The organism is Paucisalibacillus algeriensis (assembly GCF_000577245.1).
Lineage (GTDB): Bacteria > Bacillota > Bacilli > Bacillales > Amphibacillaceae > Ornithinibacillus.
Genome location: NZ_CBYO010000022.1, coordinates 229,938 through 460,623, shown reverse-complemented (window position 1 = coordinate 460,623; position 230,686 = coordinate 229,938). Strand labels below are relative to the sequence as shown.

245 protein-coding genes, 1 tRNA gene, 1 other RNA gene, 2 pseudogenes and 2 riboswitches (2 of these 251 only partly in view) are annotated in these 230,686 nt (G+C 35.7%); of the genes and pseudogenes, 185 read left to right on the top strand and 64 right to left on the bottom strand.

Annotated features, from left to right (window positions below; all coding sequences use genetic code 11):
- The 14 genes from TY11_RS18410 to TY11_RS18355 all read left to right on the top strand — a co-directional run.
- Nucleotides 1-257, top strand: partial view of an ATP-binding protein gene (locus TY11_RS18410; RefSeq protein WP_042149710.1) — the final stretch only. 1,171 nt of this gene lie to the left of the window's left edge; only the last 257 of its 1,428 coding nucleotides appear in the window; its start codon lies off the left edge, out of view; the stop codon is at nt 255-257.
- Complete coding sequence (locus TY11_RS18405; RefSeq protein ID WP_042150450.1) at nt 244-2,964, top strand: Z1 domain-containing protein; 2,721 nt, start codon at nt 244-246, stop codon at nt 2,962-2,964. The genes TY11_RS18410 and TY11_RS18405 overlap by 14 nt, the downstream gene beginning before the upstream one ends.
- Nucleotides 2,948-3,877: a PD-(D/E)XK motif protein gene (locus TY11_RS18400; protein WP_231495877.1), complete on the top strand. Its 930-nt coding sequence runs from the start codon at nt 2,948-2,950 to the stop codon at nt 3,875-3,877. The genes TY11_RS18405 and TY11_RS18400 overlap by 17 nt, the downstream gene beginning before the upstream one ends.
- 15 nt (nt 3,878-3,892) lie before the next feature.
- On the top strand, nt 3,893-5,938 hold the full coding sequence (locus TY11_RS18395) for an AIPR family protein (RefSeq protein ID WP_042149704.1): 2,046 nt from the start codon (nt 3,893-3,895) through the stop codon (nt 5,936-5,938).
- Nucleotides 5,939-6,104: 166 nt separating this feature from the next.
- Nucleotides 6,105-6,293, top strand: a complete 189-nt coding sequence (locus TY11_RS18390; protein ID WP_042149701.1) for a hypothetical protein — start codon at nt 6,105-6,107, stop codon at nt 6,291-6,293.
- Between the two features lie 61 nt (nt 6,294-6,354).
- Nucleotides 6,355-7,566 carry a DNA (cytosine-5-)-methyltransferase gene (gene dcm, locus TY11_RS18385; RefSeq protein ID WP_042149697.1) on the top strand — a complete coding sequence of 404 codons (1,212 nt, stop codon included), beginning with the start codon at nt 6,355-6,357 and terminating at the stop codon, nt 7,564-7,566.
- A 60-nt stretch (nt 7,567-7,626) separates the two neighbouring features.
- Nucleotides 7,627-7,866: a hypothetical protein gene (locus TY11_RS18380; protein WP_042149693.1), complete on the top strand. Its 240-nt coding sequence runs from the start codon at nt 7,627-7,629 to the stop codon at nt 7,864-7,866.
- 442 nt (nt 7,867-8,308) lie between these two features.
- The gene (locus tag TY11_RS18375; RefSeq protein ID WP_042149690.1) at nt 8,309-10,384 is read left to right on the top strand and encodes an McrB family protein; all 2,076 of its coding nucleotides are present in this window, start codon (nt 8,309-8,311) and stop codon (nt 10,382-10,384) included.
- The gene (locus tag TY11_RS18370) at nt 10,356-12,815 is read left to right on the top strand and encodes a restriction endonuclease-like protein (protein WP_042149687.1); all 2,460 of its coding nucleotides are present in this window, start codon (nt 10,356-10,358) and stop codon (nt 12,813-12,815) included. The genes TY11_RS18375 and TY11_RS18370 overlap by 29 nt, the downstream gene beginning before the upstream one ends.
- A gap of 442 nt (nt 12,816-13,257) precedes the next feature.
- On the top strand, nt 13,258-13,437 hold the full coding sequence (locus TY11_RS18365; RefSeq protein ID WP_042149684.1) for a hypothetical protein: 180 nt from the start codon (nt 13,258-13,260) through the stop codon (nt 13,435-13,437).
- A gap of 8 nt (nt 13,438-13,445) precedes the next feature.
- Nucleotides 13,446-13,610, top strand: a complete 165-nt coding sequence (locus tag TY11_RS21150) for a DnaD domain-containing protein (protein WP_197025120.1) — start codon at nt 13,446-13,448, stop codon at nt 13,608-13,610.
- Complete coding sequence (locus tag TY11_RS18360; protein ID WP_042149680.1) at nt 13,610-13,837, top strand: replicative helicase loader/inhibitor; 228 nt, start codon at nt 13,610-13,612, stop codon at nt 13,835-13,837. Before TY11_RS21150 ends, TY11_RS18360 begins: the two co-directional genes overlap by 1 nt.
- A 144-nt stretch (nt 13,838-13,981) precedes the next feature.
- The gene (locus TY11_RS21145) at nt 13,982-14,134 is read left to right on the top strand and encodes a DnaB-like helicase N-terminal domain-containing protein (RefSeq protein ID WP_081755988.1); all 153 of its coding nucleotides are present in this window, start codon (nt 13,982-13,984) and stop codon (nt 14,132-14,134) included.
- Nucleotides 14,135-14,441: 307 nt separating this feature from the next.
- Nucleotides 14,442-14,801, top strand: a complete 360-nt coding sequence (locus TY11_RS18355) for a DUF6946 family protein (RefSeq protein ID WP_491630660.1) — start codon at nt 14,442-14,444, stop codon at nt 14,799-14,801.
- A 538-nt stretch (nt 14,802-15,339) separates the two neighbouring features.
- Here the strand turns inward: TY11_RS18355 and TY11_RS18350 are convergent.
- The gene (locus TY11_RS18350; RefSeq protein ID WP_042149675.1) at nt 15,340-16,122 is read right to left on the bottom strand and encodes a metal-dependent hydrolase; all 783 of its coding nucleotides are present in this window, start codon (nt 16,120-16,122) and stop codon (nt 15,340-15,342) included.
- A 312-nt stretch (nt 16,123-16,434) separates the two neighbouring features.
- Here TY11_RS18350 and TY11_RS18345 point away from each other — a divergent pair, with 312 nt between their 5' ends.
- The 7 genes from TY11_RS18345 (at nt 16,435) to TY11_RS18310 (ending at nt 22,623) form a co-directional block, all read left to right on the top strand.
- Entirely contained in the window at nt 16,435-16,773 is a 339-nt protein-coding gene (locus tag TY11_RS18345) for a PadR family transcriptional regulator (protein WP_042149674.1), read from the top strand.
- A gap of 1 nt (nt 16,774) precedes the next feature.
- The gene (locus TY11_RS18340) at nt 16,775-17,113 is read left to right on the top strand and encodes a DUF1048 domain-containing protein (RefSeq protein ID WP_042149670.1); all 339 of its coding nucleotides are present in this window, start codon (nt 16,775-16,777) and stop codon (nt 17,111-17,113) included.
- 339 nt (nt 17,114-17,452) lie between these two features.
- The gene (locus tag TY11_RS18335) at nt 17,453-18,226 is read left to right on the top strand and encodes an ABC transporter ATP-binding protein (RefSeq protein WP_042149667.1); all 774 of its coding nucleotides are present in this window, start codon (nt 17,453-17,455) and stop codon (nt 18,224-18,226) included.
- Nucleotides 18,216-18,965 carry an ABC transporter permease gene (locus tag TY11_RS18330; protein WP_042149663.1) on the top strand — a complete coding sequence of 250 codons (750 nt, stop codon included), beginning with the start codon at nt 18,216-18,218 and terminating at the stop codon, nt 18,963-18,965. Before TY11_RS18335 ends, TY11_RS18330 begins: the two co-directional genes overlap by 11 nt.
- A 1,132-nt stretch (nt 18,966-20,097) precedes the next feature.
- Nucleotides 20,098-21,552 carry an OmpA family protein gene (locus TY11_RS19925; protein ID WP_052345898.1) on the top strand — a complete coding sequence of 485 codons (1,455 nt, stop codon included), beginning with the start codon at nt 20,098-20,100 and terminating at the stop codon, nt 21,550-21,552.
- A 71-nt stretch (nt 21,553-21,623) separates the two neighbouring features.
- Complete coding sequence (gene lepB, locus TY11_RS18315; protein WP_052345897.1) at nt 21,624-22,091, top strand: signal peptidase I; 468 nt, start codon at nt 21,624-21,626, stop codon at nt 22,089-22,091.
- A gap of 133 nt (nt 22,092-22,224) precedes the next feature.
- Nucleotides 22,225-22,623 (top strand): VOC family protein, encoded by a 399-nt coding sequence (locus tag TY11_RS18310; protein ID WP_042149657.1) that lies wholly within the window; start codon nt 22,225-22,227, stop codon nt 22,621-22,623.
- 146 nt (nt 22,624-22,769) lie between these two features.
- Here TY11_RS18310 and arr read toward each other — a convergent pair whose 3' ends face one another.
- Nucleotides 22,770-23,186 carry an NAD(+)--rifampin ADP-ribosyltransferase gene (gene arr, locus TY11_RS18305; RefSeq protein WP_042149656.1) on the bottom strand — a complete coding sequence of 139 codons (417 nt, stop codon included), beginning with the start codon at nt 23,184-23,186 and terminating at the stop codon, nt 22,770-22,772.
- A gap of 178 nt (nt 23,187-23,364) precedes the next feature.
- The gene (locus tag TY11_RS18300) at nt 23,365-23,553 is read right to left on the bottom strand and encodes a hypothetical protein (protein ID WP_042149653.1); all 189 of its coding nucleotides are present in this window, start codon (nt 23,551-23,553) and stop codon (nt 23,365-23,367) included.
- Between the two features lie 95 nt (nt 23,554-23,648).
- Between TY11_RS18300 and TY11_RS18295 the strand changes: the two genes are divergently transcribed.
- A complete protein-coding gene (locus TY11_RS18295; RefSeq protein WP_042149650.1) occupies nt 23,649-24,512 on the top strand; it encodes an AraC family transcriptional regulator in 864 nt (287 codons plus the stop codon).
- 142 nt (nt 24,513-24,654) lie between these two features.
- Here the strand turns inward: TY11_RS18295 and TY11_RS18290 are convergent, their stop codons facing one another.
- Complete coding sequence (locus TY11_RS18290) at nt 24,655-26,121, bottom strand: sodium/proline symporter (RefSeq protein ID WP_042149647.1); 1,467 nt, start codon at nt 26,119-26,121, stop codon at nt 24,655-24,657.
- Nucleotides 26,122-26,155: 34 nt separating this feature from the next.
- Nucleotides 26,156-27,121: an ornithine cyclodeaminase family protein gene (locus tag TY11_RS18285; protein ID WP_042149644.1), complete on the bottom strand. Its 966-nt coding sequence runs from the start codon at nt 27,119-27,121 to the stop codon at nt 26,156-26,158.
- A gap of 410 nt (nt 27,122-27,531) precedes the next feature.
- Between TY11_RS18285 and TY11_RS18280 the strand changes: the two genes are divergently transcribed.
- The 3 genes from TY11_RS18280 (at nt 27,532) to TY11_RS18270 (ending at nt 31,653) form a co-directional block, all read left to right on the top strand.
- Nucleotides 27,532-28,479 carry an acetylxylan esterase gene (locus tag TY11_RS18280; protein WP_052345896.1) on the top strand — a complete coding sequence of 316 codons (948 nt, stop codon included), beginning with the start codon at nt 27,532-27,534 and terminating at the stop codon, nt 28,477-28,479.
- Nucleotides 28,480-28,529: 50 nt separating this feature from the next.
- Entirely contained in the window at nt 28,530-29,036 is a 507-nt protein-coding gene (locus TY11_RS18275) for an HXXEE domain-containing protein (RefSeq protein ID WP_042149641.1), read from the top strand.
- A gap of 715 nt (nt 29,037-29,751) precedes the next feature.
- The gene (locus TY11_RS18270) at nt 29,752-31,653 is read left to right on the top strand and encodes an endonuclease MutS2 (protein WP_042149637.1); all 1,902 of its coding nucleotides are present in this window, start codon (nt 29,752-29,754) and stop codon (nt 31,651-31,653) included.
- 71 nt (nt 31,654-31,724) lie between these two features.
- Here the strand turns inward: TY11_RS18270 and TY11_RS18265 are convergent, their stop codons facing one another.
- Both TY11_RS18265 and TY11_RS18260 read right to left on the bottom strand, forming a co-directional pair.
- Complete coding sequence (locus TY11_RS18265) at nt 31,725-33,983, bottom strand: ATP-dependent DNA helicase (RefSeq protein ID WP_042149633.1); 2,259 nt, start codon at nt 33,981-33,983, stop codon at nt 31,725-31,727.
- A gap of 123 nt (nt 33,984-34,106) precedes the next feature.
- Nucleotides 34,107-35,234 carry a CAP domain-containing protein gene (locus tag TY11_RS18260; protein WP_052345895.1) on the bottom strand — a complete coding sequence of 376 codons (1,128 nt, stop codon included), beginning with the start codon at nt 35,232-35,234 and terminating at the stop codon, nt 34,107-34,109.
- A gap of 378 nt (nt 35,235-35,612) precedes the next feature.
- Between TY11_RS18260 and TY11_RS18255 the strand changes: the two genes are divergently transcribed.
- From TY11_RS18255 to TY11_RS18230, 6 genes are all read left to right on the top strand, one after another.
- The gene (locus TY11_RS18255; RefSeq protein WP_042149629.1) at nt 35,613-36,812 is read left to right on the top strand and encodes a sensor histidine kinase; all 1,200 of its coding nucleotides are present in this window, start codon (nt 35,613-35,615) and stop codon (nt 36,810-36,812) included.
- Nucleotides 36,748-37,380, top strand: a complete 633-nt coding sequence (locus TY11_RS18250) for a response regulator (RefSeq protein ID WP_042149626.1) — start codon at nt 36,748-36,750, stop codon at nt 37,378-37,380. Before TY11_RS18255 ends, TY11_RS18250 begins: the two co-directional genes overlap by 65 nt.
- 129 nt (nt 37,381-37,509) lie before the next feature.
- The gene (locus tag TY11_RS18245; protein ID WP_042149623.1) at nt 37,510-38,442 is read left to right on the top strand and encodes a daunorubicin resistance protein DrrA family ABC transporter ATP-binding protein; all 933 of its coding nucleotides are present in this window, start codon (nt 37,510-37,512) and stop codon (nt 38,440-38,442) included.
- Between the two features lie 15 nt (nt 38,443-38,457).
- Nucleotides 38,458-39,717 carry an ABC transporter permease gene (locus TY11_RS18240; RefSeq protein WP_042149619.1) on the top strand — a complete coding sequence of 420 codons (1,260 nt, stop codon included), beginning with the start codon at nt 38,458-38,460 and terminating at the stop codon, nt 39,715-39,717.
- Entirely contained in the window at nt 39,717-40,814 is a 1,098-nt protein-coding gene (locus TY11_RS18235) for an ABC transporter permease (protein ID WP_042149615.1), read from the top strand. Before TY11_RS18240 ends, TY11_RS18235 begins: the two co-directional genes overlap by 1 nt.
- Nucleotides 40,815-40,935: 121 nt before the next feature.
- On the top strand, nt 40,936-41,910 hold the full coding sequence (locus TY11_RS18230) for a quinone oxidoreductase family protein (protein ID WP_042149612.1): 975 nt from the start codon (nt 40,936-40,938) through the stop codon (nt 41,908-41,910).
- A gap of 98 nt (nt 41,911-42,008) precedes the next feature.
- On the opposite strand, the gene TY11_RS18225 is transcribed toward TY11_RS18230, so the two are convergent.
- On the bottom strand, nt 42,009-42,248 hold the full coding sequence (locus TY11_RS18225; RefSeq protein WP_042149609.1) for a hypothetical protein: 240 nt from the start codon (nt 42,246-42,248) through the stop codon (nt 42,009-42,011).
- Between the two features lie 243 nt (nt 42,249-42,491).
- Between TY11_RS18225 and TY11_RS18220 the strand changes: the two genes are divergently transcribed.
- Nucleotides 42,492-42,881, top strand: coding sequence for a YkvA family protein (locus TY11_RS18220; protein ID WP_042150435.1), 390 nt, complete (start codon nt 42,492-42,494; stop codon nt 42,879-42,881).
- Between the two features lie 153 nt (nt 42,882-43,034).
- Nucleotides 43,035-43,178: a hypothetical protein gene (locus TY11_RS20725; RefSeq protein WP_197025118.1), complete on the top strand. Its 144-nt coding sequence runs from the start codon at nt 43,035-43,037 to the stop codon at nt 43,176-43,178.
- Between the two features lie 244 nt (nt 43,179-43,422).
- Here the strand turns inward: TY11_RS20725 and TY11_RS18215 are convergent, their stop codons facing one another.
- Both TY11_RS18215 and TY11_RS18210 read right to left on the bottom strand, forming a co-directional pair.
- On the bottom strand, nt 43,423-43,728 hold the full coding sequence (locus TY11_RS18215; protein ID WP_042149606.1) for a DUF3892 domain-containing protein: 306 nt from the start codon (nt 43,726-43,728) through the stop codon (nt 43,423-43,425).
- A gap of 16 nt (nt 43,729-43,744) precedes the next feature.
- A complete protein-coding gene (locus TY11_RS18210; RefSeq protein WP_081755985.1) occupies nt 43,745-43,939 on the bottom strand; it encodes a gamma-type small acid-soluble spore protein in 195 nt (64 codons plus the stop codon).
- A gap of 80 nt (nt 43,940-44,019) precedes the next feature.
- Between TY11_RS18210 and TY11_RS18205 the strand changes: the two genes are divergently transcribed.
- Nucleotides 44,020-44,916: a DMT family transporter gene (locus TY11_RS18205; RefSeq protein ID WP_042149600.1), complete on the top strand. Its 897-nt coding sequence runs from the start codon at nt 44,020-44,022 to the stop codon at nt 44,914-44,916.
- Nucleotides 44,917-45,289: 373 nt separating this feature from the next.
- Here TY11_RS18205 and TY11_RS18200 read toward each other — a convergent pair whose 3' ends face one another.
- The gene (locus TY11_RS18200) at nt 45,290-46,534 is read right to left on the bottom strand and encodes a putative glycoside hydrolase (RefSeq protein WP_052345894.1); all 1,245 of its coding nucleotides are present in this window, start codon (nt 46,532-46,534) and stop codon (nt 45,290-45,292) included.
- Between the two features lie 198 nt (nt 46,535-46,732).
- Between TY11_RS18200 and TY11_RS18195 the strand changes: the two genes are divergently transcribed.
- On the top strand, nt 46,733-47,701 hold the full coding sequence (locus TY11_RS18195; protein WP_042149597.1) for a cation diffusion facilitator family transporter: 969 nt from the start codon (nt 46,733-46,735) through the stop codon (nt 47,699-47,701).
- 11 nt (nt 47,702-47,712) lie between these two features.
- Here TY11_RS18195 and TY11_RS18190 read toward each other — a convergent pair whose 3' ends face one another.
- Nucleotides 47,713-49,713, bottom strand: a complete 2,001-nt coding sequence (locus TY11_RS18190; RefSeq protein WP_042149594.1) for a putative bifunctional diguanylate cyclase/phosphodiesterase — start codon at nt 49,711-49,713, stop codon at nt 47,713-47,715.
- A 347-nt stretch (nt 49,714-50,060) separates the two neighbouring features.
- On the opposite strand from TY11_RS18190, the gene TY11_RS18185 reads away from it, so the two are divergent.
- Nucleotides 50,061-51,731 (top strand): sensor domain-containing protein, encoded by a 1,671-nt coding sequence (locus TY11_RS18185; protein ID WP_042149591.1) that lies wholly within the window; start codon nt 50,061-50,063, stop codon nt 51,729-51,731.
- A 216-nt stretch (nt 51,732-51,947) separates the two neighbouring features.
- Here the strand turns inward: TY11_RS18185 and TY11_RS18180 are convergent, their stop codons facing one another.
- Nucleotides 51,948-53,051: an NAD(P)/FAD-dependent oxidoreductase gene (locus TY11_RS18180; RefSeq protein WP_042150428.1), complete on the bottom strand. Its 1,104-nt coding sequence runs from the start codon at nt 53,049-53,051 to the stop codon at nt 51,948-51,950.
- Nucleotides 53,052-53,217: 166 nt separating this feature from the next.
- On the opposite strand from TY11_RS18180, the gene TY11_RS18175 reads away from it, so the two are divergent.
- From TY11_RS18175 to TY11_RS20305, 11 genes are all read left to right on the top strand, one after another.
- Nucleotides 53,218-54,150, top strand: a complete 933-nt coding sequence (locus TY11_RS18175) for a manganese-dependent inorganic pyrophosphatase (RefSeq protein ID WP_042149587.1) — start codon at nt 53,218-53,220, stop codon at nt 54,148-54,150.
- Between the two features lie 504 nt (nt 54,151-54,654).
- Nucleotides 54,655-54,807: a small acid-soluble spore protein P gene (locus TY11_RS18170; protein ID WP_042149583.1), complete on the top strand. Its 153-nt coding sequence runs from the start codon at nt 54,655-54,657 to the stop codon at nt 54,805-54,807.
- Nucleotides 54,808-54,915: 108 nt separating this feature from the next.
- Nucleotides 54,916-55,317 carry a large conductance mechanosensitive channel protein MscL gene (gene mscL / locus TY11_RS18165; RefSeq protein WP_081755982.1) on the top strand — a complete coding sequence of 134 codons (402 nt, stop codon included), beginning with the start codon at nt 54,916-54,918 and terminating at the stop codon, nt 55,315-55,317.
- An 18-nt stretch (nt 55,318-55,335) separates the two neighbouring features.
- Nucleotides 55,336-56,121, top strand: a complete 786-nt coding sequence (locus TY11_RS18160) for an MBL fold metallo-hydrolase (protein WP_042149580.1) — start codon at nt 55,336-55,338, stop codon at nt 56,119-56,121.
- 32 nt (nt 56,122-56,153) lie between these two features.
- Nucleotides 56,154-56,438 (top strand): DUF6958 family protein, encoded by a 285-nt coding sequence (locus TY11_RS18155; RefSeq protein WP_042149577.1) that lies wholly within the window; start codon nt 56,154-56,156, stop codon nt 56,436-56,438.
- Nucleotides 56,439-56,761: 323 nt separating this feature from the next.
- Entirely contained in the window at nt 56,762-57,748 is a 987-nt protein-coding gene (locus tag TY11_RS18150) for an ABC transporter ATP-binding protein (RefSeq protein WP_042149575.1), read from the top strand.
- Nucleotides 57,726-58,499 (top strand): ABC transporter permease, encoded by a 774-nt coding sequence (locus TY11_RS18145; protein WP_042149571.1) that lies wholly within the window; start codon nt 57,726-57,728, stop codon nt 58,497-58,499. Before TY11_RS18150 ends, TY11_RS18145 begins: the two co-directional genes overlap by 23 nt.
- A 154-nt stretch (nt 58,500-58,653) precedes the next feature.
- Complete coding sequence (locus TY11_RS18140) at nt 58,654-59,214, top strand: hypothetical protein (protein ID WP_052345893.1); 561 nt, start codon at nt 58,654-58,656, stop codon at nt 59,212-59,214.
- Between the two features lie 105 nt (nt 59,215-59,319).
- Nucleotides 59,320-59,808, top strand: coding sequence for a CotD family spore coat protein (locus TY11_RS18135; RefSeq protein ID WP_042149564.1), 489 nt, complete (start codon nt 59,320-59,322; stop codon nt 59,806-59,808).
- Between the two features lie 191 nt (nt 59,809-59,999).
- Nucleotides 60,000-60,554: an SLOG family protein gene (locus tag TY11_RS18130; protein ID WP_042149561.1), complete on the top strand. Its 555-nt coding sequence runs from the start codon at nt 60,000-60,002 to the stop codon at nt 60,552-60,554.
- 177 nt (nt 60,555-60,731) lie between these two features.
- Nucleotides 60,732-61,625 (top strand): GNAT family N-acetyltransferase, encoded by an 894-nt coding sequence (locus TY11_RS20305; RefSeq protein ID WP_081755981.1) that lies wholly within the window; start codon nt 60,732-60,734, stop codon nt 61,623-61,625.
- Between the two features lie 358 nt (nt 61,626-61,983).
- On the opposite strand, the gene TY11_RS18115 is transcribed toward TY11_RS20305, so the two are convergent.
- Nucleotides 61,984-62,898 (bottom strand): glycoside hydrolase domain-containing protein, encoded by a 915-nt coding sequence (locus tag TY11_RS18115; RefSeq protein WP_042149556.1) that lies wholly within the window; start codon nt 62,896-62,898, stop codon nt 61,984-61,986.
- A gap of 157 nt (nt 62,899-63,055) precedes the next feature.
- Between TY11_RS18115 and TY11_RS18110 the strand changes: the two genes are divergently transcribed.
- The 6 genes from TY11_RS18110 to TY11_RS18085 are packed head-to-tail and all read left to right on the top strand — an operon-like array spanning nt 63,056 to nt 67,111.
- Nucleotides 63,056-63,730 (top strand): hypothetical protein, encoded by a 675-nt coding sequence (locus TY11_RS18110; protein ID WP_052345892.1) that lies wholly within the window; start codon nt 63,056-63,058, stop codon nt 63,728-63,730.
- Nucleotides 63,731-63,733: 3 nt separating this feature from the next.
- A complete protein-coding gene (locus tag TY11_RS18105) occupies nt 63,734-64,441 on the top strand; it encodes a class I SAM-dependent methyltransferase (protein WP_042149553.1) in 708 nt (235 codons plus the stop codon).
- Between the two features lie 12 nt (nt 64,442-64,453).
- The gene (locus tag TY11_RS18100; protein ID WP_042149551.1) at nt 64,454-65,011 is read left to right on the top strand and encodes an NUDIX hydrolase; all 558 of its coding nucleotides are present in this window, start codon (nt 64,454-64,456) and stop codon (nt 65,009-65,011) included.
- A gap of 2 nt (nt 65,012-65,013) precedes the next feature.
- Complete coding sequence (locus TY11_RS18095; protein ID WP_042149548.1) at nt 65,014-65,508, top strand: NUDIX hydrolase; 495 nt, start codon at nt 65,014-65,016, stop codon at nt 65,506-65,508.
- Nucleotides 65,509-65,518: 10 nt separating this feature from the next.
- A complete protein-coding gene (locus TY11_RS18090; protein ID WP_042149545.1) occupies nt 65,519-66,349 on the top strand; it encodes a nucleotidyltransferase domain-containing protein in 831 nt (276 codons plus the stop codon).
- A gap of 12 nt (nt 66,350-66,361) precedes the next feature.
- The gene (locus tag TY11_RS18085) at nt 66,362-67,111 is read left to right on the top strand and encodes a nucleoside phosphorylase (protein ID WP_042149542.1); all 750 of its coding nucleotides are present in this window, start codon (nt 66,362-66,364) and stop codon (nt 67,109-67,111) included.
- A 64-nt stretch (nt 67,112-67,175) separates the two neighbouring features.
- Here TY11_RS18085 and TY11_RS18080 read toward each other — a convergent pair whose 3' ends face one another.
- Together TY11_RS18080 and TY11_RS20300 are read right to left on the bottom strand one after the other, a co-directional pair.
- Nucleotides 67,176-67,604: a DUF7878 domain-containing protein gene (locus tag TY11_RS18080; protein WP_052345891.1), complete on the bottom strand. Its 429-nt coding sequence runs from the start codon at nt 67,602-67,604 to the stop codon at nt 67,176-67,178.
- Between the two features lie 83 nt (nt 67,605-67,687).
- Complete coding sequence (locus TY11_RS20300; RefSeq protein WP_081755980.1) at nt 67,688-67,852, bottom strand: DUF4177 domain-containing protein; 165 nt, start codon at nt 67,850-67,852, stop codon at nt 67,688-67,690.
- Between the two features lie 115 nt (nt 67,853-67,967).
- On the opposite strand from TY11_RS20300, the gene TY11_RS18075 reads away from it, so the two are divergent.
- From TY11_RS18075 to TY11_RS18030, 10 genes are all read left to right on the top strand, one after another.
- Nucleotides 67,968-68,297: an HIT family protein gene (locus tag TY11_RS18075; RefSeq protein ID WP_042149539.1), complete on the top strand. Its 330-nt coding sequence runs from the start codon at nt 67,968-67,970 to the stop codon at nt 68,295-68,297.
- Between the two features lie 122 nt (nt 68,298-68,419).
- Entirely contained in the window at nt 68,420-68,716 is a 297-nt protein-coding gene (locus TY11_RS18070) for a hypothetical protein (RefSeq protein WP_042149536.1), read from the top strand.
- 78 nt (nt 68,717-68,794) lie between these two features.
- Entirely contained in the window at nt 68,795-69,199 is a 405-nt protein-coding gene (locus TY11_RS18065; protein WP_042149533.1) for a VOC family protein, read from the top strand.
- A 19-nt stretch (nt 69,200-69,218) separates the two neighbouring features.
- Entirely contained in the window at nt 69,219-69,707 is a 489-nt protein-coding gene (locus TY11_RS18060) for an HIT family protein (RefSeq protein ID WP_042150410.1), read from the top strand.
- A gap of 9 nt (nt 69,708-69,716) precedes the next feature.
- Entirely contained in the window at nt 69,717-70,589 is an 873-nt protein-coding gene (locus TY11_RS18055; protein ID WP_042149531.1) for a hypothetical protein, read from the top strand.
- A gap of 4 nt (nt 70,590-70,593) precedes the next feature.
- Nucleotides 70,594-71,193 carry a zinc dependent phospholipase C family protein gene (locus TY11_RS18050; RefSeq protein WP_042149528.1) on the top strand — a complete coding sequence of 200 codons (600 nt, stop codon included), beginning with the start codon at nt 70,594-70,596 and terminating at the stop codon, nt 71,191-71,193.
- Entirely contained in the window at nt 71,193-71,714 is a 522-nt protein-coding gene (locus TY11_RS18045; RefSeq protein WP_042149525.1) for a GNAT family N-acetyltransferase, read from the top strand. Before TY11_RS18050 ends, TY11_RS18045 begins: the two co-directional genes overlap by 1 nt.
- Nucleotides 71,715-71,734: 20 nt before the next feature.
- Complete coding sequence (locus TY11_RS18040) at nt 71,735-72,223, top strand: NUDIX hydrolase (RefSeq protein WP_042149522.1); 489 nt, start codon at nt 71,735-71,737, stop codon at nt 72,221-72,223.
- 11 nt (nt 72,224-72,234) lie between these two features.
- Entirely contained in the window at nt 72,235-73,158 is a 924-nt protein-coding gene (locus TY11_RS18035; protein WP_042149518.1) for an aminoglycoside phosphotransferase family protein, read from the top strand.
- A 317-nt stretch (nt 73,159-73,475) separates the two neighbouring features.
- Nucleotides 73,476-74,018, top strand: a complete 543-nt coding sequence (locus tag TY11_RS18030) for a hypothetical protein (RefSeq protein WP_042149515.1) — start codon at nt 73,476-73,478, stop codon at nt 74,016-74,018.
- 60 nt (nt 74,019-74,078) lie between these two features.
- On the opposite strand, the gene TY11_RS18025 is transcribed toward TY11_RS18030, so the two are convergent.
- On the bottom strand, nt 74,079-75,584 hold the full coding sequence (locus tag TY11_RS18025; RefSeq protein WP_042149511.1) for a DHA2 family efflux MFS transporter permease subunit: 1,506 nt from the start codon (nt 75,582-75,584) through the stop codon (nt 74,079-74,081).
- A gap of 163 nt (nt 75,585-75,747) precedes the next feature.
- On the opposite strand from TY11_RS18025, the gene TY11_RS18020 reads away from it, so the two are divergent.
- The 6 genes from TY11_RS18020 (at nt 75,748) to TY11_RS17995 (ending at nt 79,197) form a co-directional block, all read left to right on the top strand.
- Nucleotides 75,748-76,620: a TetR/AcrR family transcriptional regulator gene (locus tag TY11_RS18020; RefSeq protein ID WP_042149508.1), complete on the top strand. Its 873-nt coding sequence runs from the start codon at nt 75,748-75,750 to the stop codon at nt 76,618-76,620.
- 16 nt (nt 76,621-76,636) lie between these two features.
- Complete coding sequence (locus TY11_RS18015) at nt 76,637-77,005, top strand: YybH family protein (protein ID WP_042149505.1); 369 nt, start codon at nt 76,637-76,639, stop codon at nt 77,003-77,005.
- Between the two features lie 289 nt (nt 77,006-77,294).
- Nucleotides 77,295-77,801 carry a GNAT family N-acetyltransferase gene (locus tag TY11_RS18010; RefSeq protein WP_042149501.1) on the top strand — a complete coding sequence of 169 codons (507 nt, stop codon included), beginning with the start codon at nt 77,295-77,297 and terminating at the stop codon, nt 77,799-77,801.
- A 17-nt stretch (nt 77,802-77,818) separates the two neighbouring features.
- Nucleotides 77,819-78,286, top strand: coding sequence for a GNAT family N-acetyltransferase (locus tag TY11_RS18005; RefSeq protein ID WP_042149498.1), 468 nt, complete (start codon nt 77,819-77,821; stop codon nt 78,284-78,286).
- A complete protein-coding gene (gene fosB, locus TY11_RS18000) occupies nt 78,287-78,709 on the top strand; it encodes a metallothiol transferase FosB (RefSeq protein ID WP_042149496.1) in 423 nt (140 codons plus the stop codon).
- Between the two features lie 38 nt (nt 78,710-78,747).
- Nucleotides 78,748-79,197 (top strand): DinB family protein, encoded by a 450-nt coding sequence (locus TY11_RS17995; RefSeq protein WP_042149493.1) that lies wholly within the window; start codon nt 78,748-78,750, stop codon nt 79,195-79,197.
- 153 nt (nt 79,198-79,350) lie between these two features.
- Here TY11_RS17995 and TY11_RS19920 read toward each other — a convergent pair whose 3' ends face one another.
- Both TY11_RS19920 and TY11_RS17985 read right to left on the bottom strand, forming a co-directional pair.
- A complete protein-coding gene (locus TY11_RS19920) occupies nt 79,351-79,911 on the bottom strand; it encodes a DUF6241 domain-containing protein (protein ID WP_052345890.1) in 561 nt (186 codons plus the stop codon).
- A 353-nt stretch (nt 79,912-80,264) separates the two neighbouring features.
- Nucleotides 80,265-80,699 carry a DUF6376 family protein gene (locus TY11_RS17985; protein ID WP_042149490.1) on the bottom strand — a complete coding sequence of 145 codons (435 nt, stop codon included), beginning with the start codon at nt 80,697-80,699 and terminating at the stop codon, nt 80,265-80,267.
- Between the two features lie 166 nt (nt 80,700-80,865).
- Between TY11_RS17985 and TY11_RS17980 the strand changes: the two genes are divergently transcribed.
- The 7 genes from TY11_RS17980 (at nt 80,866) to TY11_RS17950 (ending at nt 87,549) form a co-directional block, all read left to right on the top strand.
- Nucleotides 80,866-81,177 (top strand): metalloregulator ArsR/SmtB family transcription factor, encoded by a 312-nt coding sequence (locus TY11_RS17980; RefSeq protein WP_042149487.1) that lies wholly within the window; start codon nt 80,866-80,868, stop codon nt 81,175-81,177.
- A gap of 1 nt (nt 81,178) precedes the next feature.
- Complete coding sequence (locus TY11_RS17975) at nt 81,179-81,877, top strand: SRPBCC domain-containing protein (RefSeq protein ID WP_042149485.1); 699 nt, start codon at nt 81,179-81,181, stop codon at nt 81,875-81,877.
- Nucleotides 81,878-82,234: 357 nt separating this feature from the next.
- The gene (locus tag TY11_RS17970) at nt 82,235-83,407 is read left to right on the top strand and encodes an NAD(P)/FAD-dependent oxidoreductase (protein WP_042149482.1); all 1,173 of its coding nucleotides are present in this window, start codon (nt 82,235-82,237) and stop codon (nt 83,405-83,407) included.
- Nucleotides 83,408-83,439: 32 nt separating this feature from the next.
- A complete protein-coding gene (sigJ, locus tag TY11_RS17965; protein ID WP_052345889.1) occupies nt 83,440-84,306 on the top strand; it encodes an RNA polymerase sigma factor SigJ in 867 nt (288 codons plus the stop codon).
- Nucleotides 84,307-84,422: 116 nt separating this feature from the next.
- Nucleotides 84,423-84,524: riboswitch (purine riboswitch) on the top strand.
- 176 nt (nt 84,525-84,700) lie between these two features.
- Entirely contained in the window at nt 84,701-85,276 is a 576-nt protein-coding gene (locus TY11_RS20720) for a xanthine phosphoribosyltransferase (protein WP_042149480.1), read from the top strand.
- A gap of 3 nt (nt 85,277-85,279) precedes the next feature.
- On the top strand, nt 85,280-86,566 hold the full coding sequence (locus TY11_RS17955; protein WP_042149477.1) for a nucleobase:cation symporter-2 family protein: 1,287 nt from the start codon (nt 85,280-85,282) through the stop codon (nt 86,564-86,566).
- A gap of 221 nt (nt 86,567-86,787) precedes the next feature.
- Nucleotides 86,788-87,549 (top strand): alpha/beta fold hydrolase, encoded by a 762-nt coding sequence (locus TY11_RS17950; RefSeq protein WP_042149475.1) that lies wholly within the window; start codon nt 86,788-86,790, stop codon nt 87,547-87,549.
- 325 nt (nt 87,550-87,874) lie between these two features.
- On the opposite strand, the gene pdxK is transcribed toward TY11_RS17950, so the two are convergent.
- Nucleotides 87,875-88,693, bottom strand: a complete 819-nt coding sequence (gene pdxK / locus TY11_RS17945; protein WP_042149472.1) for a pyridoxine/pyridoxal/pyridoxamine kinase — start codon at nt 88,691-88,693, stop codon at nt 87,875-87,877.
- A 229-nt stretch (nt 88,694-88,922) separates the two neighbouring features.
- Here pdxK and csaA point away from each other — a divergent pair, with 229 nt between their 5' ends.
- From csaA to TY11_RS17925, 4 genes are all read left to right on the top strand, one after another.
- Nucleotides 88,923-89,252, top strand: coding sequence for a chaperone CsaA (gene csaA, locus TY11_RS17940; RefSeq protein ID WP_042149469.1), 330 nt, complete (start codon nt 88,923-88,925; stop codon nt 89,250-89,252).
- 57 nt (nt 89,253-89,309) lie between these two features.
- The gene (locus tag TY11_RS17935) at nt 89,310-89,999 is read left to right on the top strand and encodes a CBS domain-containing protein (protein ID WP_042149465.1); all 690 of its coding nucleotides are present in this window, start codon (nt 89,310-89,312) and stop codon (nt 89,997-89,999) included.
- Nucleotides 90,000-90,100: 101 nt separating this feature from the next.
- Nucleotides 90,101-90,478 carry a hypothetical protein gene (locus tag TY11_RS17930; RefSeq protein ID WP_042149462.1) on the top strand — a complete coding sequence of 126 codons (378 nt, stop codon included), beginning with the start codon at nt 90,101-90,103 and terminating at the stop codon, nt 90,476-90,478.
- Nucleotides 90,479-90,507: 29 nt separating this feature from the next.
- On the top strand, nt 90,508-91,494 hold the full coding sequence (locus TY11_RS17925; RefSeq protein WP_042149459.1) for a methyl-accepting chemotaxis protein: 987 nt from the start codon (nt 90,508-90,510) through the stop codon (nt 91,492-91,494).
- Nucleotides 91,495-91,549: 55 nt separating this feature from the next.
- Here the strand turns inward: TY11_RS17925 and TY11_RS17920 are convergent, their stop codons facing one another.
- Entirely contained in the window at nt 91,550-92,317 is a 768-nt protein-coding gene (locus TY11_RS17920) for an NRDE family protein (RefSeq protein ID WP_042149456.1), read from the bottom strand.
- 225 nt (nt 92,318-92,542) lie between these two features.
- Here TY11_RS17920 and TY11_RS17915 point away from each other — a divergent pair, with 225 nt between their 5' ends.
- From TY11_RS17915 to TY11_RS17895, 5 genes are all read left to right on the top strand, one after another.
- Nucleotides 92,543-93,952 (top strand): DHA2 family efflux MFS transporter permease subunit, encoded by a 1,410-nt coding sequence (locus TY11_RS17915; RefSeq protein ID WP_042149453.1) that lies wholly within the window; start codon nt 92,543-92,545, stop codon nt 93,950-93,952.
- A 92-nt stretch (nt 93,953-94,044) separates the two neighbouring features.
- On the top strand, nt 94,045-95,076 hold the full coding sequence (locus TY11_RS17910; protein WP_042149451.1) for a S66 family peptidase: 1,032 nt from the start codon (nt 94,045-94,047) through the stop codon (nt 95,074-95,076).
- Between the two features lie 61 nt (nt 95,077-95,137).
- Nucleotides 95,138-95,734: a short chain dehydrogenase gene (locus tag TY11_RS17905; RefSeq protein WP_042149448.1), complete on the top strand. Its 597-nt coding sequence runs from the start codon at nt 95,138-95,140 to the stop codon at nt 95,732-95,734.
- 285 nt (nt 95,735-96,019) lie between these two features.
- Entirely contained in the window at nt 96,020-96,166 is a 147-nt protein-coding gene (locus TY11_RS20540) for a nitroreductase family protein (protein ID WP_155982736.1), read from the top strand.
- A 152-nt stretch (nt 96,167-96,318) separates the two neighbouring features.
- Complete coding sequence (locus tag TY11_RS17895) at nt 96,319-97,107, top strand: HAD family hydrolase (protein ID WP_042149445.1); 789 nt, start codon at nt 96,319-96,321, stop codon at nt 97,105-97,107.
- 34 nt (nt 97,108-97,141) lie between these two features.
- Here the strand turns inward: TY11_RS17895 and TY11_RS17890 are convergent, their stop codons facing one another.
- The 6 genes from TY11_RS17890 to TY11_RS17870 all read right to left on the bottom strand — a co-directional run bounded on the left by TY11_RS17890 (nt 97,142) and on the right by TY11_RS17870 (nt 102,869).
- Complete coding sequence (locus TY11_RS17890) at nt 97,142-97,738, bottom strand: hypothetical protein (RefSeq protein ID WP_042149442.1); 597 nt, start codon at nt 97,736-97,738, stop codon at nt 97,142-97,144.
- 20 nt (nt 97,739-97,758) lie between these two features.
- Entirely contained in the window at nt 97,759-99,345 is a 1,587-nt protein-coding gene (gene serA, locus TY11_RS17885; RefSeq protein ID WP_042149440.1) for a phosphoglycerate dehydrogenase, read from the bottom strand.
- Nucleotides 99,342-100,496, bottom strand: a complete 1,155-nt coding sequence (locus TY11_RS17880) for a pyridoxal-phosphate-dependent aminotransferase family protein (RefSeq protein ID WP_042149437.1) — start codon at nt 100,494-100,496, stop codon at nt 99,342-99,344. Before TY11_RS17880 ends, serA begins: the two co-directional genes overlap by 4 nt.
- Nucleotides 100,497-100,563: 67 nt before the next feature.
- Nucleotides 100,564-100,737 (bottom strand): hypothetical protein, encoded by a 174-nt coding sequence (locus TY11_RS20535; protein ID WP_155982735.1) that lies wholly within the window; start codon nt 100,735-100,737, stop codon nt 100,564-100,566.
- Nucleotides 100,738-100,982: 245 nt separating this feature from the next.
- The gene (locus TY11_RS17875) at nt 100,983-102,086 is read right to left on the bottom strand and encodes a 5-methyltetrahydropteroyltriglutamate--homocysteine S-methyltransferase (RefSeq protein ID WP_042149434.1); all 1,104 of its coding nucleotides are present in this window, start codon (nt 102,084-102,086) and stop codon (nt 100,983-100,985) included.
- Nucleotides 102,087-102,110: 24 nt separating this feature from the next.
- Nucleotides 102,111-102,869: a cyclase family protein gene (locus tag TY11_RS17870; RefSeq protein WP_042150404.1), complete on the bottom strand. Its 759-nt coding sequence runs from the start codon at nt 102,867-102,869 to the stop codon at nt 102,111-102,113.
- Between the two features lie 91 nt (nt 102,870-102,960).
- Nucleotides 102,961-103,063: riboswitch (SAM riboswitch) on the bottom strand.
- Nucleotides 103,064-103,209: 146 nt separating this feature from the next.
- Between TY11_RS17870 and TY11_RS17865 the strand changes: the two genes are divergently transcribed.
- From TY11_RS17865 to TY11_RS17855, 3 genes are all read left to right on the top strand, one after another.
- Nucleotides 103,210-106,680, top strand: coding sequence for a glycosyltransferase family protein (locus TY11_RS17865; protein WP_042149431.1), 3,471 nt, complete (start codon nt 103,210-103,212; stop codon nt 106,678-106,680).
- A 375-nt stretch (nt 106,681-107,055) separates the two neighbouring features.
- A complete protein-coding gene (locus TY11_RS17860) occupies nt 107,056-107,832 on the top strand; it encodes a Cof-type HAD-IIB family hydrolase (protein ID WP_042149429.1) in 777 nt (258 codons plus the stop codon).
- Nucleotides 107,833-108,230: 398 nt separating this feature from the next.
- A complete protein-coding gene (locus TY11_RS17855; protein WP_042149426.1) occupies nt 108,231-108,842 on the top strand; it encodes a 3'-5' exonuclease in 612 nt (203 codons plus the stop codon).
- Nucleotides 108,843-108,947: 105 nt separating this feature from the next.
- Here TY11_RS17855 and TY11_RS17850 read toward each other — a convergent pair whose 3' ends face one another.
- Nucleotides 108,948-109,208: a hypothetical protein gene (locus tag TY11_RS17850; RefSeq protein ID WP_042149423.1), complete on the bottom strand. Its 261-nt coding sequence runs from the start codon at nt 109,206-109,208 to the stop codon at nt 108,948-108,950.
- A 412-nt stretch (nt 109,209-109,620) separates the two neighbouring features.
- Between TY11_RS17850 and sppA the strand changes: the two genes are divergently transcribed.
- Nucleotides 109,621-110,613 carry a signal peptide peptidase SppA gene (gene sppA, locus TY11_RS17845; protein WP_042149421.1) on the top strand — a complete coding sequence of 331 codons (993 nt, stop codon included), beginning with the start codon at nt 109,621-109,623 and terminating at the stop codon, nt 110,611-110,613.
- A 12-nt stretch (nt 110,614-110,625) separates the two neighbouring features.
- Nucleotides 110,626-111,090, top strand: coding sequence for an RDD family protein (locus tag TY11_RS17840; RefSeq protein WP_042149417.1), 465 nt, complete (start codon nt 110,626-110,628; stop codon nt 111,088-111,090).
- Between the two features lie 304 nt (nt 111,091-111,394).
- On the opposite strand, the gene TY11_RS17835 is transcribed toward TY11_RS17840, so the two are convergent.
- The gene (locus TY11_RS17835; protein ID WP_042149414.1) at nt 111,395-111,895 is read right to left on the bottom strand and encodes a spore coat protein; all 501 of its coding nucleotides are present in this window, start codon (nt 111,893-111,895) and stop codon (nt 111,395-111,397) included.
- 193 nt (nt 111,896-112,088) lie between these two features.
- On the opposite strand from TY11_RS17835, the gene TY11_RS17830 reads away from it, so the two are divergent.
- The 4 genes from TY11_RS17830 to ssrS all read left to right on the top strand — a co-directional run bounded on the left by TY11_RS17830 (nt 112,089) and on the right by ssrS (nt 114,538).
- Entirely contained in the window at nt 112,089-113,699 is a 1,611-nt protein-coding gene (locus tag TY11_RS17830; RefSeq protein WP_081755977.1) for an acyl-CoA synthetase, read from the top strand.
- Between the two features lie 167 nt (nt 113,700-113,866).
- Nucleotides 113,867-114,007 carry a small, acid-soluble spore protein L gene (locus TY11_RS20530; RefSeq protein WP_155982734.1) on the top strand — a complete coding sequence of 47 codons (141 nt, stop codon included), beginning with the start codon at nt 113,867-113,869 and terminating at the stop codon, nt 114,005-114,007.
- A gap of 5 nt (nt 114,008-114,012) precedes the next feature.
- Nucleotides 114,013-114,270, top strand: coding sequence for a sporulation protein (locus TY11_RS17825; protein WP_369797422.1), 258 nt, complete (start codon nt 114,013-114,015; stop codon nt 114,268-114,270).
- Nucleotides 114,271-114,351: 81 nt separating this feature from the next.
- Nucleotides 114,352-114,538, top strand: a non-coding RNA gene (gene ssrS, locus TY11_RS20295) — 6S RNA.
- 44 nt (nt 114,539-114,582) lie between these two features.
- Here ssrS and TY11_RS17820 read toward each other — a convergent pair.
- Entirely contained in the window at nt 114,583-115,365 is a 783-nt protein-coding gene (locus TY11_RS17820; protein ID WP_042150396.1) for an alpha/beta fold hydrolase, read from the bottom strand.
- A 145-nt stretch (nt 115,366-115,510) separates the two neighbouring features.
- Here TY11_RS17820 and TY11_RS17815 point away from each other — a divergent pair, with 145 nt between their 5' ends.
- The 7 genes from TY11_RS17815 (at nt 115,511) to TY11_RS17785 (ending at nt 120,789) form a co-directional block, all read left to right on the top strand.
- Nucleotides 115,511-115,879 carry a VOC family protein gene (locus tag TY11_RS17815; RefSeq protein WP_042149412.1) on the top strand — a complete coding sequence of 123 codons (369 nt, stop codon included), beginning with the start codon at nt 115,511-115,513 and terminating at the stop codon, nt 115,877-115,879.
- 97 nt (nt 115,880-115,976) lie between these two features.
- On the top strand, nt 115,977-116,930 hold the full coding sequence (locus TY11_RS17810; RefSeq protein WP_155982733.1) for an alpha/beta hydrolase: 954 nt from the start codon (nt 115,977-115,979) through the stop codon (nt 116,928-116,930).
- 14 nt (nt 116,931-116,944) lie between these two features.
- Entirely contained in the window at nt 116,945-117,670 is a 726-nt protein-coding gene (locus tag TY11_RS17805) for a nucleotidyltransferase domain-containing protein (RefSeq protein ID WP_052345888.1), read from the top strand.
- Between the two features lie 18 nt (nt 117,671-117,688).
- Nucleotides 117,689-118,123, top strand: a complete 435-nt coding sequence (locus tag TY11_RS17800; RefSeq protein ID WP_052345887.1) for a GNAT family N-acetyltransferase — start codon at nt 117,689-117,691, stop codon at nt 118,121-118,123.
- A gap of 197 nt (nt 118,124-118,320) precedes the next feature.
- On the top strand, nt 118,321-119,520 hold the full coding sequence (locus TY11_RS17795; RefSeq protein WP_197025116.1) for a DUF4362 domain-containing protein: 1,200 nt from the start codon (nt 118,321-118,323) through the stop codon (nt 119,518-119,520).
- A 102-nt stretch (nt 119,521-119,622) separates the two neighbouring features.
- The gene (locus TY11_RS20935) at nt 119,623-120,087 is read left to right on the top strand and encodes a glycine zipper domain-containing protein (protein ID WP_231495876.1); all 465 of its coding nucleotides are present in this window, start codon (nt 119,623-119,625) and stop codon (nt 120,085-120,087) included.
- A 240-nt stretch (nt 120,088-120,327) separates the two neighbouring features.
- The gene (locus tag TY11_RS17785; RefSeq protein ID WP_042149401.1) at nt 120,328-120,789 is read left to right on the top strand and encodes a VOC family protein; all 462 of its coding nucleotides are present in this window, start codon (nt 120,328-120,330) and stop codon (nt 120,787-120,789) included.
- A gap of 86 nt (nt 120,790-120,875) precedes the next feature.
- Here the strand turns inward: TY11_RS17785 and TY11_RS17780 are convergent, their stop codons facing one another.
- The 3 genes from TY11_RS17780 to TY11_RS17775 are packed head-to-tail and all read right to left on the bottom strand — an operon-like array spanning nt 120,876 to nt 121,904.
- Nucleotides 120,876-121,205: a GNAT family N-acetyltransferase gene (locus tag TY11_RS17780; RefSeq protein ID WP_052345886.1), complete on the bottom strand. Its 330-nt coding sequence runs from the start codon at nt 121,203-121,205 to the stop codon at nt 120,876-120,878.
- A complete protein-coding gene (locus tag TY11_RS21020) occupies nt 121,196-121,324 on the bottom strand; it encodes a hypothetical protein (RefSeq protein WP_255342709.1) in 129 nt (42 codons plus the stop codon). The genes TY11_RS17780 and TY11_RS21020 overlap by 10 nt, the downstream gene beginning before the upstream one ends.
- Before the next feature lie 13 nt (nt 121,325-121,337).
- Complete coding sequence (locus tag TY11_RS17775) at nt 121,338-121,904, bottom strand: nucleotidyltransferase family protein (RefSeq protein ID WP_042149398.1); 567 nt, start codon at nt 121,902-121,904, stop codon at nt 121,338-121,340.
- Between the two features lie 176 nt (nt 121,905-122,080).
- Between TY11_RS17775 and TY11_RS17770 the strand changes: the two genes are divergently transcribed.
- Nucleotides 122,081-122,449: a hypothetical protein gene (locus TY11_RS17770; protein ID WP_042149396.1), complete on the top strand. Its 369-nt coding sequence runs from the start codon at nt 122,081-122,083 to the stop codon at nt 122,447-122,449.
- A 27-nt stretch (nt 122,450-122,476) separates the two neighbouring features.
- On the opposite strand, the gene TY11_RS17765 is transcribed toward TY11_RS17770, so the two are convergent.
- Nucleotides 122,477-123,061, bottom strand: coding sequence for a Maf family protein (locus tag TY11_RS17765; RefSeq protein WP_155982732.1), 585 nt, complete (start codon nt 123,059-123,061; stop codon nt 122,477-122,479).
- A 172-nt stretch (nt 123,062-123,233) separates the two neighbouring features.
- Here TY11_RS17765 and TY11_RS17760 point away from each other — a divergent pair, with 172 nt between their 5' ends.
- The 6 genes from TY11_RS17760 (at nt 123,234) to TY11_RS17735 (ending at nt 126,827) form a co-directional block, all read left to right on the top strand.
- Nucleotides 123,234-123,509, top strand: coding sequence for a DUF4190 domain-containing protein (locus tag TY11_RS17760; RefSeq protein ID WP_052345885.1), 276 nt, complete (start codon nt 123,234-123,236; stop codon nt 123,507-123,509).
- 276 nt (nt 123,510-123,785) lie between these two features.
- A complete protein-coding gene (locus tag TY11_RS17755) occupies nt 123,786-124,061 on the top strand; it encodes a hypothetical protein (RefSeq protein WP_155982731.1) in 276 nt (91 codons plus the stop codon).
- 17 nt (nt 124,062-124,078) lie between these two features.
- Entirely contained in the window at nt 124,079-124,300 is a 222-nt protein-coding gene (locus tag TY11_RS17750) for a dihydrofolate reductase family protein (protein WP_042149386.1), read from the top strand.
- Nucleotides 124,297-124,863, top strand: a complete 567-nt coding sequence (locus TY11_RS17745) for a DJ-1/PfpI family protein (RefSeq protein WP_042149382.1) — start codon at nt 124,297-124,299, stop codon at nt 124,861-124,863. Before TY11_RS17750 ends, TY11_RS17745 begins: the two co-directional genes overlap by 4 nt.
- 4 nt (nt 124,864-124,867) lie before the next feature.
- Entirely contained in the window at nt 124,868-125,371 is a 504-nt protein-coding gene (locus TY11_RS17740) for a DNA-deoxyinosine glycosylase (protein ID WP_042149376.1), read from the top strand.
- 574 nt (nt 125,372-125,945) lie between these two features.
- Entirely contained in the window at nt 125,946-126,827 is an 882-nt protein-coding gene (locus tag TY11_RS17735; protein WP_042149374.1) for a TIGR01777 family oxidoreductase, read from the top strand.
- Between the two features lie 373 nt (nt 126,828-127,200).
- Here TY11_RS17735 and TY11_RS17730 read toward each other — a convergent pair whose 3' ends face one another.
- Nucleotides 127,201-128,301: an SDR family oxidoreductase gene (locus tag TY11_RS17730; protein WP_042149371.1), complete on the bottom strand. Its 1,101-nt coding sequence runs from the start codon at nt 128,299-128,301 to the stop codon at nt 127,201-127,203.
- Nucleotides 128,302-128,442: 141 nt separating this feature from the next.
- Here TY11_RS17730 and TY11_RS17725 point away from each other — a divergent pair, with 141 nt between their 5' ends.
- The gene (locus tag TY11_RS17725) at nt 128,443-129,531 is read left to right on the top strand and encodes a sensor histidine kinase (RefSeq protein ID WP_042149368.1); all 1,089 of its coding nucleotides are present in this window, start codon (nt 128,443-128,445) and stop codon (nt 129,529-129,531) included.
- Between the two features lie 3 nt (nt 129,532-129,534).
- Nucleotides 129,535-130,164: a response regulator transcription factor gene (locus tag TY11_RS17720; RefSeq protein WP_042149366.1), complete on the top strand. Its 630-nt coding sequence runs from the start codon at nt 129,535-129,537 to the stop codon at nt 130,162-130,164.
- Between the two features lie 74 nt (nt 130,165-130,238).
- Here the strand turns inward: TY11_RS17720 and TY11_RS17715 are convergent, their stop codons facing one another.
- Nucleotides 130,239-131,057 carry an SDR family NAD(P)-dependent oxidoreductase gene (locus TY11_RS17715; RefSeq protein WP_042149364.1) on the bottom strand — a complete coding sequence of 273 codons (819 nt, stop codon included), beginning with the start codon at nt 131,055-131,057 and terminating at the stop codon, nt 130,239-130,241.
- Nucleotides 131,058-131,353: 296 nt separating this feature from the next.
- Here TY11_RS17715 and TY11_RS17710 point away from each other — a divergent pair, with 296 nt between their 5' ends.
- From TY11_RS17710 to TY11_RS17685, 7 genes and pseudogenes are all read left to right on the top strand, one after another.
- A complete protein-coding gene (locus TY11_RS17710) occupies nt 131,354-132,160 on the top strand; it encodes a cytochrome c oxidase assembly protein (RefSeq protein WP_042149362.1) in 807 nt (268 codons plus the stop codon).
- 484 nt (nt 132,161-132,644) lie between these two features.
- A complete protein-coding gene (locus TY11_RS17705; protein ID WP_042149359.1) occupies nt 132,645-133,577 on the top strand; it encodes an ABC transporter ATP-binding protein in 933 nt (310 codons plus the stop codon).
- An 11-nt stretch (nt 133,578-133,588) separates the two neighbouring features.
- Nucleotides 133,589-134,845, top strand: coding sequence for an ABC transporter permease (locus TY11_RS17700; RefSeq protein ID WP_042150386.1), 1,257 nt, complete (start codon nt 133,589-133,591; stop codon nt 134,843-134,845).
- Nucleotides 134,842-135,951: an ABC transporter permease gene (locus TY11_RS17695; RefSeq protein ID WP_042149355.1), complete on the top strand. Its 1,110-nt coding sequence runs from the start codon at nt 134,842-134,844 to the stop codon at nt 135,949-135,951. Before TY11_RS17700 ends, TY11_RS17695 begins: the two co-directional genes overlap by 4 nt.
- Before the next feature lie 219 nt (nt 135,952-136,170).
- Nucleotides 136,171-137,127 (top strand): alpha/beta hydrolase, encoded by a 957-nt coding sequence (locus TY11_RS17690; RefSeq protein WP_042149352.1) that lies wholly within the window; start codon nt 136,171-136,173, stop codon nt 137,125-137,127.
- Between the two features lie 208 nt (nt 137,128-137,335).
- Nucleotides 137,336-137,865 (top strand): annotated as a pseudogene (locus TY11_RS21190) (tubby C-terminal domain-like protein).
- Nucleotides 137,866-137,967: 102 nt separating this feature from the next.
- Nucleotides 137,968-138,441 (top strand): hypothetical protein, encoded by a 474-nt coding sequence (locus TY11_RS17685; protein WP_042149349.1) that lies wholly within the window; start codon nt 137,968-137,970, stop codon nt 138,439-138,441.
- Between the two features lie 76 nt (nt 138,442-138,517).
- Here TY11_RS17685 and TY11_RS17680 read toward each other — a convergent pair whose 3' ends face one another.
- The 3 genes from TY11_RS17680 to dat all read right to left on the bottom strand — a co-directional run bounded on the left by TY11_RS17680 (nt 138,518) and on the right by dat (nt 142,085).
- Nucleotides 138,518-140,515, bottom strand: coding sequence for a S9 family peptidase (locus TY11_RS17680; RefSeq protein WP_042149347.1), 1,998 nt, complete (start codon nt 140,513-140,515; stop codon nt 138,518-138,520).
- A gap of 85 nt (nt 140,516-140,600) precedes the next feature.
- Nucleotides 140,601-141,119 (bottom strand): P-loop NTPase family protein, encoded by a 519-nt coding sequence (locus tag TY11_RS17675; protein ID WP_042149344.1) that lies wholly within the window; start codon nt 141,117-141,119, stop codon nt 140,601-140,603.
- A 93-nt stretch (nt 141,120-141,212) separates the two neighbouring features.
- Nucleotides 141,213-142,085, bottom strand: a complete 873-nt coding sequence (dat, locus tag TY11_RS17670; protein WP_042149341.1) for a D-amino-acid transaminase — start codon at nt 142,083-142,085, stop codon at nt 141,213-141,215.
- 274 nt (nt 142,086-142,359) lie between these two features.
- Here dat and TY11_RS17665 point away from each other — a divergent pair.
- From TY11_RS17665 to TY11_RS17625, 8 genes are all read left to right on the top strand, one after another.
- A tRNA-Gly gene (locus TY11_RS17665) sits at nt 142,360-142,433 on the top strand.
- A gap of 152 nt (nt 142,434-142,585) precedes the next feature.
- Nucleotides 142,586-143,737, top strand: coding sequence for a tRNA epoxyqueuosine(34) reductase QueG (gene queG / locus TY11_RS17660; protein ID WP_042149338.1), 1,152 nt, complete (start codon nt 142,586-142,588; stop codon nt 143,735-143,737).
- An 11-nt stretch (nt 143,738-143,748) separates the two neighbouring features.
- Entirely contained in the window at nt 143,749-144,261 is a 513-nt protein-coding gene (locus TY11_RS17655) for a methylated-DNA--[protein]-cysteine S-methyltransferase (RefSeq protein ID WP_042149334.1), read from the top strand.
- 40 nt (nt 144,262-144,301) lie between these two features.
- Nucleotides 144,302-145,144 carry an amidase domain-containing protein gene (locus TY11_RS17650; RefSeq protein WP_042149331.1) on the top strand — a complete coding sequence of 281 codons (843 nt, stop codon included), beginning with the start codon at nt 144,302-144,304 and terminating at the stop codon, nt 145,142-145,144.
- Between the two features lie 57 nt (nt 145,145-145,201).
- The gene (locus TY11_RS17645; RefSeq protein ID WP_042149326.1) at nt 145,202-145,675 is read left to right on the top strand and encodes a tRNA (cytidine(34)-2'-O)-methyltransferase; all 474 of its coding nucleotides are present in this window, start codon (nt 145,202-145,204) and stop codon (nt 145,673-145,675) included.
- Nucleotides 145,676-146,378: 703 nt separating this feature from the next.
- The gene (locus tag TY11_RS17635; protein WP_042149322.1) at nt 146,379-149,234 is read left to right on the top strand and encodes a 2-oxoglutarate dehydrogenase E1 component; all 2,856 of its coding nucleotides are present in this window, start codon (nt 146,379-146,381) and stop codon (nt 149,232-149,234) included.
- Nucleotides 149,231-150,478, top strand: coding sequence for a 2-oxoglutarate dehydrogenase complex dihydrolipoyllysine-residue succinyltransferase (gene odhB, locus TY11_RS17630; RefSeq protein ID WP_042149319.1), 1,248 nt, complete (start codon nt 149,231-149,233; stop codon nt 150,476-150,478). The genes TY11_RS17635 and odhB overlap by 4 nt, the downstream gene beginning before the upstream one ends.
- A 271-nt stretch (nt 150,479-150,749) precedes the next feature.
- Nucleotides 150,750-151,937 carry a NupC/NupG family nucleoside CNT transporter gene (locus TY11_RS17625; RefSeq protein WP_042149316.1) on the top strand — a complete coding sequence of 396 codons (1,188 nt, stop codon included), beginning with the start codon at nt 150,750-150,752 and terminating at the stop codon, nt 151,935-151,937.
- 59 nt (nt 151,938-151,996) lie between these two features.
- On the opposite strand, the gene TY11_RS17620 is transcribed toward TY11_RS17625, so the two are convergent.
- The gene (locus TY11_RS17620) at nt 151,997-153,370 is read right to left on the bottom strand and encodes an MATE family efflux transporter (RefSeq protein ID WP_042149313.1); all 1,374 of its coding nucleotides are present in this window, start codon (nt 153,368-153,370) and stop codon (nt 151,997-151,999) included.
- A 117-nt stretch (nt 153,371-153,487) separates the two neighbouring features.
- Between TY11_RS17620 and murG the strand changes: the two genes are divergently transcribed.
- Nucleotides 153,488-154,558 carry an undecaprenyldiphospho-muramoylpentapeptide beta-N-acetylglucosaminyltransferase gene (murG, locus tag TY11_RS17615; RefSeq protein WP_042149310.1) on the top strand — a complete coding sequence of 357 codons (1,071 nt, stop codon included), beginning with the start codon at nt 153,488-153,490 and terminating at the stop codon, nt 154,556-154,558.
- 118 nt (nt 154,559-154,676) lie between these two features.
- Nucleotides 154,677-155,696, top strand: a complete 1,020-nt coding sequence (locus TY11_RS17610) for a DUF3231 family protein (protein ID WP_369797429.1) — start codon at nt 154,677-154,679, stop codon at nt 155,694-155,696.
- Nucleotides 155,697-155,725: 29 nt separating this feature from the next.
- On the opposite strand, the pseudogene TY11_RS17605 reads toward TY11_RS17610, so the two are convergent.
- From TY11_RS17605 to TY11_RS17585, 5 genes and pseudogenes are all read right to left on the bottom strand, one after another.
- A pseudogene (locus tag TY11_RS17605) lies at nt 155,726-156,442 on the bottom strand (MMPL family transporter); the annotation flags it as partial.
- Between the two features lie 91 nt (nt 156,443-156,533).
- The gene (locus tag TY11_RS17600) at nt 156,534-157,673 is read right to left on the bottom strand and encodes a Ger(x)C family spore germination protein (RefSeq protein WP_042149302.1); all 1,140 of its coding nucleotides are present in this window, start codon (nt 157,671-157,673) and stop codon (nt 156,534-156,536) included.
- On the bottom strand, nt 157,670-158,785 hold the full coding sequence (locus TY11_RS17595; RefSeq protein ID WP_042149300.1) for a GerAB/ArcD/ProY family transporter: 1,116 nt from the start codon (nt 158,783-158,785) through the stop codon (nt 157,670-157,672). The genes TY11_RS17600 and TY11_RS17595 overlap by 4 nt, the downstream gene beginning before the upstream one ends.
- Before the next feature lie 7 nt (nt 158,786-158,792).
- Nucleotides 158,793-160,319 carry a spore germination protein gene (locus TY11_RS17590; protein ID WP_042149298.1) on the bottom strand — a complete coding sequence of 509 codons (1,527 nt, stop codon included), beginning with the start codon at nt 160,317-160,319 and terminating at the stop codon, nt 158,793-158,795.
- Nucleotides 160,320-160,426: 107 nt separating this feature from the next.
- A complete protein-coding gene (locus TY11_RS17585) occupies nt 160,427-160,981 on the bottom strand; it encodes a beta-class carbonic anhydrase (protein ID WP_042149296.1) in 555 nt (184 codons plus the stop codon).
- 95 nt (nt 160,982-161,076) lie between these two features.
- Here TY11_RS17585 and TY11_RS17580 point away from each other — a divergent pair, with 95 nt between their 5' ends.
- The 6 genes from TY11_RS17580 to TY11_RS17555 all read left to right on the top strand — a co-directional run bounded on the left by TY11_RS17580 (nt 161,077) and on the right by TY11_RS17555 (nt 168,946).
- A complete protein-coding gene (locus TY11_RS17580; RefSeq protein ID WP_042149294.1) occupies nt 161,077-161,304 on the top strand; it encodes a hypothetical protein in 228 nt (75 codons plus the stop codon).
- A gap of 561 nt (nt 161,305-161,865) precedes the next feature.
- The gene (locus tag TY11_RS17575) at nt 161,866-163,617 is read left to right on the top strand and encodes an ABC transporter ATP-binding protein (protein WP_042149291.1); all 1,752 of its coding nucleotides are present in this window, start codon (nt 161,866-161,868) and stop codon (nt 163,615-163,617) included.
- Nucleotides 163,617-165,647 carry an ABC transporter ATP-binding protein gene (locus tag TY11_RS17570; protein ID WP_042149288.1) on the top strand — a complete coding sequence of 677 codons (2,031 nt, stop codon included), beginning with the start codon at nt 163,617-163,619 and terminating at the stop codon, nt 165,645-165,647. Before TY11_RS17575 ends, TY11_RS17570 begins: the two co-directional genes overlap by 1 nt.
- 26 nt (nt 165,648-165,673) lie before the next feature.
- A complete protein-coding gene (locus tag TY11_RS17565; RefSeq protein ID WP_042149285.1) occupies nt 165,674-166,498 on the top strand; it encodes a S1C family serine protease in 825 nt (274 codons plus the stop codon).
- A 535-nt stretch (nt 166,499-167,033) separates the two neighbouring features.
- The gene (sigI, locus tag TY11_RS17560; RefSeq protein WP_231495875.1) at nt 167,034-167,762 is read left to right on the top strand and encodes an RNA polymerase sigma-I factor; all 729 of its coding nucleotides are present in this window, start codon (nt 167,034-167,036) and stop codon (nt 167,760-167,762) included.
- The gene (locus TY11_RS17555) at nt 167,759-168,946 is read left to right on the top strand and encodes an anti-sigma-I factor RsgI family protein (RefSeq protein ID WP_042149282.1); all 1,188 of its coding nucleotides are present in this window, start codon (nt 167,759-167,761) and stop codon (nt 168,944-168,946) included. Before sigI ends, TY11_RS17555 begins: the two co-directional genes overlap by 4 nt.
- A gap of 43 nt (nt 168,947-168,989) precedes the next feature.
- Here TY11_RS17555 and TY11_RS17550 read toward each other — a convergent pair whose 3' ends face one another.
- Nucleotides 168,990-169,226 carry a YhdB family protein gene (locus tag TY11_RS17550; RefSeq protein WP_042149280.1) on the bottom strand — a complete coding sequence of 79 codons (237 nt, stop codon included), beginning with the start codon at nt 169,224-169,226 and terminating at the stop codon, nt 168,990-168,992.
- Nucleotides 169,227-169,394: 168 nt separating this feature from the next.
- Between TY11_RS17550 and TY11_RS17545 the strand changes: the two genes are divergently transcribed.
- From TY11_RS17545 to TY11_RS17510, 8 genes are all read left to right on the top strand, one after another.
- On the top strand, nt 169,395-170,021 hold the full coding sequence (locus TY11_RS17545) for a YhcN/YlaJ family sporulation lipoprotein (protein WP_042149277.1): 627 nt from the start codon (nt 169,395-169,397) through the stop codon (nt 170,019-170,021).
- A 182-nt stretch (nt 170,022-170,203) separates the two neighbouring features.
- Nucleotides 170,204-170,842, top strand: coding sequence for a class I SAM-dependent methyltransferase (locus TY11_RS17540; protein ID WP_042149274.1), 639 nt, complete (start codon nt 170,204-170,206; stop codon nt 170,840-170,842).
- A 23-nt stretch (nt 170,843-170,865) separates the two neighbouring features.
- Nucleotides 170,866-171,324 (top strand): S-ribosylhomocysteine lyase, encoded by a 459-nt coding sequence (locus tag TY11_RS17535; RefSeq protein WP_042149271.1) that lies wholly within the window; start codon nt 170,866-170,868, stop codon nt 171,322-171,324.
- Nucleotides 171,325-171,416: 92 nt separating this feature from the next.
- Nucleotides 171,417-172,352, top strand: a complete 936-nt coding sequence (locus TY11_RS17530) for a PLP-dependent cysteine synthase family protein (protein WP_042149268.1) — start codon at nt 171,417-171,419, stop codon at nt 172,350-172,352.
- A 1-nt stretch (nt 172,353) separates the two neighbouring features.
- Nucleotides 172,354-173,490 carry a bifunctional cystathionine gamma-lyase/homocysteine desulfhydrase gene (locus TY11_RS17525; protein ID WP_042149265.1) on the top strand — a complete coding sequence of 379 codons (1,137 nt, stop codon included), beginning with the start codon at nt 172,354-172,356 and terminating at the stop codon, nt 173,488-173,490.
- A gap of 276 nt (nt 173,491-173,766) precedes the next feature.
- On the top strand, nt 173,767-175,131 hold the full coding sequence (locus tag TY11_RS17520) for a dipeptidase (RefSeq protein ID WP_042149261.1): 1,365 nt from the start codon (nt 173,767-173,769) through the stop codon (nt 175,129-175,131).
- Nucleotides 175,132-175,196: 65 nt separating this feature from the next.
- On the top strand, nt 175,197-176,177 hold the full coding sequence (locus TY11_RS17515) for a phosphotransferase enzyme family protein (protein ID WP_042149260.1): 981 nt from the start codon (nt 175,197-175,199) through the stop codon (nt 176,175-176,177).
- Nucleotides 176,178-176,198: 21 nt separating this feature from the next.
- Complete coding sequence (locus TY11_RS17510) at nt 176,199-176,957, top strand: (S)-benzoin forming benzil reductase (RefSeq protein ID WP_042149257.1); 759 nt, start codon at nt 176,199-176,201, stop codon at nt 176,955-176,957.
- 83 nt (nt 176,958-177,040) lie between these two features.
- Here TY11_RS17510 and TY11_RS20290 read toward each other — a convergent pair whose 3' ends face one another.
- Entirely contained in the window at nt 177,041-177,139 is a 99-nt protein-coding gene (locus tag TY11_RS20290) for a YjcZ family sporulation protein (protein ID WP_081755976.1), read from the bottom strand.
- A 47-nt stretch (nt 177,140-177,186) separates the two neighbouring features.
- The gene (locus TY11_RS21055; RefSeq protein WP_081755975.1) at nt 177,187-177,324 is read right to left on the bottom strand and encodes a YjcZ family sporulation protein; all 138 of its coding nucleotides are present in this window, start codon (nt 177,322-177,324) and stop codon (nt 177,187-177,189) included.
- 231 nt (nt 177,325-177,555) lie between these two features.
- Here TY11_RS21055 and map point away from each other — a divergent pair, with 231 nt between their 5' ends.
- The 3 genes from map (at nt 177,556) to TY11_RS17495 (ending at nt 179,548) form a co-directional block, all read left to right on the top strand.
- Complete coding sequence (gene map, locus TY11_RS17505; RefSeq protein WP_042149254.1) at nt 177,556-178,308, top strand: type I methionyl aminopeptidase; 753 nt, start codon at nt 177,556-177,558, stop codon at nt 178,306-178,308.
- A 215-nt stretch (nt 178,309-178,523) separates the two neighbouring features.
- Nucleotides 178,524-179,252 (top strand): AzlC family ABC transporter permease, encoded by a 729-nt coding sequence (locus TY11_RS17500; RefSeq protein ID WP_042149249.1) that lies wholly within the window; start codon nt 178,524-178,526, stop codon nt 179,250-179,252.
- On the top strand, nt 179,252-179,548 hold the full coding sequence (locus TY11_RS17495; protein ID WP_042150379.1) for an AzlD domain-containing protein: 297 nt from the start codon (nt 179,252-179,254) through the stop codon (nt 179,546-179,548). The genes TY11_RS17500 and TY11_RS17495 overlap by 1 nt, the downstream gene beginning before the upstream one ends.
- Before the next feature lie 170 nt (nt 179,549-179,718).
- Here the strand turns inward: TY11_RS17495 and TY11_RS17490 are convergent, their stop codons facing one another.
- Nucleotides 179,719-180,591 carry a cation diffusion facilitator family transporter gene (locus tag TY11_RS17490; protein WP_042149246.1) on the bottom strand — a complete coding sequence of 291 codons (873 nt, stop codon included), beginning with the start codon at nt 180,589-180,591 and terminating at the stop codon, nt 179,719-179,721.
- A 229-nt stretch (nt 180,592-180,820) separates the two neighbouring features.
- Between TY11_RS17490 and TY11_RS17485 the strand changes: the two genes are divergently transcribed.
- The 5 genes from TY11_RS17485 (at nt 180,821) to TY11_RS20525 (ending at nt 184,818) form a co-directional block, all read left to right on the top strand.
- Nucleotides 180,821-181,054 (top strand): IDEAL domain-containing protein, encoded by a 234-nt coding sequence (locus TY11_RS17485; protein WP_042149243.1) that lies wholly within the window; start codon nt 180,821-180,823, stop codon nt 181,052-181,054.
- A 90-nt stretch (nt 181,055-181,144) separates the two neighbouring features.
- The gene (locus TY11_RS17480; RefSeq protein WP_042149240.1) at nt 181,145-182,605 is read left to right on the top strand and encodes a methyl-accepting chemotaxis protein; all 1,461 of its coding nucleotides are present in this window, start codon (nt 181,145-181,147) and stop codon (nt 182,603-182,605) included.
- Between the two features lie 72 nt (nt 182,606-182,677).
- A complete protein-coding gene (locus TY11_RS17475; protein WP_081755974.1) occupies nt 182,678-183,949 on the top strand; it encodes an MFS transporter in 1,272 nt (423 codons plus the stop codon).
- Between the two features lie 77 nt (nt 183,950-184,026).
- Complete coding sequence (locus TY11_RS17470) at nt 184,027-184,590, top strand: AAA family ATPase (RefSeq protein ID WP_042149235.1); 564 nt, start codon at nt 184,027-184,029, stop codon at nt 184,588-184,590.
- Between the two features lie 78 nt (nt 184,591-184,668).
- Entirely contained in the window at nt 184,669-184,818 is a 150-nt protein-coding gene (locus TY11_RS20525) for a hypothetical protein (protein WP_155982730.1), read from the top strand.
- Nucleotides 184,819-184,887: 69 nt separating this feature from the next.
- Here TY11_RS20525 and TY11_RS17465 read toward each other — a convergent pair whose 3' ends face one another.
- Complete coding sequence (locus TY11_RS17465; RefSeq protein WP_042149232.1) at nt 184,888-185,799, bottom strand: zinc dependent phospholipase C family protein; 912 nt, start codon at nt 185,797-185,799, stop codon at nt 184,888-184,890.
- A gap of 207 nt (nt 185,800-186,006) precedes the next feature.
- Between TY11_RS17465 and fumC the strand changes: the two genes are divergently transcribed.
- From fumC to TY11_RS17445, 4 genes are all read left to right on the top strand, one after another.
- Nucleotides 186,007-187,392, top strand: a complete 1,386-nt coding sequence (gene fumC, locus TY11_RS17460; protein WP_042149229.1) for a class II fumarate hydratase — start codon at nt 186,007-186,009, stop codon at nt 187,390-187,392.
- A gap of 190 nt (nt 187,393-187,582) precedes the next feature.
- A complete protein-coding gene (locus TY11_RS17455; protein ID WP_042149226.1) occupies nt 187,583-187,786 on the top strand; it encodes an alpha/beta-type small acid-soluble spore protein in 204 nt (67 codons plus the stop codon).
- Nucleotides 187,787-188,008: 222 nt separating this feature from the next.
- The gene (locus TY11_RS17450; RefSeq protein ID WP_042149223.1) at nt 188,009-188,203 is read left to right on the top strand and encodes an alpha/beta-type small acid-soluble spore protein; all 195 of its coding nucleotides are present in this window, start codon (nt 188,009-188,011) and stop codon (nt 188,201-188,203) included.
- 90 nt (nt 188,204-188,293) lie between these two features.
- Nucleotides 188,294-188,497 carry an alpha/beta-type small acid-soluble spore protein gene (locus TY11_RS17445; RefSeq protein ID WP_042149220.1) on the top strand — a complete coding sequence of 68 codons (204 nt, stop codon included), beginning with the start codon at nt 188,294-188,296 and terminating at the stop codon, nt 188,495-188,497.
- Between the two features lie 190 nt (nt 188,498-188,687).
- Here the strand turns inward: TY11_RS17445 and TY11_RS17440 are convergent, their stop codons facing one another.
- Nucleotides 188,688-189,785, bottom strand: coding sequence for an ABC transporter ATP-binding protein (locus TY11_RS17440; RefSeq protein ID WP_042149216.1), 1,098 nt, complete (start codon nt 189,783-189,785; stop codon nt 188,688-188,690).
- A 131-nt stretch (nt 189,786-189,916) separates the two neighbouring features.
- Nucleotides 189,917-190,798: a PucR family transcriptional regulator gene (locus TY11_RS17435; protein ID WP_042149214.1), complete on the bottom strand. Its 882-nt coding sequence runs from the start codon at nt 190,796-190,798 to the stop codon at nt 189,917-189,919.
- A 192-nt stretch (nt 190,799-190,990) separates the two neighbouring features.
- On the opposite strand from TY11_RS17435, the gene TY11_RS17430 reads away from it, so the two are divergent.
- Together TY11_RS17430 and TY11_RS17425 are read left to right on the top strand one after the other, a co-directional pair.
- Entirely contained in the window at nt 190,991-191,341 is a 351-nt protein-coding gene (locus TY11_RS17430; protein WP_042149211.1) for a YlbF/YmcA family competence regulator, read from the top strand.
- A gap of 123 nt (nt 191,342-191,464) precedes the next feature.
- Nucleotides 191,465-192,238 carry an enoyl-CoA hydratase-related protein gene (locus TY11_RS17425; RefSeq protein WP_042149209.1) on the top strand — a complete coding sequence of 258 codons (774 nt, stop codon included), beginning with the start codon at nt 191,465-191,467 and terminating at the stop codon, nt 192,236-192,238.
- 88 nt (nt 192,239-192,326) lie between these two features.
- On the opposite strand, the gene TY11_RS17420 is transcribed toward TY11_RS17425, so the two are convergent.
- Nucleotides 192,327-192,512, bottom strand: coding sequence for a YhzD family protein (locus tag TY11_RS17420; protein WP_042149206.1), 186 nt, complete (start codon nt 192,510-192,512; stop codon nt 192,327-192,329).
- 169 nt (nt 192,513-192,681) lie between these two features.
- On the opposite strand from TY11_RS17420, the gene TY11_RS17415 reads away from it, so the two are divergent.
- From TY11_RS17415 to TY11_RS17375, 9 genes are all read left to right on the top strand, one after another.
- Entirely contained in the window at nt 192,682-192,891 is a 210-nt protein-coding gene (locus TY11_RS17415; RefSeq protein WP_042149203.1) for a helix-turn-helix transcriptional regulator, read from the top strand.
- Between the two features lie 58 nt (nt 192,892-192,949).
- A complete protein-coding gene (locus tag TY11_RS17410) occupies nt 192,950-193,267 on the top strand; it encodes a DUF2178 domain-containing protein (RefSeq protein ID WP_042149201.1) in 318 nt (105 codons plus the stop codon).
- Between the two features lie 14 nt (nt 193,268-193,281).
- Nucleotides 193,282-194,181: an ABC transporter ATP-binding protein gene (locus tag TY11_RS17405; protein ID WP_042149197.1), complete on the top strand. Its 900-nt coding sequence runs from the start codon at nt 193,282-193,284 to the stop codon at nt 194,179-194,181.
- Nucleotides 194,174-195,412 (top strand): ABC transporter permease, encoded by a 1,239-nt coding sequence (locus TY11_RS17400; protein WP_042149194.1) that lies wholly within the window; start codon nt 194,174-194,176, stop codon nt 195,410-195,412. Before TY11_RS17405 ends, TY11_RS17400 begins: the two co-directional genes overlap by 8 nt.
- Before the next feature lie 294 nt (nt 195,413-195,706).
- Nucleotides 195,707-196,930: a metallophosphoesterase family protein gene (locus TY11_RS17395; RefSeq protein WP_052345883.1), complete on the top strand. Its 1,224-nt coding sequence runs from the start codon at nt 195,707-195,709 to the stop codon at nt 196,928-196,930.
- A 9-nt stretch (nt 196,931-196,939) separates the two neighbouring features.
- Complete coding sequence (locus tag TY11_RS17390; RefSeq protein ID WP_042149189.1) at nt 196,940-199,912, top strand: ATP-binding protein; 2,973 nt, start codon at nt 196,940-196,942, stop codon at nt 199,910-199,912.
- Between the two features lie 135 nt (nt 199,913-200,047).
- The gene (locus TY11_RS17385; protein WP_042149185.1) at nt 200,048-200,593 is read left to right on the top strand and encodes a GbsR/MarR family transcriptional regulator; all 546 of its coding nucleotides are present in this window, start codon (nt 200,048-200,050) and stop codon (nt 200,591-200,593) included.
- Between the two features lie 167 nt (nt 200,594-200,760).
- Nucleotides 200,761-201,702 carry a 3'-5' exoribonuclease YhaM gene (yhaM, locus tag TY11_RS17380; protein ID WP_042149182.1) on the top strand — a complete coding sequence of 314 codons (942 nt, stop codon included), beginning with the start codon at nt 200,761-200,763 and terminating at the stop codon, nt 201,700-201,702.
- A 78-nt stretch (nt 201,703-201,780) separates the two neighbouring features.
- Nucleotides 201,781-201,972, top strand: a complete 192-nt coding sequence (locus tag TY11_RS17375; RefSeq protein ID WP_052345882.1) for a sporulation YhaL family protein — start codon at nt 201,781-201,783, stop codon at nt 201,970-201,972.
- A gap of 103 nt (nt 201,973-202,075) precedes the next feature.
- On the opposite strand, the gene TY11_RS17370 is transcribed toward TY11_RS17375, so the two are convergent.
- Both TY11_RS17370 and TY11_RS17360 read right to left on the bottom strand, forming a co-directional pair.
- Complete coding sequence (locus TY11_RS17370) at nt 202,076-202,954, bottom strand: peptidylprolyl isomerase (RefSeq protein WP_042149180.1); 879 nt, start codon at nt 202,952-202,954, stop codon at nt 202,076-202,078.
- Nucleotides 202,955-203,432: 478 nt separating this feature from the next.
- Nucleotides 203,433-203,972: a DUF3267 domain-containing protein gene (locus TY11_RS17360; protein ID WP_042149174.1), complete on the bottom strand. Its 540-nt coding sequence runs from the start codon at nt 203,970-203,972 to the stop codon at nt 203,433-203,435.
- A gap of 266 nt (nt 203,973-204,238) precedes the next feature.
- On the opposite strand from TY11_RS17360, the gene TY11_RS17355 reads away from it, so the two are divergent.
- Nucleotides 204,239-204,574 (top strand): DUF1878 family protein, encoded by a 336-nt coding sequence (locus TY11_RS17355; protein ID WP_042149170.1) that lies wholly within the window; start codon nt 204,239-204,241, stop codon nt 204,572-204,574.
- 12 nt (nt 204,575-204,586) lie between these two features.
- On the opposite strand, the gene TY11_RS17350 is transcribed toward TY11_RS17355, so the two are convergent.
- Nucleotides 204,587-205,078, bottom strand: a complete 492-nt coding sequence (locus tag TY11_RS17350; protein ID WP_042149166.1) for a GbsR/MarR family transcriptional regulator — start codon at nt 205,076-205,078, stop codon at nt 204,587-204,589.
- A 301-nt stretch (nt 205,079-205,379) separates the two neighbouring features.
- Here TY11_RS17350 and TY11_RS17345 point away from each other — a divergent pair, with 301 nt between their 5' ends.
- The 4 genes from TY11_RS17345 (at nt 205,380) to TY11_RS17330 (ending at nt 209,444) form a co-directional block, all read left to right on the top strand.
- Nucleotides 205,380-206,579 (top strand): quaternary amine ABC transporter ATP-binding protein, encoded by a 1,200-nt coding sequence (locus TY11_RS17345; RefSeq protein WP_042149163.1) that lies wholly within the window; start codon nt 205,380-205,382, stop codon nt 206,577-206,579.
- Nucleotides 206,572-207,420: an ABC transporter permease gene (locus TY11_RS17340; RefSeq protein WP_042149158.1), complete on the top strand. Its 849-nt coding sequence runs from the start codon at nt 206,572-206,574 to the stop codon at nt 207,418-207,420. Before TY11_RS17345 ends, TY11_RS17340 begins: the two co-directional genes overlap by 8 nt.
- Nucleotides 207,421-207,514: 94 nt before the next feature.
- Nucleotides 207,515-208,435 carry a glycine betaine ABC transporter substrate-binding protein gene (locus TY11_RS17335; protein ID WP_042149155.1) on the top strand — a complete coding sequence of 307 codons (921 nt, stop codon included), beginning with the start codon at nt 207,515-207,517 and terminating at the stop codon, nt 208,433-208,435.
- 106 nt (nt 208,436-208,541) lie between these two features.
- Nucleotides 208,542-209,444, top strand: coding sequence for a glycine betaine ABC transporter substrate-binding protein (locus tag TY11_RS17330; RefSeq protein WP_042149152.1), 903 nt, complete (start codon nt 208,542-208,544; stop codon nt 209,442-209,444).
- Nucleotides 209,445-209,529: 85 nt separating this feature from the next.
- Here TY11_RS17330 and TY11_RS17325 read toward each other — a convergent pair whose 3' ends face one another.
- From TY11_RS17325 to TY11_RS17315, 3 genes are all read right to left on the bottom strand, one after another.
- A complete protein-coding gene (locus tag TY11_RS17325) occupies nt 209,530-209,904 on the bottom strand; it encodes a YtxH domain-containing protein (RefSeq protein ID WP_042149149.1) in 375 nt (124 codons plus the stop codon).
- Between the two features lie 195 nt (nt 209,905-210,099).
- Nucleotides 210,100-210,615, bottom strand: a complete 516-nt coding sequence (locus tag TY11_RS17320; protein WP_042149146.1) for a tryptophan transporter — start codon at nt 210,613-210,615, stop codon at nt 210,100-210,102.
- 150 nt (nt 210,616-210,765) lie between these two features.
- On the bottom strand, nt 210,766-211,194 hold the full coding sequence (locus tag TY11_RS17315) for an HIT family protein (protein WP_042149144.1): 429 nt from the start codon (nt 211,192-211,194) through the stop codon (nt 210,766-210,768).
- 667 nt (nt 211,195-211,861) lie between these two features.
- On the opposite strand from TY11_RS17315, the gene TY11_RS17310 reads away from it, so the two are divergent.
- Both TY11_RS17310 and TY11_RS17305 read left to right on the top strand, forming a co-directional pair.
- A complete protein-coding gene (locus TY11_RS17310; protein ID WP_042149141.1) occupies nt 211,862-212,605 on the top strand; it encodes an ABC transporter ATP-binding protein in 744 nt (247 codons plus the stop codon).
- Nucleotides 212,598-213,812 carry an ABC transporter permease gene (locus TY11_RS17305; protein ID WP_042149139.1) on the top strand — a complete coding sequence of 405 codons (1,215 nt, stop codon included), beginning with the start codon at nt 212,598-212,600 and terminating at the stop codon, nt 213,810-213,812. The genes TY11_RS17310 and TY11_RS17305 overlap by 8 nt, the downstream gene beginning before the upstream one ends.
- A gap of 260 nt (nt 213,813-214,072) precedes the next feature.
- On the opposite strand, the gene TY11_RS17300 is transcribed toward TY11_RS17305, so the two are convergent.
- A complete protein-coding gene (locus tag TY11_RS17300; protein WP_042149137.1) occupies nt 214,073-215,242 on the bottom strand; it encodes a M20 metallopeptidase family protein in 1,170 nt (389 codons plus the stop codon).
- A gap of 127 nt (nt 215,243-215,369) precedes the next feature.
- On the opposite strand from TY11_RS17300, the gene TY11_RS17295 reads away from it, so the two are divergent.
- The 7 genes from TY11_RS17295 to TY11_RS17265 all read left to right on the top strand — a co-directional run bounded on the left by TY11_RS17295 (nt 215,370) and on the right by TY11_RS17265 (nt 220,811).
- On the top strand, nt 215,370-216,008 hold the full coding sequence (locus TY11_RS17295; RefSeq protein WP_231495874.1) for a phosphatase PAP2 family protein: 639 nt from the start codon (nt 215,370-215,372) through the stop codon (nt 216,006-216,008).
- Between the two features lie 91 nt (nt 216,009-216,099).
- Complete coding sequence (locus tag TY11_RS17290; RefSeq protein WP_042149135.1) at nt 216,100-217,332, top strand: MFS transporter; 1,233 nt, start codon at nt 216,100-216,102, stop codon at nt 217,330-217,332.
- A gap of 13 nt (nt 217,333-217,345) precedes the next feature.
- Entirely contained in the window at nt 217,346-218,098 is a 753-nt protein-coding gene (gene liaF / locus TY11_RS17285; RefSeq protein ID WP_042149133.1) for a cell wall-active antibiotics response protein LiaF, read from the top strand.
- 16 nt (nt 218,099-218,114) lie between these two features.
- Nucleotides 218,115-219,152 carry a sensor histidine kinase gene (locus TY11_RS17280; protein WP_042149131.1) on the top strand — a complete coding sequence of 346 codons (1,038 nt, stop codon included), beginning with the start codon at nt 218,115-218,117 and terminating at the stop codon, nt 219,150-219,152.
- A 38-nt stretch (nt 219,153-219,190) separates the two neighbouring features.
- Nucleotides 219,191-219,829 carry a response regulator transcription factor gene (locus tag TY11_RS17275; protein WP_042149129.1) on the top strand — a complete coding sequence of 213 codons (639 nt, stop codon included), beginning with the start codon at nt 219,191-219,193 and terminating at the stop codon, nt 219,827-219,829.
- A gap of 77 nt (nt 219,830-219,906) precedes the next feature.
- Nucleotides 219,907-220,335 (top strand): disulfide oxidoreductase, encoded by a 429-nt coding sequence (locus tag TY11_RS17270; protein ID WP_042149127.1) that lies wholly within the window; start codon nt 219,907-219,909, stop codon nt 220,333-220,335.
- A gap of 2 nt (nt 220,336-220,337) precedes the next feature.
- Complete coding sequence (locus TY11_RS17265; protein ID WP_042149126.1) at nt 220,338-220,811, top strand: thioredoxin family protein; 474 nt, start codon at nt 220,338-220,340, stop codon at nt 220,809-220,811.
- Nucleotides 220,812-220,874: 63 nt separating this feature from the next.
- On the opposite strand, the gene TY11_RS17260 is transcribed toward TY11_RS17265, so the two are convergent.
- Nucleotides 220,875-221,363, bottom strand: a complete 489-nt coding sequence (locus TY11_RS17260; protein WP_042149124.1) for an antibiotic biosynthesis monooxygenase family protein — start codon at nt 221,361-221,363, stop codon at nt 220,875-220,877.
- A 424-nt stretch (nt 221,364-221,787) separates the two neighbouring features.
- Here TY11_RS17260 and hemE point away from each other — a divergent pair, with 424 nt between their 5' ends.
- From hemE to hemY, 3 genes are read left to right on the top strand one after another with little or no spacing between them, the layout of a single operon-like run.
- Complete coding sequence (gene hemE / locus TY11_RS17255; protein WP_042149122.1) at nt 221,788-222,816, top strand: uroporphyrinogen decarboxylase; 1,029 nt, start codon at nt 221,788-221,790, stop codon at nt 222,814-222,816.
- 35 nt (nt 222,817-222,851) lie between these two features.
- Nucleotides 222,852-223,787 carry a ferrochelatase gene (hemH, locus tag TY11_RS17250; RefSeq protein ID WP_042149121.1) on the top strand — a complete coding sequence of 312 codons (936 nt, stop codon included), beginning with the start codon at nt 222,852-222,854 and terminating at the stop codon, nt 223,785-223,787.
- Complete coding sequence (hemY, locus tag TY11_RS17245; RefSeq protein WP_042149118.1) at nt 223,787-225,190, top strand: protoporphyrinogen oxidase; 1,404 nt, start codon at nt 223,787-223,789, stop codon at nt 225,188-225,190. Before hemH ends, hemY begins: the two co-directional genes overlap by 1 nt.
- Before the next feature lie 260 nt (nt 225,191-225,450).
- Here the strand turns inward: hemY and pepF are convergent, their stop codons facing one another.
- Both pepF and yhfH read right to left on the bottom strand, forming a co-directional pair.
- Nucleotides 225,451-227,265, bottom strand: coding sequence for an oligoendopeptidase F (gene pepF, locus TY11_RS17240; protein ID WP_042149115.1), 1,815 nt, complete (start codon nt 227,263-227,265; stop codon nt 225,451-225,453).
- 338 nt (nt 227,266-227,603) lie between these two features.
- Complete coding sequence (yhfH, locus tag TY11_RS20280) at nt 227,604-227,732, bottom strand: protein YhfH (RefSeq protein ID WP_197025135.1); 129 nt, start codon at nt 227,730-227,732, stop codon at nt 227,604-227,606.
- 105 nt (nt 227,733-227,837) lie between these two features.
- On the opposite strand from yhfH, the gene TY11_RS17235 reads away from it, so the two are divergent.
- The 4 genes from TY11_RS17235 (at nt 227,838) to TY11_RS20275 (ending at nt 230,650) form a co-directional block, all read left to right on the top strand.
- The gene (locus tag TY11_RS17235; protein WP_042149112.1) at nt 227,838-228,575 is read left to right on the top strand and encodes an MBL fold metallo-hydrolase; all 738 of its coding nucleotides are present in this window, start codon (nt 227,838-227,840) and stop codon (nt 228,573-228,575) included.
- A gap of 145 nt (nt 228,576-228,720) precedes the next feature.
- The gene (lplA, locus tag TY11_RS17230; protein ID WP_042149110.1) at nt 228,721-229,716 is read left to right on the top strand and encodes a lipoate--protein ligase; all 996 of its coding nucleotides are present in this window, start codon (nt 228,721-228,723) and stop codon (nt 229,714-229,716) included.
- A 128-nt stretch (nt 229,717-229,844) separates the two neighbouring features.
- On the top strand, nt 229,845-229,997 hold the full coding sequence (locus TY11_RS20520; RefSeq protein WP_155982729.1) for a hypothetical protein: 153 nt from the start codon (nt 229,845-229,847) through the stop codon (nt 229,995-229,997).
- A 122-nt stretch (nt 229,998-230,119) separates the two neighbouring features.
- A complete protein-coding gene (locus TY11_RS20275) occupies nt 230,120-230,650 on the top strand; it encodes a competence protein ComK (RefSeq protein WP_081755972.1) in 531 nt (176 codons plus the stop codon).
- On the opposite strand, the gene TY11_RS17225 is transcribed toward TY11_RS20275, so the two are convergent.
- A protein-coding gene (locus TY11_RS17225) for a YhjD family protein (protein WP_042149107.1) crosses the window boundary here: on the bottom strand, nt 230,592-230,686 show its end. The gene runs 301 nt beyond the window's last position; 95 of the gene's 396 nt are visible here — the last part of the coding sequence; the start codon falls outside the window, past its right edge; its stop codon occupies nt 230,592-230,594. The genes TY11_RS20275 and TY11_RS17225 overlap by 59 nt on opposite strands.

Below are 230,686 nucleotides of genomic sequence, written 5' to 3'. Positions count from 1 at the left end.
TAGACGAGGGAAAAAAACGCCTGCTTAATGTTACCTTAATGGGTCTTGAAAGCTACTTACCATTGGATGCTATAGTTGCACAGTTAAATTCTAATCCGTTAAAAGTGAATCAAGAATCACTTTTAAATGAAAATGATATTAAGACCCTTGTTGATAGCTGGAGATCGAAAGGGGTAAGTGAAGACTTTATTAAAGAATTATTGAGGACTGAATTATATAAGAATAAGGAGGAGTTTTTTGATAATGCAAGATCTTAAAGAAAATACTAAGATGTACGAACTGGTCAAAGAGAAGATTGTTGAAAATCTACAAAAAAATAAAGTTCTACAAGAAGAAACTATTTATAAGGCCATAGAAGACTGGAAAAACATCATTAATTCTACCCCTCCAACTTTTTTGAAGACAATCCTAGGTGTAGAGAATATAAATAATATTAAACCTTTAACAGATAAAGAATGGTTTTACCTTCAAACAGAATTAGAGCAGTCCTTCATGGTCCGTATTAAAACAGGTATATTAGTCACCGGTAACGAACAAAGAAATAGAGATTTAAATTGGTGGTCGGGTAAAAAACAGATAGAAACAGATAATTATTATATAGAAAATTATATGGCATACATGAAAAATGATCTGCCACTAGAAGTATTAGATACTATAGATGAAGATACAGATGTTATAATGAATAATTTAGCTGATCCTGAATTAGAAGAAGCTTTTTCTAGATATGGGATGGTAGTAGGTCATGTACAGTCAGGAAAAACCTCTAATTATGCAGCGTTAATCTGTAAAGCAGCTGATGCAGGATATCGCTTTATAGTTGTAATTGCAGGTGGACAAAATAATCTAAGGAATCAGACGCAAAATAGATTGGATGAGGTATTTGTTGGATCAAATTATCAAGGGGTAGGCAAATTAGCAGGATTTAGACGAGATAAAATGCCTGACAGTTTAACAAACTCAACTAATGATTTTAAAATAGAAACGGCAAAGGCCAGAGAAACTACAAATTTTGAAAATATGCAATTGCCTATATTGGTTGTTATTAAAAAACATACTAAACCATTATCAAATCTATTAGAATGGTTAGATAAACATTATAAAAACCAAATTGATAAAGCAATGTTGGTAATTGATGATGAATCAGATTATGCATCAATTAATACAAAAGATGAGGAAAATCCGACAGTAATTAATGAGAAAATACGTTTGCTTTTGAAAAAATTTAAAAAGAGTTCATATGTTGCGTATACTGCAACTCCATTTGCAAATATATTTATTGATCATGAAGCTAAAAATGACAAAGTAGGAATGGATTTATTTCCCAGAGATTTTATTTACGCTTTAAGTGCACCATCAAATTATTTTGGTGCAGAAAAAATATTTGATCAAGATAATGATAATTATGTCATTGAGATTCCATCAGATGAAGCTGTTTTTGAGATTAATGAAGAGGCTGATTATCCAGTTGGAAAATTACCTTTTCAAATTAAACATAAGAAAGATTATGCTTATGAAATTGAGGAACTTCCTGATAGTTTATATGATGCTGTACGTTTATTTATTATAAATATAGCTATTAGAAATCTCCGAAGTCAGAAAAAACACAATAGTATGTTAATTCATATCTCTAGATTTACTGATGTCCATATTAAAGTAAAAAAAATTGTTGAGAAGTATTTTGAAATATTAAAAATGGATATAAAATCTTATGGTAATTTAGACAATCCATACGATTATTCTCATCACCTAGCAGAAATGAAGGATACTTTTAATACAAGATTGAATGATATTGAATTTGATTTTGAAAATGTTTTAAAGGAAATTTGCTTAATAATAGATACTGTGCAGATAAGAGATGTTCATCAGAGCGCCAAAATCAAATTAGAATATAGGAAGGATATACAAACAAATGTAATAGTTATTGGTGGGTTGAGTTTGTCGCGCGGTTTTACCCTTGAAGGGTTAAGTGTTAGTTATTTCCTTAGAACAACGATATATTATGACACATTAATGCAAATGGGTCGTTGGTTTGGGTATCGTATAGGCTATGAGGATATTTGTAGAATATATCTTACTGACGATATGAATAAAAAATTCGGGTTTATTATTAATGCCACTAATGAATTAGTTAACCGTTTAAATATTATGAGGGAAGAAGGTCTAACTCCAGAAGATTTCGGTCTAGCTGTACAATTACATCCTGACAGCCTTTTACAGGTAACTGCACGTAATAAATCTAAAAATACTGAAGATATGTATCTGAAAATGAATTTAGATGGTACTATGAAAGAAACTAGATGGATAAGCAATGATGCTGATGATATAAGTACTAACGAAGCACTATTGGAACAATTTATTCGTGGACTACAAAATCAGAAATATGAACATAAAGTAGTTAAAAAGAGTTATGTTTGGAGAAATGTTGATATTACAAAGATAAAGGATTTTGTCCTAAACTATAAGCATTACACTAATGATCCTCTAGGTATTAGATCTAGGATGCCGGTTTCATTTATCAGGGAATATCTTAAAGAATCTAATCTGAATTGGGATGTCGTTTTATATAATGGAACTGGTGAAAACCAGTTTATATCTGATTCGGTTTCGATTAATCGTCAATCCCGTAAGGTTAAAGGAAAACAAGGTTATTATGAGGTGACTAATAGAACTCTTTCAAGGGCTAATCCTGAAAAAATAATAGTAAGAGAAGAGTTCAAGGATTTGAGTTCTGCAGAGATGAGAGGGAAAATGGATAGACCTCTATTAATGCTACACGCATTAGAACTTAAGAATGAAGATGATGGTAATACTCATTTAGTTACGGGATTTGGTATTAGTTTTCCTTTATTTAAAGAATCACATAATAGTAGTTTGAAAGTCCGGATAAATCCAGTTTATAAAAAACAATTAGAAGAAGCTTATAGACTAGGAGAAGATGGTGAAGAGTATGACTACACTGATTAATCCATGGGTAAATTTAGATAGATTAAGCAGAATACGAGTTAAAGATAATATTAGTTATGATGCATTTTGGATCATGGATATAAAAAATCAATATGGATTAATGTTACAGTGTGATGAAAATTTCATTCTACCTAATCGGGAAATAAAATTAAATGGAATACAAATAGAGATTGATAATACAACCAATCCTAATAAGCTTATACTATTATTAAATGATAAGAAGGATTGGGAAATATTTTTAACTTTATGCAACGATCTAATCGGAATTATTAAAAATATAGATAAAAATGTTATTACAAAAGTAATAAAGCGTTTAGAAAGATGGCAAAAATTATTACAAAGAAAGTCCTTAAAGAAAATGTCCAAAGAAGAAGAAATGGGGCTGTTTAGTGAATTACTAATACTTCGGGAGTACATTATTCCAAAATATGGATACTTTGATGGTATTCATAGTTGGGTTGGTGCACTTGGTGATAGTCAGGACTTTCTAATGGATAGCCTATCAATTGAAGTTAAATCTCATAGAAGTACTTCTAGTGGATATGTATGGATATCATCTAAGCAGCAACTTAATCCAGAAAAGACCCCACTATATTTAATTGTTTGTTCTTTAACTGAGGTTAGTAGGGGAGAGAATATTAAAAATATTGTTGATTCTATTACAGAATTAATAGATTTTGATAATCTTTTAATAGAGTTCGTAGAAAAACTAGAAAAATATGGTTATATTCCTGAATTACATCAGGAGCTTAGTAGTTTTGTAGTAGATAAGTTTAGTTGTTATGAAGTGAAAGATGATTTTCCGAGAATAGATATTAACAAGGTTTCTCCATGGATTAAAGATTTAAAATATAGTATTGACTTGGCAGGATGTAATGATTACGCAGTGCAAATTACCGATGTTTTAAGATAAACAGGGGTGTTATTTATGATTTCTATAGAAGAATTTCATGAGGATTTTTTGCAATCAGTTTTATCTGATTCAGAGAGTAGAGGATTATTAAAAGCGCAGTCATTCTTTGAATTAGTTTGTGAGGATTTAATGCGAGTTGGGGAACTTACAAATAATTATACTATGGCAGAGTTCATTAAACAGGGAATAGAAGTTTATGGTTATGACTATGATGAAGAGAGAAGATTACTTACTCTGATTAACTTTCAATTTTTCCAATCAGATAATATTGAAACATTGACTAAGCAACAAGTCTCAACAAAGTACAAAAGACTTCAAAAGTTTATAGAATTTAGTAGTAGGGGAATGTATCAAGATTTAGAAGAAACATCTGAAGCATATTCTCTTGCTTACAATATATTTAGATTTATGCAAAACAAGCTTATAGATAAAATAAGATTAATAATTTTAACAGATGGCAAAGTTACAAGAAGTATTTCCGAGATACCTAACCAGACCATTTCGGATATAGAAAGTAGCTTTCAAATTGTAGACATTAATTTCTTATATAGTATATTTCTATCGGAAAATGAATCTGATTCATACGATATAGAGTTAGAAGTTCCGTTCATAAAAGTCAATTCTACTTCTAATGAATATCAATCATACCTGGGCATCTTAAATGGTGAGCAGTTATATAAAATTTATGATGAATTCGGGCAAAAACTTCTTGAACAGAATGTGCGGACTTTTTTACAATTTAGAGGTCAAGTAAATAAAGGAATTAAGAATACAATTCAGTATAAACCTGAAATGTTTTTTGCATATAATAATGGAATAACTGCAACAGCTACAAATGTAGAAACAAAAAACGGCTTAATAACCAAAATAACAGATTTTCAAATAGTAAATGGTGGTCAAACTACTTCTGCAATTTATGCTGCAAAAAAGAACTCAAAACTTGATATTTCTAAAGTTGCAGTTCAAATGAAACTTTCAGTTGTAAACGATTTAGAGAAGAAAAGTGAATTTGTTTCAAACGTTTCACAGTATGCAAATACTCAAAATAAAGTTAATAAGTCTGATTTCTTTTCAAATAGTCCTTTCCATAAAGAAATGAAGGATTATTCTAAACGAATTTGGGTTACTAATAGGGGTGGAACTCAAAGAAGAACACATTGGTTTTATGAAAGAGTACGAGGGGAGTATCTAAATGAACAGGCTTATTTAACAGCTGCTAAGAAAAGACAATTTCAAATTGAGAATCCTAAGAATCAGCTAATTGATAAAACCTTTCTCGCGAAGAGTGAAAATTCTTGGGACAGAAAGCCACATGTTGTTTCTAAAGGTGCTCAATATAGTTTTGTAGAATTTGCAAACTCTGTAACAGATACAATTGAAAAAAATCAACTCGCTATTACTGAAAGTTATTTTAAAGATTCTGTAGCAAGGGTTTTACTCTTCCGTACAACTGAAAAGATTATTTCTAAGGCAGCATGGTATCAAAATGCTTTTAGAGCACAGACAGTCACTTATTCAATAGCACTATTGTCACATGTAATAAAAAAGAAAAATCTCTATTTAGATTTTAATAGGATATGGGAGGACCAAAGGTTACCAGTTGAATTAGTAGATCTATTAAAAGATATTACAAAAACTGCTTATTTTACAATTACAGATCCACCTGATGGTGCTGCCAATGTTGCACAATGGTGTAAGAAAGAAGGATGCTGGCAAGTAGTTAGTAAAATTGAAATTAATCTTAATTCTATAACCAAATTACTCAAGAGTAAAGAAGAAGCAAAATTTGAAGAAAAGATAGATAAAGAAAATAAAAAATTGGATACTGGGATAGAGATGCAATCCTTTGTTGTTAAGACTAATATAGAAGATTGGATACAACTATATGGGTACTACATGAGCGAAGGAAATATTAGATCTTTGACAATCACGCAAAGGGATATACTAAAAAAATATTCAGAAGGAAAAATAGTTGTTCCTTCTGAAAAACAATCAAAAGTTCTATATTACTTGTACCAAAAAGCTCTTGATGAAGGATGGGACGTACTAATTTCGAACTAATGATACTAAATTGAAATCTAATAAAGAAGAGATGGGGGAGAAGAACCCCCGTCTTTTTTCTTTTTTACTCCATTGCATTCTGTCTTAGTAGTTTGTATATGTGTTGTGGTATAATTTTAATTTAAGCATGACAAAGATAGGGAAAAGAATAATCGGAGTGGTAATATTGAGTGATAACTGGGGAGGATTTCGAGAAGGATCCGGTAGAAAAATAATAGATAGAAAGAATAAAAAAAAGGGGTATACATTTCAGTTGACGGAAGAGGAAGTTAGTTTTATTGAAGCCCACGATGGAAAAAGTAGAAGTGAAGCTTTAAGAAAGATATTACATGAATTTAAAAACTTGAAAAAGTGATTCGTTTTTTCAAGTGTTGATGCTATAATGGAGTTAAAAGAATTGCTAAGGGGAAAATCATATGAAGTATACAGTTGGAAGTCTTTTTGCTGGAGTTGGAGGCATTGATTTAGGTTTCAAAAATGCTTCCTATGAGGAAGACTATTTTGAACTTATTTGGGCAAATGAGATTGATGAATATGCCGCAGCAACTTACCTAGAGAATTTTAATCATCATGTTATTATTGGCGATATTGAAAAAATAGTGAAACCAGAAAGGGCAATAAATTCAACCGAAGAAGAAGAATATAAGCTAAAAAGGGAAGAAATACTTAGTCAGAAAATTGATATATTAGTAGGTGGTTTTCCTTGCCAAGCGTTTAGTATTGCGGGATATAGAAAAGGTTTTGATGATGAAAGAGGAGTTTTATTTTGGAGTATAATTGATCTGATAAATTTACTAAAAAAGAAACATTTCAAACCCAAAATTCTTTTTCTAGAAAACATTAAAAACCTTAGAACACATGACAATGGAAGAACGTTCGAAATAATAAAAAATGAATTGGAATCCTTAGATTATATTGTCAAAGAAAAGATAATTAATACAAAAGATATTACAAACCTACCTCAAAATCGTGAAAGAATATATATTGTTGCATTTCAGGATCCAAAAGTTGCAAAACAATTTACTTTATTTGATAAGATAGAACAATTTAAGATAGAAAAGGATGAAAAACAAAGAATACGAGAAATTAAAAGTTGTTTAGATCTTGATTTAAGTAAAAGGAAAAATGACAATGAAAAGTACTTTTATACTAAAGAGAAATATCCTTTTTACTTTTTATCTGAGGAAGAATATTATGCAATGGATGTAAAAGAGAGAAAAGAGCAACGTGTTAATATTGAAGAACAAATAAGAGATGAATATGAATTTTATCAAATAAGAAGAGGAATGTATATTAGACAAAACAAAAGTGGAGTTTGTCCTACTTTAACCGCAAATATGGGAACTGGTGGACACAATGTTCCATTAATAAAAGTAAAAGATGGAATTAGAAAATTAACACCTGAAGAAACTTTTAGATTACAAGGATTTCCAATTGGTAATGGTTATAAGTTACCAAGTACTATAAATGGGAAGCCTGTATCAGAAGGAAGATTATATAAACAGGCTGGAAATGCAGTATCGGTTGACGTAGCTCAAATAATTGCTATTGAAATTATAAAGGCTCTTAATCACGTTAGAAAAACTAATTCAGTAGAAAGAGAAAGTATGATATCTATTGGATTGTAGATTTCAAGATGAAAATGTATCTCATACAATAAAGCATAATGAATTTTTGCGGGGGATAAAATGGCGTTTATAGATGTTAAAAAAATCAAGAGAGTTGAAAAAGATTGTAATTTGATACACAAGGAAGTTGAAGCAAGTTATTCCAGCTTCAGTAGTACAAATGGAACAAAATATGTACAAATAGATACTTATGGAACGAATGATCGATTATATCGAGGGAAGATCAGCCAATCTATTCAAATAGATAAAAATTCAGCAGAAAAACTCATTCAGATTCTTAAAAAAGAGTTCGGATTATAAAGATTTAAATTAATATCATTATCAATATTAATATTAGCCTTTTATAAAAACAATGCTCATTATAATAAGCATTGTTTTTATATTTTCTAGTACTTGCTTGGGTTTGACACAGGATTTTTGAATTAACAGTTGTATTTGTATAAAGTTCTAAGGTAAAAGATGTGTATTGTGTATAGTGGACAGTTTGAAGCAACAATAAGGTGTTTTGAGCAGAACAATTGAGAGGTTAAATACTTAATATAAATTCGAAATATTGTTTAAACCATAGTGGATGATTTTGAGTTGAAAAATTATGTTGAATTCATTTGACTGAGATTTCGTAATCGAAGATTACGATTAAAATGCCAGAATTATGTTAAAATTGTATGAGAAAGTTCTAAAATGAAAAAATGAATTATTACAGATAGGTTCTTATGAAAAAATAACGTTAGATGGTGAGTACGTGAAAATAGTAAAAAGTTGGTCCAAACCAAATTTAAAAAATTTAATTGGAAGAAAACAAATAGATTGGTCTATTTTTATTAATGGTACTACAATTCCCAAAGAGTTTTATGAAGACTTTGCTGAAGCTAATGGTAGTCAACCTTTAGAGGTTGGAGAAAGTGTGCCTCTAAAGTTGATTTATGAAGGAAAATTATATGAGGTTAAACTGGTTAACGTAAGAAGGCCAGAAGGAAAAGAAAAAGGTTCTTTACAAATTAGATATGATAAAAATGATGAACTAAAAGAATTATTAAAGAGAGAATTTGCTACTTCCCATGGTTATCTATTGCAGGAACGGGATGGAAAAAAGTCTAAAAAGCCAATAATAACTCCAAAGGAACTGTCTGAGTTCATAGACTTTTTTAAAACTGGTGATCCTTATATTTATAAGATGGCTTTTAGGACAAAACATGAGAATGAGGGTAAACCTACATTCTGGTGGGTTAATATGGGGAAGGCATATAAACAGCAAAGAGATGGTGAATTCCTATGGGCACCTCAAAAAACAAAACAAGGTAGAGCGGTTTCATATCATGTTAGACTGCTAGAAGCAAAGGCTGGTGATATTGTTTTTTGCTATTCAGAGAAGACTATTCGATCTATTGGTATTGTAAAGGAAAAAGCAGAAGTAGCACCAAGGCCATCAGAAGTTGCAAGTAATGAATGGGAGGAAAAAGGATATTTAGTTGAATTGTCTTATTTTGAGTTGAATCCATTCATAGGTAAAGATGAAATTCCAAAGGACTGGAGAATAAAAGAGCAAGGCCCCTTTGACGTAAATGGAAACTTAAACATGGGATTTTTCTACGCATTATCAGATGAGTTTGCAATGAACTTATATCAATTGTTTGAAGATAGGTTTGATATTCAAGTTGGAAGAAAAATTAAAGAATATAAATCTGTCTTTTTTGGAAATGAAAAAATAGAAGAAAAGGAAAAAGTATCTATGACTGGTAGGGAAGTTATTGATCATATTCATTCTTACATAAAATCCAAAGGCTTCTACTACGAAAAAGAAGAAGTCATAAATTTCTTCCTTTCACTAAAAACAAAACCCTTCGTCATCCTTTCCGGTATCTCCGGAACAGGAAAAACCATGATTGTCCGTTGGTTTGCTGAAGCAATCGGTGCAACAGAAGCTAACGGACAATTTACCATTATTCCTGTTCGTCCAGACTGGAGCGATGGCTCTGACTTACTAGGATACACAGATATAAAAGGTGATTTCAAAGAAGGACCTTTAACTAAAGTAATTAAAACAGCAAGTGATCATCCGGAGAAACCATATATCGTACTCTTAGATGAAATGAATCTTGCTCGAGTTGAATATTATTTTAGTGACATCTTAAGCGTCATGGAAAGTCGCTCATTCAACGAAGAAGGTGATATTGTAACTTCTGTAGTGCTAACGGAAGAGATAGCGGGTAAAAATTTCTATCTACCTGCAAACCTTTATATCGTTGGTACTGTAAATATGGATGAGACAACACATCCATTTAGTAAAAAAGTGTTGGATCGTGCAAATACGATAGAATTTAATCGAGTCCAATTAAATTACTTAGACTTTCTACAAGAACTTGAAGAAGTAGAACCGATTGCTATACAACAAGAAGTTCTAGAATCTAAATATGTTCACTTAAAAGATTTATATAAAGATAATCCTGATGTGGTGCATAAAGTAACCAGAGAATTAGAAGTTGTAAATAAAATACTAGAAAAGATACAAGCCCATGTAGGTTATCGCGTAAGAGACGAAATATGTATGTACATTGCTTACAGCGAAGAAGGACAAGTTATGGATTTTAATCAAGCAATGGATCATTGTTTACTACAAAAAATACTTCCACGGATTTCTGGGAGTGATAGTCGTGTGAAAGATGTCCTAGATGAATTAATTAAATTGTGTGCTTTTGAAATATCTGAAGATGTTGATAATGTCGATTTAACTTATGCTAAATATCCTAAAAGTGCAGAAAAGCTAATAGAGATGCGTAGGAGGTTAGTCGATGGTTTCACTTCCTTCTGGATCAGTTAATAGTGATGTGGAGTTGCTTCATATTGAAACAAATGAAATGACCATTGTAATCAAAGGAAAGCCGTATCATGAGAAATATGAAGGATTAAACCAATATCGAAGTATGGACTTTCATGATCCAATGACACTAGATATTAAAGGGGATGGGATTTCCTCTGTCCGAGTGTTTGATATTAATGAATTGGATCTTCAAGAAAAATATCTTCATCGTCCAATTTTCTTTGAAAACGGTGTTTACCAACTCGTTGTCTATCCTAAAGAAAATAGAAGTTTATCTTTTTATCATGAAAATCAGGGGTTAAGGAATTCTGTTGGGGAAGTAAAAGTAGGTGACAGTTACGTATTAATGGGAAATTTACACTTTCCAAATGAAGTTGGTCTTTCTACCTTTGAAATACGAGAAAATAATCAAACCATATTATCTGTTACTATAGAGATTTTCCCTACAAAACTTGATTATCGAAAAGATTATGTGAAGCTCTTAGAAGAAATAAATGACGAAATATATAATCTTGCTTTTCACTTTATTAGAAAGACGTATCTAGGTGCAAAAGCAAAATTAGAGGGCACACCATCAAGAGCAGAGTTTTATCGTTTAATGAAGTCTCATTTTAAAGAGCTATATCAAGCTATTGATAGAATTGAGCGTCAACCTCATCATAAGTTGGTAAAAACATATAAAAAGGTGAGAGGAGATCAATTAAGTAAGCAAGACCAAAAAGGGTTACAGTTCTTAAAGAAGCGTCCGCATCTTTTTGTTGAAACAAATAACGGAATTAAAATAATTGATAGTCACTTTATGCCCGTAAGTGGTTTAAACATCAAAAAAGATTTAACATATGATAACCACGAAAACCGTTATATTAAATGGGTGATGTGTCGTCTAATCGAAAAATTAGATGATTTAATTTGGAAGCTATCCAATCCAAATTCATACTATGATTTTAAGCCAGACCAAGAGATAATAAATGAACTTAATAATATGAAAATAAATCTTCATAAAAAAGTAAGGAATACATTCTGGGGACAAGTAGGGAAATTAGACCGATCAATAATGAGTTTGGTATTACAAATGGCTCCGGGTTATCGTGATGTATTTAAAATCTTCTTATTCGTTTCTCGAGGTTTAGAACTCCAAGGGAAGATTTATCAATTGTCGGTAAAAGATGTGGCAACTCTTTATGAGTATTGGACATATTTGAAATTAGGGCAGATCCTTGGTAAGAAGTATGAAATGGTAGACCAAGATATTATTAAAGTTAGTAGGGAAGGGTTATTTGTTAATTTGCAACAGAATTCTACTGCTAAAAGAGTGTTCAGACATCCACATACTAAGGAGAAAATTACACTTACTTATCAGCAACGAGAAGGACGATTACCTACTACTACTCAAATTCCTGACACAATGTTAAGTATTGAGAAAAAGGGAAAAGACTACGAATACCAATATGTATTTGATTCCAAGTACCGTGTAGATTTCGCACTTTCTAATACTTCTTATGGCAGAATTTATAATGGAATTCCGGGACCAATGGAAGAGGATATTAACACGATGCATCGTTATCGGGATTCTATCGTAGTTAGAAATGATGGTCCGTTTGAACGAAAGGCTTTTGGAGCCTATGTGCTTTTTCCATGGAATAATGAAGAGATATATCAAGATCACAAATTATATAAAAGTATTGATGAAGTGAACATTGGAGGATTGCCTTTCTTACCGAATGCAACACAATTAGTGGAGCAATTCTTAGAACATCTAATTGATAAGAGCCCTGAAGAGATTCAAGAAGAAGGAATTTTACCAAGAGGATCACTAAATGAATGGAATTCCTCACTTCAAGAAAAGGTAATAGTTATTAAAGTATCAGAAGAAGAGGAATATAAATACTCCTTACAAAATCGTATTATAGAATTGTCAAATCCCCGGTTAAGTAAAGGTTGGCAAGAGGCAGAGTACGTGGCATTGTATACCACTAATGAAGTGATGGAAAAGAACGGTATTTACTACTATGGTAAAATTAACGATATTAATATTAGTGAAGATACAGTGCTTTTCCATATTGACCATTGGAAAACTTTATCTAGTGTAATTAAGCCAGTTGGCTATGGTATCTCAAACTATGTGATTACTATGATCGATAATCTATTAGAAGCAAAGGAACTTCCGGAACTTTTCATGAAGTCAAAGGAAGAGATGACGATTTGGCGAATGCTTAGAAGATTATCAGATAGTGTACAGTCCCGATTGGATAATCAGATTGTTGATGAAGCAAAAAAGGTAGTGCAGTTCACTATGAAGAATATAAGTATTGAAATAGAAGATGAATACATTTTACTATTAAGATTTGATTCAGAAGAAAGAATTCCCATTAGCGAACTGAAAGAAAAACCTTCTAAGGTATTTAAAAGAGTTACTCAGTTTATGTCATAACCCTATAATGAATGTCGAAACTGCTCTCAAATAATAATATAGAAAAAAATGATTACAACTACGATAAGCAGAAGCAAACCAATCAAGGTTACTTCTGCTTTTAATTTTCTAGCAAGCAAATGTTGAATTTTCTCTGGATTATAAATTTAGTAGTTTCCATTACCTTGAGTTAGGAGGCAATATGGTGACTAATAGAAAGAAGAATAACTAAGTAATAGAAATTTCAGATACGAATACCCAAGTTTAATTATGGTGTGAAAAGAGGCTACCTTTTGAACCAAAAGGATGTCTATTAGATATGAGAAATGACCTAAGAGAAGCAATATCTTCTTTAAATGAATCTTCGTACCTTTACTGTCTATATGAATCAGAAGTAAGTGGTTTTTTCGATATAGAAAATGTCCTGCTTTATAATGTTGGTAGCAAACCTTTCAAGATTTGAATGTACCTATATAGACATAGACAAGACAAAGAAGAAGTAGATCCTGTCCATTACTATGGATCTCAAATTGGTCCATTAAGTCCACTTGCGAAAGAAAGATTTCTAACTTGGCGGAAGAAATTTAGTGATGAGGTGATTTGTGCTGCAATTGAGCTTGGGAGAATGGTGCGAAAAGAATAGGGTATATCGTGAAGATTATACAGGAATGGGAACAGAATGGATTGAAGACAGTAGGAGAGGTACTTGCTTATCGTCAGGAAAAAGTAACTCGCAGTCAGAAGCCCTTTTATCCTAGAAAGAAGAATGCCCAAGGCTCTCTGTCCATCTTTGATGAACTTAGGAGGGGAGGCTAGTGAATCGGCAAGAAGCGATGGATGTATTGGAAACGATTAAGCTATTGTATCCAAAATATGAGTTAACGCTAGAGAAGGGAAGAATTCTTATCCCATTACTAGAGCGGATGGAATATGGGTTGGTGATGGAGAATCTAACAAACTATGTGGCTAGAAGCCTTTTCCACCAACGATTGCGGATATTGTTGCCCACCCTTCTGAGGAAAATAAGAATTAAGAACAAATGAAGATGTGGCGTGAGGAAGCAAGAAGGGTTCCAGAGACTGTGAAGCATCGTTTTCAGGAAGCATTAACAAATCTAGTTAGGAGTAAAACAAGAATATGAAGATGAGAACTATGAAGCAGAAGCGGCGGTACTTGGCACAGTATTAGTGGATGGAATACTTATTAAGGAGTTGGTGGTACAGGAAGAATATTTCCACTTTGCCAATCATCGGATAATCTTTTTATCAATGAAAAAAGCAGCTGAGAAGGGGGAACTCATTGATGTCGTGGACGGCAACGACATTCCTAGTTGTTATTGAAATGGGAGTGTCCTCAATAGATTTTAGGGAGAAAATTAAGGGCATTTTATAAGTTCAACCATAATAGGATTAAGTAGTAATATTCTGGAAAAAAGGTGGATAATAAAGTACTTATAGAGCAATTAAAAAAATACCTGAGTTAAAGTTAAATAGTATTTGTAATGACCAAGTAAATGGTGAGTGTATTACCCGCAATCCTAAGAGTAGAAGAAAAAATGTGAATGGAAAGATAGGGGGAATTTGTCCACCACAAATCTGGAGGTTTTACTGTTTGATAATATGTTAAGGGCTTAATTGCAATGACCGAATCAATACTATAGTAGAATGGTATAGAAAATGTTCACCTGAAAAGAAAGAGCATTGGGTAAAAGGAAGAAGTGCTTTTGAACTAGCAACTTTTTGGTTGGAAAAAGGAACAACATCTAATCCAATATTAGCATTATTAGGATCTAATCCAGACACTAAAGATATTACATTAGCATATGGATCACCTGAGTATGAATCAAGATTTGATAAATATGGAAAAGGTAGACAACATGACTATATTGCGCTTGGTGAACAGGGATACGATAAGGTAAATGAAACAATCGAAAGCTATTATATGATATCTATAATAAAACAACTAAACGGAGATAGAACTCGAGTAACAAATAGAATTGAGAATTAATAGTAGCTATTTTTGAAAAGCCGCTACCTCTTGCTATTTTATCAATGCAATATCAGCTTATTCATGCGATTGCTGGAACGCGATCTGAGTTAAAAAACAAACTGGAAGAGAGGCAGTCTAAATAGTATATACATTTTTAACTGAAAAGGCGAATCCTGATTAAATAAAAGAAAATGAGAACGAATTGAATTAGTTGATTGGGGTTTTATCCAATAATCAATTATCCAAAATAAATGCAGGGGATATGTCGGTCTATTTTATTCACCAGGAAGCGAAATAATTCCATTTGACATACCTTTTTATATTGGAAAAGTTGACACAAAATGAAAGTATAAGAATAAAAACAATGCTCTAGTTAATAAGAGTATTGTTTTTTCTTTATATTAAGTAGCTTGCATCTTAAGTGTAACAAAAAGCCCCCGTCATAACCACACTAAAACCGACCCAAATACAATAAGAAACAGATAGACGAACAATACGCTAAGTGTTCGTCTTTTTAATTTTCTTACAATATTTTTTTGTCCAAGGCTTGTTCCGCCTATTTATCGAAAGTCTTCTCCTCCCCATAACCAATTACCACTACTTCCGTATCCCTATAATCTTTCAGTAATTCACGAAACTCATTATCCTTATCAATCATATTCTCAACTATCGGAAAAGCCCGCAATAAATTGGTTAAAGATTCTTTTGATGGAGCTGTCACTTCTGATGGGAAGGAATGACTCGGAATCACATATTTCACATCCAGCAAATGTTTTACAGCATATGCGGCTTCTTTTGGTCCCATTGTTAATTGTCCAGCTGAGGATAGGATTGCAATTTCTGGCTGGTATACGTCTTGTATTAATTTCATATCATACATTAATGCAGTATCACCAGAGAAGTACAGGGTGTAATCATCCACAAAATCAAAAATATACCCTGCAGCCTCACCTGCATACATTGGACTTTTCTCTGTTTCCCCGTAGGAAGAAGTATGTTTTGCCTGCACCATTGTTGCTGTCACATCCCCTAATGAAACAGATCCTCCTAGATTAATCGGAAATACATTTTTGATTCCTTGTTGAAGTAAAATCATAGCCAATTCGTATTGTGCAACGATTAGTACATCTGGCTTATGCTCTACTAATTTAGATAGTCCGCTTGTATGATCAAAATGTCCATGAGTCAAAAATACACAATCAATGGACTGATAGAATTCTTCCTTATCTAAGTCCCCTGGAAAACCAGGATTCAAATCAAAAAATGGATCGATTAAGTAATTTTTCTCCTCATTACTTTTTAATATGTACATTGCATGGCCAAGGCGTTGGATCCTCATTAAATCTCCCCCATAAAATGAAATAAATGTCTTTAATAATATATTCTGCCTAGCGAGGAAAAAGAAGTGGGGCGAGGGACAGTGACCTGCTTTCCTATTCAGAACTGTAAAAAGTATATCTTTAGCATTTTTATCTGTAAGATAAGGGTCAGACTATACAATTAGGGACAGTAAACCTGACCCTCTGTCCCGATAAAAAAAAGACTCTTGACAAAATACAGTACTTTGTAATACTATATACTTGTAATAAGTAACACGGATTACCGGTATCACAGAATACTGAAAATAGTGAAATGAAAATGAGGGATTAATTTGGAAAATATCACAGAAATGCTGAAAGGGGTGCTTGAGGGGTGTGTGCTTGAAATCATTAGCCGCGGGGAAACTTACGGCTATGAAATCACGCAACAGCTACGGGAACTTGGCTTCACTGATGTGGTTGAAGGCACTGTTTATACGATTACCATGCGGCTTGAGAAAAACAATCTGGTTAACATTGAGAAAAAGCGATCCACTATGGGACCTCCAAGAAAATTTTACACGCTCAACGCAGCAGGCCAAGAGCATCTTGAAACTTTTTGGGAAAAATGGGAATTCATCTCAAGCAAAATTAACGAACTAAAATTAAAACAAGATAGAAAGGAAGAGTAATATGAATTTTATTGAAAAAATAATTGGAAGTCTGGATGACAAGCGCGAATGGAAGGCGATGGAGGGGCGTGCTAAGGCACTTCCAAGTGAGTACCGCAACGCATACAATGCTATCAAAAAATATATATGGACCTCTGGTGGTCCCTCTGACTGGGAGGACATTAACCGTATCTTTGGTGGCATTCTAGAACTCTTTGAGGGGGGGGCAGCGGAAGGTAAGAAAGTCACTGACCTAACAGGGGAAGATGTGGCTGCTTTCTGCGATGAACTAGTAAAGGACTCGAAAACATGGATGGACAAATATCGCACGAAATTGAACAATACGATTGATCGTGACTGACTTGGAATTCCTAGTGGATGTTCCTAGCAGTGAAACTAATGAAGTATCATGAAGTGAATGAGAAAAAAGTAAATTCAATAAAAATACCGACTGAATAGCTGGTTACAAATGTGGGTTACCACCTTCACTATTCAGTTTTATTTTTAACCTAGTAGTAAGTTATACAGGTTACCGGTGAGACTAAGTAGTGAATGTTGTAATCTAGCTTACATGGTACTCGACAAGATAATTACCCAGCTTTGTCTGAAGGCAAGTAACTTACTCGCTTCTCAGACAAAGCTACCTAAGTATCAAATATTGAAAGTGGCTCTACAACGATTTTTAAAAGGAGGAAAAAGTATGAGTAACGTAGCGATTTCTGTAAAAGGGTTAAAAAAATCCTTTAAAGACAAGAGAGTCTTAAAGGGAGTGGATTTTGAGGTGCAGCATGGCGAAATTTTTGCATTGCTTGGCTCAAATGGAGCTGGCAAGACAACGGCGGTCAACATCCTTTCTACGCTGTTGAAGCCAGATGGTGGCGAAGTAGGTATTTGTGGCTTTGACGTCCAGCGTCAACCAGACCATGTTCGCAATAGCATTAGCTTGACAGGGCAGTTCGCAGCTTTAGATGGCATGCTCACAGGAAGGGAAAACCTGATGATGATTGCCAAGTTGCGGGGAGTTTCGAATCCTGCTCAAGTCTCCGACAATCTACTAGCAAGATTCGATCTGAACGATGCTGCCAGCCAGCGGGCCGAACAGTACTCTGGCGGGATGAAGCGCCGGCTTGACATCGCCATGAGTTTAATCGGGAAGCCAGCAGTCATTTTTCTTGATGAACCGACGACAGGTCTTGACCCCGAAGCACGGATTGAGGTTTGGGATACCATCAAGGAGCTTGCGGGTGCCGGCAAGACTATCTTGCTGACAACCCAGTACCTGGAGGAAGCCGAACTACTTGCTGACCGTATTGCCATCCTGCATGGCGGAAAGATTATTACGACCGGTACCCTTGCCGAACTCAAGGAGATGTTCCCGAAAGCCCAAGTGGAGTACATCGAGAAACAGCCGACATTGGAGGAAATTTTCCTCGCAATCATCGGTAAAAGAGGAGGAAATGTAGATGAAAAGTAAAACATGGGTATTACTAGGGCGATTAATGCGAAACATCATGCGTAGCCCAGATACGATTATCACGATTGCGATTACGCCGATCATGATGATGCTACTGTTTGTATACGTATTTGGCGGTGCTATAGAGACAGGTACGGATAACTACGTCAATTATTTATTGCCGGGAATCTTGCTGATGGCTATCGCATCCGGAGTTGCTTACACTTCTTTGCGGCTGTTTACGGATGTAAAGAGTGGGCTGATGTCGCGTTTCATTACCATGCCCATCAAGCGCTCGTCGGTATTATGGGCTCACGTGTTGACCTCGCTTGTTTCCAATGCTCTTACTGTCGGGGTGGTTATCCTAGTTGCGCTTTTGATGGGCTTCCGTTCCAGTGCTGATATCCTGGCTTGGCTCGTGGTAGCTGGGTTACTTGGGCTGTTTACTCTAGCGCTAACATGGGTAGCGATTATTCCCGGTTTGACTGCGAGGTCTATGGAAGGGTCGTATGCTTACTCGTACCCGCTGATTTTTCTGCCGTTTATCAGTTCGGCCTTTGTTCCCACCGAAACTATGCCTAAAATTGTCCGTGCGTTCGCTGAGAACCAGCCAGTAACTTCAATCGTAAATGCGATTCGTACCCTCTTGGATGAAGGGGCTGTTAGTAACGATATCTGGACTGCGCTTGCTTGGTGCGTCGGTATCATGGTCATCGCTTACTTCTTCGCCATTAAAGTATTTAAACGCCAGTTAGGATAAGTACATCATTATGGGATTAGACATATCAATAGCCAAATGTATTTGCAATCACATGGAATAAATAGATATTTTTCCAATAATAGGGTTCATATATCTTAATGCACATTTATTATTGAATAATTTGATGCCCACTTATGATGGATGTAGAAAATTATAAATAAAATCCAATCAGCCAGATAAGAGAATCCTATGTTCCACCATAAACCATGTTCAATAAAGCCAATATATAAAAAAAGCAGTTCAAGAAAAATGGAGAATATAGACCAGTAAAATATATGGCGTGTAACCAATAAAACCGTTTGTCTTTTGGGTAATGACTGAAGAAAAAAATAGATAACCACAAAGTATAACCCAAATCCATTCATTAATTGAATATAAAAAAGTTCTATCTTTGTTCCCGGATAATGCCATAAAGGATACACAAACATCATCAAATCCGTAATTAATGCCAAAATAATACCCATGTAGCCTGTGAGCACATACAATGGGAATTTCTCTTTATTTGAAAAAGATAAAAATGCTATCCAACTTATAATAAAAATGACTGATCCAATGAGCACCGAATAAGCACCTTCTATCATCGATCTGTTTTGTACAGATTCTTAAAGATATCTTTTTACAATATCTCGAAAATATACTTTATAGCAATTAGACGATGCCGTAAATGGGTGCGTTTGTTGAAGTATAGAAGTAGAAAAGGAAAAAGATATATAAGGTTTGTGAAAAATGACCCAGCTGTTAAAAGATTTTAATGATATGGAGAATTTAAGTAGTTTTAATTTGAATTTAGTTTTTGATGGTAATGTATTTACTCCCTTTTCCAGATGGATCTGAAAAGAGAGGGATTTAAGACATAATCTGAAGAAGAGAAGGAATTTACCAAACGTGAATTAGTTATTGCCAGAGTGATTAATATGTCGAGTTAAACATTAATTCTTTGCTAGGAATATATTTGTAGGTAAAATGCACTATTTTGCAAATATATCCTTTTATCAAACTTTTTTCCATTGTAATATCAAAGTATTAGTAAAAGGAACCGTAGAGAGGAAAGTGAAAAGCAGAAGCTGACTCTTATTTAGACACTTCGGCTTTTTATTTTTGGTTTATGGATAAGGAGGAAGAAGCTAATACGATGAGATTTACTAAAAGAACTAAACTATCGAACAGAATATTATTATGGTTGCTTATAGGAATGTTTATCTTAGTTGGCGGCACGGACAAAGAAGAAACAGAGGATAAGGTTAGTACCCTGGAGGATAAAGATTTAGAAATAGCGGACGGGGTAGATGAGGTAGAATCTAATCCCTTAGAAGAGGACATAACCTTTGGCGGTAAGGTCTTCGTAGAGGATGATAGAATCCGAGTGATGGGAGAGAGTAATTTAGCAGAAGGAACTGTTGTATCAGGAGAATTATATAAATCTCCTTTCAGCGAAGTGCGTGATAGTACCACACTTATCACAGGAGAAGAATCTTCGGTTGATGAGAATGGGCATTTTGAGATGGAATTTCTTTATGAAAAGTATTCCGATATGGATTTTCTAGAACGATTTAATGGAAGTATACTGGAAGTGGAATTGGAAGTGAAGATGGGATACAGCCAATCCGATGAAATTGTAGAGCTGTATGGTAGAAATGGTGATAATCTTCGAGGACCAATTGTTTATAAAGAGTTGAGTTTTGGTGAATTGCATCAATTTTTGTATATACCTATTTATGTGAGGATTGGAGGTAATCAATCCGAATACGTTATTGAAGTACCCGAACGATCTCCATTTCCAGAAGACTATGGGGATCCGAAAGTACGGATAGATATAGAAGAGATAACTCACGATCATGAATTCTTTTATGTCAAGGGGAAAACAAATTTAATAGAGGGAACTTTTCTTAGGGGAGGATATCAATCTTCGGAAATAAGTAAATTTCCACAAGGCTTTTATCATAATACAACACATGTCCAACCTGATGGATCGTTTGTTTTTCGTGCTGATTATCATACATTAGCAGAGGATGGCTTCATCCGCATCATTGCCAAACCTATTGATTTACACTTAGCTAGTAATATTTTGTATGATGCTTATGGTGAAGATTTCGAACGAATAGAAGGCGAATATGTAACTTTCGATGAACTAGATAAGAAAAATGAAATTGAAATTATTCTCTACCCATCCATTCCTGAAATAGAAGTACCAGAAGAAACAAACGTCACGGAGGATGATGGGGAAATTAAAATCCAAGTACCAGATAGTATTCTGTTTGACTCTGATAAGACTGAAATAGAGCCAGATGCTAAAAAGACATTGAGTGAGATTATCGAGATGTTGGAAGTATTGGAAGCAGGAACAAAGATTCAAATTAATGGTCATACTGATTCAGAAGGGGAGCCAGATGATAATAAAACACTTTCAGAAAATAAAGCCCGTGCAGTTGAAGCGTATTTGACGGGGAATGGAAATATAGCCCACCTTGACATATCAACAGATGGCTACGGTGAGAAATGGGCAATTGCTCCGAATGAAGATGAAGAGGGAAGAGAGCGAAATCGACGAGTTGAGATTGTCATTAACCCAAAGGATGTTAGGGAATAGCCGTGGAAGGTTCACTCTCTAGGTAGGATATGAAAATGCTGCGCTTAATACGTTGCTGAAGGGAATCTTATATGAAAAAAACACTTATGTTCATATTTTTTATTGTGATTTTAGCAGGATGTGTAAGTGGGAATAAAGATGTTTATCAATTCGATGGAGTATCCATGTCACCCACAATAAAAGATCAGCAAAAAGTAGTAGTTGATAAAGACTACTACACAAAAAATGAAATTAAACGTGATGACATTGTTCTCTTTAACCTCGAAGAAAACCAACATATAAAAAGGGTAGTAGGTCTACCTAATGAGTTGATACAAATAATAGATGGTACTATTTACATTAATAAAGAGCCATTAGAAAGTGAATATACCTTTGTTGATGTATGGAGTGATAAAATACATGAAGAAGGTATTCAATTAAAGAGTGACGAGTACTATATTATTGGAGATAGCCTTGTGCCCATGACAAGCAAGGATAGTAGATCTGTAGGTCCTATAGCTAAGAAAGATATTCTAGGAAAAGTAGTTGAAATAAAATAGCTCCATAAACATTAAGAAGTATTGTCCACTCATTTATTCATAAGAGGATAACTCTTGTTAAGAAAAGGTAAGATTGAGAAGTAATATACATAAAGTAAAGGTGCAATATTGATATAATTAGGGGGAATATTCATTGTCAAAAGGGTTGCTTCATCATATTGAAATATATGTATCGGATATAAAAAGAACCGTAGATTTTTGGGGTTGGTTTCTTGAAGAGTTAGGCTACACTTCTTTTCAAGAATGGGAAGGCGGACAAAGTTGGAAGTTACATGACACGTACATTGTTTTTGTACAAGCAGACGACAGGTTTTTAGATATTCCATACCATAGATGCCGGGTAGGTCTTAATCATCTGGCGTTTCACGCAAATTCGCGTCAACACGTAGATGAAATGACAACGAAATTAAAAGAGAAAGGAATAAACATTCTTTATCAAGAAAATCACCCTTTTGCTGGGGGGAATAATTATTATGCTGTGTACTTTGAAGATCCAGATAGAATAAAAGTAGAACTTGTGGCTCCTGAATAGTTATTCAAGTAATGGGTGTGTACTAGCAGGATAAGGATAAGGTGAAAGTCGATTTAAAGTGTTGGCTTTGGTCTGCGTACAATAGCCTGAAACCAAAAACCAATTGCACATGCAAATTGATCTTTGGTTTCATTAAGCTTTAGGGTTTAATCGTCTATTACTGCCTTGCCTTGTTCACGTAACATATTTAACGATGTAACCATTTGATTTATCGCTTCATCCGTATGTCTTTCCCAAGAACCTAATTCAGCAATTATTTTCAAAGGAGATTTAGACCTGTATGAACGTGTTGGGTTTCCCGGAAATCTTTTGTCAGTTAAATTAGGATCATTTTCAAAATCACCTAATGGTTCTACAATATAAATTCTTTCTTTTGATTTAGATGTAGCTAATTCGGCACCCCATTTTGCTGCATCTAATGTTGCAGTAAAATAGATATAGTTAGATTTTTTATCTTGGTAATTTGAAAAGTGTTGGGCTTCTAATAAATCTCCAATTTTCATTTCTGCTTTCGTACCATGAAAAAAAGGACCACTATCTAAGACATCTTTTTTATCATTCATACTTTTAACACCTCTTATATGTTAGATTTGTGTATAAAGTATAGTATATGAACTACAAAAGAGTAGCCTATAAATATTTTTTATCTCGTAGTATAATATAATTAGAGAGAATGAATTAAAAGACCAATACTTACACTAACAAAACGGGAGCCCGGTTATCGACAGGCTCCCATCTTTATTAGACATTTATCTCTAGTCCATACCTATACCTAAAACTTTCCCCAGCTTGCAGTACTTTATTCACTCCAGGGTACCCATAAGCATAATCGAAGCCACTCAATCCACCGGATTGGAAAAAGTCTCTTATCATATTTTTCTCCAAAATAATCTGTGGCATTCCAACCCCAACTACAATAATCCCTTGCAATCGTTCACCTTTTATATGCGATATATTTTATATAAGATAAGTCGAGCATCGATATAATTGTTTCGGTAAGATAAATGCATGAAAGGAGGGAAGTAATGCTACACGAATTAAATCAAGTAATGGACTATATTGAAGAGCAGTTAACCGAGCATCTATCACTTGAAATGATTTCTGAATATGCTGGTGTCTCTGATTATCACTTTAGAAAAATATTTTTTTATCTCTCGGGATTAACACTTAGTGAATACATCAAAAATAGAAAGTTGTCGGAAGCAAATAAGGATTTATTACAAGGAGAAAAGGTAACGGATGTCGCTTTTAAATATGGTTATCAGTCCATGGATGGATTTACTAGAGCATTTAAAAAATGGAGTGGATTTTTACCCTCAGATGTAACGAAAAAGGGAGTTAGTAAATCATTTCCCAAACTTTCATTCCACATAGCCGTCAAGGGAGGAGTTACGATGGAATTTAGAATAGAAAACAAACCAGCATTTAACTTAGTTGGTGTGAGTAAACGTGTTCCTATACAATTTGAAGGGGTAAACAACGAGATTGTAAAACTTGCACAACGTATCACAGACGAGCAAAAAGAAGAAATGCATGCTCTTCAAAATATCGAGCCATATGAAATTATCAGTGCTTCTTATGAGGCTGATGCTAATTTTCTAAAAGAAGAAGGGGATTTAACTCATTTGATAGGGGTTTTAACAACTGAAGATCAAGTGAGTAGTCAATTAGACAAAGTCCCTGTTGAAGCTTATACTTGGGCAGTATTTCCAAGTGATGGACCATTCCCTAAAGCATTACAAGAAACTATGGCCAAAACCTATTCAGAGTGGCTTCCTTCTTCTGATTATGAAGTAATCAATGCTCCTTCTTTTTCTTTCACTAAAATGAATGAACATAAAGAAGGGTACGCTTATAGTGAAGTTTGGATACCTGTTCGGAAGAAATAAGAATGTAAAATGATAAGAAGCTCAGGATTAACTCTGAGCTTCTTTGCTTGTAGTTATTCGGGTGACAAGAGATTAGAGTAATAAGCATCTGGTGACAAACATACTACACTATAACGTCCACACCAGAGGTAGCATTATTCCATTACAGCACCTTCTCCGCTGCTTCAATATCAACCTTCTCTTTCGCCTTCTTATCTGGGAATAACAAACTAAACACAATTCCGAAGAACGCTGCAATAAAGAACGTGGTGAAGCGGGATGTCATCATTTCTTCTAGTGGTGTGCTAATCCAAAGAATGGTTGAAATTAGACCAGCTAGAATGGTTGCGATAACACCTACACCGGAATATCGTTTCCAGAAGAATGTCATTAGGATAGCGGGGGATAAGGTACAACCCACACCGGCCCATGCCCAACCAACAATAAGGTAAACGAGTGATTCAGATACGAGTGCAATAACCATACCAACAATACCAAAGAGCGCAATGGATAAACGGGACAACCATACAAGTTGCTTATCTGTTAATTTAATACCTAATGCCTTATGGATGATATCCTCCGTGACAGAACTTGTAACAACGAGTAATTGTGAGTTTGCGGTTGTAATAATGGCAGCTAATACTCCTGCTAATAATATTCCAGCAATCCAAGGTGGCATAAGTTGAAGGATCATGGTTGGAAGAATAATTTCAACATCATCAAATGAACCTTGGTTATACATGGCAATAGCGGCAAGACCAATGGTAAATGCTCCACCATACGCTAAGAATGTCCATACAATGGCAACGACACTACCGTGATTTGCTTCTTTATCATTCTTTAAAGCCATAAAACGTGAACTTAACTGAGGTTGTCCCCCTAAGAACCCGAAGAACCAGGAGAAATTATTAAAGAATAATACACCGATAGCAAATCCTGTTACTCCACCAAACCAAGAATCAAAAGTTGGTCCTGCTGAAACAAGTGATTCGGTAATGGATAGATCATTAGTATTAATGTAAATTAATGCTAGAATCGGTAACCCTACTAACGTAACAAGCATCATGACACTTTGAACCATATCTGTCCACGCAACAGATATAAATCCACCTGCAAATGTCGTTAGGATAATAACTACGGTTGCAATAATTACTCCGCCTATTTCCGGCATGCCAAAAGTTGTTAGTAATAATTTCCCTGCACCAGCCATTTGGGCGCCAACATAGAACATAAGAAATCCTGCAATTAAGACGCCACTTAACCACCGTATTACTTTTGCTTTCTCCCCAAAGCGAACGGCTAAGTAGTCTGGAAGGGTTAATACTTGATACTTGTCTGTTTCACGCATGAATTTTTTTGCTAAGAATAGCCAAGAGAAAATGATACCAGACGCAATACCTGCCGCAACCCAGATTCCTGATAAACCTGTCATAAATACAAAACCTGTATACCCTAATAATAACCAGGCAGACTCACCTGTTGCTCTTTCCGAGAAAGCTAACACCCACCCAGGTACCTTTTTCCCCCCTAATAGGAAATCAGACTGTGTCTTACTACGTCTTCCAAAAAAGTAACCGACTGCAACAATGATCACACAGTAAATAATAAATTCAACTAGAATAATATTCATAATAACCTCCATTAATTTAGTGTGGTTCATATCATCAGAAATCTAAACGGGTACCAACTCCTTTTTCCATGGCACGCTGATAAATCACCTTTGCTGTAACGGTATCAAATAGTGCCATACCTGTGGATTTGAAAATAATACTTTTACCTGCTTTCGGTTGTATTTCTTTTGATTGAACAAGATAAGATGACATGGTCTGAATAGTATCCTGGCTAATCCAGTTATTTTCTAAAGGTATAGTTATATCTCCGGATTCAATCACTGCATCTTGCGAATCAACAAAGACATGATCAGTTACTCGATATAGTGCTTCTGGAAATTCTCTCATATTTGGCTGAAATGATCCGATACCGATAATAAGTTTGTCTTGGAGTAATGAAGCCTTATTGGGCAAAACAGGTTCATAAGAAGTGGTAGCTGTAATGATGATCTCGGCACTATGTATTGCTTCTTCGACCTCATTTGTTTTGTGAAGTGAAATAGGGGAGTCATTCCATTTTCTAAATTCCTCTATAAATACATCGTTTTTTTCAGGTGTTCGGTTATATAAATAAATATCTGTAATCGTTCTAACCGTACAAGCAGCTAAAGCTTGATATAAGCCCTGTACACCAGTTCCAATAATTGCTAGTTTGCTAGCAGTAGGTTTTGCTAAATGACGAATAGCAGATCCTCCAATAGCACCTGTTCTAAATCCGGTTATAAATGAACCATCCAATATTGCTTTAATTTCTCCAGTTTCATTACTATTTAGAATGACTAACCCATGAAGTGTTGGATGGCTGACGTTGTTAGGAAAAGACGTTACTAGTTTCGTAGCAATTGAATTATCTGTCATGCAAGGCATAAGAATTAAAGTATTTTCCCCATCTGCAACTTGCATTCTCGTTGGCATGGTATAGTTTTCAGCATCATATAAGTGATAGGCTTCATCGATGGCATTAATGGTATCTTCCATGGAAACTGCTGATCTGATATCCTTCTCATTTAAGAATAACAAACTATTCAACTCCTCGAGGATTAATATTTGGACTATTTATAATATTGTTAACTTAATTATAATCGAAAAGCTATAGTCAATTTGACTAAAAATATGGGGATTCTAGCATTCTTATATACTGGAAAATAAGTAAATTAGTGAAATAACCTTTGTTTAATAGTAAGGAATAAAGTGATTCGGTTGGGATTGTACATAATGCACAATAAAAAAATGAAAGCGTTTTCCTTTTTAAATTAATGAATATAGAAGATTGAATTTGCTTCTAGTTAGGAGACGTAATATATCTCTTTGTGTACAAAAGGTGTGGGATAATCAACTAACTTCTTATCCAAAAGATAAAGGAAATCAAGCTTTTGTGTCGAAGTATATAGTAAATTAACCCATTATGTAAATTAAAGTAGGTGAATGATTTGCAATACATCCAACAAACCATGAAGGAACTAGAATCCTATTTCCCACAACGCAATCTGAAACAGGATTATGATGAATTCTGGGACCGTACATTGAAAGACGCGCGAAAACGTCCACTAAATGCAAATTTGAGAGAATTACCTTACCCTATCAAACAAATTCAAGCATACGAACTGACCTATCACGGATTTGATGACACACCGATACATGCTCATTATATCCTGCCAAAAAATCACCAAAGTGAACTTCCTTGTATCATCTTTTTTCATGGTTACATGGTAAATAAGGGGTCCATATCTGATTATATGAAGTGGCTTATTCAAGGCTATGCAGTGATTGCAGTGGATTGCAGAGGACAGGGGAAGAGTGGAGATTATTCGCAGTATTCCTCTGATGGACTTGGAACCTGGGTAACGAAAGGAATCCTTGATAAGGAAGAATATTATTACCGGAAAGTATATGTTGATGGTGTTCGTGCGATAGACTTTGCTTGTTCACAACCTGAGATTGATGCTGAGCGGATCTGTGTCATGGGAGGTAGCATGGGCGGCGGTATTACGTTAGCTGTAGCGGCACTACATGATAGTCCTAAGCTTGCTATTGCAGATGTTCCGAATATGTGTGATATACCATTGGCGATGGAGCAGAAAATGGAAGGTTCACTAACATATGTAGAAAGCTTCCTGCACCGTTATCCTGAGCATATCGAGTTGATTTATGATAATCTTACCTATTTTGATAATTTAAATCTATCCGAGAAAATCACCTGCAAAACAAGGATATCACAAGGACTGAAGGATCTTATCTGTCCACCGAAGGCAACTTTTGGTGTTTATAATCTACTGGAGGCACCAAAGTCGATTGAAATCTATCCCTTTGCAGGGCATAATATGCAATTTGAAGAACATATGGATAAGACACTTCAATTTGTGAATGAGAATTTATAGAGTTGTAGTCTTTGTTATATAATAATACATAGATTTTTGGAGGGGGAAGAATGGATATTACGATATTGATGGTATCTTTTCTAATTATCTTTATGCTTCATAATTTGGAGGAGATTTTTACAATTGAAAAATGGCATAAAGAAACGTATCCTCGGATTAGTAATAGAATTCCGTCTTTTATTCAGAAGGAAATTAAGCAGTTTAATGATATTACATCCGTACAGTTTTCTCTAGTTGTTTTTGTATTGTCAATTGTTGTCTCTGCTTTGATTTTAATTGCCTTAATAACCCAACACTATTTTTTGTTTTTGGGAGTAGCTATACCTTTTGCATTAAATATATTTACACACCCATTACAGTCTTTGTATTTGAGATGTTACACTCCTGGGGTCTGGACAACACTGCTACTCATAATCCCTTATAATATTTTACTCTTCTATCATTTCTATAAAGCCGGTCTTCTTAATTTGGAAATGATTATTAGTTCATTAGTAGTGATGGTCTTTCTAGTACCAGTTTTTCTTCTCAGTCATAAAATCGGAGGGAAATGGGGTTGATTCTTTAAAGGGGTGTTTTCGAGCGATAGTAAAGGATTATACAAAGATACAATTGTTGAGTATTTCGATGATAAAACTGAGGTATTAAACAAAAGAGTCTACAAAGTAGAAACGGAGATTGAACGATTGAACAGACAGTAAGGAATTTTACAATCCATACTGTCTTTTAGTTTATAGCTCATAACTAACTGGAAATCTAAGTGATGCATAAGGGGCGGTTCTCGTGCTTTCATTATGTGAAAAACATATCAACTTCACTTTTTTATTAAAGCATAGTATAATAATTACTGTTAATTAGATTTCAATGAATAAACAAAAAAATAAATAGAGGTGCTTTTTGTGAGTGCGGTAGGTTCTAAATAGGAATAATTAAATGAAATAAATTTGATGACAAAAAGGGGTTTTTATAGTCTTCATACCCTTAGTTTTGTCATGGGTTTATTTCAATACTATGAAGATACCTACAATACTTTATAAAGCGTGTAATGATTATGAGATAGCTATACTTTTTGATGGCTTATTTCATTGTATATGCATATTACACAAGCCTTGTAAATGTAAAGAAAGCTGCGGTATCCCCGCAGTTTTTTTGTGTTTACTTTTGTGAAAGAAGCAAAAAAACCATGACATGACATTTATAATTAAACTTCATTGGGATCTAATGTGGAGGTATCTTCATGTATGATAAAAATAATCATAGTGAGGAGCATGGAAAGTGAATCAGATGACTTTTGAAAAGTTACAATATAACGAGTTAAAAGGAATAGTTAAATCTTATTGTGTAAGTGGATTAGGGAAAAACATGATAGATAAATTGGGACCTAGTTCAAGTATGGAAGTTGTTAAAGATCGTCTAAATGAAACGACTGAGGCACGAGCGATATTAGATGCAGTAGGAAATATGCCATTCTTCGGAGTTTCCAATATTGAATATATCATTCAAAATCTCGAAAAAGGCATGATTCTAGATCCGAGTGAATTGGTTAGTGTATCGGATTTTTTAAGAGGTTGTAGGAAAATTAAAAAGTTCATGCTGGATAAAGAGTTCTTTGCACCAGTCATAGCATCGTATGCGAGTTCAATGTCTGAATTCAAAAATGTTGAAGAAGAGGTTGAATTTTCAATCAAAGGAAATAGTGTTGATTCAAATGCAAGTAAAGAATTAAGACGAATACGAAGAGGTATTGAATCAGCTGAAGAGAAAATTAAAGAGCGCTTAAATAAATTTTTAAATAATAGTGCTAATAAAAAGTATATTCAAGAATTCTTTATTAGTAAGAAAGACGATCGATATACAATACCAATTAAAGCTTCATATAAAAATCAAGTTTCAGGAACAATTATTGAAGTTTCTTCTAAAGGATCAACAGTTTTTATTGAACCGAATACAGTTACAAAATTAAACGGTGAACTTGCAAGACTGAAAGCTGAAGAAGCAATAGAGGAATATCAAATATTAGCTGCTTTATCAGGAATGATCTTAGAGAACATTTATGAAATCAAGATTAATCTGGATCTTATTAGCCAATATGATATGGTGTTTGCAAAAGCGAAATTTAGCAAACATATTGGTGGAATGGAGCCAAAATTAAATGATCATGGATATATAAAATTAGTCAATTGCAAACATCCACTTTTAACAGGAGAAGTTGTACCGATAAATTTTGAAATTGGAAAAGACTATCGTAGCTTGATTATTACAGGACCAAATGCCGGTGGGAAAACGATTGTACTGAAAACGATTGGATTATTAACATTGGCGGTAATGTCTGGTTTTCACATTATTGCAGATAAGGAAACTGAAATTGCAGTATTTGAAAACATCTTTGCAGATATTGGTGATAATCAAAGTATAGAAAATGCTCTAAGTACATTTTCATCCCATATGAAAAATATTTCGGAAATAATGAGTTTATCTAACAATAATTCACTTTTACTATTTGATGAAATAGGAAGTGGTACGGAACCGAATGAAGGTGCGGCGCTAGCGATTTCGATTTTAGAAGAGTTTTATCACATGGGATGTATTACAGTGGCAACAACTCACTATGGTGAAATTAAACGTTTTTCAGAGATACATGTTGATTTTATGAATGCTGCAATGCAATTTAATAGTGAAACATTGGAACCGCTATATAAATTAATGATAGGAAAATCAGGGGAGAGTAATGCCCTTTGGATTTCTAGAAAAATGAATGTAAGAGAAAATGTATTACAAAGAGCAAAATATTATATGGAAAATAAAGAATATCCTTTGGAACGTGTAAGTGAGGATAAGATAAGGAAGCCAAAGATCTCCAAAGAGAAATCTAAAGTGGAGTATGAATATAAAAAAGGGGACCGAGTGAAATTATTGGACCACCATGACTTCGGAATTGTATATGAGGAAATGAATAATTTCTATAATGTTATTGTATTCCATAATGGAGATTTCATAGAAGTAAATGTCAAGCGACTTACCCTAGACATACCAGCGGTGGATTTATATCCAGAAGGATATGATCTAGAAACGCTATTTATCGATTATCATACTCGAAAAATGGAGCATGATATAGAGCGTGGTTCAAAAAAGGCACTTCGTAAAATTCAAAAAGAAATTAGAAAGAATAGAAGTTAAGAGAATAGGGACAGAGGGTCAGGTTTATCGTCCCAGTTGGGACAACAAACCTGACCCTCTGTCCCGCTTTATTAATCAACAACTGTGTAATGCTGCCATTCATAAGGTATTAGTGTCTGGTACTTATTCTGTAGAAATCGATCATCTACCAATGCTATTAATCCAGTATCAGAGTCCGAACGAATAAGTCGGCCACCAGCTTGGAGTACTTTATTCATTCCAGGATAAACATAGGCATAATCGAAGCCATTCCTTCCAACCGATTGGAAATAGTCTTTCATTATATTTCTCTCAAAACCAATCTGTGGCATTCCAACCCCAACTACAATAACACCTTGTAATCGGTCTCCTTTTAAATCCACACCCTCTGAAAAAATTCCACCAAGGACAGCAAAACCTACCAATCTATCGGCTCGTTTCGACTTAAATTCTGCCAGAAAATCTTCTCTTTCTACTTCTGACATTCCCACATCTTGAATAATCGTACACACGTCTGGATAATGAACGATAAATTGTTCATATGCATCTCTCATATATTGATAGGAAGGGAAGAAGATTAAGAAATTTCCATCCTTCTTATCTAACACATTTTTGAAAAAGTGTACCATTGGAATCATGGTATTTTCTCTATCCCGATATCTCGTTGAGAACGGTTGTATAATGACTTCTACATTTTCTCTCGCAAAAGGTGATGGGATGGAGATAACATAATCATCAGGTTGTCCGCCAAGTAAATCTTTATAATACCCTGCAGGTGTTAATGTTGCTGAAAAGAATACTCTAGCCCGAAAACCTTTTCCCATCTTTAGAATTTGCTCTGATGGATCAAGGCAAAATAACTTCATCTTCACTTCACTCTTATGGACCTCTACATAACTGACAAATTGTTCATTGTACAATTTAGCAATTTTTACAAAGGTTTGAGCGGCAAAATACGTGTCTAGCAATAATTCGTGGTTATTACGTACTAGTTCTACCTCAGCCTCCATGATGAACGTTTCGAGTAATTCTACTAGTTCCTTATCTAAGTCCTTACGCAAGTACTCCTCAGACTTCTTAACCTTTAATAAGTGTTCATTGATGGCTTTAGCCGAATTTGCAATAGGGCTATTAAACTCTCTTTTCAACTGCAAAAAGTTGGACTTATAAATTTCAGCAGAATACATTTCTCTGGCACGATCAACTAAGTTGTGTGCCTCATCCACTAGTATTGCGGTTTTCTTCTTCTGATCTTCCATCAAACGCTTCAACGATACTCTCGGGTCAAAAATATAATTATAATCACAAATGACAGCATCCACTGTATAGGCCAATTCTATAGAAAATTCAAATGGACAAACCCGATGCTTTCTAGCGTACAGTTCGATAATGCTCCGATTCATCATCTTTTCATGCTTCAAAATATCAATAATCGCTCCATTTATTCGGTCATAAAACCCATCTGCGAATGGACAATTTACACTGGTACAAATAGTTTCCTCTTGAAAGCAAATTTTATCTTTGGCAGTTATGGTCAGAACCTGAATATCTAGACCGTGATCAATCAATAGTCGAAATGCTTCTTCTGCAGCTGTTCGCGTAATTGTTTTTGCAGTTAAATAAAACATTTTCTCCAGTTTACCTTCTCCAATTGCTTTGACAGTAGGAAAGATAGTTGAAATTGTTTTACCAATCCCTGTGGAAGCACTTGCGAATAATGTTCTTTTATCTACAATGGTTTTATATACTGCACCTGCAAGTTTCCGTTGACCTTCACGATAAGTTTTAAATGGAAATTCCAGTGTTTTACTTGTCTTATTACGCTTTATCTTCTGCGTTATCTTCACTTTTAAAAATGCAGCATATTCCTCGATCACTTCATAGACGAAGGATTTCATTTCCTCATACGTCATCACACGTCGAAATTGCTTTTGTTCCATTGTTTTTACTTGTACATAAGTAAGTTGAATAGTCATTTGTGATAAATCATGGTCTCCGGCATAAATATATCCATAAAAAATAGCCTGAGCCCAGTGCACTGGATGCGTATCCTCCTGAACCTCATCCAAAGAATGTACCGTGGACTTTATTTCATCGATTGTGATTGAGTCTCCATCCTTAAGCAATCCATCACAACGCCCATCAACTCGAACAACGAAGTCTTCATAAGGAATTTCTGCATCGACAAAAACTTCCTTTTCATCTTGTTCACGATAGCTTTTTTGGATTAGTTGATGGATTCTAGTTCCTTCGGTCATGGTAGAAGACGTACGAAAACCAGACTCAATACTGCCGCTTCGATACACATATTCAACTAAATTTCTAACTGAGATTTTCACTACGTTCGTCATCATATCACCTAACCATAGTATAACAGTTTAGAAGGGACAAAGGGTCAGGTTTATCGTCCCAGTTGGTGGGACAATAGACCTGACCCTCTATCCCGGGACAACAGACCTGACCCTTCGTCTCATTTACTTCATCAAGAAATTTTCTGTGTAAAATGGTTGGTTATCTGAATTAAAAGCAACCCCCACCGCTAAAGATTCAAATTCAGTTTTTAATATGTTTTCCCTATGACCAAGTGAATTCATCAGGCCCTCGTGAGCAAAGATACTACTTGGTTGACCTGTTGCGAGATTTTCACCTGCGGCTCGGTATGATATCGCATCATCTGCCATCCGATCAAAGGGAGATTTTCCTTCTAAGTTTTCGTGACTGAAATAATTGTTTTTTGCCATGTCTGCACTATGGTCTTGAGCTGTTTTGCGTAGGGGTTCTTCCCAGGAAAGAACCGGTAGTCCATGATTTACTCTAGCAGCATTGGTTAGGTCAAATAATTGATATTCTAGGCCTTCTTTTAAGTCAGAATTTGGCTTACCAAAAAATGCTTTTTTCTCTTTTTCAAGTTCTGCACTAATCATTTGAATGGCTGTTACAGTATTATTTTCATGGATATCATAAAAAATCGTGACATAATTGTTATCAATCAAGAAAGTGTTGTACTCTTTTGTATCCTGCACTTGATAAAGGATTCGTCCTTTTCGAATGGCTTTAATTGGATCATCTAAAGTAGACAATACTTCATCTCTTGTACTATTAAATGTTATTCCTGCTGTAGAAGTTAATAAGTCTTGATTTGTATAAAGTCCAGCTACTTGATCGGAGGAATCAAATGCTACCATTAGAAAGTTATGGTAGTTTTCATGATAGGTAACCCACTCCACACCGTATTCATTTAATGTGGAACGCTTCGGCTCGCTAAGTTGTTTTTCTACCTCAGCACGCGTATCTCCTATTTCAATATTATAAACGGAAAATGTTTGTTCCGTTGGTTGTTGTAAATTTGGAGCATCAGGTACAGGAGTTGTTGGTGTGTCATCCTGTTTGTCTTTGGAGAACTGATTCCAAAGCAGTTCAATTTCTTGTTTGATGGTATCAATGGTTAGAGCTACACTAGGATTCTCTTTTATTCCTTCTATATCACTTTTCATTTCATCGATCGTACCTGAGAATCCCGATTTCTGAAATGCTTCCCCGTAAAAATGCCAAAGCACACCGAGTAGCAACAAGAGAAAGAAAATATGTCTTAGTTTTGGCATTGTTTTTTCACCCTTCATTCCCTAGATTTGTAGACTATTATAACATTATGCACAAAAATGAAAGTGGATAGTAGTTTTTCTCATCCAATTTTATCCCAATTTTATATAGAATCGTACATTGATTAGGAAAGGTGACAAAAGTAACTATTATGTCTTGAAAAAATAATGCCACCAAAGCATGTTTAGTTTCTATTATAAATATAGAAAGGTAGTGTTACATTCCTTATTTTTATACCACAGGACTATCCCAATATTATCCAGTATTGATACAATGAGCATAGTACTTCAATAATAGGAGGTATAAAAAGGCCGGGGGACCTTCCCCCCACAGTGCCGTTTGTATGGTAAAATATTGTAAGTAAGAAAGGGGCAGGAAAAATGAGGTCTTACTGGTTATGGTTACTGTTCAATATAATAGTTTGGCCATTTGCTCTTCTATATTTTAACCAAAAGATAGATAATATGACTCTTAAGCTTCTTGGAACGGCACTATATTTTACAATTTTTTTCATTACCCCGTTATGGAAACAGAAACCAAAACCTTTACTATTCCTATTAGGGATGAATGGAATCATTGCAATTCTTACTCTCTATCCTATTAATGGGGTAGCATTTAATCCATACCTTCTACTCATCTTAACCCTCGTGATTGCGGAAGGTTTTTATTACTTGAACTTTAGAGACAGCTTGTTACTGGCAATATTTATTTTCATAAGCATTCTAGTAGCTTCCTTCAACATGGAACTACCCCTATACATACGAATATTTATTTCTCTTTATTGGATTCTTTTCATTGCAGCAATGCTAGTATATAAAAAAACAAAAGGACAATCAGATGATTTGGAAGCTCGATATGAAGCGCTACTTAGTGAATATCGAAGTCTCAAACGAAGAAGAGTATCGGATGATGAAGTCACCAGACAGGAAGAACGAATGTTGATTGCTCATGAAATCCATGATTCAGTTGGACATAAACTGACTGCTCTCCTCTTGCAGCTAGAAGCATTTCGGCTTGATGTATCTGAAAAGGATAAGGAGCACGTTCAATCGCTAAAATGGCTTGCTAGTGAGAGTCTAGAGGAAACTAGACGGGCAGTTAAATCACTTAAAACGAGTGAAACGGGAGGGCTCCCAGGAGTATTACGATTAATTCGCAAATTAGAAATGGAAAGCTTTATGCGGATTCACTTTTCTGTGAAGCATGGTGCTTCTACGGCTCCACTTACTGGTGAACAGGCTTTTGTCATTTATCGTTCCGTTCAGGAGGCACTTACGAATATTATGAAGCATAGCACCTCAAGGGAAGCAGAGATTATGTTTGAGGCACCGGGTGGGAGTATTTTTCGTTTTGAAATTAATAATCCCATTACCGAACATCAACAGTATCAAGAAGGATTCGGTCTAATTTCCATGCGGGAACGATTAGAACGATTCGGCGGAGATTTGGAAGTCTTTCAAACAGATGAACAGTTCATTATTAGGGGCTATTTTAAAATAGAAATGGGGATAGATCATGGTTCGGATATTACTGGCAGAAGATCAGGTGATGGTAAGGCAGGGCCTGAAAAAAATGATTGAGTCCGATGAAGAGATGAAGGTAACCGGGGAAGCAAATCATGGAAAAGAGGCAATTTTACTTTGTGAAAAACAGTCCTTTGATATTGTTATTCTCGATATTCGTATGCCTGTAATGGATGGAATTGAGGCAGCCAAAGTCATTCACTCCAGATGGCCCAATACGAAAATATTAATATTAACAACATTTGATGATAATCAATACGTTTTGGAATCATTAAAAATTGGCGTGAGTGGGTATGTGTTAAAAACAGGAGATACGGAATCCCTGCTTCGCTCCATTCGAAGTGCCTTAACGGGAGGACTATCGATAGAAGATCATGTCGCAGCAAAAGTAATGCCTATTCTGTTGAAACAGGAGGAAAATAAACAACCTGATCCTACCTTAACACCACGGGAAAGGGACATATTAAAGTGTATAGGTGAAGGATTAAGTAATGGTGAGATTGCCGAAAGACTTGCTATATCCATTGGTACCGTGAAGAATAATACAAGTCAAATTTTAAACAAACTCGAACTAAGGGATCGTACACAACTTGCCATCTATGCCATTCGCCATAATTTGGTATAAGATTAGTAAAAATGATGAAAGTAACGGTTATTAGGAAACATCGTGACTGAAGATAGTGGTGACGTTGTTTCTTTTTTTATACATTAAAAAAGGATAAACGAATTTGAATTATAAAAGGAGTGTACTAAGATGCTCGAAACGATAAAGCTTAGTAAAACATTTAAAGAGAAAAAAGCAGTGGATGAAATTGATATGTATTTGGATGAAGGGGAATCAGTTGGATTACTTGGACCAAATGGGGCAGGTAAATCTACCACAATATCGATGATTTCCTCCTTGTTAAAACCAACATCAGGGGATGTAAAGTTGAATGGGAAAAGTACCATTAAAAACCCTTCAGAGATTAGAAAAGTGCTAGGGGTTGTTCCACAGGAAATCGCCTTATATGAAGAACTTTCAGCATATGAAAATCTGAAGTTTTTCGGGAAGATTTATAAAGTAAAAAAAGAATTATTAGAAATTCGTATTCAAGAAGTGTTAGAAATGGTGGGTCTGAAAGATCGACAAAAGGAGCTAGTTAAGACCTTTTCAGGTGGAATGAAAAGAAGGGTTAATATCGCAGCAGCATTGTTGCATAAACCAAAGATTCTCATTCTGGATGAACCGACTGTTGGAATTGATCCACAATCTAGAAACCATATCTTGGAAACAGTGAAGAAGTTAAATGAAGAAACGGGAATGACTATTCTTTACACGAGTCATTATATGGAGGAAGTGGAGCAATTATGTAATCGAGTGTACATTATGGATCATGGTAGAGTAGTAGCTTCCGGGAGTAAATCGGAGTTATTGAGTATATTATCGACAGAGGATACGATTCAAATTCAGCTAAGTAAAAAGAGTTATCCATTGCTTGAAAGTATTAAAGGAATGGAGGCTGTTCGTCGTGTGGAAGAAACAAATGAAGGAATTCGTGTTATTTCGAAAAAGGGCAGTAATATCCTTTCTGACTTAGTACATGCTGCAGAAAAGGTAGATATTCAAATTATCCACTTTCAAATGGAAGATCCAAGTCTAGAAGACGTGTTTCTCCATTTAACAGGGAAAACATTGCGAGATTAAGAGAGGAGTAATCATATGGGCTCATTTTTAAAAAAAGATTTACTCGTATTTTGGAGAGATCGTAAAGAAGTTCTTATTGCTCTTTTACTTCCTATTATTCTCATTGTTGTATTAAATGTAGCTTTATCTGGTTTGTTTACGGATGATGGGGAATCAATGGACATTCAGGTAGGAATTGTAGAGGAGGACAATTCTCTAGAGGGACTTGAGCGATTTGAAGAAGCAGTAAATGAAATGGATTTAGACCAGGCAGAAAAAGAGGCCATACTTCAACAAACGTCTGTTTTTAATCCTAGTGAAATGATTATCAGTTTTTTTGACAATCCGGAAATAAAGCAAGTGATTCATACGAAAAACGTGAGTGAAGCAGAAGCTGTTGAGTTGGTAGAAGAAGGAGATTTGCATGCCTTTGTAAGGATTCCTGAAGGTTTTACTTATGCCATTCTTTCTTCGATCATGTTAGACGAAGAAGCGGACGTAGCCTTATCAATTCAAGCGGAAGAACAATCGAATGAGCTAAATACACTACAAAATATGATGAACAACTTTATTGAATCGATTAATTTAGAACTTGCTCTTGGGACCATAGCGGAAGGTGAAGCACAGGAACCGCTACTTCCACAAGGGGGAAGAGAAGTAATTGAAGGAGTAGAAACGTATAGTTTTACCCAATATATTACCATTGCAATGAGTACTCTATTTGCCTTATTTATGGCACAGACATTAGCAATGAAAACCGTCACCGAAAAGAGGGAACGTGTTTTTAATCGGATTATTTTGACAGGAAGCCATCCATTCCACTATCTAATGGGAAAAACACTAGCTACATTTATTCTTTCTTGGTTACAAATCATTATCACGTTCACAATAAGTCAATTATTGTTTGATGTGTTTCCAGATAAATCTCTGGAATTTTGGATTGGTCTACTAATCGTTATTACTGCATTTGCTCTTACTATTTCGGGGTTAACTGCATTATTTACAAGCATAACCTTAAATTTACAAGACACCAATGCAGCAAGTGGAATTTTTTCCTTGATTATTATGTCAATGGCTGTCCTTGGCGGAAATTTCACTCCCATTCAAATTCTACCAGCCTTTCTTCAACGTATTGGAGAATGGACACCAAATGGTTTGTCACTGACAGTGATACTGGAATGGATTCAACTTAATAATTCTGGGAATTTAGTAATACCAATGGGCATTCTTTTTGGATACTTTATTGTGTTTCTTATGTTGGGCATGGCTATTTTTCCTGGAAGGGGGCGTAACTAATGTACCCAGTGTTTTTGGCACAATGGATGAAGGATAAACGGAGACCATATCTTATTCTTTTATTTATTGGATTGAGCATTTTAGCAACTATTATATTCGGTGATATTGATCGAATTGAGCAATCTACAGTCTCTGTATACAGTACGGAACCAAATGCAGAAGAAATCGAGCAGAAATGGATAGAATTGTTAGATAACCATGATTCGATTGAATATGTATTGATGGATAAGGAAGAAGCACATGCAGAGGTCCTAGAAGGGGAAAGTGATGTTGCACTTCAACTAATGGAGAATGATTATCGCTTAATTACTGCTACTGAAATGCCAGGTGTCTTTATTGTCGAACAACATGTTCAACAAGTTTTTACAGAGGAAGCAAAGCTTGTGGCAGCGGCTGGAACTAATAGTACTTTAGATTTGAGAAAAGAAGTTGCAGAATACTTGGAATCTCCACCGTTAAAGGTACAAACAGAGTCAATAGATGGTGGAGATATAGCGAATTATGATATGGGGATGCAGCTCTTATTTGGCTTTACTCTATTTGTTGCAATGTTTACCATTGGTTTCAAAGTAAATGGAATTACAGCAGATAAAGTAAGTGGCATATGGAATCGGTTAATTCTATCTCCTGTTAGTAAGACGAATATGTATATTGGTCATTTGTTTTATAGTTTTTGTGTGGCATTTTTTCAAATGATGATTGTATTTCTCATTTTTAAGTATATATTGGGATATGAATTAGGAAATTTCGCGATGATTGTAACCATTGCTGCAGCATTCACCCTTAGTATGATTAGTGTAGCTATGCTTATTACCGGATTCGTGAAAACACCGGAACAGTTTTATATGGTTTACCCTTCTCTAATTCCGATAATTCCAGTCATAAGCGGTGTCTATATGCAACCAGGAACGATAACGAATCCTGTCCTTCAATTCATCGCAGATATCTTTCCACTTTCCCATGGGGTGGAAGCGATGATGGATGTTGCTCTATATAATGCAGGTTGGAACGATATCTTACTACCGATTGCATTAATGTTGTTGATTGGGGTATTGGCGATGGGAATTGGGATTAATATGGTGGAGCGAAGGAAATAAGGATATATTGATGAGCGCGGGGTTTCGCGCTCATTTTCTTTATTATACTAGTCCTTGTTTTTTACATATTTGATATAATAAGATTCCAAGCCAAGTACACATTTAGAGAGGGCGAAGTGTTATGAAAGCTGTCATTATAGAGAAATTTGGTGGACCTGAAGTATTAAAGTATAAAGAAGTTGCTGAGCCAACACTATCGAGTCGAGAAGTACTTATTAGAGTTTCGAAAACGAGTGTAAATTATGCAGATATCAAAAGTAGAATCGGTAATAAGGGAAATGGAAATTTTCCATTAATTTTAGGTTTAGATTTGGTAGGGACGATTGAAAAAGTAGGAGAAGGAGTGGATAATCTAGAAATAGGGCAAAGGGTAATTGCTTTTCCTAAAAATGGTTCCTATGCAGAATATGCAGTTGCTACAGAGCAGTTAACGTTTCCAATTCCAGATACAATCTCTGATGAGGTTGCTGCAGCAAGTCCGATTGTTTCGTTTTTGTCTTATATGCTTCTGAAAGATATTGGCAGGCTTATAAAAGGAGAAACAGTCCTTGTTCATTCTGCGGCAGGTGGCGTTGGAACAACGGCAATCCAGATGGCAAAACTTCTAGGAGCAGGAATGGTAATAGGAACAGTTGGAAGTAGCAAAAAAATTGATGTTGCTCTCGATGCTGGAGCAGATTATGTGTTTACATATCATGACTTTCTGAATAATACATTAGATTTAACAAATGGAGTTGGGGTTGATGTGGTCTTAGATTCCATGTCAGGTAAGGTTTCAGAGGGAAGTATGGGGTGCTTGGCTGAATACGGGAGATTAGTCCATTTTGGGAATTCAAGTGGAGAAGTTGGAAACTTTAAAACGAAGGAACTTCATGCGAGTTGTCGGTCTGTATTAGGTTTTAGTCTTGGGAATACACGTAAGAAAAGGCCATATTTGTTAAAAGAAGCGGCAGATAAAGTCATTCCGTTATTAGCTAATGGCAGTTTGAACATGGTTATTGATGCGGAGTATCCGTTGAATAAGGTTGCTGAGGCTCATCGGGTAATAGAGAATAGGGAGCATACGGGTAAGATATTGATTAATGTAGATGGATAAATTGAAAATAATAACTAAGATAAAATTAAAATACCTTCACTCCAGTAATTTGGGTGAAGGTATTTTATTTAATTACTGGTATTTGCAGCACGGGGAATTTATTTTTGCTGCTGGGATAGCTCAAGAAGTTTTTCATCGTGATCAGTTACTTTGCGTAGCAAAAAGTTTATCGTCTTTTGTGGTTCTGTTAAGTCCAAGCGAATTCCATCAATTTTAGTTTCAAGCTTGTCAAAGGGTTTGTCCATTTCGTCAAAGCGCTTGTCGAACTTTTGACCAATGTGTTCTGAATGCAATTTAAAAGCATTCATAATTTCCTTAAACATTGTTTCCTGTTCCAAATTATCTCACCTCCTTGACTATAGTATAGTTGAAAGTGTCTAAAAAACAAGGTTATTAAGCCAATCCTGTCGAAGCAAAATTTGACAAACATGGCTTTACTCATGAAACAGAAAAGATTATGATGAAATTAAGAAAACCAGTAAAGATTCGAACTTATCCGAGGTGATATAATGTTTGAAAAGTTCAAAAGGGAAAAAATAGATAATGCTCAAAGAGAAGAGATTAAACAAGAAGTGGAAGTTATGGATGAGCAAGAAATTCATATACATGGCAAGCATTATTCTGATGATAAACTATGGAAAAAGATTCGTAAGTTTGCGAAGAAGGCAGGTTCATCAGCGATTTATGCAGTACTAATCTTATATTATACGTTGCAGAAACCGGAGATCCCGGTGAAGGTTAAGGCTACTATTTTAGGAGCTCTTGGGTACTTTATCTTGCCTATTGATCTAATTCCGGACGTTGCCTTTGGAGCTGGGTTTATAGATGATTTAGGAATATTGACTGCAGCATTAATACAAGTAGCTGTTCATGTTGATGACCATGAAAAAGCAAGAGCACGAGAAAAACTAGAAAAGTGGTTTGGACAAGAAGTCGATACATCGGAAATAGATGCAAAGTTAGAGAGATAGCTTTATTTTAACGGTACCGTTGAGAGGTGCACACACCATAAAACTCCTACAGAATCGCACAGAAACGCAATCAAATGCACTGTGCGATTTTTTTTGTTGTATCAAGGTTTTCATCTAAAGAGTGTGTTAATTAAAGTTGAAAGAGGGGAAAGCATGGAATCACTATTTTTAGTTCTGATTTTTGCGGGGGTCTTCGCACTATATGACGCAATAAGGAAGGTCAATAATAACCTTCTTGAACAGACCAAGGAAATTAAAAAGTTACGAGAAGAGTTAATGCAAAACAATAATAAGTAGATTCCCTAGATAGCTAACGGGAGATCTAGCACAATAAAGGAGGTATTAGTACGAATGGGGCAACTTAGTTTAAAACGGACCTTTGTACAGGATGTCATTGTTTTCCTAATAAGAGAATAAGTAAGGTAAAAGAAATATAGGAAACTAGAACGTCTGGGAACACTATATGGTAAGTAAATTTACAATCGATTAGGGTTGTATTGGGATGTAAGCAGCCTCATAAATAAGAGACTGCTTATTAAAATTAGAATTCTGGTAAATTATCTAAGTTATTTTCCTTAATTCCATCTGGTTCGCTGCGTATGATGTCCCGTCCATACTTATGGAAAACATCTATATTGGCAAGGTTTCCAGCCTTTGCCTCATCCAGTGCAGTAATATAATCCAGCTCTTTACCTGAATCAGTTTTAAACGCAATGATATCCCCATCGTCATTTTTTCGGACGGCCACAATTTGGTCTTTAGATGTGTCCTCTTGGTTTGGGGTAGCTTGCTGTTCTCCTTGATTTTTGTATTCATTATAAATTTGTTCAAAATCTTTATCGGGCATTATGGTACCTCCTTCATTACTCTGATAAATCCTGTTGAATTTGTCTTTTTATTTCATTTGGATCTGTGTCACTATATTTTGCGGTACCATGTCCACCAGTTTGAGCTAACAAAGCTTTTACTTCGTTATAGGAAAGTCCTGATTCAGCATTCTTGCGCTTCGTTTCTTCAATATCAGTACCAGCTTTCGTAAATTTACGATTATTTTGCATGTATATTCTCCTTTCCATTCGTTATTTTGTGCTATATTATTCATTAATATGAGGTTGTAAAAAAGCAGGGGGAAGTATTCATGGGGGCAAAGGCAACATTTATTTTAGTTATGCTTATTTTTGGAAGTCTTGGTTTATTTGTGAAAAATATTGATTTATCCTCAAGTGAGATTGCTCTTTTTCGTGGGGCAATTGGTAGTGTGTTTTTAATAGCTGCAAGCTTTTTTATTAAGCAAAAAGTTAATATAAAGTTAATGTCAAAACGAAATATAGCACTACTCATACTTTCCGGCACGGCGATGGGATTTAACTGGATCTTTTTATTCGAGGCCTATCGTTACACAACAATTCCTAATGCAACACTTAGTTACTATTTTGCTCCTATATTTGTCTTGGTATTAGCACCATTTTTGCTAAAAGAAAGATGGACAATGAAAAAAGCGATTAGTATCTTATTTGCATTTATTGGTTTGTATTTAGTGATTCAACCAGGTACTGTTAATTTAAGTGGTGTATACAATCATCCAGTCGGGATTGGATATGGATTATTGGCTGCGGGACTTTATGCAAGTGTTATTTTAATCAATAAATTTATTCGAAATTTATCAGATTTTGAGACAACAATAATGCAGTTGGGCATTGCAACAATTGTTATGTTCCCATATGTTTTTCTGACCCTGGAAATGAATTATGCAGGATTAGATATGCAGTCAATCCTATTGTTAGCAGTTTTTGGAATTGTACATACAGGCATAGCCTACCTTTTATATTTTTCTTCCATGAAAAAGTTAAAGGGTCAAACAATTGCTGTATTAAGTTATATTGACCCTATTTCCGCGGTCGTATTTGCCGCAATATTCTTGAATGAAAATATGACTACTGTGCAGATGATAGGCGGAATTTTGATATTGGGTTCTACATTGATTAGTGAAATTACGCTTAAGAGGAAAGGGAGGGAAGTTGAACAGGTTTTTTAAGGTTTTTAAGCATAAAGTAATTTAAATAAACTGTGATTAGGTTATAAAGGTGAAATATAGGAAAATGATGAAAGATGCTCTTCGTGTTTTAGAAGAGAAAACACAGAAAAAAGATGCTGAGACGAGGTCTCCATGTTTTTGAAGGGAACATACAGGAAAGAGTTTATGATAAGAGGTCTCATCATGTTTTTTTAAGAGAAAATAGAAAAAGAATGATACGATATCTCTTCGTGTTCTTAAAGCAAAATTACAGAAAAAAGATGATGACAACAATACTCATGATTTTTTAAAAGGAAAAGTACTACATAAACATTATGATAACAATTTTCAATAATCACCTATGTACACCGCTGATCTCTCAGCGGTATTTAAATCATTTATAAGCATCCACGGTATAGTCATTTCCTGCATTCCATATTAAATATTGCGTAATGTTCTGGTCTTGGAGTGCTTGAATTTGTTTTTTAACGTCGGTTACGGTGTATATGCTTAAATAGTCAAAGTCTTGAACCCACGGGCGAATGACGGCAACATCTTTGCCCTTTTCTTCAAGATTCTTGTTTCGTTCTTTCGCGTCGATCATGGCTTGCAGCATGATTTCATATGGAGCACGGTCTGGATTCGGGACACCGTATGATCCTGGTGCATAGTGTGATGGGTAGGTCATCGGTGAGATGTAGTCAACATGTGTGGAGATGTTTTCCCAAACTTGACCGATGCCCATGTCGTCAGAAGCAGTCGTTACTAAACCAAATACATCTGCTGAAACATATACCGGATAGTTACGTAGTTGATTTTCTGAATGTTTTAGGAAAGCTAAGATGTTTTCAGACTTCGTGAGATTGTTTGGATTATCATACGTTACTTCTTGATCAACTTGTTTTCCTTTTTCTGGGAATCGAATATAGTCGTATTGAATTTCATCGAATCCACTATCACTGGCTTCCTGTGCAATGGAGGTGACGTAGTTCCATACTTCTTCTTTGTATGGGTCTACCCATTTCGTACCAGCTGCATCTTGCCAGACTGTTCCGTCTTTACGTTTCATTGCGTAATCGCTCATATTCTTAGCTAAAAAAGGATCCTTGAAAACAACGACACGTGCTATGGTGTAAATACCAGCGTCTTTAAAGCGTTGAATTAACTTTTTCAAGTCTTTCGTTGCTGGACCTGAATCTGAACCAATTTTGTTTGCTAATTCAATATTGGAGTCGTACGTGAGCTTTCCGTAGTCATCCTTTACGTCGATAACTACAGCGTTAAGGTTTGTGCTTTTAATAAGGTCAATATATTGTTGAACATTTTCTTCTCTAATGGAGGTTCGATTAAGGTATATTCCTCTCACATCTACTTTTTTAGGTTTTTCGGTGGCTTTTTGTTTGGGTTTTTCGACGGTGTTTTCTGATGATTGTTCTTCCTTACTAGATCCTTCAGTAGAAGAAATTTTTCTTACACGGTTATCTAAATTTTCAGTTGTACCTTTTTGGCTAATTCCTAATGTGTTGTTTTTATCGATATGATTGTCAACTCGAGAGTTGGACAGTGATTGATGATCATTTGGGGTAGTTCTTTCTGGTGTTGCTTCTTGATTTGTTGTACATCCTACAAGTAGGAACATAATAATTATGAAAAAATTTCTTTTTGCCAGGTTGATCCCTCCCTTTGTGGTTTTGTTATTACGTTGTGCTCTATCTGGCGATTTGATTCGAGTCATAAATTAGCAAAAGCGTTTGATTTTTCAAGTACATGTTAATAACAGTTGAGGGAAGAATAAGGGGAAACCTAATGGAAAAAATTAACCTTAGGGGGAATGTTTATGGGATTTATGAATCTTGTTAAAAAAGGTAATACTTCATCAGGTGTAGCTGCAATTGGAAATCTTTTTCTGGCTATTATTAAAATTATAGCTGCTGGTGTGAGTGGAAGTGGAACCATGTTTGCTTCTGCTATGCATTCATTTGCCGACTCCATTAATCAGGGGTTTGTCTTTTTCGGTAGTGTATTATCGGAAATGAAACCCTCTAAACGATTTCCTACAGGGTTTGGACGTGTCATTAATATTTTCTGTATGATTGCCGTTATTGTTGTAACGGTAATGGCATATGAGACAATTAAAGAGGGATGGCATCTTATTCAGCATCCACAAGAAGCAAGTAACTTTTGGCTTAATATCGCAATATTAGTTTCAGCTTTTTTGGTGGATGGATTTATTTTAGTAAAAGCTATGAAGGAAATAAAACATGAAGCAAAGTTAGAAACTACTGGAAACATATTTGTAACTGCTTTTAAAGGGGCAAAAAAAGCTTCACCAGCAACACGACTTGTTTTCTATGAAGATTTAGTTGCGACCTCTAGTGCTGTATTAGCAATCATTGGAATTGTGTTATCACAGTATTTTGATATCCTCCAAGCAGATGGTGTTATTTCGATATTTATCGGTATTTTAATGTTATTTGTTGCTTATCGGGTCGGTTATGATAATATGGTTGGTTTAATAGGGGTAACTGCACCAGTCGATGTGGAAAATAAAATTGCTGCAGACTTACTAGCTGATGAATCGGTTGTAGACATTTATAAATTACGTGTAATACAAGAGGGAAGAACCTATCATGTTGAAGTAACAGTTGAGCTCATAAAAGGGTTAAGCCTAGCCGACGCAGATGATATAAAATTCCAATTAACTGACAAGTTACTGCGCGAACCAGAAATAGCAGACGTAGTCCTAGGAATTATTGAAGATGACGAAAAGAAAACCTGGGTTGAAAAACAGAAAGAGAAATATTAAAAAGCGAAGAGTTAGAAGCTCTTCGCTTTTTCAAGTGAACCCTTACACCATTCTTCAAATTCATCAATTGGTATAGGTTTACTGTAATAATACCCTTGACCGAACAATTTATGGACAGACAGCATTTCAATTTGCTCTTTTGTTTCAATTCCTTCGATAACAACCTTTGTATTTATTTTCTTCCCAATTTGTATGATTGCCTCTAACAAAGAACGTACACGGTCATTTTTCAAAGAATCATTTAAAAAGGAACGATCAATTTTTAACTCATCAATCTCAATATTTCGAATCATACTCAACGACGAGTAGCCAATACCGAAATCATCAAGGGAAACACCGACACCTAATTTTCGAAGTGCTAGTATATTATCCTTGGCATCCTCATAATAAAGAAATGCGCTTTCGGTGATTTCCAGTGTTACATATTTTGGATGGACTTGTTCTTCCTTAATAATGGTTTGAACCCTCTCGATAAAATTTGGTGCCATTAGTTGTCTAGTTGAGATATTGACGGAAATAGGAAAGGATTCTAATCCATTCTTCTTAAATCGCTTAATATCGCGACATGCTTGTCGTAAAACCCACTCTCCAATTGGAATGATTAGCCCAGTTTCTTCAGCTATTGGAATGAACTCATCTGGTGGGATTCTCCCCATGTCACATTCCCAACGTAATAGGACTTCTGCACCTGAAATTCGAAAAGTTGCAATATCAAATTGTGGTTGGTAATGGACAGTTAGTTCGTTCTTTTCAATTGCTTTATGTAAATAAGTTTCTAAAATCATTTTTCGTTTCATTTTTTGATTGAGTTCATCGTTATAGAACTGGTAATTGTTTTTACCATTTTCCTTCGCTAGGAACATGGCAAAATCAGCTTTCTTAATTAATACTCCCGCATCATCTTCACAGTCAAGATTGATGCTGATACCGATACTTGGTGTGGATATAATTTCTGTTCCATCTATTTTATAAGGAGAATTCATTTTCAGTAATATATCTTTCGCAAGGTCCTCAATCTCTTCAAAATTACGACCCTCAATTAGTACTAAAAATTCATCCCCACTTTGACGTGAAACAATGTCATTCTCTCGTAAAATTGATTTTATTCTTTCTGCAATTTGAATTAATAATTGGTCACCAGCACTATGGCCAAGTGTATCGTTTACTCGTTTGAAATTATCAAAGTCAATAAACATTACTGCTAAGGCGCGATTGTATTTTCTAGCTGAGATTAATGCGGTATCTAGGTAGTTTTGGAACCAGTTTTTATTGGTTAGTCCTGTTAAAGAATCATAGTGAATTAATTGATTCATCTTCTGCTCTGCTTTAACCTGACTCGTAATGTCATAAATCACGCCATCTACTCGTGTAACAACTCCATTCTTATCCTTGTGTGGAGTTGCTCGATCTTGCATCCATCTTATGTCCCCATTGCTGTGGAAAAAGCGATATGTAATAGTTGTTTTCTTTCCAGATTTTTGCTGTTCGTGTGCTTCGAGAACGATTGCCTTGTCCTCTGGGTGGATGACTTCTCTCCATAATTCTGGGTTATCATAAATTACTTCTCTTGATACGCCGTATATTGAGGCATATCCTTCTGAAAAGGTATATTCATTTGATTCTAAATCCCAAGTCCAGAAGGAGATATCATTATTTTCAAAGAGCTTTGTCAGCTGCATTTCATTTGTTCTAATTTTCCATCCTAGTGTCCCAAGTGAAATCGCAATAAATAGGCCAATAGCATGTGTCATTGAATTATTTAAGGAAAGTTCATTTGGAGTAGTCATCAATCCCATGACTAAATATATTCCACTGAGAATCATGAAAAAGAATAATCCACCAAATAGCCCACCAAAATAAGAAAATAATGCGACCAGAATAATATTAATTGTCCAATAGAGTCCCATTGTATCGAGTGGTGTATTTGTTTCTATGTAAATGGATGTGGCTATGACAAGCGCTCCTACTATCCAAAGGAGGAGCGGAATCTTTTTTAATCCAAGTTTAGTCATTTGTATTCACCTGTCAAAATTTGTCGAAATTACCATGCTTACTTTGTAGTGTAACACAATAAGTAATAATTGAAAAATTATTATTTTGTCAATTCAATAATTTCCGTGAAATACTACGATACTATTCTTGTTCTTCTATAAAATGGAATAACTAGCAATAAGTATTTATTCCTAACTCGAAGTTTTCATGTATAATATAATGTTACAGAAGGATAAATCTACCTATTTTAATAGGCATAAAGACCTATTGTTTTTCTGGGTATAATTTAGTATTTTTTAACTAGATTTGTGTTTTTTATCGCAAGTGTACGGAATATTTAATGTCAAAAGGTAGAGTGTGGGGTTACATGATCATTCAAAAAGAACAGTTTCTAAATAATGTCCTATTAAATGGAATACAAGACATGGTTTATATCATGGAAGTATCGAAAAATGGAAACTTTGTTTATCATTTTATTAATCAAGCAGTTAAGAAATTTGCCGGTTTGACAGATGATATTATTGGGAAGACCTTACACGATGTACTTGAGAAAGAGAAGGCTAATTTCCTATTTGAAAAATATCAGGAAGCAGTTTTTACAAAAGATTGTGTTATCTATGATGACCTATATCCATCCCCGCTTGGTGAAACTAGATTTGGCGAAAATGTATTGACCCCACTTTTTGAAGAGAATAACAATTGTACACATATTGTTGCGGTTGTGAAGGATATTACTGAGAGAAGAATTGCCGAAGATGAGGCAGAACAGGCTCGAGAAATGCTACTTGAGGGAAAACAACGCTATCAATCTCTTTTTGATTATAATTTAGATGCGGTTATTGCGATTGATCAAAAAGGAATGATTATAGCAGGAAATCACTCATTAGAATTAGTTACAGGTTACAAGGAAGAAGATCTACTCGGTATTCACTACACAACACTTATTATGCTTGAGGATGTATCTAAAATAGAAGAGTATTTTGATATTGCTATAAATGGAATTCTTGAAGAGTTCAGTATTCGTATGAAAAGTAAAGATGGTAAACAAATTGAAATAATCATAAAACTAACCCCTATCATTGTCAATGGTGAAACAGTAGGGATTTATGCGATTTGTAAAGATATAACCGAGCAAATTAAGATTCAACATAAGTATACTGAAAGTAAAAATAAATTTGAGATTATCGCGGAGAATTCTGGTGACTTAATTACGATGTTAGATCAACATGGTAAGATTACGTATGTTTCGCCATCTTACCGAGATGTACTTCATGTTGATCCTATTGAATATGTTGGGCGAGATTTTTATCACAATGTTCATCCAGATGATATTACTGCTTTAATCGAGTCATTTGAACAATCAAAATCTACTGGAAAAGCATGGGTAGCTCAATTTAGACAAAAGCATCAAAAAATGGGATGGATTTGGTCTGAATTACGGGGCTCTCCAGTATACAATCATGAGAAAGTGTTTAAGCAAATGGTTGTCTTATCCCGTGATATTTCACTGCGGAAAAATTATGAGGATAAGCTGAAATACTTCGCTTACCATGACACTCTAACAGGAATCCCAAATCGTAGGTATTTTAATATCAAATTAAAGCAAGCATTAGATGCTTATGAGAGTACGGGAGAGAAATTTGCCATTATTATTATGGATCTTGATCATTTTAAGTCTATAAATGATACATTCGGCCACGATATTGGAGATAAAGCAATTTCAGAGTTTTCCTTACGTGTCGGAAAAAAGATACGTAGTATAGATACATTGGCAAGACTTGGTGGAGATGAATTTGTTCTTCTATTGCGAGGAGTCGAAACCAAAGAACAAGTAATAAAAGTAGCAGATTCTATCATTGACGCTGTCCAAGAACCATGGAAAATAGATGATGCAAAGTTTGTTACCACAACTAGCATTGGAATCTCTTTACTGAATAAGGATAAGCCTAATACATTCGAGTCCTTATACAAAAACGCTGATCAAGCATTATATGAAGCAAAAAATTCCGGGGGGAACCAATACGCGATTCAAATGTAAAAGGCAATGCGAAGGGAAAGAACCCTCAGCATTGCCTTTAGTAGTTAATCTAAGATGTGTATACATCTAACAAGTAAAATGCTAACGCCATTGCCAGAATAGTAGCAACAATCATAATTAAAACAATAAATTTTCCTTTCAAAAAACCCACCCTTTTGTTATCGAACTTACTATTTAATTTTAGAGTAGCAAATCTAGTAATTAAAGTAAATACTCTTATCCAATCGCACCACTGACAGGGTAGTCTTCTAAATCGATTTCCACTTCCTCGTCCATTGCTAGTTTCGCCAGTTGTGCACCAATATATGGTCCAGTTGTGAGGCCAGATGAACCAAGACCATTTGCAACAAGTATTCCCTCTCTTCCTGGTAAAGGACCAATGACCGGAAGAAATCCTGGAGTAAAAGGTCTGAAACCAACTCGAGCTTCGAGAACAGTACTATCAGCTAGACCTGGTAAAACGTCAAGTACTTTAGAAAGAATGTCGCGAACTCCACCTGCTGTAACTCTAGAATCGAATCCAGTGCCATTTTCATGTGTTGCTCCAACGACAATATGTTTCTCGAATGGGACAATGGATTGGCTAGTTGGAGGCATTAAGACCGGCCAATTTCTGGTTGCAGCATTTGGCATCTCTAGGTGAATAATTTGACCTTTTTGGCTAGTTGATTGGAAGTTGATTCCGACTGGTGTGAGAAATTCATGCATCCATGCACCACAAGTTGCGATGATTTTGTCGGCTTCGTAAAGCTGATTATCTACATACACACCTTGACCATCTTGGGATAATGTCGCTTTCCCCGTGATTAGTGTTGCCCCATGTTTTTCCGCTGCCCTTAATAATGCATTTCGGAATGCGCGCCCGTCTAGCCGGGCAGCTCCACTAACATGAACAGCAGAATATCCTTCTTCCACGTAAGGGATAAGTTTCCTTGTTTCTTCATTATTTAATAATGTTACTTCACCAATTTCTGGAGCTTCTTCTCTTCTTTTTATCGCTCTATCTTTCATAGCAATTAACTTTGTCTCATCCTGATGGAGGCTAAGCCCACCTGTTTTAGCATAACCATGATCGGTCTCGCCATCTTCTTCCAGTTCATTCACTATCTCTGGATAAAATCGTGCCCCGTTCTTGGCCAGTTGGTACCAGGCTTTGTTCCGTCTTTGTGAGAGCCACGGGCAGATTACACCGGCAGCAGCATCCGTCGCTTGTCCAATGCCTCTTCTATCGATTATTAATACCTCTGCTCCAGTTTTAGCAAGCTTGTATGCGGTAGTAGCACCTAAGATTCCAGCGCCAATAATAATGTACTTTTTTATCATGATTATCCTTCTTTTCTATTTTAAATTCTAACTTAACTATAAGAATTATGAGTGAAAATGTAAAATAAAGCTGTTAAATTATTCATTCGGACAAAAATTTATGGTAATCTTGTAGTTGGATATAATTGTCTAATAATGTAATACATATAAAGGAGATATTAAGATGGAAAAGACATTAGTTTTCGGTCATAAAAATCCGGATACAGATACAATCTGTTCAGCACTTGCATATGCCAACTTGAAGAATAAATTAGGTGTTCATGCGGAGCCAGCTAGACTTGGTGAAGTGAACAAAGAAACTCAGTTTGCTTTAAATTACTTCAAAGTGGAAGCTCCGGTGTTTATTGAAGCAGTTCCAGCAGATGTGAAAGATGTTATTTTAGTAGATCATAATGAATTCCAACAAAGTGTTAGCAACATTAAAGATGTTCGTATTGTTGAAGTAATCGATCATCACCGTGTTTCTAACTTTGAAACAAAAGAACCACTATACTTCCGTGCTGAACCGGTTGGATGTACAGCAACAATTCTTAACAAAATGTACAAAGAAAATGGGGTAGAGGTTACGAAAGAAATTGCTGGACTATTGCTATCTGCGATTATTTCTGACTCACTTTTATTAAAATCACCAACATGTACTGGGGAAGATGTGGATGCTGCACATGAACTTGCGGGAATTGCTGGTGTGGAGCTTGAAAAGTATGGTCTTGATATGCTTCAAGCAGGAGCTGACCTGAGTGACAAAACACCATTAGAATTAATCACAATGGATGCAAAAGAATTTGCTATGGGTGAGGCAAAAGTTGAAATTGCTCAGGTGAATACAGTAGATGCGAGCAAAGTATATGAGCTGCAAGCTGAATTAGAAGCAGAAATGGATAAAGTGATTAGCGAAAAAGGACTGGATCTTTTCCTATTTGCTGTAACAGATATTCTCAACAATGATTCTGAAGTGTTAGCTCGAGGTGCCAGCAGTGCAAGAGTTGGAGAAGCATTTGGTGTGGAGCTTGATGCAAATAACCGTGCACTACTAAAAGGTGTTGTATCTCGTAAAAAACAAATTGTAACAGCATTAACAGATGCTTTCACAAAATAATATACTATTAGGAACATCTCTGGCGATTGCTGGGGGTGTTTTTTGTTTGTGTGTTGTTTTATTAACAATTCGACTAGGAGTATGGAGAGAAAAGTGCAAGAGGAAAGTTATCATGAACAATTCGACTAGGGATATGGAGAGAAAAGTGTATGAGGAAGTTTGTCATGAACAATTCGACTAGGAGTATGGAGAGAAAAGTGCAAGAGGAAGGTTATCATGAACAATTCGACTAGGAGTATGGAGAGAAAAGTGCAAGAGGAAGGTTGTCATGAACAATTAGACTAGAGATATGGAGAGAATAGTGTATGAGGAAGGTTATCATGAACAATTCGACTAGGGATATGGAGAGAAAAGTGTATGAGGAAGGTTATCATGTGCTTTTCCAGACTATATTAATATTAAAATGTTCATGAGATGGTAGTGGCGTGCGATTACTCTTTTTTAATTGCATAAAAAATTCACTCCTCCCGAAACTAATGACATACGTAGAAAGGAGGAGTAAACATGAGTGAAAGACCAAAAGGACCGAAGCAACAAAAACAACCTAATCTTCCTTTAGGACCAGAAATGCCGTATGGAGAAGGGATAGATGGATCCAAAAAGGTGAAGAACCGAAATCATTCCCGTCAAAAAAATAATCCACATCATGATATGTAATGACCTAAAAGACAGTCGCCTGGCTGTCTTTTCTATATGGAAAATGATTGATTATGTTCCCGGGTTAACCTAATATAATACGTATACTATAGTAAGGTGGTTTAAAAAGTGAGGAAATTTTGGGGAGAATTTAAAGCATTTGCTATGAAAGGAAACGTGATCGATTTAGCTGTTGCAGTTGTCATTGGGACAGCATTTAGTGCAATAGTCAATTCACTAGTAGCAAACATTATTACACCATTAGTAGGGATATTATTTAATGGGGTAGATTTTAAGACTGAGGTATGGATGGTTCGTGGCATTGAAATTCAATATGGTATCTTTTTGCAATCTGTGTTTGACTTTTTTGTCATTGCCTTATCCATCTTTTTCTTTATTCGTATACTAGCAAAATTAAAGCGTAAAAAGAGGATAGAAGAGATAGTAGAAGAAGCACCAAAAGTAGACCCACAAGAAAAACTATTAACGGAAATTCGTGATATTTTAATAGAACAAAATAAAAATAAATAATTTTGGGGGAGTTTTGTTATGGTTACTATTCATGATCCATGGTTTACTGTAGAGGAGATTGATTCCACTACATATGCGATTAGTGAGTATGGTCATTGGGAGAAAGTGCATTCATTTTTATTACTTGGCAAGGAAAAAGCTGCTTTAATTGATACTGGTTTAGGTATTGATAATATGAAACGAATCACAGATCAACTTACGGATTTACCAATCGTAGTGATAACGACGCATGTTCATGCTGATCATATTGGAAGCCACGGAGAATATGAGACGATTTTAGTTCATGAAGCAGAAGAGGATTGGCTAGTAAATGGGATTAAAGGATTAACTGTTGACCAAATTCGGAAAGAGATGTGCCGTGATATAACTGGTCAGACTCCAGAAGGATTTGATCCAGAAAAATACACGCCTTATACTGGAAAACCAACAGGATTATTATCGGACGGGGATTTAATTGATCTAGGTGACCGGTTATTAACTATTTTTCATACACCGGGGCATTCTCCAGGGCATATTTGTGTGTTGGATAATAATCGGGAATATCTATTTACAGGGGATTTATTCTATTTGGATACACCTATTTATGCTTTTTATCCTACTACAGATCCAGTAGAATTATTGAATTCCTTGGAACGGATTTCTTATCTACAGGTTGCACGGATTTTTGGGGCTCATAATACATTGGGGATTGATCCTAGTGTTTTATTTGAGGTGCAAGAAGCTGTGTATGAATTACGCCGAAGAGATGTTGTTCGTCACGGGACAGGGATTCATACGTTTAAATCGTTTAGTGTGAGATTTTAAGGGATTGATTGTTATGGATAGGAGTAGATTGAGTGGAAAGAATTCAATTATTGAATCCTGAAGGTAAAAAGGGTAGCAACATAGTTAAGGAAAAATATGACTTAATAAAGCATGTTATGCTTGAGACCATCAAGGAGAATGGAGAGATTTCCTTTAAGGAGCTTGCCAATGTGATTAATGAAAAACTCCATGGAAAATGGGAAGGTTCGATAACATGGTACGTAACTGCTGTGAAGCTTGATTTAGAAGCCCGTGGGTTAATTGAGAGGTTTCCTAAGAAAAGACAGCAGAATGTACGGATTTCAGAGGGAGATTGAGGCGAGCCACTAGAATCAAAAAGTAGTAAAAAGGTAACTGGTTACGCGCATTTAATCCCGTAATAACGACAAAAAATTTTACTGGAATAGAGAACATCCCTCTAGTCCCATCCAACAAGTAAATAGCATTAGATGGTTATATAGAAACTATTATTAACCAACACAAAGGGAACAGAAACCATTCTGTTCCTTTTTTCTTTTTCATCCTTCCAAACTAGGACCAGCTCCGTCTAAAGTCTGAAACATTTTCGAACCTCAGCCCGTAGTAGGAGTATTCGAAGTTATTTAAACTTAAGGTAGAAAATAAAGAGGGGATGAGAGGAATGACTCAACCAATTGTAGAGGTTAAGAATCTCAAGAAGTCTTATAAAAAAAGAAAAACAAAAGAAATTATTACTGCCGTAAATCATATTTCTTTTACCGTTAATAAGGGTGAGATTCTTGGGTTGCTAGGGCCAAATGGAGCTGGAAAAACAACCACGATTAAAATGATTTGTGGCTTGGTTCGTCCTGATAGTGGGATAATTACAATTAATGGAATCGATAATCAGGACAAGCGTCTGCGTGCGCAGGAACATATTAGTGCTGTTTTGGAAGGAAATCGGAATCTTTATTGGCGTTTGACCGTTCGGGAAAACCTGGAGTATTTTGCTGGTAACCGTGGAAAATCAAGAAAAGAGGTTGCTGGACAGATTGAAGAACTGCTCGGGCAGTTTCGCTTAAAGGATAAAGAAAATGAGATGGTCAATCGCCTATCAAGGGGGATGCAGCAAAAATTAGCAATAGCAGTGGCGATGCTAGCAGGTAGTGAGGTTATTTTACTGGATGAGCCAACACTGGGTCTTGATATTGAAACCGGTTATGAGGTTCGTGAATTGCTTCGTGAAATCGTGAGGACAGAGAAAAAGACGATTATCATTACATCACATGATATGGATGTCATACAGGATTTATGTGAGCGGACAGTCATTATAAATAGTGGGAAAGTGGTAACGAATGATCGTGTAGAGAATCTAATGAAGCTGTTTGAAGTGCGATCGTATGCTGTGAAGCTGGATGGACATTTAAGTGAAGAGCAACATCAGTTATTGCTTGAAAAATTTCCTCAGCTTACTTATATCCCGGAAACGTATCAATCCGTGTTGGAAGTTGATTTAACGCAAAGTCAGGAAATCTATGATTTATTCGACATCTTAAAGTTAGAACAAATTCCAGTAGATACCATTGACCGAAAAACGATTAACTTTGAACAGGTGTTTATGAAGATTGTAAAGGGGGAAAAAGAATATGCGCTTTCTGAACGTGCTTAAGGCGAATATTCGTAGAGAATATATTTTGTTGAAGCGGTATTTGCCGAATACGATTGCAATGATAATTACGTTTTATGTGCTGTTTCTAGGAATGTTTGCAGGGATTTCATTAATTGGTGATCCGAGTACACAGGATACCAATATCCAATATGTGATCGTGAACTATATTTTCTGGTTTTTGGCAATGGTTGTTGTCAATGATATTGGATGGCAAATTACAAATGAGGCTACGCAAGGAACACTTGAACAATTAGGAATGTCTCCGATGGGGATATGGAAGATCATGCTATCTAGATTGCTCTCCACAACATTGATTGAGTTTGCCATTATCATAGCTTTGCTTTACTTAAGTATGTTTACAGCTGGCCAATGGTTAAATGTGGATGTGCTATCGATATTACCAGTATTAATTTTAACGCTTATTAGTATGTTTGGGTTAGGACTGATTATTGCAGGCTTTACGATGATACTGAAGCAGATTCAAGCATTCTTACAGATATTACAGTTTATTCTTGCTGGTCTTACGTTTGTACCGTTATCTGTTGCACCGTTCTTGGCATTTTTACCATTTGTTAAAGGGATAGATATGGTTCGTGAAATTATGATTAATGGGGTGACATTAACAGAGTTTGCTGCAGTAGATATTTTGATATTAGTGTTTAATGCCGTATTCTATCTAGGGCTTGGATTATTTGTCTTCTTACGATGTGAACAATTTGCAATGCAGAAAGGACTACTTGCACATTATTAATATGAGGTGGTATTGGCCGACAAGGCTGATACCATTTTTTTATGGGCAAATTCATACTAGATAACATTCGACAAAAATAGTCAAAAGTAGTCAGAAACCGGGTAGTGACAGGCACCTAGAAACTTTGCTAGGCTATATGAAAGGGGGCTGGGTAGTGAAGTTTTTTCGTGTTTTTGTGGGGATTATGTTAATTGTTTTGTCTTTTTTACTTTTTCCAATTTATTCTTCTGCTTGTACTTGTGTGGAGCCTTTGTCTGCTGAGCGAGAGTTGGATAGGTCTACGGCGGTTTTTCGTGGTGAAGTTAAAGAAATAAGGCAAGCTAATGATCATGATTATGGTTTGAAGGTGTTATTAACGGTTAATGAGGTTTGGAAGGGTGTTCATGAGTCAGAGGTAACAATCAGAACAGCGAGGGATGGAGCAGCTTGTGGTTTTGACTTTCAGGTAGGAAAAGAATATTTAGTGTACGCAGGAACTAATGATGCCTTCGATAATAACAACTTGATGACTGGGATTTGTGATCGAACAAGTCAAGTTGGCATGCAGCAAGCACAAGAAGATATGAAAGTACTTGGGAAAGGTGCTGCTCCTGGTGAAATGGGGGAACATAACACATTACCCAATTCAGTAGTAGCTGGGCTTTGGTGTGGGCTTGGTGTATTCGTCCTCCTCATTTTTCTTGCATTACGACATCACAAGAAAACAGATTCTTAGGGCAAATATCAAACTTTTTCCTTTAAAATAGGTACGTGTCTGATACAAGTATCGGTCACTTGTCATAGGTTATTAGTGTAACTTATCACAGAAAGGGGAAAAATAATGAGACATCGTCACAGACCAAATTGTGGATGCCCAAAATGTGTAGTTCATCCAACAAAGCATAATGTAGTACATCACTGTACTGAAGAAACTGTTCAACATGTTCATCCTTCTCACACAACGATTATGAATCACCATTTAATCAAGAATAATCATGTATTTCCACACTCTACTTCCGTTCAAAATACAGTAAATAGCGTAGACCAGTTTGGTGGAGCATTTAACGTTCCTGGAGGCCCGGGTATGATGGGACCTGGACCAGGTCAAGTTGCTGGAGCAATGGACCCTGGAATGGGCCCGGGCATGATGGGTCCAGGAATGGGTCCGGGCATGATGGGCCCAGGTATGATGAATCCAGGTACTGGAAATAATCTATCACCAAATCAAGTAGCAGGAGCAATGAATCCAGGAATGAATCCTGGCATGGGACAAATGGGCAATCCAGGAATGGGACCAAACAACTGGAAAAAGCCAAACAATTGGTGTTAACATGGTAAGGAGCTGGCATTGCCGGCTCTTTAACTTTTATAAAGTATAACTACTAAAGTTTATTCTAATGGACTACTTTCGGTGCCAGCAAGTACCTATGTTTAGTCGTGATGGACAAGTTTGAAGTTAAGAATATATAGGAAGAATATTAACCATTTGTAGTTAATTGTTTAAGGATGTGCCAATTACATATGAAAGTATTAACCGTTACGGGATATAAACCTAGAGAAATCAATATTTTCAAAGAAAGTGATCCTAAGATAGCTATTATTAAAGCTGCAATTGAGAAGAAGTTGCTTGGTTTTATAGAAGAGGGTTTGGAGTGGATTCTGATATCTGGGCAAATGGGTGTAGAGTTATGGACAGCAGAAGTTGCAATGGATTTAAAGGATGAATATGATATTCAGATTGCTGTGACCCCACCATTTGAGAATCAAGACGACCGCTGGCCAGAGGACTTGAAATTTAAATATGAGGAGTTAACCATGGTGGCAGATTTTTATCAACCCCTATACAATGGGGAATATAAGGGACCTTATCAATTCCGCGCAAAGAATAAGTGGCTAGTGGAAAAGAGTGATGCTTGCCTAATCCTTTTGGATGATGAGTATCCTGGAAGTAATAAATTTTTCTATGAAGAGGCAAAGCGCGCAACGAAGAATTATCCTATTTATTTAATTACCCCGTCCGATTTGGATGAAATGGTGGAGGAAATGCGAATGGCAGATCCAGATTACTGGAATTAATTAGAAACACTCACATTCGCTCCTCCTTTAGCAAATTGCTTTAGTTTTGCTTATTCAGGCGGGAAAGATTTTACGCTACGCTTTCCTATTTGACAAGATATAGCAGGGATTTGTCTATTAAACATAGAATATAGTGTTATATACTTCTAATTACTATAGAAGAGGAGCTAACATTCAATGAAAAAGTTTCCGATACTTTACACAACCCGACTTAAGTTAATAGAAATTGAACCTATTCATGCAAAGGGTATTTTTGAAATTCTATCTAGGGATGAAGTGATGAGATACTACGGTAGGGAAAGTTTAGAATCCGTGGAAGAAGCTGAGGAATTGGTTGAACACTTTCAAATGCTTTTTCAAGAAGGAAGAGGTGTTCGTTGGGGAATTTCTTGGAAGAGTACGGATGAGTTTATCGGTACAATTGGGATTCATAATTATAGTCCCCGAACCAAAAGGGCTGAGGTTGGATTTGAACTCCACCCAGAATATTGGCGGAAGGGAATTTTAACAGAAGCATTAGCAAGTGTATTAGAATACTGCTTTGTTGAGATGGGTATACACCGGATAGGAGCTATCACATATCCCGAAAATGGAGCTTCCAATAGTTTACTAGAGAAGGTAGGCTTTACAAAGGAAGGGCAGCTTCGTGGATATTTATATCAAAATGGCAGATTCCATGATGCTTATATATTATCGATGCTAAAGCCAGATTGGAGACGAAGAAAGTATGCGGATGAAACTCCTGGCCAATATCGTGACCATTTAACAGAGATAGTGAAAAGGTCAGAAGCGGCTGGTGACTTTGATAATCTCCCTGGAAAAGGTAAACCGCTCGATATAGGGCCAAGTTCTGTTAATCCATCTGAGGCACAGTTATACAAGACATTAAAGGATAATCATGTATTACCTCCATGGATTGAGCTTGCGAACGAGATTGATGCTTTGAAAGAAAAGCTTGAGGATCTCGATGGAAAAGAAAGACGTAAGTTGGTTAAGGAGATTAATAAGAAAATCAAAGCTTATAACTATGCTTGTCCCCCTACTTTGCAGAAAAATAAGGTTTGGGAGTGAAAGATGCCAGTCCTGGTGTAGGGCTGGTTTTTTTATTGGTTTGGCGGCTGGGAATATGTTGAATATTGCTGAATTTTATATAAACCTTGAAAGAATAGTTGAATTTCCTGAAGTATATGCCCAATCCCGTACGTCATGATTTCGAACCGGAGGAGCATGCACCCGAGTATCTAGAACATGCGCCCGAACCGGAGGAGCATGCACCCTAACCCAAGGACCATGCTCCCAAGCATCCAAATCATTCACTAAAACAATGTCAACTCGGCCTTGTGCATAAAAAACACGCCACAAAATCACATTCTCTGTCTTTTAAACCAGCAAACCCTACAAAAAAGCGGGCCCTAGAGCCCACTCCTAATTACCAAACAAAATCCATCATATTCCCATTGAATATATTTGTATCTATATTACAGGTTTCCCCGTCAATAGCGTATTGCCAGCCGAATGTTTTAGCATTTTCAGGTCCTTGAGGGTTATATTCTGGGGCATCTTCTTTAGTGGTGATATCTTCTTGAGGGTATGCGGTCCATACGATTGTATTTTCGATCGCTTCTTTTGCCATGTCATTGTAGGCATTTAACAATTCATTTTCTTCACTAAATACCCCATATACACCAGGTTCATAGTTTGAATCTGTTATTGTCGTGTACCATCCTTCGATGAATGCTGCATCAACTGGGTACTCTGGTTCGATATCTACAAAGATTGCTACACCTTCTGGGATTTCAAGATCTTCAGCCATTGAGATTGCTTGTTTAGCATGTTCTACCCCATTGTCATGTCCACGTGCATCTTCCACATGATTGTAGATTACTAGAATCTTAATATCATTATCATGTAAGAGTTTCACCTCATCGGAATCAAGCCCTGCTGAAACACCTTCTTTTTCGCCAAGATAACGACCCCAAATTACTGGTTTACCATAATTGTCTACTACACAACCTAGGAACTCTTCGTCCGTGTAGCTTGCGGAGTCAACACCCCAATGATTCTCATTCTTTTTATCATCTTTGTCTGCTTCTTCCTCTTTCTCTTTATTTTTATCCTTATCTTTTTCCTGGTCTTTATTACTATCCTTATTATTATCTTTATTTTTACTATTATCTTCATCCTTGTTTTCAGTTTCACTGTCTTTGTTCTTATCTTGTTCTTGGGTATGGGGTTCTTTTGCATGATCCGTGGATTCTTGGGGATTGTATACGAACAGTATTATTACGGGGATGGCGATGACAAGAACCAAACTAATCAGGGTGATTAGTTCATATTTTCTCATGGATTTAACCTCCCTTCAGCCCTATAGCATTCTATTAATGGGGGAGGTAAGGAGTGTGGGCATGCAGTTGAACAGACATTCTTTGAAAAATTTGGCAGGATTTATCGAGATAATTGTCGAATTTAAATAGTAGTAGCGTGTTTAAGGTGGTGGAATTATGCATAATGTTGTACGTACCTACTTATTAAACCGATTAAACTTTTTGAGAATGGACGAGTTAGAACTAACAGATAAACATGAGAAAGAGTTTGAAGACTTGTATGAGAACTATATCTTGAATGGTGTGGGGGATGAGTTCCCTTACTTATTGAATGAGCAGAAATATAAATTCTTGACCTATCTTATCGAGAATAAAAACATTCTTGTCCATGGTTCTAATAACCCGGATATTAATGTGTTTGAGCCTCGGAATTCTACTTTGTTTACCGGTGAAAAAGTAAAGGCAGTTTTTGCTTCTTCTGATGCAACGTGGTCTACATTTTTTGCTGTTATCAATAGGAATGATTATTCTGGTTCATTACGAAATCTTTGCTTAACTGCACAAACGGATAAGGGTACGAAACGATACTATTATTTTTCATTAAATGAGGAATTTACGGGTGAATTATGGCAGGTTGGAATGATATATCTATTTCCTAAAGACCGATTTGAACCGGGTGGGGCCAAGAATGAATGGATTTCTGAAAAAGAGGTATATCCGTTAGCGAAGCTTCTTGTATCACCGGAGGAATTTATTTTTCGGGATTTCATTGAGAGACATCGCGAAGATTCGTCACATATAAGGAACCTGGTTAAGCATTTGCTCTTATCTAAATGGAAAAGGAAGAGGTAGTGTATGGGAAGAATTCAAGAAATACGAAAAGAAGAAAAAGCATACCACGATCATTGCTATGACAATTATAAATTATTTGAGTCAGGATCATGGTTACATAAACCTGTCCAAACCGTAATGGATTTACTACCACTCTTGGACGAAAAAAAGGAGCTAAATGTTCTGGATCTTGGATCTGGAGTTGGAAGAAATGCTATCCCAATTGCTGAATGGATTCGGGATTCCAATAATAAAGGTAGAATCCATTGTGTGGATTTTTTAGATTCTGCAATTAATAGATTAATCAGTTACAGCAATGAGTTTCATGTGTCACAGTACATTGAGCCAATTAAATCCGCTATTGAAGATTTTAGAATACCTGAAGAAAATTATGATTTAGTTGTCGCTGTCTCTAGTATTGAGCATGTCGAGTCTGAGGCTTCCCTTAAGATGGTTTTGAAGGAAATAGAAAGAGGAACAAAATTTGGTGGAATAGCTTGTCTCATCGTTAATTCGGATCTTGAGGAAAATGATTGTCATTCCGGAGAAAGCTTAGATGTTAATATGGAAGTAAATCTTTCAACGGAAAAGATGGATCAGGTATTGCATGATACTTTTTCTGGCTGGACTGTCGTAAAAAGTTTGGTTAAACCCCTAGAATATAAGATTACTAGAGATAACCGGGATATTATATTGAAAACAAATGCTATTACATATGTAGCAAGAAAATAGAGGTGAACGAAAGTGGGAAAATGGAGAAAATTATCTTCTGATTATGTATTTAAGTCACCATTTGGAAATCTTCGAAAAGATAAACTTGAGCTGCCAGATGGTAATTTAATTGATTCGTATTATGTAAATGAGTATGATGACTGGGTGAATGCAATTGTTTTAACAAAGGATCATCATATTGTATTGGTAAGACAATACCGTCATGCAGCACAGGATTTCTTTTTAGAAATTCCAGCTGGGAAGCCTGAAGCGAATGAATCCTATCAGGAGGCAATTGTTCGGGAAGTAAGAGAGGAAACGGGATATACAACGGATTATGAACCGGTTAAGTTGGGAGAGTTTTTCGTCAATCCTGCTACCCAAACCAATAAGGTCATTACATACTTACTTCTCGATGCGTATCAAGCCTTTGAACAAGATTTAGATCCTACTGAATTTATTGATGTTCACTTGGTTGAGCTGGATGATATGGACAGGTTGATTGCTGAGGGTGAAATTAATCAGTTATTCACTGCAAGTGCATATTATATGGTAAAGTCATTTTTGATGAATCGATTGAAGGAGAACTAGTTATGGTATCTAATTATGCAACTTGGGACGACGGAATAATCAAGTTAACTTGGAAGCAAGATTACATGCCGCCTGTGGATTTGATAACTAGTGTGCATGGGATCTGTTTTTATAATGAAAAGGTATTGCTTGTTGATTTAAATCACCGTGGGTGGGATATACCAGGTGGCCATATGGAAGAAGGAGAAACGCCAGAACAATGCTTTAAAAGAGAGGCATTTGAGGAAGGGTATGTGGAGGGAAACTGCATGCTTCTTGGTGCTGTTGAGGTGGACCACCATGAGAATCCAAACTGGGATGAATCGAGTAAATATCCATTTGTGGGGTATCAGCTATTCTATCGAATGGATGTTAGAGCAGTTCTTCCATTTGAAGCACAATTCGAAGCTGATAGAAGGATTTTTGTGGAAACAGAAAATATCAAACAATATATTAACTTGGATGATGTACGGCAAGCAATGTTATATTATGCAATGCAATTAGAAATTAAGAGTTGATGTTGTATGTGTGGGATTTAAGTGTAAGGAAAGAGACTTAGCTCTACCAAATGAGAGAAAAAAACTACTAGAAGCAGCTCTAAAAGATTTAGAAGTAGATCCAAATGTTATCGGAATCTATGAAGATGGTTCGCTTGGTAGAGGAGATTATGACCCTTATTCGGATATTGATTTACATATTGTAGTAAAACCAAGAACAAAGCAGGATTTTATCGCTGAAAAGAAGGAGCGGGCTTCGAATTGGGGGAATGTATTATTTTACGAAGGTTCTGGTGGAGCGCCTTACATTGTGTCTCATTATGATTGCTTTGTAAAAATTGATTCCTGGTATCACGAGGCTAGTGAGTTACAACCTTCGATTTGGCTTAAAGATGTAAAAGCATATTATGACCCAGAACACATTGTAAATAATGTAATTTCCCAATCTAATAAAATATCATTTTCGGTAACGGCAGAGGACATAAGATATTGGCGTGAGAAAGTATTTGCCTACGCTCATGAAACATATAGGGCTACTAGGAGAAACGAACTAAATTATGCTTTAGATAATTTAAGTTCTTTGAAATGGTTGATTGCCTCTAGTTGGTATACAGAAAAGAATGAACATCTATATAACTCTTACCCTGTCTGGTCAAAAATTGATCGAGAGGGAACTGTACTATCTACAGAACAATTAAAAATACTCGCAATATGGGATTGTAATCGTGATTCCGAAAAAATACTTCAAACGATTGCCGCTATTTACCCAGAATTTCTCCGATTGAATAAAATACTATCGAAAAAGGTAGGAATCGAAGAAGATAATAACTTATGCGTTAGAGTATTTGAACTTATCCTATAAGGGGTGTTACACATGAAATTATATGGTGACTTCAAAAAAGAAGATTGGATGCAAGCCCTAAAGATTTCGGAACAAAGCATACCAAACTCATTCATCCTACATGGAGAATGGGAGCATCAAGAAAATTTGGAGCGTTGGAAAAGCATACTAACAGAAGAACAGTGGGCATCTGACTGGAACACGGTCATTGGAAATATTAATGGAAAAAGGATTGGTTTTTCCAATGTGTTTGGTGGTCCTTCTGCTGCAATTACTGCGCACCGATATGCCATACTTGGCACAGATAAATTCATACAAACTGGCTATTTCGGAGGGTTGTCCCACGATGTAGAATATGGTGATATTTTGATTGTAACCGGTGCATATATGGAAGACGGGGTATCACAGTGGTATTTACCAAGGCATACATTGGTTCATGCTAACCAAAAGCTAGTGAGTGCTGCGATAAGCTTTTGTGAGGAAAAAGGTTATCGATATGTTACAGGAACTGTTATGTCGACGAGTGCGATGTATATGGAAACTACGGAAATCGTTAAAAGCTGGTCAGAAGAAGGTCACCTTGGGGTTGATATGGAAACAGCTACGACCTTTGCCATTGCCAAGTATTACAATCGAAATGCAATTGGACTACTAAACTTATCCGATCACATCATACAGGGAGAAACCTTTTATTCTAGGCCAGAGGAACTGGATAACTTAATGGATGACACAGATAGAAGAATTCGGGAGTTGGCGTTGTTTTTGGCTTCTTTAGATGAGTAGGTTTTGTTGAATTTTTGTCGAAATTGTAGGGAAACCTATATATAACTAGATTTCCCTACTAATTTCAGATGTATTTGAGATACTTATCAAGTTTGACAACATAATGGATTCTGTGAAGTTCCTTGTTTAATTCACGTAAATATTCTTTAATAGCCTCACCTAATGTCGTAGTAGTAAAGGATTCTGGAAACACGAAATTCTGCCAAATGGAAAAAATGCGCCATTTGTCATCATTCTCATAAAAGAAGTTAAGAATTACCTCGTCATGGTCAATAGTCTCATAATTCATATTAGTTCTATTTCCTTTTTGAACTTTTCTAAGCCACTCCCCTAATTGAATTCCCAACTCTACCACATTGATGTATGGGTCATCAAAAAATACCCTTTCATTAATTAGTATCTTAAATTGACCTTCAATAAAGCCGTTTTTGTATGCTGTTTCATTTTCATAAGGTTTATCAGAGTTTAAAACAAACGTAAACTTAATGTCCATAAATCACCTCTAGATTCGATGAAGTTCTTTTGCATACGTCTTCTTATAAGAACTCCACATTATCTATCGTTAATAACTTCAATCTATCTCTTAAATATCAATTGGTTTACTACTTGAAAACCATCGGCTACTCCCATTTTGGGAAATAATGTGACTAATTCCCAACCATCTAGACCATATTCGTTTAATTCTTTTTCAAATTCTTCTCGATTCGTAGTATCAATAGGCATTGTCCAGTTCTCTACCATACTCCCACTTATCCATCATTAACCCCCTTGGAAAAATCCTTTTTCACTTTATCGTATCATATTAGGTGTTATAATGTTTGTAATATTTATATTTTTATAGTGGGAGGAGATTGTTGTGACAAACGATTTTTATTGTGATGAAGTATTAAGTGGAAAAACTGAAGTAGAAAAAGTCTATGAAACTAAAAATGTCCTAGCATACTATCACACACGTCCATATTATCAAGTACATATAGTTGCCATTCCTAAAAAACACATCCCGTCTTTAACAAATATTGATGATAAAGACCAGGGGATATTGTTTGAATTAATAGAGGTTATTCAAAAGGTAGCAGCAGATGTTGAGGAAAACTATGGGGCATGTAGAGTGATAACCAATCTAGGACGCTATCAGGAGTCGAAACATTTACATTGGCACATCGTTTCTGGTGATAAAAGAGCATAATACTGGAAGTTATCTTGATTTAAACAACTGGTATAGAAAAGATGATTGGGAGACAGTAAAATCTGGGAGTTGGTATTTTTTTCTCTACAATAACAAAATATTTTCATCAAAGGGGTGACGAAATGGAAATTCTTGTTGTTATTGGGATTATAGTAGTAGTTTTACTAGGTTTATGGTTTTTTCGCTTATTTGGATACCGGGATGGAGTTATTAGAATTGAATTAGATGATCGGTATTCGGACCGTAATGATTTTATTTTGGCAGTTAAAGATGAACTAGAAAAAAGAGGAATGAATGTAAGGTATAAAGGGGACGCGAATTTTATTATTAATGATGTGGAGTATATGTTTCAAGAAATAAATCACCCTATTGCTGGTATACCAGTGCAACGCGCACTATTAGAGAAAATAATAGAATAAGATTTGAGAGTGATTTTCTACATATTTTATTGGCAACCTGTATCCGCTGATAAACGAGAATAACGGGGGTAGTAATCCATGGATTTTAACAACTTTTCAGCAGTTCAAGTCCGAATTGCTAGACCAACTGATAAATATGATGAAGTAATAATTTTCTATGAGCATGGACTAGGATTAAAAAGATTAACCGATTTTACGGGTCATCGGGGATATACAGGAGTTATCTATGGTTTACCAGATGCACCGTACCATCTCGAATTCACAAAGCATGTAGATGGTTCTCCATGCCCTGCACCAACAAAAGACAACTTGTTAGTTTTCTATATACCAAATCAGGATGAAATCCTAAACATAAAAGCGAGGCTAAATCAAATGGGATACCCAGAAGTTGAACCTGAGAATGGTTATTGGGAGGAAAAGGGTGTCACCATAGAGGATCCGGATGGATGGCGAGTTGTTTTGATGAACACGGAAGGGATTTAAATTCTTAGGGGTGAGTCTAATTAGAAAAATTACATTATCGAACGGTAATACTATAGAAGTAGAATGTCTTAGTTGTGCAATTGTAGATGGAATTATTGAACCTGAGGGTGGAGTGGTAGTTGAAACGGAATATTTCCATGCTCACCAAGATGTAGCCTATCCGATAAAAGGGTTGGTTATATTAGCGTCTAAGAGGCACATTACAAGTTTCGATGAATTAACGCGAGAAGAAAAACTAGATTACATAGATATTCTAACTAAGATTCGTAGGAAACAGCGGGAAGTATTGGGAGTTGAGTATGTTTATTATTTTTACAATGAAGATACAACACACCATTTCCATACTTGGATGGTCCCAAGATACGAGTGGATGTATGAGTTTGGTCGGTCGGTTGAATCGGTTAGACCGGTACTTCTCCATGCAAGAGAAAATTTGAATAGCAATGGAAATATTCAGGAAGTAAAGGAAGCTATTCATGCTTTAGCAAGAGCATTAAAAGAAGATTGAGGGAAATAAATGATTAAGAAATATACAATAGCAGATAAAGAAAAATTAAAAAAGCTCATTTCCATTATAGACGAGGACAAAGATGCCATCTATATTGCCGAAAAAGCAAACTGTATATGTGCTTTTACATCTTATCATCAAACAGAAATGATTGGGTTCCTAGTGTCATGGAAAAGTAGCTTTCATCCATTTTGTACTTATTTTGATGTTATTCATCATCCTAACCACACGACATGTATTGGGGAATTAATGGAAAAGTTAGAAGAAAACTTAAAGGAAGAGGATTATCCACTTCAAACAGGGGTTCATGAAAACTCCTTTCTCGACAATTACTATCGGGAGAAGAATTTTGATCTTATTCGCAAAACATACTTACCAACTATTCATCTTCCTTACCAAGGAATTACGTCTAGGGAACCTACTAATTTCGAAATAAGAACATTGGAAGATATTCTTCCTGGTCAAATGGAACAACTAGTAAGACTTGTCAAGAGAATATATGAAGAGACTCATTTAGTAAACCCTGTTGCTGAGTTCGAATTAGATAGGTGGAAAGGTTTGATTTTTGCTGAGGATTTAATTCGACAAGGAAGTTATGTGTTAGTAGATAAAAAAGAAGAAATTATTTCTTACTCATTACTACATGCATCAGAAAGTAACGGGACAGTTGAATTTGGCTGGAAAGGGACTAGAGATAGGTCAGAAATCGAAACTATTAATCTATTGGTTTCAAGCCAAATCGAATATGGTAAAAGAAAAGGATATAAAAAGTTGGAAGGGGAATTTGATACTACCGATCCATATGCGTTGGAAGTACTAAACCATTTTGGCTTTCCAAAGAGTCCAGTTTGGATTACTTATCAAAAAAAACAAAGGAGTTAACAAAATGGGATCGAGGATCATGCATTTAATTATTGCGAAACATATAGCAGAAAAAATAACAGTACAGGATAAGAATGCATTTTTCATTGGTGGTGTTGCACCAGATGCAGTTTATCCGAAAGGGAAGTCACATTTCTTCATCGGACATGAGAAAGACTATACGACAACTGTAGAATTTGAAAAGTTTCTGAATAAATATCCAAAGACAGATTACATTTTAGGGTACTACACGCATCTTATCGCAGATTATGTCTGGTTGAAGGGCTTTTATCAAGGTTGGTTAAAAAATAGAATGGATGTGGACGATACACTTTACAAAAGATATCATGGAGATTTCAGACTTTTAAATGCTAAATTACTTCATCATTACCAAATTGACGCTAGCATTCTTGATAGCTTGAACTTTGACCAAGTTCATGATTTAGATGAGGTAAAAGTAGAGGATGTTAAAGCATTTTTTCCTTATGTTAAAGAGGATATGAATTATTCAAAAGAGGATCTTGAGGAAGAACTTCAAGTCTTTACTTTTTTTCAAATTGTGGGTTACGTAGAGACATGCATTGAACGTGGATTGCTAAAACTTCAGGAAATAGGTATCAAATAATGGAATATAAATATATTTCTTTATTACAATCTAAACTTAGCGAAATTGTACTTTTATATAGTGAGGTATGGGGCGAACATTCTGTTGACTTTGCAGAACGTTTAAAACGCCATGCCAACTACCCTGGATTCAAGACAGTTGTAGCACTTAATGATGATGATGATGATGATGATGCTATCGGCTTCGCATACGGTTATACATCTAAACCTGGTCAGTATTATCATGAACAATTACGAAAGGCACTATCAAAATCTAACCAAGACTGGTGGCTGGATGATTGCTTCGAATTTGTTGAACTCGTCGTACACCCTAACCAAAGAAGGAAATATAAAGGACAAGAACTTGCAGCAAATTTACTGGAAGATATTCAAAATAAAACGGCAGTATTAACTACCCAAATGAACAATATCTCTGCTAGGAATTTATATAAAAAGTTAAACTGGGAAATTTTAGAGGAGAACTTTAAACCCGGAGATTCTAAAGATCCATATGTCATCATGGGGAAAAAGCTAATACCTTAAACAGTAGGAGTTAAAAATTGATGTTAACATATACAATAGCCTTTATTCTGCGTAGGAATGAAATCCTTTTATTAAATAGAGAATCTCCCTCCTGGATGGGGAGTTGGAATGGTGTTGGAGGAAAGCTGGAATATGATGAGTCACCGAGAGATTGTATTATAAGAGAAATACGTGAGGAAACAGGCATACAACTGCAAAATATTGCTTACAAAGGAACTGTGACATGGAATGTTGATGGTCATTATTATAATGGAATGTATGCGTTTGTAGCAGAGATCCCAGGTTATTTCGACTATAACACGCCAATTAAAACCGATGAGGGAATATTAGATTGGAAGAAAGTAGATTGGATTTTACACCCGGAAAATACAGGAGTTGCGAATCTGCAATACTTTTTGAAAGAAATGATACAAGGTGATCAGATTTATGATTATCATTTTGTTTATAAAGATAAGCAGGTGGAGCATTTTGAAAGGAAAGAACTAAATGCTTTAGATGAAATAAAGTAAGGGGAATAGTTATGAATGGAATTGATCTTCTAAGTAAATTTGGTTTTAACGTAACGAAAGAACCAGAGAGTATATATCCATTTTCACCTGTCTACCGGGTGAAAAATGGCGATCAAGATGTAATTGTGAAACGAACACAAAGAAGAGCAGAAACTGTAATGTCTTATACAAAGATGTTGAAAGACAATGGAATAAACGTAGTGACCCCGGTGAAATTAAATGTCGAAAACCCACAACAAATAGAAGATACCAGTTTTGTTGTGTACCCCTTTATCAAAGGAAACGTATATTCAGGCAAAAACAAGGAGATTTTCGAAGCGGGTCAATTACTTGGGAAGATTCATCGTCTATCCCCAAACTCCAATACTTACAATCTACTTGACTACGATGTTTATGATTTTAATCAAGATGAGGTAAATGAGAGTATGGAAGCAATATCCCAACATGCTAATAATGCTGGGGTAGGGATTGATACAGAACGATTAAACGAAGCATTGCTAGAGAGTGTAGCACTTCAAAAGGAACTCCAACATGCAGATTTACCACAAGTCGCTACCCCTCATGATTTTAAGGCTAATAATTTGATTTTGACACCAGAACCATATTTAGTTGATCCGGATAATGCAACATGGATACCAAGAATTTTTGACCTTGCATTGGCATTATTACTTTTCCATAATGAACATAAAAGTGCTCCAGCACGTGTATTCACGTTAATGGAGTGGAAACAGTTTCTTTCAGGATATACAATGTTTGTTACATTAACAGAAAAGGAAAAAGTATTTTGGGAGAAAGCAAAGAGGCATGTCTTTCTCGATGAAGTTATGTGGTTAATGGCTGAATATGAAGAGGATTGGCGAAATCCCGGTCAACAAGATTTGTTTCGTAGCTTAATACAAGTCCTGCTAGATGGTTCGGACTATACGATAGATTAAGGATAATAGAGAATTATTCTATGATTCATTAAAGAGCAGTGACGAACATCAAGATCACTTAAAAATAAATAAACAAACAGGATAAATCATTGAGATAGTTGGCACAGAATGAATTTAAACATGACATTAGTAACTATTTTCCAATTATTTGAAACCTTTTGGCTCCCTCAATCGTCTATATATAAGAGAAGAAAATCGCAACTCTAAAAAATACATATGTTCCAATCTTCGTAAAGTTCCAGGTTAGTAATTTAACGTAACATAGTTGTATAAATAGAGAATGACGGGCGAATCATGCTCTTTTATGGGAGGAGAAAATGAGAAAGTTACTGTCGATCTTAGTGGTTGCTGCTGTAGTTTTTTCATCGGGTTGTTCATCTCAAACCCTTCAAGATGCTATTAGTAGTGAATATGGTAAATATGACAAACCAGAAATCTTGTATCACAACGATGAGGTAGGGGTAGTTATTCTTTTGACGAAAGATGATAAGAATAATTTTATTATTTGTCGAAGTTCGTATGAAAAGAATGGCTTCAATCGGTATGTATTAGACACAACAAATGATTATTCAATGATAGTAGATATCGGTAAAAAGTCGGAATTTATTCAACTAGATACAATTGGCAATAGTACAGATACTCCACTAAATATAGTATGGGGCGGTGTTTTTCATTATCCAAGAGCAAAACAAATTGCCTATAAGGTTCATGATGGACAAGAAATGATCGTTGAAAATCTTGTAAATATTAATAAAAAGCATGTTTTTGTTGATGTTTTATCCAATGAGGTAACAGATTCCTATAAGCTGACTTTTGACGTAATAGATAATGAAGGAAATGTATTGTTTAGTTATAATTAATTAGAGAAAGTAAAATATAGAATACCCTTTGCAATTCCATGCAAAGGGTATTTTTCAATCTTATTTATTGGGGGTTTTTGTTAGATCTAATTTTGGATCTGACTGATCTATTGGTACTCGTTTAATGAAAAATGCGAGTATCAATGCAATAACAATAATTAGTGCTGAAACAAAGAATGAAAAGTTGATACCATTTAACATAGCAAGGTCTTCAAGCTGTTTTGGAATATCTAACGAAGAATTCGAATCAATTAAGCTCATGTCAATAGGTTCTTTACTTATTTCAGTAAGCCTAGCTTCCATTCGGCTATTCATGACGGTAACCATTAAAGCAGACCCAATTGCACCAGCTACTTGTGATAAGGTGTTATTCATTGCTGTTCCATGCGGATAATCTTTCACCGGTAATTGGTTCAAACCATTTGTCATGACTGGCATATTTACCAAGGACATTCCAAATGCACGCACCGAGAATACAAGTGCAACTAACAAATAAGGCGTAGTCATAGACAACTTACTGAATAAAAACGTTGTTACAGTCATAATGATTAGCCCAATTATGGCCATATTCTTTGCTCCATGTTTATCGAAAAGTCTACCTGAAATAGGTGACATAATCCCCATTACAAGAGCTCCAGGAAGCATTAGTAAACCAGCTTCAGTTGGAGAAAATCCACGAACTGTTTGGATGTAAAGTGGAATCAATATCATCCCTGAGAACAAGGCAAGAGATATCGTAATCGATATAGCTGACGATAGTGCAAACATTGGATATTTAAATATCCTAAATTCAAGTAGTGGTTCTTTGATACGGAATTGACGAAGTATAAGTAATACAAGTCCAATTGTACCAAGAATAACAGTTCCATAAACTGAAGGATTACTCCATCCCATCTCTCCGGCAGAACTAAATCCATATAAAAGTCCTCCAAAACCAATACTTGATAGAATGATCGAGAGAACATCTAATTTAATTTTATTTTGAGGTGTAAAGTTCTTAAGTCGGAAAATGGCGTAAAATAAAGACAAGATAGAAAACGGTAAGACAACATTAAATAACATTCTCCAACTAAAATGTTCCACTATAAATCCGGATAAAGTCGGTCCAAGTGCAGGTGCAACAATCATAACGAGACCAAAGAATCCCATTACTTGCCCACGTTTTTCAATTGGAAAGGCAACAAGCATGACATTCATTAAAAGTGGCATCATAATGGCGGAACCAGATGCTTGAATTAATCTTGCTATAAAGAGTACTCCAAATGTTGGGGAAATACTAGCTAGGAGTGTTCCTAACGTAAACAGACCCATAGCGGTAATGAAAATACTTCGATTCGTAAATCTTTGAATGAAAAAAGCACTAGCTGGAATCAGTATTCCGTTCACAAGCATATACCCAGTTGCTAACCATTGAACTTTTGCTGGGCTTACTTGGAACTCCGTCATAATAGATGGTAGTGCAACATTAAGAAAGGTTTCATTTAAGATCGCTACAAAGGCACCTACAAATAATATAGCGATGACCCCATAAGGAGCTTTTTGTTGTGGAGATATATTTTCAGACATAAGTATCCATCCTACTTTCTGTTAACATAGTAAAGCACTTTAGTATTTTATACCGATAGTATAATTATTGCAACGTTTAATTTTCCGTTTTTTTGAAATGTTGATTTAAAGAGGAAATGGGTGGTAAAATGAATTATACTATTGTTCTATTAAGGTGATTATGATGAATGTTAATATACGGAAAAAGAAGATAATAGACGCTGCACATCGTTTGTTTATTGAAAAGGGATTTTATGCAACATCGATTCAAGATATTGTAAATGACGCAAACATCTCAAAAGGGACGTTCTATAATTATTTTGTATCAAAGAATGAATGCTTATTAGCGATTTTGGAAAGTGTGCAAGAAGAGGGCAACCAAAAACGAATCGAGCTTTCCCTAGGTAAATCAATTAAAGATGAAGATGTGTTTATACATCAAATTGCAGTAAGATCTAATATGAATAGAAAGTATAATATGCTAATTTTATTTGAATCCATAATGCATTTGAATGAGCCAGATATAGAAACATTTCTGGAAGATCAGTATCGGGATGAAGTGCAATGGATTGCTAATCGGATATGTGAAATTTATTCTCCAGAATATTGGGATTATGCCTTGGACCATGCAGTCATGTTTCTCGGGATGTTCCAACATTTTATGTATGTATGGAAGATGGAAACAGATGAGGAATTTGAAACAGAGAAAGTTATACGTTTTATCCTAAATCGTTTGAAACCTATAATCGATGAACAAATCCAATCTGGTGAAAAGTTCTTTGCAAGGGATTGGTTTGGATTAGATTTAGACGAGATTTCAACAAAGGAATTACTTTCAAGGATAGTAAATAAAATAGATAGATTATTAGATAAAGTTGAGTTGGAGCAGCTCGACTATTTAAGGTTTCTTAAGGAAGAAATTCAAACAGATACTCCACGGAAATTTTTAATTGAAAGTATTATTTTATCCTTAACCAATATGTTTGAGGAAACAATCCTGGAACATGAAATTAGACAACTGGTGCAGATAACAGAAAAGTATTATAAAAATATCTAATGTAGGAGGGATTTCAATGGACTATGAGAAAGCTTTATCAGATTATATTGCTGCGACAAATACACATGATTTTCGTAATGTAAGAAATTTTTTAGATGAAAAAGCAGTATATTGGTTTTCAAATAAGACTTGTGAATCACTTGATGAAATTGGGCAGTACTTTGAGAATGCCTGGGAAACCATTAAAGATGAAGTTTATCAAGCAACTAATGTCCGGTGGCTAGTAAAGGAAGAGAACACAGCTACTTGTATTTATACTTATCGATATGAAGGATATTATGAGGGTAAGTTTGTACAGGGAAGCGGAAGAGCTACGAATGTTTTTATTAAGAAAGAAGACGGAACGTGGAAGTTAGTTCATGAACATTTGAGTGCTTTAAAGTAATATAATATAGTTTAGGGTTGGTAAAGCCTGTTTGGGTTCGAATCCCATCTTCATTCTACATTTAATGTATATATTAAAAGGTTAGCCGTATCGAGTGATGCGGCTTTCGTGTTAAATCTCTCCTCTGATTTTTTGTGTTTCCTCGTATTCATGGCCTGTCCTTCTAAAATATTTTATGCAATTAGATGATTGATGATATGTTATTTTTCGACATTATTGAAACATTAGAAGGATTTCTTACGTATTAGCTAGAATACTAGATTAGGAATTGTTTTTGGGAGTGAGAATAATGATTCGACTGCTAGAACCATCTGATGCAAAGCAATATTTTGAACTACGTGTAGAAGCACTGAAAAAAAATCCGGAAGCTTTTGCAACAAGTTATGAAGAGGTTATCAGTAAACCAAATCCAGTTGAACAATATGTAAAATCTTTTGGACAAGTTAATCACTATAATTTTGGAGCTTTTGAAAATGAGAAGTTAATTGGAATGGTGACATTACTACCTGAAACAAAGGAAAAGCTAAAACATAAAGCAAACATATTTGCTATGTATGTAACTCCGGAGCAAAGGGGTAATGGAGTGGGAAAAGCACTTCTTGATGCTGCAATTACACAAGCTCGTGAAATAGAAGGAATTACTAAGATTAATTTGTCAGTTGTTTCCATTAATCACGATGCCAAAGGACTTTACCAACAATTTGGTTTTGAAAGTTACGGTGTGGAAGAAAAAGCATTAAAAGTAAAAAATGTCTATTTGGATGAGGTATACATGTCCTTATCATTAGACTCATAACGAAAGTGGGGGAGCAATTGGAACTTTCAACTAGAAAAATGACCGATGAGTATGCGATAGAAATTCTTGGATGGAAATATGAATCGCCATATGATTTATATAATAATGTCCTTTCAGGTGAAGCAATCCTGGAATTAACTCGTCATTCGTACAAGGCAATTCTTTCTGATGAAAAAGTGGTTGGATTCTTTTGTACGGGAAAAGATGCGCAAGTCCCGGCTGGACATGAATTTGGTGCATATAAAGATGATTGTATCGATATTGGATTAGGTATGAGACCGGATCTAACTGGTAATGGATTAGGGTCCAAGTTCTTACACTATATTTTGGAAAAAATTCAACATGAATATGATGGATGCATCAGATTAACAGTCGCAGATTTTAATAAACGGGCAATCCATCTTTATGAAAAGTTTAATTTTGTGAAAAAACAAGCGTTCCTACGTAAAGATATGAAGTTTATTGTGATGGTAAAGGAAGATTGAATGAAATTAGGCGGAATTAATCATTTGTTGTTCTCTGTTTCTAATCTAGAGGAATCTATTGAGTTCTATATTAAGGTTTTTGATGCAAAGCAATTGGTGAAGGGAAAAAGAACGGCTTACTTTGATTTAAATGGGTTGTGGCTAGCATTAAATGAGGAAAAGGATATTCCACGAAGCGAGATACATAGATCTTATACGCATATAGCTTTTACTGTAGATGAGAATGATTTCGAAGGGTACGTTAGTAAGTTACAGGGGTTAGGTGTAACAATATTATCAGGTAGAGAGCGGGATATTCGGGATAAACAATCGATATATTTTCTGGATCCGGACGGACATAAGTTTGAGTTTCATACAGGGACTTTAACCGATCGATTGCGATATTATAAGGAAACTAAACCACATATGGAATTTTTTGATTGAGGGATTCTATGGTGAATCTAGCTTGGGGGGAGTAGCAGGTGAATAAAACGTTAAATCAATTTATTAAAACAACAGAAGAAATTAATAGCCTTAATGAAATTGAAGATTCTCGCTTAACAGAACCAATTCGTGAAGGAAAGTGGTCAATCCGTGACATAGTTGTACACCTATATTATTGGGACAAGTATAACTTAGAAGAAATGGTACCTAAAATGAGTGACGGTGAAAAGTTACCAGAGTTCCCTGATCATGACAGACACAATGCAGAAGGAATCCATTATCTTCGCAATAAATCAGTGGATTTTATCGTAAATCTTTTTGTTGAAACTAGAAGACAATTAGTGGATAGCCTAGCTGCTATTCCTGAGGATACTAGATTCTTGATAGGAAAAGGCAAGCGTCAGTATTCAAGTGAAAGTTTTACAACTATTTTTTTAAAACACGATCAACATCATTTGAAACAAATTAATATGAAGTTAAATAGATAGCTCATGAATCTGTGATTGATTGTGTACTTAAAGTTACCCTGGCAATTCCACTTCAACAACGGTTTTTGAGTGAATGAATGAACCTAAAATCGTTGTTGATAAGTTTAGTTTTAGTTTATATTTTGATTAGCTTACCTTCCATATTAGAACCTTTTAATTTCTTATTTCGTCCATTTCTGTGGTGTTTTCTATATAGGCCTGTTCTTCCTCTGAACTTAATACACCTGTAGCTACTCCACCATCTACTGCCACTCTTTCCGATGAGGCTTCTTTATGTACTAAGTTATGATCATATACAATATTAGTAAAGTCACCCTCCGCCCAACGGTCTATTATTGCTAGTTCCGCTTTAGTTAGTCCAATTTTATTATTATTCTTACTTACTGCATCATGCAACCAGTTAATACGCTCCTCTGTCATTTCAAAAAATCCCCATTTTGCATAAGCGTCAACTTTTTGGTGTGACATATAATGAATATACTCTAATACTATTTTTCTAGTTAAACCATTTTTTGATACAACATCCCCAAATGGATTAACACCTTCTCTTACGTCCGTTTTACTTTTTGAATCTGTTTTTTCATTGATGACATCTTCTGTTAATGATGCATCTTCTGATCCAGTACCTATCTCCTGATAAAAAGACCATCCTATGAATCCCACAAGTATAATTGAGCCAATAATACTTATCGGAAGTAGAATTTTTTTAGACATTATATGTAATCCCCTTGTTCTTCTTTTTTTAATATTTATTGTCTTCTTAATTTTTCTACCATTTTACAATCATATTACTATTATTAATCTATATTCGCAATATTATGTTCACTAGATTTATTAGGTGATCGATCTGAGGTAGAATGCTAGATTTATGAACGTAATCTAGAAGGACAATTACAATAAACAACAGTGGTATCAACTCCGAACAAATTAACTTATCGGTAAGACTTTCCATTAATAAATCTAGTCATATTATATAAACTTGTGCGTGTGAAAAAAGAAGAAAACAATAAAAAAGGAGCATAAATGGCTCCTTTTGTTGTGAATTATAGTGTGTAACTTATCAAGATTTAAGATTCAAAACCAAGCTGCTCGATTTGATTCATAAAGTTGGTGATGCTATCAATCGTTTGAAATATTTCTGAATTCTTTAATTCGTCAATTGCAATTTCACCATTCTCTTGTATTTGATTAATCACATCAAGGAGTTTTTCATTATTGGCTAAGATATCAGTGTGAATACCTTCTGCTATGGCAGGAACTTCAATTTTATTGAATTCCTCCACAGTTTCTTCCAATTCTGTTAAGGTAGTCTCTACCTCGGCAATGTTAACATTTCCCTCGTTCAATAATGTTTGAACTTCTTCACCATAAGTGCTCATCTCATTCAAATATTCTGTTGTCTCTGTCGCGTAATTTAGTGAATTTTGTGTTTCTTCTAATATTCCACAACCGGAAATAAAAACGACTGTAGTTAACAGTAGTAAGAAAATTATTCTCTTCATATAGCATCTCCTTTATAAGAAATTCCTTGCCCCAAGCATAACATGTGTGAAACAGGATGTCTTGTCATGAACGTCTAATATTTTTACCAAAAATTTCTTGACGAATACATTTAATCTTGTTATATTACATATAACCAAATGGTTATATAATGAGGTGAGAGTAACTATGTCTGATGTTTATCGTGCATTAGGAGATCCAACAAGACGACAAATCCTTAACATGCTGAAAAGTGCAAATCTAACACAAAAAGAAATAGTTGAGGCTTTTGACATCTCTCAACCAGCCATTAAGAAGCATTTAAATGTCTTATTAGAGGAAGAGATCGTTACAGCAACGATACAGGGAAAGTATCGAATTTACTCCTTGAATCAAGAGTCACTTCAGATTGCCTACAAAGAAATGCTTCAATCCATCGGAGATTTACTGGATGATCAGCTAGAAAGCTTGAAAAATTATGTGGAAAAGGGAGAAGAGTGAAATGGCAAAAGTTAAAGAATCCATTAAGCGAGAAGTTGTAGTGAATGCCCCACTTGAAAAGGTTTGGGACGCATTGACAAAAGAAGAGCATTTAAACAAGTGGTATACGAAGGAAGCGATGATTGATTTCCGAGTTGGTGGTAAAGGTTACATGAATCATGGATGGGGTTCTACTTCAGAAGGGGTATATACTGAAATTGAACCAATGAAACGTTTTATATTGCAAGGATCCGATGGAGATTTTAGAACGATTACAGAAATAAACGAAGTTGAAAATGGAGTAAAAGTTAGTATTGAATACCAAGCTTCATTTATTGCGGAAATGAATGATTCAATAAAAGAAAATATGCTATTTGGCACTGGACAATTTTTAGAGAACCTTAAAAGTGTCTATGAATTGGGACTAGATAATCGTGAAGAATTGTGGAGAACATGGATTGGTATCACGCACACTACTGACCAAGCAGGTATCGGTTCGGAGGTTCTAACCGTTAAAGAAGGAACTTCTGCTGATAAAGCTGGATTACAGCCAGGTGATATCATTACCAATCTAGATCATAATAAGGTCTATGGTTATGAGTCTTTTGAAAGATTATTAAATCTAAAGGATATTAAAGAAATTGTGATATTAAGGGTGTTGCGTGATAAGACTGAAATGGAAATAAAATGTCTGGTAGAACCATATCCAGTTGCGTATTAGAAGTATTAGATATTAAACAACTATAGCATGGGTGGTTCTCGTTCATTATTTTAGAAAAACCTACTAAAGTATCGCTACAAAAGTCTATTATACGTAATAATTTCAATAATACGGTCGATAGCCTAATACTTATCCATTCTCCTAATAGATGTGATTTCAGCACTTGGGCTATCTCCGCTACCATTATTAGCTTCTACAACAGATCTAGCTCTAATTGCACGGCAGCTCTCGAAGCGGCATTTTCACATCAATAATTATAAATCAAGGATAAGAGGATTTCTCTCTTATCCTTGATTTTTGTCACAATTTCATTCACTATTTCGTTTTATTGGTAATAGCGGAATGGAGTTGTTCAATATGAATAAAATTACTTGTGTTGTAATAGGCGGAGGATATGCAGGAATTCATGCAATAAAGTCTATTCAGAAGAATGTTGGAAGAAAAAAGTCATTGCGAATCATATTAATAGATCCAAATCCTTATCATATTAGAAAGGTACTTCTTTTCAAACCAGTAGTTGGAAAGGAAGGAATCAAAATACCTTGGAAACGTATTTTTCCCTCTGGTGTAGAGATTATTCAAGGGTCTGTAACGAGCATTAATAAGGAAGAAAAGACTATCATATTTCAAAACGGGAAGGGCGAAGAAAAACTAATCTTTAATACTGTCGTTATAGCTGTTGGTAGTAGTTTTCACCGAGATAATTCCAATAATGGAGGCATAACGCTTTCAAGCCCTGACAATGCCGAATACATTTATAAGAAATGGAATGAGAATTTAAAGCATGCCTTAAACGCAACTAGTCCTGATGAAAAGGAAAAATTAATGACTGTTACGATAATTGGAGCGGGAATAAGTGGGATTGAAACTTCTGCAGCATTGGCAGAGCAGATGAAAAACACGGCTGAAGATATAGGTTTGAACCCTAAGAAAATCAACGTATTTCTTATTAATTCTAAAAAATCATTATTCATGGAAGGTCCCACCAAATTGGGGGAAAAACTAGAGGATAGACTTTTTCAATTGGGAGTAAAGGTGCTTCATGATACTAGGGCCAAACAAGAAATTGATGGAATAGTAGAATTAGATTGTGGGCAGCAAATTCCATCCGGTCTATGTATTTGGACAACCGGATTAGTCCCTAACCCAATATTATCGACATGGAATATTCCTTTGACAACAGATGGTAGAATTTTCGTAGATAATTCTTACCGAGTTGTTGAGATGGAGGGGATGTATAGTATTGGTGACTGCGCACGGATTGTTGACCCTAGGACTGGTAAGGAAGATCAAATGACCTGTAAAGAAGCAACTATTCAAGCCAGAAGATTAGGTAGAATCATGAAAGCTGATATTCTCTATAAAAGAACTCCCGTCCACAAAACCCCACTAACAACCTACTGCTTTGGCTTGGGTGAAAAACAAGGATTAGTCTGGGTCAACTTACCTAAAGTAAATATTTATCTATCAGGGAAAATTGGCTATTGGATTAGAAAGATAACTTGGGACATTGCAAGTTTGGTAAAATAAAAAGAAAGCTGAGAAGCGAGAGTGTGTGATGTATGGATATTGATGAACTGTACGACCAATACAAGCCATTACTTTTCACGTTAGCCTATCAATTAACAGGCACTACTGTGGATTCAGAAGATCTTATTCAGGATGTTTTTGTTAAGCTTCATCACGTTGATTTAGAGAAGTTAGAAAAGCCAAAAGCATATCTTTGTAAGATGGTGACAAATCAATGCCTGGATTATTTACAGTCAGCCCGGAAGAGAAGGGAGCATTATGTAGGGACTTGGTTGCCCGAACCGGTAATTGTTTCGGAAGATATTAGTAATATTGTAGTGGAGAATGATTTGTTATCCTACGCTATGCTTGTTTTAATGGAACAGTTAACGCCAGTAGAACGAGCGGTTTTTCTATTAAAGGAAGCCTACACATTTAATTACCGAACAATTGCAAGTTTTGTAGATAAAAGTGAGGTTAACTGTAGAAAAATATTCAGTAGGGCTAGTTTGAAGCTTAGGGGAAATGAAACTATTAGAAACAATCCAGATAACAACTGGATGAGCGAATTACTTTTTGCGCTTAAAGAAGAGAATGTAGAAAAACTTCTTTCACTTCTTTCAGAAGATGTAACGGTGTACTCGGATGGCGGCGGTAAAGTTCCTGCAGCTATTCATCCTATTCAAACTCCAGAAAAGGTACTCAGGTTCCTTGGTGGATTATTAAAACGCTTGCCTCAATTTGGAATGGATGCACGAATGGAGAGAATAGCTGTAAATGCTGAAGAGGGAATCATTGTCCGTACAGAAAATGATATTATTCTAGTAGCATTGTTTAACATGGATATGAATAGAATAAAAAATATTTACTTTGTTCGAAATCCTGATAAGCTTGAAACGTTAAGAAAGCAACTTGATTAGGCAAATTTATCAATGGAAAATAGACCTTATTTTGCCAAATCTATACAATCTAACTATCAGAATCTTTTTATATTCGGATTTAGGGTTGATTTTAATCATATATATCGGTATACTAAAAAACAATTCAATACTATTTTCATATAATCGCGGGGATATGGCCTGCAAGTTTCTACCAGTTTACCGTAAATGAGCTGACTATGAAAAGTATCGGAATGACATTACATCTTTTTAGGTGTAGTTCATTCTATTTTCGACAACCATCTGGGCTCGAAAATATGCTTCTTCATAGGGAAGGGCATGTTTTCGAGCTTTTTTTGTTTGATAAATATTTTAATCGTGGCCATGTGTTGAAATACTAGTGGTTCACTGATGTTGATAGGAAAGGTAGGATTCAATGAAACTATTAAAACAAGCCATTATGGAAAAGGGAAAGGTATTGTCCGAGGATGTCTTAAAGGTGGATGCTTTTTTAAATCACCAGATTGATCCAGAACTTATGAAGCAAATAGGAAAAGAATATGCAAAGAGATTTAAGGAATCAGGCATAACAAAAATCCTTACGATTGAGTCTTCTGGTATCCCACCTGCCATTATGGCAGGGCTTGAATTAGGTGTTCCGGTTGTGTTTGCACGAAAAAGAAAATCCCTTACATTAGTAGACGATCTGCTAACTGCCAAGGTACATTCATTTACAAAAAAGGAAACAAATGAGATTTCCGTATCGAAGGAATATCTCAAAGAAGAGGATACTGTTCTAATTTTGGATGACTTTCTAGCGAATGGTCAGGCTGTTCGTGGTTTAATGGAAATTGTTAAACAAGCTTCTGGAGCACTTGCTGGAGTAGGAATAGTGATTGAAAAAGGATTCCAGGCTGGCGGAGACCTACTTAGGGAACAAGGAGTACGTGTAGAGTCATTAGCAATTATACAATCCTTAGTAAATAATCAAATTACCTTTCGGGAGGAATAACACATGAAAGATGTTACACTAGGAATTCAACATATTTTGGCTATGTATGCAGGGGCTATTTTAGTTCCACTTATTATCGGTGGTGCGCTTGGTTTAACGGCCGAACAGCTTACTTATCTAGTTGCAATTGATATTCTAATGTGTGGGATTGCGACATTATTACAGGTTGCTTCGAATCGATTCTTCGGAATTGGACTACCGGTTGTGCTTGGTTGTACGTTTACTGCTGTTGGACCGATGATTGCTATTGGAGGGGAGTACGGAATCAACGCAATGTATGGTGCCATTATCGTCTCTGGTTTAATCGTTGTTCTAATTAGTGGTTTTTTTGGAAAGCTTGTTCGTTTCTTCCCACCTATTGTAACAGGAACTGTTGTTACGATAATTGGGGTTACATTGATTCCAGTTGCGATTAATGACCTTGGTGGTGGCCAAGGTGCAAGTGACTTTGGTTCTTTAACTAATATCACTTTAGGTTTTGGTACATTATTATTTATTATTTTGTTATATCGTTTTTCAAAGGGTTTTATCCGTTCTATCTCCATCTTAATTGGATTAGTTGGAGGTACAATCGCTGCAACATTCATGGGTAAGGTTGATTTCACTGCAGTAGGAGAGGCATCATACTTTCGTTTACCAGAGTTATTTTATTTTGGAATGCCAACGTTTGAATGGTCTGCAATTTTAACGCTAACACTTGTTGCTATGGTTTCCCTAGTAGAGTCTACTGGTGTATATTTCGCTTTGAGTGATATGACTGATAGAAAACTTTCTGAAGGTGATCTTTCCAAAGGGTATCGTGCAGAAGGATTAGCAATTTTTATTGGTGGTTTTTTCAATGCACTTCAATATACAGCTTTTTCACAAAACGTTGGTTTGGTTCAGCTTACTGGTGTGAAAACGAGAAAAGTTATTATGATTGCAGGTGGTATGTTAGTAGTTTTAGGTTTCATTCCTAAAATTGCAGCACTTACAACCATCATACCTACTTCTGTTTTAGGTGGGGCTTGTATTGCTATGTTTGGAATGGTTGTTTCACAAGGGATAAAAATGCTTAGTAAAGAAATCGGAAAGTCTAATGGGAATTCTATGATTGTTGCTTGTTCTGTTGGTATGGGCTTAGGTGTAACAGTAGTTCCAGAATTATTTGCCCAACTTCCTAATGGTGTACAAATTTTAACAAGTAATGGTATTGTGGCAGGTAGTATTACGGCGATTGCATTAAATATTGTATTTAATATGTTACCAACGAAACAACCAGTTGCCATTTTACAAGAAAAAGAAGCTTAAGGGATATTAATAGATCTCATAGTAGTTTTGTTTACATTGAAGAATATGAAAGTTGATAGAGAGAGGAGTAAATCATAAGTGATTTGCTCCTCTTCTTATTTCATAGAATCTATCTTGGACAAACATGGGTCTTGACATATTACGCTTAATGTCACTTCCAAGCATCCCTAAAATCATCTCTTTGGTATAATGAAGGTATCATTTCATTTGGAGGTTAAAGTATGCCAAAAGCGTTAGTTAATGGAGTAGAACTGTATTATGAGGATGCTGGAAATGGAGAAGTGATTATTTTTCTTCATGGATTAACTAGTAATCATCTGATGCTTAAACAAGAAATGGATTATTTTAAGGACAGATTTCGTGTGATAGGTATTGATTCTCGAGGACATGGTAATTCGGACAAGCCATCAACGTATACTCTTGATGACCATGTTCAAGATGTTATTACTTTTATGAATGAATTCGGCATTGAGAAAGCAACCCTTTTTGGTATGTCGATGGGTACCTATGTCGCTCAGGGGGTAGCGATTACAATACCAGATCGAGTAAATAAGATGATTCTTGTTTCAGGGAATTCACATGCTAAAGATCCATCTAATAGTTTATTAGGAAAGCATGCGGATGAATTAGAAGGTTTCACTTTTGAGGAACAAATGGGACAGTTAGCTTCACATATCTTCCATGATTTACAAACAGTCGGAAAATGGCTTCAAGGTATTCCCGGAGGGCTAACTGCCGAGCAACAAGAAATTGCGGCAAATGCTTTAGCAGAATTTGATTTTCGACCAGAATTACATAAAGTTACAGCCAGCACATTAGTCATCAATGGGAGACATGATGGCTTAAATCCACCAGAAGATGGTAGAGAAATTGCGGAGCATATTCCAAATGCCCAGTTTGTCGTCTTTGAAAATTCAGGACATGCTCCAAATGTAGAGGAAAAAGAAGCATTTATTGAATTAGTAGATTCATTTTTAAGGTAAGAAAGCCTTTGGCTAACCACAGTGTGTTTTATTACTGTGGTTTTTTTCTTTTGGTGTGGGTGTAGATGGATATGAAGTTAAGTATCTATTCTCCATTTCATACGTAATTCCATTCCAAAATGAGGAATAAGGGACCTTTCTAAACCGCATTTTAACAATTCCAGATTAATAAGAAGAATATTGGCCTCTGTACATCATTTTAAATCAAATTCCAAGTCAAAATAAACAACAAATTTAAAAAACAAACCCATCCCCTTCAATCTCTTAAAAGGTAAATGGGTTTGTTTTTAATTTGACTTAATATTTATCTGGCTAGGGTCTTACCTTACATAGTAGAAAGCTTCATTTTATTATATGCACCATGCATAACTGGACCAACATAGTCATTTAGTTTCCAGCCATATTCAATTGCGGCAGATACAAACTTCTTCGCGTTGGATACAGCATCTTTTACGGACTCACCGTTTGCTAGGTTAGCTGTGATTGCTGCTGCGAATGTACATCCTGCACCATGGTTGTATGTTGTATCTACTTTTTCACTTTCTAGTAGTGTAAAGTCTTTGCCGTCATAGAATAAATCAACTGCTTTTTCATGTTGAATAGCTCGTCCACCTTTAATAACAACATTCTTCGCACCTAATTCATGGATTTTCACTGCTGCTTCCTTCATATCCTCAATTGTTTTAATTGGACCTTTAGTCTCGGCAAGCTGCCATGCTTCAAATAGGTTAGGTGTTGTTACAAGGGATACTGGAAGCAATACCTTTCTCATTGCATCTGTATTCTCAGGTAATAGTAGTTCATCTTCACCTTTACATACCATTACAGGGTCTAGTACATATTTATCAATATTATGCTCTTTAATTTTCTTTGCACCAAGTTCAATGACGTCAACAGTTCCAAGCATACCTGACTTCATTGCATCGATACCAACGGAGAGTGCGGTCTCTAATTGTTTCTCAACAACTCCAACATCGATTGTTGTTACATCATGATTCCACCCATTTGGATTCATGGTTACGATAGAAGTAAGTGCATTCATACCATATACGCCGTGCTCCTGGAATGTTTTCAGGTCTGCCTGGATTCCTGCTCCACCACTAGTATCTGATCCTGCTAGGGTTAATGCCTTTTTCATCGTCATGTCTAATACCCCCTAAAATAAATCCTACTCGTTAACTAGGATATACCAATTTTTTTATAAATTAAAGAAGTAAAGCTTGAGGTTATGGTTCCCCCTAACAAAATACTTTATCAAAAGTATAAGAGCTTGTACAATAGTAATAATAGAAGATACTGAAAAAATTAGGATAGCCTCCATGTTAACGTAGAAAAAGACATTGGAGGTGAATTAATTATGGGGGTAAAAATGGATGGCGACAATTGATGATTTTATGAAGCTTGATTTACGTATTGGCACCGTTGTGAATGCAGAAGATTTTCCTGAAGCGAGAAAACCAGCAATAAAACTTGAAATTGACTTTGGAGAACTGGGTGTGATGCAATCATCGGCGCAAATCACCAAGCGCTATAATCCAGAAAAAGTGATTGGACGTCAAGTTGTAGCTGTAGTTAATTTTCCGCCTAGAAGAATTGCTGGATATAAATCGGAGGTGCTTGTCCTTGGAGGAATTCCTGGGGAAGACGATGTTGTTTTACTAAGCCCAGATGAGACCGTCGAGAATGGCACAAAAATATCATAGAAATTATAGACATCAACAGATGAAGTAATACTTGTTTTCTACAAAGGAGATTTTACGATGCCAAGAAACTCAGAGCGATTTATTACAGCATTTAATCGAATAGACAAAGCAATGGATGCGGAGTTAAACAATAGTAGGGGAATAGGGTTTTCAAAAGCAGTTAGAATTTTAACGAAATATAATGCGGTTGTTCGCAGGTATAAGGATGAGTTGTTGGAATTTGCGGAACTACGAAATGCCATTGTACATAATCGTATTGATACTGGAGTAGTGATTGCGGAACCACACGACTCTATTGTTGAGCAAATTGAACAGATTGAAAGGGAGATTACAAGTCCTCAGCTTGTCATTCCATCTTTCGAGAAGAAGGTACATCAATTTGATATGAATGATTCTCTTTCTAGTTTATTAGATGCAATACAGGAAAAAGGTTATTCTAAATTCCCTGTTTATGAAGGAGGAAATTTTATAGGGCTTATTACCGAAAGTGGTATTACGAAGTGGTTAGCCAAAAATAAAGATTCTTCTATAAGAACTTCACGGATTGAAGAGTTGATGTCTTATCAAAAAGAAAACAATCACCAATTTATTTCGAGGGATACGTCCATTTATCAAGCAGTAGAAATTTTCAAAGAAAAAATCGGTGATGGAAATCGGATAGACGCTTTGCTTATTACAAATAATGGTCAGAAGGATTCAGAGTTGATGGGTATTATTACTGCTTGGGATATTATGGGGATAAAATAACGAAAAAATAAGAGAAAAGTCTGATTTTAACAAAAATACAGGACTTTTCTCTTATTTTTTTTGGAGATGTATTGTAAAATACATACTAAGGGGGAATGAGGATGTATACTGTGAAAGTTATTAATAAAGAAAAGAAAATTGGTATGCTAAAATGGGAAGGCATGGTCAAAGCAACGGAGATTGATAATGCTACAACTGACTTAAAAGAATTACATAAGAAATTTGGGAATCAAAAATATTACTTACTAGTGGATGTTAAGGATTTAAAAGTATTTAGTCCTGATGCTAAAGAAAAAATCGTAGAGCAACAAAAATGGATAAAATCTAGTTTGCATGTAAGTGCGGTAGTTATGGACAAAAAATTAATAGAAAGACAGTTAAAAGAGTTAGGAAGCAAATCATCTACTGATGAGATTGAAGTACCTTTCCCTACCTATAAAGATGCTATAGCATATTTAGAAGATCTGGCTTCAAAGTAAAATAACATGATCAACTAAGGGGGATAAGGATGAGTTGGTTTAAACGTAAGGAAAACCCTTCTAATGATGAGTCAAGATTGCAACAAGTTTCGGAAAATTATGATGACAATTTGAAAGAAATCCTAAACGAATTTTCAATAAAACTTGTTGCTTTATCTGAGCAGTCACATGCACAAGCAAATGAAAACAAAATGTATATTGATAGTATTACGGAAAGTTCTGTAAAACAAGCAGAAAAGTCGATGCAAAATACGATACTCATCGAGGAATTGAATGAGTTGATTTCCAATATTAACGAAAGAACTGGTAGCCTGGAAATAAAAATTGAAAAAACAAAGAAGGCTAATGATGATGGGGAAGAAACTATTATTCGTTTAAAAACCGTATCAGAAGAAAATCTAGGTATTTCAAATCAAATAGTTTCAGATATTGAAACCTTAAATGACCAAATTGAACATATTAGCTCATTTACAGAAACAATTAAGAAAATTGCTAAGCAGACGGATCTATTATCTCTTAATGCTTCGATTGAGGCTGCAAAAGCGGGAGAGTATGGAAAAGGGTTTGCTGTTGTTGCGGATGAGGTACGTAAGCTTGCTGAACAATCTGCGACTGCTACGAAGGAAATTGATGAAATCATTGAAGATATTGTCTACCAAGTAAGGAGGACAATGGATAATATCGAAAAGACAAAGGAAATTGCAGAGACTCAAAGTATCGCTGTACTGGAAACTAAAGAAATATTTAATCACATCGGAGGAACCGTTGTTGAGATTAAAGAAGCCCTGTCGTGGGTGAAGGAAAGTACAACAGATATTACTGTAAAAAATAAAGAGCTTACAGAAAACAATGTGGAAATTCAAGAGATAAGTGAAGAAAATGCAGAACAAGCTTATCAATCAGCTGAAAGCATGGAGGCATTAATAGGTATTACAAACAAGGTTAAGGAAAGTGCTGAAGAAATTGCCGCTATTGCCAAAAATTTTGAACAAGAAAACAAACCCGTAAACGTATAAAAAAGATGGAAAATGAGGCTCAAACGGTCTATAAGAATCGTTTGAGCTTCACTTTTTAATTGGATAACAAAAAGTTGTAGTTAACCTCGTCCACGAATTCCCCGGCTAAGAAGGTCCTCTCCGTGAAGGAAACATTATTATCTTGGTCTATTGTTAAAACAGTTGAACACCTTGTTCCATAATCAGGTAATTTGATAAAAAGGGGCGAGAGCTTTTTTTCTAAAGTTAATCCGATACCAGTATCTGGTAATAATTCCTCGGTTGATTCCTCTGTATCAGCGAGGATTTTAAATAATTCCTCAGAGTCGACTTGCTTGGTTTGTTTTAAGTATGAACGTAATCGCTTTTTCCCAATTTCAACCTTTGGCCATGGTGTATTGAGAAAGTGATTGCTTAAGCCATGTGTACCGGGTTTGATCGGGGTAATTTCATCTTCAATATTGTTATAATATATAAGCTCATTAGGGTTTCCTACTAAGACATTATATCCTACATATATAGCTTTTTGTTGCTCTAATTTCTGTAAAAATTCATGTGCAGACTCACTGCCAGCTAAATAATTCGTGACAATTTCTCCCCGTGATTTTATGCTGGGTTTCATATGAGCAGGGTGACGATAATTTGTAAGTGCTGCAAACCTCCCACTTGATGATACTCCAAGCCATGTGCCCATCTGTACTAAATCTCTACCAGCTAAAATATGTGGTTTATCTTGCCAAAAACTAGCCTGGGCAGTAGGACGATTGTATGCTTCATCCCGGTTAGCTGCAAGGATCAATTTATAATTTGGATGTTCGTGTAATTGAAATAGAATTAAGCACATAAGGTTCATACGTCCCCTTTTTTACATAATTATAAAGCGTTCTTACTGAAAAAGCATTAAAAGGGACTTAGGAAAAAATGAAGAAAAGTTCGTATATCGAAGTATTTTTTGCTATAATTAATGATTGTTCTTTACATAGACTTTCATACTTAGAGTATTAAGACATAAAAACTTGTTCTTGTGGTATCAATAATAGAAGAGAAATGAGAGAAAGAAGGATATAACATGGTGCATCATCACGAAGTACAGTCAGTAGAACCAATACGTAAAGTTCCACTTCTAATTGTGCTATTAACAGGAGCTTTTGTTACAATTCTTAATCAAACCCTCCTAGTCACTGCATTACCGGTTATTAAGGAAGATTTTCAGATTGATGATTCGACTGTTCAATGGTTACAATCAATCTTTCTGTTAGTTAATGGAATCATGATTCCAATAACGGCTTTTTTAATTGCTCGATTTACTACTAGAGGGTTATTTCTTACAGCAATGGGATCATTTGCAATAGGGACCTTTCTATGTGCAATTGCTCCAGAATTTATAACGTTAATAACGGGAAGGGTACTTCAGGCTGCAGGCGCTGGTATTATGATGCCACTTATGCAAACAGTGATGTTTTTAATATTTCCAGTAGAAAAAAGAGGTTCAGCAATGGGGCTCTTTGGATTAATTATTTCATTTGCCCCAGCGATTGGCCCGACTCTATCTGGTTATATGGTAGAGCACTATCCTTGGCGAAGTTTATTTTACATCGTATTACCGATTGTGGTGATTGATATAATTCTTGCTTATTTCGTATTGAAAAATGTAACAAAACAAACATTTCCGAAGTTAGATTTATTATCAATTATCTTATCAACCCTAGGTTTCGGTGGTATACTGTATGGATTTAGTACTGCGGGTTCTGCTGGGTGGAGTAGTATGGAAGTAATATTATCCATGATTCTCGGTGTAGCAACACTAACGTGGTTTATTCTTAGGCAGCTTAGGATTAAACAACCAATTCTGGAATTCCGTATCTTTAAGAATAAACTTTTCACATTGACAACGGCGCTGGGGATGACAGTATTTCTTGCACTGATTGGTGGGGCGGTTATTTTACCATTATTAATGCAAGATATGTTAGGTTTTTCTCCAATGGAATCAGGGTTGGCAATATTACCGGGTGCGATCGTTATGGGGATAATGAATCCAGTGACTGGACGACTCTTTGATAAGTTCGGCGCAAAATGGTTATCACTTATAGGGCTAATTCTTGTAACGGTTCCAACATTTATGCTCACCATACTGACGCCGGAGACGACATTTACGTATATCGCTATCGTTAACTCGTTCCGAATGTTGGGAGTCGCGATGGTAATGATGCCAGTAACGACAGCGGGATTAAACCAACTTTCAATTGAAATGCTTCCACATGGAACTGCCATGAATAACACATTTAGACAGGTTGCAGGTGCAATTGGTACTGCTCTGTTAGTAACTGTTATGACAACATCTGCAATTCCTGAAGAAGGCATAAGTGGAATTATCCATGGTGTTAATATTGCATTTACAGTTGCGGGTATCACGGCAGCAATCGGATTGGTTATTACATTCTTTATTAAATTTGATAATCCGCGAAGAGCTAGAGGATAAGGGAGGAGCACTGAAAATTATTTTTCAGTGCTTCTATTTTAAAGGAAATAGACAACTAAATATCGAATAGTATTGGAAAGGGGGAGATGATAATGTTCGTGCGGCCAGAGAAATTAAAAAAAGGCGATAAAGTTGCAACGATTAGTTTGTCTTGGGGTGGTGCAGGTGATCCGGAGTTAAGATGGCGTTATGAACAAGGAATAGACCGGCTTCGAGAGGTTTTTGGGCTAGAAGTAGTAGCAATGCCAAATAGTTTAAAGGGTTCTGATTTTCTCTATCAAAATCCCGAGTCAAGAGCGGAAGATTTAATGGAAGCATTTAAAGATCCAAGTATTAAGGCTATTTTTTCAAATATAGGCGGGGATGATAGTATTCGTTTATTGCCTTATATCGAAATGGAAGTTATTCGAGATAATCCTAAAATCTTTATGGGGTATTCTGATACAACAATAACTCACTTAATGTGTATTAAAGCAGGAATTTCATCTTTTTATGGGCCAGCAATCTTAACGGATTTTGCTGAGAATGTTTCGATGCATCCATATACGATAGATACGGTAATTCGGACCTTATTTTCCAGTCATTCTATTGGTGAAATATTACCTGCCCCTGAATGGACTAGTGAATTTCTCGCTTGGGGGGAATCGAATAAAAACCAGATTCGAAATATGAATCCCAATTTTGGTTATGAGGTATTACAGGGTGAAGGGATTGCTAGGGGTCATTTGATAGGTGGATGTATGGAAGTGCTTGAAATTGCAAAAGGAACATCAATATGGCCTGAAATGGGTTTGTTTGACAATAGTATTCTTTTCTTTGAGACATCAGAAGATACCCCTGAACCGAGTTTGCTACGATATTGGCTTCGAAACTACGGGGCACAAGGGATATTGGAAAAAGTAAATGGCGTTATTTTTGGCAAGCCTCTTGATGAAAAGTATTATGGGGAATACAAAAAAGAAATTCGTATGGTGTTAAAGGAATTTATGCTTGAAGACTTGCCAGTGTTATATAATATGAATTTTGGACATACAGAGCCTAAATGTATCTTACCTTATGGAAGAATGGCCGAAATTAATTGTGAAGAAAAGACTTTTTCAATAATTGACCATGCGGTGGAATAGTTTACAAACTGTCCAACATAGTTATGAAGTATTAAGTATTTAATAAAAAGGAGAATTGCCGATGAGGATTTTAGTAGTGGGTGCCAGTGGAACGATTGGTAATGAAATATGTAATGCACTTAAACATCATGAGATTATTCGTGCAGGTCGTAATGGATTAGATGTATCTGTAGATAATACGTCAGTGGAAAGCATCAAGCAAATGTACGAGAAAATTGGTAAAGTAGATGCCGTTGTAAATGCTGCTGGAGGAGCCAATTTTGCTTCTGTATCGGAATTAACTCCTGAATTAAATGAGCGGGGAATCGAGAGTAAACTAAAAGGTCAAATAAATTTAGTTTTACTTGGCTTAGATTATGTTAATGATGGTGGAAGCTTTACATTAACAACAGGCGTTATGATGGATGACCCGATCCGAATGGGGGCATCAGCTGCAATGGCCAATGGTGGTGTGAAATCTTTCGTAAAAGCAGCTTCGATAGAGATGCCTAGAGGAATTCGAATTAATAGTGTAAGTCCAACCATTGTACAAGAATCATTTGCACGATTGGAAGAATACTTTGTAGGGTTTTCTCCTGTTCCGGCTAGTCGTGTGGCCCTTGCCTATCAAAAGAGTGTCGAAGGAGCACAAACTGGACAGAATTATGAGATTTACTAGAATGACGGATTAGGGATGACGTCAAGGCGGAATGGGGTGATTTGGCGTTGTTTTTTGTTGGGGTTGAGTGAGGTAGTGGGGAGGATGAGCTCGAAATGGTGGAGGATAAGCCTGAGTCTAGGGAGAATGTGCCCGTAGTGGATGCTGGTTTTTTTTGCACCGACATGAAATAATCTTCCAACAAAGAATTTGATTGTTGTTGTTAGACCAATTAGCAAATTCAACACCATATATGAAATGGCTAAAAGAAGCGCAGGCTGGTATTGTGGTGACTGGGAAACCGGAGTGAGTAAATATTGGCTACAGGATGCTTCATTTATCTGTACGTTTGACTGGTTAGAAGCGGTTGAGGTTGGGCTTGGTTCTGCATTTGGTGCGGTTTATTACTCCGAAGATGTGGAAGAGTTCAAAATTCGTGTAGGGGTATGTTAGAAATCTCATAGACATTCCTGAAGAGCAACGTATATTGTTGCAGTACTTGGATTAGGATATCCAGTAATGACACCAAAGCCGAAAAAACATTTTCCAAGAGAAGAAGTAGTCTTTTATGAGAAGTTTGGAAAACATAGAAATAGGAGATTATGATGATAAAAGCAGTTATTTTTGATTTGGATGATACACTTTTAAATGATAGGAAAAGTATTCAGGAGGCATTTAAGGCGACTTGTGGCTTGGCCGCACAGAAACATGCTATCAATCCTGCTTTGCTAGAGGAAAATGTAAGAATTCATGCAAGGAAGCTTTTTACCTCATATACGACATACAATTTCACACAGAAAATAGGTATCAATCCTTTTGAAGGGTTATGGGGAACTTTTGATGATGGTGGATCGTTCCAAGCTCTACATAACCTTGCTTCTACATACCAAGAAACCTCTTGGGTAGAAGGATTGCAAGCTTTACATATTGATGATGAGGAGCTTGGTTTGGAACTAGCAAAAGCATTTTCGGTATTTCGGAAAAAGCTTCCTTTTGTATTTGATGATACATTTCATGTTTTAGAGGAACTTAAAAAAGATTATCAATTATTATTGCTAACGAACGGCTCACCGTCTTTACAAAATATAAAACTTGAAATTACTCCTGAACTAAAAGCCTATTTTAATGATATTCTTATATCCGGAGATTTCGGAGTTGGGAAGCCGGATCCATCGATTTTTCAGTATATTTTAGAACGGAATAACTTGACGAAGGAACAAGCGATAATGATAGGTGATAATTTACATACGGATATTTTAGGATCCAATCGTATCGGGATGGAAAATGTATGGATTAACCGAAACCAGATGGAAATAAACGATATTCAACCAACCTATGAGATTAAACGATTGAGAGAACTTCTTCCAATTGTAAAAAAATCTAGCATTGAATAATGCTAGATTTTTTAATGCTTGATTAAATGTATTCCTATGTTGCTTTCCGTAATCCACGGAGGAACGCCCAACCTAATATAGCTAAAAGACCACATAATACGAATACATTTGGACTAGTATTTCCTAAGGTTCTATCCATGCCTGCAACCTTATGCAGAAATGGTTCTGGTACATAATCCACCCGGTTTTCCGAATAGGTTAGATGCTTAATTGAATTTCCACCCATGGCAGGTTCCCATCCATAATCACCTTTTGAAAGCCAAACGGTAACCACATCACCAATTGCAATATCTATTCTAGCTCCACCAACATATTCACTAGCATCCCAGGATGGGATATAGTGGTAATATAATTCTACCGTATTATTTTTCTCCAGTCCGGTGGGAGCCTTAATTACTTCTGAAATTTCTATAGTCACTTTTCGAACTTGTATGGGATGTTTAGTATTCTCCGTGACATCCTTATAAAGCTTATCTGACGTTACCTCACCGGTAATCTGGTAGGGCGCTTGTTCATTTCTTTTTTCTACTTCTACAGGATCCATGGCTGCAAAAACTGTACTGGAAATAGTACAGACCATTACAATACAAATGAGAATAAAGATTCTTTTGTAAAATTGTTGAACTTTCATCGCTTTCCCCCTCTATCAACTTACATGTCTATTGTTCTAACATGATGTATGTCACCTAAGGATAAAAGTTCTTCAATTATTTTACTTCCGATGTGCTTATCGACGGTTAACATCATGATAGCATCTCCACCAATATCGGAGCGATCAACTTGCATCGTGGCGATGTTAATGTCGTGCTTGGCAAGCAGGCTTCCCATACGCCCAATAACCCCGGGTTGATCGGTGTGATGCATGACAATAATGTGACCCGCTGGTGTGATATCCACTCGGTAATGATCGACTTTGACAATTCGTGGCCCAAGTCCACTTAGCAAGGTCCCAGCTACAGTCCTGATGCCACCCTTTGTTTTCATACTAACGGTAATAAGATTGGAGAATCCCTTTTTCTTATAAGTCTTGTTTTCATGAATTTGAATGCCTCTTTTCTCGGCAAGAAAGAGTGCATTCACTTCATTGACATGGGTACCAAGATGCCTTTTTAACATTCCTTTAATTATTTTTCTACTAAGTGGTGAAAGTTCATTTTTGATTATATCTCCAGCATAAGAGATGGTTATTTCTTCAACTACGCCATCTGTTAAATAAATGAGAAATTCTCCAAGCTTTTCAGCGAGTAGAAAATATGGTTCCACTTTTTGAAGAAGCTCATTATCGAGAGATGGCATATTAACTGGATTTCTAACTGTTCTACCGTTGAAAAAACGTAGTATGTCTTGGCATACATCAATCGCTACATTTTCTTGTGCTTCTACCGTGCTTGCTCCTAAGTGTGGGGTTGCAATAACTTCCGGTAACGCTAAGAGAGGATGATTCAAAAAAGGTTCTTCTTCAAAAACATCTAGTGCAGCCCCAGTTACTTTTCCAGATACAATTGCATCGTATAAAGCATCTTCATCAATAATTCCACCACGGGCACAATTGATAATTTGTACACCTTTTTTCACCCTGTTAAAGGCTTCCCGATTCAATAGATGTTTTGTTTCTTTTAGTAGGGGAGTATGAACCGTAATAAAATCAGCAACTCTTAATACATCATCTACAGTTCCGTATTCGATTCCCATATTCTCTGCTTTTTCTTTTGTTAAAAATGGGTCATAGCCAATAACATTCATCCGTTGTCCTCTTGCACGATATGCTACCTCTCGACCAATTCGTCCAAGACCGATAACGCCGAGTACCTTATTTTTTAGTTCAACCCCAATAAAGTTTTTACGCTCCCATTTTTCGTTTTTTAATGCAAGATATGCTTGTGGAATTTTTCTAGATAATGCCATCAGCATCGCCATGGTATGCTCTGCTGCGGAATTTGTATTACCGTTTGGGGCATTAACAACGATAATTCCTAGCTCGGTCGCAGCATCCATATCGATATTATCAACACCGACCCCTGCACGACCAATTATTTTTAGATTAGTTGCTTTTTCTATTAGTTCGCGGGTAACCTGGGTTTGGCTTCTTACGATTAATGCATCAAAATTAACGATATTCTCTAGCAATTCTTCAGGGCTCCATTTGGTTTGAAAAACAATATTCACATCTGAAGCGGTTCGAAGTGGTCGGATGCCATCCTCACTTAATGGATCAGAGATTAAAATATTGTATGTCATACGCCGTCCCCCTGTAGGTATGCTTGTTGTGCAGCTTTCACACCAATTCCTATCTCCTGTACGTTTCCGATTTTACGCAACCCAATCTCAATACAACTAATAATTTGTAAGATATCAGCTGGGGTACAATAGCCCATATGACCAATTCGGAAAATCTGCCCTTTTAAATTGTTTTGGCCACCAGCGAGTACAAGCCCAAATTCTTGTTTCAGCGTTTTCCTTAATGCATCTGGTTCAACGTCCGGTTTAATTGCAGTTACAGTTGGCGAAGCATCCTTATCCGTTGTTAGAAGAGGGATACCAATAGCCTTAAATGCAGCCCTTGTCATTTCTTTCATCATTTGATGTCTTTTATAAACTTGATGAAGTCCTTCTGATTCTAGTATAGAAAGTGATTGTTCTAGACCGTAAAGTAAAGAAAGAGCTGGTGTAAAAGGTGGCGTGTTTTCCTGGATAGTTTTGTGATATTTCCTTAAGTCTAAATAGAATCGAGGTTGATGATTTTTCTCTATCATGTTCCAAGCTTTTTTACTACCCGCAATAAAACAAAGACCAGGTGGTAGCATAAGAGCTTTTTGGGAACCTGTGACACAAATATCGATTCCCCATTCATCCATCTTTGTTTCTACTGCCCCAACACAAGATACACCGTCAATGATGACCAAGGCATCTGAAGTTTGCTTGATTGTTGTAGCTAGTTCTTTTATTGGATTTAATACGCCTGTTGAGGTTTCACAATAGGTTGCAAATACGGCTTTAATTGAAGGGTGAGCTACAAGAATAGATGATATTTCTTCTGGAATGAGTGCCGATCCCCATTCATAAGGTAGTGTATGTACATGAAGATTGTAAGCTTTGCAAATTTTAGCAAACCGGTCACCAAAAGAACCTGTGACAATCACAAGTACTTCCTCACCAGGGCTAACAGTATTTACTACAGCTGCTTCCAATCCTGCAGTTCCACTACCAGCAATGATGACAACTTCTTCATTGGTTCCAAAGATTTTTTTCAAACTTGGCCTAATACTGTTTAGTAATTCTTTTGTTTCCTGTTCGCGATGACCGGTCATCGGTTTCATCATCGCCTGTTGGACACTTGGAGGGATAGGTGTTGGGCCAGGAATCCGAAGCAATTGATAATCTTGTAACAAGATAATCACTCCTTTCAATGTCTGGGCATTAGCTTTTGTTTTGTACAAAAAAACATCAGGCTGAAACCTAATGCTTTTGTCGTCTGAATCGTCGTCGCTTTGGTGAAGCTGACTCTTCTTCTGGGGTATCATTTAATTGTTTCTTTGGTTGCTTGTTAAATGCTAAACGATTAAAGAGGAAGTATAGGCCTTCTTCTACTATAATTAATATTACAATGATTGCTGCAATCCAATACCACATAGGGAGATTCCTCCTGAATAAAGATATGTAGAAAATATTATTATCTTCCATTTTACCAAAGTTCTGGCAATTGTTTTATAGTTTTTTTATATATTCTTATAATTCTATGTGAAGAGTGGAAAAATATAGTGAATAATCGGTAAAGGTTAAGTTGAGGGGATTAAATGAAGAGGTTATTCATTTTGGGAATGCCAACTAAATAGCGGTAGAAGAAGATGTGCTGGGGGGACTGTTCCCCCCCATACTTAACCCCATATTTCTTTTGTAATATCTACAATGAATTTTAACTTTTCCCATTGCTGTTCTTCTGTTAGCTTATTTCCATGATGTGTAGAAGAGAAACCACACTGTGGGCTCAAAGCTAACTGCTCTAATGGAACATATTGAGTTGCTTCTTGAATTCGCTTTTTGATCATTTCTTTGTCTTCTAATTCCCCGAGCTTTGAAGTGATTAATCCCAATACGACTTTTGCACCGCCTTCAGGTATATACTCTAGAGGTTTAAAGTCCCCAGAACGATGATCATCATATTCTAAGAAAAAGCCATTTACTTTTTCCTTAGCAAACAAGGTTGGGGCAATTTGCGCGTAGCTTCCTTCAAATGCCCAACGAGATTCATAGTTTCCACGGCATAAGTGAGTGGTAATATATAAGTCTTCCGGTTTATCTTCTAATACGCCATTCATCACACGAAGAGCTAAATCGATTAGTTCCTGTCGCGTTAGGTCTGGCTCGTAAGCTATTAAACTGTCAGCATTTAAACCTGCAATATAGACGTCATCTAGTTGTAAGTAGCGTACACCAGCATCATAAAATGCTTTTAATGCATCACGGTATGCATGAATTACATCGTTTGCATATTCCTCAATAGTTGGATAAATAGCTGTATTACGAATCCCTCTATGGAATAATTGATTTGGGCTAGGAATTGTTTGTTTGGCGACAGCACGACTAGCAACGATTTTGTTGAAAATCTTAAAGTCTTCTAAAAAGGGGTGATTCGGATTAAAGGATATTTTTCCAATATTGCGCACGTCATAAGGTTCTGTTTCAATGCCCTGAAATGGTATTCCTCGCTCTGGTACATATCCATCTAATCCATTTAAGTTTTCTAGGAAATCAATATGCCACCATGATCGACGGAATTCTCCATCGGTCACAAGCTCTAGTCCAACCTCGATTTGTTTATCGACAATTCGCTTTAGTTCTTGTGTTTCAATATCACGAAGTTCACTCTTACTAATGTTTCCATTCTTATAATTTTCTCTTGCTTTTAATAGGTTCTCTGGGCGTAGTAAACTTCCTACATGGTCTGCTCTAAATGGTGCAGTTATGGTTGTTTGAGTCATTTTATTTTCCTTCTTTCTCTAAAATTATGGTAATAATGCAAAGGATCTCACTGGGAATCCGGATGCTTTTTCTGCTTTTGGAACGATGTTAAAAATGACAGCCCCTTTTGCGGGGACTTTGTCTAAATTTGTTAATAATTCCACTTGGTATGTATCTTGTTCCAGTACATAGTATTCACCTAACAAGACTCCATTTCGTTGGTAGTCAATAGCGGAGTCGGTATCGAATGTTTCGTGTCCGACTGCTTTGATTTTTCTCTCTTCAAAGAGGAATTTTAGTGCTTCTAATCCCCAACCTGGAGCATGGGCGTTACCATCTTTATCTTTATTGTTAAATAATTCGTGATCAGGCCAACGTTTACTCCAGTCCGTTCTCAGAGCAACAAAGCTACCAGCCTCTACACGTCCGTTTACTTCTTCGAAAGTAAGAATATCTTCCACGGAAAGGGTAAAGTCATTATTAACGGATACTTCCTCCGATTTGTCGATGACAATTAGTGGTAAAACTAACTCTTTTAACTCTAAGTCATCAAGATACCGTTGATTTCGGACAAAGTGTATTGGTGCATCTAGATGTGTGCCGTATTGTCCAGGGAATGTAAAGCTTTGGGCGAAAAAACCATCATCATGTGTGAATAATGTTTTAAATTCTGCTGCTTCAAATGCTGAGAAGTGTGGTGAATCTGGACCGAACGAATGTGTCAAATCCACCCATTCTTTTTCCTTTAGTAATTCAACTGCCTTTAATAATTCGTTTGAAGGTAGTAAACTTTCTTTTGCCATTTGGATCACCTCATCATTATTTTGAACAATTAAAAAACCTCTTCCTAAAAATAAGAAGAGGTTCAGCTCATATATTAAATGATGCGTGCTCTTCTTATCTTCAAGCATTACACTTCTGGAATTGGCACAGTACTTATAATAAGTCCGCTGCCGAGGCTTCAAAGGGCCAGTCCCTCCACCTCTCTGGATAAGAAATCGGTAATTTAATTGTTAGCATAACTTTACCGCTATACTGAAATGATGTCAAGAATGAATTTTGAGCAACTTAAAAATTATGATGAATATGTACAGATATATTGTTATGATGGATGTAGAAAAAATGATGAAGGGTGGGTGTGTTATGACACAGCTTAGTCCGGAAGAAAAAAGGGAGATTGTTCGAGAAGAACTCCATCATCTAGTAAAAGCACGATACATATCATTAAACATTGCTGCTAAGATTGTTAATGTGCATACGAAGTATTATCAGAATCTACCAAAAGTGAATCAAATCAAGCAAGAATTAGAAAAACCACAACAACCAGAGACAGAGACTCGAGTTAATGTTGTTAAACAGGAGATTAGGGAAAAAGATACTACCAATACACCGTCTACTCAACCTGTCATTCAATCTACTAAGAAACCAATTAAAACCTTAACTGCACAACAAGTACGAGAAAGAAATATTACCTGGGCACTGAACCTTGGGGTTATCCTAGTTCTTTTAGGGGGATTAGTACTTGCTACAAGTACATGGGATATACTAGGAAACTGGATGAAAACAGGTTTAATTACAGCGGTTTCTGTTCTGTTTTTTGCATTAGCATGGTTAACTAACCGAGTACTACATATTAAGAAAACAGCTTTTGCTTTTTTAGTATTAGGTGGGTTGTTCCTACCAATTGTTGTGGTGTCCGCAGGTTACTTTGAACTGTTTGGACATTATTTATCATTTTCTGGCGATGGAAAGTATCTATTTGGGGCAATCGGAACTCTGATTGTTTTGCCAATCTATGTGTTCTTAGCGATGAAGTTTGCATCGCGCTTATTCGTATGGTTCTCATATATTTCTATAAGTGTTTTTGTTGGACTACTAATCGCGTCATTATACCTCCCGATTGATGGCTTTTATTTTGGGGTTATGTTGTATAATGCAGTACTGATACTTGGATACCGTGTCCTGGAAAATAATAAAAAGGTTAAGCAATTTGTCGATGAATTTATTCCTTTTATACAGGCTAATATAATCCTTTCAACGTTGTTAATGCTTGTTTTTTATGATAACGAATTAATGTATAGTTTTAATTTGATATTAACAGCTGTTATTTACTTTTCGATGATTTATGTAACCAATCATAAATCCTATCATTTTGTGTTTACTGCCATGATCATCTATGGCTCATATCAACTAGTTGAAAACTCTATCTTGGAAGGTGTAAGTGAGATTGCTTATGCATTACTCGGGGTGATTTTCCTAGTTATTCCAAAGCTTGTAAAAGACTCTGGTTCCCTACAGAAAGTTTTCCGGATTACAAGTGCTATCGTGTCTTCATTAGCCTTCATATATATAAGTTTTGAAGGCATGTTATTACAAATGGGGGAAGGGTCGCTTGTTTTAGTAGTTGCATATGTCATTATCGCACTAAACTTTGCGTATCTTGTATCAATGGTGAAAAGCCAGCTTTTCACTTATTTAAGCCCGATCTTCTTTGTTAGTGCAATTTACCAACTTGCTTTAATTGGAGAAGAGTGGATTGGATATGAATCAATTATTCTTCCATTCTTTGTACTAGTATTTGCGTTGTATCTTGTTGGAGGTTGCCTAGTAAAAGTGAAAAGATGGGAACCATTAATGGTTAGTACCAGAGATATTAGTGGGTTGATATTGCTATTTAGCTTACTGATAGGAGTCATGGACGTAACGAAGCTTGAGTTAAGTGCCATGCTAGTATTGCTCGCTGTTTTAGCCATCGTGATGGCACGTTTTGAAAGTCGTACTGTCTTCGTACAAGTTGCTCCATGGATGCATGGGGTTTCCATGGGGTTAGCTGTAGCGGTATTATATCGTCATTTCATCCCGTATGCCGAAATGGTGTATATGTATAGCCAAATCCGAGCAGAGGAAATCATTCTTGGAAGTCTGGCAGTCTTAGTGCTAAGTTATAGTTGGAAAGCTATGAAAAAACAACAGTTTATGGATAGTAGTTTTTACATCGCTCAAATTTTCTTTGGATTCGGTATTCTATTGAGTCTTGGTTTTGAAACAGATTCCGGTACTAGGGCCTTGATAACCCTTGGTGGAATTGGTATGGCAATTCTTCTATATAGAAAAACTAGTTGGCCTGCAATTCCATATGTGATAAGCGGGATGACTTTAACGTTTTACCTAAGTGTACTTGTACTTATGTATGATAGATTTACTCAAATTCCTGTCGTATTTGAATGGTTTGAATTCATTATTGGAACTCTGTTATTACTTGGAATTGGACTTGTGGTTAGAAATAAGGATGAACTCTTAACGAAAGCATATTACTGGATAGGTCAACTATTCCTACCACTTGCGCTATTATTAAGCCTACTAAGTAGCCAAGAAGATGCAATATGGGCATTTCTAATTGCAACTGTTATCTATGGGGTGACGGTAAGGTTAATGAAGACAGAGTGGAAGATTAAGACTTTCTTTTATGCCGGTTTTACGACATTATGGGCATTTTTATTATTAGTCTTTGTAAAGCTAGATTGGCAGGATTCCATTGCCTACACATTCTTTATCATTAGTATTATTCTATTTGTGGGTTGGCAGGCTAGTAGTGAAGTATGGAAGAAACGTATTATCTACTATTTCCTTCCGTATTCAAGTATTGGTATGTTGAGTTTTATTTTAAACTACCCTTATGATCTGTTACTATTTGTTATTACCATCTTGTACGGAGTACTTGTCTTGTTTGTTTTACACCGAATGAAGTGGGATATTCTGTCGATTATTCCGCTATTGCTGTTATACGCTGCAGTAGCAAACGTTAATGTTACGGAGTACCGAACAGATTTTGAGCCAATGCAGCATGCAATTTTTGGTATTGTTTTAATGATATTAGGATTGGTACTCTATAAGTCTCTATATCAATTGAAGCAAACTCATTTTAAAATAGATTGGTATACCATTTTAGCACTAATCGTCTTCTTTAATCTTTACCAATATAGTTTTGGGAGTTTATTCAATAAGGTACTTCCTGGAATTTTAATCGTAACCCTTCTATTCTTCAATAGGAAAAGAGTCGCGGATATATCAGCCAAATGGTTGATATTTGCTGCATTTGTATACTTGTTGCAGCCATATTATGCAATGCTTGGACATTTCGAATTGCCAGCGTTGTTTGAACGTGAATTTTATGTATTACCTTGGATTGCCGTTGTAATTGGGCTTCGTAGTTACGTTATGAAGGAGAACACCGCAGTTACGGGGTATCTTCAATGGGCAGTACTCGTTATTGTTGCGATACTACTTGTTCAGGATGGTCTTGCAAGTAATACCATTTATGATGCGCTAATTGTTGGTGTGCTTTCACTAGCATCATTAATTGCAGGTATGATGTATCAGATAAAATCATTCTTCTTTGTCGGTACAGGAGTACTTTTATTTAATGTCTTTATGCAAACAAGACCATATTGGGGTAACTTACCATGGTGGGGCTATCTATTAATAGCAGGTTCCATCTTGATAGCGGTTGCCAGCTACAACGAATGGCAAAAACAAAAAAGTTCAGAAGGTAAAGAGACTTTGGTTTCCAAGTTCAAGAAGAATGTAATTGAAAGGATTAAAAAGTGGGATTGATTTCATTATTGTGAACCCGGGACACATCTAAATAATTAACATAAAAGGCGAACGATGCTCTTTATTAGCTTCAGAAATATACGTAGACTTCTGCGGGAAGAATGGCTATGTGAGACCCCACAGTGCGTTAGCATGAGGAGGCTCACCTACTGCCAAGCGGCAAGGTAGACACTGTAAGTATTTTCGAACAGATGTCGCCCCTGTGCTGGAAGTAAAAGCGAAGTATATTTCCGAGCGGGTATTAGCAGTATATCGTTCGTTTTTTTGCATGCAAAAAAGTTGTTTCTGAGCTTCTTTTTGTTTGATTTGACTTGAAAAGCCTTTCATAGGTTAGAATGGGGGAAGTATAGATAGCAGATAAAAAGGAGCAGATTAATGAGACAGCAAAGCATTATTTTCTTTGATATTGATGGTACGTTACTCGATCATAATAAAGAGTTACCTAGTTCGACAATAGAAGCGATTCATGAACTGAAGAGGAAAGGCCATATTGTTGCAATTGCAACAGGTCGTGGTCCGTTTATGTATAAGGAAATTCGTGAAAAGTTAGGGATTGATTCATACGTTAGCTATAACGGCCAATATGTTGTGGTTGAAGGAGAGGTTGTATATTCCAACCCTCTATCTAAGTCTTCATTGCAAAAACTTACCAAAGATGCTACTAGAAATAATAATCCTGTTGTTTTCATGGATCCTGATGTTATGAGGGCAAATGTTACAGAACATCCCCATATTACAGAAGGGATGGAATCTTTAAAGGTGGGGTATCCAACTTATGATCCATTGTATTATGAAGATAATGTTATTTACCAATCCTTGCTTTTTTGTGTAGAGGAAGAGGAGAAAGCGTATATGGATGCTTTCCCTGAATTTGATTTTGTTCGTTGGCATCCTCTTAGTACAGATGTTTTACCAAAAGATGGTTCTAAGGCTAAGGGTATTGAAAAAGCATTAGAAAAATTACAAATTCCAGCTGAGCGAGTTTACGCATTTGGTGATGGTTTGAACGATGTAGCGATGCTATCTATGGTTAAGAATAGTGTAGCAATGGGAAATGGAGTAGACGAAGTAAAGGCATGTGCAAAATATGTAACCAAACCTGTTGATGAAGATGGAATTTATCATGGGTTGAAGATGGTTGGATTACTATAGAGTTAAGCTGTTGTCTAAATGGTTGACGCTTTATTTATACGGTTGATAGAATATGTGCGTAACTTCCTAGAGTATACCCTTCATATATTCTGGAGCAATGTGACCGCACCGGCAGAATACTTCGCTTTCCACGGGAACGGTCTCAGCCTCCTCGCGGGCAAACCACCGCTGCGGGGTTCTTCGGACACGTGCTATTCCCGTAGCGGGTCAGATGCTCTAACAAGAATTTTAAGTGCCGCGCTGTTTCTATCAATTGTATAATCTATTAGAAATTAGAAAACAGCCTAGAGTTATAATGCTGATCACTCATTTTATGCGTAATCAGCATTTTTGGTTACAGCCTGAAAGCTGTTCATGGTATTATAGTAATAAAGTTATCCATAAAGGAATGTTTTGAAATGAACTTTGTATCCATCGATTTTGAAACTGCAAATGAAAAACGCAGTAGTCCGTGTGCAGTCGGTATTGTCATTGCAAATGAAACGGAAATACTAGATGAATATTATAGCCTAATAAATCCAGAAACTTATTTCAGCCCCTTTAATATTCGTGTTCATGGAATTCGGGAAGATGATGTGTTGGACGCTATGACTTTTTCGGAGATTTGGCCAACAATGGAAAACTATCTCTCAGGCAGTCTAGTTGTTGCACATAATGCAAGTTTTGATATGAGTGTTATCCGCCAAACATTGGATAGAGATAGATTGACATACCCAGAGATGGATTATCTTTGTACGGCAAATATTGCAAAACGAGTATGGCCAGAAATGGATAACCATAAGCTGAATACATTGGCAGCTCATCACGGGATTTTGTTTAACCACCATAATGCCTTGGAAGATGCACGTGTTGCAGCTAAGGTTATGCAAAAAGCGATGGAATCTTATGAAGTAGAATCCATTGAACTGTTCTTGGAGCGTTGTAAGATCTCCAAAGGTAGGATTTATGAAAGAGGCTACTATCCACCTAAGGTAAAGCGGACGAAGAAGCATACAACGTTGTATATTTAATTTAAAGGAGAAGTGTAAATTAGATACGCTTCTCCTATTATGATTAGTGACTACTGCTCAGAATACTTTCTCTATAATCATGTATTTTAAATTGAAGTTTAGTAATCAATCCTTCAATCCATTCAGGATTATTTGTATCCTTGATAAGTCTAACGTATTTAATAACTTGGTATATGTTAGTAAGTTTTGAAACCGTAAAAACATCACTATATTGTCCGATTCAGCTTCTGTTATGGATGTTTGACTTGTGTATCCCTCCATAAATTGTTTAAAAAAAGTATTGGCAAGATCTACTTCGTTTGCAAATATGTCTCTTAATGCAAAGGCAATATTAGCAGCATACCAGCCATCTTTAGGATAAACCATGTTCACCCTTCAATTGAAGTCAAATAGAAAAGGAATTTCGTTTATTACTACGATAGTCCATTGTTTAAATGATGAACATATACATTGAAGGTCCAATATTGAGTAACGTAGTTCTTTTGTTCTTGCATGAAATTTTTGATTTACCACGATATCACCTTCCTTTATCCGTCTAATTATTCCTAACATCTTCTTTTATATCAACAGGTTCACCAATTTTATATGCTATTTTTTGATAATTTCGATTACTAAATTGCTTGATTCATTAAAACTCTGCAGTAATCGGTAATTTTATTGGAAAACAATGCAAATCAAAATCAATATGAAAATCATTATTGAGCAATGATTAGATATCCAGAATTAAATAGTGTATCCTTTTACTGTAGATATTTTTGGTAAAACAGGAGGATTTTTCATGAATAAGAAACGCTGGTTTGCGATACTTGCAGCTGCTGTTCTATTTTTTGTTTCAATGGGCTTTCAATTTATGACAAGCATTGCAAGTACAAATTTTGAACAATTATTTGCTTTTCCGGAAAGTAAGTTTCAAGAGGAAGTAATAGAAGAAGGAACAAATGGAAAGATTGTTGTATTACATCTAGATGGTGTCATTCAAGATACAGCTCCTAGCACTTTACTTAACACTACTTCTTATAATCATCGCCAGTTTTTAGAAATGTTAGATGAGGCAGGAAAGGATTCTAGTGTGGATGGGATTATTTTACGTGTAAACACACCAGGTGGTGGTGTTGTGGAAAGTGCTGAAGTACACGATAAAATAGTGGAAATTCAAGCTGAATATGAAAAACCAGTCTATGTTTCGATGGGGAACACAGCAGCGTCTGGCGGATATTATATTTCTGCACCAGCAGATAAGATTGTTGCACATCCTGCCACTTTAACAGGGTCAATTGGAGTAATCATGCAAGGATATAATCTTGCTGGTTTAACGGATAAATTAGGAATCGACATCAATACCATTAAGAGTGGAAAACACAAAGACATTATGTCTACATTCCGCGAGATGACAGACGAAGAAAGAGCTCTACTTCAAGAAATGATTGATGATATGTACGGAGATTTTGTAAACGTTATTGTGGATGGAAGAGAAATGACCGAAGAGAAGGTTCGTGAGCTTGGAGATGGACGAGTCTACACCGGTAATCAAGCAAAAGCTAATGGGTTAGTAGATGAAATTGGATCATTAAATGATACCATTGCATTAATGAAGGAAGATAACGAACTTGGAAATGCAGCTGTTGTAAAGTATAACAATCCACTTGGTTGGGAACAATTCTTTGGAATGTCTATACAAAATTTTGTTGGTAAAGATGAAGAGTTGGTAAGTGTCTTAGAGATTGTTCGAGAATCTAATACGCCAAGAGCAATGTATTTGTACTCTAATTAAGGGGGCCTTGTAATGAGTGAACAAGTGATATATGCAAGTGAGGCCCATGTTTCAGAGCAGCGGTATGCTGGTTTTTGGATGCGATTTTGGGCGTTTCTCATTGATTTAATTGTTATCAGTAGTTTGAATGGAATTTTGATTTCTCCATTTAAATTTGTCAATGAAGGCATTGCGATAAGTGTTGGCTTCTGGACGGTTCCCGGAATTATAAGTGCAATTGTCTTTTATGCTTATTTTATATTTATGACAAAGTTTTTTGGACAGACCATTGGAAAAATGATTCTAGGCATAAAAGTAGTTCGTGAAAACGAGGAGCCCCTAAGATGGAGTGATGTACTTTTTAGGGAATTGGTAGGAAGATTCATATACCGGGCATTTTGGTTCCTAACGGTATTGTACATCATAGTTGGATTTATGGATGAAAAGCAAGGACTACATGATATGATTGCTGATACGAGAGTAGTATATGATCGATAAAAAGGAAGACACGGGAAAGTCGTGTCTTCCTTTTGTTTGTATGGGATATCTACAAGTGCTTAAGGGCTAGTCAAGAACCACGTATAATATGGAGTATAGGTATAGATTCTAATCCTCATTTTGATCCAAGATTCAGTTCAAAATGCCGAATAGGATGCTTCTAATCATCATTTAGATCCAAACTCCAGTTCAAAATGATGAAAAGAACACTTCTAATCATCATTTCGATTCAAACTTCAGCTCAAAATGCCGAATAGGGCGCTTCTAATCATCACTTCAATCCAACCACCAGTTCAAAGTTTCTTTAATAATTCATATTGATAGCCATATTTGCAATATTCATATCGTTTTCTAAAAGTCTTTCCAAGTTATATGCTGGGTACATACCATTCTCATACATAAAGTTAAATACATCTGCATGGCATTGAATTGCTTTTTGTAAATGGTTGGTTAATGTTTCGCGTACCATTGGTGTTGCGGTTTCTGTAATGGCGATTGCATAGTTTCGAACAGAAGTTTTCGCTAGAGCCAATAGGTCACCAGCATAAAAACCGGTACCTAGCTCAAGCGGATTTGCTGCCTCAGCCCTCGGTGCCATACCATAAAATTGAAGTAGTTCTTGTAAATTTTTTTCTAGATCCCCGATAGTCCGTTGGTATAATGCACGGAGCCTCTCATCTTGTACGTCTACAATTGCCTTTTTTAGCTTCATTAATCCAATTGATTGAAAAGCAACTAATTCATGAATTTCCAATGTTTCATGATAGGCCAAGTGTTGAGGCTCTCTGTTCATTGATTCTTCCATTGTATTTCCCCCTAATAAGTAGTCATTTAAACTATATGAAAAGTTGGACTGTGAAGTAGCTTGTTAGGTCGAAATTAGGCGAATATCATGAAGTTTTGACAAGTATATTGCTTTCGGTAGTTTTCTGAATTAAAATAATACATAGAATTTTATTACGGATAAGACATCAAATTTTTCAGAGGAGTTGTGATAGGTGAACACAGATTCAAATGTAATTGATGAACTAGATAGGTTATTGGAGCGTGCGCGTAGGAATACATTAGGAGATATTTTAGCAAGAACGAGAGATAGAATGCCTGATAAATTTGCGCTTGCCTATCGCGACAAGCGTTTAAATTATGAAGAACTTGATGACTTAGTAAATCAGACTGCATACGCTTTTCGGAATAGGGGGATGAAAAAGGGGGACATGATCACGGTCATGTCGAAGAATAGCTTGGACTTTGTTGTAGTGAATTTTGCGCTTGCCCGACTAGGAGCGGTGATGATTCCAATCAACTATATGCTAACTAAGGATGATGTAGCATTTATTTTAAAACATGCAGGTGCTTGCGGATTAATTGCTTCCGAGGAATATGCGTTAGTTCTTGACCAGGCTTCTAATGGATTAGAGATTACCTTCCGTTTCTTAATGGATATGGAGGATGGGGAAATACCTGATGAAAGGCTAGATGAATGGACACCATTACGTGATGCACGGACGGAACAACCGACAGATTTTGTTGATTGTGATTTATTCGATGACGCTCTAGCCCATGTACTATATACGAGTGGTACGGAATCAAAGCCAAAAGGTGTTATGCTGACTCATAAAAGTATTGTAAGTGAGTATGTGAGTTGTATTGTAGATGGGAATATGGCTGAAGGTGATGTGTTGATTCATGCTTTACCAATGTATCATAGTGCACAACTTCATTGCTTTTTAGGTCCAAGTATTTATTTGGGGTCCAGTGGAATTATTCTAGATGGTGCGAGCCCAGAAGTAATTTTACGAACCATTGAAAAAGAAGGTGCAACACAGCTTTTCTGCCCACCTACCGTATGGATTGCGTTACTAAGACATCCAGAATTTGATACTCGTGATTTATCTACCTTAGAAAAATGTTATTATGGTGCTGCCATCATGCCGAGAGAAATTTTGAAGGAGTTATCAGAACGCCTGCCTAATGCAAAGTTCTGGAATTTCTACGGTCAAACCGAAGTAGCGCCATTAGCAACAGCATTGCAACCTGAGGATCAACTGCGTAAGCTAGGTTCTGCTGGAAAACCAGCATTAAATATGCAAACCAAAATAGTAGATGAAAATGATCAAGAGGTTCCACGAGGGGAAATAGGTGAGATAGTACATCGAACACCACATGCGATGAAAGGATACTTATTTGATTCAGATAAAACTGCAGAAGCATTTCGTGGTGGATGGTTCCACAGTGGTGATCTTGGTGTGATGGATGAAGAGGGCTATATTACCATCATTGATCGGAAGAAAGATATGATTAATACTGGTGGTGTTAATGTTTCCAGTCGAGAAGTGGAAGAAACAATTTATCAATTAGAAGGAGTTTCAGAAGTTGCCGTAATTGGGATATCAGATAAGTATTGGATTGAAGCAGTAACTGCCATTATTGTTCCAAAAGAGAATGCTAATTTAACTGAAGAGGAAGTAGTGGAATACTGTGGCAGTGTGTTGTCTAAGTTTAAAGTCCCAAAATATGTTGCATTTGCAGATTCCCTTCCTAAAAATCCAAGTGGTAAAGTATTAAAGCGAGAGTTACGTGATGAATATGAAGGATTAGGAGAGGACTAGTTTAAATTGGAAGCAAGGTCTGAAGTAAGGACTTGCTTCTTTCTTTTACTTTGGGGGTTTAAGGTAATTAGTAACGGGTATATAACTTGTACTCCGAATAAAACACGCTTTTTCATTTCGGATAAATCCTCCCATTTTAGCAATAATAACAAATGGAGGTGTCCTAAATGGCAGAGAAAAGTGATAATTGGAGTAAGAAGCGTGCAGTTTCGAGTGTTAATCCTCAAGGACTAACGGAAGAAACGGCAAATCACCGTCCAAAGTCTCAGTTGGAAGATCGAGTAAAGAAAAAGAATACTAAAGTTTAAAGCGGGTGAGGACAATCGACCATACATTACTATACTTACGTGAATCATTATCCAACTACGAGGGTAATGAGTTGAGTCAGTCTATTCATCAAAAGCTACAAAACAAGAATTATCAGAGTGAAAAAGAATTTGTTGAGGATTTAGACGATAGAGAAATGCAGTATTTAGACAAAATACTAGCTCGTGAAATAAGTTATGCTGAAAATGTTCAAGATGATTTACGTATCCAGCAATTACGAGAAGTATATGAAATCCTCTTTTAGAACAGTAGGTTTAATAGCCTATTTTCGTCAATTGGATAACATTGACATTGCTATTTTACCATCGAAATAGTAATATAAGGATACAAGCTACGATGTACGTGTTTTACTAAGTTTTAACCTCTAATGCGATAATAGGGAGTTTTAAATTGAAGCTCTAATGCCGAGCCGCCATGGATTAGCGGAAGGCAGGAAGGTTTCTGCGAACACCCACTTAGTGAAGTGGTGGTTTAAAACTTTTTATGACAAATACGGCATATGTGGCTGTTAAAAATGTATGTAGCAGACCAGTTTCCTATAGGAGACTGGTCATTTTTATTGTTCAATCAGTTTTGCATTTTCAGGAATATTCCCCATAGAAACCCAATCTTCTAGCATTTTGTTAAAATAATTAGGATTGGCTAAAGAGATGCCATGGCCTACTTTGGGAATCATGATTCCAGTACTATTGGAATTCTTTTGTACAAGCTCGAATGCAGATTTATGCATCATTTTTTTCTCTTTTTCCCCGACGGTAACAAGTATCTTTGATTTGGAACTAGAATACTTTTTGGGAACTTGAAAGGACATATTTTCTTTCATGACCTGCATAAAGGAATCGAATGTAATTTCCGTAGTTTCCTTTACATAATGCTCGAATTGATTTTCTTGAATATATAATACTTTTGACTGAAGCTTTGCAAACGATCTCATCTTAGTAAGTGGAAAAGATAGTTTGAATAACGGCTTTAGGAGTTTTAAACTATACTCCATAGGTCTTGTAAGTGCGCTATTTATGATTGCGTAATTAATCAATCCTGGCGCTATACTTAGTATGTTAACTAGAATTTGAGCACCTAGAGAAAATCCAATTACAATTACTGGTTGTTCAGACCGTTTTAAATTGATCAATTCAATGATTTTTTCTGCGCTATCCTTGATTGAAAAATGTTGGTTCTGACTAGTACCATGTGCCGGTAAGTCCGGTACGATACAATGATAACGTAATGAAAAATACTTAATTTGTTCATCCCACATCCATCCACTCACTCCACCACCGTGGAGAAATACCATTAAGGGTGCGTTTTCTTTTTCATATTCCTTATATTCCAATTCGATGTCCACCTTCGCTAATAATCTATTATAATCTTATCATAGTTTTTCGAAAAGTTTGTGATAAGCAAAACCATTCATGTGCTATTTGTTTTTTGTATTATTAATAATCTGTATTAGAAACTATAATTGTAATAAAGGGGGACTGAAGATGAAGTTTCGTTATGAACAATTGGACCATGTACAGTTGGCTGCTCCAAAAGGTGGAGAAGAACAAGCACGTGAATTCTATGAAGGGTTACTTGGGTTTCCAGAGGTAGAAAAACCGGCGAATCTGAAAAAACGTGGGGGAGTCTGGTTCACAGACGGAATTATCCACATTCATGTTGGAATCGAGGAGCCTTTTCAACCAGCTAAGAAGGCACATCCAGCAATTAGGGTGAAGAATATTGAGAATATGAAAGCGTATTTGGATGAAAAACAAGCAGTGTATCAAGTTGATTATGATCTGCCTGGTGCAAACCGTTTTTATTTGTATGACCCTTTTGGAAATCGGTTAGAGTTTTTGGAGTGGGAATAGCGAAAAGGGATTTCTCCTTAGTAAGTGAGAAATCCCTATTTTTATGTTAAAATTGTTAGAAAAGTTTTTATTCTTTCTACTGCTAGGGGGAAATAAGTTGAGAAAAAAATTAGGAATTATAGTAGTGAGTATCTTTACAATATTAGTGGTTGTCCTATTAATTGGTGGAAATTATTTCTACAGTGAAGGGATTAAACGTGGAACGGAAGTAGAGTTGCATACAGAGCCTGCAAGCGTAAATGCAGAGGCAACTCAAACGGCATTATCAATCATTGAAGAAGCGGAAGAATGGTATTCTAATCAGAATTCTGAGGAATTGGAGATTCTCTCCTATGATGATTTACGATTAAAGGCCGGATTTTTTGAAAATGATGCGGATACAGGAAAAGTGGTGATACTTGCTCATGGCTACCGCGGAACTCGCGATCATATGGATGACTTGGTGAAATTCTATTATGATCAAGGGTTCGATGTATTAATGCCAGATTCTAGAGGGCACGGCGAAAGTGAAGGAGATTATATTGGTTATGGTTGGCATGATAGACTCGATTATTTGAAGTGGATTGATTCACTAATTGAAAAGCATGGTGCTAAGCAAATATTATTACATGGAAATTCAATGGGAGCGTCCCTTGTGTTAATGACAAGTGGGGAGGAGTTGCCAGATGAAGTAAAAGGAATTATCGCTGATAGTGGTTTTACTTCCGTGAAAGAAGAGTTAAAACATCAGTTAAAGCACTTATACCATCTTCCAAGTTTTCCAATTTTAGATGTAACTAGTGTGATTACCAAGGTACGAGCAGGATATTTCTTTGGTGAGGCTTCAGCGGTTGAACAGGTGAAAAAGAATACGAAACCACTCTTTATCATTCATGGTGATGCAGATGAATTAGTTCCGACAGAAATGGCTTATGAATTATATGAGGCTGCTGGTGGAGAAAAAGAGCTTTGGATTGTACCAAATGCAGGTCATACAAAGGCCTATTCTATTACGACAGAGGAGTTTCAGAATAGATTACAACGGTTTATTGATAAAACGATTGCAAAGTAATGGGGGGTTGCTTTTTGCGATTACCAAGTATGGAAGCTGCGCTAAGATTCATAATTGAAGAGCATCCGGAATGTGAAATTGCTTTCTTAGCAGGCAGTGCTTCAAAGGGTGAAGAAACAGCCACGTCTGATTTGGATATTGTTGTTTTTGATCATTCTATTGAAAGCAGTTACCGAGAAAGTTTCATTTTATATGGGTGGAAAGTAGAAACCTTTATCCATAATGAAGATACATATTTGAAGCAATTTGATTCAGAAAGAAGTTCGGGAAGACCAATATTAGCCAATATGCTATCAGAAGGTAAAATAATAAAAGATAATGGAAAAGCAGACGAAATAAAGAATAGAGCCCGAATGTTTATCCAAACTGGACCTAATCCTTTAACAGAAGAATTCATCAGGGCTTCTAGATATTTTATTTTTGACCTTCTCGATGATTTTATTGATGCCAAAAGCCATGAGGAAGCAGTCATTACACTGAATACAATGACAACTCAACTAGCTGAGTTTATTCTTCGAGTGAATGGACGGTGGAGTGGAAGAGGAAAAGGTCTTGTTAGAGCATTAAAGAATTTTGATGAAGAAATATATATAAGTTTCTTTGATTCACTTGATCGTTATTACAAACATCAAGACAAAGATCAGATTGTTCACTTTGTGAATGAGTTTTATGAGCCCTTAGGTGGGCCATTGTTTCATGGGTTCAAACAGGGAGATATAATAAAGAAAAACTATGATTAAGAAAATATGAGGGATATTATGGTAACTAAAAATGTAAGACTAGCTACAGTTTATGATGCAGAAGAATTATCGAGGCTTAATCATGAATTTAATGGTGGAGATAGAGTTGACTCTAAAAATATTCAGGAGAGTATTAAAAATAATACGGAAATAATAGCGGTAGCAACCGTTGATGAAAGATTAGTAGGGTTTGCTTGTGCTCAGGTGCTCCATTCATTTTGTTATTCGAATGCACATGGAGAAATTACGGAAATGTATGTGGAAGAAAGTGCAAGGCGAAAGGGGTTTGCAAGTTTAATGATTGCCCTCCTAGAAGAAAATCTCGCTGAACGCGGCGTGACGAGTATTAAAATTTTGACTGGTAAAGGGAACGAAGCAGCAATTCGCACCTATTTACGAAGTGGTTATGTTGTGGAAGATGACATAGTTCTTGATAAGAAAGTAAGTTGTTAGTTATTGATAAAAGAGAAGTCAATCGTTTGGTAGACTTCTCTATTTTCTTATCATATAACCAGTGTGGATGGGATTATTATGTTTATTAATTGCCAAAGGAATGGTGAGTTATGAGGAAGGGACTACATAATAAAAAGATATTTCTTATTATCGTAATGTTACTTGTATTATTTGGCTGCTCTAAAGGAGAAAAGGAAATGAACCAAGATAGTAACAGGGAAGATTCCACCACCGAAGATGTAGAAACGCTAACGGAAGAATACATTCCTAAGGAAACAGATGTTGTATTCAAAAATAATGCGATGAGAAATATAGATATTTTGGAAGACTTTATTGAGACTGCTGGTGCAAACGGAAAAGACAATGAAAGCCAAATTAGAATCGTGAAATATGAGCCAGAAGGAGCTCTTATTTTTGACCTGCAATCCAGGTATGATGAGAATGCTAATCAAGCCTGGATTGATGTGCAACCAGATTTAGATTACTTTGATGAATCAGCAGTTATATCGCAGGATGTTTTTTATAATGCTCCACAACAATGTTGGTATATGTCAAAAGATATAGAACAAGGCTTTTATAAATTCCATGAATGCAGAACCAATTGGGAGTATCACTTATTTCCAATTGTTGACCGTACATTGACATATGAGGAATTAATAAATCCAAGTCAAGAAAACGAAAAATTAGAGATTGCACCTTTCCAATTTTATGATTTGCATGACATTGCGATAGAAATATTTTTATCAAAAAAAGATGCTCAAGAGTGGCAACGACATTTTGATGCGGACAATCAAGAAAAAATGGAAGAAGTAACAGATAATAATATCATTAAGCTTATGCAGAATGATGTTAATATAGCAAAAGTCACTGATAACAAGGTCTTAGTAACCTCCTGTGAGGGTGGATTATGTGAAATATATACAGAGCATTCTTTCCAGATAAGAGGTTTTGTTGTTCCGGAGATTAAAATTGATAAGGAATCGGTGGTGGCAAGGCCAAAAGAACAATCGAGAAGTGAAGTGAAAACTGACTCTGAATCGTTCTGGAGTGACATAAAAGTACATGTGGAAAGTCTTCTGGAGGAATCATCTGAATTAATTACTATATATGAGAATGATGTAACTGGAATTTCTAATGATAACGCTAAATTATTCTATGATAAAGTGAATGGAAGGACTAATATTCTGCGACATCTACTTCCTGAAGACGAGGAAATAGTAGAAGAATATTATCAAATACTAATGGTCGCTGAATTGCTATTTAACAGTGTACATCAAGGGAAATATTATTTTGAAAATGGCGAGGAAAAAAAACTGGAGGTACTGCTAGAGGAAGAAATCATACCGTTAAGAGAGGAACTAGCAGATTTGATGTCTATGATTAAAGAACTTTCGTAAAGAAAGAAGTGTAGCAATATATTGAAACTTATACAATTAAAAGAACGTATTAAATCATAAAAGTTGAAGATTCCGAGCTAGACAGTAGGAGGTGGTTGAACTGTGGATAGCCAAAGAGTGGATAAACTATACACTATGCTTGAAAAATTCCAAAAAAAAGTCGATGAACAACTTGCTACAAAACTTGAATTTGATAAATGTAGGCGGTTAATTCAAAGGTTGAGCTCCTTCTCAAGTGATTGTGAGAAATGTCATCAACGTTTTAATGATTTAGAAAATCATATTCTACAACTTTTGGATAAGAAAGGTCGTTTTACAGAGAATGATTTTAAACAACATAGACAAATAATGGGTAAAATCAGTTCTCATTTACAAAAGCAACACAAGTTAGTAACAAGTGGGTATTATTTGAGTATCTATATGTCGCTTGGTACAAGTTTAGGTGTAGTATTTGGATTGCTAATATTTGATAATATTGGCCTAGGATTACCACTTGGAATCGGTATTGGTGTAGCTATTGGAGCAGGTTTAGATGCAGACGCTAAGAGGAGGGGCTTGACATTGTAATTATGAAGAGTCTCTAGGTTTAGAAGGTGAGTTAATCTATGAAAGGTAAATTTAAAACATCCTTTTTTAATCAGGATATTTTGGGAAAGTATGGAACATGTAATGCCTTATGAATAGGAGATTATATAAAAAAACTTTCATTCCGTGTTAATACTATTTATTTTGGTATACATTAAATAACAAGCAATAAGGATCTATACTAAAGAATAGTTGGTAGCTTATATGAAGGAGTGTGTTCAATTGATAGGAGTAGAAATTGATCTCGTAGTGAAAGATAGCTTGAAAGCATTAGAATTATACGAAAAGATATTTGATGGAATTGAGCGTATAGAGCTGTCAAATCTTCCAAAAGGTGAAAATGAGGCAGTATTTACCCTTTATGGTGTCCGGTTTCATATGTTAGATGAAAATCCAGAATTCCAATTAGTAGCACCGACCAAAGAAGACCCTAAAACAATATGGTTTAACATCACAGTTCCAGACATCAAGGAGACCTATACAAAGGCAATGAATTCTGGTTGCACTGAGGTACAACCTGTTACGGATCTGCCTGATTATGGTATATCAAATGCAATGTTTATGGATTCATTTGGTTATTTATGGATGTTACACCAAATTCATAAAGTTGTTAGTCATGAGGAGCGTATACGCCTTTGGGAGGAAAGAAAGGAAAATCCTTGGGAAGACAGAAAGGAAAAATAATCCTTACTATACCTATTCAACTGTTTTATCGCTTTCGAACGATATAGGAGCCGCTATTAAATACGGCTCCTTTTGATTTAGATTATTTATTTAACAAGATACTCCATGACTAATTCATCCTCTAATGTTTCTTCTGTCATAAGAAAACCAACTTTTTTGTAAAGGTCGATAGCACCTTTATTTTCCGGTACGACGGATAACCGAATTCGTTCACAGTCATCTTGCTTGGAAAACATGTCAATTAATGCTTCCATTGCAACCATCCCGTAGCCTTTCCCTTGGAATTGTTCTCCAATCATAAATCGTGGAATCCAATGCTTATCTTCCGCATCATATTCTGGAATGTATTCGACTGCAGCCACTCCAACAACGGTATTCGTGACATATTGCGTATGGAGTAAAGGTGTTATCCACATAGGCCCAGGCGATTGTTGCGATGTTTCGAGCTACAAATTCCTTTTTGATCCTCTGAAACTTCTAAACTGACACAGCCTCGTATATTTTCTTTTGTTACAGCTTTGATTTTAATTGTCATGTTTAATAATCTCCTACTCTACTAAATAAGTAACTTTAATCCATTTCTCATGCCATTTTTTCTTTCGTATACGATAATGATAAATTTTCATTCTTTGATTAGATTCTGCAAAAAAGGGTGTTGGTTGTACGGTCATATTCAACACATCTTCTATGCCATGTGGAAATGTTAATCTGATTGAGTCATTTTCGTCTAACTTAATTCCTAATGAAGTTACCGTTTCTGGAAACTTCGAAATAGCATCGACAGTGTCCTTATATGGTTCTAACCCATTAACTAGATGCATTCGGGCTTCGTTTTTTACTGACCATGGTACCGTGGGTAAGATGCTATTAAGTTTTTGTTCTAATTCTTTTTCCTTCGCCTCATCGGTATGAATAGGATCAAAATAAACCAAATCTACATCATCAAGGGGTGTCGGTTGAGAAAAACCGTGTAATACGTCCCAAATTCTGGAGCGAACGAATCCCGCACAAATCCACCAGTCTGGTAGATTTAAGGATTGGGCTACTCTAAGAATTGCCATCATTTCCTTGTCATTATAGAAAACTTTTACTATATCTTTTTCATTTTCTAGCATTTAAAATCTCCCCTTATGTAATCAAACATATCATACACTAATTCAGTGCTGATGACTAACTATATTTGTAGTTCTTTAACACTAACAAGAGTAATTATTTACCATTATAATAGTCTGTTTACCTCCACGCATACATATAATAAACCGAAAAGAAACTCTACAGAGGAGGGGAATATATGGGGGATACATTGATTAAGATATCTGTTGTTTACTTTTTAATTGGAGTGCTTTTGGGGCTGTACATGTCAATCGCACATAATTATATATTAACTGGGGTACATGTACATATTAACTTGCTAGGTTGGATGTCATTGGGAGTTGCTGGAATACTGTATAAACTATATCCACATCTAGAGCAAACGGTTGTTGCCAAGATTCACTTTTGGTTGCATAACCTAGGTCTACCAATCATGATGGGTGGATTGACACTTGTTTTACTAGGAAATCAAGGTATTGTTGCTGCAGTTTCAGTGGGTAGTATGGCTGTTGTATTAGGTATTATTTTCTTTGTTTATAACGTTTTGACTAATCTTAGCAAAAACTAATGAATAAAAGCCGTCTCTTGAATAAAGTTACTCTATACTAGGAACGGCTTTTATATTATATTTCATTAATTCGCGAACAACTCGGGAAATAGGTAAGCCAACTACATTATAATAATCACCAATTATTTGTTTTACTAGAATAGCCCCTTGACTTTGAATACCATATGCCCCTGCCTTATCGAACGGATCTTTTGTGAAAATGTACTCATTAATTTCGACTTCGTTTAGTGGCCAAAATTCAACGGTAGTTTTTTCTACGAATGAGATTTTCTTATCTATTGATTGAATGGCTACTCCTGTATATACCTCATGTGTATCTCCACTTAAATTGGAGAGCATTTGAAAGGCATCTTCATGGTTTTTTGGCTTACCATAAATAATTCCTTTGTATGCTACAACAGTATCAGCAGTCAAGATAACTTCATGTGGATTCAAAAATTCAACATGCATTGCTTTATGTAGCGCGAGCTGTTCTACCTTTTGGGCTGGATCATTTGTGGTGATGATGGATTCGTCTATCGTTTGTTTTCTAATTATAAATGGTATTTTTGCTAGTTCTAATAGTTCTTTTCTTCTTGGTGATGTGGAAGCTAAAATCAATTCAGGACTCAAATAATATCCTCCTTTAGATATATGACATAAACATAACTTAGGATTAGTATACTCTAATGAGTATTAATTTGAAAATATGTTTAAAGTAGAAATGAAAATTACTATATACATAATCGACAAACTTTGATATTTTAATAATAATGTTATTTTACATATGAAAAGGGGGAGTATTGTGGAGACACAAGAAACAAATGGAAAAGCAGTTGCTGCTTTAGTACTTGGTATTTTGGCCATAGTAATTCCTTATATCGGATTGATCATTGGGATTGTTGGTCTAGTGTTGGCAGGTAGCAGCTTAAAGGAGATTACCGTAACCAATCAGGGCGGTAGAGGACTTGCTATTGCTGGGAGAGTAACAAGTATAGTTGGCATTTGTATTTGGGGAATTATTCTTGTCTTTTTAATTATCGGTTTAGTATTATTTGCTTCAGATCCATATTATTGGTAAAAATATGAAATTGTTTAACAGGGCCTCTAATGGGGCTCTTTTTATTTTCCAAAAGTGTATGACAAATTTTGAAGATTTACTTTATAATTAAGATTATTGCAAAAATAGGAGGAGATTATCATGCCTCCATAAATGATTATTAATATCTTTTCAAGTGTAGATGGAAAGACGGCTACAGCAAGGGGCCGAAATGTTTCAGAATGGATCAGGGAAGGAATTGATTGAGAAGCCCATGAATATGTCAATAGACTCTATGATGATTTTGATTGCGATGGAATGATATCCGGTAGTGAAACATTAATGGTATTTGGAAACCATTGGGTAGAACTAGACAAGCCTTTATATGGGCCTAAAAAATCAAAAGCCTATATTGTTTTTGATGGGAGAGGAAGAATCAATTGGTATCAGACAGAGGGTTTATTGGTTGTAACAAAGGATGACGTATCAGATAATTATATAAAACAACTTGAGGCTATGAAAAGTGAATACATTCAGGCAGGAAGAGAGAGCACATTGATTTACATTTGGCACTATAAAAACTATATGAATTAGGGTATAGGAGGCTCGGAATGAATGGTGGAACCTTTTTAAGAGAAGGATTAATTGATGAGATAAGCTTGGCTTATGCACCACTGGCAATTGGTGGTTCAAATACTCCTGGAATATTTGATGGGGTGGAACTTGAAACTATTGACCAGGCTACGGTATTGGAGTTAGTCGATATGAAAAAAATGGATATGGGTACTGTTTGGCTTCATTATCTCGTAAAAAATAAGGAGGGAATAGGATGATAAATGTATTATTTTTAGCTTATCCGATGTATGCAGACTTTGAAATTGGACATACGCTTTATTTTCTGCGGAAGCTAGGAAAGGCTAAAGTGACGACAGCTACTGTAGATGGGGAACCAGTTGAAAGTCTTGGGGGGATTGTTACGCAAGCGCAATTAGCTATTTCTAAGGTGGATTCTCAAGACTATGATTTACTCCTTATTTCAGGTGGAGATGGTGTAGCACAAGTACTAGACAATGTTCAATTACAGGAATTTCTAAAGGAATACAACAATCTTAAAAAGCCAATTGCAGCAATATGTGCTTCTTCAACACTCCTAGGAAAAGCTGGGCTATTAGTCAGTAGTAAGTTTACCTGTGCTCCAAATACATTTGAGATGTTTAGTAATGTATTTAGTGATGCAGAATATACAGGTAATCGGTTAGAAGTTGTTGATAACATTATCACCGCAAAAGGAACAGCATTTCCAGAGTTCACAATTGCAGTCATAGATCAATTAAGATTATGGAAAAATAATGAACAACGAGAAGGTGCATTGAATTTTTGTAAAGGAGAAGTTTAAGCCATTGACTGAAAAAATTGTTGGACTTCCACCAGAGGTAACAAAGGAAGCAAAGGTATTAATTTTAGGTTCTATGCCAAGCGCACTATCGTTGGGATATCAAGAATATTATGGGAATCCTCGCAATCATTTTTGGAAGATTATCTATGGATTATTTGGAGAAGATATACCTAATAGTTATGAGGAAAAAATTGGTTTTGTGAAACAAAGGGGTATTGCACTTTGGGATACTATTGGAACATGTTACCGTGAGGGGAGTTTGGATTCTTCTATCAAGGGTGAAGAGCCAAATGATATTCCAAGCTTACTAAAAGAATACTTATCAATACAACTGATTGCATGTAACGGAACAAAGTCTTTTCAAACGTTAACTAAGTACTTTTCGCCAGTGATGCTTTCGAACGTATCAGTTATTAAGCTTCCTTCTTCTAGTCCAATTCCTGGTAGATTTAATAAAACCTATAAAGAAAAGCTGGAGATATGGAAACAAATTCTGCAGTATTTATAGAAAAATATGTAATTTTCAAAAAAGTGTTGTGTAGGACATATCCAATTCGGTATAATTGAATTTGGGAGTGTCGTCAGCCTAAAAGTAGGGCGAGTCGTAAGCTGCAACTTACGACTCGGACAATTTTCGTAGGCTGCGGCGACTTCCGTTCTTGGTGAAAAAGGTAATTATCCTGGTTCCGTATGAGATACAGGGTGATTACTTTTTTTCACGGGTGTTCACAACTAACAATACAAGTGTTGAGAACATAATCATCAGCTCAATAGTCTTGTCAATCGGGATCACAAGCTTCAGCCCCTTTCATGGGGGATTTTTTGAAGCCGCCGATATCGCCAATATATTAAGTCGGTTCTCTGCCTACAGTATTGTCCACTTCATTATACTACATATAAAGGGCTCTCGTATCGAGATTATTGTGAAATGGTAAAATATTCTCATAATTTTAGAATACTACTGAAAAATACCTATCCGTAGCGTTTTTTAGAGAAGTTTGTCGTTCAAGGGACTATGGGACTAGAGTAGTCTTCAACGTTTTTTGGCAAAGGAAATGTTATATTCTTGGGAGATGAATACTATGAAGAAAATAATCTTAGCTGGTGGAACGGGCTTTATTGGTACATACTTTGAACAAAGATTTAGAGAGCTTGGATATCAAGTCTTGATTATATCTAGACAGGAAAACCATATTTCTTGGGACGATAAGGAAGGAATTATTAATGCTCTTGAGGGTGCTGATCTTATAGTAAATCTAGCAGGAAAATCGATTAACTGCCGATATAATGATAAGAATAAACAAGAAATCATTCATTCAAGAATTGCAACAACGAAAAAACTAAGAGAATGCATGTTAGCATGTAACCACCCACCAAATGTATGGATGAATTCGAGTACTGTGACCATCTATCGAGATGCAGAAGACCGACCGATGACAGAGGCTGATGGTGAAATTGGTACAGGCTTTTCAGTGGATGTAGCTTCAAAGTGGGAAGAAGAATTCTTGAAATTTGATTTACCGAATACAAGACAAATTGCCCTTCGTATCGCTATTGTGCTAGGAAAAGATGGAGGTGCGTTTACACCTTACCGGAATTTAGTAAAGTTTGGGCTTGGTGGAAAGCAAGGAAATGGTAAACAAAAAATTAGTTGGATTCATATTGAAGATCTATTCCGGATTGTTCTTTTTCTTCTCGATAGAAAAGATTTGAAAGGGGTATTTATTTGCTCATCCCCTAATCCTGTCAGTAATGAAGAGTTTATGATGTCGCTTCGTAAAAGTATGGGGAAGAGATTGGGATTACCTGCGACAAAGTGGATGTTAGAATTAGGGGCGTTTTTGATTCGAACAGAGTCGGAATTAGTATTAAAGAGCCGTTGGGTCCTTCCGGGAAAATTGAACCAAGCTGGATTTGAATTTTCTTATAGTGAGCTAGAAAGTACTTTTCAGGATATAATATGAAAGCTTGGACAAGTGTGGATAGGTACTGTGCGGTAATCTTTGGTTGAGCACCATACCCGCTACGAAAAAGCACTCCGCTAGTATTGGTGGATCTTAACTAGACGCTTTTAAAGGCATCCTTAAACCCTCTTCAAAATGATGTATTGGTGCACCCCCATTCTTCATTTCAACCATGTATCTACTTTAAAATGATGTATAGCTCAATAATTACTGAAGTTTACTGCATAGTTTATATCACCTGCACGGCTCAGATAACTCCGCAATAAGACTACTTGCTTTAAAAAACGTAACATTCTCTATTCAGCATTTTCAAAGTAATCCACTAAGAGACGTATGTATTATAGGACCAAGTCACATACATTCATATATATCTTTAGGTAATTTTAATATGCTTACTACTATCATCCTTGTATTTGCGATAGAAACTAACCATTGGCTCCAATGTGTCTTTTATATCGGGGCAACCGATACCTGAGCCTTCCAAATCTCGTGTTGCTTGGCTGCAGTCGTATGACGAATGAATCGTGAAGTAATCCAGCGCCTCCACTTCAGCTTGCAACCATTTACGAATTGGTTTTAACCGTAGAGATGCTTTAGCTGCTGTTAGCGGGATTCTACCTTTTGGTACTCTACCTAAGTATTCCTTGGTTAGCATTTTCTGCAGTTCCCACATTTTATATGGCTTGGGATCCGTTAAATGATAGGTTTTTCCTTCCCCAATTGGATGAATTGCTAGATAACTTGTTGCTTCTAACACATAGTCTGAAGGTACAAAATTCCCCTCTGCTGTTCCTTTCCCAAAATAAGGAATTATCGGTAGAAATTTTAATTTATCCAGTACATTTAACTGAAAATATAAGCCATCAAACTTAATCGTCTCACCTGTTTTAGAATGGCCTTTTACTACACCTGGACGGATGATAGTCGTTGGTATTTTTTCCATAATGTCTTGCACTAGAATTTCAGCTAAGTACTTGGTATGCTCATAATGATTACGAAATTCTTGTCCTTTCTTCAATTCGTCTTCAAAAATTTTACCTTCTCTTTTACCGGAAACGTATGCAGTACTGTAGTAAATATAACGCTGGAGCTTTCTAAGATTCGATAACCAATTGTTAACATTTTTGGTCCCGTTAACATTAACCTGATATGCTGTTTCTTGTGGAACCGCCAAGTCATAGATTGCTGCTAAGTGAAAGACATGGGTAACCTGTTGTGATAATTCTTCTAATATCTTCGGATCTAGTCCAATATCTTCCTTTGTTATATCTCCAGTCATGATTGTAAATAGCTCCGTTGCTATCCCAGCTTGATTAACAATTTCATTTAAAGTACTTTCAGCAAGCTCCTTTTGGCTTGGTAATATTAATAAATACATATGATTTATTTTCTCTCGGTAATCACAGATCATCTGCTTTATTAAACTTGAAGCAAGAAATCCTGGAAACCCAGTAATAAAAAATGAATAATTCATGATTTTACCCCCTTTCCCTTTTAATTCGACAATTACAAACGAATTTCCTTTTTGGACAAATTTTTTAATTTTATTGAGATGTACTATGTTAAAATAATAATAATTATTTGAAATATTATTAGGCTAGGAAAGAAGGGTATTATGAAATATTTTTGGGTTCGATTCATCGTATTTGTTGCACTTTGGACCTATTCTATTATTCAATACAGTAATAATTTTGGATTGAGTATATTGTTTTTTGCAGGGGCATTGGGGATATTTTTCTTCCTGTCTTTACAACGGGTCTTTGTTTCCTTATACATACTAATGTCGGTTGTCATTGTATTTCACGATGTACTTATCACGGATGGAAATCTGTTTACCATCATTTTATTATTTTATGTTTCTATCATAGCATCCCTACGTTTACGAGAAAGTAAGCTACTCATCTTTCTCGGTATCAATTTAATTTTTTCTATCACCAATGGCTATTTCCTGGGGCATAATATGATTGGTGTAACGCTTATTGCGCTATTAATATATTTTGTCATAGTATCACTAAATGAGTCACGAGTTCAGTTAATAGAGCAACGAAATTTATATGAACAATTGTTAGGGGAATATCGTAAGCAAAAAAGGATTATTCTACTTGCGGAACAAGATGCTCGAACAGAGGAAAGGAATAGAATTGCACGAGATATTCATGATTCTGTCGGCCATCGATTAACGGCATTAATCATGAAACTTGAAATGCTGGCAATTCAGACCAAAAATGAAGATTATCGTGATTTAAAGAGAATGGCAGAGGAGAGTCTGGGTGAAACCCGTCATGCTGTAAAAACACTGCAATCTGATGATAGTGAGGGAATTGCTACAGTTGTGAATCTTATTCGTAAACTGGAAGCAGAGAGTCAGATAGTTATTCAGTTTACAATAAAACAAGGGGTTCTAACGGTTCCTTTATCAAATCAAAATAGTGTGGCTTTATATCGTGTTATACAGGAGGGCTTGACGAATGCTATGCGTCACGGTCATTCAAGAGAAGTACAGGTAGTCTTAGGGAAGTCGGCTATTGGTGATGTAACGTTTGAGGTATCGAATGCTAATTATGAGAGTAAGCCTTTTGAATTAGGGTTTGGTTTAACAAATATGAAAAAGAGAATAGAAGAAATAAATGGTCGCTTGGATATATACCAAAGAGAGAATAAATTTACCATTTCTGGTATTATTCCAGCTGTGAATGGGGGATAAGTTATGTGGCGAGTAATGTTGGTAGAAGATCAGGTTATCGTGAGGCAGGGATTGAAGGTAATTCTTGAGCAAGATGAGAATATCAAGGTGACACATGAGGCTGAGAACGGTGCAGAGGCCATCACAATTTTAGAAAAATACTCTGTTGATTTTGTGATGATGGATGTGAGAATGCCTGTGATGAACGGGCTGGAGGCCACAAGAGTTATCAAAAAACAGTGGCCAGATGTGAAAATATTAATCTTAACTACGTTTAATGATGATGAATATGCCTTAGAAGCCTTAAAGGAAGGTGCGAATGGTTTCTTATTGAAAACCGCAGACTCAGCAAAGTTAATTGAAGCGGTTTATAGTTGTATGAGTGGTGGTCTAACAATCCATGATGAGGTAGCGGCAAAAGTGATGCCAAGGCTACTACAACGTGAAAAAAAGGAAGTAATAACTATAAATTTATCTCCTAGAGAATTAGCAATCACTAAGTTAGTCGGAGTTGGAAACACAAATAAGGAAATTGCCGATGAACTTTATTTATCTATTGGTACTGTGAAGAATCATATTACACACATTCTTCAAAAGACAGGATTGCGAGATAGAACACAACTCGCTATTTATGCGATTAAACATGAATTGTAATCTATTAAAGGCTATTAATAGAAACACCGGGGTTTTCTATTAGCCCGTTATGTTGAACAAACATGAATAAAACCTTATGAGATACGGGCTTTTCTACCAACTTTACATACTAACCTCATTAAATAAGTGTGCAATGGAGGGAAAATTGCAAATATAACATCCATAGTTTTTCTCATGGGCATCGGACAAATGATAGGTTTATTTTTATGAACTCCATCAATGGTAGCTTTTGCAAGTTTTTGTGGAGACATTAATTTTTGTTTCTTCAATTGCTGTGTCATAACAGATTTATCGATTTTAATTGCTTTCGCTTCATTAAAAATGGGTGTATCAACAAATGTTGGGCAAAGTGTGCTCACTTTAATACCAAATTCTTCCGCTTCATAATGAAGAGAAGTAGTTAAACCTACTACTGCATGCTTAGTTGTTGCGTAGGGTGTAGACATAGGAGATGGTCCAAGTCCTGCGGCTGAGGATGTGTTTACGATATGTCCGAAGCCTTGTTCTTTCATAATTTTATATCCAATTTCAGTACCATAGATGACTCCCCATAAATTAATGTCCATGATTTCTTTCCAATCTTCTATCGTCGTGTCATACACTTCACCATACATAGCAATTCCAGCATTATTAAAGAGATAATCTAGCCTACCAAATTCTTGATAAATTTCCTTAATCACATTTTCAAAGTTCTTGTAATTGGTTACATTCAAATGAACAAACCTAGAAGTTATGAATTCATTATTAAGTTCTGCTTCAAGCGTCAGCCCATTTCTTTCATTAATATCTGCGATAATGACAAATACATTGTTAGCTACTAACTCTTTGCAGATTTCCTTGCCTATTCCTGATGCAGCACCGGTTACTATAGCAACTTTCCGATTTTCCTCCACGCCAATCTCTCCCTTATGGTGATAATCCTATGAACCATATACTAGCTATACTCCTATAACTAAATTATACATTCATCATAATTTAATTGTATGTAATTTTCCTAATAAATAAATTAATTTAGGGCATAATTCATTTTATTGTCACATTATGATACTTCAGCTAGTTTCTCTTTTACTATTTCAACTCCCTTTGTGCGCAAATGTACATCTTCAATATTTTGTAATATCTAGAGCAAATTATAGGTACTTCTTCCCATTATAATGAAAGTAAGGATCATAAAAAGAAGGTGTTCTAGATGCTTGATATTATGTTGGAGGAATTTCCATTTTCTTCACTTTGGAATTCGGGATTATTTCTATTTATAGCGTTTACAGCTGTAATCTATTTATTTATCCTACCACAGGAAAAGAATCATCCATTATGGAAGTCAACAGTATTCTTTCTTGGACTTGTTACATTATTCTTCAGTACTGCTAGTCCACTAAACATAGTTGGTAGAATTCAGTTTAGTGCACATATCGTACAGATTGTTTTACTTTGTTATATTGCACCACCACTTCTTATAATTGGGATGAATAGAAAAATATTGGATTATGCCTTTAAGATAAGATATTTTGCTAAAGTAATTAATTTTTCCACGAAACCATTCGTTACGATTAGTCTATTCTTTTTTGCGTTATACGCCTACCATCATCCACCAATCTTTGATCAGGCTAGAGTAGATTTGTATGGAAATTATTTATATTTATTCTTTATGTTTCTTACGGCTATCCTATTATGGGTGCCAATTATATCGCAAAAAAGCACAAAAAAACTGACTGCCATCTATCATCTAATTTGCGTGGCTTTTAGTATGCCGCTTGGTGGTATACTACTTTTTTCAAAAGATATTCTCTATCAAGCCTATACAGACTTAACGACGTTTACCCAAGCTTTAGAAGTCTGCTTGCCAACAGGGCAAACACTCTCTCCAGAGTTAGTGTTAATGCTACTTCCTTTTGAGCCAATAGGGGAGCAGCATATAGGTGGAGTAATTTGGTTAGCAGCAGGACTGATAATTTTTAGTATCTCGTTATTGGTTAATAGAAAGATAGTTAAATAAGTCAGAAGGAGCTCTCTAGGTTAATAGAGAGCTTTTTTTTATGGAAAGAATAGTGGATAAGTGGAATCAAGAAATAAGACGATAATATATTTCATGCATGGCAAAAAGGAAGAGTCACGCAATAAGAGCGGGAACTAGTGCCGTATCTTAGTTAGAATACATAAGCGTAATTCAAGTCACTTGAGCCTATCCGAATTTCTCACGAACATACCTTACCCACGCTGGAAACTGCCATGGCCACGTGATATTCCAAGGACCTCGGAAATAATCCATTGTCTTGTAACTATTCTAACGTCCTCCGCGAGTTATAACATGTCACACTAATCTTATCTATATTCGAATCGCCTACATCCCCCTCTAACCCCTTACCTCGATATAACTTACGAAAGTGACTCAAGTCATGGTCCATTTTCATATTCAAATGACTCCAGATAGTATTTATTCCTTACAAACTGCCGTATTCTGATGGTAGGAGGGGAATCGAATGATTGAATTAGTCGATTTAACAAAGAAATTTAAACAAATATACGCGGTGAAAAATTTAAGTATGTTTATTGAACGAGGGGAAATTGTTGGATTATTAGGACCAAATGGTGCGGGTAAATCAACAGCCATATCGATACTTTCGTCTTTAGTCGAGCCATCAGGTGGGGATGTCCGATTTGAAAATAAAAGTATTTTAAAACATCCCGCTCCATTTCGGAAAGTAGTTGGGATGGTTCCGCAGAATATAGCATTATATAGTGATTTAACTGCTGAAGAAAATTTATTATTTTTCGGTAGAATCTATCGATTGCGTGGGAAAGAATTGGAACGAAAAGTCGATGAAGTACTTGAACAAATTGGCCTTACCGATCGTAGGAGGGACGTGGTTAAGAAATTCTCTGGTGGGATGCAGCGAAGACTTAATATTGGTGTAGCTATGTTACACGATCCAGAATTACTCATAATGGATGAACCAACCGTGGGAATTGATCCACAGTCTAGAAATTATATTTTAGAGACAGTGAAGCGACTTAATGAAGAACGAAAAATGACCGTGTTATATACGAGTCATTATATGGAGGAAGTAGAATTTCTTTGTGATCGTATATATATCATGGACAAAGGAAATCTTATTGCTTCCGGAACAAAGGATGAAATTAAACAGATCCTTTCGTCTGAAAAAACGATATCAATAACAATGGAGCGGTTAAACGAAGAATTTCTGGATTCATTAAAAGAAAATCCATTAGTGAATCGTGTAACGATTGGGGAAAAAGAGGTTACAATTCTCGTTCCTCGAGATATTAATATCTTCTCGGAGATTATTAAACTAGCAGAGTCTACTGGTATTGAGTTGAATTCAGTAGATAACAAAACACCTACCCTTGAAGATGTATTCTTACATCTAACTGGTAGAGCTTTAAGGGATTAGAGGTGAAAAAATTGATTTGGCAAATTATTAAAAAACAGGGGCTGTTATTTTGGCGTAATCCTCAGCAGTTATTACTTCTTGTAGCGTTACCTATCATACTAATTGCAATATTAGGCGCGGCTTTAGGTAGTGACTTTGAAAATGAAAGTAGTCCAATTAAGATGAAGGTTGCTTTTATGGAAAATGTGGGAGAACAGGAACAAATTGATCAATTTATTACTGATTTACATGAAAAGCTTCCAAGTAAAGCAGTTAAGGAAATTGAATCTAATATTGAAAATATGGCACCAATAAACAGTATAAAAGCTGTGTTCGAGAGTGAAGAGGTTAGTGATTTTCTGGAAATCACATATATAGAACCATCTGAAAAAAATAAAATAGTAGAAGACGATTCTTATTCAGCTATTGTGGAGGTTCCAGAGAGTTTTTCCTATGATGTTCTGGACTTTATGGTCCTTGGAAATACAGAAGCACCTACTTTAACTGTAACCTACAACGAAGAACAACAGGTTAGAACAAGTATTGTTTCAAGCTTTTTAACACAATTTCAAGAACAACTTACAAAGGGAGCATTTTTAGGTAAAAATGGGATTGATGTATCCACAATTAACTTCCAAGAAATCAAAGGTGAAGTAATCTCAATTAATGAGAAGAAACCAGTATCCGCAAGTGCATATTACACAATTGGTATGACGGTAATGAATGTATTGTTCCTAGCAGGTGCCATTGGTTATTATGCTTATCACGAAAAGGAATTAAATGTGTTTAATCGGATAATCATGGCAAATGTTTCAAGATGGGTTTATTTTTCAGGAGTTTTGGCATCGGGTACAATTTTCGCATTTATCCAAAGCTTGATTATTTTCACGTTTTCATGGCTTGTCTATGGGATTCGTTTCCCAAATGTCATTGATTTTCTAGTTGTAACGCTATCATTTTCTTTTGCAATTGGTGGTCTTGCTGTTTTACTATCCGCATTAAATTACCGACTGAATTCAGAGACAATCACAAATTTCTTTATGAATATTATTGCTACATTGCTAGCTGTACTTGGAGGGAGCTTCTATCCAATTGGGGATTTTTCACCATTAATTCAAAGTCTTGGAAATATGACTCCAAACGGTGCGGGTTTAACTGCATATATAACTTTATTAAGAGGAGATGGAATTGCTGGAATTGTTGATAGTGTAATGTATCTATTGATTTTTGCCTTAATGACTGTTGTAGTGGCAGCATTATGTTTTCCGAAGAGAGGGGTGTCGGCATGATCGGTATATTACTAGCAAAATTAAAAAGCTTTATTCGAAACCCATGGACTTTTCTAATATTTACTTTCATGTCGATGTTTTTTGCCTTTATTTTTGGTGGAACGAGCGTAGAAAAAGCTTATGTTCCTATCCATGCAGTAAATGAAAATATAAAAGATTCTTTTATTGGTCAACAACTTAAAGAGCAGGAAGGATTCCACTTCAGTTGGATGACGGAAGGAGATTTAAGAGAAAAAATTGAGACCGGAAAGGCAGAAATTGGTGTTGTTTTACAAGAAAATGATTATAGTATTATCGTTGGTGTAAATTCTTTTAATACTGATTTAGTACAACAAATCATTTCTGGAATATACCAGGAAAAAATTGAACGGGAACAAATTCTATTAGCTTTTGAACAAGGGGCTAGCGATGAAAGTAATATATTAACCGAGATGGATCAAGCGATGGAGAAACCAATTTTTAAGATTGAATCAGCAAGTTTTCGAGGGGAAGGAGCTTTTGTCTATGATAATTCCTTACATCGAATATTTGGCTTTTCATTATTCTTTGTCATTTACACCATTGCTTATAATGTCTTACCGATTCTTATTGAAAAAAGGGAAGGCATTTGGGACCGTATGATATTGTCACCTTTAAAAAAATCTGAGATGTATATAGCCAATTTATTGTATAGCTTTATTACTGGTTACTTACAGGTACTCGTTATATTTCTAATGTTCCGGTACGTGGTAGGAGTTGATTTTCACGATAGGTTCTTTGAAACGTTACTACTTTTAATTCCATATGTATTCTCAATTGTTGCACTTACTATGTTAATTACAGCAATTGTCAAAAATGTCCGACAATTCAATGCTGTATTACCAATCATTGCCGTTAGTATGGCAATGATTGGTGGAGCCTATTGGCCAATTGAAATAGTTGAATCAAAATTATTGCTTATATTGGCAAAGTTTAATCCACTTACCTATGGAATGGAAGTGCTGAACGGCGTAGCAGTTTATTCATATCCATTGGAAGAATTATTGTTTCCAATTAGTGTTTTAGTATTAATGGGAGTAACCATGATCGGATTAGGGATTCATTTAATGGAGCGAAGGCATATTTGATTAATCAGAATGTAAAATAGATAGAAATTGATTCAGAAAAAGTAAAATTATTGGATGCTCACAACTGCCAGTAAATACATGATATCTAGTCAACCATAGAAAAAGGCATCATCTCACAATAGATGGTGCCTTTACAAATATATACCAATGAAATAGTGTGAAAATTTTTAGTATAATAGTATTATAGACAACAAGAGTCCACATCTAGGGGGAAGTAAGGTGAAAAAAAAGATATTAAAAATTGTAGCGGGACTTTTTGTAGCACTGTTGATTATAGATGTTATTGCTAGTTTTTATTTCTATGATCTTGCCATTAATCGCGGACCAAAGGATTTCCTGAGTGGGAATAAGGATCTGGAAGTATCAGCAGAAACTATGGAGGTTTTGCTTGATGGAGGCTGGCGTGATTGGGTAGCAAATCAGGAATTTGAATCTATTGAAATGACTTCAGGAGATGGATTACTTCTTCAAGGTTATTTCTTAGAGGCGAAAGAGCCCACGAATAAGCTAGTCATTGCAGCACACGGGTATTTAGGACGCGGCAGTGACATGGGGCTTTATGGTCAGTACTATTATGAAGAACTGGGCTATCATTTTTTTACAGCTGATTCTCGTGGTCATGGAAGAAGTGAAGGTGACTACATAGGATTTGGTTGGCCGGATCGACTAGATTATGTGGACTGGATAAACTTAATGATAGAAAAGCTTGGACCAGATACGGAAATTATTTTACATGGTCTATCCATGGGAGCTGCAACTGTTCTCATGACAGCTGGAGAAGATCTTCCAAATAACGTGAAATTGGTCATTGCAGATAGCCCGTATACAAGTGTTCATGATTTATTTTCCTACCAGATAAAAAGAATGTTTAATCTACCATCTTTTCCTTTCATTCATTCTGCGAGCTTAGTAACAAAAGCTAAAGCTGGTTATTCATTTACAGAGGCATCAGTTCTGGAACAAGTGAAAGAAGCAGATGTTCCTATTCTTTATATTACTGGTAATGGAGACACTTTTGTCCCGACAGAAATGACGCAAGAACTTTATAAAAACACGAATAGTAAAGCAGAAATTGTTACGTTTGATGGAGCAAATCATGGTGAATCGTTTGTGATGGATGATGAGAAGTATATCAGGGTGTTGAAAGAGTTTTTGGATGAGAATTTGGAAGAATAGTTTACCTATCTATGGAAGGCAAAGGGATACAAATCAAAAAATGATTTGTATCCCTTTTTTTAGTTGCTTAACTTTATTTTTATCCAGCATGAAGAGACAATTGCCCACCTTATTGGGTATTTTTCTAATGGCTAAAATGAAACATTTCGGATGTGATATACGTAGAAATAGTAATATGTTAATTTCTACATAGATTAGGTTGTGAATTATGGAGTTTTTTTCTACCTTACCAATGTATAAAAACTCGGATAAGCCGATCAATATCAATGATTCTAGTAATGTGAACATTGGATATATAAAGCGAAGTTACAAAAGTTTTTTTATAAGTTACTTTCTTATTTACCATTATCTTTTCTGGAAACTAGAAATATTACAGGTGAATTTAACGAGTACAAATTAAAAATAGTTGAACAAGGCTTTAAATCGAATTTACTCAAACTAAAGAGGGATGTCTTTTTACAAAATAGTAGGGATCAAGAGGCTTATTTTTTAGAGGACAAAACTAAAGTTAGTACAAATCCTCGAATGCTTTATCATAAAAATATAAAAAGTTATCTATTTCAAAAAGATCTGGTAAGCCGTACTTGCCAGGTTTACTGCAGAGACACTAATATGATATGTGCGGAAATTAAGATAGAAAAGCTAATTCCAACGTCAGTAAAGATTATTGATAAAACAAATGAGCTTACAATCATTGAATTAATCAGTATCTTTTATATTATGAAATTGGTTTACTAGTCCTAAGTCAATTGAAATTTTACACCTTTTGGAGAGTCCATATATTGTATTTTAATCGTACCAAAAGTTTAGGTTATAATAATCCCTGAAGGAGAGGATAAAATGGGACATATAGGAAGAGTTAACTTTATTTTACTGTTCGGAATTATATTATCCATTCCTTTGATGATTAACTATTATGTAATTAAAATATTAATAACACTTTTGTCGTTTTTTTTCATTAGTTGGGACTACACACATAAGGAATTGTTAATTGTATTATTTACCTGTATGTTACTTGGAATCTTATTTGGTATATATGTTCAGAGTAAGAGAATGGTAGTAGCATCAATGGAGCAAGAAGGTAATGGAAATTCTTATTTGAAAATCACATTTCATAATAAAGAACTTCTGAGAAATACCGATAAAGTTAAAATTGTCTGGGACTTTGAACAGGAAATTATTCAATCTATAAATTATCGTTCGAAATTAAAAATCCCATATGATAGCAATAGTATTAATGCAATGAAGGGTCCTATAAAAGTAAATTTCATAGATGATAATGGATACGTTATTTACAAAACTAAAACAGTATAACGGTTCTCAAGTCTATACTGAAAACTATTAAAAAGCGGATGTCCCATTATTTTTGTGACACCCGCTAATATATTGCTTACAAATACTTCGCAAACCAATCACAAATATAATTCAATCGCTCCATACGTAATTCCGGCTTGCCACTTCGGCTTAACTCATGGTTAGAGCCAGGGAAGCGAACAAATTCAGTTTCTTTCTTAAGATGTTTTAGTGTGACAAATAATTGCTCACCTTGTTCGATTGGACAGCGATAATCGTTCTCGCTATGCAAGATTAATAGAGGTGTTTCTACTTTGTCAGCATATTTCAATGGGGAAATATCCCATAGTGATTCAGGATTTTCTAGTAAATCATAGCCATGTTGCCATTTGTTAAAGAAGTAACCAATATCACTTACACCATAGAAGCTTAACCAGTTACTGATTGAACGTTGTGTAACAGCTGCTTTGAAGCGGTTTGTATGACCAACAATCCAGTTAGTCATGAATCCACCATAGCTTCCTCCAGTTACACCAAGACGATCTTTATCAATAAAGTCGTATGTTTCAACAGCATAGTCTACAGCAGACATTAAGTCACGATAGTCTCCGCCACCATAATCTCCACGGCAGGCATTTACAAATTCTTGTCCATAACCATGACCACCACGTGGGTTAGTATATAGAACTACATATCCTTGAGCAGCTAAAAGTTGCATTTCATGGAAGAATGTTTGCCCATACATGACATGTGGTCCACCATGAATCTCCAGTACCATTGGATATTTTTTTCCTTCTTCAAAGCCAAACGGGCGTAATAGCCATCCATGTACATCCCAACCATCTTCGGCTTTAAAGGAAATCGACTCAGGTGTACCTACTTCCACTTCATCAAGAAAATCTCTATTGGCATCTGTTAGTTGTTTTGCCTTTAGTGAATTATCTAGTAAATAGAAATTACAAGGAACTGTTGGGCTACTTACGCCTACTATAAATGCATCGTGGGTTGTATTATAAGAGAAACCAAATACATGGCAATCCACATTGTAAAGTTCTTTCAAATCACCTTGAAGACTTACTTCGTAAAGGTTTGTTGCTCCCTTGTCAGAGCCAATGAAAAATATACGATTCTCATCCTGTGACCAAACAGGACCATTTTCTGAAGAACCTAAGCGAGTATCTCCAGCAATCATATCTCCTAATTGGAAGTCCCAGCCTTCACTTAGATTAGTGTGTTCTTTTGAATCGACATCATAGATATATAGTTTGGTTAATGTTGCATTTAAGAACTCTTGCTTATGACCTAAATAAGCAATCTTATTACCACTTGGAGAGAATTTAGCAGTGTAGTAAGAACCCTCACCGTCCGTTAATTTGGTTATTTCTTTTGTTGCAACATCTAATGAATATACATCGCTTTTTAATTCATATTCTTCCTCTTCACTTAGGTTAGCTGCAAATAAGATAGTCGATCCATCAGGAGAGATATCTTGGAATCCGTGATGATGATTTCCAGTTGTTAGCTGCGTGAAGGTTTCTTTTTCTACATCATATAGGACAATTTGTGATTTTTTATCATCTAAAAATCCTTGTGCATCAGATTTATAGCGTAAGTTTTTAACATGTAGTGGCTTTTTGCTTTTTTCTTCTTTTTCTTTTTTCATTTCTTCTTTGGAAAGTTCTTTTTGATTTGTAACAACTTCATCTTGTTCTAATGAAGCAGTGAAGATAATAAACTTACCATCTTTAGACCATTCTGGACTTACCGCACCATTTTTGAATGTAGTAAGCTGTCTAGCTTCTCCACCATCTAGTGGAAGTAACCATAATTGTGGAACTCCGCTTCGGGTTGACTGGAAAACTACTGATTTCCCATCTGGTGAAAAGCGAGGATTATTGTTTTTATCATGGCCAAATGTCCATTGTTTTGATTTCTCTTCATCTACGTTTTGTAAGAATAAATTAGATTCATATTCTTTCTTATCATTTACAGTGGTGGAAACATATGCGAAAGACGTTCCGTCAGGTGAAAACTGTGGGTCGCTGAAAACATCGAGATTCATGAAATCATCGGTAGATATTGCACGTTTTGCCATTGAGAAAAACCTCCAAATATAAGTAGTATTTTGAAAACTTGTTCTTATTCTAAACTATTTCGAGTTACGAAGCAATTAGGAAATGCTAGTTTTCAAGATTTTGTTTTAGACTCCGTAAAAACTTGTTCAACTGTCTTCGGTTTATAAAAATATGTATGTCCTTATTTCGTAATGTTGCTAGTCTATCATGCATTTTAGGGGCTTTATTTCTATTATAATTTTTGGTCCATAAGATAAAGTCCCAATCTAGTTTTTCTGGACAATCCTTCCCAATGTCTGACCTCGTTTTCTTTCGATACATGATTCGTCTTTTGGTAATCCCATATAAACATTGAAGTGTTGAATAGTTTAAGAAGATAATAGTATCAGCATCTTCCAATCTTTTTGGTAATGATATACTATAATTACCATCGATAATCCAGCTATCTTGCATCAAAAGCTCATCATGTCTTTTTAGAAACACCGATTCCTCTGCCGGTTTCCAACCTGGTTCCCAATATAGGGCATCCATATGATAGGCCGGTATTTCTAATAATTGTCCAAATTGTTTAGCAAGGGTAGACTTTCCAGATCCAGGATTTCCTAGTATGGTTATTTTTTTCATATATTCCTCCTTTGAAACAAAATATTCTGAACGTTAACTATGAAATTTTAGGCTGTCTCGTTAGGAGGCACCATATCCTGAGACAGCCATGTATTAAACGTTAGCAATTAAATTTTCTTGAATGTTTGCATCCTTTTCATAGGCAGCTTGTAGTTTTCTAGTTATGGTTCCTGGTTTTCCATCCCCAACTTGACGACCATCCACGGATACAACTGGTGTAATTTCGGATGTGCTACTAGATAAAAATAACTCATCTGCTTCAGCGATGTCTTCGATTAAAAAGGCATCCTCTATTAATGGGATTTGTAGTTCTAGTACAAATCGTTCAATTGCCATACGGACACAACCATGTAAAATATTTCGCGTTGTTGGATGTGTATAAATTCTTCCATCCTTGACTAAATAAACATTAGAAGCGGAACATTCCGTTACATGACCATCACGGTGAAGGATTGCTTCATAACAACCATTTTCTTTTGCTTCCTGCTTTGCCATAACATTTGGCAATAAATTAAGGCTCTTGATATAGCAATTTTCCCAACGAATATCACGGTGTGTAATAACAGGTACACCGCTTTTTAAGGTTGATAGATTACGAGGTAAAGATTGAACATAGGCATAGATATTCGGTTCAACACCTTCTGGATAAACATGGTCTCTAGGTGCAGACCCTCTAGATACTTGCATATATAGTTTTGCATCTTCGACCATATTATTTCGATTCAATAATTCTAATAATAACTCTTTCAATTCCTTTTTTGATTGAGAGAGTTTAATTTTAATAGCTTCTGCAGAACGATATAAACGGTCCAAATGCTCATCAAGTAAATAGTAGTTTCCATTGTAAATACGAATTACTTCATATACACCATCCCCAAACTGAAGAGCGCGCTCCTCTAATGGAAATTTCAAACTGTCACGATGTATAAACTTATCTTGAGATAATATAACTGGAAAGACTGACAACCCATTCCCCTCCTTAGTGTTATGACTATTTTATTACTTCCTTATGTGGTTGTAAATGATTGTTTGTATATACTATTCGTGCGAACATATTTCGTTATTAGAGGCAGATATGGAGTAGGGGAATATATTCATTTTTACCAATGATTTAGACCTAGCAGCTACCATTAGTAATTTATATGAAAATTTTACTTGCCAATCTATAAAGTTCTTGATATAATAAATTCTGCATTCAAAAAAACAACTTGTTAATTATATTTCTTTCCCAATACACAATGCGGGTGTAGTTTAATGGTAAAACTCCAGCCTTCCAAGCTGATGTCGTGGGTTCGATTCCCATCACCCGCTCCATACATATGTCCTAACGCAGTATTTCGTAATAACTTACGAAGTGTTGCGTTTTTCCTTTTCTTCAATAAAAATCCTCAGATTACTTAACAAATTATTTTCCAAGTAGTATCTTAGAGTTAGCGAAACATGACATCAGAAGGGAGGCACTGTACATGAATACAAATCAATTGAAACAAGAAATCATCGATTATAGCAAAGAAATTGGAATCGATAAAATAGGTTTCACAACAGCAGATGTTTTCAGTGAATTGAAAGAACGTCTAAAACGTCAACAAGAATTAAACTATCATTCTGGTTTTGAAAAAGGTTCCAATGAAGAACGTACAGAACCACGGCGATTATTACCAGAAGCTCAATCCATTATCTCTATTGCAGTTGCCTATCCTTCACGTTTGAGAAAAGATGCACCAAAGAGTACAAAAGAAGAGCGTAGAGGTTTTTTCTGTCGTGCTTCATGGGGAGTAGATTATCATGATGCACTTCGGGAACGGTTAAGAAAATTAGAGACCTTTATTCATGAGAAAGTAAAGGATGCAGTAACGAAAATAATGGTTGATACCGGTGAATTATCAGATAAAGCTGTGGCGGAACGTGCTGGTGTTGGATTCGTTGGAAAAAACACCATTCTGATTACAGAAGAATATGGTTCCTTTGTTTACCTTGGTGAATTGATTACCAACATACCATTTGTGCCAGATACCCCAGCAGAAGATGGATGTGGAGAATGCCGTAAATGTATAGATGCATGTCCAACAGGTGCTATTATTCAAGGTGGACAACTGAATGCACAGCGTTGTATTGCATTTTTAACACAAACAAAGGATTTCCTACCAGATGAATTTCGAAGTAAGCTCGGGAACCGAGTTTATGGTTGTGATACATGCCAACTTGTTTGTCCGAAGAATAAGAAAGTTGATTTTCATCTACATCCAGAATTTGAACCAGAAAATGATGTTGCAAAGCCGAAGTTGAAACCAATGCTTACAATCTCGAACCGTGAATTTAAAGAAACATTTGGCCATATCGCTGGCTCTTGGCGAGGCAAGAAGCCAATTCAGCGTAATGCTATAATTGGGCTTGGTCACTATAAAGATAAAACAGCAGTGGATGATTTAATTACTGTCATGTTGCAGGATCCCCGTCCAGTTATACGTGGTACAGCAGCATGGTCTCTTGGGAAAATTGGAACAGAAGAAGCATTTACTGCAATTCAAGAAGCAATGCAAAAAGAAGAAGACACGGATGTACTCTTCGAAATGGAAAAGGGTTTAGCCTTTCGGGATGTGCAACTCACAAAGAAATAGGGGAGGAGATGATGTACCTTTATTATGGAGAAATCGAAACACCTATAGGGATTTTACTAGCAATTAGTGATGGTGAAAAAATAGTTAGGATTGATTATGGAGCATACGCTGACAATCAAGAAAAACTGATAAAATGGACGAAGCGATATTTTAAGGAATGGCAAGCAATTCATGTACCTGAAAAAGTCACTCAAGTTGAAAAACAATTGCAAGAGTATTTTCGTAAAGAAAGATTAGTGTTTGAATTTGGATATTCTTTTTATGGCACAGATTTCCAGAAGAAAGTCTGGCAAGTTCTACTAAACGAGCTTCCGTTTGGTAAATCGAAATCTTACAAAGATATTGCAGTAGCAATTGGTAATCCAAAGGCCGTTCGAGCAGTTGGTGGGGCTGTAAATAAAAATCCATTTTCTATTGTTGTTCCCTGTCACAGAGTGGTGGGGGAAAGTGGAAAATTAGTTGGTTATAATGGTGGTTTAGATAGAAAAGAATATTTATTAAAGCACGAAGAAATATTGCTTTAGACAAGCATTCCCTCCATATATTCTAATGGAGGGGATTTTTATGAAGTCATTGGAAAATTTTTGGGAAGAACTCTTTGGATCGGATTCTCCAACATTAGATTGGTGGGAACGGCATCAGGCATTAAATGAAAAGCGAAATGTAAAGCTCGTGAAAGTAAATGGGAAGGGTCATATTTACCAACGAATGAAATATGACCAAGAGGAAAAAGTTTATTATCACCTTCATCTTTCCATGCTGATGAAACAGGGTAAGCATTTTTTTAGAGAAGAGAGAACCATTCCTTATGAATTCAGATTAAAAGATGGAGAGATTATTGATCATAGGCATACTGAAATCAATGGACAGGAAGAACCGACAGAAAAATTAATTCCTGATACGGAAAAAGTCGATAACCAAGAACGGTTTGTCTATGATAGACTTGCAGCTGTTCAGTACGCTGAAAGATGGTGGAACAGTTATAATCCCCAGTATCAGAAGTTTGATGTGGACTGTACAAATTATGTTTCACAATGCTTGCGAGCAGGAGGGGCACCAATGCGAGGTGCACCAAATCGAAATCAGGGTTGGTGGTACTCAGGAAGCAGTAGGAGTTATAGTTGGGCAGTTGCCCACTCATTACGATGGTATTTATCAGGGTCTGCACAGGGGTTAACAGGAACTGAAGTGGATTCTCCGGCAGAACTACAACCTGGTGATATTATTTGTTATGATTTCGAGGGGGATGGTAGGTGGAATCATAATACGATTGTTGTCGCGAAAGGTGCCGATGGAATGCCGCTTGTTAATGCCCACACATCCAATAGCCGTCAGCGTTACTGGTCCTATGAGGATTCTACAGCTTACACACCAAACATTCAATATAAGTTTTTCCGTATTGGGTAAAAGTGATATAATGATAAAGTTGATTATGCAAAGGAAAAGAGCAAGGAGAAATGAATTGTGAGTGTACATGTTGTATTATTTGAACCAGAAATCCCAGCCAATACAGGGAATATCGGAAGAACTTGCCTAGCCACCGATACAAAACTACATCTAATCCATCCACTTGGATTCTCTACCGAGGATAAAGCGGTTCGGCGAGCAGGATTAGATTATTGGAAAGATGTTGATATCGAGGAACATCATACAATATTTAACTTATATGATAAATATCCAGAAGGTAAGTTTTACTATATTGAAAACTTCGGGACGAAGCACTATACCGATTTTGATTTTAGTAATTCTGAAGAAGAATTATTCTTTGTTTTCGGAAAAGAATCTACTGGAATTCCAAAGGAACTATTAGTAGGAAAAGAGGACCAATGCCTCAGAATTCATATGAATGATAAAGTTCGTTCCTTGAATTTATCGAATACTGCTGCAATTATTGTTTATGAGGTATTAAGGCAGCAGAGGTTTCCATATTTAAAGTAAACTTTGCGCTATTCACTTTGTGAGTAGCGTTTTTTGTATGGAGTGTTGGGAGTATGATTTTCGGATTAGGGGCTAAGCTCGGGAATTCCGGGCAGATGAATGCTTGGTTTGGGTGCAAGTTCCAGCTACCTGGTCATAAGGTTCCTGGTATCGGGTCCAAGCTCCGGATTCCTGGACAGTTTAAACACGGTTATTGCCCATACTCCCAATCATCGGGTTTATATAATTGGTTATTGCGGCTAACCCCAAACTAAACAAAAAAACTAGCCCTCCAAAAAGAGCTAGTTTTACTAACATTATTGATTTTTTTTTGGTACTCCTGGTTTTGCCTCGTATCCAGCAGCAAAGATTGATACTAGGAATGTAACGATAACACCCATAAGAAGTGCTAATTTCATTATGTAATCCTCCTTTAATTAATTCCATATGTAAAAAGAAAGCTTATTATATCTGTCCCCATTATAGCGAAAAAATTACAGAAAGTGAACTATGAATGGTTACAAAAACGTGAACAGATAAATTAGAAAATTCACTATCTTTTTATTTCGATACATTTCTACGGAAACGTACATAAGATATATTGTTCTCCTAAGGAAAATAAGGTATATTAGTTGATGAAGTTTGATGTCAGTTCTATAATAAGAATTGCGAATAATAACCGTTTTCAAACGGAGAAAGTTAACTTCTAATGGGGGTATAAGACGTGGCACAAAATGATGAATCTTCACAAAGATTCTGGGGAGAGTTTCATGGTCCTAATATAGGATATCTAGAAGAACAATATGAACTGTATAAAGAGGACCCTCAAGCAGTTGATCCATCTATTAAAGAATTGTTTGATCAACATGGAGCTCCTAGTTGGCTGAGTACTACAACCAATTCGGTACGAGAAAGTTCTGGAAGTACTTCTATTAATGATGTCAAGAAAATCACCTCAACAGTTAAATTGGTTGAGGCTATTCGTCGTTTCGGTCATTTAGAAGCAGATATTTATCCTGTGAGTATTTATGAAGAAAGAAAGTCTGAATTACTAAATCCTAGTAATTATGGGTTATCAGAAGCAGATTTAAAAGAAATTCCTGCATCTTGGGTATGGGAAAAGGCACCAGCTGGTGTTGATAATGCACTTGATGTTGTGCAAGAACTACGAAAATACTATACTGGCACGATTACATTTGAATATGACCATGTAGATAGTGATGAGGAGCGAGACTGGTTATCTAATTATATTGAGTCTGGAAAAGCTCGTTTGGATCTGTCTAATGATGAGAAAAAACAATTACTAGACCGCTTAGCAAATGTGGAAGGGTTTGAATCATTTCTTCAAAAAACATTTGTTGGACAAAAGCGTTTCTCTATTGAGGGACTTGAAGCCATGGTTCCTATGCTTGACCATATTGTTAAGTACGCAATAGAAGATAACGTTGAAAATATTATGATGGGTATGGCACACCGAGGAAGATTAAGTGTGTTAGCTCATGTATTAGGGAAACCAATGGATAAAATTTTCTCCGAATTCCACCATTCACCTAATAAGGAATTAATGCCTTCTGAAGGATCTAGAGGGATTACCTACGGTTGGACCGGGGACGTTAAATATCACTTTGGTGCTGTGAAAGATGTTAAAGATGGTAACGAAACGAAGATTAAAATTACACTAGCTCATAATCCATCTCACTTAGAATTCGTTAATCCAGTAGTGGAAGGGTTTGCAAGAGCAGCACAGGATGATCGTACAGAAAGTGGTTATCCAAAACAAGATGATTCAAAGGCTATTCCAGTACTAATTCATGGGGATGCTGCTTTTATCGGGGAAGGTGTTGTTGCTGAAACACTAAATCTCGCAAATCTACCTGGATATCGTACTGGTGGTACACTTCATATCATCGCGAACAACTTACTGGGGTATACAACAAACCAGGAAGATGGTCGTTCTACTCGTTATGCTAGTGACTTAGCAAAAGGGTTTGAGATTCCGGTCATGCATGTGAACGCTGATGATCCAGTCGCATGTGTATCAGCGATTAAACTTGCTTATGATTATCGTCAGAAATTTAATAAGGATATTTTAATAGACTTAGTTGGATATCGTCGCTATGGTCACAATGAAATGGATGAGCCAAGGGTTACACAACCTAAGCTTTATGGTTTGATTGATAAACATCCTACAGCTGCTAATGTGTTTGCTAATGAATTAGCAGAAAAAGGTATTGTTTCTAAAGAAGAATTTGACCAAATGGTAGCAAAGATTGAAGAAAACCTTAAGGCTATTATTGAAGGCATGGACGAAACAGAAATTGTTAAAGTCGAATGTAAAGATATGCCTGATGCTTTAAATACGGACTTAGAAAAGTATGAAACTGCTGTATCGCTTGAAGAACTAGAAGAAATTAATAATGGACTATTTAACCGTCCAGAAGGCTTTACAGAAAATAAAAAGCTAGCAAGAATTTTCAAACGTCGTAAAGAAGCATTAAAAGATGGTAACCTTGTTGACTGGGGTGCAGGGGAAGCACTAGCATATGCTTCCATTTTAAAAGACGGTATTCCAATCCGATTGACTGGTCAGGACTCTGAGCGTGGTACATTTGCTCACCGTCATGCAGTTTTAAATGATGCTGTCACAAATGAAAAGTATAGTATCTTCCACGGGTTAGGTGCTAATGCATCGTTTGATATACGAAATAGCCCACTTTCTGAAGTGGCTGTATTAGGATTCGAATATGGATATAGTGTTCAATCCCCTAATACACTAGTTCTTTGGGAAGCACAGTTTGGAGACTTTGCTAACGTAGCACAGACAGTTTTTGATCAATTCATCTCTTCTGCTCGTGCAAAATGGGGAGATAAATCCAACATGGTCCTATTACTCCCTCATGGTCATGAAGGAGCAGGACCAGAGCACTCAAGTGCGAGATTAGAAAGGTTCTTACAAATGGCTGCTGAGAATAACTGGATTGTTGCATATGTAACCTCATCTGCGCAATTGTTCCATTTGATTCGTCGTCAAGCAGCCTTACGTGGTAAAGAAGAAGCTCGCCCATTAGTGTTAATGACACCTAAGAGTAGCTTGCTACGAAATCAACGTATTGCTTCTGAAGCAAAAGAATTTACAGAAGGAAAATTTCAACTGCTACGTAACCAGCCAAACCTAAAAGTGAGCAAAAAGAATGCTAAACGCTTACTAATTGGAACAGGTAAAGTCATGATTGATATTGAAGAAGCACTTGATGGTACTGACGAGAAATTGGATTGGCTACGTGCTGTTCGTCTAGAGCAAATCTATCCATTTCCAACAAAAGAATTGGAGCGTGTTCTAAAAGAACTTTCAAATCTTGAAGAAATTGTTTGGGTACAAGAAGAGCCTAAGAATCAGGGAGCATGGGATTTTGTAGATGATTATTTACGTGATTTATTAAAACCGGGTCAAACTTTACGCTATATTGGACGTCCAGACCGCTCTGCACCAGCTGTTGGGGATCCAAATGTCCATAAAGCAGAACAAGAGACAATTATACAACAAGCAATAAACCCGACATTAGGAGGAGAATCCAAATGAGTGAAATTAAAGTGCCAGAACTAGCCGAGTCTATTACAGAAGGAACTATTGCAGAATGGTTAGTTAAAGTAGGGGACAAAGTTGAAAAAGGTGACCCAGTAGTAGAGCTAGAAACAGATAAAGTTAATGTTGAAGTTAACTCGGAAGTTTCTGGAGTCATTACAGAAATCGTGAAAGAAGAAGGCGAAGATGTTGTCGTTGGTGACGTTATCGCATTGGCAAGTGAAGAAGGTGGAGCTACTCCTGAACCTGCAAAAGAAGAAACACCAGCTGCCAAAGAAGAAGCTCCAAAAGAAGAAACAAAAGCTGCACCAGCACCAGCTGCTAAGCTAGAAGAAACATCTAACCGGGATGTAATTGCTTCACCTGCCGCTAGAAAGCGTGCTCGTGAACTAAATATTGACTTAAGTACTGTAGCAACTCGTGATCCACTAGGTCGTGTTCGCCCTGAAGATGTTGAGGTTGCTGCAAGTGCACCAAAACAACAAGCTGCTCCTGCTAAGAAAGAAGCACCTAAAGTACCTGCAGCAACTGAATTTAATAAGCCAGTTGACGTTGTGAATATGTCACGTCGTCGTCAAACAATTGCAAAACGCTTAGTTGAAGCACAACAAACTGCAGCAATGCTTACAACATTCAACGAAGTGGATTTAACAAATGTGATGAAGCTTCGTAGCGAGCGCAAAGATAAATTCTTAGATAAGCATGGAGTTAAACTTGGTTTCATGTCATTCTTTACAAAAGCAGTAGTAGGTGCTTTAAAAGACTTCCCACTACTAAATGCTGAAATCCAAGGTACTGATTTACTTGTTAAGAAGTTCTATGATATTGGTATTGCAGTATCCACAGATGATGGCTTAGTAGTTCCAGTTGTACGAGATGCTGACCGATTAGACTTTGCTGGAGTAGAACGCGAAATCGCTAACTTGGGTAAAAAAGCCCGTAATAAGGAATTAGGCTTGAACGATCTATCAGGTGGTACTTTCACGATTACAAATGGTGGAACATTTGGCTCAATGCTTTCTACACCAATCTTGAATGCACCTCAAGTTGGTATTCTAGGAATGCATAATATCATTAAACGTCCTATTGCTATGCCAGATGATTCTATTGAAGTGCGTCCAATGATGTATCTAGCGCTTTCTTATGACCACAGAATTGTTGATGGTAAAGAGGCGGTTCAATTCCTAGTACGTGTTAAACAACTGCTTGAAGATCCATATGATTTATTATTAGAAGGTTGATAATTACTTTTATATTCCCCGCTATGACATAGTTGTAGCGGGGTTTTTATGTATTTTTAGATAGTTTCTACTTATTGATTCTCATGAACTTTTCAGCTTGAATTTTATTCGAAAAGTGTATGACTTCCTCCTACATAGACATTTTTGCGTGGAATTAGTTATAAAAGTATATGATATATTTTTTTCCTATCATTCTCATGTAACCAGCAATATTCTCCTTTGTTTTGGGAACTACTAAAAAGGTATTACGAAACATATAGGAGGCTCTTCAATGGATATTCTTTTTGGTATACTTGCTATCTTAATTGTTTTAGGACTTGCATATATTCTTTCAAATAATCGAAAAATCATTAATTTTACAGGGATTGGAATTATGATTCTTGCCCAGCTCCTGATAACATGGTTTATGTTTGCCACAACAATTGGTCAAACTATTATTAATGGGATTTCTTCCGTATTCAATAAACTAATTGAGTTTGGAACAGCTGGTGTTGACTTTATACTTGGTGGTGTTTTGGAGGGAGAAGGTGGAATATTCTTCTTTGATGTACTTCTCTTAATTATCTTCTTTGCTACAATACTATCTGTTCTAACTTATTTAAAAATATTACCGTTTATTATTAAGTATATTGGTGGACTAATATCTAAGATCACTGGGCTACCAAGAGTGGAATCATTTAATGCAGTTAATAGTATTTTCTTTGGTCAATCGGAAGCCTTAATTGCCATTCGCTCTCAGTTCCACCATTTAACAGCAAATCGATTATATATCGTTAGTGCTTCAGCGATGGGGTCCGTATCAGCTTCAATCGTGGGGGCTTACATGCAAATGCTTCCTCCAAAGTATGTGTTAGTTGCACTGCCATTGAATATGTTTAGTGCTTTGATAATTGGTTCTGTTCTTGCGCCTGTACGGGTTCCAAAAGAAGAAGACAAAGTTGATATTACAGACGTTTCGGATGACAAAAGTATTTTTGAAGCAATGGGAAATGGTGCCTTAGAAGGTGGCAAAATTGCTTTAATAGTTGCAACCATGTTAGTAGCTTTTATTGCATCCTTGGAGCTAATTAATTGGATTATTCAGGCCTTATTTGCTGGTGTAACGCTACAACAAATTCTTGGATATATTTTATCCCCTATCGGTATTCTAATGGGAATTCCAACAAGTGAAGTCATTGGTGCTGGAGGAATAATGGGAACTAAAATCGTTACAAATGAATTTGTGGCTATGTTAGAATTTCAAGATATGTTAGGAAAAGTTTCCGAGAAAACAACCGGAATTGTAACTGTATTTTTGACATCCTTTGCGAATTTTTCTTCCATTGGTATTATAGCAGGTACCGTACAAGGAATTGACCACGAGAAAGGTGGAGAAGTTTCGAGGTTTGGTTTAAAACTATTACTTGGTGCGACACTTGCCTCTATCCTCTCGGCAACAATTGCTGGATTATTTATTTAAAAGCTTTAGCGCTTTAGTGTGGTGAGGGACTGTCCCTCATAAAAAACTCATCTGCAATTTTACATTGCGGATGAGTTTTGTTGTATTGATATACGATGTTTTTTCTGGATATGCAAGAGTCTTACTAATAAGAGTATTGCACCGAAGCTTAGCCCAGTAATTATTCCAACCCAATAACCAAATGGACCTAGGTTCGTGTAATTTGCAAGGATCCATCCGGTAGGTAGTCCGATGACCCAATAGGAGATTAGTGCAATTATTAAGGTCATATTCACATCCTTATATCCGCGAAGTGCTCCTTGAATCGGTGCACCAAAAGCGTCTGCCAACTGATAAACAATTGCATAGCCAATAAATTGAACGGTTAACGCCATTACATCTGGATCTGCATTATACAGGCTTGCAACGAAATCATTGAATACATAGAGAATGACACCGTTAAATAGGGCAATAAATATTCCACCAGCAATACCAATGTAGCCATAAATTTTTGCGTCAACCATTCGTTTCGCTCCAACTTCAAACCCAACCGTAATGGTTAAAGCCATACCGACACTCAATGGGATCATATATAATAATGATGAGAAGTTCATTGCTGCTTGGTGAGCTGCAATAGTATTTGTACTATATTCACTCATTAATAGCGTTACAGCTGAAAAAATACTGGTCTCAAAGAAAATGGCAAAACCAATTGGAATTCCTATCTTTAATTGTTCCAACCAATCCGTTAGCTTAGGTTTAACCCAAGTAGAAAACACTTGATAGCCACGAAATGGTTTCATACGAATTAAAATCGCTACCGCAAAAATACAAATCATCCAATAGGTAAGTGCTGTTGCAACCCCAGCTCCAATTCCTCCTAACGCAGGGAACCCAAATTTGCCAAAAATAAATATATAATTAAATAAGATATTTATCGGCAAAGCGATTAAAATGATGATCATTGAGATTCTTGTTTGGCCTATAGCATCCATAAAACAACGTAGGGTATTAAAAATAAATAAAGGAATAATACCTGCACCTAATGTAATAAGATAGTATTTGGCAATATGTCGTACTTCTACTTCCAAATCCATTGTATTTAGGATTGGATTTAATGCGAATAAGCCCATCAAAAGAATAACAACTGCCAATCCAATCGATAAATAGATGGCTTGTTGTACTTTTTTAGCAATGGATTTATTTTCCTTGGCACCTAACAAATGCGCAATAATCGGTGTAATGGCTAGTAGAATACCATTAATTCCAGTAAAAACAGGCACCCATAGACTTGACCCAATTGCAACACCTGCTAAGTCCTGTGCACCTGCTTGACCGGACATTACCGTATCGAAGAAGGTCATCAGGTTTAAGCTAACCTGTGTTACAAGAATGGGAAAGAATATCATGAAAAATAATCTAATTTTTTGTTTAATCGAAGTTGTTTGATACATATATTATGCTTCCTTTTTCTGACGATTTTTAATAGGATAGAGAGGTAACAGAATTACACATATAAAAGCTATTATACGTTGATGTTGTGTAATTGGAAAGAGGGGACGACAAAAGTAATGAGAAATAAACGAATACTATTCACTGGCGGTGGATCTGCAGGCCATGTTATTGTCAATCTGGCATTAATTCCTGTGTTCCAACGTGAGGGATGGGAAATTGATTATATTGGCTCGAAAAATGGAATTGAGCGTGACTTGATAGAACAGTTAGATCATGTAACCTATTATCCAATTTCTACTGGGAAATTACGACGTTATATGTCTATAGAAAACTTAAAAGATCCGTTTAAGGTAATAAAAGGAACACTACAAGCGTGGAGGATTATTGGGAAGAGGAAACCTTCTGTAATTTTCTCAAAAGGTGGCTTTGTTTCTGTTCCTGTTGTTCTTGCTTCTAAGATGCGTGGTGTTTCTGCGGTTATTCATGAATCGGATTATACTCCAGGTTTAGCTAATAAGTTAGCTATTCCATTTTCAAATAAGGTTTTAGCTACTTTTCCTGAGACAATGGAGTATTTACCGGATAATAAAGCCGAGTATGTTGGAGCAGTTATTCGGGAGGAGTTGTTCCAGGGTGATAAGGGAAAAGGTCTTGCCCTATGTGGATTCCAAAATCGTAAGCCTGTACTTCTAATTATGGGTGGAAGTGGTGGTTCGCAAAAAATCAATGAAACAGTCCGTGGTAGTCTTGATGAAATACTAAATCAATTTCAAGTAATCCATATTTGTGGTAGCGGAAAAATAGACAATACTATTCAAAGAGAGGGCTATATTCAATTTGAGTATGTAAATGACGAATTAAAGGATATTTTTGCGGCAACCGATTTTGTTTTATCCCGTGCAGGTTCCAATGCTATCTTTGAATTTCTGGCATTACATATCCCTATGTTACTGATTCCGCTCTCCATAGAGGCAAGTAGAGGAGATCAAATTATCAATGCCAAATCGTTCCGCGAAAAAAACTATGCTAGGGTTTTAGAAGAAGAGGAATTAACGAAGGAAAAGCTTGTGAAAGAACTTGATAAACTAGTACAGCAAGCACCAGTAATAATAGACAAAATGAGAATGTATCAAAGTGAAAAATCACGTGATCGAGTGGTTCAGATTATAAAAGAATCAACAAAATAACGGATGAGAAATGTTCTTGTTTCTTAATAGAAGCGAGAACATTTTTAGTTAACTCCTGATAAATATGTCATAGATAGGAAATAATAAAACAAGTCATGATACGATATTCAGGAGGAAAATCATGAAAACTAATATTAATTTAACATCTGGAGAGATTGCATCGCTTTGGACAAATTATATGAATGATAGTATGTCTAAACTAATTCTGAATTATATGTTGAAAGATATAAAAGATAATGACATACTCCCAATTATTCAACATGCACATCAAATTTCTACGGGCCATCTAAAAGATTTAACAAGTATTTTTGAAAAAGAAGAATTTGCCGTTCCAAATGGTTTTGGGGAAGAAGATGTTAACTTGGAAGCCCCTTGGTTATATACGGATACTTTTTGTTTAACTTATGTAAATCATATGGCTAGAGTTGGTATGGTTGCATATAGTGGTTTTCTTACGATGTGTACGAGACAGGATATACGTGATTATTATACACAAGCCTTAAAAGTGACAACCGAACTATACAATCGGACATTGGAAATACAGCTAGTAAAAGGAATTAATGCAAGACATCCTTATATAATAGTACCGAAAGAAACGGATTATATTGATAGTAAAAAATATTTAAGTGGTCTAAACCCTTTTCATGAAAAGCGGCCATTAAATGCAATGGAAATTTCTTATTTGTATATGAATATTATGACCAATTCATTAGGAATGAAACTTTGTTTATCTTATGCGCAAACTTCTCCAAATAAAGAAGTACAGGAGTATATGTTGAAGGGAAAGGAAATTGCAAAAAAACATATTAAAATTTTTGTTGATACATTAATGACGGAAGATATTGAAGCTCCAAGGCTTCCAGATATTTCGGTAAGTGATTCTACCACATGGACGTTTTCCGATAAAATGATGATGTTCCATATCTCCTTATTAATGCAGGCAGGAATAGGAAATTATGCAACTGCTGCAGCTGCTAGTCAACGTAGTGATTTAATGATTAACTATGAACGGTTATCCTTAGAAGTAGCTAAATACTCGAAAAGTGGAGCAGATATAATGATTCAAAATAATTGGCTTGAGCAACCACCTGGGACTAATAATCGGAATAAATTAGCTAGAGAAAAAGAAGAAAGCTGAAACAAGGTTCCAGTTTTCTTCTTCTTTTGTTAGTTTTTGTGGAAAGGCCACCAGTTAGCTTTTCCAAACAGTTTAACCATAACCGGAATGAATAAAGGTAACATGATGAATGCATATAGAAATAACCCGACTAATACGACTGTGGCAATTTGTAATATCGATAATACCCCAGATGGGAGCATAGCTCCAAAGGTACCACCTAGAATAACTGCTGCTGAGATTATTACCGTTCCCATTTTCTTCATCGCAGTAATCATTGCTTCCTTTATATTTTCATCGCGATATTCATTAAAGCGGTCCATTAGAAAAATACTATAGTCAATACCTAGTGCCGTTAGCATAACAAAGGCAAAGAATGGTACGGCCCATGTTAATCCATCATTGCCCATAATATTTACGAAAATGATTTCACTAAACGCCATTGAAGTAAAGTATGTTAATACCAATGAACCAATTAAATAAATTGGCATAATAATCGAACGAAGTAAAATGACCAAGATAATGAATATACCTGCAATCATATATAAGACTGTTCGTGAATAATCCTCATCCGAAACATTTTGCAGATCGTTATTTGTACTACTTATTCCACCCAAAATTGCCTCACTATTTTCAAAAATAGTATCTTGTTTTACCTCATCTACTTTTTCCTGAATGTAATCAACCATTTTTAATGCTTCTGTTGAATACGGGTTATATTCAAGGATAACCCCGGATTTGGCTATGGTATTATTGTCTGAAAGGTACATATTCTAAAGCTTCTTCTGGAATCATGATAATAGGATTATTTTAAGGAAAGAGGATGTCTCATGGGTATGTCACCCATAAGACATCCTCTTATCTATGAGTTGTCCCATGTCGTATTATTTTAACGTTTACATTAAAATTAACATCAATCTTTGGAAAAAGCTCGTCCCACTCCTCGTCCTTTAGCTTACCACCTTTGTTCTGGATTCGATATAAGACCCCATATCCAAAGGCATCAGTGTTTAGATCCTTTAATTTGGCTAAAATTTTTTCAAATTTATCCTTTATATTTTTTTCCACCTCGCGTTCGAGTTGTTGTATCGCTTTTTTATTATCAAATTGATAAGATACTGCAATCTCTTGTAAAGTTAAAGTTAATTCAACATTGGTATCAAATTTTAAACTATTTTTGTCGGTAAGTACGGTGTCACCGCTTCCTTTCTCGATTATAAAAAGTGTATTTATATTATCTTTTTTTTCTAGTTCCTTTTTATCCGTTAAATATTCGCCTAATGGCTCTAAGGGAAGTGTGACTTCGATGAACTCTCCGGTTACGGTTCCTTCAATAAATTTATACAGTAGTGCATCTTCTATAGATAGTTGGCCAACCAACTTATCACCTTTAAATAAAGCAAGACCGGTAATTGTAGGAATTCCTTCCCTTATCCCCATGATTGGAAGGACTGGTTCAAGTCCTGGATTATTAATGCCATTTGCAAATTTAGGTGCTTGTATCGCTGGAAAAAGTCGCTCCTCTACCCCAGGTTCAAGAAGACCATGTAAAAACTGACCCAAATTTGTATCGATAGTCTCTTCTTTAACCTTAAAAATATCTTTTGCTTTTGATTCACTAACTGCCAGTAACATGGTGCTTGGAACATTTGCATCACGAAGAAGGGTATCCAAGTATGGGGTTAATCCTGCTTCAGCAATTTCCCTTCCGTATATTTCCAAATCTATTTTTCCGATGACAATTTCTTGATTCGCTTTTTTATTGGCGTCCTTAACCGCACCCTTAACGGTTTTCCCAGTTCCTGATATTGTTTTGGTTGCACTACTAGAATCATTCTTAAATTGTAATATAGCCATGGTTAATTCAATGTTATCATCTTCTACTTTATCAACACCACGGCTTAAAATAACCCCAAGGTTTTCCAGTTGTTGTGAGTGAACGCAACTACTTAAACAGAGTAGTAAACACAGCCAAATAGATACGTAAAAAAACTTCATAACCTATCACTTCCCTTACGTTTCCTCCAGTTTTTCTTTACTAACACAATCGGGAGCAAAATAAATGGGTAAACATATGTAATCCAAAAACCATATCTTCCAACTAAATTTGTCATATTTGAAACTTCATAATCATATTGAAAGAAGTTAACAATGATAAGGATCAATATAGTAATAATCCATAAGGTGACTTTTTGGGGTACTTTGTATAATCGTTTTATACCAAAAGACATGGCCCATAATGATAATGCTAAATTAGGTAAGATAACCATTAACCAAACAACTACCACTATATAGTCGAGACGTTCTATGAACGTAAAGGACGCGCTTTTATACAGAATTAATAATGCCCAATCAATAGATCTTAATCCCTCCGCACTAAAGTAACCAATCGAAACAATGGTGGTAATTAGTAACATAAGGGTTGTATATGCAAGACCTAGAAATACAGGGAGTTTTGCTTTTTCTTTATTTTGGATAAATGGGTAAATCACCATTAATATTTCAACCCCAGTTAATGTATAGGAAGTAGCTCGTGCTCCTTTTAATAAATCGGGAAAAGAAGTTTGAAATATAGGCAATAAATTAAACCAATTCATTCTCAATATTGGGTCATAGAGTACTAATAATAACCAAAAGGTTGATAGAAATAACAAAAATGTTATTCCAACTACTACCCTAATTCCACCAAAAACGGTATAAAGTACGAGAATCATTATTAAAATCGTTATGACCAAGTTAGGTAGTGCGTGATATATAAATAGCTGTATGACCTCTATATAGGTTAAAAGAATCGAAAAAAAACTCATTCCAAAATGAATGATTAGTATAGTACCCAAAATTCTCCCTAACCACTTTCCAAAGATATCCACCTGGATTCCAAAATAGTCTGCGTTCTCATACTGTTTTAGTATGAAAAACATGCACATAGCCAAGAGGCATAAATATACAAAAGCAATTAGTATCGATAACCAGGAATCCCTTTCTGCTTCCATGAAGATATAACGAGGGGCACCGATAATTCCAACGCCAAGTTGTATGCCGGTAATAATAAAGAACAAGTAAAAGGCCTGAATTCGGTTACCTGGTTTAATTGAAAGATTAATCTCCATACTTCACCTACTCATCAATATCACGTATCTTGCTTGCGTCATCTTTTTGGTAACGTTTAAGCAGCTTTGGACGATATGATCTTGCACGTTTATTTGTAAGATTAAATGGTGTTCGAAAAAAAACTTTATTAAAATCTTTTAATTGTAAAGGGTACAATGGCACTAAATAAGGTCTGCCGAGTGATGTTAAACGGGTTACATGGATTATAAGAAAAGTTATTCCAAAAATGATACCAATTAACCCAAAAAATCCTGCCAGTATAATTAATGGAAAACGGATAAGTCGAATAGATGTACCGAATAAATAACTCGGTGTTACAAAGCTTGCTAGGGCACTCATAGCAACAAGGATAATAAGGATATTACTTGTTAGTCCTGCTTCTACTGCAGCTTGCCCAATTACAATACCACCAACTATACCCATTGTTTGTCCAACTTTTGTTGGTAACCGTGCTCCTGCCTCGCGTAATAATTCCAACATAAATTCTAATAATAATACTTCAAAAATTGGTGGGAATGGAACCGCTGCTCTAGATTGTCCGATTGTAATTAAGAGTTGGGTAGGTATAATGGCATATTGATAAGTAAGTGCTGCAACATATGTTGGTGCAATAATGATTGAAAAGAACATGGCCATAAAACGCAAGACTCTATAAAATGTTCCACCTTGCCATCGCATATATAAATCTTCGGTGGATTCCAAAAAACTAAACAAGGTAGCAGGTGCTGTAAATCCTGAAGGACTGTTCTCAACTAGAACACCCAGTTTTCCTTGTAAAATATTATAAGTAAACCGATCAGGGCGCTCAGTAATGTCAAGTTGCGGAAAAACATTAGTTTGTGAGTCCTCCAAGAATTGCTTTAAAACGATAGTATCTTCAATTTGATCAACATCCAATTCCTTTAGACGTTGCCTCATTGTTTGTACATCGTCTTCGTTGGCAATTGACTTCATATAAACAAGTCGGACATCCTTGGGTGAAACTTTTCCAATCTTATACTCTTCCATCACTAGATCGGTTGATTTTATTAGCCATCGAACAATGTTCATATTTTTTGATAATGATTCCGTAAAAGAGATCTTAGGGCCCAGTACAATAGATTCCGTTTCTGCCGTTTCTAGTGAACGACTTTCTTTCATTGGTAGTAAATAACCAAGGGCAGCTTTTTCCCCTTCAATATAAATAAATACTTTACCTAATATTATATCTTCTAGGATTACCTCAATACTGTCCGCTGTTGTTCCTGAATTTAGGGGAAGTTCATTTAATAGATGCTGATTAGATAATTTTTCATTGCTTTTTTCTAAATTTACTAACGGAGTCAATAAGGATTGCTGGAAACTTTGAATTTCAATTTGGTAATCAATAAAAAATACTGCAACTTTCTTTTCACATACCATGTATTTAGAAAACTTAAGATCTGGATTGTTTTCGAATTTATCCGATAAAAGTTGTTCCAGTGTATCTATTTTAATAGGGAAAATGGACGTTCCTTTAGATTCTTTATTTTTATTTGACTTTTTACCCCACATAAGAACCTCCAAGTATGTAAATAACTAGTAGCCCTTAGTGTATGGAGAATAGTTAAAAATATGTGTTTTAGGGGATAAATGGAAAAAGAGTAATAAAAAAGAGGGGATTACTCCCCTCTTGTAATAACATCTACTTTACCTGTTCCAGGATCAATTACCATTCCATGCACCTTTACATAAGGTGGTAATAGTGGATGATTACGAATAACATTTACACTTTGAATAACGGATTCTTCTACTGTTTCAAAGCCATGAAATTCATCATCAAAGTCAATACCACCATGTTGCAGTGTTTGAATGGTCTCTCTCGGGATTCCTTTTTCAATCATTGTTTCGGTTAACGCTTTAGTATCTACTTTGGACATTCCACAATCATAATGCCCGATCACGGTTACTTCTTCAGCTTTTAGTGAGTAAATAGCAACCAAGATACTTTTCATAATACTATCAAAGGGTTTACGAATAATAGCTCCAGCGTTTTTAACCATCTTAACATCGCCATTTTGAATGTTTAAAGCCCTGTGTAATAATTCAACCAAACGTGATTCCATACAAGTAAAAATTACCATTTTTTTGTTAGGAATACTGTTAGTTGCGTATTTTTCGTATTCTTTTCCTTCAACAAACTTTTTATTATAGTCTAGCATATCATCAAGATGCATATTTTCCACTCCTTTAAACATTAGTTACCCCATATAAAACTATAGCAGTTATCGAATAATATATAAAATAAAATAGTATTCTAGGAGGGGAAGCGTTGAGTAAGCATGAGCAAATTTGTAAATTATGTAAAAAAACAAAATCTTACAGTGCATTTTACATGTGTAATAATTGTTTACTTGAACTTGAGCGAGTAAGTGCTTATATAAAAAAACATCCATATGCACCGTTAGAAGAAATAGCACAGGGAACAAGCTTAACACAAGACTGTGTGGAGCGGATCATCGAGTTCTTCCGACTATCCAATACCACCTTGAAACAATGAAATGTTAGAAAACTATTTATTTTTAATAAATGTATTGACTTCTTAAATTTACCAATTTATAATTATGAGGTATTAAAAAAACGTAAAGGAGGGCATGAAAATGGAAAACGTAATTGTAAAAGGATTTGAATACAACTTTATATTTCATGTGACCTCTGATAAGCGGAGAAGTGTGTTCTAGTTAGGTACATAAGTCTTATTGTTTATTAAAGGTCACCATGTGCTGTGGCCTTTTTGTAATATATGGGGGATTTATAATTATTTTTTGGTTCCTTGATTTTACATGCATGCGTCATTGGCGCATGCATTTTTTGTGTTTTGGATTGACTTATAATTGAGTCCGTGTCTTACCAAAACTGATTTCTTCAAAATAAAAGGCTGTTTTCGAAATGTTTGTTGCTTTTAATTTAACGGTTGATAGAAACTGTTTCCGAAGCGGGTATGATGCTCAATCGAAGATTATAGGATTACCGCACTGTTTCTATCAGTTATGTAAAAAACAACATTCTATTAGAAAATAGCAAAAAAAAAACAACCAAAGAGATAGAGAAGGTGATTCGTATGTTTTCGGTTTTTAAAAAGTTAGATTGGTTTTTTAAGCATTATTGGAAGCGGTATACGTTTGCAATTATGACACTGATTCTGGCTAGTGCAATTGGTTTAATACCGCCAAGACTTCTTGGATATGCAATTGATCATATCCAGTTCGAGACATTAACTTCCCAAATATTAACGATTATTATTGTTGGTTATCTGGTATTAATCATTGTTCATTATAGTATTTCCTTTATTTGGGATTACACACTTTTCAGTGGAGCAGTAATTTTAGAAAGATGGACTCGTTCCAAGTTAATTAATCATTTTCTTAGGATGACACCAACATTTTATGGAAAATACAAAACTGGGGACTTAATGGCAAGAAGTACGAATGATTTAAAGGCTATTGCACAAACAGCTGGTTTTGGTGTATTAACCTTAGTGGACTCAACAACTTTCATGTTTATGTTAATAGCGGTAATGGGTTTTACAATTAGTTGGAAGTTAACCCTTGCGGCATTAATTCCACTTCCAATTATGGCTATTATTATGAATAAATATGGTGCTGCTATTCATTCTCGGTTTACAGAGGCACAAGCAGCATTTGGAAATATGAATAATGATGTTTTGGAATCGATTCGGGGCGTGCGGGTTATTCGTGCGTTTGTTCAAGAAAAGCAAGATAAAGAACGTTTCGAAGTTATGACAGAAGATGTGTATCAAAAGAATATAGCCGTTGCAAAAATTGATGCGATGTTTGAACCAACCATGAAAATACTAGTTGGCCTATCGTACACAATTGGTCTAGGGTATGGAACTATATTAGTCTTTCAAAATGTTATTTCGTTAGGAGATCTTGTTTCATTTAATGTTTACTTAGGAATGTTAATTTGGCCAATGTTTGCTGTAGGGGAATTGATTAACGTATTGCAACGTGGTAACGCGTCCCTAGATCGAGTAAATGAAACAATTGGATATGAAGCAGATGTAAAAGAACCGGAGAACCCTATTTCGGTTTCTAGCGTATTCTCAATTGCATTTGAAGATGTATCTTTCTCCTATCCTGGTACTAAGATTAATCAACTGGAGAAGATCAATCTTGCTATTTCTAAGGGCCAGACTATTGGGGTTGTTGGTAAAACTGGCTCTGGTAAAACAACCCTATTCAAGCTGATGCTCCGCCAATACCCTGGTGTATCCGGAAAAATTAAGATTTCTGATATTGATATAGAAAGAATGGAGCTAGATTCTATTCGTTCCTGGATCGGTTATGTACCACAAGACCAGGTCATGTTTTCTAAAAGTGTAAGGGAAAATATTCAATTTGGAAAAAGCGATGCAACGGATGATGAGATTTATCGTGTCATGGAACTTGCCCATTTCTTAGAGGATATTAAACAATTACCGAAGGGGCTAGATACAAAAGTAGGGGAAAGTGGTGTAACCCTATCTGGAGGACAGAAACAACGTGTTGCATTGGCAAGGGCTTTTATTAAGGACCCGGAAATCTTGATTTTAGATGATTCTTTATCTGCAGTAGACGGGAAAACAGAATCAAAAATTATTGAGCATTTACGAGAAGAAAGAAAAAATAAAACAACATTTATTGCTGCTCACCGTTTGTCTGCCGTAACCCATGCTGACCATATCATTGTGCTAGAAGATGGAAAAATCGTCGAAGAAGGCACACATGAAGAACTGATGAAAAATGGTGCATGGTACAAAGAACAGTATGAACAACAGCAGCTAGAGGATGATGAGGAGGCGATCTCCTAATGAAAAAGAAGACGACAGAAAAAAGATTATTTCAATATGCCTTACAGTTTAAGAAAAAAATTATTATCGGTATTATCTTTCTCATGATTGCGACAGCCTTAGAATTAGCAGGACCTTTAATAGCGAAAACGATTATTGATGAGCATGTTGTAGGTGTAGAAGGTACATGGTATGAGTTACGTGATCATGATGATCGTAATACGGTCGAATTTAGTGAAAGTTATTATAAACGAGCAGACCGTGTGGAAGAAAGTGATGAGGTTTTAAGTACAAATACGTTGCTACAAATTGGTAGAGATTACTACCTTGTAGAAGGAGAAGTACCATTACTTGGGGAACGGAAGGCTGAGGATAATACGGTTTATGTAAGATCTGGGGCCGAAGAAACGACTTACTCTGGTCAAAAAATCTCTATTAATGACATCTATAGCTTTTTCCAACCAGAGCAACGACCAATTTTATTATTGTTAGGATTATATGTGGGGTTATTATTAATCGCTGGTATTTTCCAGTTTTATAAAACATTTCTTCTACAACAAGCATCTAATCAAATTGTTAAAAAGATGCGGAATGATATTTTTGAACATACCCAAAGAATTCCGATTAACTACTATGTTAATCAGCCTGCAGGTAAAATTGTTGCTCGTGTTACGAACGACACCGAGGCAATTCGTGATCTTTACGAACGAGTACTAAGTATCATTATCACAAGTGCCATTTACATGGCGGGTATTTTTGTAGCCTTATTCATTTTAAATGCGAAGCTTGCTATATGGTTCTTGCTCTTAGTTCCTTTAATTATAGTTTGGATGAAGCTATATAAATATTATGGGACCAAATACAATAAAGTAATTCGCTCTACGATTAGTGAGATAAACGGTAAAATCAACGAAGCGATTCAAGGAATGACGATTATTCAAGCATTCCGTAGAGAAAAGCAAACAAAGGATGAATTTGAAGAATTAAATACAAGGCATTTTAAGTTTCAACGGAAGCTTTTAAAGCTCAGTGCCTTAACACAATATAATCTTGTTACGGTATTTCGTAATATCGCTTTTGTAGCTTTTATATGGTATTTTGGTTCTGCTTCTTTAAATTTGGAGAGTATCATTTCAATTGGTATGTTATATGCCATTGTAGATTTACTAACAAGATTATTTGAACCAGTGAGTGACATCGTAAACCAGTTACCACTATTAGAGCAAGCAAGAGTTGCCGGGGGACGTGTTTTCGAATTATTGGATTTAGATGGGGAAGAAGTTAACCAAAAGGAAATAGAACGTTATCAAGGTAATATAAAGTTTGATCGTGTTTCTTTTGCCTATGAGGAAGATGATTATGTTCTAAAAGACTTATCCTTATCGATTAATGCGGGTGAAACGGTAGCCTTTGTTGGTCATACAGGATCGGGAAAAAGCTCGATTATGAACCTATTATTCCGCTTCTATGATCCTCAAAAAGGTAAAATTACAATCGATGGTCATGACACTAGCAACTGGTCGAGACAACAAGTAAGAAGTCATATGGGAATTGTATTACAGGATCCATTTCTATTTTCAGGAACTATCCTGTCTAATGTTACGATGAATGATCCAAAGATTTCACGAGAAAGAGCCATAGAAGCATTAAGAACGGTTGGTGCTGATCGGTTTATTGAGAAATTACCGAAGAAATATGATGAACGGGTTACAGAGGGAGGTAGTACCTATTCATTAGGGGAGAGACAACTCATTTCCTTTGCTCGTGCCTTAGCATTTGATCCAGCTATCCTAATTTTAGATGAGGCAACGGCAAATATTGACACGGAGACAGAGATGGTCATTCAACATGCATTAGATGTATTAAAACAAGGTAGAACTACATTAGTAATTGCTCACAGACTTTCTACCATTCAACAAGCTAATACCATTTTTGTACTAGAACATGGTAATATTATAGAAGAAGGGAACCATGAAGCATTAATTGCAGAAAAAGGTACTTATTATCAAATGTACAAAATGCAACAAGGAATTTCCCAAAAAGCTATCTAGTCTAGTACAATGTGGGGTGTGAGCTAGTGGAAAAAAATGAAAAGCAAAAACCTGACATTATTGATGAAGATTTATATGAAGAATTCGATGATGAAGAGCTTTATGAGATTGTAGAACAGGCAAGAAAAGATGCACTCATAAAAGCTACTATAGAATATAGCAATAAGAAGCCGAAGCGTCCATTTCCAAAATGGGTGTTTTGGCTTATTGCTATTGCCATGATGTTAAACGTAATAGCAATATTGCCAACAACTTTTTCCATTCCAGCTATTGATTTTTTAATTACCTCAGCTAAATTATCTACTAATGAAGAAATTCAAACCTATAAAGAGGCAGTTGTTGTCATTGAGACTGGCGAAAGTAAAGGTACTGGGTTTGCCATATCTAGTGACGGTTATATTTTAACGAACTATCATGTTATTGATGAAGGCAACAGTCTAATCGTAGCTTACCCTGAGGAAGGACTCTTTAGTGCCGAAATAATAGAAGAGTACCCCGATGTTGATTTAGCCTTAATAAAAGCTGATAGTACGGTAGAATTACCTTACCTCAACTTAGCTGAACAAACAATATTTGATGAAAATGAACAAATATCGTTTATCGGAAACCCCCTTGCATTTAACGGGATTGTTAACCAAGGAACAATCATCGGTTATACACAATTAAATAATTGGGACGAGCTTGTACTTATGATTGATGCACCGGTATATAGAGGGAATAGTGGAAGCCCTATTATTAATCAAGAAGGTGAGGTTATCGGAGTAATTTTCGCCACCTTAAACCATGACACCTATGGAAAAGTCGGCCTCTTCATCCCAATCGATTATTTCTATGATAATAAAACGAAATAGTACTTTCTAAAAGGGAAAACCTACCGATAGTATAGGAGAGGGTTAAATAGTTTTCATGATAATAATTTTTAAGGGGATTACATTAGCGGGAATAACTAAATAATAACTATATATCTACTCTGATTTGCTGGGATACAAGTACTCCTTGAATAAGAATTGAGCTTTTTCTGCCTGGGGTGTTTCGCTTCCTTAGCGTTCCTTGTGACTGGGACTGCGGTTACCCGATCCACCAAAATCATTTGTCCTGTGCTTGGGAGTAAAAGTGAAGAGTATTCTGACAAAGGGTTACGCCTGAGAGTATGTTTTTGTACGTAGTTACCTATTTTTAAACAAAATGTAATCCACTCGTGACACTCCCTGTAATACTTGTACGTTAATATAGTCATATTCATGAAAATGGAAAATTTTAAAGTAATGGTGGGTTTATCATGACCTGTTTATATATAAATCACGATAATTTGATAAAATTAATATTCGACACACCCAAAAAAAATGTAACACAATCGAAATATATGAGTGATAGGGGTGGTCTTCTTTGAGTCGTGAACTTTTAAAAGACATCCCTTTAGACGAATTAATAATGAATGCCCAAAAGGGTGATGAGACTGCTCAAAACTTCCTATTAAAAAACTACCAACCATTTATAGCAAAATGTGTATCAGAAGTCTGCAAGCGATATATAGACCCGGAGCGAGATGATGAATTTAGTATTGGATTATCCGCGTTTAATGAAGCAATTCGCTTGTTTTCAAAAGACCGTGGAAGTTCCTTTTTAACATTTGCTAATTTGGTAATCAAACGTAAAGTAATCGACTATATTCGATCACAGAATAAGTATCCAACAGCTATTTCACTTGATGAATCCTACGATGTAGAAAAAATGGAGAATCCAACAGAAATAGAGGCAGTAAAGGATATCTACCAGCAGGAACAAGAAGCCTGGTACCGTAGACAGGAAATCCTTGAATTTAAAGATAAGTTAGCTACTTATAAATTGACATTATTTGAGCTTTCCGAAGTCGCACCTAAACACCGGGATGCTCGTGATAGTGCTGTGAAAATTGCCAGAGTGCTTCGAGAGGATCCGAAACTTCGTGATTTTGTGGAGCAAAAGAAAAAACTCCCAATGAAGGAATTAGCGAAAAAAGTAAATGTCAGTAAAAAAACATTGGAACGTAATCGGAAATTCATTTTGGCAATATTTATTGTTCTAGGTGAAGATTATGTATTTCTTAATGATTATTTGAAAGGGGTGGGCCAGTGAAAAAAGGAATTGTAATGGAGCAACATCGGAGATTTACTATTGTGATGACCAGGGATGGTTTAATTGAAAAAGCTCATCCAATCGAAGATGCTGATATTGGTGTTGAAGTGGATTATGAGCCACTCTTTCAAAATCAATGGCGTTTAAATTTAAAAGAGAAGTTTTTCACGATGCGTGTTGCCGCTTTAGCCTGCATATTCCTGATCGCATTACTACCTTTCTATATGGTAATAAATAGTAGCGAGACATATGCATATGTGGATATTGATATTAATCCTAGTATGGAGCTTGAAATTGATAATGATTTAGAAGTAACAGACATTATTCCTTTTAATGATGATGCCGAATTGATACTTGATCAAATAGGTGAGTTAGTGGGCAAGAATATTGAGGAGGCAATAGAAATCATTATCAACACAAGTGAAGAAAAGGGGTTAACGAATACTGCCAAAAATGTATTAATTGGGGTCCACTATCTGAAAGATGAGGGAAAGGATCCAATTATAAAGACTATTGAAGACCATTTTGAAAACAAAACAACGGATTGGGAAGTTGTTACAGTCGTAATTCCTGATGAAGTAAGAGATGCAGCAGAAAAAAATAATAAATCGATGAATGAAACATTGGCAAATACTGTTACAGAACAATCGAATCAAGTAGAAGCAACTATTACAGAAAAAGATAAAGAAGTATTGCAATCATTTTTTAATAAAGATAAAACAGAAGTGGAAATAACAACAGATGATTCCAGGGAAAAAAGTATGCCAACCATTAAAACTGAAAAAAAGGATGTCGAAAAAGGAAAACCCTTTAAAGACGAAATACATCCAAGCGAATTAAATTCTAAGAATGGCGATTTAAATACAAATGAAAATAAAAATGGTCAACAGAATGGCAAAGCGAAGGGTCATCATAAAGATAAACATCAAGAAAAATCCAACAATGGCAATAATAACAATAAGGGTAAATCTAACAATGGTAATGGAAATAGTAAAGATATAGATAAGGCTAAACATAAGGAAAACCATCATAAAGATAAGCAAAAAGGTAATGGAAAAGGTAATAATGGAAATGGGAATAATGGGACGAATAAGAATGGTAAAGGACATGAAAATAGAGGTAATAACGGCAATGGAAATAACAAAGATGATGGCTATTCTTACAGCTTTCCTTTATATAAGTAACGATTTTATAAGGGCTTAACTCAATTGAGTTAAGCCCTTTTCATCATACTTCCATTATAGCTGATGGAGTGTATTTCATTGCATGGTCGATATAATAAAGAAGATCTTCATGAGATTCAACAATCTTTTTATCGTCTAAAGAATAATGGTAAGCGTGCAGGAAATTCTGTATTCTCTTGGATAATAAGTCATCCTTTGTGCGGACCATTAGTACGAGTAAGTCATCCCATTGTCCCCATAATGTGTAATACAAAGCCTTGTCGTAGTCTGGTATATCCATCTGAATTCCCCTCCTTAAATACTTACAAGGGTAGTTATAGCATCCCCGTATTATATATATATTTTCCTTTAAGAAAATTGGTGTTCTTTCCAATTTAAGGCGAGCCTTAATTAGGATAAACAGTTCTAACTGAACCATACTAAAAAACAAAAGGGAGGGATTAATTCAATGAAAAAACAATTAGTGGGTATTGCTGCAGCGGCTTTGATTGTTGTCTCTGGATGTGGAGCTGAAAATGAAGAAGGTCAACAAGAAGGAACTACAAATCAAAATATTGAACCAGTAAGATATCAAAATCATCCTGATGGCCTTAATCATAACCGAAACTACACACTTCAACGTGATTTGGAAGAACCAGAAAGAACAGATATAAATACACAAAATATAAATAATACGAATAATAGAACAAATAATGGGGAATCAGATCAGAATGCAGATCAATTTGATGTTGCGAATGAAGCTGCTGATCTTATTGAGAAAAAGATTGATGTAATTGATAATGTGTATGTGATAACTACTGACAATAATGCCTATGTTGCTGCAGAGTTAGATACAGATAATGGTGAACGGAACAACAATAATGGCGATAAACTGACTGATGAAGTTAAAGAACAGATAGCTTCTATTGTTAAATCTGTTGACCATGATATCGATAATGTTTATGTTTCAACCAATCCAGATTTTATGGATTTAGCGAATAATTATTCAAATGATATCGATAATGGTGAACCAGTGGAAGGTTTCTTTGAAGAATTTGGAAATATGATTGAGCGTATCTTTCCACAAAATAAATAATTAGCCATTTTATATTTCGACAGGTGCCTGGCACCTGTCGATTTTTTTGTTTTGATCATTGGAACTTCCTAAGGAAAATTGGACTATTTATAAAATATTCAACTTATGTTAGTCTATTACATATAATCCTTATTAAACATAGTGATTTACTATGAATTTGATTTAATATGGGGATGAGTATAATGGGGCGTGAGTTTCTTGAAATTTTTGAAGAATGGGCCGAAGATTATGATAAAACTGTAACAGGAAGGGATCCTGAATATATAGAAGTTTTTCGGGATTACCAAACCATATTACAAGCAGTATCGGATAATTCTTTTGGTAATATTCTTGAATTTGGAGTAGGAACCGGAAATCTAACAGAAAAACTGTTAGACAAAGGACATCGCGTAATAGGAATTGAACCATCTAGTGCCATGAGAGAAATCACCAAAGCAAAGCTTCCAGAGTCTATTGTTTTGGACGGGGATTTTCTTCATTATCCAAAACCAAATTTACCAATCAATACGATTGTGAGCACCTATGCGTTTCATCATTTAACAGATGAAGAAAAGGAAATGGCGGTGAACCAATTTTCAATGCTTTTAACTACAGGTGATAGGGTTGTATTTGCCGATACAATGTTTGAGTCCGTTCAAGAGCTGCAAAGGAAAATTGATGAAGCGGTTGAAGCTGGTTTTACTAATTTGGCAGAAGACTTAAGAAGAGAATATTATCCACTTACCAAAACAATTGAGAAAATATTTGTAGAAAATAATTTCACTATTAATTTCAAACAAATGAATGAATTTGTTTGGTTAATCATAGCTAAATACCAATAAGGATAAAGGAGAATTCGGAGAAAATGAAAAAGATGAATGTAGAAAGCTTTAACTTGGATCATACAAAAGTAAAGGCACCGTATGTAAGACTAGTTGGTGTAACGGAAGGAGTTAATGGGGATAAAGTTTATAAATATGACATTCGGTTCAAACAGCCTAATAAAGAGTATATGGAAATGGCAGGATTGCATTCCATTGAACATTTAATGGCAGAGAACATTCGTAATCACATGGATAATGTCTTAGACATTAGTCCAATGGGTTGCCAAACCGGTTTTTATTTATCGATTATTAATAATGATTCCTATGATGAGGTTCTTGTGACATTGGAAAAAACATTACAGGATGTCCTAGAGGCAAGTGTTGTACCAGCTTGTAATGAAGTCCAATGTGGTTGGGCTGCAAATCATAGTTTAGAAGGTGCCAAGGAAATTGCTAAAGAAATGCTTGCTAAAAAGGACGAGTGGCGAGAAGTTTTTTAGCAAAAGGAAAGCATTAATACTTTCCCATTTGCTTAAGAGATATCAAAAAGGCAAGCGAATGCAATTTTTTCTAATATTAATGGGGTGACGTCATGACATTATATTATTCATTACATGAACTAATTGGTCAAACTCCACTGTTAAGAATCAAAAACTTTGATATTACAAATAACGTTAAATTATATGCCAAACTTGAATTTTACAATCCTGGTGGAAGCGTTAAGGACCGCTTAGGAATTGAACTTATAACAGAGGCTCTTAGAACGGAAAAGATTAGCCCTGGTGGTACCATTATTGAGCCAACAGCTGGAAATACAGGAATTGGCTTAGCTTTGGCTGCTAAAGAGAAGGGGTTAAAAGTTACCTTTGTCGTTCCTGAACATTTTAGTAAAGAGAAACAATTGATTATGCAAGCTCTTGGTGCAACTATTGTTCATACACCTAAGGAAGGTGGAATGCTCGCAGCAATTGAGAAGACAGAAAAGCTATTGGAGGAAATACCAAATAGCTTTTCCCCAAGACAATTCGCTAATCCTGCTAATCCAGACACGTATTATAAAAGCCTTGCTCCTGAAATTTGGAAGGACCTTAATGGGGAAATCGATGTCTTTATTGCTGGGGCAGGATCTGGTGGAACATTTATGGGTTGTTCGAGATATTTTAAAGAAAAAAATGTGGATATAAAAACGATCATTGTTGAACCTGAAGGGTCTATTATTGCTGGTGGTGAACCTGGTCCCCATCGAACAGAAGGGATTGGTATGGAATTTTTGCCTTCCTTTGTGGATCAAGGCTTTTTTGATAAAATTTATACGGTTAAAGATGATCATGCTTTTGAGATGGTAGAGAAACTAGCTAGGAATGAAGGGTTATTAGTAGGAAGTTCTTCCGGTGCAGCGATGTATGCTGCACTTGAAGAGGCAAAATTAGCTAAAGAAGGATCAAGCATCGTTACTATTTTTCCAGACAGTAGTGATCGCTATTTAAGTAAACATATCTATCCTGAAGTGAAGGTTGAGGAGATATAACATGCGTTCAAAAACTAAAATGGTACATGGGGGAATAACACGTGATGAACAGACAGGAGCAGTTTCTGTACCGATTTATCAAGTGAGCACCTACAAACAAGATGGTGTTGGAAATTTGCGTGGCTACGAATACTCACGAACAGGAAACCCAACCCGTCATGCACTAGAAACAGTGATTGCCGATTTAGAAAATGGAACCCAAGGATTTGCGTTTGGATCTGGGATGGCAGCAATTACAACTGTCATGATGCTACTACAAGCAGGAAATCATGTCGTTCTAACAGATGATGTTTATGGCGGGTCTTATCGCTTATTGACCAAAGTTCTAAATCGATTTGAATTAGACCACACTTTTGTGGACACAAGTAGACCGGAGAAAGTTGAGGGTGCAATACAAAAGAACACTAAAGCATTATTTATAGAAACCCCAACAAATCCTTTACTAAAAATAACGGATTTAAAGAAAATGGCTGAGATTGCAAAAAAGCATAACTTGTTATTAATCGTTGATAACACATTTGCAACACCATATTGGCAGCAACCGTTGGATTTGGGAGCCGATATCGTATTACACAGCGCAACGAAGTATATCGGCGGTCACAGTGATGTAGTCGCAGGGGTGGTTGCTGTAAAGTCAGAAGAACTAGCGGAAAGAATTCATTTCTTACAAAACTCAGTTGGAGCCGTTTTAGGGCCACAGGATTCCTGGCTTTTGATGCGCGGAATAAAAACATTAGCTCTACGTATGGAAGCTATCGAGTCAAATAGCAAGAAACTGGTGAAATACCTACTTTCACATCCGAAGGTATCATCCGTGTACTACCCTGGTTTAAACACACATCCAGGTCATGGTATTGCCAAAAGCCAATCAACTGGTTTTGGTGGTATGATATCATTCGATGTTGGAAGTGAGGATTTGGCGGAGGAAGTATTAAAACGGGTTAACTATTTTACCTTAGCAGAAAGCTTAGGAGCAGTAGAAAGCCTGATTTCACTACCTGCAAAAATGACACATGCTTCCATACCAGCAAAAAGAAGAGCTGAACTAGGAATTACAGATGGACTGATTAGAGTCTCGGTTGGTATTGAGGATGTAGAGGATTTAATAGAAGACTTAGAACATGCATTAGGTGATTGATTTGAGGCAGCTTATATGGCTGCCTTTTTTGTTGGATAGTTATAGAGGGGAAGTGTCTGGTTTGTAAGGAGCTTGGACCAGAACGGGGAAACTATGTGTCCTGTAGTGTGGAGTATGAGCCCAAAAAATAGACACATGCACTCAATCACGTGGAGCATGTCCCAAATCTCAAAACCAAGATATAATTCACTTTTCCCATCTATCTAAAAACTAATATTAAACTTATTCAAAATATGCTAGAATAAACACAATATTAGAGAGAAGGGATGTTCCATTATGAGTGAAAAAGCATTAGCATACTTATCGGAAAATAGGGATCGTTTATTGCAAAAGTTAAATGAATTTTTATCCATTCCAAGTGTTAGTACTGATAGTGTACATAAAGAAGATGTAAGTAAAGCAGGGAGTTTTCTAGAGACTTACTTAACGGAAACAGGGTTTGAAAATATACAACAAATAGAAACAAAAAAGCACCCAATTGTTTATGCGGAATATACAAAAGCAGGGCCAGATGCCCCAACAGTACTTCTTTACGGACATTATGATGTTCAACCAGTTGACCCGATTGAGCTATGGAAGAGTGACCCATTTAAGCCTGAGGTCAGAGATGGGCGTTTATTTGCTCGTGGTTCTAGTGATGATAAGGGACAGGTATTTATGCATTTAGCTGTTTTTGAAGCAATGATGAAAACGGAAGGCAAACTTCCTCTTAATGTAAGGGTTTGTTTAGAAGGGGAAGAGGAGATTGGTAGTGAGAATCTTTATAGCATTCTCCAGGAGAAGAAGGATTTATTCCAGGCAGATTTTGCTGTCATCTCAGATTCCGGAATGGTTGCTAAAAATCAGCCAACAATCCTTTATGGGTTAAAGGGATTCACAGGTGTTGAAATTACCGTCTCGGGGCCAGACCATGACTTACACTCGGGTATGTATGGTGGTGCCGTGAGAAATCCGATTATGGCACTTTCCCATATCCTTGCATCGATGAAAGACGAAGATGAGGTAGTGACAGTAGACGGGTTTTATGATGGTGTGGAAGGATTAACTGATGAGGAAAGACAATTGATTGAACAAGTACCTAGTGAGGATTTTGTTAGAGCAACTGGAATTACTGAAACAGTGTCGGAGAAAGGATACACTGCAAAAGAACATACTATGGCCAGACCTACTTTTGAGGTGAATGGAATTTACGGTGGTTATCAAGGTGAAGGGACAAAAACGATTATCCCGACTTCTGCTACAGCAAAAATAACTTGCCGATTAGTACCAGGACAAGAGCCAGACCGGATTCAAGAAGCTTTAGAAGCGCATGTGAAAAAAGTCGCACCAACAGGTGTTACTGTTGAAGTGAAGAAAGAAAAACTATCTGCTAAAGCTTATAAAGTAGAACCAAATCACCCTCTCATTCAAAAAGCAGCTCATAGTTATACGAAAGCATTTGGCAAAGAGACTGTATATGTACGTATGGGTGGCTCTATTCCAGTTGTAGAATGGATAGAAGATATTTACAATATTCCAATTGTATTGCTAGGTTTTGGAACACCTGATGATAGACTCCATTCTCCAAATGAGAGCTTCCCATTAGATAGTTATGATAAAGGAATGGAAACCCTAGTATATTATTGGAATGAAATAAAATAGGCATAGCCTTATCATATGTTCTCTAAAAGGATATAGGGAATATATTTGGATTAGGGGGGGAAACGATGGAAAAAGTCGTAGAAGCGGTGTATAATCAGGCAATTATTGAGAGGTTCCTCAAGGTATACCATCTTGATGCATCTTATAAATTATTAGGTGACTTCGAAAATTATGTGTATGAGGTAACAAAAGAGGGAAAGCCCTATATATTAAGAATTACCCATAGTTCCCATCGTACCGAAAGTGAAATTTTAGGGGAGATAGAATGGATCAATTATTTGTATAAGCATGGTGCAAATGTTTCCATTATTTATCCATCGAAAAATAATAACTTAGTTGAAAAACAAGTCGCATCAGATCAATCCATCTTTTATGCATGTCTTTTCTCAAAAGTGATTGGGAACCCAATTCGTTCTAATGAGGAAGGATTTAACGAAACATTGTTTGAAGTCTGGGGGAAAGAGATTGGTAAGATGCACCGAATAACTGCAGATTACCAACCAGAGGAGTCACCCCGTAAATATTGGTTTGAAGATGATTTATTTGAAATAGAACAATATGTACCGGAGGAATCGGTGGTTATCAAACGTACAAATGAAATAATGAACACCTTGAAAGAATTACCTCATGATAATTATGGGCTTATCCATAATGACGTTCATAACGGAAATTTCTTTTATGATGGAAATGAAATTCATATTTTTGATTTCGATGATGCATGCTATTTTTGGAATGTATCGGACATTGCGATTCCGCTGTATTATGCTTGTTTTTCCTTATTTACGGACGAAACAAAATCAGTAAAAAAAACACAATTTGCAAACCGATTTATGAGCGCCTTTTTGAAAGGGTATAGTAAAGAGATGAATCCACCTAAGGACTGGGAAGTATTATTACCCCTGTTCTTGAAAGTTCGTGATGTAACGCTGTATGCTGCCCTAAATAAAAAAATAGCACCTGAAGATCGTGATGAGCGCTTGATAAAGAGGATGAAAGAAATCAAGAAAAGAATTGAAAGTAATAAAGCAATCGTATCTATTACATAAAAAACCTGAGGGTGGTATAACATGAAGATAGCTTTAATTACTGGGGTTTCGAAGGGCTTGGGTGAGTCAATCGCGAAATTGTTTTTAGAATCGGGTATCCATGTTCTAGGTATATCAAGAAATTCAAATAATCGTTTGGTAAAAATTGCTCAAAAAAATAATGTGAATTACCAACATTACCCCTGTGATCTCGGTAATATTAGCGAGATAGAAAAAATGGTTGAAAAAATACAAGAAGATGTAAGACATTATAGTCCAACTCTATTGTATTTGATTAATAATGCAGCTGTCGTAGAGCCAATAAAGCAAGTCACTCAGATTGATAATAAAGAACTAGCAGATCATTTTCAATTAAATACTATAGCACCAATAATATTAATGAATAAGATGCTTCAATTTTCGAGTGAATCAAATAATGCCTTTATTGGAGTTAATATTACATCGGGTGCAGCCGAGAGGCCAATTTATGGATGGAGTGCCTATTGTAGCTCAAAGGCAAGTATTAATATGTATACGAAAACTGCAGCACTTGAGCAACTCGTTTTAAAGACAGGGCATAAGATTATTGCGTTTAATCCTGGAATAATGGATACAAGCATGCAGCAGACTATTCGTTCTAGCTCAAAAGAATCTTTTATAGAAATCGATAAATTTAAAGAGTACAAAGAAAAAAAACAATTGCGTGATACGGATACAGTTGGTGGAATCTTAATTGATATTTTAAATGATGAAGCAAGCATCGAGAATGGTAAGATTTATGATGTTAATGAGTACTTTTAATACCACAAGTAATTGTTGCTTGGAACTAAACATATATAAGGCCTTGAAGAGAATAATCTCCTCAAGGCCTTATTTCTTTTATATTAGTAGTATCCTCTACCATAACCACCTGCACCAACAATAATTAGCAGGATGAATAGAACAACGATTAGCGCAAATCCGCCTTCAAATCCACGGCCCATTATATCACCTCCTAGAAATATTTTGTTATATTATAGTATGTTGGAAATTAATAATTCCAACCCCCACCGTATCCGTAACCATATCCACCACCATTGTTATATCCACTAGCACCAACTATGATTAACAGGATAAAAAGCACAACTATTAATGCAAAGCCCTTTCCATAGCCATTTTCATTACTCATGAATTGCCACCTCCTCTAGTTACAATGTATGTGTGGATTCATTAGGTGACAGGGCGAATGTACAGGTGGACTAGGTTGATTTTGGGTATTTTTATGAAAAAAGTTGTAAGAACGCATTTCACAGGGGTAATTTACTTGAATGAAAGTGTAGAAAAAATGTGGTACACTTAGGAAATGGAAAATACTATATTATAGCTAACAGTTATGCTGATAAATAGAAAGGACGATTATATGATTACCAGAAAAAGTAAGCGTGAAATCGAGCAAATGCAAAAGGCTGCTGACCTATTAGTTGAAGTTCATAAAGAAATTGCAAAACTGATAAAGCCCGGAATTAGTACAATGGAAATTGACGCTTTTGTCGATAGATTCTTAGAAAAACATGGCGCAACTCCAGAACAGAAAGGATATAATGGCTTCCCATATGCAACTTGTGCTTCCATCAATGATGAAATTTGCCATGGTTTCCCACGCGAAGAAAAGCTAGAGGACGGAGATATAGTTACCATTGATATGGTTGTAAATCTTAACGGTGGTTTAGCTGATTCAGCTTGGACCTATGCCGTAGGGAATGTGGATGACAAAGGTATACGTCTTATGGAAGTTACTAAGAAATCACTGTATGTTGGAATCGAGCAAGCAAGAGCAGGAAATCGTATTGGGGATATCGGCCATGCGATACAGACGTATGCTGAGGGAGAAGGATTTTCTGTGGTACGTGACTTTACTGGCCATGGAATTGGACCAACGATTCATGAAGATCCACATGTCCCACATTTTGGATTACCGAATAAAGGCCTTCGTTTAAAACCAGGAATGGTTATTACCATTGAACCCATGTTGAATGAAGGGGACTGGCGTAGTAAGGTAGATAGTAATGATTGGACTGCAAGGACGATTGATGGTGGCCGCTCTGCACAGTATGAACATACAATCGTGATTACGGATGGAGATCCCATTATTTTGACGGAGCAGGAAAAATAATTCAAAAGTAGAATCTGTGTATTTAAGAGCAGATTCTTTTTTTATTCGTGAAGTTGATGTATCTCAGTCTAAAGTATAGGTGATGGCTAATGTAGTCCTGAATCGCTTCTGAAATAACGAAATAAAATTTACATTATAAGTCTCTTGTATTCTCACAACTCCAAAAATCAGTTATAATAATGGGAAATTTAAATGGGGGAGAGGCAGAGGCATATATGGATACTGTCAGAGAAAATAAAAAGACAATTTCCTCATCCATGTTGATGGTTAAACGTGGTTTAGCGGTTGGTTTTCCAATCATGCTCGGATATATTCCAATTGCAATAACCTATGGCGTGCTAGCTAAGCAAGCTGGTTTATCACTTACGGAGCTTACGTTAATGAGTGTGCTTGTTTTTGCTGGAGCAAGTCAATTCATGGGTGCGAATATGATTGCACTGGGTGCTGGAGCGGTCGAAATTATTATTGCAACCTTTGTGTTAAACTTCCGCCATTTTGTTATGAGTCTATCCTTTATGAATCGATTGCGAACGGTTGATTTGAAATGGAAGTTACCACTTTCCTTAGGGTTGACAGATGAAACATTTGCCGTTTCATCCTTACATACGGAAGAAGCGAAAGAAGAAAAAGGGTTTCTTTTTTATGGTGCTCTTACAATAACAGCTTATCTCTCCTGGGTAATTGGCTCATTTTTAGGTGGAGTGCTAGGAGAAGTTATTCCGGAAACCTTGAGTCAAAGTATGGGAATTGCGCTATATGCTATGTTTATTGGTTTATTAGTTCCATCTGTGAAGAAAGAGTTACGAGTTGGATTCATTGCCATTATAGCAATGTTAATAAACGTTATTTGCCTGCAATTTATGAGTAGTGGATGGGCAATCGTTGCTGGTACAGTTCTCGGAGGGTTAAGTGGAGTATATTTATTGAAGGAGGAGCACACATGATGATTCTGTTAATAATTATTGGAATGTCTGTCGTGACGATGCTCCCAAGAGTATTTCCTGCTTTTATTGTGGACAAATTACAATTTAAGGATTGGGTAAATCGTTGGCTTAATGCGATTCCGTATGCAGCGTTAGGAGCACTAATTTTTCCTGGGGTCTTGTCGGTCAATGCTGACAAACCACATATCGGGTTAATTGGAGGACTTGTTGCGGTTGTACTTGCTTATGTAGGTTTAAATGTCATTTTTGTCGTGATTGGAGCTATTCTTTCGGTCTTCATATTAACTACTTTATAATGAAAGGAGACAGTCACTTGATGACTGTCTCCTTAATTGAATGTATTATAACGGTCGTCACCTAATTATTTGTTTTCTGATTTCTTATTTTTTAAGCCAAGAAATATGGACTAACTAACGTTAAAAGGGAGATTCTCCTCTTATTAATAGGGGAATCCCCTATTAATGAATTATTTCTCATTATATGGTTCAATATGAATATGTGTATACAATATCCCATGCTTTTCAGCTAATTCTTCCTCAATATGGACAGTGATATCGTGGCTTTGCCTAACATTAAGTTCTGGATTCACTTTAATCGTAACGTCCAGTACTGATTGGTTTCCAAGGGCACGGCCTTTTATATCTTCTACTAGCTTTACTTCAGGAAATCTAGAGATTTCTTCTTTTATTTTCTTAAGACGATCTTCATCAAATCCATCCGTTAACATAAGGGTTGAATCCTTAAAAATGTCCCAAGCCGTCTTACAAATAATGACACCAACAATAAAGCCAGCTAATGGGTCTAACCAGTATACTCCAAATTGTGCACCAATAATACCGACAAACGCCCCTATACTCACTAAGGCATCTGAACGATTATCTTGTGAAGCAGCATACAAGGCACTACTATTTATTTTACGTGACAAAGAAAGATTATAGCGGTGTACGACGTACATGATCAGTGCTGCACCAAGAGCCGTCCAAGCTGTGATCATATCTGGTCTTGCTATATTTTCTTCAAACATTTTAGTTATCGTTGAAAACAGGACCTGTAAACCAACAGCAACCATTATAAATGCAGCTAGTAAAGAAGCAATTGTTTCTGCTCGGTAATGTCCATAACGGTGATTCTGATCCGGGGGTTTTTGGGAGATACGAAGTCCGACTAAAATTGCGATAGACGCAACAACGTCGGTGGAGTTATTTAACCCGTCTGCCCATAACGCATCCGATGTTCCTATGTATGCGATTGTTAGCTTAGAACCTGCAAGAAAAAGGTAAGCAAAAATGCTTATCCAAGCACCTTTTTCTCCACGTTTCATATCATTTATTTGATCCATTTTAATGCCTCCAGTTTTCGGGTAACTTCAATACTATATCAAAGCGAGTTAGGGTGGGTCTAGAGAAAAAGAGAAGCGCAGACGAATATCAATTGACATGTTATAAGTATGTTTCCTAAGCCCAATAAATATGACCAAGTTCTAAGTATTAAATTCCCAGAAATTTTCATTGCAATTATTCGCAAAATTTAGGATAATAGTAATAAAGGAGCAGAAGGGGCGTATCCCAATGAAAAAGGAACAGGTAACTTACCGCTTTTGTCCGTATGATGGAAAGGTCCTAAACGCTAGAAGAGAAATATCCTTTGAAATTCGATTAACTTCACGGCTAATACTTGATGAGATATGCTTTAATTGGAATAAAAAGATGTTAGAAGAAAAAATAAATCGGTCCATTCAAAAGGGAAATAAAGAAGAATTTGCAAGTATTCGCGAAGAATATTTACAATATATTTGGGAATAATCGTACGCAATCTTCATTTAGCCTTACCTATGTTTGGTAAGGCTATTTTCATGTATGTAATTACCGAATAAAGAACCATAGGGGGATCTTATGAAAATAGACGAGGTAATTTTAAAAGGACAAAATCGAATCCTAATTTATATATTATTATTTGCCATGTTACTTGGTTTAGGTGCTGAGATTGTGGTTGGTGCACCAATTGAGAATATGTTAGCAATTGGGTTTGGTGGGGTCTTTTGTGTAGGATTGATGGCACTTTTCAGTTACAAAGGAATCTATAGTCATGTAGTTCCTTATTTGGCTATCGCTTGCTTAGCTGGCGTATCCCTTATTATCATGTTGAGTTCTGACTATGTCACCAATATGTTATTTACTTTCTTTTTATTAGCTGTAGCAGCTGTTTCGCTTTCAAAGGCTGTCTTGTCGACTGGTGCGGTTATAGGGATATCATTATTGGGATTCTTTATCGCAATAAAAGGGGATATTGTTGGATTTGATAACCGTTCAGCAGCTATAACACTCGTATTTTTTATATTAATTTTTCTCGTGTTATTTATTCAAATTCGCGTTTCAAGAGGATTTATCTCCACCATGCAACAAAGTCTTACAGAGATTGAGGAAAGGTCTCAAAGTGAATTAAAGAGATCAAAAGTCGTACAAGCTGGAGCTATAGAAGTGCGAAAACAAATGAATATTATCGAACAAGACAGTACCTTGAATCAGCAACAAATGAAGGAAATGCTAGAAGGTTTTCAGGAAATTGCTAGAGCAAGTCAAAAACAGGCAGAGACTGCATCTGAAATTTCAGAAGCCACTATTTCTACTAATCAGGCATTGGAAAAAATGATTGTATCTTTCTCTAACAGTGTTGCTGATGGTGAGAAGTTAATTGACTTATCAACTAATGGGAAGGTCTCCATGGAAACATTGGCTGAGACGATTAATGATTTCCAAGCATCTTTTGACCAATTAACACTAAACATGGAAAATTTGGTTCAACGAATTGATGAAAATAATTCTAATACGGAGAAAATCCAAGATATTGCGGAACAAACAAATCTACTAGCATTGAATGCTAGTATTGAAGCGGCGAGAGCAGGGGAATATGGGAAAGGATTTTCTGTTGTTGCAGCAGAGATTCGAAAACTAGCAGAGGTATCACAAATAACTGCAAAACAAATGCGTGAAAACCTTGAAATGATTGAGCATGATGCAAAAAGCACTCAAATGGAAGTAAATGATAATAAAGAGAAATTATCAATCAGTACGGAGCATACAATGGCATCAAAGGAGAATTTCGAGACAATCACATTACAATTACAAAGTTTTATTAAGTACTTACAATATTTAAATAAACAAGCTAATGAAATTAAAGGTTCATCTGGAAATATAGAGCAATCAGTTGATTACCTAGCCTCTATTATTGAAGAAACAACTGCAACGATTGAAGAATTAGAAGCAATGGTTGATGAGCAGGTAAACCGTATGACCATTTTAGTCCATGCTATCGAAATGTCTAATGAAGCGGCTGTATCTTTAGAGAACGCATAAGAATATTTACGAATAATTTACAAAGTCAATCGATTCAATTTGCTATGCTAAAGATGAGGGGAGTGTTTGTATTTGAAAAAGGATAAGAAAACACAACTGAGCTGGGCTCTCTATGATTTTGGGAATTCAGCCTTTGCAACAACGATGTTAGCAGCGATTCTTCCAATCTTCTATTCAAGTGTTGCTGCTAACAATATAGATGATGGTTTAGCAACAAGTTACTGGGGCTATGCGAACTCTATTGCAGTTCTAATAGTTGCTATTTTGGCACCAATACTAGGAGCAATTGCCGATTTCTCAGCTGCAAAGAAAAAGTTTCTTCGCTTCTTCGCATTTATGGGGATGATTGCTAGTGTCTCGCTAGCGTTTACAGGAGAAGGAGATTATATTTTTGTTGCACTATTATTTATAGTTGGTTCAATCGGTTTTTCTGGAGCTAATATCTTCTATGACGCATTTTTACCAGAGATTGCAGATGAGGATGATATTGACAAAGTATCATCAAAAGGGTTTGCTCTTGGTTATGTCGGTGGAGGTATTTTGCTATTAATTAACGTAGTGATGATTCTAAAGCCTGCAATGTTTGGCTTAGATGTGATCGGGGCAATGAAAGTATCCTTTGCAATGGTTGGTATTTGGTGGCTTATCTTCTCTATTCCATTATTGAAAAACATCCATGATGAGAAAAAAGAGCCAGTTAAACGCGATAAAGCCTATATTGCAATTGGTTTCTCTAGGATTGGGAATACCTTTAGAGAAATTAAACAGTTTAAACAATTACTTCTTTTCCTATTTGCGTTTTGGTTATTTAATGATGGTATTTCTACCATTATTCGGATGGCGACCATATATGGTACAGAGATAGGTATTGGTCAGAATGATTTAATTGTGGCTCTCTTAATCACTCAATTTGTTGGGATTCCTTCTACCTTCTTCTTTGGTTGGTTAGCAGGAAAGATTACTCCGAAAAAAGCATTGATGATTACATTGTTTGTCTACTTAGGTATCGTTATACTAGGGTATTTTATGAATTCTGCACTACATTTCTATCTATTAGCCACAATAGTTGGATTTGTGCAAGGTGGTGCCCAAGCATTAAGTAGATCCATTTATGGAAGAATGGTTCCAGCAAATAAAAAAGGTGAATTTTATGGTTTCTATGGAATATCATCCAAATTCTCGGCAGTATTTGGACCATTCTTATTTGGTTTTGTTGGGCAATTGACAGGGAACAGTAGATACGGAATTCTATCCTTAATTTTCTTCTTTATTGCTGGAATTATCATATTAAGCTTTGTTAACGTACAAAAAGGTGTGGAGGCCGCAAAGAACCATACCGCATAAACCGATAAAAATATACAGATAAACTACCGCACAGAGCTCAACTTCTGTGCGGTTTTACATATCAGGGGGTACATTGAATGAAACGATTAATAGTGATTACCGTTGGAAAAACACATAGTGGTAAAACAACATTTGCACGAGAGCTAGAAAAGAAATTGGACAACTCGATCGTAGTGGATCAAGATAATCATGCAGAATTCATCAATTCATATTATAAAAAGATACAACCTAAAACAGGACCGAATACACTAAAGCATGCGTTATCAAAATTGATTGTTGACTATACAAAAGAAAATACTGATTTTCATTTGATCATTTGCAATTCTAATCGAAGTATTCATGATCGAAATTATCTGTTGAAAGAATTATTTCCTGCTAAAGAGTATACGCGGATTCTTGTACATTTTGATATTCCTGATCATATTCTTCAAGCAAGGGTTGGACAAAGTAAACGTAGTACAACTATTTTTAGAGGCGCAACAAACTTTGAACAGGTTCTTGTGCGTCAACATGCTGATGACTCAAGAGAAGATGTAAAGAGCCCTTACTTAAGTGAAGCCGATTATTTATTTAAAATTAAAGACAGTCTAGAAGTGGAAACTGTAATAAAAGATATTATTACTATTTCAGAAAGGTTGTAAAATTACAATGAAGAAAAAATCTTTTAAAGATTGGATATTATTTTTAGTAATAGTAAACTCATTGCAGGGGTGGGTATATTGTTAGATAAAAAATGGCTTATTTTAGCAATTATCATTATTTTTCTTATTGGGGTTTATCTTTCTTTAAGGTTGAATACTCCTTTAGAAAGTTCTGAGGAGATTGCACAAGGGGAATTGAAGGAAGGAATTACGGTTCATATCAACTGAAAATGCGTTATATAGATTATAGGAGAGATGTATGAAAAAGCTTAGTACAATACTAAGCTTTTTGCATTTTTATATAATTGGATCACTGTATCGATTTTGCTTTTTCAATTGGAGCGGCAATCCCGTATCATAGGAAATTTCTCCAAGCACCTTCACTAAATCTTCTCGATTAGATTCATCCTTACTCCAGTATTCCAGCACTTTTTTCATGATGTCTATACTTTCGATTCTCGCTTGTTCGTATAAATCGATAAAGCTTTTTGTGCTAGGCTCTCTAGTTGCTGAGTGGTACCAGGTTGTGCGTTCCATATTAAGAAAATCGGTATGGTCAACAATTGGTTGATGTGAAAAAGAAGACACCGTAGAACGAAGCAATTTATTCTTCCATCCATTTGGGTCTGCTAATAGTTTTAGTGCTAGTTTCATGTCATTAAATGCTTTTATAATATTTTTGGGTGAGTTCTGTTCAACAACTGGAAAATGTTTTTTGATAGTTCTATATAGTAAACCAGCAATTTCATGCTTTATTCTTCGATTGAGATGAATTTCCTTATAAACCGGTGTTTTCCAAGTTTTGAGGTTTTTATATCGTTCCATCATCAACGTATCAATAATAATTTCTAATTTTGAATGCTTATTACCTTCATAGCCTGCACGGTAATGAATATATGGATGTGTATTACGATCTAGGATGTGGTGTGTTACAAAGCCGAAAACATATGATTTCATTTCATTCGATTGATCTTTAACTTCGTCGATTAAGTCCATTAGAAATTCACCACATTTTTCATTGTGGAGTAAGTTTCCGATATGATTAACGGGACCATCTTCGATCCATGGCCAAAAATTAAAGTAGAAAAATGGATCCGGACCTTGAGCACCTAAGTTTAATATATAGCTATGCTTCGGTATAGACATTGAAATTCCAATCGTGTCTACCACATCTTCGCAAAAAAGCATATGTGTCCATATATTAGGCATATTAAAGTCCTCCTAACTAACTGATGATACATACTAGTATAATGGTAAACCAAAAAAAATGGCATTACAATTTTGTGAATTTAACCTATATCATTTGAAAATGGTAACTTTTTGCCGAGGGATGGGTGAATTTGATTTTCATTTTAGAAAAATTTGATACAATAGAAGAGGATTAAAATAACCATCAACATTGGGGAGGAAATACATATGGATTTTCGAATTGAACATGATACACTTGGCGAAGTAAAAGTTCCAGCGGATAAGTACTGGGGTGCGCAAACACAACGTAGTAAGGAAAACTTTCCAATCGGAACTGAAAAAATGCCAACTGAAATAATAAAAGCGTTTGCAATTCTAAAGATGAGTGCAGCGAAAGCAAACAGTGATTTGGGACTTATGGATGCTAAAAAGGCCGAAGCTATTGAGTATGCAGCTAAACAAATTATTGAGGGAACAATTGATGATCATTTCCCATTAGTTGTTTGGCAAACCGGAAGCGGTACACAGTCTAACATGAACGTTAACGAAGTAATTGCCTATGTAGGAAATGAATGGTTAAAAGAACAAGGAAGTGACCTTGTCCTTCATCCAAATGATGATGTAAATAAATCACAAAGCTCTAATGATACGTATCCAACAGCAATGCATGTTGCAGAAGTACTTAAAATTGAAGATGTTTTATTACCTGCATTACGTACATTAAAAAATACGTTTAAAACAAAAATGGATGCTTTCCAAGATATTGTTAAAATAGGACGTACTCATTTACAAGATGCAACACCATTAACACTTGGACAGGAAATTAGTGGGTGGCATCGTATGCTAGAAAAATCGGAAAGCATGATAGTATCTAGCTTACCTTACTTAAAGGAACTAGCAATTGGTGGAACAGCTGTAGGTACTGGATTAAATGCACATCCCGAATTCTCTGATCGTGTTTGTGTAGAAATTAGTAAGTTTACAGGTAAAGATTTCGTTTCTTCACCAAATAAGTTCCATGCATTAACAAGTCATGATGAAACGGTATTTGCTCATGGCGCATTAAAAGGACTAGCAGCCGACTTAATGAAGATTGCCAATGATGTTCGTTGGTTAGCAAGTGGGCCTCGTTGTGGAATTGGTGAAATTACAATCCCTGAAAATGAACCTGGAAGTTCAATCATGCCAGGTAAAGTTAACCCAACTCAAAGTGAAGCAGTAACAATGGTAGCTGCCCAAGTAATGGGCAATGATGCTGCAATTGGTTTTGCAGCAAGTCAAGGTAACTTTGAACTAAATGTATTTAAACCAGTGATAGCATATAACTTTTTACAATCATGCGAGTTACTTGCAGACAGCATTCTTTCCTTTGATGAACGCTGTGCACAAGGAATTGAACCAAATCTTGACCAAATTGAAAAGAACTTAAATGATTCCTTAATGCTTGTCACAGCTTTAAACCCACATATTGGTTATGAAAATGCTGCAAAGATTGCTAAAAAAGCATTTGCTGATAATTCAACATTAAAGGAAACTGCTGTTGAACTAGGTCTATTAACAACTGAGGAATTTGATAAGTATGTAAACCCTAGAGAAATGACACATCCTAAATAACTATTAAAAAGAATCTTACAAGATTGTAGGATTCTTTTTTATTAGGAAAGTATAAAATTTATATTAATCATAGTAATTCTTATGAGCTTACCCAGTTTTTCTAACTAAAACCACCCACAATTTACCAATGGATTTTTGTGATAAGTTTTTTGATTCTGTTCACAATATATATCACAGGAGGTGATAAAACATGGCTAACAACAACAATTCAAACCAATTAGTAGTGCCTGGAGCACAACAAGCTTTAGACCAAATGAAATATGAAATCGCTTCTGAGTTTGGCGTAAACCTTGGTGCAGATACAACTTCTCGTGCTAACGGTTCCGTTGGTGGAGAGATCACTAAGCGTCTAGTTCAAACTGCTCAACAACAAATGTCTGGACAAATTCAATAATGATGGCTTGGGGTATAATACCCTTAAACAAAGGGAAAGTCTTCTTGACTTTCCCTTTTATGTCCCCTTTTTTGTTAGATAAAAGGGGTATGTGAATCTTCTAATCTAAGGTAGATGCAGAGTTTTTAAGAGGAGAAACCTTTAAATATATGAATTACCAATGATTTCTTGTGATAAGAATAAGATGTTTTGCTCACAATACTCATACAGGAGGTGATAGATATGGCAAGCAGAAATTCCAATCAATTGCTTGTACCTGGTATAGAACAGGCTCTAGACCAAATGAAATACGAGATCGCTTCTGAGTTTGGTGTAAACCTAAGTGCAGATAACACTTCTCGTTCTAACGGATCAGTTGGTGGAGAAATCACTAAGCGTCTCGTTCAAACTGCTCAACAACAATTAAATGGTAAATAATACGGTTAAAAGTCATGGGAAATACTCCCCTCAAAATAGCTTCTAACGATAACGTTATGATTTTAAAAAGCAATCAGGAGGTAATACAATATGGCAAACAATAATTCAAATAACTCAAATCAATTATTAGTACCTGGTGTGCAACAAGCTTTAGACCAAATGAAATATGAAATTGCTTCTGAATTCGGAGTAAATCTTGGTGCAGATACAACTTCCCGTGCTAACGGTTCCGTTGGTGGAGAAATCACGAAGCGACTTGTTCAAACAGCTCAACAGCAATTTGCTGGAAAATAATTAAATATTGATGGCTATTGGAAAGGGAAAGCTTAATGGCTTTCCCTTTCCAATATTGATAACAGTATTATTGACAAATTTATAGAAATAATTCCCTTTAATTAACAAAAATGTTTCACTCTTGTATCACTAGAAAATGTGGAAGAAATTAAAAAAAGAGGGTAATAAACCCTCTTTCGGAGATAATGAATTAATTAATTCTCTCTTCTGTTTCTGCATCAAAGAAGTGTGCTTTGTTCATATCTAAAGCTAAATCAATTGTTTCTCCACCTTGAATATCGGAACGAGAATCAATACGAGCGATAAAATCTTGATCTGCAACTTTTGAATAAAGGTAAGTTTCAGCACCCATCAATTCTGCAACTTCGATTAAGGCAGATATTTTTGTATCTGGAGTTGAATCAATAAATACTAATTCATCGTGAATATCTTCAGGGCGAATACCTAGAATTACTTCTTTTCCAGTATAACCTTTTTCTTTAAGTAACTTTAATTTTCCTTCAGGAATTCGAACTTTGATGTCACCCATTACAAAGTCAGAGTCATTAATAGTTCCTGTAAAGAAGTTCATAGCAGGTGAACCAATGAATCCACCAACGAATACATTATTTGGATTATCATAAACCTCTTTAGGTGCACCTACTTGTTGGATAACACCATCTTTCATTACAACAAGACGCGTAGCCATTGTCATTGCTTCTGTTTGGTCGTGTGTAACATAAATAGTAGTGGTTTGTAGACGCTTGTGAAGCTTTTGGATTTCAGCACGCATTTGCACACGTAATTTAGCATCTAGGTTTGATAAAGGTTCATCCATTAAGAATACTTTAGCGTCACGGACAATTGCACGACCTAATGCAACACGTTGACGCTGACCACCAGACAGTGCTTTCGGTTTACGGTCTAAATATGCTTCAAGACCTAATATTTTTGCCGCATTTTGAACACGCTTATCAATCTCGTCTTTCTTGAACTTACGTAATTTTAATCCAAATGCCATGTTATCATAAACGTTCATATGTGGGTATAGTGCATAGTTTTGGAAAACCATTGCGATATCACGGTCTTTAGGAGCTACATCGTTCATTTTTTTATCATCGATGTAAAGACCACCCTCAGTAATTTCTTCTAAACCAGCAATCATACGAAGTGTTGTTGATTTACCACACCCTGATGGTCCTACAAAAACAATAAATTCCTTATCTTGAATATGCAAGTTAAAATCATTAACTGCAACAACATCTTTGTCATATTTCTTCTGGATATGTTCTAAACGTAGTTCTGCCATGAATTTGTCCCCCTTGATTTTTGTAAGCGTTTTATTGTATAGCTTTATTATACTGATTTTATAAACTAGGCTAAATAGTAAACATGCACAAAGAATCAAAATCTCATTGTGCATGTTTACTAATAGTACTATTAAGTTCTAGCAATAAGGGCCAAATACACGGTAAGTGCTTGTTGAAATACACGGATATCAATTCCGGTTTTTTCATGAAATTTATCTATTCGATATTGCAGGCTGTTCCGGTGCATGTACAATTTTTTGGCAGCAACGGATATATTTAAGTTACTTTCCAGAAATACTTCAATCATTCTTATAAAATCAACATCATCAGTAAAGTCCTGAAGAATTAGATGATTTAATTCTACTTTAAAACTAGGACTTACTTGATCCATTAATAGATAGGGAATTGCTTCTATATATGATACGACACTATTTTCTGAATATGTAAATGCAGTGATTGCCCCAGAAACTAGTTGTTCATAGTGTTCCTTAATTCCGACTAGAGTGGAAAGATATGGACCAACAAAAAATTGAATATTAATATATAGATCACTCATTAATATATCAATGATTTCTTTATAGGAAATCTCCTCTTCTAGGTCACTTCTTTGATAGTCGACAATAACGCCTTCTGTTTCATTTTCCCATAGTATGGTTGTCTCTTTTTCAAATAATTGGTTTATCGCATCTTTGAAGTGTTGAGGTTCAATTTGGTTAGAAGGAATTTTAAAATAAACAAATCGAAAACTACTAATAGTTTCTGGATAGTCAATTTCCATTTTAATCCATTTTTCCCACTTTTTCTCTTCCTCCGTCATTAGTGGAAAATGATTCTGATACGGATTTAAAAATGTATGTAGTAATAATAAATCCTTATCTTCAAGTTCAGATGGATTTATCCCAATCAATTGTCCATCATCCAATTGAAACCATTTTAAATCCAGGTTTATTTCTGTAGGAACTGTTTCATAATGTTGAAGAGACGGAAAGTACTTCTTAAGCTTCTCAATCAATCGGAAAACCTCTTTTATTAACGTTTTCTTTTATTATATCAATAGGGTTACTTATAAATAAAGTGAATTTACGATTGCTTTTCTTGCTTTTTTAAAAACTTTGATAAGAGAGCCAATGGAAAAAGTTATTAGTATACATGAGAATTCTCGTTTGTTATAGTGAGTAGTAACCTATCCAAGGAGGAATTTGTTTTGTCAAATATGTATGATAGTGCCTACGATTTAGAAAAGGCCATTCGAGAAAGTGAAGAATTTAAAGGATTACAGGCTGCATTTGAAGCAGTAATGAGCGATCCTACAGCTAAAAAAACATTCGAAGATTTCCGTGATACACAAATGGAACTTCAACAAAAACAAATGCAAGGTGTGGAGATCACCGAAGAAGAAGTTGAAGAAGCTCGTAAAGTCGTTGAACTTGTTCAACAGCATGAAGCTATTTCTTCACTAATGGAGCACGAACAACGCTTAAATATGGTGATAAATGAATTAAGTCAAATCATAACCAAACCTTTAGAGGAACTTTACGGATCTCATCAAGGTTAATTCATACAACAGAAGGTGTAAATCGCCTTGTGTTTTTTTATGCTTAAATGTCATGAAAAGAAGGAATTAGGCGCTTTCTTATCGAATATGTTGAATATTGATATAATTAAGGGGGGACTCTAGTTGAACTTTGTAGAATATGAAAGTAAAAATGGTATCACTTATATACGCCTAAATCGTCCTGAACGCTATAATGCTCTTAATAAAGAAATGTTAGAAGAGCTTCTCAATGTCGTCAATATTGTAGAGAAAAATGAAGACCGTATTGTCGTACTATTAGGTGAAGGTAAGGCCTTTTGTGCTGGTGGCGATATCGCTATGATGAAGGATTTTGGAAACAAAGAATTTTTTGATGGTGTTATGGACTCAATAGCTGGTATTGTTTCGAAGCTTTACATGATGCCGAAGCTTGTAATTTCAGCTGTACAAGGATCAGCTGCGGGATTAGGACTTAGCTTAGCACTAACAGCTGACTATGTTGTGGCACACCAGGAAGCTAATTTAGGTATGTTATTTATTGGTGTAGGACTTGCACCAGATGGTGGTGGACATTTTTGGGCGGAACAACGTCTTGGTACTCAAAAAGCAAAACAATTTATTTGGGGAAATCCAAGACTGGTAAAAGGTGAGGAGGCAAAGCGAATGGGATTAACAGATGTACTGACAGATGGAGATGTATTCCAAGAAGCAGAAAAATTATGTGAAATGCTGCTTGCTTCACCATTGGAAGCTATATTAAAGACAAAAATGACCTATCACGAGGAACAATTTGAACGATTAAATTATTTTCTACAAAGAGAGAAGCAAAATCAATGGGAACTTAGATCTTCTGAAGATCACCAGGAAGGTGTTCGTGCGTTTTTAGAAAAGAGAAAGCCAAGTTTTAATGGGAAATAAACTATTGTTTTAAGAGGGGTATTGGATTAATTCCATTTGAAACAAAAGGCTGTCAGTAGGTTTCAAAACCTGAATGACAGCTTTTTTATTATCTGTGAAATAAAATTAACTTAGCCTCTGGTGATACACAGCGATGTGTATGTTCTAGAAAGCCTTCCTTAGCCAAACGTTCTTCTCCAAGCTTTTTCGCCTCTTGGTCATTTGCAGCTGGAAAGGATTCGTCTAATAGTTTTTCCCCAGTTTTTTCAAATACTGTTAATACATATGTCTTCATTTAAAAGGACCTCCTGAAGTATTCAAATTTACTCATTGTTTTATATTCGACTCTTAACAAAAAAATCCTTCTACAAACAAATTAAAAATCATGTAAAGTTCCCTTGACATGCGGTGGAGTGTATAGTAAGCTTTACGTAAAGTTAACTTTACAAAAAGTAGGAGATAAGATGAAAACTTTAATACGTGAAAAACGAACCGAGAAAAGCATGACACAAGAAGAATTATCTCAAGCTTTGCAAGTGTCACGCCAAACGATCATCTCATTGGAAAAAGGTAAGTATAAGCCGTCACTTGTTCTTGCACACAAACTAGCGCAAATTTTTGAATGTAGTATAGAAGAACTATTTATATTTGAGGGGGATGAAAATATTAGATAATGAAATCATCCTTGGAGCTTTTTAGGTAATTTAAAAATATAAGTGTTGGGGGAATACGATGTTTAGTGAAACATTTTTAGAAACACCATGGGTTGTCTTAATTTTGATTGGAAACTATCTTTTTTTGCTAGGGCTATTTTTTGTACAGAGAAAAATTGGTAAGAAAAATCATCGCTATGACGAACGGTACTATCAGGTGAATAATAAGGCAAAAGGGCGAACTTGGGATATTATGCTTGTAATCCTTCTGATATCAAATCCAATTGTTATTATGTTTGATGGAATTTCGTTTGCATTTTTCTTCTTAACAGCCCTATATGTTCTACACGTGTCTATTTGGGGATTTGCAGTTGCTTATTATAACGAGAAAGAATAGAAAGGAGTTTAAAAATGACATTACAATTGAAAAACGTGACCAAGCAATTTGGAAATAATGTTGCAGTAAATAACCTGTCCTTGGAAATACCCGAAAATGAAATGTTCGGCTTTTTAGGAGGAAATGGTGCAGGTAAAACAACAACCTTCAGAATGATTCTGGGGCTATTACAAAAGTCGGCAGGTGAGATTACATGGAATGGGGAAAAAATAGATTACGAAAAAAGTAGTATCATCGGATATCTACCAGAAGAACGTGGTCTTTATCCAAAGTTAAAGGTGAAGGAACAAATTGTCTATTTAGCTCGATTGAGAGGAATGGAGAAAAAAGAAGTAATAAAAGAATTGGAAAGTTGGCTTGAACGCTTTAAAGTACCCGATTACATGGACAAAAAAGTGGAAGAACTATCCAAGGGAAATCAGCAGAAAATCCAATTTATTTCTGCGATAATTCATAAGCCAAACCTACTAATATTGGATGAACCATTTTCAGGATTAGACCCAATCAATGTAGAGATGTTGAAAGAAGCGGTTATCGATTTGAAGAATGCAGGTACATCCATTGTATTTTCTTCCCATCGGATGGAACATGTTGAGGAATTATGTGAGCATCTATGTATTTTGCAAAAAGGGAATCCGGTTGTTCAAGGTTCCTTGCGAGATATTAAACTTACATTTGGCAAGAAAAATCTAATCATTCATGCTGATTATCCTTTAGACTTTTTAGCTAAATTCCCAGGAGTTGTAAAGCATAAAAAGACACGGAATGGGGGCATATTGCAAATAAAGAACGAAATTGTCTCCCAAGAAATTTTTCAAGAATTACAGGGAAAAGGATTTGTTCGTAAGTTTGAACTAGCAGAACCCTCCTTAAATGATATATTCATTGAGAAAGTTGGTGCAAGTTATGAATAAGTTCATAATTATTATGACTCATACTTATCTATCAAAGCTTAAAACTAAAGTATTCTATATAAGTACATTCCTAATACTTGCTTTTCTGATGATCATGGTAAACTTTGAATCTATCATTAGCGTGTTTACAGGAGATGAAGAGCAAAAAGTAGCTGTTATGGAAGAATCCGGTGAATTATTAGAGTATTTGACAGAACAACCTAATAATGAAGTCTTAATGGAAGCTTTTACGGGTACGGTTGAGGAAGGAAAATCTTTGGTAGTAGAGGAAGAATACGAAGCGCTTGTTATCATAGAATTAGACGATAAAGGTTTACCAGAGGCTACTTTTTTTGCTGAAAATATTACAAATTCTGATCTGCAAACAGATATACTACAACAATTACAACAACTGAAAGTAACCCTTGCAACTGATCAATTAGGAATTGATCAGACAGCTATTACAGAAATATTTGCGCCTGTTACCCTTCATAAAGTAGCGCTAGATGAAGATGTAAAGACAGAAGAAGAAATGAATCAAGCCAGGGGAATTGTGTATGTGATGTTAATCTTGCTTTATACATTTGTTATTATGTACGGTTCACTTATTGCAACAGATGTAGCAACGGAAAAATCATCTAGAGTGATGGAGATTATCGTTTCTAGTGTTTCTCCTATAACACATATGTTTGCAAAAATCCTTGGAATCGCCATGTTAGGTTTGACCCAAATCGCTATATTTCTACTTGTCGGTATTATCATGCTCCAATCTAAAACAGAACAAATTGGTGGATTAATTGAATCATTTGGACTACACAATGCTTCCATATCGATTATTCTATATGCAGTCTTATTCTTCCTACTGGGGTTCTTCCTGTACGCAACGTTAGCTGCAATGTTGGGGTCTCTTGTTAGCCGTGTAGAGGAGGCGAATCAAATTGTAACCCCAATTGTTCTATTAATTATTATCGGATTCTTTATTGCAATATTTGGGATGAATGCACCAGATTCACAAATTGTAACTATTACATCTTATATCCCATTCTTTGCACCGCTGATCATGTTTCTTAGGGTAGGTTTAATGGAGGTCCCACTGTGGGAAATACTACTCTCCGTCGGAATATTAGTCGGAACCATCATTCTATTAGCCATTATTGGGGCTAAAGTATACAAAGGTGGCGTCCTATTATACGGAAGATCAAGTTCATTTAAAGATATTAAGAAAGCAATCCAGTTAACTAAAAAGGAATAAATTCGAATGAAGATAGTGCAATCATCGTTATCCTTAAATTGAGGATAACGATAGGCTAATTACGAATGCCATGTAAGCTAGTGATCCCCAATTCAATAGTTCAAAAAAAGAAACGTTGTTCGCAGTAAATGAAAGTGAAAGTCTGGTTTGGCTAAGAAAATATAACGTGATTCTCTAAAAAACCGCTTTGAGAGAAGCGGTTTTTAACATTGCTAGAAGAATTACAAAATATACAAACGAACGTGCATTCGTATTGTGTTTCTGGTAAAATAAAACAAAAGAGGAGGGATAATGTTGGACAAGAAAATATCCTTTATCCATGCAGCAGACTTACACTTAGACAGCCCTTTTAAAGGTTTATCAGATATTGGCGAGACACTCTTTCAAGAAATTAGAAATAGCACATTTAAATCCTTAGACAATCTAGTAAAAATAGCCATTAAGAAGAGAGTAGACTTTGTCTTACTAGTCGGCGATTTATTCGATAATGAAAAACAAAGCCTGAAAGCCCAAATTAGTTTAAGAAATGCTTTTGAAGAACTACAACGACACGAAATAAAAGTATATCTATCATATGGTAACCATGATTATATAGAAGGTAATATATATCCGATTACTTATCCAGAAAATGTTCATGTATTTACTAGTGAGCAAGTTCAATCCTTTATTTATGAAAAAAAGAATATTCCCTTAGCAGCAATCTATGGTTTCAGTTATGAGAATCGTGCTGTGACTTCAAAAAAGGTGAATGAATATAAGAAGATAAGTAGCAATATTCCTTTTCACATTGCAACTCTTCATGGAAGCCTGGAAAGTAATACTGAGCACGATACATATGCACCTTTTCAACTTAGTGAATTAGCTAGTGCAGATTTTGAATACTGGGCACTAGGTCATATACATAAACGTGCAATACTGAAAGAACAACCTTTGATTATTTATCCTGGAAATATTCAAGGAAGAAATCGTAAAGAAATAGGAGAAAAAGGATGCTATTATGTGGAGTTGGCAGAAGGCAAACACTCCATAGAGTTTATACCACTACAGGCAATAGAATACAATCAAATGATTCTAGATATTTCGAGTTGTGACACAATCCATCAGGTTGAACAATTTATCACAGAAGAATTGCAGGCTTTGAATCCAATTACGCCTCAATTATTAGAAGTAACGCTTAAAAGTAAGAAATCAACTACAGTTGGATGGAAAAGCGCAAATTTAATAGAAGAGATTATTGAGATTGTTAATGAGAGGTTTCAAAATCAAAAAATCTGGATGTATATTTATAGAACCACCATTCAGGAGATCGTTTCAATAGAGGAAAGTAGCTTAATGGGTGAACATTTTATCGGGGAATTACTTGCGAATGTGGAAAGTTTTCCGATTCGAGATCATGTCAGTGATTTATTCCAACATAAGCAAGCAAGAGTTTACATGGATTCCCTATCCATAGAAGAGGAAGAACAAATAAAAAATGAAGCACGGCAATTAATCATGCACGAACTTTTAAAGGAATGAGGTGAAAATATGAAACTACTTCGAGCTACTATCTATGGATTTGGAAAATGGGTTGATTATGAAATGGACTTCTCCGACCAATCATTTATTGCTATTTTCGGGGGGAATGAGTCTGGTAAAACAACCATTCAACGATTTCTATTATTTATGCTTTTTGGAATGCCACCAAAACAACGGAGATTCTTTCAACCTAAAACTAGTAGTAAAATGGGAGGTCGATTAACGATTCTTGATGAAGAAGTAGGCCAATATACCATTGTACGTTTAGGGGATACTCGAAATGGGGCTGCACTATGCTATACTCCTGATGGAGAAGAACACGGCGAATCTTGGCTACTCTCGAGACTTTCTGGGATAGATGAAAAAACATATCGCTCTATCTTTTCTTTTTCTGCTCTTGACTTAAGTAAATTACAGGAGATAACAGAGGAGGATATAAGTGAGGTGTTGTTAGGAATTGGTCTAACAGGTTCAATTCGAATTCATGCAGTTGAAAAAAGACTGGAACAAAAGCTTGGTGATTATTTTAAACCTAATGGAAAAATTCCAATCATAAATCAGCAACTTGCAAAAATCGAGGAACTGCAACATGAATTGTTAGAGCAAAAACAAGAAGAGGCAACTTATCGGGCGAAAAAAAATGCCATTATAGAATTACAGTCAACTATTGAACAACATACTAAGACTATTAAGAAACAAAAAGAAAGAAAGTATCAACTAGAAAAAATGATTCAAGCCTTACCTGAAGTGGAGGAGTATATTCATTACCAAAGTAGTCTAAAAGCTTTTCCTGAAGATTTATCATTTCCAGAAGGCGGAATGGAACGATATGAAGTTTTAAAAGGAAAGCTCTTACCATTAAAGAGCGATATGAAGGTTAGGATGAATAATAAAGTTAAGTTCTTAGAAGAGAAAGAGGAACTTGAGTATGAAAATAAGCATTTCCCTATTGACGAAGCTAAAACTATTCACTCGCAGTATACTAACTACCAGGAAAACGAACGAGAACTTCTGCGTATCCAGAAACAAATAGATGAACTGAACAAAGACTTGAAATCAGAAATAATGATGTTAAATATTAGTCTAGATAAAGAAATATTGGAAGATTTATATCTCCCATTTCATTTGGAAAAGCAATGGGAGGATATAAAAAGGAATTTAGAAGATATCAAACATGAGCAGGAAACCAATAAAGAAACTATTCATCTGCAGGAATCTGAGTATGGTCGGATTGAAAGTGAATGTAACAATTTGGAGAAATCTCTATTATCAAATGATAAGAGAAAAGAGTTCGAGAAAATAATTAATACCCATAAGGAAAATAAATTACTTGATGCTCTCCAACAAGAAAATGTCCAGAAACATAAAAACTGGACCAAAATGAAGGAACAGACGAATAAAAACATTGCATTGTGGCTTGGATTAAGTGTCTTGATCGGACTGATATTTTGCTTTGTTGGTTTTGTAGCTGAAATACCAATGCTTTTCAATATCTCCGGTATTAGCATTGTACTAGGATTTGTACAGTGGGTACTAGGAAAGAAATCGATTACCAGATTGGAAATAATGCTGAAGGAATCAGCCATTTCAAATAAAACACATACCGTTCCAGAGGATGATATGCTAAGAGCGGAAAGCCATCTCCGTGTAGATCAACAAAATAATCGTGAGTTAGAGTTTTTAGAGGAAAAGTTAAAAGATACTTCTATTCAACTTAGAAAGCTTCACCATCAGAAATTATTACTGGAGGAACGTGAAACTAGTATACGCGGGATTGCATCGGATCATATTGCAAATTATCCATTCTTAGAAAATGTAGAAGTAGTATATTGGCCAGAGTTGTATCGATCATTAAAAGATCTGTTACACCTGATCAAAAATATAGATGACCTAAGAAAGAAAGAAAGCGAGCTTAAAGGGACATTAACTAGTTACCATTCTAAAATTGATACCTTTTTCCAATACTATGGTTTCAAAATAAATGCGAAATCGTTATTAAGTAAATTAGATTTTCTAGATTATGAAATTAAGACTTATCAAGATCGAGAAAAACAAATTATCCGAACTTCTAAGTTGTTGGAAGATAATTCGAAACAACTTGAAGAATTGATTACGAATTGTGAAACAGTAGAAAAAGAAATGAAGGCCTTATTTGATTTCGCTAAAGCTCAAAACGAAGAAGAGTTTTACCAGAGGGCTAAAGAACTAAGAGAACAAAACGAAATCCGTACTGCTTCTGAGAAGATTTTAAGATATTATGCTAGTTACTTTTCAGAGAAAGAATGGGAGAATATGGTTTCAAATCCTCCCAAGAAAAGGACCTTAGATCTTGAAATTAATGAGCTGAAAATTAGAATTCATGAGCTGGAAGAAGAGCAGGAAAGAAATCGACAACAATTGGCGAATATTATCGTAGAGTTTCAAAAGCTAGAATCATCTGAGACCTATTCCAAAACCATGCATAGATTCCAACTAGAAAAAGAAAAATTCATAAAACTGTCTAAGCAGTGGGCAGTATATAAAATAGCCAAGGATTTGCTTGAGGAGACAAAGGAGAACTATCGTGATAAGTACCTATCAAAAGTGATTGCGAAAACTAATTATTTCTTTAGGCAGTTAACAAATGGTTTATATATCGAAGTTATTCCACCAACCGAAAACAAACCTTTTTCAGTTGAACGAATCGATCATCTTCGTTTTACTGTTCAAGAACTATCACAAGGAACCATCAATCAATTGTATGTTTCACTTCGACTCGCAATTAGCGAAGTAATGAGTGAATCAATGCATTTACCTTTTATGATTGATGATGCATTTGTTCATTTTGATGATACCCGAAAGAAGCGGATGATTTCTATTTTAGAGGAAGTATCAGGTCGTCATCAAATTCTCCTGTTTACATGCAATCGAGAGGTAATCGCAGAATTTCATGACAAAAACTTACTCCAGTTGACAAATAGACTACCATTAGTGGAAAATTAGTGGTAAATTAAATGTTAAATGGAAAATTAATTTTTCCTGTAGTGAACTGGATTGTACGAAAATACTTGAAGTAAGTGATATAGCTACTATACTATTTAAGGGTTTGTACATCTAGCTAATGGGGGGCATCCTTTGATGGAAGATAAGAAAAGCAGAGAATGGGAAAAACACGATGAAACCATTGAAAAGTTTATCCAAACCATTGCTAAAAATATGAATTTGTATGGTGTAACATCATCGATTGGTAGACTATATGGTGTGCTTTATTTCGCTGATGAACCAATGACGCTAGATGATATGCGAGATGCACTTGAAATGAGTAAGACAAGTATGTCTACTGGGGTAAGAACGCTTTCTGATATGAAGATGGTTGAATCAACCTATAAAAAAGGAATACGTAAGGATCTTTACACTTCTGAAGAAGATTGGTATAAGTCCTTTACATCTTTATTCGGAGGACGTTGGAGGAGACTAACAGAGTCGAACATTGAAGAAGCGGATGAGGCAATGGACGAATTACAAAAGATCTTAACTACTACAGAAGATGAAGAGCTAAGAGAGAAAATAAAGCGTGATATAGAACGGTTGGAATACGCGAAAAACTATTATGATTGGTTGATGAAATTTATTCACGTTATTGAATCCGGAAAGATATTCGAATATATACCAAAAAACAAATAAGAATATAGAACTGAGATTGACTGGTCGCCTTTTTAGCAGATAGGAAATTATACAAATTTTTTCTATCCTGCATAGGAGAGAAACTTAGACATTTGCAAGGGACGAGCGAATGCGTGTTTTTCTAAGAACATGTCAATCTTATTTCTGTTGAAGGGGAGGAACAAGTTATGAAAAGAGGCATTGGGAACTATCAAATTGGGGATGCATTTGAAGGATTCGTTCTAATTAAAGAATCAATAAAAGGAACTACAAGTAATGGGAAGCCATTTTTAACGTTAATGTTACGTGACGCTACTGGTGAAATTGAAGCTAAGCTATGGGATATTACTGGGGAAGATGAAGCAATTTTTATTCAAGAACAAATTATCCGTATTACTGGTGAAATAAACCAGTTTCGTGGTAAAGCACAAATGAGAATTAGTTCTATTCGACTAGCACAAACAACGGATGGCGTACATGTATCAGATTTTATTGAGAAGGCACCTGTTGAACGGGAAGAATTAATGGAGAAGTTAACGGAAGCAATTTTTGAAATGAAGAATCCCACCATACAGCGCATTGTGAGGGCAATTATTAAAAAGTATCAAGAACCATTGCTACTGTATCCAGCTGCCACTAAAAATCACCATGAGTATGTTTCTGGCCTCGCACATCATATTGTAAGTATGTTAAAAATTGCTCGTGAACTATGTCAACTGTATCCTCAAGTTAATAAGGATTTATTATATGCAGGAATTATATTACACGACATCGGGAAACTAAAGGAGTTATCTGGTGTAATATCAACAACCTATACATTAGAAGGGAAATTACTAGGACATATCCCCATTATGGTGGAAGAAATCGGTCAGACGGCGAGAGAATTAAAGCTCGAAGGAGAAGAAGTATTAATCTTGCAGCATTTAGTATTAAGCCATCATGGAAAGGCAGAATGGGGGAGTCCAACACCACCCTTAGTAAGAGAAGCGGAACTTTTACATTTTATTGATTTAATTGATGCAAAAATGAATATGTTAAACCGATCCCTTGATAAAATAAAGCCTGGGGAATTCACCGAGCGCATATTTGCGATGGATAACCGTGCCTTTTACAAACCTACATTTGAGTAGTAACGATTTTCCTGTAATGATTCATACCCCTTGTACATATATATGAAATAAGTAGTTATGGACAAGGGGGTTAAAATCGTGATTTTAGGAATGCCATGGTGGGTTTTCATGATGATTTTATTCATTTTCTTTAGTGGTTATATGGCTTTTCGTGCAATGCGTGCGGAGAGGGAGCTTGAAAATCACTATATTGAACGAGAAGGGCAAGTGTATATAGAGAGAATGGAAGAAGAGCGCGAAGAACGTCATAAAAATGAGGCAACAAATTAATCGTAAAAGAGACTGCTGTTATTGATTAAATTTACAGTTTCCTAAAGTAAAAATAAGGGTCTGTCCCCAATATGGTGACAGACCCTTATTCATGTAATATTAATTAGCCTTGAGCTTCCGGTTTTGTGAAAATATCCTTGAATTCTTCTATTTTAACGTCAATTTTAGCATCTTCTAAAAGCTTGTCCATTTTTTCTTGGACTGCCGCATAATCAACTTGTTCCGTAGCAATTTCTTTACGTATTTCTTCTTTCTTCTCATCAAAAGTTGGTATATCCGTTACTTGAATAATGTGGTAGCCAAATTCGGATTTAACAGGTTCACTGATATCACCTTCGCCTAAACTAAATGCAACATCACTAAATTCTTTCACCATTTTTTCTTTAGGGAAGTAACCTAAATCTCCACCACTTGCAGCTGAACCATCTGTAGAGTTTTCTTTCGCTAATTCAGCAAAATCTGCACCTTCATCAAGTTGCTTCTTTAAATCATTTGCTAGTTTTTCATCTTCAACTAAGATATGACTCGCACGGATTTCAAGTTCACCATTTTCTTTCTTTTCATTGAATTTCTTTTCTACATCTTCATCTGAAACATCAACGTCTTCGAAAACAAGTTTTTCTTGAAGAAGTCTTTGGTATGTTTGTTCACGGAATGCATCTTCATTAGGGTAACCTTGTTGCATTAACCACATAGAAAACATTTCACCTTGCGCGTCCTTTGCTTCTTGAACAGCTTTATCTACTTCTTCATCTGAAACCTCGTATTTATCTTCTAATACTTTAATAACAACCATATTGTAAAGCGCACTCTCGCCAATATAGTCCTTCATTTCGGTGTAGAAGTCTTCTTTTGTTACGTCTCCTACTTTTGTTTCAACAACTACTTCAGAATCTGCTTTAGATTCATCTTTATCAGCAGTACATGCAGAAAGTAGTAAAGCACCAGCAGTAATTGTTGCTGCGATTGTTAGTTTTTTCATACAAGCCACACTCCTAATCTTATTGTTACTTCTTGGCTAATGATTAATATACCACAGTTTTACTGTAAAAATATAGCTTAATGCCAGAATTACTTACATTTTACACATTTAATGTTTCTCTTAAAGCATTACATTTAATACTTTTATATAAGAGGAAACGAGTAAGATAAGCATCATTATATTGATCACACGGAAAACTCTTGCTTGTTTGGTAGCATTCATTTCTAATTTTGTACAAAATTTATCTGCTAATGTATTGAAAATGAATAAAATGATGAATGCGTAAAATAGAAAAATAATAATCATATCTTACAACCTCCTCGGGGAACCTAAATATTCTAACAAAGATAATTATGCTTAAAGGATAATTATCATTCATAAAGTGAAAGCTAGTAAACTAGTTACCTATAAAATACTGTAACAAAAAATTCAATATATGGATAGTATAAAAAAGAAGGAGTGTTATAAACACACCTTCTTAGTTTGCTTTTAGCAGGATATCAAAGCCTTCATCACCATTTTCAACAAATGCATTTTTAGGTGCTTTTAGAGAAATGCGTATGGTTAGAAAATCAAGAAAGGATATCCCGATATTTAATGATGTTAGTAATAGAGAATAAATATAGATACTTGGGAAAAGTAATGTTGTAATTATACCAGGTATCGTAATCAGTATAGTTGGTGCTAGAGCTGAAATGATAAAACTGTTCTTACTAATATGAGAATTGGTATAGAAAGTAAAAAACGGTAAAGCTTTTTTTCTTACTATTATTAAATTTATTCGTCTTTTTAGTAAAAGTAATGGTAAAATATGCATAAATGAATGAAGGGTTGGTAATAAAATGATTGCAACCAAAAATAGGATGATTACTGATTCGTTAATCTGAGTATCTTGGTGAAATATGGAAAATGGTACGTTTAATATGATAAATGACAATAAGGCTGTAAATATAGATATTAAATTAATCCATTTAATTCCGTATTGTTTATCTAAGTTAACAGACTTCCAGCAGTTCATCTTATTAACCCTCCTCTTCATTCTGTAAATGTTTTCTGTGTGTCACTTGCCTAATGCATGTATATTCTAATTTTATTACTTTCAATATCAAATAGTATATTATTAGTTAGAAAATCAGTTACTTTTTTCAAAATCCTAATTGATAATAGTATTTAGACTGGAAAAATGCAATACCTTTTACGAAAAAAATATAGTTTAAAATAATGCTAATATTAAATTGTATTCAGATAATTATTAATCGAATGGGGTTAAGGAGGATGTTGAACATGCAATGGGATAACAATTTGGCTACATTTCAATTACAATTATTATCTAAAATAATCGACATCAATAAATTCCCTTTTACCAAGCTTGTTATGGAACATAGGTTGACAGAAGATGAATATAATAAATTATTTTCCTTGCTAGAAGACATGAATAGAGAATACAGGCAGCAAAAGGAAGAAGGGTTACTTAATTATTCATCCCACTTGGTTAAATTTGCGGGTATGTTAAACGAAAAATTAGATCCAACTGAAACAGTTTATGCACTACATAAAGAAGGATATTATCCTGAATTATTAGGAGAATTTATTCGGTTAATTAAAAAAGATGGCTTGTAGGTAATTCCAGTCCTACTTGCCATCTTTTTTAATTTCTGAAACTTCTTTAAAGAATTGATATAATCTCTCGTGAAACTCTAGTAAAGTATGGAGTTTATTTTGAATCATTTCATCTTTTTTATCACTCTGTATTTGATCAAAATCCTTTTTTAATTCAATCAATGCATCTTTCCGGACTTCCGTAGTATCAGTCCATTTCTTCATATAAAGGCTTAAAAACTGTTTGAATAAGTGATTGTTTACTTGGAATAAATCTTTTCGAACGCCTTTTTTCCAAACGCGCTTTACTAGATTTAACTCAACTAAGCTACGTACGCTTGTACTCATCGAGGTTTTACTCTTTCCTAATGCATCACTCATATCATCTAAAGTTAACGGTGTTCCTTCTACATATAAATAAGCAAAAACTCTTGCTTCGATGGGGGTTAAATCAAATAATTCTACTGTTTTTGCAAATTCTAGTAAAATTCCGTTCTTTATTTTTTCGTTGCTGTTATTCAACATGCAAACCTCCTAAACTAACCCTATTATAAGGTTACAATAGTCTGCCAATATTGAAAAATGGATAGTTGGTAGGCATTTTGGAGTAATATCGAGTATTTATAAGGAATCCTATTGTTTAGTATGTACAGTTTAAACTGTATAAAAAATATAATCGAAAATAAAGGAATACAAAGTTTGTCCAGTACATATAAAAGGATGTATAGTATTAAAGGTAAGCGGTGCGGCACGGTTTGTTTTTATACAATCTATGAATCTACAATTTACATACTACGTTAAATGTATGTCGAAAGAGGTGAAGGCTTTGCCAATTATTGAAGCAAAAAACCTGACAAAGGTTTTTGGTAAAAATCCAAAACAGGCAATAGATCATTTGGATAGAGGGTTATCCAAAGAAGAAATATTAAAGAAAACAGGAAGTACTGTTGGTGTAAATAGAGCATCTTTTACAGTTGAATCAGGTGAAATCTTCGTAATTATGGGATTATCTGGTAGTGGTAAATCCACGCTGGTAAGATTGATTAATCGATTAATCGAACCAACTCAAGGATCCATTCTTATTGATGGACAGGATTTAGCAAAAATGGACAAAAAAGAGCTTCGTCAAGTTCGCCGTGAAAAGCTCGGTATGGTATTCCAACGTTTCGCACTATTTCCGAATCGTACCGTATTAAAAAATGTGGAGTACGGATTGGAAATTCAAAAAGTAGATACCGAAGAAAGAATGAAAAAAGCACATGAGGCCCTTAAATTAGTAGGCTTAGAAGGATACGCAGAACAAAAACCTGAACAACTATCAGGTGGTATGCAGCAACGGGTTGGATTAGCAAGAGCGTTAGCGAATGATCCAGAAGTTCTCTTGATGGACGAGGCATTTTCTGCATTAGACCCTCTAATTCGTAAAGATATGCAGGATGAATTAATTGACCTGCAATCAACAATGAAGAAAACAATTATCTTTATAACACATGACCTGGATGAAGCATTACGTCTTGGGGATCGAATTGCATTAATGAAAGACGGTTCCATTGTGCAAATTGGGACACCTGAAGAAATCTTAATGAATCCAGCAAATGATTATGTGGAACGCTTTGTTGAGGACGTAGATCGTTCGAAGGTCCTAACTGCTGGGCATATCATGAAACGACCAGAAACGATTAATATTGAAAAACACGGCCCGCGTGTTGCGCTAGAGCGTATGAAAGAAGCTGGAATTTCTAGTATTTTAGTGGTAGATAGTAAACGTAATCTGAAGGGATATGTCACTGCTGACGATGCTTCAGAAGCAAGAAAGAAAGAGGTTCGTGATCTGAAGGAAATACTTCGAACGGATATAAAGCAAGTAAATAAAGAAACTTCCATGCAAGACATATTTAATGTAATCAATGGTTCACCGGTACCTGTTGCAGTGGTAGAAAATGAAAAGCTAGTAGGTATTATCGTACGTGGTGCTGTCATTGCTGCACTTGCAGGAGATAGTGAGGTGAACTTAGAACATGCTTAAAGAATGGTTTACAGAAGGGATACCGATTGCGGAAGGGACGGAATGGGTAACCGATAAAATAACAGAAAAACTTTCATTCTTATTTGATCCGATAAAAGAACATTTTGGAAATTTCATGGATTTCTCATCTGAAATACTGATGCTAGTACCACCAATCATTGTTATTATTATTGTCGCATTAATTGCATTCTTTATAAGTGGTAAAAAGTTTGGATTAGCAGCATTTTCTGTTGTTGGTTTATGGTTAATCGATAATCAAGGTTATTGGGAACATCTAATAAGCACTTTTACTTTAGTTTTAATTGCTAGTTTATTATCTGTCATTATTGGTGTTCCTATAGGTATTCTTATGTCTAAAAGTAAAACTGCTGAAGCGATTATAAAGCCGATTTTGGACTTTATGCAGACGATGCCAGCATTCGTATATTTAATTCCAGCAGTTGCCTTTTTCGGAATTGGGATGGTACCAGGTATATTTGCGTCACTGATTTTTGCAACACCACCAACAGTGCGGTTTACAAACTTAGGTATCCGCCAAGTTTCTAAAGAGCTTGTTGAAGCATCAGAAGCGTTTGGTAGTACTGGAACACAGAAATTACTAAAAGTAGAATTACCAATGGCTAAAACTACTATTATGGCAGGTATTAATCAAACTGTTATGCTTGCTTTATCAATGGTGGTTATTGCATCGATGATTGGGGCACCTGGTCTTGGACGAGAAGTGTTATCCTCCTTACAACGTGCCCAGGTAGGAACAGGATTTGTTGCTGGAATTGGAATTGTCATTTTAGCTATTATTATTGATCGCTTTACACAGAGTGCAAATTCAAAAGAGCAATAGTAGTAATTTATTTTTAATTGCTCCACTAATTAAGTTGGTACCTTTTCTTAGTTGAGAAGTTCCATATATATCATAAAAAAGGGGAGAGATTATTTTGTTTAAAGGTAAATGGAAAAGTCTTGGTGTAGCATTAGGACTTTCTTTAACATTAATTGCTGCAGGATGCGGATCTAATGATAAAGATTCATCTGATGGAGCAACAAATGATAACGGAGAAGTAAATTATAGTGAAGAATTAAAGTACACTATTACGGGCATCGAAGCTGGTGCAGGAGTATTTCAGACTTCTGAACGAGCAATTGAGGAATATGGCCTAGACGGTTGGGAAGTTGCAGCATCATCAAGTGGTGCAATGGCAACAGCATTAGGAGAAGCAATTGAAAATGAAGAACCAATTATTGTTACTGGATGGTCACCCCACTGGAAATTCGCTAAATATGACTTGAAATATTTAGAAGATCCAAAAGGAACTTTCGGTGATGCAGAGATTATTGGTACAATGGTACGTCAAGGGCTAGAAGAAGACATGCCTAACGCATACACAGTACTAGATCAATTCTTCTGGACAGAAGAAGATATGAATGCTGTTATGTTAGAAATATCTAATGGTGGAGATCCTGCTGAAGTAGCTGCATCTTGGGTAGAAGAAAATGCTGAAAAAGTTGCAGAGTGGACCAAAGGTGCAGAAGAAGTTGATGGTAAAGAAATCGAATTAGTATATGTAGAATGGGATACAGAAGTTGCATCTACTAATGTTGTTGCTAAAGTGTTAGAAGACCTTGGTTTTAATGTTACTGTTACACCTCTTGATAATGGGGTTATGTGGCAAGCAGTTGCTAGTGGTGAAGCTGATGGTATGGTAGCAGCATGGTTACCAGCAACACACGGTGACTTATATGAAGAATACAAAGACCAATTAGTAGACCTTGGCGCAAACCTTGAAGGTGCAAAAATTGGCCTAGTTGTTCCAGCTTATATGGAAATTGATTCTATTGAAGATCTTGAAGCAAAATAATAAAATTTAAATAAAAGCGGACATTTATTAGTCTGCTTTTATTTATTGAAATAGTTGTTTGAATATTAAATAAATAATTACATGAATAAGGGAGTTTTACGAATTAATGAAGAAGTTATTAGTAGGATTAGGTATAGCAAGTGCACTTGTTTTAGCAGGTTGTGGTGATGATAATTCATCAGAAAAATCAAGTGATGAAAAAAGTTATAGTGAAGCAGTAGATTATACCATTACAGGTATTGAACCAGGAGCAGGTATTAGTGTTACAACTGAAAAGGCAATTGATGAATATGAGTCATTAAGCGGTTGGACAGTCGAACTATCCTCTACAGCAGCAATGGCAGCAGAATTAGATAAAGCAATAGATAATGAAGAACCAATTGTTATTACTGGTTGGAATCCACATTGGACATTTGCTAAGTATCCTGACATGAAATATTTAGAGGATCCAAAAGGTATTTATGGTGACGTAGAAGAAATTAAAACAATAGTTCGAAAAGGTTTAAGAGAAGAAAAGCCAGAGGCATTTAAATTGCTCAATCAATTTAATTGGGAAGTAGAAGATATGGAAGGGATCATGTATGAATCGAAAGAATCCGGCAACGATATTGCTACAGTAGCTAAACAATGGGTAGCGGATAATCAAGGCAAAGTTGATGAATGGTTAGAAGGAGTTAATGAGGTAGAAGGTGTTGAAATAGAGCTTGTTTCTACACCATGGGATTCAGAACGTGCTTCAGCAAATGTTGTAAAGTATGCAATGGAACAGAGAGGCTTTGAAGTTACTATTACACCAGTAGATGTTGCAGTAGTATTTGAATCCATTGCTAATGGAGATGGTGACGCCTCATTGGCCCCATGGATGCCAATTACCCATAAAGATTTCTATGAAAGCTATCAAGAAGATTTTGTTGACCTTGGTGCCAATCTTGTAGGGGCTAAAATTGGCTTAGTCGTACCAGCTTATATGGATATTAAGTCTATTGATGATTTGGAGCCAAAAGATTAATACGTATATACTAAAAAAGCTTTCTCGAGACTGATCTCGAGAAAGCTTTTTTTACCTAAGGAATTATTAAAGTGCTAGTTTTTAATTAAGCTTCTATTTTCTTATTATCATTAACTTTTTCTTCTAATTCTTTTAAGCTGGTTTCAATTTGTTCAAGATGTTGATGGATACTCTTTTGATGAGGTTCTACTGATTCTTTCCACTCTACAATTGAACTTTTCATTTCGTGGGTCAAATCCTTAATTAAAGATACACCCTCTTTAGAAGTAGCTGCAATTTGATTTTTTAGGCGAAGCCCGTCTAATTTTAGATTTTCCAGTAATTCTTTCCATTCAAGACTTTGATCTTTTACTTTTGTTCTAAGTTCTCTTCCGGATGTTGGAGTACTTAGTAAAGTTGCAGTAGCTCCAACTACACCTCCAACTAAAATTCCTAAAGCGAATGATTTACCATTTGCCAAAATAATCCCGCTCCTTTCCCACTTACTATAATTTTTCCTTGTTTTCTCTTTTTTATTATGTATATTGTTAATCTCTATAGAAATTAGCTTCATGGATTAACTAGTTTTTTATATAACAGGCTTAAAAATATATCTATTCCTATCTGTTAAAAAATCCTCTGACAGACAATGCCAGAGGATTTATCTTATCTTTCATTAGACTGTAATTGGTTTAGATCGTTTTAAGATTTGTTGAACTACCGGGAAAATGATAATCATTAACACAGTATTTAAACCAGCAGCTGGTAAAACAGCTGTTGTAAAGAATAATAAGAAAACCCCATCCATCAAACCAACGACGTATAATGCAAGGGATAGAAAAATCGATCCACTTATCATCGTACCAACTGCAGTTAAAACAGGTACGCCTATCTTAATATTCACTCTGTCTTTAACTATTAAAAATAGGGCAAAAAAGATTAAGGCTGTAATTGGTTTTTCAATAAAGTTAGCAATTTGTCCTCCAGGTGCATTTGAAGTAAGTGCTGATAATATACCTGTTGCAATTGCCAACACACCTACATACTTAAGTTTAGGAAATAACATAATTCCTATAAACATCATTGCCAACATCATATCAGGTGTTACTCCATAAATTGGTGGCATGATGAAGTGCAGTACTGCGCCAATCCCCACTAATAGTGATAAAATGACTAAAATTCTTGTATTCATTTGTACCTCTCCTCGGCTAAGCTTTTCTAAGCTCTAATTTTTTAGTTCCTCAACTGTACACTCGTTGTCAGTTGCAGAAACTTATTATTAGTATAACAAACATTATATGAAATAAAAAGAATTTATTTGGAAATTATTTGTTTTTTTGGACTACTTTATTTCACTATTAATTTCTGCAGCAATTGTTTGTAAATCTCCTGGTGTATAATCCTCTGTATGTACTGTCCAATTAGACGAAAATCCATCGCCTTCTCCATATCGTGGTATGAGGTGAATATGGATATGGAAGACTGATTGGTCTGCAGGTGCCTCATTATTATTAAGAAGATTCATCCCAATAGGTTTATATGCTGCTTTAATAGCATTTGCAATGCTAGGTACACGCGCGAATAATTCACCAGCAACTTCACTAGGTGTTTCATAAATGTTTTTAACATGTGTTTTTGGAATAACCAATGTATGACCTTTAGTCACTTGACTAATATCAAGAAAGGCATATACATAATCATCTTCATACACTTTAGCGGACGGAATTTCTCCGGTAATTATTTTACAAAAGATACAATCTTCATGTGCCATTGCCAACAGCTCCTAACTTTTTCCTCTATTGTATATAGTTGGACCGTGAGATGTAAAGTTTTATGTTGAGTTAAGGAGTATCGTAGTTACTGAAACCTAACACATTTACCTCGCCATCACCAAACTAAAAAACAGGCATCGTCCAAGTGGACGAGCCTGTTATAGAGACGGGGTCAATAAACTAATGTGGGGACTTGTAATTACCGTTATCTTGCGGTTTGCAATTTAACTGGTTTACAAAACCTTTTTGTTAGTATCCCTTGGCGTTGAGATGTCTTCTAACAAAAGGGTTTTATTTCATTAGATTATCTTTCGTCAACACCCCATTTGTTTTTTTAACACATTTTTTAGTGAAGCATCATCATTTTCCAACACTAACACCTCATTTGTGTTTAACAAATTGGTACGTTGTTATTACCCCGACCCTACACTAGTATTTTGAGCGATTTCATAAATTCTATACACAACTTTGAAAAAATAATTTAAAAATATATTGTAAGCTAAAAGTTAGTTTTTAACAATTTGAAACACTACTGCCAGTACACATATACCCATGATTCTTAAGGTTCAATGTTACTTTGTCGAAAAAGGTATGAGAGTTTCCTTTGGATTTTATACCGTTAAATGATAAAATTTTAACCAAGTGAAAAGACTAGGGGGAAAGCTTGTGGAACCGTTATTGCATATTGAAAATCTGGTTGGGGGCTATACCCATAAAAATGTTCTCCATGGTGTTTCATTTGATGTAAACGCTAAAGAGATTGTTGGACTAATTGGACTGAATGGTGCTGGTAAAAGTACAACCATTAAACATGTGATTGGATTGATGCAACCGAAAAAAGGCTCCATATCGGTAAATGGAAAAACATTTAGAGACAACCCATCAGAATATCGAAGCCAACTGGCATACATACCTGAAATGCCAATTCTATATGATGAATTAACTTTATATGAACACCTTCGATTAACTGCAATGGCCTATAATATACCGGAGGATGTTTTTGAGAAAAGACTTGAAGTACTATTAAAAGAATTTCGGTTAGAAAAAAAATTAAAATGGTTTCCAGTACATTTTTCAAAAGGAATGCGTCAAAAGGTCATGATTATGTGTGCATTCTTAATTGAACCACCACTTTATATTGTGGACGAGCCATTTGTAGGATTGGATCCACTTGGAATACAGTCTTACTTACAATTAATGGATGACATGAAACAAAAAGGTTCTGGTATCCTAATGTCAACTCATATTTTGGCAACAGCTGAACGCTACTGTGATCGATTTGTTATTCTACATGATGGAGAAGTTAGAGCACTTGGGACATTAGAGGATTTGAGGGAGCAATTTGATATGCCGCGTGCGACACTGGATGATTTATATGTTCAGTTGACAAAGGAAGATAGCCATGTTTAATTCACATGACCTTTTTATGAAGCGTTTTAATACGCATTTAAAAGATATGAGTAGGTACTTAAAGTATATATTCAATGGTCATATCGCATTTGCCATGCTATTTTTTATTGCAGCGCTTGCTTATTACTATCAGCAATGGCTAACCAGGCTACCAGAAAATTTTCCGACTGCATGGATTATGGGGATATTTTTAGGGATAGTTGTGAGCTATAGTCCTGTCCGTACTTTATTAAAAGAACCGGATTTAGTATTCCTTATTCCTGCAGAACATAAAATGAGTGCTTATTTTCGGAATGCACTTATTTATAGTTTTGTTATTCAACTTTATTTGGTAGCGATTGTTGTGGCAGCGTTCGGACCACTTTATTTTGCTTCCTATCCAGAACGTCCAGGTACTATATATTTATTAACCATAGCTGTAGTGCTCATATTTAAACTGTGGAATTTAATTGCGAATTGGTGGATGTTAAGGATAAGGGAAAAAAACATTCGTACTATTGATCAAATTGCAAGATTGCTACTAAACATAGCCGTGTTCTACTTTCTTATAAGTGGAGAAATGCTATTAGCTGGAATTACAACCATTTTGTTTGTTGTTGTTTTTTTATATGACTTAAGCTTATCACGTAAACAAACTGGACTTGCCTGGGAATTACTCCTTGAAAAGGACCAAAACCGTATGCAGTCTTTTTATCGTTTTGCGAATTTGTTTACGGATGTGCCACATTTGAAAAATCGTATTAAACCGCGTCACTGGTTAGTAAACTTTGTTGATAAACGGATTCCGTTCGATAGAAAAAATACGTATGATTATTTATACCGAATTACGTTTTTACGCGGTGGCGATTACTTATCTATGTATATTCGCTTGATTGTGTTGGGCGGATTATTTATTTACTTTATTCCCAATGTATGGGTAAAAATAATCTTTGCTATTCTTTTCTTGTATATGAGTTTATTCCAACTGATGACCTTGTATCAACATCATAGAACAATTATGTGGTTAGATTTGTATCCTGTTAAAAATGAATATAGAAAAAAAGCTCTATTAAAGTGGCTAATACAATTAGCGATCATTCAAACCATTTTATATGCAGTTGTGTTTATAGTAACTGAGGCATATTTGGGATTTATAATTACATTGCTGGGTGGAATACTATTTACATATCTTTTTACCAATGGATATGTAAAACAGAAACTGGCTTAGAAATAGGGAGTCATGGACAAGTATCCCATGGCTCCTTATTCTTTGCTAATACATTATTTAATAAAAACTAAATACAAATTACTCATTTCATATATATATCTTATTTGATTGGTACTAAGCAAAAATATCAATCCTAAATTATTTTTCCCTTCAGTAATTTTATTTCTTCTAGAAGTTACTTATTCTGACCAAAAGACTCAGTTTATTGGGAAACAGACCATTAAAAGACTACCGAATACCGATAGTCTTTGGAGTATAGGTTAGTTTTCCTGATAAGCAAAGTACGCACTGATTAATGTTTTTGCTGCTATAGGCATTGCTCTTTCATCAAAGTCAAAATGGGGGTGGTGATGTGGGAAGTGATTTCCTGCTTTTTCAGCTCCCGTGAAGAAAAATGCCCCAGGTCTTTCTTGTAGATAATAAGCAAAATCCTCACCGCCCATTACTGGAATGATTTCCTCGACTGTTTTGACTTCAGGTAGTTTCTTGCTTACTTCCATGATAAGTTCTGCTTCGGTGGGGTGGTTCACTACAGGTGGATAGCCTTTTTTATAATTAAACATGTAAGTACATTCATTTGCAATACAAACACCTTTAATGATCTTTTCCATTTCCTCGATTACTTGTTCTTGTATTTCAATATCCAGATAACGAACAGTACCAACTAACCTAGCTGTATCAGCAATTATATTAAACGCATTACCTGCTTCAAACATACCGACTGTAATAACTGCAGTTTCTAGTGGATCCAGTCTTCTGCTAACAATTTGTTGGAGCTGGGTTACGATTTGAGAGCCGATTACAATAGAATCCTTTGTTTCATGCGGATAGGCACCGTGTCCACCTTGGCCTTGGATCACAATTTCGAACCTGTCTGCCCCTGCCATCATAACACTTTTAGAAGTTTGAACAGTGCCAATAGGGATAGTTGCCCATAGGTGTGTTCCAAAAACGGCATCAACGTTTTGTAATACACCAGAATCAATCATCGGTTTAGCCCCACCAGGAGCATATTCCTCAGCATGTTGATGAAGAAAGACAATTGTTCCGGATAGTTCTTCCCGATAGGATTTCATTACTTTAGCTAAGGTTAGAAGTGTTGCTGTATGCCCATCATGTCCGCAGGCATGCATAACACCGTCCACCTTGGATTTATATGGAACATTCTTAGCGTCTTGTATAGGGAGAGCATCAAAGTCAGCACGTATAGCAATGGTCTTTCCAGGCTTAGACCCTTTCAGTGTTGCAACTACTCCGTTTCCGCCAACACCTTTTTCAAATGGAATACCCAATTCCTCGTAGAAGTTAGCGATGTATTGAGCTGTTTTATATTCTTTAAAAGATACTTCAGGATGTTGATGTAAATAACGACGTATCTCCACTGTTTCCGGATATAACGCCTCAATGGCCTGATGAATTTTTTGTAACATGATTATTCCCCCATTCCTAAATTTTTTTACTATTATAGCATCTTTTTGTAGAAAAATAATTTTAAATTACTATTAGATAAGCTATGATTGAATCAATATGAAAATGAATCTCAGGAGGTTTCAACATTTGAAAAGGCGTCAAATTGTTTTTACTTCGTTTTTAATGGTTATGTTAGGTGTAATTGGTACCTGGACTTTTAAAATAATTCGCGGGGAAATACCTTATGTGGACAAGTTGACAAGGGATCTAGTCGATACATTCCCTGATACATATATCTATACTTTCTTTCGAATGGTAACTAACTTAGGGTCAGAATCTTTTATGTACCCTTTTACTGCAGTAGTGACCATCATACTAATCATATTATTTAGGGACTGGTTACCTGGAATAATATTTGGTTTTGGTATTTTTGCAACACATCAAGCCAATAAATTAATTAAGCTTTTAGTGAATAGAGATCGTCCTTCTATATTAGAAGAAGCAAATGCAGTAGGGGAGAGTTTCCCTTCAGGACACGCGATGGTTCCAATCGTTTGTTATGGGTTGATCGCCTATTTTCTAGCTAAAAAGATAAAATCCACAACAATCGTGTTATGTATTCAAATATCCTTTGCATTGCTTGTGTTTCTAATTGGTATAAGTAGATATGTTATTAATGTTCATTATTTAACTGATATTTTTGCAGGGTTTGTGTTTGGATTTGTATGTTTGCTCTCACTTATATACCTGTATGAATGGATTAAAAAGTTGAGGACTCGGTCTTAAGTCGGAGATAAAAGCATTCTAGAGATGGTTTTCCCTTGCTTCAAAAATGACTAAGATATAAGTAACAGAAGAGAAGAAGGGAGCATTTTATATGGATGCTGTAGCGGAGCAAGCTAAGGTACCAATTTTTCATAATCGTAATTTTGTTCTTTTATTAATTAGTGCGTTATTTTCATCACCTGGCTATTTTGTCTATATTATCGGGGCAGAGTGGTTGATGCTTACAATTACGGATAATCGATTTTATTTTGGGATGTTGTTTTTTGTAGCAGCAATACCGAGACTTATTCTATTAATTGTAGGGGGATTAATTGCAGATCGAGTAAATAAACGGACAGTTCTATTTTGGTCCGATTTTACTCGAGCAATGTTAATTGGTATATTGATTCTACTAATTTTCACGGATACAGTTGCCGTATGGCATTTGCTAGTTTTATCAGGACTGTTTGGTATTTCGGATGCGTTTAGTTATCCAGCCATGCAATCATTAATCCCAACATTACTAGAAAAGGATCAATTACAACGGGGGAATTCTTTTATTCAAATGACTGCCCAAATTAGTCCTATTCTTGGGCCGGCACTTGGTGGAACATTGATTGCCCTCTTAGGTTTCACCGGTGTATTCTCTGTGGCATGTGTCCTATTACTATTAGCTTCTTTGGCCGTGTTATTTATTCGAATGAAGGAAGAAAAACAAGAAGCCTCAGAAAATCATTCACCATTAGCTGATTTAAAAGAAGGATTTCTGTATGCTCGTAAAAATGAACTTATCATTACAGTAGTAATCATGGCATTGTTCTTAAACTTGTTCTTTTCGGGTCCAATTGCGATAGGCATGCCGGTTATCGTTAAGGATGTTTTTGACGGGAGTGCGGTGAGTCTTGCAACCATTCAAACATCAATGGGAGTAGGGGCTCTGATTGGGGCTATCTTACTGGCAAGCTTGAAATTAAAGAAGCCTGGTAAAGCTGTTATTAGTGGACTTATAGGCTTAGGGGTAGCATTTGGAACGATGGGTTTATCGGCAAACATTTGGATGATGGCTGGATTAGTTGCTCTAATGGCTGTGTTAACACAAATTGTTAACATTCCATTAATTACCATGCTACAACAAACAACGGATAAGCGTATGCTTGGCAGGATGATGAGCATGTTTATGACAGTATCAACCGGACTTACACCAATTTCCTATGTTGCAACTTCATCTCTTATTGCGGTTGGTGTTAGTATCCAATGGATTATTGTTGTATGTGGATCTATCGTAACCCTTATTGCAATCTACAACTTAAGAAATAAAAAAATACTAGAGTTCAAATTATCATAAGGGAGAGAGACAAATGAAAAGTGGATTTTTCCGTTTTCTAATTGCAGCTGTATTAATTATTTTCGGTGTCGTACTAGTGTTAGAGAATATTGGTGTACTCGAATTTAATAGTGAAAACGCTTGGGGTTATATTTATCCATCCATTTTTGTACTGTTTGGCTTAAAATGGATGATTGATCGTATGAGACATCGAGGCGGAAGTTGGGTCTGGGGATCCTTCTTCTTCATCTATGGATCACTACTATTATTTGACCGGTTCGATGTAATTGAGTTTGCCTTTAGAGACGTTTTCAAACTTTGGCCATTATTAATTGTTTACTTTGGATTTCTTTTTATTGGAAAATCTACGAAGCCTAAAGTAATCATTCATAAAGGTGGATCCACGGTAGAAAAAGAAGATAATAGTTCTTTTTTTACCGTCGGAAATCATGAATTTAACAAGCCAAATTGGAAGGTTGAACCAACAACGGTCAAAACGCTTGCTGGAGATTTTTACTATGATTTCTCTAAAGCTTATATACCAGAAAAAGAGATTCCAATTACGATCAGCTCACTCGCAGGCGATGTTCATATTCTCGTTCCAGAGAATCTTGAATTTCAGGTCCATGCTTCAGTCAAAGCTGGAGATATCGATGTTGTAGGGCAGTCTGTAGACGGTATTAATCGTTCCCTAAATTATGTGACACCAAATTATGATAATGCAACAAGAAAGATTAATTTTAATTTGAAATTAAAGGCTGGTTCCATCCGAGTTGACTATGTTTAGTAGGGGAGGGAGTACGATGAAAAAACGATTTTCCAGTATTCGGTATAGTTATATAATCTCACACTTTAACGGACTTTTTCTAACCTTAATTACCATTTTAGCAATATTACTATCTATTTATGTGTTAGTAAGTCCAACATGGCTTACTTCCAATAGCATCTTTTTATTTATTGGTTTATACGCAGTTATTGCATTCTTTATTTCGGTATATGTGGGTTTCCGTTCAAGTGGAGATATAAAACAACGCATGGATTATTTATCCGTACTTATCACACAATTTGCTAATGGAAACTATCAATCTAGAATATACTTTAACGAAGGGGACGAGCTTTCACGAATTGGAAATGAATTAAATGAGCTTGGTGAAAAACTTCAAAATCAAGTGAAGTCCCTACAACGCTTAGCGGATGAGAAAGCGGAATTAGCAAAGTCAGCACATAAGTCAGCTGTTATTGAAGAAAGACAACGTATTGCCAGGGACCTACACGACGCAGTTAGTCAACAGCTTTTTGCACTGTCTATGATGTCTGAAGCGGCAGTTAGGCAAATCGAACATAATCCAGTTTTAGCAAAAGAACAGATGGTAGAAGTGGCAAGTGCAGCACATCATGCACAATCGGAAATGCGTGCACTACTACTACATTTAAGACCCGTCCATTTATCTGGAGATCCTCTACCAAAGGGTATTATGAAACTTGTAGAGGAGTTAAAACAAAAATCACAAATTAACTTCCAACTAGAGATAGATGAGAAGCTAACATTATCCGAAGCGACAGAAGAGCATGTGTTTCGAATAATTCAAGAATCCTTATCCAATATACTTCGTCATGCGAATGCATCTGAAGTGAAAATAGAAATTATTAAACGTGGTAATGAACTCTTTATGCATATTGCAGATAATGGAAAAGGGTTTGAACTATCCAATGATAATGAGAAAAAGACTTCGTACGGCTTGAAAACAATGAAGGAACGTAGCGAGGAATTAGGTGGTACCTTTACCATTAGGTCGAATATGGATGAAGGCACCTATATTGATATTCGAATACCTTGTTAATGAGAGATTACTATAGTAAATAAGGGGAGGAATAGAAGATGATTCGTGTTATCGTGGTAGATGATCATGAAATTGTAAGAAAAGGCATCATAGCATATTTACAGACTGACCCGGAAATTAATGTCGTTGGTCAAGCGAGTAGTGGAAATGATGGAGCAAAACTTATTTTGAAAGAAAAGCCAGATGTTGTATTGATGGATCTAATGATGGATAACGGTACGGGTATTGATGCAACAAATCAGGTGATGCAGGAATATCCAACATGCAAGATTATTATCCTAACAAGCTATTATGATGACCAACAAGTATTCCCAGCGTTAGAGGCAGGTGCATTTAGCTATATTTTGAAAACGTCATCAGCTGATGAAATTGTATCTGCCATAAAGAAAGCAGCTAATGGTGAGAATGTGATTGAACCAAAAGTAGCCAGTAAAATGATGACTAGTTTCCGGGGAGAGCAACGAAAACTTCACGATGAACTTACGGAACGAGAAATGGAAGTTTTATTATGTATTGGAAATGGAATGACCAATCAGGAAATTAGTGAAACATTGTATATTGGTATTAAAACAGTAAAAACCCATGTAAGTAATATTCTTGCTAAATTAGATGTTCATGACCGGACACAGGCGGCCGTATATGTTCATAAAAATAATTTGTTAAAATCAAGAGGGTGAAGCCCTCTTTTTTGTTTTTTATATCAATTCCTAGTATAATACTAGGGAAATAAACACGAATTGAGGAGAATACCTGAATGGATGATTCTAAGAAAAGAGAGAATTTTCTCCTTGGTATATGGGGAGTAGCAGCAGTAGCCACTGCGGGTAGTTTGTTTTTCTCGGAAGTACTGGGGTATATACCTTGTGAATTATGTTGGTACCAGCGAATTCTCATGTACCCATTGGTCATTATTTATGGTACAGCTTTATTTAAAAAAGATTTAGCCACTGCTTTACCAGGGTTATTTCTAAGTGGTATTGGCATTTGTGTTTCTACATATCATTATATGCTACAAAAATTACCTGCTTTAAATGAAGTAGGGGGTGCTTGTGGAACAGTACCATGTAATTCGGAATACATAAATTACTTTGGTTTTATTACGATTCCATTTATGGCAGGTACTGCGTTTATTCTGATTTTTGTAACTCATCTAATACTTTTAAAACAAGCTAGGGGGAAATAATCATGCAAAAGAAAATGATAGCAATTATCGCGGCAATTGTCGTGTTGTTCGGTGCATTATTCTTAGTCATTAGTTACAAGAATAATAAAGCAATGGAAAATAATCCATATGGAACAGAAGATCTGGACCAAGCGACAATCGACCAACTAAATGACCCAAACTATGGTAATCAAATTTTACCGGATGAATTAATTGAAAACGTAGAAGGTGGAGAAGGGGTAACCGTATATTACTATAGCCCAATTTGTTCATTTTGTAAGGCAACTACACCTTATCTAGTACCGTTAGCAGAGGATATGGATGTAGATATGAAGAAATTGAATCTTTTGGAATTTGCACCTGAAGTTCAGCAGTTTGCTATTCAATCAACACCAACTCTTGTACATTATGAAGATGGAAAAGAGGTTGCCCGTTTAGAAGGGCAGCAAGAAGAGGATGTATATGCTGCATTTTTTGATGAGTATGTTTTAAAATAATATAAATATAAGAGGCCCTTAATTGTGTTGGAAATACAATTTAGGGCCTCTCTTTTGGTTAAGCTATTCTTGTTCAATCATGTTATATGTATTTACAAACGGTCTATCTGCAAAATATGCTGGTGGTTTTGTTCCGGTGTGTGCTTTTTGGAACCCTTCTGAGTTTTTCCATTGCTCATAGCTATTTGCTGAATCCCATTGGGTTAAGACAACGTATGTATTACCTTTTACAGGCTTTAATAATCGAAATGCTTGGAATCCCGATTCACCATCTACTTCGCCTTTTCTTCTCTTAAAGTTGTCTTCAAATACTGGTCTACCTTCGTCTGTTACGGGGATATTATTCATGACAACATATCCCTTTTCTTGTATATCTCCTGATTGAATAAGAACCTCATAGCTTCTTCCAGATTGGAATACCTTTTGTTTGGTACCTTCATAATATGCGATATCATTGGAAGAACCAGTCATAAAGTGGAATTTGATGGCAGGGTACTTATTGGAAAACTTCGTTAAAAAGTCAATGGTTCCATTTGTCATGTAGGCATTCATCACAAATCTCCTTTCTTGCACAAATCAATTGCATCAATAATAATTATTAATAGATAACGGTTATTGCTTTAAGTTTGATTTAATTAGTCGTATAATAGGCAACGTATGATAGATGAGATGTTCATAGTATCTATTTTATCGTAAAATAGATGGAATTATAACCATCCTACTTATTGTGAAAGGATATTTTATTCCAGAACTGACTTTATTCGACAAAATATTTCCCAGGTAATATTAAATGATAATAGTGTCTATTATGTGTTGTGTAAATTAGACAAATTAATGACAAAATAGCTTCTTTCTATACATCAGAAGTCGAAATAGGTATAGTAGAATAGGACAGTTTATTAGAAGTCCTTGTTGTAATACATTACATAAAAAGGTATGGATATAGTTTGAAAGATAATCCAAAAAGGGTGAGAACATGAATTTTAATGATACGATCATTCGTGCGTACAAAGGTGAAGCAACTGATTATACGCCTGCATGGTTTATGAGACAGGCAGGTAGGTCACAACCTGAATACAGAAAGCTTAAAGAAAAGTATTCTTTATTTGACATAACTCATCGTCCAGAAGTTTGTGCCTATGTCACGAGACTTCCTGTAGAACAGTATAATGTCGATGCTGCAATTCTTTACAAGGACATCATGTCACCACTTCCAGCTTTAGGTGTTGATGTTGAAATTAAGTCTGGTATTGGCCCAGTTATTGATAATCCAATTAAGAGCATTCAGGACGTAGAAAAATTGGGAACAATTAATCCAGAAGTAGATGTTCCTTATGTTTTAGATACGATTAAATTGTTAACAGAAGAACAACTATCTGTTCCTTTAATTGGATTTAGTGGTGCACCATTTACAATAGCAAGTTATATGATTGAAGGTGGACCATCAAAGACTTATGGGAAAACAAAAGCATTTATGTATGCAAATTCTGAAGCATGGTTTGCTTTAATGGATAAACTTGCCGATATGACGATTACCTATGTGAAATCACAAATTAAAGCTGGGGTAAAGGCCGTACAAATATTTGATTCTTGGGTTGGATCTTTAAATACCCAAGATTATAGAACGTATATTAAGCCGGTTATGAATCGTATCTTCAGCGAGCTGAAAAATGAAGATGTACCACTAATCATGTTTGGTGTTGGTGCTAGTCACTTATTATTAGAGTGGAATGATCTACCGGTCGATGTCATTGGTCTTGACTGGAGAACATCCATAAAAGAGGCAAGAGAATTAGGAGTAACCAAGGTATTACAAGGAAACTTAGACCCTGCAATTTTACTTTCGGATTGGGAGATAATTGAAGCAAGAACTAAAGAAATATTAGACCAATCAAAAGAAGATGGCAGACATGTATTCAACTTAGGGCATGGTGTTACGCCAGATGTAAAACCTGAAACATTGAAGAAACTTACTGAATTAATTCATACTTATTCTAAACGCTAACTAGATACAAAACTTACATGAAGAGGTGTAGGAAAATGGAAAGAAAGAAATTAGGACTACTTATTATGGCGTATGGTACTCCATATAAAGAAGAAGATATTGAACCTTATTACACACATATTCGTCATGGAAGAAAGCCTTCGGATGAACAACTTCAGGATTTAAAAGACCGTTACAAGGCAATTGGGGGAATTTCTCCATTAGCTCGTATCACTGAGGAACAAGCAAAAGCGATTGAAAAAAAATTAAATGAAATGCAAAATGAATATGAATATAAAGCATATATTGGTCTAAAACATATCGCACCATTTATTGAAGATGCTGTTGCGGAAATGGGGAAAGATGGTATTAAAGAAGCTGTTTCCCTAGTGCTAGCACCTCATTACTCAACATTTAGTGTTAAATCCTATAACACTCGTGCTGGTGAAGAAGCAGCTAAACATGATATTAACATTAAAGCAGTAGAAAGCTGGTATGATGCACCAGATTTTATTCAATATTGGGCAGATCATATTAATGCAGAATACGATAAAATGACACCAGAAGAACGTGAAAAAGCTGTTCTTATCGTCTCCGCACACAGTTTACCAGAGAAGATTTTACAAAATGGTGACCCATATCCGGAACAATTGGCTGAAACAGCAAGATTAATTGCTGAGAAAGCTGGTATCGCAAACTATGAGTTAGGTTGGCAAAGTGAAGGGAACACTCCAGATCCATGGTTAGGACCTGATGTTCAAGATTTAACTCGTTCGGTTTACGAAGAAAAAGGATATCGTGCATTTGTATACGCACCAGTTGGATTTATTGCGGACCACTTAGAAGTTTTATATGACAACGATTATGAATGTAAAGTGGTTTGTGATGAATTAGGGGTTAGCTACTATAGACCTCCAATGCCAAACACACATCCATTATTTATTGAAACATTAGCTAAGGTTGTAAAAAGTAGAGCAAAGCGGGATGCGTAATGAATAAGCAAACCATTCTGATAATAGGCGGCGGGATAACTGGGTTATCCGCTGCCTATTACTTACAAAAAAACATACAAGAAAATAATTTACCATACCAAATTAAACTGGTTGAAGCGAATAATCGGCTAGGTGGAAAAATAGACACCTATAAACGTGACGGATTTACCATTGAGCGTGGTCCAGATTCCATGATTGCTAGAAAGAAACCAGGTGTAAAACTAGTGGAAGAATTAGGATTGAAGGATCAGATGGTTCGTAATGCGACAGGACAGTCCTATATTTTAGTTCAAGGGAAGCTTCATATGATGCCCAAAGGTGCTTTTATGGGAATTCCAATGGAGATTGACCCTTTCCTACGTTCTGAACTTGTTTCCTCATCTGGAAAAGAACGTGCATTACTTGATTTAGAGATGGGAAAAGGGGAAGAAATGGTTGACCAATCATTGGGTTCTTTTATGCGACGACGTTTCGGAGATGAGCTAGTTGATAACGAAATTGAACCATTATTATCCGGTATATATTCTGGTGATATTGATGAAATGAGTTTGATGGCGACATTCCCAAATTTTTATCAACTGGAACAAAAATATGGCAGTTTGATTAAGGGCTTAAATGAAACGATGCCTAAACCAGCCCAAACAACTGGGAAAGCACCCGGGGTCTTTTTCTCTTTTAAAGATGGCTTAGAAGTATTGGTTGATAAATTAGTAGAGAAGCTTGATCAAGATTCGGTTCTTCTCAATACCAGAGTGGATCATGTGGAGAAAAAAGAAACCGGATACCATGTGTTATTGGATAATGGTGAAGTAATTGAAGCATCTGCAGTTATTGCTACAACACCACATCAAACGTTGCCGAAGATGTTTAGTGAGTTTGATTTTCTAAATGTATTTACAGATGTTCCGTCTAGCTCTGTTGCGAATGTTGCACTTGCCTTTGAACAATCTGCTATTAAACAAGATATAGATGGTACCGGATTTGTTGTATCTCGTAACAGTGATTTTCGTATTACGGCATGTACATGGACACATAAAAAATGGCCTTCCTCTACACCAAAAGGAAAGGCACTAATTCGTTGTTATGTTGGCAGACCAAGTGATCAAGAGATTGTTGATTTGCCGGATGAGGAATTGATAGAAATTGTTTTAAAGGATCTCAATAAAACAATGAATATTACCTCGAAACCAGATTTTAGTGTTATTTCCCGATGGAAAAATGTGATGCCACAGTATACAGTGGGCCATATAGAAAGAATTCAGAAGATACGTAAAGAAGCAAATGAACAACTTCCAGGGGTTTATTTTGCAGGTAGTTCATTTGAAGGTGTTGGAATTCCGGATTGTATTGAACAAGGTGAAAAGGCAGTACATCAAGTTATTGAATTTCTTCAAGTTAAATAATAGTCACGGAAAGCGGCATTTGCTAAATTGCAAGTGCTGTTTTAATTTGTGACGAATTTTGGGTGGAATATTAGTCATTTTTTGCAGTAATTGTGTTGAACTGAGGAATGTGAGTATGCCATACATTATTTCGTGCCGTGGCTAGCATTAGAATGATGGAGAGCAGTATACCAACTTTTTATTAATTGTTATTACAATCATAAAAAATCGCCTAAGAACTAATTAAGATTTCTTAGGCGATTTATTACTTTTATAAAATACTATTCATAACTCTTTTCCAGTTCATCCACTAATGAACCAACAAAAGCAACGGCTTCACGAATTGCATCTGGCTTAGACATATCTACTCCAGCTTGTTTAATCAAATCAAGTGGTTTTAATGTTCCACCAGCTCTAAGAACATCTAACCAGCTATCAACAACAGGTTTACCTTCTTCTTGTATGCGTTTTGCAACTGCAGTTGATACTGTTAATCCGGCAGAATAAGTATATGGATATAAGCCCATATAGTAGTGAGGCTGGCGCATCCATGTGAGCCCGGCTCCTTCGTCAAATGTAACGGCATCGCCCCAGAAGTTTTCAAGGGCTTCTTGTTTTTGCTGTGTTAATACAGATGCTGTTAATGGAGTGCCAGCTTCTGCTAACTCATACACACGACGTTGGTATTCTCCCTCAAGTAAATGAGTGACAAAGTTATGGTAATACGTACCTAATAGTTGGGTGATAATCCAACGCTTCATGCGTTTATCGTCGGTATTGCTCATTAAATGATTTGCTAATAGTAACTCATTCATCGTTGAAGGAGCTTCAACAAAATAGGTTGATGGTCTTGTGTTCAATAAGGATTGATTTTTACCTGCAAGATAGAAATGACCCGCATGACCTAGTTCATGTGCTAAAACAAAAGCACCGCGCATTGTATCTGTCCAAGTAATTAGGATATATGGGTGTACACCGTATGGACTTGAGCAGAATGCACCTGTTGCTTTACCTACGTTATCAGCTAAGTCAATCCAGCGCTCATTTAATCCTTTTTCCATAATCTCTGTGTATTCTGGTCCCATTACTTTTAATGCATCTAGAATTACAGTTTTTGCTTCTTCGTAAGTAGTCTTTGGATTAAATTCAGGGTCTAGTGGCGCTTTTAAATCACAGTAGAGCATTTCATCAAGACCAAGCTTTTCCTTCTTTAATTTAGCGTAACGACGCATATGTGGTGCTAGTTCTTCTTGGATAACATTTAGTTGATTTTCATACATTTCTTTTGTTACTTGTTGAGGAGCTAGTAGCATGTCTGTGACAGATTTGTAGTTGCGTAGGCGAGCCATGGTTACCTGTCTCGTCACCTCTGTCGCATAGTTTGCAGCAAAGGTATTTTTATATTGATTTAATGTCTTTGTGAATGAATCGTACGCATCACGGCGAAGCTTCGTATTAGTTTCTAATTCAAAACGGTCTTCGTATAATGCTGCAGACATTGGTAGCTCATTGCCTTCTTCATCTGTTATGGAGTCAAAAACCATATCAGATGCTTTACTACGAGAATAAATCATATAAGGTGCACCATGTACTTCACTAAGTGCTGCCAATGTTTCTTCAATTTCCGGTGAAAGGGTATGAGGCTTCTCCTCTAAAATATCATCTAGTACTTTTTTATAAGGCTTTAGTGCTGTCTCTTCGTTTAAGAATTGTTCGATCCTTTCTTCAGGTAATGCTAACAGCTCGGATTGAACAAAGGATAGCTTCGCCCCAATACTAGCCCCTGCGGAAGATACTCTTGCAGAATCGCGTTGGTTTTCCGGATCACTTCCATCGGCACTAGATTTAAGACTAGCATATGTAAATACTCGAACTAAACGTTCACGATAGTTTTCTAGTGTTGTAAGACAGTTTAGTAATGTCTTTGCATCATTTCCTAATTTACCTTTGTACTGGGTAATTTCTGTAATGTCTTCTTGAACGGCTTTTAGTTCGTTTTCCCAATCCTCAAATGTTGGAAATAAATCTGTTAAATCCCATTTTTGTTCCTGTGGTACTTCAGAGCGGGTTAGTCTTTTAGTCTTTGTGGTCGTCATTTAATATTCCCCTTTCCCAAAAAATATTTCGGTAGTCTAAATATTATAATACAAATTTTGAAAGATGGATATGATTTTGAATATTTTTTTATTGAATTTAATTTGATTATTGGGGCGCTCTTATTTAAACAGACTTTTATAATTAGCGTGGGGATTAGATGTTAGGTTCTGGTCGCAAGCATGGCTAGAAAGGTAACAAGGAATTAGTTATCAGCCACATGAACAGTCTCATAGGCTCATGCTATACAGTTACTTAAACACAAAAAAATACAGCTATAGTTCATAGCTGCGCCGAAGTTGTTTCCTATTTTGGTAAAGCTTACAATTAGGAGGAATACTTATCTTGCGGGGTGATCACATTTTTCACAAATATTAATATAGCAATCTGCCTGTTCAGTGATATCATGACCACACTTTTGACATTTTCTCTTGGGAAGACTTTGGAAAAACTCAAGCACATTAATCATCATGGGATGGTTCCTCCTTTAACTTGGTAATTATATTGTATTATAACAGTATGCAAACAATCAATTCTGTGTTACGACAAACTTGAAAAATTTGAGGTGGTAAAAATGAAATTAACTGTTATTGGTTATTGGGGCGGCTTCCCTGCTCCTGAAAGTGCAACTTCATGCTATTTATTAGAGAAAAATGGTTTTATATTAATGATTGATGCGGGAAGTGGAGCGTTATCTAGACTACAAAAGTATAAAGATGTGTTAGATATTGATGCTTTAATTCTTTCACATTATCATCATGATCATGTGGCTGATATTGGGGTTTTACAATACGCTTTGTTGGTTCAATCATACGTTGTTGGAAGTAAAGATATTTTGCCTATCTACGCCCATACCGAAGATCGGGAAGGTTTTGAAAAATTAACTCATGAATATACAGAAGGGGTGGCCTATGATTCGGATGGAGTGTTAGAGATTGGTCCATTCTCTATTACTTTTTTAAAAACAAAGCATCCTGTACCATGCTATGGTATGCGAATCACAGATGGAGAGAGTGTTCTTGTTTATACCGCAGATACGAGTTATCAAGATGAGTGGATTGAGTTTAGTAAAGAGGCCGATTTACTCATAACAGACTGTAATTTTTATGCAGAACAGGATGGGTCACAGGCGGGTCATATGACTAGTATCGATGGGGCTAGCATTGCTAAGGAGGCAAATGTAAAGGAACTATTACTCAGTCACTTGCCTCAGTATGGTGACATACAAGATTTAGTCACTCAGGCAGGTACTGTTTTTAAAGGTGAAATCCATCTTGCTCAAGAGGGGCTAACTTGGCAGAGAGAAAAGTGAAAAGCTTAGAATCGAACCAATTGTAAAGGTCTATTGAGTACTAGTTTTCTAAGGAGAAATAGAACGATATTCTTTGCCTAGGTATTTAAATTCCGATAAACTAATAGATGGAGCTAACTTACTAATTTACAAGGAGGAGCAAACGATGAAGTTTATCGACAACCAAGGCATTACAGATCCAATGATTAACTTAGCAATAGAAGAATATATCTTACAAAATTTCGGTGAGAAGGATACATATTTACTTTTCTATATCAATAAGCCTTCTATAATTATCGGTAGAAACCAAAATACAATTGAAGAAATTAATACAGATTACGTAGAGGAAAATAATATTAAAGTTGTACGTCGTCTATCAGGTGGTGGAGCAGTTTACCATGATGAACAAAACCTGAACTTTAGCTTTATTACAAAGGATGATGGTGAAAGCTTCCACAATTTTGCAAAATTCTTAGAGCCAGTTATTGCTGTTTTAAATGATTTAGGCGTACCGGCTGAACTTCAAGGTAGAAATGACGTTGTTGTAGAAGGACGTAAAATATCTGGTAATGCAATGTTCTCTACAAAAGGCCGCATGTTTAGTCATGGTACCTTAATGCTTGATTCCGAAATCGATAACGTTGTCAAAGCACTAAAGGTTAAAAAAGAGAAAATCGAATCTAAAGGTATTAAGTCCATCCGTAGCCGTGTAGCAAATATTTCTGAATTCCTTGATGAAAAAATTACGATGGAAGATTTTAAAGAACGTATTTTAAAGCATGTCTTTAACGTGGATGATTTGAAGGATGTACCTCGTTATGAGTTAACAGAAGAAGACTGGAAAAATATCCACAAAATTTCCGATGAACGTTATCAAAAATGGGAATGGAACTATGGTAAATCTCCTGCATTTAACGTACAAGCATCACATAAATTCCCAACTGGCCTACTAGACGTTCGTTTTGATGTGAAAAAAGGTATTATCGAAAACTGTAAGATTTACGGTGATTTCTTCGGACTAGGAGAAATCAAAGATCTAGAAGAAAAACTAATCGGAGTTCGACATGAAAAACAAGCAATCGAAAAAGCCCTTGATGATGTTAACGTAGCACATTATCTTGGCAGAATTACAAAAGAAGACTTTGTAAACTTGTTGTATTAGTAAAGTTTTTATATTAAAAACTAACTTTGGCCCAAGTGAGAAAGAAAAACAGTTCACCTATTTGTGAGCTGTTTTTTAGTATGAAAAAATTGGAAAAACTCCATACTATAAAAAAGGAGGAGATTCCATTGGCAGAAAGCAAAGAAATCCCAGAATTAAATACATTTACAATATTAAATCCAAATTTTGAGATTCCAAAAGAGGTTCATCCAACATTAGGAAACCAAGAAAAACCATTACCAGAAGGAAATATTTCTGAAAAGACAGGAAGTAATGACTAAAAAAGTTTTATATATCGGTTTTGTTGAATAATGCCGATTATATGTATTAATTTGGTGATTTATCTGCTAGATTAATACATATAGCCTTACCCTTTCATTTTATATGAAAGGATGAATTTTACATGTTAAATGAAGAGTTGTATTCTCCACTTCACGAAATTACTCCATTAACATTAGCTGTTATTCCAAAGGAAGACAAAGCAGGGAAGATTCATACTCGTATACTTGAACGAGAAGCCTCCTATACGGTTGGTTATTCTCCTAGTAAGCTTATTGATTATGCTTGTAGGTTTTTTGGATCTAGTCTAAAAGGCAGGCAAGAGGGCACTCGCAATATCAGCGGAATTACACATAAAGCACCGATATCTGTCGACCCATCTAGTGGCATGTATTTCTTCCCCACGACATCACCCACCAATGCAAGATGCTCCTGGATTGCACATTCCCATATTGACCATGTAAACCGCGTATCAGATAGGTCAACAGAGATTGTCTTCAAGAATGGAACGAAGATAATTCTTGATGCATCTTATGGTTCCGTTATGAATCAAATTCATCGTACAGCCCAATTCAGATACCAATTAGACAATAGAATTAAGCATTCGCAAAAACATAAGCCTGATTCTGATCCTGGGAAAGAGCCTTCCACATGATTTCCTGAACAATTTCTTCTACTTTTTTCCGAATAG

Excerpts from the sequence above, each read along its gene's own strand:
- TY11_RS18185 (WP_042149591.1), top strand. The coding sequence starts at position 50,061 with ATGATCATTCAAAAAGAACAGTTTCTAAATAATGTCCTATTAAATGGA.
- TY11_RS17450 (WP_042149223.1), top strand. The coding sequence starts at position 188,009 with ATGGCAAGCAGAAATTCCAATCAATTGCTTGTACCTGGTATAGAACAG.
- TY11_RS17545 (WP_042149277.1), top strand. The coding sequence starts at position 169,395 with ATGAAAAAACAATTAGTGGGTATTGCTGCAGCGGCTTTGATTGTTGTC.
- TY11_RS18290 (WP_042149647.1), bottom strand. The coding sequence starts at position 26,121 with ATGAATATTATTCTAGTTGAATTTATTATTTACTGTGTGATCATTGTT.
- TY11_RS17410 (WP_042149201.1), top strand. The coding sequence starts at position 192,950 with ATGTTTAGTGAAACATTTTTAGAAACACCATGGGTTGTCTTAATTTTG.
- pdxK (WP_042149472.1), bottom strand. The coding sequence starts at position 88,693 with ATGACGATGAAAAAGGCATTAACCCTAGCAGGATCAGATACTAGTGGT.
- TY11_RS17705 (WP_042149359.1), top strand. The coding sequence starts at position 132,645 with ATGATTGAATTAGTCGATTTAACAAAGAAATTTAAACAAATATACGCG.
- TY11_RS18160 (WP_042149580.1), top strand. The coding sequence starts at position 55,336 with ATGGTTACTATTCATGATCCATGGTTTACTGTAGAGGAGATTGATTCC.
- TY11_RS17355 (WP_042149170.1), top strand. The coding sequence starts at position 204,239 with ATGCAATGGGATAACAATTTGGCTACATTTCAATTACAATTATTATCT.
- TY11_RS19925 (WP_052345898.1), top strand. The coding sequence starts at position 20,098 with ATGAGATTTACTAAAAGAACTAAACTATCGAACAGAATATTATTATGG.
- TY11_RS17490 (WP_042149246.1), bottom strand. The coding sequence starts at position 180,591 with ATGGATCAAATAAATGATATGAAACGTGGAGAAAAAGGTGCTTGGATA.
- TY11_RS18175 (WP_042149587.1), top strand. The coding sequence starts at position 53,218 with ATGGAAAAGACATTAGTTTTCGGTCATAAAAATCCGGATACAGATACA.
- TY11_RS18335 (WP_042149667.1), top strand. The coding sequence starts at position 17,453 with ATGAGTAACGTAGCGATTTCTGTAAAAGGGTTAAAAAAATCCTTTAAA.
- TY11_RS17510 (WP_042149257.1), top strand. The coding sequence starts at position 176,199 with ATGAAGATAGCTTTAATTACTGGGGTTTCGAAGGGCTTGGGTGAGTCA.
- TY11_RS18065 (WP_042149533.1), top strand. The coding sequence starts at position 68,795 with ATGGATTTTAACAACTTTTCAGCAGTTCAAGTCCGAATTGCTAGACCA.
- TY11_RS17915 (WP_042149453.1), top strand. The coding sequence starts at position 92,543 with ATGGTGCATCATCACGAAGTACAGTCAGTAGAACCAATACGTAAAGTT.
- TY11_RS18045 (WP_042149525.1), top strand. The coding sequence starts at position 71,193 with ATGGAATATAAATATATTTCTTTATTACAATCTAAACTTAGCGAAATT.
- pepF (WP_042149115.1), bottom strand. The coding sequence starts at position 227,265 with ATGACGACCACAAAGACTAAAAGACTAACCCGCTCTGAAGTACCACAG.
- TY11_RS17520 (WP_042149261.1), top strand. The coding sequence starts at position 173,767 with ATGAGTGAAAAAGCATTAGCATACTTATCGGAAAATAGGGATCGTTTA.
- TY11_RS17840 (WP_042149417.1), top strand. The coding sequence starts at position 110,626 with ATGAGTGAACAAGTGATATATGCAAGTGAGGCCCATGTTTCAGAGCAG.
- TY11_RS21055 (WP_081755975.1), bottom strand. The coding sequence starts at position 177,324 with ATGAGTAATGAAAATGGCTATGGAAAGGGCTTTGCATTAATAGTTGTG.
- TY11_RS18395 (WP_042149704.1), top strand. The coding sequence starts at position 3,893 with ATGATTTCTATAGAAGAATTTCATGAGGATTTTTTGCAATCAGTTTTA.
- TY11_RS17340 (WP_042149158.1), top strand. The coding sequence starts at position 206,572 with ATGCTTAAAGAATGGTTTACAGAAGGGATACCGATTGCGGAAGGGACG.
- TY11_RS18150 (WP_042149575.1), top strand. The coding sequence starts at position 56,762 with ATGACTCAACCAATTGTAGAGGTTAAGAATCTCAAGAAGTCTTATAAA.
- TY11_RS18135 (WP_042149564.1), top strand. The coding sequence starts at position 59,320 with ATGAGACATCGTCACAGACCAAATTGTGGATGCCCAAAATGTGTAGTT.
- TY11_RS17800 (WP_052345887.1), top strand. The coding sequence starts at position 117,689 with ATGGTAACTAAAAATGTAAGACTAGCTACAGTTTATGATGCAGAAGAA.
- TY11_RS17745 (WP_042149382.1), top strand. The coding sequence starts at position 124,297 with ATGATAAATGTATTATTTTTAGCTTATCCGATGTATGCAGACTTTGAA.
- TY11_RS19920 (WP_052345890.1), bottom strand. The coding sequence starts at position 79,911 with ATGTCTAAAAAAATTCTACTTCCGATAAGTATTATTGGCTCAATTATA.
- TY11_RS17710 (WP_042149362.1), top strand. The coding sequence starts at position 131,354 with ATGCTTGATATTATGTTGGAGGAATTTCCATTTTCTTCACTTTGGAAT.
- fumC (WP_042149229.1), top strand. The coding sequence starts at position 186,007 with ATGGATTTTCGAATTGAACATGATACACTTGGCGAAGTAAAAGTTCCA.
- TY11_RS17985 (WP_042149490.1), bottom strand. The coding sequence starts at position 80,699 with ATGAAGAGAATAATTTTCTTACTACTGTTAACTACAGTCGTTTTTATT.
- TY11_RS17775 (WP_042149398.1), bottom strand. The coding sequence starts at position 121,904 with ATGCTAGAAAATGAAAAAGATATAGTAAAAGTTTTCTATAATGACAAG.
- TY11_RS17550 (WP_042149280.1), bottom strand. The coding sequence starts at position 169,226 with ATGGATATACCAGACTACGACAAGGCTTTGTATTACACATTATGGGGA.
- TY11_RS18255 (WP_042149629.1), top strand. The coding sequence starts at position 35,613 with ATGAGGTCTTACTGGTTATGGTTACTGTTCAATATAATAGTTTGGCCA.
- TY11_RS17725 (WP_042149368.1), top strand. The coding sequence starts at position 128,443 with ATGAAATATTTTTGGGTTCGATTCATCGTATTTGTTGCACTTTGGACC.
- yhaM (WP_042149182.1), top strand. The coding sequence starts at position 200,761 with ATGAAAAGAGGCATTGGGAACTATCAAATTGGGGATGCATTTGAAGGA.
- TY11_RS17350 (WP_042149166.1), bottom strand. The coding sequence starts at position 205,078 with ATGTTGAATAACAGCAACGAAAAAATAAAGAACGGAATTTTACTAGAA.
- TY11_RS17525 (WP_042149265.1), top strand. The coding sequence starts at position 172,354 with ATGCGTTCAAAAACTAAAATGGTACATGGGGGAATAACACGTGATGAA.
- TY11_RS17620 (WP_042149313.1), bottom strand. The coding sequence starts at position 153,370 with ATGTATCAAACAACTTCGATTAAACAAAAAATTAGATTATTTTTCATG.
- TY11_RS17755 (WP_155982731.1), top strand. The coding sequence starts at position 123,786 with ATGATATCCGGTAGTGAAACATTAATGGTATTTGGAAACCATTGGGTA.
- TY11_RS17420 (WP_042149206.1), bottom strand. The coding sequence starts at position 192,512 with ATGAAGACATATGTATTAACAGTATTTGAAAAAACTGGGGAAAAACTA.
- TY11_RS17865 (WP_042149431.1), top strand. The coding sequence starts at position 103,210 with ATGACACAGCTTAGTCCGGAAGAAAAAAGGGAGATTGTTCGAGAAGAA.
- TY11_RS17570 (WP_042149288.1), top strand. The coding sequence starts at position 163,617 with ATGAAAAAGAAGACGACAGAAAAAAGATTATTTCAATATGCCTTACAG.
- arr (WP_042149656.1), bottom strand. The coding sequence starts at position 23,186 with ATGAATGATAAAAAAGATGTCTTAGATAGTGGTCCTTTTTTTCATGGT.
- TY11_RS17405 (WP_042149197.1), top strand. The coding sequence starts at position 193,282 with ATGACATTACAATTGAAAAACGTGACCAAGCAATTTGGAAATAATGTT.
- TY11_RS17770 (WP_042149396.1), top strand. The coding sequence starts at position 122,081 with ATGGGGGATACATTGATTAAGATATCTGTTGTTTACTTTTTAATTGGA.
- TY11_RS18010 (WP_042149501.1), top strand. The coding sequence starts at position 77,295 with ATGATTCGACTGCTAGAACCATCTGATGCAAAGCAATATTTTGAACTA.
- TY11_RS17850 (WP_042149423.1), bottom strand. The coding sequence starts at position 109,208 with ATGGTTTATCCTAAAGATGGCTGGTATGCTGCTAATATTGCCTTTGCA.
- TY11_RS17585 (WP_042149296.1), bottom strand. The coding sequence starts at position 160,981 with ATGCATCTTGATGATATGCTAGACTATAATAAAAAGTTTGTTGAAGGA.
- TY11_RS20305 (WP_081755981.1), top strand. The coding sequence starts at position 60,732 with ATGAAAAAGTTTCCGATACTTTACACAACCCGACTTAAGTTAATAGAA.
- TY11_RS17235 (WP_042149112.1), top strand. The coding sequence starts at position 227,838 with ATGAAATTAACTGTTATTGGTTATTGGGGCGGCTTCCCTGCTCCTGAA.
- TY11_RS18340 (WP_042149670.1), top strand. The coding sequence starts at position 16,775 with ATGAATTTTATTGAAAAAATAATTGGAAGTCTGGATGACAAGCGCGAA.
- fosB (WP_042149496.1), top strand. The coding sequence starts at position 78,287 with ATGAAATTAGGCGGAATTAATCATTTGTTGTTCTCTGTTTCTAATCTA.
- TY11_RS18035 (WP_042149518.1), top strand. The coding sequence starts at position 72,235 with ATGAATGGAATTGATCTTCTAAGTAAATTTGGTTTTAACGTAACGAAA.
- queG (WP_042149338.1), top strand. The coding sequence starts at position 142,586 with ATGAATACAAATCAATTGAAACAAGAAATCATCGATTATAGCAAAGAA.
- TY11_RS17730 (WP_042149371.1), bottom strand. The coding sequence starts at position 128,301 with ATGAATTATTCATTTTTTATTACTGGGTTTCCAGGATTTCTTGCTTCA.
- TY11_RS20275 (WP_081755972.1), top strand. The coding sequence starts at position 230,120 with ATGTTAAATGAAGAGTTGTATTCTCCACTTCACGAAATTACTCCATTA.
- TY11_RS17680 (WP_042149347.1), bottom strand. The coding sequence starts at position 140,515 with ATGGCAAAACGTGCAATATCTACCGATGATTTCATGAATCTCGATGTT.
- TY11_RS18275 (WP_042149641.1), top strand. The coding sequence starts at position 28,530 with ATGGATATTACGATATTGATGGTATCTTTTCTAATTATCTTTATGCTT.
- TY11_RS17595 (WP_042149300.1), bottom strand. The coding sequence starts at position 158,785 with ATGGAGATTAATCTTTCAATTAAACCAGGTAACCGAATTCAGGCCTTT.
- TY11_RS18095 (WP_042149548.1), top strand. The coding sequence starts at position 65,014 with ATGGTATCTAATTATGCAACTTGGGACGACGGAATAATCAAGTTAACT.
- TY11_RS18040 (WP_042149522.1), top strand. The coding sequence starts at position 71,735 with ATGTTAACATATACAATAGCCTTTATTCTGCGTAGGAATGAAATCCTT.
- TY11_RS17955 (WP_042149477.1), top strand. The coding sequence starts at position 85,280 with ATGAAAGATGTTACACTAGGAATTCAACATATTTTGGCTATGTATGCA.
- TY11_RS17445 (WP_042149220.1), top strand. The coding sequence starts at position 188,294 with ATGGCAAACAATAATTCAAATAACTCAAATCAATTATTAGTACCTGGT.
- lepB (WP_052345897.1), top strand. The coding sequence starts at position 21,624 with ATGAAAAAAACACTTATGTTCATATTTTTTATTGTGATTTTAGCAGGA.
- TY11_RS18205 (WP_042149600.1), top strand. The coding sequence starts at position 44,020 with ATGGGGGCAAAGGCAACATTTATTTTAGTTATGCTTATTTTTGGAAGT.
- TY11_RS17875 (WP_042149434.1), bottom strand. The coding sequence starts at position 102,086 with ATGACTCAAACAACCATAACTGCACCATTTAGAGCAGACCATGTAGGA.
- TY11_RS18015 (WP_042149505.1), top strand. The coding sequence starts at position 76,637 with ATGGACTATGAGAAAGCTTTATCAGATTATATTGCTGCGACAAATACA.
- TY11_RS17950 (WP_042149475.1), top strand. The coding sequence starts at position 86,788 with ATGCCAAAAGCGTTAGTTAATGGAGTAGAACTGTATTATGAGGATGCT.
- TY11_RS17400 (WP_042149194.1), top strand. The coding sequence starts at position 194,174 with ATGAATAAGTTCATAATTATTATGACTCATACTTATCTATCAAAGCTT.
- TY11_RS17890 (WP_042149442.1), bottom strand. The coding sequence starts at position 97,738 with ATGAAAGTTCAACAATTTTACAAAAGAATCTTTATTCTCATTTGTATT.
- TY11_RS18210 (WP_081755985.1), bottom strand. The coding sequence starts at position 43,939 with ATGCAAAATAATCGTAAATTTACGAAAGCTGGTACTGATATTGAAGAA.
- TY11_RS17480 (WP_042149240.1), top strand. The coding sequence starts at position 181,145 with ATGAAAATAGACGAGGTAATTTTAAAAGGACAAAATCGAATCCTAATT.
- liaF (WP_042149133.1), top strand. The coding sequence starts at position 217,346 with ATGAAAAGTGGATTTTTCCGTTTTCTAATTGCAGCTGTATTAATTATT.
- TY11_RS17385 (WP_042149185.1), top strand. The coding sequence starts at position 200,048 with ATGGAAGATAAGAAAAGCAGAGAATGGGAAAAACACGATGAAACCATT.
- TY11_RS17535 (WP_042149271.1), top strand. The coding sequence starts at position 170,866 with ATGAAAAAGATGAATGTAGAAAGCTTTAACTTGGATCATACAAAAGTA.
- TY11_RS17290 (WP_042149135.1), top strand. The coding sequence starts at position 216,100 with ATGGATGCTGTAGCGGAGCAAGCTAAGGTACCAATTTTTCATAATCGT.
- TY11_RS20725 (WP_197025118.1), top strand. The coding sequence starts at position 43,035 with ATGGAATCACTATTTTTAGTTCTGATTTTTGCGGGGGTCTTCGCACTA.
- murG (WP_042149310.1), top strand. The coding sequence starts at position 153,488 with ATGAGAAATAAACGAATACTATTCACTGGCGGTGGATCTGCAGGCCAT.
- TY11_RS18245 (WP_042149623.1), top strand. The coding sequence starts at position 37,510 with ATGCTCGAAACGATAAAGCTTAGTAAAACATTTAAAGAGAAAAAAGCA.
- TY11_RS17470 (WP_042149235.1), top strand. The coding sequence starts at position 184,027 with ATGAAACGATTAATAGTGATTACCGTTGGAAAAACACATAGTGGTAAA.
- TY11_RS18230 (WP_042149612.1), top strand. The coding sequence starts at position 40,936 with ATGAAAGCTGTCATTATAGAGAAATTTGGTGGACCTGAAGTATTAAAG.
- TY11_RS17795 (WP_197025116.1), top strand. The coding sequence starts at position 118,321 with ATGAACCAAGATAGTAACAGGGAAGATTCCACCACCGAAGATGTAGAA.
- TY11_RS17925 (WP_042149459.1), top strand. The coding sequence starts at position 90,508 with ATGAGTTGGTTTAAACGTAAGGAAAACCCTTCTAATGATGAGTCAAGA.
- hemH (WP_042149121.1), top strand. The coding sequence starts at position 222,852 with ATGGAAAGAAAGAAATTAGGACTACTTATTATGGCGTATGGTACTCCA.
- TY11_RS18050 (WP_042149528.1), top strand. The coding sequence starts at position 70,594 with ATGGGATCGAGGATCATGCATTTAATTATTGCGAAACATATAGCAGAA.
- TY11_RS17980 (WP_042149487.1), top strand. The coding sequence starts at position 80,866 with ATGTCTGATGTTTATCGTGCATTAGGAGATCCAACAAGACGACAAATC.
- TY11_RS18220 (WP_042150435.1), top strand. The coding sequence starts at position 42,492 with ATGGATGAGCAAGAAATTCATATACATGGCAAGCATTATTCTGATGAT.
- TY11_RS18080 (WP_052345891.1), bottom strand. The coding sequence starts at position 67,604 with ATGGACATTAAGTTTACGTTTGTTTTAAACTCTGATAAACCTTATGAA.
- yhfH (WP_197025135.1), bottom strand. The coding sequence starts at position 227,732 with ATGATTAATGTGCTTGAGTTTTTCCAAAGTCTTCCCAAGAGAAAATGT.
- TY11_RS17650 (WP_042149331.1), top strand. The coding sequence starts at position 144,302 with ATGAAGTCATTGGAAAATTTTTGGGAAGAACTCTTTGGATCGGATTCT.
- TY11_RS18350 (WP_042149675.1), bottom strand. The coding sequence starts at position 16,122 with ATGAGGATCCAACGCCTTGGCCATGCAATGTACATATTAAAAAGTAAT.
- TY11_RS17390 (WP_042149189.1), top strand. The coding sequence starts at position 196,940 with ATGAAACTACTTCGAGCTACTATCTATGGATTTGGAAAATGGGTTGAT.
- TY11_RS17780 (WP_052345886.1), bottom strand. The coding sequence starts at position 121,205 with ATGTGGATAACACCTTTACTCCATACGCAATATGTCACGAATACCGTT.
- TY11_RS17685 (WP_042149349.1), top strand. The coding sequence starts at position 137,968 with ATGGGACATATAGGAAGAGTTAACTTTATTTTACTGTTCGGAATTATA.
- TY11_RS17895 (WP_042149445.1), top strand. The coding sequence starts at position 96,319 with ATGATAAAAGCAGTTATTTTTGATTTGGATGATACACTTTTAAATGAT.
- TY11_RS18170 (WP_042149583.1), top strand. The coding sequence starts at position 54,655 with ATGAGTGAAAGACCAAAAGGACCGAAGCAACAAAAACAACCTAATCTT.
- TY11_RS17275 (WP_042149129.1), top strand. The coding sequence starts at position 219,191 with ATGATTCGTGTTATCGTGGTAGATGATCATGAAATTGTAAGAAAAGGC.
- TY11_RS17530 (WP_042149268.1), top strand. The coding sequence starts at position 171,417 with ATGACATTATATTATTCATTACATGAACTAATTGGTCAAACTCCACTG.
- TY11_RS18215 (WP_042149606.1), bottom strand. The coding sequence starts at position 43,728 with ATGCCCGATAAAGATTTTGAACAAATTTATAATGAATACAAAAATCAA.
- TY11_RS18240 (WP_042149619.1), top strand. The coding sequence starts at position 38,458 with ATGGGCTCATTTTTAAAAAAAGATTTACTCGTATTTTGGAGAGATCGT.
- TY11_RS18070 (WP_042149536.1), top strand. The coding sequence starts at position 68,420 with ATGGAAATTCTTGTTGTTATTGGGATTATAGTAGTAGTTTTACTAGGT.
- TY11_RS18260 (WP_052345895.1), bottom strand. The coding sequence starts at position 35,234 with ATGCCAAAACTAAGACATATTTTCTTTCTCTTGTTGCTACTCGGTGTG.
- TY11_RS17695 (WP_042149355.1), top strand. The coding sequence starts at position 134,842 with ATGATCGGTATATTACTAGCAAAATTAAAAAGCTTTATTCGAAACCCA.
- TY11_RS17655 (WP_042149334.1), top strand. The coding sequence starts at position 143,749 with ATGTACCTTTATTATGGAGAAATCGAAACACCTATAGGGATTTTACTA.
- TY11_RS18110 (WP_052345892.1), top strand. The coding sequence starts at position 63,056 with ATGCATAATGTTGTACGTACCTACTTATTAAACCGATTAAACTTTTTG.
- TY11_RS17360 (WP_042149174.1), bottom strand. The coding sequence starts at position 203,972 with ATGAACTGCTGGAAGTCTGTTAACTTAGATAAACAATACGGAATTAAA.
- TY11_RS17975 (WP_042149485.1), top strand. The coding sequence starts at position 81,179 with ATGGCAAAAGTTAAAGAATCCATTAAGCGAGAAGTTGTAGTGAATGCC.
- TY11_RS17590 (WP_042149298.1), bottom strand. The coding sequence starts at position 160,319 with ATGTGGGGTAAAAAGTCAAATAAAAATAAAGAATCTAAAGGAACGTCC.
- sppA (WP_042149421.1), top strand. The coding sequence starts at position 109,621 with ATGAATAAGAAACGCTGGTTTGCGATACTTGCAGCTGCTGTTCTATTT.
- TY11_RS17720 (WP_042149366.1), top strand. The coding sequence starts at position 129,535 with ATGTGGCGAGTAATGTTGGTAGAAGATCAGGTTATCGTGAGGCAGGGA.
- TY11_RS17500 (WP_042149249.1), top strand. The coding sequence starts at position 178,524 with ATGGATACTGTCAGAGAAAATAAAAAGACAATTTCCTCATCCATGTTG.
- TY11_RS17935 (WP_042149465.1), top strand. The coding sequence starts at position 89,310 with ATGCCAAGAAACTCAGAGCGATTTATTACAGCATTTAATCGAATAGAC.
- TY11_RS18145 (WP_042149571.1), top strand. The coding sequence starts at position 57,726 with ATGCGCTTTCTGAACGTGCTTAAGGCGAATATTCGTAGAGAATATATT.
- TY11_RS17440 (WP_042149216.1), bottom strand. The coding sequence starts at position 189,785 with ATGGCAGAACTACGTTTAGAACATATCCAGAAGAAATATGACAAAGAT.
- TY11_RS18200 (WP_052345894.1), bottom strand. The coding sequence starts at position 46,534 with ATGTTCCTACTTGTAGGATGTACAACAAATCAAGAAGCAACACCAGAA.
- TY11_RS17920 (WP_042149456.1), bottom strand. The coding sequence starts at position 92,317 with ATGTGCTTAATTCTATTTCAATTACACGAACATCCAAATTATAAATTG.
- map (WP_042149254.1), top strand. The coding sequence starts at position 177,556 with ATGATTACCAGAAAAAGTAAGCGTGAAATCGAGCAAATGCAAAAGGCT.
- TY11_RS17415 (WP_042149203.1), top strand. The coding sequence starts at position 192,682 with ATGAAAACTTTAATACGTGAAAAACGAACCGAGAAAAGCATGACACAA.
- TY11_RS17515 (WP_042149260.1), top strand. The coding sequence starts at position 175,197 with ATGGAAAAAGTCGTAGAAGCGGTGTATAATCAGGCAATTATTGAGAGG.
- TY11_RS18020 (WP_042149508.1), top strand. The coding sequence starts at position 75,748 with ATGAATGTTAATATACGGAAAAAGAAGATAATAGACGCTGCACATCGT.
- TY11_RS17540 (WP_042149274.1), top strand. The coding sequence starts at position 170,204 with ATGGGGCGTGAGTTTCTTGAAATTTTTGAAGAATGGGCCGAAGATTAT.
- TY11_RS17370 (WP_042149180.1), bottom strand. The coding sequence starts at position 202,954 with ATGAAAAAACTAACAATCGCAGCAACAATTACTGCTGGTGCTTTACTA.
- TY11_RS18295 (WP_042149650.1), top strand. The coding sequence starts at position 23,649 with ATGCTACACGAATTAAATCAAGTAATGGACTATATTGAAGAGCAGTTA.
- TY11_RS17260 (WP_042149124.1), bottom strand. The coding sequence starts at position 221,363 with ATGAATGCCTACATGACAAATGGAACCATTGACTTTTTAACGAAGTTT.
- TY11_RS17300 (WP_042149137.1), bottom strand. The coding sequence starts at position 215,242 with ATGTTACAAAAAATTCATCAGGCCATTGAGGCGTTATATCCGGAAACA.
- TY11_RS17930 (WP_042149462.1), top strand. The coding sequence starts at position 90,101 with ATGTATACTGTGAAAGTTATTAATAAAGAAAAGAAAATTGGTATGCTA.
- TY11_RS18025 (WP_042149511.1), bottom strand. The coding sequence starts at position 75,584 with ATGTCTGAAAATATATCTCCACAACAAAAAGCTCCTTATGGGGTCATC.
- TY11_RS17320 (WP_042149146.1), bottom strand. The coding sequence starts at position 210,615 with ATGAATACAAGAATTTTAGTCATTTTATCACTATTAGTGGGGATTGGC.
- TY11_RS17970 (WP_042149482.1), top strand. The coding sequence starts at position 82,235 with ATGAATAAAATTACTTGTGTTGTAATAGGCGGAGGATATGCAGGAATT.
- TY11_RS18195 (WP_042149597.1), top strand. The coding sequence starts at position 46,733 with ATGGGATTTATGAATCTTGTTAAAAAAGGTAATACTTCATCAGGTGTA.
- TY11_RS17280 (WP_042149131.1), top strand. The coding sequence starts at position 218,115 with ATGAAAAAACGATTTTCCAGTATTCGGTATAGTTATATAATCTCACAC.
- TY11_RS17675 (WP_042149344.1), bottom strand. The coding sequence starts at position 141,119 with ATGAAAAAAATAACCATACTAGGAAATCCTGGATCTGGAAAGTCTACC.
- TY11_RS17330 (WP_042149152.1), top strand. The coding sequence starts at position 208,542 with ATGAAGAAGTTATTAGTAGGATTAGGTATAGCAAGTGCACTTGTTTTA.
- TY11_RS18055 (WP_042149531.1), top strand. The coding sequence starts at position 69,717 with ATGATTAAGAAATATACAATAGCAGATAAAGAAAAATTAAAAAAGCTC.
- TY11_RS17870 (WP_042150404.1), bottom strand. The coding sequence starts at position 102,869 with ATGGCAAAAGAAAGTTTACTACCTTCAAACGAATTATTAAAGGCAGTT.
- sigJ (WP_052345889.1), top strand. The coding sequence starts at position 83,440 with ATGGATATTGATGAACTGTACGACCAATACAAGCCATTACTTTTCACG.
- hemE (WP_042149122.1), top strand. The coding sequence starts at position 221,788 with ATGAATTTTAATGATACGATCATTCGTGCGTACAAAGGTGAAGCAACT.
- TY11_RS17835 (WP_042149414.1), bottom strand. The coding sequence starts at position 111,895 with ATGGAAGAATCAATGAACAGAGAGCCTCAACACTTGGCCTATCATGAA.
- TY11_RS18130 (WP_042149561.1), top strand. The coding sequence starts at position 60,000 with ATGAAAGTATTAACCGTTACGGGATATAAACCTAGAGAAATCAATATT.
- TY11_RS17905 (WP_042149448.1), top strand. The coding sequence starts at position 95,138 with ATGAGGATTTTAGTAGTGGGTGCCAGTGGAACGATTGGTAATGAAATA.
- TY11_RS20535 (WP_155982735.1), bottom strand. The coding sequence starts at position 100,737 with ATGTGGTATTGGATTGCAGCAATCATTGTAATATTAATTATAGTAGAA.
- TY11_RS17455 (WP_042149226.1), top strand. The coding sequence starts at position 187,583 with ATGGCTAACAACAACAATTCAAACCAATTAGTAGTGCCTGGAGCACAA.
- TY11_RS18365 (WP_042149684.1), top strand. The coding sequence starts at position 13,258 with ATGTACCTATATAGACATAGACAAGACAAAGAAGAAGTAGATCCTGTC.
- TY11_RS20720 (WP_042149480.1), top strand. The coding sequence starts at position 84,701 with ATGAAACTATTAAAACAAGCCATTATGGAAAAGGGAAAGGTATTGTCC.
- lplA (WP_042149110.1), top strand. The coding sequence starts at position 228,721 with ATGAAGTTTATCGACAACCAAGGCATTACAGATCCAATGATTAACTTA.
- TY11_RS18400 (WP_231495877.1), top strand. The coding sequence starts at position 2,948 with ATGACTACACTGATTAATCCATGGGTAAATTTAGATAGATTAAGCAGA.
- csaA (WP_042149469.1), top strand. The coding sequence starts at position 88,923 with ATGGCGACAATTGATGATTTTATGAAGCTTGATTTACGTATTGGCACC.
- TY11_RS18405 (WP_042150450.1), top strand. The coding sequence starts at position 244 with ATGCAAGATCTTAAAGAAAATACTAAGATGTACGAACTGGTCAAAGAG.
- TY11_RS17600 (WP_042149302.1), bottom strand. The coding sequence starts at position 157,673 with ATGAAGTTTTTTTACGTATCTATTTGGCTGTGTTTACTACTCTGTTTA.
- TY11_RS17485 (WP_042149243.1), top strand. The coding sequence starts at position 180,821 with ATGAAAAAGGAACAGGTAACTTACCGCTTTTGTCCGTATGATGGAAAG.
- TY11_RS17735 (WP_042149374.1), top strand. The coding sequence starts at position 125,946 with ATGAAGAAAATAATCTTAGCTGGTGGAACGGGCTTTATTGGTACATAC.
- TY11_RS17305 (WP_042149139.1), top strand. The coding sequence starts at position 212,598 with ATGTTTAATTCACATGACCTTTTTATGAAGCGTTTTAATACGCATTTA.
- TY11_RS17315 (WP_042149144.1), bottom strand. The coding sequence starts at position 211,194 with ATGGCACATGAAGATTGTATCTTTTGTAAAATAATTACCGGAGAAATT.
- TY11_RS18235 (WP_042149615.1), top strand. The coding sequence starts at position 39,717 with ATGTACCCAGTGTTTTTGGCACAATGGATGAAGGATAAACGGAGACCA.
- TY11_RS17625 (WP_042149316.1), top strand. The coding sequence starts at position 150,750 with ATGGATATTCTTTTTGGTATACTTGCTATCTTAATTGTTTTAGGACTT.
- TY11_RS17270 (WP_042149127.1), top strand. The coding sequence starts at position 219,907 with ATGGATGATTCTAAGAAAAGAGAGAATTTTCTCCTTGGTATATGGGGA.
- TY11_RS17910 (WP_042149451.1), top strand. The coding sequence starts at position 94,045 with ATGTTCGTGCGGCCAGAGAAATTAAAAAAAGGCGATAAAGTTGCAACG.
- dcm (WP_042149697.1), top strand. The coding sequence starts at position 6,355 with ATGAAGTATACAGTTGGAAGTCTTTTTGCTGGAGTTGGAGGCATTGAT.
- TY11_RS17750 (WP_042149386.1), top strand. The coding sequence starts at position 124,079 with ATGAATGGTGGAACCTTTTTAAGAGAAGGATTAATTGATGAGATAAGC.
- TY11_RS18030 (WP_042149515.1), top strand. The coding sequence starts at position 73,476 with ATGAGAAAGTTACTGTCGATCTTAGTGGTTGCTGCTGTAGTTTTTTCA.
- TY11_RS20290 (WP_081755976.1), bottom strand. The coding sequence starts at position 177,139 with ATGGGCCGTGGATTTGAAGGCGGATTTGCGCTAATCGTTGTTCTATTC.
- TY11_RS18380 (WP_042149693.1), top strand. The coding sequence starts at position 7,627 with ATGGCGTTTATAGATGTTAAAAAAATCAAGAGAGTTGAAAAAGATTGT.
- TY11_RS17265 (WP_042149126.1), top strand. The coding sequence starts at position 220,338 with ATGCAAAAGAAAATGATAGCAATTATCGCGGCAATTGTCGTGTTGTTC.
- TY11_RS20530 (WP_155982734.1), top strand. The coding sequence starts at position 113,867 with ATGGCAGAGAAAAGTGATAATTGGAGTAAGAAGCGTGCAGTTTCGAGT.
- odhB (WP_042149319.1), top strand. The coding sequence starts at position 149,231 with ATGAGTGAAATTAAAGTGCCAGAACTAGCCGAGTCTATTACAGAAGGA.
- TY11_RS17575 (WP_042149291.1), top strand. The coding sequence starts at position 161,866 with ATGTTTTCGGTTTTTAAAAAGTTAGATTGGTTTTTTAAGCATTATTGG.
- TY11_RS18085 (WP_042149542.1), top strand. The coding sequence starts at position 66,362 with ATGAAATTATATGGTGACTTCAAAAAAGAAGATTGGATGCAAGCCCTA.
- TY11_RS17465 (WP_042149232.1), bottom strand. The coding sequence starts at position 185,799 with ATGCCTAATATATGGACACATATGCTTTTTTGCGAAGATGTGGTAGAC.
- TY11_RS17495 (WP_042150379.1), top strand. The coding sequence starts at position 179,252 with ATGATTCTGTTAATAATTATTGGAATGTCTGTCGTGACGATGCTCCCA.
- TY11_RS18105 (WP_042149553.1), top strand. The coding sequence starts at position 63,734 with ATGGGAAGAATTCAAGAAATACGAAAAGAAGAAAAAGCATACCACGAT.
- TY11_RS20300 (WP_081755980.1), bottom strand. The coding sequence starts at position 67,852 with ATGGTAGAGAACTGGACAATGCCTATTGATACTACGAATCGAGAAGAA.
- TY11_RS18115 (WP_042149556.1), bottom strand. The coding sequence starts at position 62,898 with ATGAGAAAATATGAACTAATCACCCTGATTAGTTTGGTTCTTGTCATC.
- hemY (WP_042149118.1), top strand. The coding sequence starts at position 223,787 with ATGAATAAGCAAACCATTCTGATAATAGGCGGCGGGATAACTGGGTTA.
- serA (WP_042149440.1), bottom strand. The coding sequence starts at position 99,345 with ATGACATACAATATTTTAATCTCTGATCCATTAAGTGAGGATGGCATC.
- TY11_RS17860 (WP_042149429.1), top strand. The coding sequence starts at position 107,056 with ATGAGACAGCAAAGCATTATTTTCTTTGATATTGATGGTACGTTACTC.
- TY11_RS18250 (WP_042149626.1), top strand. The coding sequence starts at position 36,748 with ATGGTTCGGATATTACTGGCAGAAGATCAGGTGATGGTAAGGCAGGGC.
- TY11_RS17815 (WP_042149412.1), top strand. The coding sequence starts at position 115,511 with ATGAAGTTTCGTTATGAACAATTGGACCATGTACAGTTGGCTGCTCCA.
- TY11_RS21020 (WP_255342709.1), bottom strand. The coding sequence starts at position 121,324 with ATGACAATTAAAATCAAAGCTGTAACAAAAGAAAATATACGAGGCTGT.
- TY11_RS17855 (WP_042149426.1), top strand. The coding sequence starts at position 108,231 with ATGAACTTTGTATCCATCGATTTTGAAACTGCAAATGAAAAACGCAGT.
- TY11_RS18265 (WP_042149633.1), bottom strand. The coding sequence starts at position 33,983 with ATGACGAACGTAGTGAAAATCTCAGTTAGAAATTTAGTTGAATATGTG.
- TY11_RS18370 (WP_042149687.1), top strand. The coding sequence starts at position 10,356 with ATGGTTTCACTTCCTTCTGGATCAGTTAATAGTGATGTGGAGTTGCTT.
- TY11_RS18190 (WP_042149594.1), bottom strand. The coding sequence starts at position 49,713 with ATGACTAAACTTGGATTAAAAAAGATTCCGCTCCTCCTTTGGATAGTA.
- TY11_RS18330 (WP_042149663.1), top strand. The coding sequence starts at position 18,216 with ATGAAAAGTAAAACATGGGTATTACTAGGGCGATTAATGCGAAACATC.